We start from the raw sequence: 228,952 nt of genomic DNA, 5'->3' as shown, positions 1-228,952 counted from the left end.
ACCGCAGCGAGAAGCCCCTCGTCCGTTCCCGCCCGGGCCTTGTCGACGCCGGGTACGTTGACGAGCGCCTGCGGCAGCCGCGGGATCGCAGCGGCGAGCTCGTCGAGCGAGCGGCCGGTCGACATGACACGGTGTGCGAGCGTGAGCGCCGTGAGCACCCCGTCGCCCGTCGAGGCGTGGTCGGCGAGGATGATGTGCCCCGACTGCTCGCCGCCGAGCGAGTAGCCGCCCTCGCGCATCGCCTCGAGGACGTAGCGGTCGCCAACACCCGTCTGCACCGTGGCGATACCCGCGTCGCGCATGGCGAGGATGAGCCCGAGGTTGCTCATGATCGTCACGACGAGCGTGTCCTGCGCGAGACGCCCCTCGTCCTTGAGCGCGAGCGCGAGGACGCCCATGATCGCGTCGCCGTCGACGAGGTTGCCTCGGCGGTCGACCGCGAGGCAACGGTCCGCGTCGCCGTCGAACGCGACGCCGAAGTCGGCGCCTGACGCGACGACGACGGCCTGGAGCTGCTCCGGGTGCGTCGAGCCGCAGAGCTCGTTGATGTTGCGACCGTCCGGGCTCGCGTTGATAACGACGACGTCGGCCCCTGCTGCCCGCAGCGCTGCGGGGCCGACCTCGCTCGCTGCGCCGTTGGCGCAGTCGACCGCGATGCGCAGGCCCTCGAGCGGGGTGTTGTCGCCGTCGGCGCCGATCGCGGAGATGAGGTGCTCGACGTAGGACTCGAGCGCCGTGCCACGGTCCGTGGTGATGTGGCCCACGCCCGCGCCTGTCGGCCGCTCCCACTCTTCGTGGAGCCTGGCCTCGATCGCGTCCTCGACGTGGTCGGCGAGCTTGAGGCCCCCGCGTGCGAAGAACTTGATGCCGTTGTCCGGCATGGCGTTGTGGGACGCGGAGATGACGACACCGAGGTCGACGTTCGCGGTCGCGGTGAGGTGCGCGACCCCAGGCGTCGGCAGGACGCCGAGATTGACGACGTCGACGCCCGCGCTCGCGAGGCCCGCGCACAGCGCGGCGGAGAGGAACTCGCCCGAGATCCGCGGGTCACGTCCGATGACGGCACGGGGTCGCGGTCCCTTGAAACCGCCCGACGTGCCGAGGACGTGCGCTGCGGCCGCCCCGAGGTCGAGCGCGAGCTCTGCGGTGATGTCCCGGTTGGCGAGCCCTCGCACGCCGTCGGTCCCGAACAGCCGACCCATGGGTCGCTCCTTGCCCCGCGGGCCCTTGGAGGACCGCGTCTGTCGCTGGTGGCCCGGTCGTCCGGGTTCTGACGACGCCATCGTGCGCGGTATCCCTCCGCGCTCCATCCCGTCCTGCTCCTCGTGGGACGACATGGCCGGGCGCCGCCCACCAGCGTACCGCCCGAGGTCACGCTCCCATGCGGCGCTCCACGCTGCTGGGCCCTGGTCGCTGGCCCAGGAACGCCCGAAGGGCCCGACGGAAACCGTCGGACCCTTCGAACGATGCAGCGCGGGGCTGGCTCAGCGCTTGGAGTACTGAGGAGCCTTGCGGGCCTTCTTGAGACCGGCCTTCTTGCGCTCGACGGCGCGGGCGTCACGCGTGAGCAGCCCGGCCTTCTTGAGCGCGGGACGGTTGGCCTCACGGTCGATCTCGTTGAGCGCACGGGCGATGCCGAGGCGCAGCGCGCCGGCCTGGCCCGAGGTGCCGCCACCCGCGATGCGGGCGATGACGTCGAAACGGCCCTCGACGTCAACGGTCGCGAACGGCGAGTTCACGAGCTGCTGGTGCACCTTGTTGGGGAAGTAGTCCTCCAGGGTGCGCCCGTTGATCTTCCACTGACCCGTGCCGGGGACGAGGCGCACGCGCGCGATCGCCTGCTTGCGGCGACCGAGGGCCTGACCAGGAGCAGTGATGCTCTGGCCACGACCCTGCTGCGCAGCGGGGGTCTCGGAGGTGTAGCTGCTGGGCACGTCCTCGCCCAGGGTGTCGTTGTCGACGGTGGTGTCGGCCACTGTAGGTGTCCTCGCGTCCTTGGATGCGTCCGATCAGCAGGCGGGAGCCTACTGAGCGACCTGGGTGATCTCGTACGGCTTGGGCTGCTGCGCGGTGTGCGGGTGCTCGGCACCCGCGTAGACCTTGAGCTTGCCGAGCTGCTGACGGCCGAGCGTCGTCTTGGGGAGCATGCCGCGAACGGCCTTCTCCACGGCGCGCTCGGGGTTCTTCTCGAGCAGCTCGGAGTAAGAGGTGGCCGAGAGGCCACCCGGGAACCCGGAGTGACGGTAGGCCAGCTTCTGCTCCCGCTTGTTGCCCGTCAGGGCAACCTTCTCGGCGTTGATGATGACGACGAAGTCGCCGCCATCGACGTGCGGGGCGAAGGTGGGCTTGTGCTTGCCACGCAGCAGGGTTGCCACCTGGCTGGCGAGACGGCCCAGGACGACGTCGGTCGCGTCGATGACGTACCAGTCGCGCTGGACGTCGCCGGGCTTCGGGGTGTACGTACGCACGGTCGTAGCCTTCGTTTCGGTTGCTGTGTCTTCTCCGGCACATCAGAACGTGCCGGCGAGGTCGGTTGAAGGCTTCTCTCACGACCTGGCGAGTGGGAGGCACCGGTCACGGCTGGAAGCACAACGACTTGCAAGGATACCTGCCGCCACGTCGCGGGGTCAAAGCGTGAGGGTAGACACGTGCGTCACACCCGCGCACGAGCGGAGGCGCACGCCCCTGGAGGCACACAGCACGGCCTCAACGGCCCCCGACATCCTCACGAGCGCCCCATGCCGTGGGCCGCTCCCCCACGCACGTCGGGCACCGCTCCTCCGCCGTCCCGGCGGCGCAGTCCTCGCACACGAGCCGCTCCGTGCGGCACCCGGCGTCCGCGCAGTTCTCGAACCGCGCCGTCGACGCCCCGCACCGCTCGCACGTCCCGAGCGAACGGGCGCCCGCCGCCTCGACGTGCCCGCGGCCGTCGAACACGTAGAGCGACCCGTCCCACAACCCCGAGGCGCCCCGCGCCTCGACGTAGCGGACGATGCCGCCGTCCATCTGGTAGACCTCGGCGAACCCCCGGTCCTTGAGCAGCACCGAGAGCACCTCGCAGCGCACGCCGCCCGTGCAGTACGTGACGACCGCACGGTCCTTGAGGTGGTCCCAGCGTCCGGCCTCGATCTCGCCGAGGAAGTCGCGGCTCGTCGTGACGTCGGGCACGAAGGCCCCACGGAAGCGCCCGATCCTCGCCTCGTACGCGTTGCGACCGTCAAGCATGACGACGTCCCCGCCCCTCTCGGCGACGAGCGCGTCGAGCCCGTCGGCGTCGAGGCGCGTCCCGCCGCCCTCGATCCCGTCGGGCCCCAGCCGCACCGCGTCGGGCGCCCCGAACGCCACGAGCTCGGGCCTCACCTTGACGCTGAGCCGCGGGAAGTCCTCGCCAGTGCCTGCCGCCCACTTGACGTCGAGCCGCTCGAACCCCGGGTACTGCCGCGTCCCCTTGACGTACTGCTTGAGGTCCTCGACGCGCCCGCCGAGCGTCGCGTTGATGCCGTGCGGCGCGACGATGACACGTCCCGTGAGGTTCCAGCGGCCGGCGAGCTCACGCTGCCAGAGTCTCACCGCCGCCGGGTCGGCAACAGGGGCGAACGCATAGAAGAGGACGGTGCGGAAGGTGGCCACACGACCAGACTAGGCCGTGCGCGTGACGTTCAGCGTGCGCGCTCGACCCGCCCGGAATCCCACACCGGCACGTCGGACTCGAGCACGACCCCGTCGGCCCCGAAGATGAGGAACCTGTCGAAGCCGCGGGCGAACCAGCGGTCGTGCGTCACCGCGAGCACCGTGCCGTCGAACGCCGCAAGACCACGCTCGAGGGCCTCGGCCGAGTGGAGGTCGAGGTTGTCGGTCGGCTCGTCGAGGAGGAGGAGCGTCGCGCCGCCGAGCTCGAGCAGGAGGATCTGCAGGCGGGCCTGCTGCCCGCCCGAGAGCGTCTCGTAACGTTGCTCGGCCTGCTCGACGAGCTCGTACCGGTCGAGCGCCTTCGACGCCTGCTCACGCCCCATGCCCGCACGATGCCCCTCACCGCGGTGGAGGATGTCGAGAAGCGTCGTACCGACGAGCTCCGGGTGCGGGTCGTTCTGCGCGAAGAACCCGGGCCGCACGCGCGAGCCGAGCGTCGCGCGTCCCGTGTGCTCGACGCGGGCGACGCGCCCCGGCTCGACGGGCGCCTGGTCAGGCCCGGGGTTCGTGCCACCGCCCGCGAGCAGCCGCATGAAGTGCGACTTGCCCGAGCCGTTCGACCCGAGCACCGCGACGCGCTCGCCGTACCAGACCTCGGTCGAGAACGGCCGCATGAGCCCCGCCAGCTCGAGGTCCTCGCACACGACCGCCCGCTTGGCGGTACGCCCTCCGACGAGCCGCACCCGCACGTCCTGCTCGCGTGCGACGAGCTGCGGCGGCCCCGCCTCCTCGAACTTCCGCAGGCGCGTCTGAGCCGCCTGGTAACGGCTCGCGAGCCCGTCGTTGAACGCCGAGCGCGTCTTGAGCGTCATGACGAGGGTGCGGAGCTTCGCATGCTCCTCCTCCCACCGCCGCCGCAGCTCCTCGAGCCGCGCCGTCCGGTCCTTGCGCGCCTCGAGGTACGTGTCGAAGCCCCCGCCGTGCACCCACACGTCGCCGCCGAGCGACGTCTGCTCGATCGTTGCGACCGCCGTCGCGGTCCGCGCGAGAAGCTCACGGTCGTGCGTGACGTAGAGGATCGTCTTGGGGGACGCGACGATCTGCTCCTCGAGCCAGAGCTTCGTCGGGACGTCGAGGTAGTTGTCCGGCTCGTCGAGCAGCAGGACCTCGTCGGGACCCCGCAGCAGCGCCGTGAGGACGAGCCTCTTCTGCTCGCCTCCCGACAGCGTCCGCAGCTCGCGGTGCTGCGCCCTCTCGAACGGGATCGAGAGGACCTCGTCCGTCACCTCGTCCCACGTGGCCTCGGCCTCGTAGCCGCCGACGTCCGCCCAGTCCGCGATCGCCTGGGCGTAGCGCATCTGCGTCGGCTCGTCGTCGCGCTCCATCATGAGCGTCTCGGCCGCGTCGAGCTCCCTCGACGCGGCCCGGATCGCGTCGTGCGCAAGCTCCGCGAGGACGTCACGCACAGTGCGCGCGTCGTCGACCCGCCCGATCATCTGGTCCATGACCCCGAGCCCGCCCGAGCGCGACACCTTGCCCGCGTGCGGTGCGAGGTCGCCGGTGACGAGGCGCAGAAGCGTCGTCTTGCCCGCGCCATTCGGCCCGACGAGCGCGACCTTCGCGCCGTCCCCCACCCGGAACGAGACGTCGGCGAGCAGCTCGCGGCCGTCGGGAAGCGTGTAGGAGACCCCGGAGACGTCGACATGACCCATGGCGTCCATCCTCCCAGCCCCGAGAACCCCTCGACGACGGAGATCTCGGGCTGGCACGGCCCCTCACGACGTGGCACCGTGGGGAGGGACGCGAAGGAGCCACCATGACGGACACGACGGACGCCGGCGACGGCGCGGAGCAGGGCACGGACCAGGCATCGCTCGAGGACATGCTGCTCGACGAGCAGATCACCGACGTGCTCGACGCAGGCTACGACCCACCGTTCGAGGACACGACGACGCGCTGGGGCTCGACCCCGTGGGAGTCGGGCCAGGACGAGCCGCTCGCACGCAGGCTCGCGCAGGAGCTCCCCGAGGACTCGCGCGAGGGCACCCGGGACGAGGCCCTTGCGGGACGCCTCGTCGCAGCCGACGGAGGCGTGCCGGAGCGTGAGAACGACGTCTACGCGACGTCCGTCGGCTCCGACGGGGGCGCCCTGACCGAGGAGGAGCTCGCGGTGCACGTCGCCACGCAGCAACAGCTCGAGTCCGACGACGCCCGCACAGCGGGCGAGCCCGTCGACGACGCGGACGACGACGCGGACCTCGACGAGCGCGACGAGGGCGACTGACAGGCGCACGCTACCCCTGCCACGGGGGCGCGCTGCGCGCACGTGGCGCCCCGCTCGTCGCTCAGCCAGCGGCGCGGCTCACCGACGGCTTGCTCATCGACGACGCGCTCAGCAGGTCGGCGCTCCCGGGACGACGTTCCCCGACGCGTCGAGCACTTCCTCGTCGAGGCGACGCGCACGTACCCGCTCGGCACGCTCCGCGAGCTCGGCGTCCGGCGGGTAGACGACCTCCTCGAGGACGAGCCCGTGGGGCGCGACGACCGTCGGACCGCCGACGCGTGAGCGTGCCTCGAGCACCTCGCGCGGCCACGACTCCGGGCGCCGCCCCTCCCCCACCGCGAGGGATGCGCCGACGAGCGCACGCACCATGTTGTGGCAGAAGGCGTCCGCACGGACCGACGCGAGAAGAAGGCCGGCCTCGGGGCCGGACGTCTCGCGACGCCACGTGAGCTCCTGGAGCTCCCGGATCGTCGTCGCGCCGGGACGCGGCTTGCAGTAGGACGCGAAGTCACGCAGTCCGGTGAGCGGCGCCATCGCCCGGTCCATCGCCTCGACGTCGAGCGGTCTGCGGTGCCACAGGACGTGGTCGCGCGCGAGGGGGTCGAAACGCGCGGGGTCGTCCGCGACCCGGTACGTGTAGCGACGGGCGAGCGCCCCGAAGCGCGCGTCGAAACCTTCCGGCGCCCGCGCGGCCCTGCGGACAACGACGTCGTTCGGCAGGACGCCAGCAAGACGCGCGACGAGCGCGTTCTCCGGCGCACGTCCCGAACGTCCGGGCAGCGCGTCCCATGCGGCGTCGGGCACGTCGAGGTGCGCGACCTGACCCCGCGCGTGGACGCCAGCATCGGTACGGCCCGCGACGGTGAGGCGCACGTCGTCGAGCCGGAGCACCCGCGCCAGCCCCTCCTCGAGCGTGCCCTGCACGGTGCGGAGCGCAGGCTGGCGGGCCCAGCCCGCGAAGTCGGTGCCACGGTAGGCGAGGTCGAGTCGGACACGGATCACGCCGTCCATCATCGCGCACCGCGCTGCCTCGCCCCACCGGCGGACTACCGTGAACCCATGGCGCACGACCACGGACCGCTCACCCTCACCGTCGACTGCGGGGGCGGCGGGCTCAAGGCCGCGGTCCTCGACGACGCCGGCACCCAGCACGCACCGGCGACACGGGTCCCGACGCCCTACCCGCTGCCTCCCGCGCTGCTCGTCCGCACGATCGTCGGGATCGCCGCATCGCTGCCTGCGGCCGACAGGCTCTCGGTCGGCCTCCCCGGCATGATCCGGCGCGGGGTCGTCGTCGCGACACCCCACTACGTCACCGTCGGCGGCCCCCGCACGCGTGTCGACCCGCGGCTCGTCCAGGCGTGGGACGGCCACGACCTGCGAGCTGCCCTCTCAGACGCGACAGGGCTGCCGACGCTCGTCGTCAACGATGCGGAGCTCCACGGCGCGGGCGTCGTCGCCGGTGTCGGCCTCGAGCTCGTCCTCACGCTCGGCACCGGGCTCGGCTCGGCGCACTTCGACGGCGGCGTCCTTGCGCCGCACCTCGAGCTCTCGCACGCGCCGGTGAGGCGCGGCACGACCTACGACCAGTACCTCGGCGAGCCGGAACGCCGTCGCCTGGGCGACGGCCTGTGGTCACGCCGCGTCCTGCGGGCCGTCGAGGGGCTCGCACCCGTCTTCCGCTGGGACCGGCTCCACGTGGGCGGCGGCAACGCACGTCGCCTCACGCCGACCGTGCTCGAGCGGCTCGGCCCCGAGGTCGTCGTCGTCCCGAACTCCGCGGCCCTCGTCGGGGGTGTCCGTGCGTGGCAGCTCTGGGGGTCGGCGGGCGCCTGAGCGGGGACCTTGTCGAACGGACGTGACGGGCGCCCCGGCGGAAGTCGCGTCGACCGGACCCGCGGACGACTGAGCGGGCGGCGCCGAACCTGCCGGGCACGAGACTGGCCGCGGCCACTCACCTCACTACCTGACCCAGTCCCGCCCCCAGATGCACGAGAGCCCGTGCACCTTGCGGTGCACGGGCTCTCGACGGAGAGACTCAGGCTCAGGCCTTCGTCTCCTCCGCGGTCTCCTCGGCCGAGGCGGCCGACGGCGCCGAGTCGGGCGAGTCCGCCGACTCGGGCGAGTCAGCCGACTTCGCGGACGCCGGGGTGGGGACCTTGGCGGCCTTCTCAGCAGCCTTGGTCGCCTCACGGACGACGGCCTGCTTCGGCGACACGGGCTCGGTCACGAGCTCGATAACGGCCATGGGCGCGTTGTCGCCCTTGCGCGGCGCGATCTTGATGATGCGGGTGTAGCCGCCCTGACGCTCCGCCATCTGCGGTGCCACCTCGGTGAAGAGGATGTGGACGACGGTCTTGTCCGTGAGCGTCCGCAGCACGCGACGACGCGCGGCGAGGTCGCCACGCTTCGCGAAGGTGATGTGACGCTCGACGACGGGACGCAGGCGGCGGGCACGCGACTCGGTCGTCGTGATCTGGCCGTGCGTGATGAGCTGCGAGGCGAGGTTCGCGAGGATCTTGCGCTCGTGCGACGGGCTGCCACCGAGCCGTGCGCCCTTGCTGGGGGTAGGCATTGAAGTTGCTCCTAGAGATGGGTTCGGTCGCCGCGGCGCGCGTCAGGCACCGGGCGGACCACGTCAGTACTGCGCGGAGTCGTAGTCGCCCGCGTCACCGTCGCCGTAGACGCCGGTCTGGTCAAAGTCGACGATCGAGTCCTTGAGAGCGAGGCCGAGACCGGCCAGCTTCTCCTTGACCTCGGTGATCGACTTCGAGCCGAAGTTGCGGATGTCGAGGAGGTCAGCCTCGCTGCGCGACACGAGCTCGCCCACGGTGTGGACGCCCTCACGCTTGAGGCAGTTGTACGAGCGGATCGTCAGCTGGAGCTCCTCGATGGGCAGCGCGAGGTCCTGCGCGAGCGCGGCGTCCGTCGGGGACGGGCCGATCTCGATGCCCTCGGCCTCGACGTTAAGCTCGCGGGCGAGGCCGAAGAGCTCGACCAGCGTCTTGCCGGCGGACGCGAGCGCGTCACGCGGCGAGATCGCGGGCTTCGTCTCGACGTCGACGATGAGCTTGTCGAAGTCCGTGCGCTGCTCGACACGCGTCGCCTCGACCTTGTAGGTCACCTTGAGGACGGGCGAGTAGATCGAGTCGACGGGGATACGACCGATCTCGGCGTCGAACGACTTGTTCTGCGCTGCCGAGACGTAGCCACGGCCACGCTCGACGGTGAGCTCGATCTCGAGCTTGCCCTTCTCGTTGAGGGTCGCGATGTGGAGCTCGGGGTTGTGCACCTCGACGCCCGCCGGCGGGACGATGTCCGCAGCGGTCACCGCACCGGAGCCCTGCTTGCGCAGGTACATGACGACGGGCTCGTCGTTCTCGGACGAGACGACGAGACCCTTGATGTTGAGGATGATCTCGGTGACGTCCTCCTTGACCCCCGGCACCGTGGTGAACTCGTGGAGCACACCGTCGATGCGGATGGAGGTCACGGACGCGCCGGGGATCGACGACAGGAGCGTACGGCGCAGCGAGTTGCCGAGCGTGTAGCCGAAGCCGGGCTCGAGCGGCTCGATGGAGAAGCGCGAACGGTTCTCCGAGATGACCTCTTCGGTCAGCGTGGGGCGCTGTGCGATCAGCACTGGTTCTGTCCTTTCAGTGAGCGTCCGCCATATGACGTCTCACGGATGAAGAGCTGCCTGACGGGTGGACCCGCGAGACAAACGACGTGGTAAGTCGTGTGCCGCACCATGGTGCGGCGCTGCTCCGCCGGGCCGGTCGAGCGACCGGCCCGGCGGTGCGTTGCGCGGATCAGACGCGGCGGCGCTTCGGGGGACGGCACCCGTTGTGAGCCTGGGGCGTGACGTCCTGGATCGAGCCCACCTCGAGGCCTGCGGCCTGGAGCGAGCGGATCGCGGTCTCACGGCCGGAGCCAGGACCCTTGACGAAGACGTCGACCTTCTTCATGCCGTGCTCCTGGGCACGGCGCGCGGCGGCCTCGGCGGCGAGCTGCGCGGCGAAGGGCGTGGACTTGCGGGAGCCCTTGAAGCCGACCTGGCCCGAGGACGCCCACGAGATGACGGCGCCGGTGGGGTCGGTGATCGAGACGATCGTGTTGTTGAACGTCGACTTGATGTGGGCCTGGCCCACGGCGATGTTCTTCTTGTCCTTGCGACGAGGCTTGCGCGCGGCGGACGCGGCACGAGTCTTGGGAGGCATATCCTAAATCTCTCCTGGTTGAGGTCGTCGAACCACGCTGTGACCCGGGGGTCGCTGCGTGGACTGCTGCTAGAGCGTCAGCGGGCCTTCTTCTTGCCGGCCACGGTGCGCTTGGGGCCCTTGCGGGTACGCGCGTTGGTCTTCGTGCGCTGTCCACGCACGGGAAGGCCACGGCGGTGACGCAGGCCCTCGTAGCAGCCGATCTCGACCTTGCGGCGGATGTCGGCAGCCACCTCACGACGAAGGTCACCCTCGAGCTTGAAGTTGCCCTCGAGGTAGTCACGCAGAGCGACGAGCTCTGCCTCGCCGAGGTCCTTGACGCGGACCTCGGGGCTGATGCCGGTCGCGGCAACAGCCTGCTTGGCGCGGGTGCGACCCACGCCGTAGATGTAGGTGAGCGCGATCTCGACCCGCTTCTCGCGGGGGAGGTCGACGCCAACAAGACGTGCCATGTGTTGTGGCTCCTGAAGTGCGTTCGGAGGTCTGCCGCACCACCTCCCCGCCTTCTGCGGGCCCCGGCCTCCGAGCCGAGGGTTCCGTCGGTCCGTGGACCTCAGGTGGTGGTGCGCTGGTGCCCCGTGCCGGGGCGGGTCTGCTCGTACCTACACGTGCAGGCTGGTGCTGATCGTCAGATCAGCCCTGGCGCTGCTTGTGCCGCACGTTCTCGCAGATGACCTGGACGCGACCGTGGCGACGGATCACCTTGCACTTGTCGCAGATCTTCTTGACGCTGGGCTTGACCTTCATCGTGGTTCCTCCGCCCTCGCCCGGCCGCACGCGCCCCGCGGGATGCGCACGTCCGTCCGACGGCAGTGTCTCGGGGACGGGTTACTTGTAGCGGTAGACGATCCGGCCGCGGGACAGGTCGTACGGGCTCAGCTCGACCACCACACGGTCCTCGGGGAGGATCCGGATGTAGTGCTGTCGCATCTTGCCCGAGATGTGCGCGAGGACCTTGTGGCCGTTGGCCAGCTCCACGCGGAACATCGCGTTCGGCAGGGCTTCGACAACGCTGCCCTCGATCTCGATGACGCCGTCCTTCTTCGCCATGTCCTCCGCTGCTCCTGGTTGTTCGTCCCATCCGGACCGGCACCCGGTCGGATGCCTCCAGGCACGGCCCGACCGACGACGTAGCGTCAGGAGGTCCGCACCAGGGATGGTCGGCATGCATGACACATGCCAACGCACCATCCTACGCGATACAGCAAGGATGAGAAAGCCCGGATGTCGTGGGTGCCGTCACACCTCGGGGCGGGCCCCGACGAGGGCCCGCTTCGACGCGGTGGAGCACGATCGAGCGTGCCGCGCCTCAGCCCTGCGGCGGCTCGATGAGGCCGCACTCGACGGCCCGCTGCACGGTCTCGGCCGCGGAGTGCGTCCCCAGCTTGCGATAGATCGAGCGGAGGTGCGTCTTCACGGTGTTCGTCGTGAGGTAGAGCCTGCGGGCGACGGCGCCGAGCGAGTCCGAGGTCGCGAGCGTCTCGAGAACCTCACGCTCACGCTCCGACAGCTCCGCGACGACCCGCGGCGCGGGCAGGATGTCGCCGACACCCCGGGTCTCGAGGTCGTCGAGCGCATCAGCCAGCCCCGGCACGTCCGCGCTCAGCCCGCGCAGGACCTCACGAGGCGTGTACGCGAGGTACTGGACGAGCCCCGACGCCGTGCACGCGGCAAGCGCGTCCCGGGCCGCAGCAGTGGACTCCGCCTCGTGACCGCGCGCGGACTCCGCCGCGGCGAGGACGAGGAGCATCCCGGTCTGCAGGCGTGGCACGGACGGCTCGATGGCAAGACCCTGACGCGCGAGCGCGACGGCGCGGGCGAAGTCGCCGCCGTGGTAGGCGGTGCGCGCCCGGGCGAGGATGAACGCCGGCCCCTGCCCTGCCGCCCGCGCGAGCAGCGACCGCGCCTGGAAGATCCTCCCCTGTGCGAGCAGCAGGTCGATCCGTGCGGACGTCGCGATCGTCCCGACAAGATCGTCCGGGTCGCCTGGGACGTTCCGGGCCGACGACGGCTCGTCGCCCTCGGCGACGGAGTCGCGCTCACCTCGCACCAGGCTCGCGAGGAGGCGCACCGTCCCGACGAGACCCCGGGCCTCGTCGACCACGGCCTCCGCACCGAGGACACCCTCGAGGTCGGGCGACCGCAGGTCGAGCCGGCCGATCGCGACGAGCGCGCGCGTCGCTGCCGCGAACGCCGCGAGCGCAGGCTCGACGTCGAGGACCGCGTGCGCGTCGGCGTCGAGCGTCCCCAGCCACCGCGCCGCCGAGAGGATCTCGCCATGGACGACGTCGACGAGCGCGGCGCCGACCGCCGCACGTGTCCGCAGCCGGACGTCACCAAGCTCGTCGGCGAGGAGGTGCGCGTCCGCGAACGCAACGTGCGCGACGGGCGAGTCACCAGCGACGAGGCGATCGGTCGCCCACTCGCACAGGACGAGCGCAAGCCCGCGACGCACGGTGGGAGCAAGGTCCCGGTAACGCACTGCCGGGTCCTGCGCCCGGACGGTGGGCTCGGCGCCAGCCACCTCGTAGACGCGGTGGAGCAGCGGGGCGAGCGAGCCCGGGGAGGCCGGCGCAGCACCGGGGACGTCCGGACCGGAGCTCCGCACCGCGACGTAGTCACGCAGGACGACGAGGCGTGCGCTGCGCGCGACGACCTCGGCAGGCAGCCGCTCGAGGAGTCCGATCAGCTCGTGCTCCCCGTACCCGACGAGGGCGCGCCAGCCGGTCTCCACGCTCTCGACGAGCTCGTCCCACAGGCGAGCCCGGACGAGGTGGACGACGGCGGCGCCCGTACGGCCGTCCGCAAGGAGCTCGCGTGCGACCGTGCGCGACAGCTCGCTGAAGAGGTCGGGCTGCTCCGTGCGGAGCCGCTGCACGCACTCGCGACGCACCGCCGTGAGGTGCGAATAGACCGCCGTGCCAGCGACGAGCCGGCTCCGGACGAGCCCCGCACCCTGGAGCGCAGAGATACCTGCCTTGACGTCGATTCCCGGGCAGAGCGCCTCAGCCTGCTCGGCCGTGAACTCCGCGAGGAGCGAGGTGCGGAGAACGAGATCGGCGAGACCGGGAGTCGCGAACTCGTCCCACGCGGCGCGAAGGAACCAGCGACCTGCGTCGAGGTCGATCGTCACCTCGTCGCCGCCGTGGTGGGCGACCGCGGTGCCGGCCAGGACGACACGCACGAGTGCGGGCCAGCCGCCAGTGTCCTCGACGAGCTGCGCGGCAGCCTCCCTGCCGAGCGGGAGCCCCTGCTGCGCCGCGAGCGCGGCGACGTCCTCCGCCGTGAGGGCCAGATCCGCAGGCCGCAGAACGCGTGAGTCGACGGTGGCCGACCCGACGACCTCGAGCAGGCCGACCTCACGGGCGCACACGATGAGGTGGAGCTGCTCGGCAGCCTTGACGAGGTCGAGAAGCGCGCTCTCGAGCGCGTGCCCGGCACCGGGCACCTGCTCGAGCCGGTCGACGACGACGACGACGGCTCGGTCGCGGGACAGCAGCAGACGCAGCGCGTCGTCCGAGCCCACGGGGCCGTGCGGCGAGACACTGCCGGGCGTGACCTCGACGAGACGGGCAACGAATTGCGTCCAGAAGGCCGCGACCTGCTCCTCGTGAAGGGCGGGGACAATGTCCGCGCCCAGCCACACGACGTCGAGGTCCTCCTCCTGGAGCGCGCGCAGCCACTGCGCGGCGAGGGTCGACTTCCCGAACCCATGCGGCGCCCGGACGATGGTGAGCGGTTCTGGTCCGCCGACGCCGGAGAGGGCCCTCGCCTGGGGAATCCTGGACGAGTGCGTCCGAGGAAGCCCCCGATAGTTGGACCGTGCGGCCAGCTGGTGCGCCGTGTCGGCGCGCACAGGTACTCCGGTGGTCATTTCAACACGCTCCCCCGAGACGTGACAGATGTGAACCGCCCGGCGGGCGGCTGCGATCACGTTATGCGGGGCACCCCGGGGTGAGCCTGAGTGTGGGCACCCAGAGCGAGGGGTTGGCGAGACGTGATCACGGGTCTCGTGGGCCATTTGACCCACCTAGCACGACAGGCTAGATCCAACACACATAACGCGCATGCCGAGAGGTGCCCAGGAGAGCACCTCTGGGGGATTTCACCCACTCGGGCTCAGGCGGAGGCGATCGAGGCAAGTGGGACGCCCGCGGCCGCGAGCTGGTCCGCTCCCCCGTCGGCCGCTGTGAGGACCCAGAGGCCGTCGTCGAGGACCGCAACCGTGTGCTCCCAGTGGGCGGCACGCGAGCCGTCGTCCGTCACGACGGTCCAGTCGTCCTCGCACACCTGGGTGAAGCGCTCCCCCCGGCTCAGCATCGGCTCGATCGCCACGCACAGCCCCGGTCGTACACGTGCCCCGCGGTCGCGCGAACGGAAGTTCGGCACGTCCGGCGACTGATGCATCGCCGTGCCGATGCCATGGCCGACGTACTCCTCGACGATGCCGTAGACGACGCCGTCCGCTTCGCCTGCTGCGGTGGTCGCGTCGTCGATCGCGGCGCTCACCTCACCGATGCGCGACGCGCCGTGCAGCGCCGCGATACCGGCCCACATCGCGTCGTGTGCTGCCTGGCTCAGCGCGAGGTCGGCAGGATCGGCCTCGTCGAGGACGATCGTCACGGCGGCGTCCCCGTGCCAGCCACGCACGATGGCCCCGCAGTCGACCGAGACAACGTCGCCGGGCTCGAGGATCCGCGACCCGGGGATGCCGTGGACGACCTCGTCGTTCACCGAGATGCAGGCGCTCGCAGGAAAGCCCTGGTAGCCGAGGAACGAGGGTACGGCGCCGGCATCGGCGATGACGGTCGCCGCCACAGCGTCCAGCTCCGCGGTCGTGACGCCCGCTCGCGCGAACTCGCGGACCGCTGCAAGGGCACGTGCGACGACGAGGCCCGCCTCACGCATGAGACGGACCTCGTCCGAGTTCTTGAGCTCGACACGCTCGATCCCGAACATCGACGCTCCCTGGTCGGTTCAGCCGAGGAGAGGCGCGATCGCGGCGACGAGCCGCTGTGTGACCTCGTCGAGCTCGCCGATGCCGTCGACCGCAACGAGAGCGTCCCGCTCGGCGTAAAGACCAGCCACAGGAGCGGTCTGCTCGGCGTAGACCGCGAGACGCGTACGGATGACGTCCTCCGTGTCGTCGACCCGTCCTTCGATCTCTGCGCGCTTGAGAAGGCGCGCCGTGACGATCTCCGGGTCGGCAGTGAGCTCGACCGCTCCGTCGAGCTCGACACCAAGCTCACCGAGGATCACGTCGAGCTCGGCGACCTGCGCGGTGTTCCGCGGGTAGCCGTCGAGCAGGAACCCGTCGGCGACGTCGGCGTCCGCGAGACGGGCGCGCACCATGTCGTTCGTCACCGAGTCAGGGACGAGCTCGCCCCTGTCCGTGTACGACTGCGCGAGCCGGCCCAGCTCGGTCCCGCCCTTGATGTTGGCGCGGAAGATGTCGCCGGTCGAGATGGCGGGGACGCCGAGACGCTCGGAGAGGCGGGCGGCCTGAGTGCCCTTGCCTGCACCCGGTGCGCCGAGGAGGACGAGACGTGCGCTCATCGGAGGAACCCTTCGTAGTGACGCTGCTGGAGCTGAGCGTCGACCTGCTTGACCGTGTCGAGGCCGACGCCGACGATGATGATGATCGACGTGCCGCCGAACGGGATGTTCTCGATGCCCAGGAGGATGAAGACGAACGTCGGGATGAGCGACACGAGCGCGAGGTAGAGAGCACCGACCGTCGTCACACGCGTGATGACGTAGTCGAGGAACTCGGCCGTCGGGCGGCCCGCGCGGATCCCGGGGATGAAACCGCCGTACTTCTTCATGTTGTCCGCGACCTCGTCCGGGTTGAACGTGATCGCGGTGTAGAAGAACGCGAAGAAGATGATCATCACGGTGAAGAGCACGAGGTGCAGCGGCGCGGTGGCCACAGCGAGGTTCTCGCTCACCCACCGGACCCAGCCCTTCTCGGGGTCGCCGAACTGCGCGAGCATCGTCGGCAGCTGGAGGATCGAGGACGCGAAGATCACGGGGATGACGCCCGCGATGTTGATCTTCACCGGGATGTAGGTGCTCGTGCCGCCGTACATGCGCCGCCCGACCATGCGCTTGGCGTACTGCACGTTGATGCGGCGCTGCGACTGCTCGACGAAGACGATGATGGCAACAACCGCGACGACCATGGCGATGAAGATCACGGTGTTGCGGAAGCCGTTGTTGCCACCGGCCACGGAGCTGATGATGCCGGGGAAGCCCGCGGCGATCGAGGTGAAGATCAGCAGCGACATGCCGTTGCCGACGCCGCGCTCGGTGATGAGCTCACCCATCCACATGATGACGCCGGTGCCGGCGGTGAGGGTGAGGATCATGAGTCCCGCGGTCACCCAGGAGTCGTCGACGAGGAGACTCTCGCCGCCACCGAAGAGCTGACCGGTCCGCGCGAGCGTGACGATCGTCGTCGCCTGGAGGATACCGAGGCCGATCGTCAGGTAGCGCGTGTACTGGGTGAGCTTCGTCTGCCCGGACTGGCCCTCCTTGTGCAGCGCCTCGAAGCGCGGGATGACCACGCGCAGCAGCTGGATGATGATGCTCGCGGTGATGTACGGCATGATGCCGAGCGCGAGGATCGACAGCTGGACGAGGGCGCCACCGCTGAAGAGGTTGATCATGTCGAGAAGTGCGTTCTCGCCGGAGGTGAAGGACTGAACCTTCGCGTAGTCGACGCCCGGCGCCGGGATGAACGACCCGACGCGGTAGAGCACCATCATCGCGATCGTGAAGAGCAGCTTCTTCCGCAGGTCGGGTGTGCGGAATGCCCGTCCGAATGCGCCAAACACGAGTTCCTCCTGCCCCGCCGAGCGACGGGAGTCGTGGCACCGCACAGCGATGCTGTCCAGGGCGACCGCGCGGTCGCCCTCGGCACTCTAGCGTGGATCACGCCGGTGCGTTGTCCACGACCGGTCGGGGATTCCCTGCGGGATCACCCGAACGGCTCTGGACGCGGACGAGGCCGGGGGTGCAGTCGCACCACCCGGCCTCGTCGTGAGTTCTCAGGCCTCGGTCACCGAGCCACCCGCGGCAAGGATCTTCTCCTTGGCCGAGGCGGACACGGCGTCGACCGCGACGTTGAGCTTGACCGTGATCTCGCCGGTGCCGAGCACCTTGACGAGCTGCCCCTTGCGGACCGCGCCCTTGGCGACGAGGTCCTCCGCGGTGACGACGCCACCGGCGGGGTAGAGAGCAGCGAGCTTGTCCAGGTTGACGACCTGGTACTCAACACGGAACGGGTTCTTGAAGCCGCGCAGCTTCGGGAGACGCATGTGGAGGGGCATCTGCCCGCCCTCGAAGCGCTCCGGAACCTGGTAGCGGGCCTTCGTGCCCTTGGTACCGCGGCCTGCGGTCTTACCCTTTGACGCCTCGCCACGACCCACACGGGTCTTGGCGGTCTTGGCGCCCGGGGCGGGACGCAGGTGGTGGACCTTGAGAGCCGCGCCCTGCGCGGTCTCCTCGGTCTTCTTGGCCTCGGCCATGATCAGTCGACCTCCTCGACGGTGACGAGGTGCGCCACCGTGGCGACCATGCCGCGGATCTCCGGGCGGTCCTCCTTCACGGCGCTGTCGCCGATCCGCTTGAGGCCCAGAGTGCGCAGCGTGTCACGCTGGTTCTGCTTGCCGCCGATGGCGGACTTCTTCTGGGTCACCTTGAGTCGAGCCATCATGCACCAACCTCAGCAGCCTGGGCCGCCTTGCCGGCAGCCTGTGCACGGAGCAGCGCCGCCGGGGCGACGTGCTCGAGCGGCAGACCGCGACGCGCCGCAACAGCCTCAGGCTGCTCGAGCGCGCGCAGACCGGCCACGGTCGCGTGCACGATGTTGATCGCGTTGGAGGACCCGAGCGACTTCGAGAGCACGTCGTGGATACCCGCGCACTCGAGGACCGCACGCACCGGACCGCCGGCGATGACACCGGTACCCGGGGCGGCGGGGCGCAGGAACACCACGCCCGCCGCAGCCTCGCCGGTCACCGCGTGAGGGATCGTGCCCTGGATGCGGGGGACGCTGAAGAAGTTCTTCTTCGCCTCCTCGACACCCTTGGCGATCGCCGCGGGGACCTCCTTGGCCTTGCCGTAGCCGACGCCGACCGTGCCGTTGCCGTCACCGACGACCACGAGGGCGGTGAAGCTGAAGCGACGACCACCCTTCACGACCTTGGAGACGCGGTTGATGGTGACGACGCGCTCGACGAAGGCGCTCTTCTCGGCCGCGTCGCCGCGGCGGTCGTTGCGACGGCCGTCGCGGTCGCCGCGACGGCGATCGCTCTGCTCGTTGCTGGCGCCGCCCGCAGGGGCGCCCGTGTTGCGCTGCCCAGCAGCCATCAGATCGTCCTCTTCTTCTCGGAGTGGGTACGCGCCGTCACAGGGACAGACCGCCCTCGCGGGCGCCGTCGGCGACCGCTGCGACCCGACCGTGGTACTTGTTGCCACCGCGGTCGAAGACCACGACGTCGATGCCGGCTGCCTTGGCACGCTCGGCGACGAGCTCGCCGACCTTGCGGGCCTTCGCCGACTTGTCGCCGTCGAGCGCACGCACGTCGGCCTCGAGCGTCGAGGCGGACGCGACCGTGCGGCCGAGAGCGTCGTCGACGACCTGAGCCGTCATGTGGCGCGACGAGCGCGTCACCACGAGACGGGGGCGAGCAGCGGTGCCCGAGATCTTCTTGCGGAGGCGCAGGTGACGACGCTTGCGCGCCACCGCCGTGCCCTTGCCCAGAACCTTGATCGCCATGGTCACTTACCAGCCTTTCCGGCCTTGCGGCGGACGTTCTCGCCCGCGTAGCGCACACCCTTGCCCTTGTACGGCTCGGGCTTGCGGATCTTGCGGATGTTCGCCGCGACCTCGCCGACCTGCTGCTTCGAGATGCCCGAGACCGAGAACTTCGTGGGGCTCTCGACCGCGAACGTGATGCCCTCGGGCGCCGAGACGACGACCGGGTGGCTGAACCCGAGTGCGAACTCGAGGTCCGAGCCCTTGGCCGCGACGCGGTAACCCGTGCCGACGATCTCGAGCTTCTTCTCGTAGCCCTCGGTCACGCCGACGACGACGTTCGCGATGAGCGTGCGCGTGAGTCCGTGGAGCGCGCGCGACTCACGGTCGTCCTCACGACGGGTGACGACGATCGCGCCGTCCTCGTCGCGCGCGACCTCGAGCTGGGCGGGGACGACGTGCTCGAGGGAGCCCTTGGGGCCCTTGACGGTCACGAGGGCACCGCTGATGGTGACGTCCACTCCGGCCGGGACCGGGACGGGGATCTTACCGATGCGAGACATGGTTTTCTCTCCTCTCCCGATTACCAGACGTAGGCGAGGACTTCCCCACCCACGCCCTTCTCTGCGGCCTGCTTGTCCGTGAGGAGGCCCGAGGACGTGGAGAGGATCGCCACGCCCAGACCGCCGAGGACCTTCGGCAGGTTGGTGGACTTCGCGTAGACGCGGAGGCCGGGCTTGGAGACCCGGCGGACGCCCGAGAGGGCGCGCTCGCGCGACTGCGAGTACTTCAGCTCGATCGTCAGGGTCTGGCCGACTGCGGCCGCCTCGACGTTCCAGCCCGAGATGTAGCCCTCGCGCTTGAGGATCTCGGCAATGTTCGACTTCAGCTTCGAGTACGGCATGGAGACCGTGTCGTGCTGAGCCCGGTTTGCGTTACGCAGACGCGTCAGCATGTCTGCGATGGGGTCAGTCATCGTCATTGGGCTGTAGCCCTTCCTCGTCGGGGTATCCGAGCCGCCGCGCGTTGGCGCCGGCACGGACCTGCGACGTAGTTGTTACCAGCTGCTCTTCGTGACGCCCGGGAGCTCGCCACGGTGGGCCATCTCACGGACGCACACGCGGCAGAGACCGAACTTGCGGTACACCGAGCGCGGACGACCGCACTTCTGGCACCGGGTGTAGGCGCGGACACCGAACTTGGGCTTGGCGGCCGCCTTGTTGATGAGGGCCTTCTTAGCCATGTCAGTTCTCCTTGAACGGGAAGCCGAGCTGACGGAGGAGCGCACGGCCCTCGTCGTCGGTCTTCGCGGTCGTCACGACGGTGATGTCCATGCCACGGACGCGGTCGATCGCGTCCGGGTCGATCTCGTAGAACATCGACTGCTCGGTGAGGCCGAACGTGTAGTTGCCGTTGCCGTCGAACTGCTTCGGCGAGAGGCCGCGGAAGTCACGGATGCGCGGGAGCGCAACCGAGAGCAGGCGGTCGGCAAACTCCCACATGCGGTCGCCGCGGAGCGTCGCGTGCGCACCGATCGGCATGCCCTCACGGAGCTTGAACTGCGCGATCGACTTGCGCGCCTTCGTCACCTGGGGCTTCTGGCCCGTGATGAGCGTGAGGTCGCGGATGGCGCCCTCGATGAGCTTCGAGTCCTTCGCAGCGTCGCCGACACCCATGTTGACCACGATCTTGGTCAGACGCGGGACCTCGTTGACGTTGCCGTAGGAGAACTGCTCCTGCAGCGCAGGGACGATCTCAGCGGCGTAGCGCGCCTTGAGACGCGGCTTCGTGGTGGTCTCGGTGCTCATCAGATGTCCTTCTCAGCGTCGCCGTGGCCACGGGTCACGCGGACGCGGACGGTCTTGGTGCGACCGTCGCGCTCGACCTGCTCCGTACGGCTGCCCAGGCGCTTGCCGCGCTTGGCGTCAGCGTCGTAGTACTGCACGTTCGAGATGTGGATCGGGGCCTCGACACGCTCGATGCCGCCCGTCGACGCACCGCGCTGGCTCTGGCCGGCCTTGGTGTGCTTCGTGACGACGCCGACGCCCTCGACGATGACGCGGTCAGCGTCCTTGAGGACCTCGAGGACGCGGCCCGTGAGGCCCTTGTCCTTGCCGGCGATGACGACGACCTGGTCGCCCTTCTTGATCTGCGCCATGTCAGATCACCTCCGGTGCGAGCGAGATGATCTTCATGAAGCGCTTGTCGCGCAGCTCACGCCCGACGGGACCGAAGATGCGCGTGCCGCGCGGCTCCCCGTCGTTCTTGAGGATCACGGCCGCGTTCTCGTCGAACTTGATGTAGGAACCGTCGGCGCGGCGGCGCTCCTTGACGGTGCGGACGACGACGGCCTTGACCACGTCACCCTTCTTGACGTTGCCGCCAGGGATCGCGTCCTTGACGGTTGCGACGATGGTGTCGCCGATTCCGGCGTAGCGACGGCCCGAACCACCGAGAACACGGATGCAAAGGATCTCCTTGGCGCCCGTGTTGTCGGCGACACGAAGTCGCGACTCCTGCTGGATCATGTAGTGAACTCCTGTCGTCGAGCTGGTTCTCGCGCTGCGAGCCTTGCCGAACGGATACTTTCCAATGCTGCGGCGAAGCGGAGTCTACCTCCTTGCGGAGGCAGACCCCGCTTCGCCGTCAGACGTGCTACTTGGCCTTCTCCACGATCTCGACCAGACGCCACCTCTTCGAGGCGGACAGCGGACGAGTCTCCATGATGACGACCAGGTCGCCGATGCCCGCCGAGTTCTGCTCGTCGTGGGCCTTGACCTTGCTCGAACGGCGGATGACCTTGCCGTAGAGCGGGTGCTTGACGCGGTCCTCGACCTCGACGACGACGGTCTTGTCCATCTTGTCGGACACGACGTAGCCGCGACGGGTCTTGCGCTGGTTGCGCGCGTCGGTGGTGTTCTCGCTCATCTCAGCCTTCACTCACTCACGCTCGGGGCGGTACGGATGCCGAGCTCACGCTCACGGAGGATCGTGTAGATCCGAGCGATGTCACGGCGGACCGCCTTGAGGCGGCCGTGGGACTCGAGCTGCCCCGTCGCGGACTGGAACCGCAGGTTGAAGAGCTCCTGCTTCGCCTTGTCCAGCTCGGCGGCGAGCGCCTCGTCGGTCATAGCGTCCAGCTCGGTCGTGGCCAGGTCCTTGCTACCGACAGCCATCAGTTGACACCACCCTCGCGCACCACGAAACGGCACTTCATCGGGAGCTTGTGCATCGCACGGCGCATGGCCTCGCGGGCCAGCTCCTCGTCGACGCCAGCCAGCTCGAAGACGATGCGGCCGGGCTTGACGTTGGCGATCCACCACTCGGGCGAACCCTTACCGGAACCCATGCGGGTCTCGGCGGGCTTCTTCGTCAGCGGGCGGTCGGGGTAGATGTTGATCCACACCTTTCCACCACGCTTGATGTGACGCGTCATCGCGATACGAGCGGACTCGATCTGACGGTTGGTCACGTAGGCGGGCTCCAGGGCCTGGATGCCGTACTCGCCGAACGCGATCTGGGTACCGCCCTTGGCAGCACCCGAGCGGCTCGGGTGGTGCTGCTTGCGGTGCTTGAGCCTGCGCGGGATCAGCATGCTCAGGCCTCCGTTCCGGACTCAGCGGCCGCGGGCGCCTCCTGGGCGGGGGCCTCGGCCGAGACGGGGGCGTCGGCGACAGCCGGACGCTCCTGACGACGACCACCACGGGCGGGACGCTCGCCACGGCCACCACGGCCGCGCGGGGCCTGGGAGGCCTGCTCGCGAGCGAACTCCTTCTCCGTCATGTCGCCCTTGTAGATCCACACCTTGACGCCGATGCGACCAAAGGTGGTGCGGGCCTCGAAGAAGCCGTAGTCGATGTTCGCGCGCAGCGTGTGCAGCGGCACACGACCCTCGCGGTAGAACTCCGAACGGCTCATCTCGGCGCCGCCGAGGCGGCCGGAGCACTGGACACGGATGCCCTTGGCGCCGGCGCGCTGCGCGGACTGCATGCCCTTGCGCATCGCACGACGGAAGGAGACGCGGGAAGCAAGCTGCTCCGCGATGCCCTGAGCGACGAGCTGCGCGTCGATCTCGGCGTTCTTCACCTCGAGGATGTTGAGCTGGACCTGCTTGCCCGTGAGCTTCTCGAGCTCGCCGCGGATGCGGTCGGCCTCGGCGCCACGGCGACCGATGACAATGCCCGGGCGCGCCGTGTGGATGTCCACGCGGACGCGGTCACGGGTGCGCTCGATCTCGACCTTGGAGATACCCGCGCGCTCGAGTCCCTGGGACATGAGCTTGCGGATCTGGACGTCCTCGCGGACGTAGTCGCGGTACCGCTGACCGGGCTTCGTCGAGTCGGCGAACCAACGCGACCGGTGGTCGGTGGTAATGCCGAGTCGGTACCCCAGCGGGTGAATCTTCTGTCCCACTAGCGGGCACTTCCCTTCAGGTCACGCGGCTCGACGACCACGGTGATGTGGCTCGTCCGCTTGAGGATGCGGCCGGCACGTCCCTGCGCACGGGGGCGGAAACGCTTGAGCGTCGGGCCCTCGTCGACGAGGATCTGCGTGACGACGAGCGACTCGCGAACGAGACCGCCGTTGTTGACCGCGTTGGCGGCAGCCGACTGGACGACCTTGAGCACGTCGTCCGCAGCGGCCTGCGGGGCGTAGGTCAGCGTGAGGACCGCGTCGGTCACGGACTGGCCGCGGACGAGGTCGGCAACACGACGGACCTTCTGGGGGGTGGCGCGAACGAACCGGGCGATCGCGAAGTCTCCCGCGGCATCGCCGAGCAGGTTGTCCCGCCGGGTGCGCTTGTCAGCGACTGCGCTCATCGCCTTCTACCCTTCTTGTCATCCTTCACGTGCCCCTTGAAGGTGCGCGTGGGGGCGAACTCGCCCAGCTTGTGGCCGACCATCGACTCGGTGACGAACACCGGGACGTGCTTGCGACCGTCGTGAACGGCGAAGGTGTGACCGAGGAAGTCGGGCGTGATGACCGACCGGCGGGACCACGTCTTGATGACGTTCTTCGTCCCGGCCTCGTTCTGGACATCGACCTTCTTCTGAAGGTGTCCGTCGACGAAAGGACCCTTCTTCAGGCTGCGTGGCATCTGTCAGGCTCCTATCAGCGCTTCTTGCCAGTACGACGGCGACGCACGATGAGCTTGTCGCTCGCCTTGTTCGGACGGCGGGTGCGGCCCTCCGGCTGGCCCCAGGGGCTCACCGGGTGACGACCACCGGACGTACGACCCTCACCACCACCGTGGGGGTGGTCGATCGGGTTCATGACCACACCGCGGACGGTCGGGCGAACGCCCTTCCATCGCATACGGCCGGCCTTGCCCCAGTTGATGTTCGACTGCTCGGCGTTGCCGACCTCGCCGACGGTCGCGCGGCAGCGCGCGTCGACGTTGCGGATCTCGCCGGACGGCATGCGCAGCTGCGCGTACGGGCCGTCCTTCGCGACGAGCTGCACCGAGGTGCCGGCCGAACGCGCGATCTTCGCGCCGCCACCAGGACGAAGCTCGATAGCGTGGATGACCGTACCGGTCGGGATGTTGCGCAGCGGCAGGTTGTTGCCGGGCTTGATGTCGGCCGACGGACCGGCCTCGACCGTGTCGCCCTGCGAGAGCTTGTTCGGCGCGATGATGTAGCGCTTCTCGCCGTCCGCGTAGTGAAGGAGCGCGATGCGCGCGGTGCGGTTGGGGTCGTACTCGATGTGAGCGACCTTGGCCGGCACGCCGTCCTTGTCGTGGCGACGGAAGTCGATGACGCGGTAGGCACGCTTGTGGCCACCGCCCTTATGACGCGTCGTGATGCGACCGGTGTTGTTACGGCCACCGGTCTTCGTCAGCGGGCGGACCAGCGACTTCTCCGGCTCCGATCGCGTGATCTCGACGAAGTCCGCGACGCTCGCGCCGCGACGACCCGGCGTCGTCGGCTTGTACTTACGGATTCCCATGGGAACTTGTCCTCAATCTGCTGTTCGACCGGCGTCAGCCGACCGGGCCGCCGAAGATGTCGATCGAGCCCTCGCGGAGGGTGACGATCGCGCGCTTCGTGTCCTTGCGCTTACCGATGCCGAAGCGGGTGCGACGCGACTTCCCCTTGCGGTTGATCGTGTTCACCGACTCGACCTTGACCCCGAAGACCTTCTCGATGGCGATCTTGATCTCGGCACGGTTGGCGTCGGGAGCCACGACGAAGGTGTACTTACCCTCGTCGAGGAGCCCGTAGCTCTTCTCGGAGACGACCGGCGCGATCAGGATGTCGCGCGGGTTCTTCTGCAGAGCGCTCACTTGGCGTCCTCCTCGGCGATCTCGGCGGACGAGGCCACAGCCGTGGCGGAACGTCCGGTGGTCGGCCCGGCCAGGAACGCCTCGAGTGCGCCCTGGGTGAAGACGATGTCGTCCGAGATGAGCACGTCGTAGGTGTTGAGCTGGTCAGCGACCAGGAGGTGCACCTGCGGGGCGTTCCGGAGCGACTTCACCGTGAGCTCGTCGCCACGCTCGAGCACGACGAGGACGTTCTTGCGCTCGGAGAAGCCCGCGAGGACCTTGAGCGCCGAGCTCGTCGACGGCGCGCCGTCGATGCCGAAGCCGGTGACGACGTGGACGCGACCGTGACGGGCGCGGTCCGAGAGGGCGCCACGGAGAGCAGCGGCCTTCATCTTCTTGGGGGTGCGCTGCGTGTAGTCACGCGGCGTCGGGCCGTGGACGACGCCACCGCCGGCGAACTGCGGCGCGCGGGTCGATCCCTGGCGGGCACGACCGGTGCCCTTCTGCTTGTACGGCTTGCGCCCACCACCGGAGACCTCAGCACGGGTCTTGGTGTCGGCCGTGCCCTGGCGCGCAGCAGCGCGCTGGGCGACGACGACCTGGTGGATGAGCGGGACGTTCGTCTGGACGTCGAACACCTCGGCAGGAAGCTCGGCGGTGCCGGCCTTCTTGCCCGTCGGGTCGATGACGTCGACGGTCAGCGTGTCAGCCATGATTGCGGTCACGCTCCCTTCACGGCGCTACGCACGAGGACGACGCCGCCCTTGGGGCCGGGAACTGCGCCCTTGACGAGCAGCAGGCCCTTCTCAGCGTCGACCGCGAAGACGGTCAGGTTCTGGGTGGTCTGGCGCTCGTTGCCCATGCGGCCGGCCATCCGCTGGCCGCGGAAGACGCGACCGGGCGTCGAGGCGCCACCGATGGAGCCGGGCTTGCGGTGGTTGCGGTGTGCACCGTGCGAGGCGCTCACGCCGGCGAAGCCGTGGCGCTTCATGACACCGGCAAAGCCCTTGCCCTTGGTCGTGCCGACGACGTCGACCTTCGCGCCGGCCTCGAAGGCCTCCGCGTTGATCTCCTGGCCGAGCGCGTACTCGGCAGCGTCGGACGTGCGGACCTCGACGAGGTGACGGCGCGGCGTGACACCCGCCTTCTCGAAGTGGCCCTTGAGGGGCTTGGTGACCTTGCGCGGGTCGATCTGGCCCGTGGCGAGCTGGACGGCCGTGTAGCCATCGTTCTCGATCGAGCGGATCTGCGTCACGACGTTGGCACCGACGCGCACGACGGTGACGGGCACAACTCGGCCCGACTCGTCCCACACCTGGGTCATGCCGAGCTTCGTGCCGAGCACCGCCTTCACGGGGCGGTCGTTCTGAGCGGTCATAGTCTGTCTCCTTCCGCTCAGAGCTTGATCTCGATGTTCACGTCCGCAGGCAGGTCGAGACGCATGAGCGAGTCGACGGCCTTCGGCGTGGGATCGATGATGTCGATAAGGCGCTTGTGCGTGCGCATCTCGAAGTGCTCGCGGCTGTCCTTGTACTTGTGAGGCGACCGGATGACGCAGAAAACGTTCTTCTCCGTCGGCAGCGGCACCGGACCCACGACCGTTGCACCAGCGCGGACCACCGTGTCGACGATCTTGCGCGCCGAGCTGTCGATGACCTCGTGGTCGTAGGACTTGAGCCGGATGCGGATCTTCTGTCCCGCCATGGCGTCGTCTGACTCTCTCTCTAGAACTGCAGGATGTCCGACCCACGCGCTCGGGCGTGTCGCTTTGCGCGGCACACACGGTCACGCTCTCCCCTGAGGGATCGGGCCGGTGGGTGTGTCGTTCCGGTTCTCGCCAGGCGATCACCGAGACGTCACGACGTTCGGCAGCCTGTCAGGCGCTCACCGTGAGGGGCATTCGATCTGTGCGCACAGAGAGTCCACCTCACGGGACGGACCCGCGGATCAACACACTGTTCGACACTTGAATGAGCGCGCCCGTGACAGGCAACTTGACCATCCTGCCACGAGACCCCTCGCGTGCACAAACCCTGGCGTCCGTGACCTGCGTCCCACCCCTCCCCCGCCGGCATCCGGAACAGGCCGGACCGAGCATGGAGCGAGAACGCAGCAAGGCCCGGCCCCCCGCGGACGGGGACCGGGCCTTGCTGAGGTGCAGCTCACGCGAGCCGCGGACCGAGGATCAGATGATCACTTGAGGATCTTCGTGACCTGGCCCGAGCCGACCGTGCGGCCACCCTCGCGGATGGCGAAGCCGAGGCCCTCGTCCATCGCGATGGGCTGGATGAGCGTGACCGTCATCTCGGTGTTGTCACCGGGCATGACCATCTCGGTGCCCTCGGGCAGCGTGATGACACCCGTGACGTCCGTCGTGCGGAAGTAGAACTGCGGGCGGTAGTTCGAGTAGAACGGGTTGTGACGGCCACCCTCGTCCTTCGCGAGGATGTAGACACGCGCCTCGAACTCGGTGTGCGGCGTGATCGAGCCCGGCTTGACGACGACCTGGCCGCGCTCGACGTCCTCACGCTTGATGCCACGCAGGAGGAGACCAGTGTTGTCACCGGCCTGAGCCTGGTCCATCTGCTTGTGGAACGTCTCGATGCCCGTGACCGTGGTCTTCTGGACCGGACGGATACCGACGATCTCGACCTCGGTGTTGACGTCGAGCGTGCCGCGGTCAACCTTGCCGGTGACGACCGTGCCACGACCGGTGATCGTGAAGACGTCCTCGATCGGCATGAGGAAGGGCTTGTCGAGGTCACGGACGGGGTCGGGAACGTTCTCGTCCACAGCCTCCATGAGCTCGACGATCTTCGCCGCCCACTCGGGGTCGCCCTCGAGAGCCTTGAGGCCCGAGACGCGGACGACGGGAGCGTCGTCGCCGGGGAAGCCCTGCGACGAAAGGAGCTCACGCACCTCCATCTCGACGAGCTCGAGGATCTCCTCGTCGTCGACCATGTCGGACTTGTTGAGCGCGACGAGGAGGTAGGGAACGCCGACCTGGCGCGCGAGCAGGACGTGCTCACGCGTCTGGGCCATCGGACCGTCGGTCGCGGCGACGACGAGGATCGCGCCGTCCATCTGCGCCGCACCCGTGATCATGTTCTTGATGTAGTCAGCGTGACCCGGCGCGTCGACGTGCGCGTAGTGACGCTTGGGCGTCTCGTACTCAATGTGCGAGATGTTGATCGTGATGCCGCGCTGCTTCTCTTCGGGAGCCTTGTCGATCTCGTCGAAGTTCCGCTGCGTGTTCGCGGGCAGGTCGGGGAACGTGTCCGCGAGCGTCTTCGAGATCGCAGCCGTCAGCGTCGTCTTGCCGTGGTCGACGTGACCGATGGTGCCGATGTTGACGTGCGGCTTGCTCCGCTCGAACTTGGCCTTCGCCACTGGGGTCCTCCTGGGACTTGGGTAGTTGTGCCGAACGATGCAGGTCCTCGCCCCTCGCGGGGCGAGCATCTGCCGGGCGTGCGGGTCGCTACAGGTTGATTGGTTGGAACTTGCTGGTCGACCTGTGGGGACTCACTCGCCCCGGGTCTTCTTGATGATCTCTTCGGCAACGTTCCGAGGGACCTCGGAGTAGCTGTCGAACTGCATCGAGTACACGGCGCGGCCCTGCGTCTTGGAACGCAGGTCACCGATGTACCCGAACATCTCGGAGAGCGGCACCTGGGCACGCACCACCTTAACGCCGGTGGCGTCCTCCATGGACTGGATCATGCCACGGCGCGAGTTGATGTCGCCGATGACGTCACCCATGTACTCCTCAGGAGTACGGACCTCGACCGCCATGACGGGCTCAAGGATGACGGGGTCCGCCTTGCGAATGCCCTCCTTGAGAACCATCGAGCCCGCGATCTTGAACGCCATCTCCGAGGAGTCGACGTCGTGGTAGGCACCGTCGACGAGGGTCGCCTTGACCCCGACGAGCGGGAAGCCGGCGAGGACACCGAGCTGCATCGCCGACTGAATACCGGCGTCGACCGACGGGATGTACTCACGCGGGATACGGCCACCGGTGACGGCGTTGACGAACTCGTAGAGCTGGCCGTCCGTCGTCTCGAGCGGCTCGAAGGTCACCTGGACCTTGGCGAACTGACCCGAACCACCGGTCTGCTTCTTGTGCGTGTACTCGACCTTCTCCGCCGTGCGACGGATGGTCTCGCGGTAGGCGACCTGCGGCTTGCCGACGTTGGCCTCGACCTTGAACTCGCGACGCATACGGTCGACGAGGATGTCGAGGTGGAGCTCGCCCATGCCGCCAATGACGGTCTGGCCGGTCTCCTCGTCGAGCTTGACGCGGAAGGTCGGGTCCTCCTCGGCGAGCTTCTGGATCGCGACGCCGAGCTTCTCCTGGTCGGCCTTCGTCTTCGGCTCGATCGCCACGTCGATGACGGGCTCAGGGAAGGTCATGGACTCGAGGACCACCGGGTTCGCCGGGTCGCAGAGCGTGTCACCGGTGGTGACGTCCTTGAGGCCGATGAACGCGTAGATGTGGCCCGCGCTCGCCGAGTCGACCGGGTTCTCCTTGTTGGAGTGCATCTGGAAGAGCTTGCCGACGCGCTCCTTCTTGCCCTTGGTGGCGTTGAGGATCTGCGCGCCCTGGTCGACCTTGCCCGAGTACACGCGGACGTAGGTGAGCTTCCCGAAGAACGGGTGCGCCGCGACCTTGAACGCGAGGGCCGAGAACGGCTCGCTCGCGTCGGGGTGGCGCTCGATCTTCTCGTTCTCGTCCTTGGGGCTCGTGCCCTCGATCGCGGGGACGTCGAGCGGCGACGGCAGGTAGTCGATGACCGCGTCGAGCATGGGCTGGACGCCCTTGTTCTTGAACGCGGACCCGCACAGGACAGGGAAGGCCTCGCCGGCGATGACGAGCTTGCGGATGCCGGACTTGATCTCGGCGACCGTGAGCTCCTCGCCACCGAGGTACTTGTCGAGGAGAGCCTCGTCGGCCTCCGCGACGTCCTCGATGAGCTGGGCGCGGTACTGCTCCGCCTTTTCCTGGAGATCCGCCGGGATCTCCTCGACGTCGTAGTGCTCGCCGAGCTTGGTCTCGCCGCGCCAGACCATAGCCTTCATCTCGAGGAGGTCGACCATGCCGATGAAGTCGTTCTCGGCACCGATCGGCAGCTGGATGACGAGCGGCTTCGCCTTGAGCCGCTCGACGATCGTCTTCACCGTGAAGTAGAAGTCGGCACCGAGCTTGTCCATCTTGTTGACGAAGCAGATGCGCGGGACGTTGTACTTGTCGGCCTGGCGCCAGACGGTCTCGGACTGGGGCTCGACGCCCTCCTTGCCGTCGAACACCGCGACAGCACCGTCGAGGACGCGCAGCGAACGCTCGACCTCGACCGTGAAGTCGACGTGCCCGGGGGTGTCGATGATGTTGATCTGGTTGTCGTGCCAGTAGCAGGTCGTCGCGGCCGACGTGATCGTGATGCCGCGCTCCTGCTCCTGCTCCATCCAGTCCATCGTCGAGGCACCATCGTGCGTCTCGCCGAGCTTGTAGTTGACACCCGTGTAGAACAGGATGCGCTCGGTGGTGGTGGTCTTGCCGGCATCGATGTGGGCCATGATGCCGATGTTGCGGACCTTGTTCAGGTCGGTCAGCACGTCAAGTGCCACGAGTTTTCCCCTTAGTGGTGGGAGGTCGACGTCGAACGGGCGCGAGCCCGCGTGCCGGAGGCGCCCCGGGTTGTCCGGGGCGCCTCACGGGAATCACCAGCGGTAGTGCGCGAACGCCCTGTTGGACTCCGCCATCTTGTGCATGTCCTCGCGTCGCTTGACCGCGGCGCCGAGGCCGTTCGAGGCGTCGAGGATCTCGTTCATGAGGCGCTCGGTCATCGTCTTCTCGCGACGGGCGCGCGAGAAGTCGGTGAGCCAACGGAGCGCGAGCGTCGTCTGACGCGTCGGGCGGACCTCGACGGGGACCTGGTAGGTCGCACCACCGACGCGGCGCGAGCGGACCTCGAGCGCCGGACGGATGTTCTCGAGCGCGCGCTTGAGCACGACGACGGGGTCGCCGTCAACCTTCGCGCGGACACCCTCGAGCGCGCCGTAGACGATGGCCTCGGCCGTCGTCTTCTTGCCGTCGAGGAGAACCTTGTTGATGAGCTGCGTGACGACGGGCGATCCGTAGACCGGGTCGACGATGATCGGCCGCTTCGGGGCCGGACCCTTACGAGGCATCAGGCCTTCTCCTTCTTCGCGCCGTAGCGGCTGCGCGCCTGCTTGCGGTTCTTGACGCCCTGGGTGTCGAGCGCGCCACGGACGATCTTGTAGCGAACACCGGGGAGGTCCTTCACACGACCGCCGCGCACGAGCACGATCGAGTGCTCCTGGAGGTTGTGGCCGACACCCGGGATGTACGCGGTGACCTCGATCTGGCTCGAGAGGCGCACACGGGCGACCTTCCGAAGCGCCGAGTTCGGCTTCTTGGGGGTGGTGGTGTACACGCGGGTGCACACGCCACGCCGCTGCGGGGAGCCCTTGAGCGCGGGAGTCTTCGACTTCCCGGCCTTGGAGGTCCGCCCCTTGCGGACGAGCTGCTGGATCGTAGGCACTACGTCTCCGTGTCTTCTCGAGCTGAGCGGGGCCGCGCCCCGCCGGGTGTGGTCTGTGTCGCGCCGGCAGCACGGCGCACACCCGCCCCCACTCCGTGGGGACGGAACGCCAACTACCACCGGCTCGATGGTCCGTCAGGCTGGGCGGTGAAGCCCTGCCGTCCGGAATGCCTGCATGACCGTCGGGAACATCCGTGCGTGGCACGGCGTCGATCCCCCGGGAGGCCGGCGTGGCACCAGGTGTCACGCCCACTTCGCGGGGCATCGCCTCCGCCGCGTCCGCCGGACGAACCGGCCGTGCGCATGCGGATGCCCGACGGCGCGGGCACAGTGTCCAACACTAACGACGGCGATCCCGCACTGTCAAAGGACGAGCGCACGCGAGAACTGTGATCCCGCGCACCGGTCTCCGACGGCCGAGAGGCCCGCCGCACGTGCGACGGGCCTCTCGGTCATGACGGTCGGTCAACGACTCACTGGTAGTCGCCGAAGTCGATCTCGTCGAGCGGGATCGCGTCCCCCGAGCCCAAGCCGAGCGTCGGGAAGTCGATCTCGTCGTAGCCGAAGCTCGGGTAGAGCTCCGCCTTCGCCGCCTCGGTCGGCTCGACCTTGACGTCGCGGTAGCGGGGCATGCCCGTCCCGGCGGGGATGAGCTTACCGAGGATGACGTTCTCCTTGAGACCGAGCAGCGGGTCACGACGACCGCTCATCGCAGCCTCCGTGAGCACGCGCGTCGTCTCCTGGAAGGACGCTGCCGACAGCCACGACTCCGTCGCGAGCGACGCCTTCGTGATGCCCATGAGCTCGGGACGGCCCGAGGCCGGACGGCCACCCTCGGCGACCGCTGCCCGGTTGGCGTCCTCGAAGCGCGAACGCTCCGCGAGCTCGCCCGGGAGAAGGGTCGTGTCGCCCGACTCGAGCACCGTCACGCGACGGAGCATCTGCCGGACGATGACCTCGATGTGCTTGTCGTGGATGTCCACACCCTGCGAGCGGTAGACCTCCTGGACCTCGTCGACGAGGTGCTTCTGCGTCTGGCGCGGGCCGAGGATGCGCAGGACCTTCTTGGGGTCCACCGCACCCTGGACGAGCTGCGCACCGACCTCGACGTGCTCGCCGTCGGAGACGAGGAGACGGGCACGCTTGGTCACCGGGTACGCGATCTCCTCGCCGCCGTCGTCCGGCGTGAGGACGAGACGACGCGAACGGTCGGACTCGTCGATCGTGATGCGTCCCGAGAACTCCGCGATGGGCGCCTCACCCTTGGGGGTGCGGGCCTCGAAGAGCTCCGTGACACGCGGCAGACCCTGCGTGATGTCGTCGGCCGACGCCACACCACCGGTGTGGAACGTCCGCATCGTCAGCTGCGTGCCGGGCTCACCGATCGACTGCGCCGCGATGATACCGACGGCCTCACCGATGTCGACGAGCTTGCCGGTCGCGAGCGAACGGCCGTAGCACTTCGCGCACGTCCCGACCCGCGACTCGCACGTGAGGACCGAACGCACCTTGAGGTCCGGAACGCCGGCCTCGACGAGGGCGTCGATAAGGACGTCGCCGACGTCCTCCCCTGCCTCGCCGATGACCTTGCCGTCGACCTCGACCGCGGTCGCGAGCGTCCGCGAGTAGATCGAGGTCTCGACCTTCCCGTGGCGGGTGAACGAGCCGTCACGGCGCTTCTCCGACACCGGGAGCGTGAGGCCACGCTCCGTGCCGCAGTCCTCCTCGCGGACGATGACGTCCTGCGAGACGTCGACGAGACGGCGCGTGAGGTAACCCGAGTCGGCAGTACGGAGAGCCGTGTCGGCCAGGCCCTTACGTGCACCGTGGGTCGCGATGAAGTACTCGACGACCGAGAGACCCTCGCGGTAGTTGGACTTGATCGGGCGCGGGATGATCTCGCCCTTCGGGTTCGCCACAAGACCGCGCATACCGGCGATCTGACGGACCTGCATCCAGTTACCACGCGCACCCGAACCGACCATGCGGTAGACGGTGTTGCGTGCGCGGCCCTCGAAGTTCGAGCGCATCGCGGACGCGACCTTGTCCGTCGCCTGGGTCCAGATCTCGATGAGTTCCTGACGACGCTCGTCGTCCGTGATGAGGCCCTTCTCGTACTGGCCCTGGACGCGGAGCGCCCGCTCCTCGTGAGCGTCGAGGATCTCGCGCTTGTCGTCCGGCGTCGTGACGTCGGAGATGGCGATCGTCACGCCCGAGCGCGTCGCCCAGCGGAAGCCCGCGGACTTCAGCGCGTCGAGCGACTCGGCAACCTCGGCCTTGGGGTACTTCTCGGCGAGCTCGTTGACGATCGCCGAGAGCTGCTTCTTGTCGACGACGCCGTTGTAGTACGGGTAGTCGATCGGCAGCGTCTCGTTGAAGAGCGCGCGGCCGAGCGTCGTCTCGACGAGGAGCGGCTGACCGGTCTCCCAGCCCTCGGGCGCTTCGAAGTCCGCGCCGGCGACGAAGTCGCTCATCCGGATCTTCACGACCGCGTTGAGGTCGAGCGTTCCCTGGTCGAACGCCATGATCGCCTCGGCGACCGACGCGAACGCACGCCCCTCGCCCTCGGCGTCCTCACGGTCCGACGTCAGGTGGAACAGACCGATGATCATGTCCTGCGAGGGCATGGTCACCGGACGGCCGTCCGACGGCTTGAGGATGTTGTTGCTCGAGAGCATGAGGATGCGCGCCTCGGCCTGGGCCTCGGCGGACAGCGGCAGGTGGACAGCCATCTGGTCGCCGTCGAAGTCGGCGTTGAACGCCGCGCAGACGAGCGGGTGCAGGTGGATGGCCTTGCCCTCGACGAGCTGCGGCTCGAACGCCTGGATGCCCAGACGGTGCAGCGTGGGAGCACGGTTGAGGAGGACCGGGTGCTCCGTGATGACCTCTTCGAGGACGTCCCACACGACCGGGCGCGCACGCTCGACCATCCGCTTGGCGGACTTGATGTTCTGCGCGTGGTTGAGGTCGACGAGCCGCTTCATGACGAATGGCTTGAAGAGCTCGAGCGCCATCTGCTTGGGCAGGCCGCACTGGTGGAGCTTGAGCTGCGGACCGACGACGATGACCGAACGGCCGGAGTAGTCGACACGCTTGCCGAGGAGGTTCTGACGGAAGCGCCCCTGCTTGCCCTTGAGCATGTCCGAGATGGACTTGAGCGGACGGTTGCCGGGGCCCGTCACCGGGCGGCCACGACGGCCGTTGTCGAACAGCGAGTCGACGGCCTCCTGAAGCATGCGCTTCTCGTTGTTGACGATGATCTCGGGCGCACCGAGGTCGAGGAGCCGCTTGAGGCGGTTGTTGCGGTTGATGACGCGGCGGTACAGGTCGTTGAGGTCCGACGTCGCGAAGCGTCCACCGTCGAGCTGCACCATCGGGCGCAGGTCCGGCGGGATGACGGGGACGGCGTCGAGGACCATCGCCGACGGCGAGTTCGTCGTCGTGAGGAACGCGTTGACGACCTTGAGTCGCTTGAGGGCGCGGGTCTTCTTCTGGCCCTTGCCGGTCGCGATGATCTCGCGGAGCAGCTCGGACTCGGCCACGAGGTCGAAGTCCTGCAGGCGCTTCTGGATCGCCGCGGCGCCCATCGAGCCCTCGAAGTAGTTGCCGTACCGGTCGGCGAGGGAGCGGTAGAGCATCTCGTCACCGAGGAGGTCGCCAACCTTGAGGTTCTTGAACTTGTCCCAGACCTCCTCAAGGCGGTCGAGCTCGGCGTCCGCGCGCTTGCGCAGCTGCGCCATCTCGCGCTCGGCGGAGTCGCGAACCTTGCGGCGCGCGTCGGCGCGAGCACCCTCGGCCTCGAGCGTCGCGAGGTCGTCCTCGAGGCGCTTGGCGCGCGTCTCGATCTCGTTGTCGCGACGGTCGGTGATCTCCTTCTTCTCCAGGTCGATCTCGTTCTGGAGGTTGGGGAGGTCCTCGTGGCGGCCGTCGGCGTCGACCGACGTGATCATGTACGCCGCGAAGTAGATGACCTTCTCGAGGTCCTTCGGGGCGATGTCGAGCAGGTAGCCGAGGCGCGAGGGCACACCCTTGAAGAACCAGATGTGCGTGACGGGCGCAGCGAGCTCGATGTGGCCCATGCGCTCACGACGGACCTTCGAGCGCGTCACCTCGACGCCGCAGCGCTCGCAGATGATGCCCTTGAAGCGCACGCGCTTGTACTTGCCGCAGTAGCACTCCCAGTCCCGGGTGGGACCGAAGATCTTCTCGCAGAAGAGTCCGTCCTTCTCAGGCTTGAGGGTGCGGTAGTTGATGGTCTCGGGCTTCTTGACCTCACCGTGCGACCAGGCGCGGATGTCGTCCGCGGTCGCCAGTCCGATACGCAGCTCGTCGAAGACGTTGACGTCGAGCAATGTGTCCTACTTCCGTGGTCCGCCGGGGCGGGGCCCCCGCCCCGGCGTCATTCTCGAAAAAGTGGTGTCAGGCTCGCGCGGCCCGCATCGTGTGCGGAGCGGGCCGCGCGCCCGAGGTCAGATCTCGTCGATCGTGGCGGCCGCGTTGGGACGGCGGGACAGGTCGATGCCCAGCTCCTCCGCAGCGCGGTACACCTCGTCGTCGGACTCCCGCATCTCGATCGAGACGCCGTCGGACGACAGCACCTCGACGTTGAGGCAGAGCGACTGCATCTCCTTGAGGAGGACCTTGAAGGACTCCGGGATGCCCGAGTCGGGGATGTTCTCGCCCTTGACGATCGCCTCGTAGACCTTGACACGGCCGGGGACGTCGTCCGACTTGATGGTGAGGAGCTCCTGGAGGGTGTAAGCCGCGCCGTACGCCTCGAGGGCCCACACCTCCATCTCGCCGAAGCGCTGTCCACCGAACTGCGCCTTACCACCGAGCGGCTGCTGCGTGATCATCGAGTAGGGACCCGTCGACCGCGCGTGGATCTTGTCGTCCACGAGGTGGTGCAGCTTGAGGATGTACATGTAGCCGACCGAGACGGGCTCGGGGAACGGCTCGCCGGAGCGACCGTCGAAGAGCCGCGCCTTGCCGTCGGCGCCGACGAGCCGGTCGCCGTCACGCGTCGGCAGCGTCGAACCGAGGAGACCCGTGAGGCCCTCCTCCTCGAGACCGTCGAACACCGGGGTCGCGAGCGGGCGGCCTGGTTCGGACGCGAGCGCCGTCTCCGGGAGCGTCTTGATCCACTCGAGGTCGCCCTCGGCGAGCTTGACGTCGTAACCCTGGGACGCGATCCAGCCGAGGTGGACCTCGAGGACCTGCCCGACGTTCATACGACCGGGGACGCCCATGGGGTTGAGGATGATGTCGACCGGCGTGCCGTCGGGGAGGAACGGCATGTCCTCGACCGGGAGGATCGTCGAGATGACGCCCTTGTTGCCGTGACGGCCGGCAAGCTTGTCACCTGCGGTGATCTTGCGGCGCTGCGCGATGTACACGCGCACGAGCTCGTTGACGCCGGCGGGGAGCTCGTCGCCGTCCTCGCGACGGAACTCCTTGACGCCGATGACCGTGCCGGACTCGCCGTGAGGAACCTTGAGCGACGTGTCGCGGACCTCGCGCGCCTTCTCGCCGAAGATCGCGCGGAGCAGGCGCTCCTCCGGGGTGAGCTCGGTCTCGCCCTTGGGCGTGACCTTGCCGACGAGCACGTCGCCGGCCCCGACCTCGGCACCGATGCGGATGATGCCGCGCTCGTCGAGGTCCGCGAGGACCTCCTCGGAGACGTTCGGGATGTCCCGCGTGATCTCCTCCGGGCCGAGCTTCGTGTCACGCGCGTCGATCTCGTGCTCCTCGATGTGGATCGAGGAGAGGACGTCGTCCTGGACGAGGCGCTGCGACAGGATGATCGCGTCCTCGTAGTTGTGGCCCTCCCACGACATGAACGCGACGAGGAGGTTGCGGCCGAGCGCGAGCTCGCCGCCGTCGGTCGCGGGGCCGTCGGCGAGGACGGAACCGACCTCGACGCGCTGGCCCTCGTCGACGAGGACACGCTGGTTGTACGACGTGCCCTGGTTCGAGCGGCGGAACTTCGACGCGCGGTAGCTCGTCTTCGTGCCGTCGTCGTTCGCGACCGTCACGAGGTCCGCGGAGACCTCGGTGACGACGCCCGGACGCGTCGCGACGATGACGTCGCCCGCGTCGACCGCGGCGCGCCACTCCATGCCGGTGCCGACGAGCGGCGCCTCGGAGCGGACGAGCGGCACGGCCTGACGCTGCATGTTCGCGCCCATGAGCGCGCGGTTGGCGTCGTCGTGCTCGAGGAACGGGATGAGTGCGGTCGCGACAGAGACCATCTGGCGCGGGGAGACGTCCATGTAGTCGACGTCGCCGCGGGGCGCGAGGTCGACCTCGCCACCCTTCATGCGGACGGTGACGCGGGCGTCAACGAACGCACCCTCCGCGGTCAGCGGCTGGTTGGCCTGCGCGATGATGTGCCGGTCCTCGTCGTCGGCCGTGAGGTACTCGACCTCGTCGGTGACGAGGCCGTCGACGACCTTGCGGTACGGCGTCTCGATGAAGCCGAACGGGTTGATGCGGCCGAACGACGCGAGGGAGCCGATGAGGCCGATGTTCGGGCCTTCAGGCGTCTCGATGGGGCACATGCGGCCGTAGTGCGACGGGTGGACGTCGCGGACCTCCATGCCGGCGCGGTCACGCGAGAGACCGCCCGGGCCGAGCGCCGAGAGACGACGCTTGTGGGTGAGACCCGCGAGCGGGTTGTTCTGGTCCATGAACTGCGACAGCTGCGACGTCCCGAAGAACTCCTTGATGGAGGCGACGACGGGACGGATGTTGATGAGCGTCTGCGGCGTGATGGCCTCGACGTCCTGGGTCGTCATGCGCTCACGCACGACACGCTCCATGCGCGACAGGCCCGTGCGGACCTGGTTCTGGATGAGCTCACCGACAGCGCGGATGCGACGGTTGCCGAAGTGGTCGATGTCGTCGGTCTCGACACGGACGTCGACGGCCTCGCCATCGCGCAGGCCCGCCATCGTCGACTTGTCCGCGTGGAGCGACGCGAGGTACTTGATCGTCGCGACGACGTCCGCGACCTCGAGAACCGACGCCTCGAGCTCCGCGTCACGGCCGAGCTTCTTGTTGAGCTTGTAGCGTCCGACCTTCGCGAGGTCGTAGCGCTTGGAGTTGAAGTAGAAGTTGTCGAGCAGGCTGCGGCCCGCCTCGACCGTCGGCGGCTCGCCCGGACGGATCTTGCGGTAGAGGTCGACGAGCGCCTCGTCCTGCGTCTGGACCGTGTCCTTGTCGAGCGTGTCGAGGACCGCGGGGAACTCCGCGAACTCCTCGCGGATCTCGGACTCCGTGAGGCCGAGGGCCTTGAGGAGGACCGTCACCGACTGCTTGCGCTTGCGGTCGACGCGCACGCCGACGGCGTCACGCTTGTCGATCTCGAACTCGAGCCATGCACCGCGGCTCGGGATGATCTTCGCGGAGAAGATGTCCTTGTCCGACGTCTTGTCGGGCGTGCGCTCGAAGTAGACGCCGGGCGAACGGACGAGCTGGGAGACGACGACACGCTCGGTGCCGTTGATGATGAACGTGCCGCGCTCGGTCATGAGCGGGAAGTCACCCATGAAGACCGTCTGGCTCTTGATCTCACCCGTGCTGGTGTTCGTGAACTCCGCCGTGACGAACAGCGGCGCCGCGTAGGTGAAGTCCTTCTCCTTGCACTCGTCGGCCGAGTGCTTCGGCGGCTCGAACCGGTGGTTCGAGAACGCGAGCTCCATGGTCTCGCCGAAGTCCTGGATCGGGGAGATCTCCTCGAAGATCTCCTCGAGGCCCGACTTCGTCGGGACGTCACGACGCCCCGACTCCTGCGCAGCGGCGACACGCGCCTGCCACTTCTCGTTGCCGAGGAGCCAGTCGAAGCTCTCGGTCTGGAGACCCAGGAGGTCAGGGACCTCGAGGGGCTCATAGATCCTTGCGAAGGAGAGACGCGGCGACGCGGTGCGGTTCGCGATCGCGTCGGCGGACGGTGCAGAAGGGGTGCGCGAGGCAGCCAAGAGGGGTCCTTCCCTGCGGTTCGAGTGCACGCTGGGCGCCTCGGCGGACCCGACCGCCGGCCTCGCTCCGCGCATAGCTCCGGCCAGCGGTGGGATACCGTGGGCGGCGCGTGCAGGGATTCGATGGCGGGCAAGACGTCAGGACACACGTCAGCGCAAAGCGCTAGCATAATGCGAATGGCTGCACAGGGCAACCATCCTGGTCAGGTGCGGTGAATCACACCTGTATCCCGGTCGCGCGAGGCGATCGAAGAGCACCTCAGCCCGACCGGGCAACAACCCCGCGAGGGGTTCGAACTCGTCCTCACACGCCCGCCATCTGATGCATGAGGCTGCGACGCGCCACAGGCACGCCAACTCGCGACTATAACAGGCCGCCGCAAGCCCCGCACGCCGCGCGTATTCGTACGGCAAGATGCCTGCGAGCATCGCGGCGAACCTCGCAACAGGACGCCCTTGCCCGGAAGGCACGTGGTCCGCGCCCGAGCCCAGGATCCGGTGCACGGACTTCCCCTGGATGTCGACCAGCTGGCCGCCCGCCTGACGCAACGACAGCATCCGCGCCTCGAGCTTCGGGTTCGTGCCGTCCGCCGGCAGCTGAGCCGTTCCCGTTCCCGGGACCACGACGCCCGCCGTCTTCGGCAGCGAGGTCGGCACATCCTCCACGACGACAAGCTTGTTCGCCGACCGACCTGTGAACGTGATCTCGACTCGTCGGTTCGCCGCCCGAGCCTCCGCGCTCGTGCCCTCGACCTTGGGTTCCCGCGAGCCCTTGCCCGCGGCGAACACAGCCGCGCAGCCACCTATCGGCACGAAGGACCCCGCTTTCTCCGACGACGCGGCCCACGTCGCCGCCGAGCCCGGCATCTGCGCTGCGGGCGCCTGCACGACCGGGACCTCGACGACGTCGAAGCCCGGCACCATGACGAAGATCGAGGCCCCACCCACCGGGGGGAAGCCCAGCGTCAACGTTGTCGTCTGCCCCGGGAACAGCTCGAGCTTGTCGCTCTCGGCCGCCCACGTGCCACCGGTCCCCAACGGCCGTGCCGACGTGCCCGTCGATGGGTCGAAGATCGTGAAACCTGTCTGGAGCGAACCGCCCTCGGGCCCCATGAAGATGCTCATGAAAGCCCTGCTGTTCTGAGCGAGGTCGGCAGGGCCTGCGAACTCCACCGTGAGCAGTCCCCGCCGACGCGATGAGATCAGCTGATCGGGACGTCGAGGAAGCGATAGGCGTCCGGGGCGTCGACCGTCACGGTCGACGCCGACGGGTCGACGTCGGGCCACACGAACACGTACCGGTGCGGCCCACCCGGCACGGGAAGCATCTCTGCGACCTGCGACCCGAGGACCCGCCGCTCGTCCGGGTTGGTGCCCGTCCCGGGCCGGAAGTCGACGGGGAACACGCGTGTCGTCGGCGTGAGCAGCGAGACGTTCGCGATCGATACGAAGCCGAAGCCACGCTCCGCCCTGTTGCCGAGCGTGCGAACCGCATCGCCGAAGAGGAACCCGGTCGACGCACGCGTCGTCGGTGCCGCGATCTCGAGCACCCCGACGAGCTGCCCCCCGACCCGACGCAGCGACACGACCCGCGCATCGAGCTCGGGGTTGAGCTGGTGCGCCGGCACGCGTGCCGTTCCAAGACCCGTCGCGACCGCGCCCAAGGTGTCGGGGAGCTCGGCCGGTACGTCGTCGACGACGACGAGCTTGTTCGCCGAGCGACCGGTGAACGTGATCTCGACACGACGGTTGGCCGCTCGGGCATCGTCGCTCGTGTTCTTGACCTTCGGCTCCTTCGAGCCACGCCCCTCGGTCTTCACGACGAACGTCGACCCGAGGATGGGACGCAGTCGATCCGCCACGGACTCGGCACGCGCCTTCGACAAGGCCATGTTGGACGATTGGAAGGCCTCACCTCGGCCCGAAGCGATCACGGGCACGCAGCGCGACACGTACCGGTCAGCTGATCGGGACGTCAAGGAAGCGGTAGGCGTCCGGAGCATCGACCGTCACTGTCGTCGCCGACGGATCCACGTCCGGCCACACCATCACGAACGTCCGCGGACGCGACGCATCACCAGGATGCAGCTTGGTGTTCGGGTCGACCACGAGACGGTGGAACTCCCCCGCCTCCCCGACCGAGACGAAGTCGCTCGCAAGGACCCGCTGCGCCGGCGTCAGCAACGTGACGTTCGAGATGTCAAAGGAACCACGCGCAGGCCGTGAGTCCACCCAGGACGTCGTCCCGAACAGCACATCCGACAGCACAGGACCGTCCGGCCCGGAGACCTCGAGCCGCCCGACGAGATTGCCACCGACGCGGCGCACCGAGACGACCTTGACGTCGATGACCGGGTCCGACAGCGACCCACCCTTCAGTACGCGCGGTCTCCGTCGCCGAGACCACCGTGCCCGTCGTCTCAGGCGGCTCGGTCGGCACGTCGTCGACGACGACCAGCTAGTTCGCCGAGCGACCCGTGAGAGTGATCTCCACCCGACGGTTCGCAGCCCGAGCCTCCTCGCTCGCCCCCTCGACCATCGGCTCGCTCGAACCACGCCCCTCGGTCTTCACCGTGAACACTGCCCCCAGGATCGGACGCAGCCCCTCAGCCACCGACTCCGCACGCGCCTTCGACAACGTCGTGTTCGACGCAGCATCACCCTGATCGTCCGTGTGACCGACCACCGTGATCTCGCCCGACGCCGCCGCAGCCTCCGCGATCTTGCGCCCTGCTGTGTCGACAACCTTCTGCGTCTTGCCCGACAGGTTCGACTTGTTGAACGCGAACAGCACATCAGCCGGCAGCTCAACAAGTACCTGATCGCCAGCCACCTCAACCGTCGACTTCGTCACCAGACTCATCGCACGGGCCTCGAGGGACGTGAACGCACCGGCAAGAGCGGCCGAACCCGCCCACGGCTTGGCAGTCTCGAGCCAATGGTCCGACCCCTGCTCGACCACAGGGACCTGGACGATGTCGAAACCAGGGACATGCACCGAGAGCGTCGGCGACGACACCGCAGGGAAGGCAGCCGTCAGGATCCGCGTCCCACCCGGAGCGAGCCGGACGTCGTCGACAACAGCTGCAACCTCGTCGCCTGCGCGCAGCGGCGACGACGCGAGACCCGCGTCAAGATCGAGGAGCTTGAGCCCTCGAGGCTCGAACGACACCGGACCGTCCTCGAACAGCGGGATGAACGATGACGACTCCGGATCCGCATCCGATCCACCGACGATCTCGACAGTCGCGAGCGAACGACCCTCGGCAGCGGAGGACTGGACCGGGTGTACCCACGCCGTGACCTCCCCGCCGATCGTGGCAGTCATGTCGGGCGCGGTCGTCACCGTGATGGGAACCGAACCCACAGGACGCACGGGAGGAGCATCAGTCGGCGCCGGTGTCGCCGCAGCATCCTCGCTCGGTGTCCGAGCAGTCGTCGTCGGCTGAGTCGTCGGGGCACCCTCTCCCGTCGTTGACGGCGAGCAGGCCGCCACCATCGCCACGACGAGAGCCACCGACGCACCCCACGCACAGGTTCTACGATCGCCCACGGAACTCCCCCTCATCTCCGTAACCGCCACTGGCGCGGCACCCCGGGCGAAGCCAACAAACCTCGACGCTCACCCCATCCGGAACGACGTCCCGCCCATGACGCGACCTCAGCCGATGGGGACGTCGAGGAAGCGGTGCGCGCTCGATGCGTGAACCGCCACAGTCGTCGCCGCAGGATCGGCGTCCGGTCGCACGAGGACGTCGCGACGCACGACAACCGGGACGGGCAGCAAGTCAGCCGCCGAGCTCCGCAGAGGATCGTCCCACGCGGCCACCGTCCCGCCGACGGCGGGTACGACGTCGGGCCGTGCGCCAGCGCGGGACGCCAGCACGATGCGCGTGGCTGCACACGGCAACCCGCCTGGTGAGGTGTGGCGCCTCCCGGCCGCTGCTGACGGGCGTCGACCGCAGTGGCACGTCCGAGCACCGGACCGGTTCGAGATCGTCCTGTGACGCCCGCCATCTGAAGGGTGAGAGCCAGTGCGCCAGAAGAGGCGCACAGACGACTTCGCGCCGCAGCACATCCGGAAGGGGTGCCACCGTGACGACAGGACCGCTCCCCCGCCTCCGCGTCGACCTCACGAGCCGGGGGGGGAAGGAGCGCGGACCCCGTCACAGGATGAGCGTGAGGACCTCGTCGCCGATCTGGATGGTTGATCCCGCTGCAAGCCGGACGGGCACGTAGCGCTCAACAGGCGCGCCGTCGACCAACGTCCCGTTCGTCGAGCCGTTGTCGGTGAGCGCCCACCCAGCGCCCTCCGCGTAGAGGAGCGCATGGTTCTTGCTCACGGTATCGCCCGAGATCGCGATGTCGACGCGCGCGCGACGACGACCGAGGACCATGACCTGCTTGTCGAGCGCGATGACCTCCCCGGACGACTCCCGTCGGAGCCACGCATGCACGGCCGGCGGGCCGCCGGGCTGCCCTTGCGGGGTCGCAGGGGCACCCGCCACCGGCCCAGCGGCGTAGTTCTCCGCGATGACCTGCGGCACTGCGAGAGCGCCAGCAGCGTGATCCACGACGGCGGCGGGGTGCCCGACCGGGGTGGCTCCATGCTGCGGAGCGACGACGTGCGGGGCCACGGGCTGCGGCACCGCGGGCTGCGTCTCCGACCGCCCTCGTCGCTGCTGCTCGTAGAGCTCCTTGTTCTCCTTGGTCCAGTGCTGGAGAAGGTAGAGGAGGCTCATCGGCTTCTCGTCACCCGCCCCGCCCGGCTCACCGCGACGGACATGCGGCAAGGGAGCCTCCGGCGACGGGAATTGATCCGTCGAGCGATGATCGGCGCGGTCACGTGGCGGCGGCGCCACCACACCGTGCGACGTCGGGGGACCGCCCGGCGGCGGCCCTGTGTGGAACTGCGGGGTTCCCACGACCGGGCTCGGCTCGCCCCGTCCGACCTCGAGGTTCCGGAGCGTACGCGACACGAGGCCGAGGTCCACCGGAACCGACGGCGGAAGCACCGCGACGAGCTCGCCGACGTAGTCGCGGTCCTCTGCACGGTCGTACCAGAGGTGGAGGAGAAACTCACGGAGCGATGCCGCCAGGTCATCAGCAGCGCGTTCGCGCAACGGCACACAGAGGACGCTGGGTACGAAGGACTCCGGATCGATGTACACGTGGTCACGTGTCAGTGCGAAGGACTCGACACCGATCATGAACTTCTCAGCCTCGACGAGCGTCTCGACCAGACCGTCGACGAGTGTGAGAACGGTCTGCCGTCTGCCGCTGTGCTCACGCATCTCGGTCAGTGGCACAAGACCCGTGATGTCGTACCGGAAGACTGTCCGTCCGTCGAGCGCGCTGCGCTGAGGCACGATGACACGCCCGATCTCGTTGTGCGTGACCATCCCCCACACGACGTTGTCGATGGCGGAGTCGTCCGCCACGAGCACGAGATGCGTACGCCCACCGGCCGTCTCTGACTCGAACACAGTTGTCACCTCTTGTGGCGCAGAAGTTGAAGGATCTTCCAGCTCGCGGCATCGCCCTCCGATGGCCCAGCGACGAGCACCAAGGACGCGCCCGAGGGCGTGAACGCTGTCGCCGCGCGGAAAGCCGGCTCGATGACGAGCGTGCCCGCACCGTTGACGTAGCCCCACATGCCACCCTGCTGGACGGGAGCAAGGCCGACCGCGAACGACCGAGCATCCTCGTACGTCGGCTGCAGGAGCCAGGCGCCCTGAGGATCGATGAACCCCCAGGCCCCGCCGGACCGCACCGCGGCACCGCCGTCCGCGAAGGGGTGGGCCGCTTCGAGGACCAGGTCCGACACGGTCGAACCCGAGGCATCGAACATCCGGAACCCGTCGCTCGTACGTCCGAAGAACCGACCGCTGCTACCGAGCGAACCCTGGGCGTCGAGAGCCACCTCGAGCAGCCCGTCGACGACGACCGTCCCGTCACGTCGGACGACCTTCCAGGTCTCGCCCACCCGGACCGGGGCGAGGCCATCCGAGAAGACACCAGCCTCGTCGAACGTTGCGTCAGCCATGACCGGCATGTAGGACTCGTCGAGATACACCCAACGTCCGTCGCTCCGCTGCGCCGGGAAGATGCCGTCGACCTTGGGCCCGAGACGTGTGTAGCTCGTCCGGGTCGCAGCGAGGCTGCGGGCCCCCGCCAGATCGACGAAGTATGGGCCTCCCTCGTCGTCGATGACCGGCACCGAGTCGTCACCAGCAGGCCCGATCTTGGCGTGCGACGGCCCGAGGGAGCGCACCGAGCTGTCGATGAGACGCCAACCACCGCTCGTCGCCACGGCTGCGACACCGTTGACGAACGGGATCGCGTCGACATAGCCGGAGCCGCTGAGTTCGTAGTCATAGGCGATCTCGACAGACGCCGCCGTGAGCCGGTCGCTCGACACGGATGCCCCAACCGCCCTGTCGAGGATCTCGTACGCGGTGTCGTGGTCGCCGTCCTCCAGCGCGATCCGGAGCAGCTCCTCGTACGGGAACGCCTGGTCAGGGAACCCACGGAGCGCGCGTTCGAGCGCGGCCCCGTAGACGTCGTGGCTCTCGTTCGCAGCGAGGTAGTCGAGCAGCTCCCGCTGGAGCGGCCACTCGGGCTGCAGCTTGAGAGCTGCCTCATATCCCGCGACGACGTCACGCGTGACGCCGCGGCTCGCGGCGTCACGCGCCGCGACGACGTTCTCCTCGTAGCTCTCGCGCAGCGAGATGTTCGTCCGCGCAAGGCTCCACCACCCTCCGCCCACGACGACGACGAGAACGGCGAGCACGACAAGACGGTTGCGACGCATCACGATCCAGGTAGAGAGACAAGAACGACGGCTGCGAGCGTTCCGAGAAGCACGAACGGCGCAAACGGGATAGCAGCACGCCTCGACCTGCGCTTCGTGCTGAGGACGAACACGGTATACACGAACGCCGCCACGAACGACGCCATGATCGACCAGATCGCAAGTTGCGGGCCGAGGAGGAGCGGGAGCACGGCGAACAGCTTGAGATCGCCGACCCCGATGCTCCGCCTGTTGACGAGCCGCGCGAGCCCGAGCACAGCAAGGATGACGACCGCGACGGCCACCTCCGCACGCAGCGCGAGCCAGACACCCGGAACATCCCTGGCGACATCGATACCGAGCACCACGGCCCTCACGCCCAGCAGAGCCACGAGGACGGAGTCGGGCACGACGCCATGGCGCAGATCCACGACCGCGACCGGGACGAGCGCCACGAGCACCATCGCGATACGGACCTGGTACGTCGCGGTGAGCTCCGCGGGCATCCACAGCACCGCGAGGACCACGACGAGGGCGAGGACGCCCCACGGACCCAGCACGGCGAGGGACCGTACCGCGGGCCGGGCATCGGCAGCCAGCGCCGCTTCTGCAAGATCGGTCCCAGCGCGCGACACCGGCCCCGCCCCCGCCGCCACGCTCGAGCCTGAAGGATCCGGAGCGCTCTCCGCCGCAGCATCGACGCCATCGCCCGCACCATCGGCCAGCCCTGCGCTCGGCAGCGACGAGGACGCTCCCACTGGGACGACCCGCAGATACCAAGCTGCCACCCACGCGGCGCACGCGGTGAGGGCGATGACGACACCCGGAGTCACTTCGCAACCTCAGGATCGCCCCAGCGCGCGGTCTCCGCAGCCGCCATCATGCTGATGCGCCGCTCGCCGAAGAACCACAACCGGACCTCGTACGTCCCCTCGAGGTGGACCTTCTCGCCCGTGAGGACGGTCGTGCTGTCGCCGAACTCCACCCCGCCGGCGCCGCCGACGAGCCCGAGGCTCTTGAGCGTCGCATCCTGCGACGCGAGCTCTGACTTCACGACCCTGCTGGCCATCTCGGGGTCCGGAGTGTCGGTGCGCATGAGGGTGAACGGGTTGTCGGTGGACTCCGATCCTGAGCCGCCGGTGAACAGCGTCACGAGCTTCTCGACCGCAGTGATGACCACGCCGGCGTCCTGCGTCACCGAGGTCGACTTCATGTAGCTCGCCTGGGACAACGACACCGCTGCCTGGTTGACCGCTGTCGACACCTTCGCCTGGACGATCGCGACGGAGCTCAGCTGGAGGATGAGGAACATGAAGAACAGATAGATCGGGATCGCGATGGCGGCCTCGAGCACGAGGTAGCCCCCGCTCCCCCGGGTCGACCTCAGGCATGCGCCTCGCATCAGAACCCCCCGGCGCTGGTGAGTCTGAAGGTGCCCTTGTCACCTGCGAAGAGGCCCGCACCTGAGTCGGTCCCCCCGAAGAAAGTCGAGACGAAAGGCTTCACCTTGTACTCGGTCGACACCGTAAAGGCGGTCGCCGCGTTGACGAGTCTCACGTCGCCGCGGTCCATGTAGTGCATGTTGAACTGCACGACGTCGGCCGTCCGGGCGAGCATCTCATCCGAGCGTCCGCTCCACCAGAAGATGAGGAAGATCTTGAGGTAGTGAACGTATCCGAGCGACAGGCCCTGCATCTTCTTCGTGTTGTTCGAGTAGTCACGGTCCGACTGGCCTAGATAATCCTTCGAGATGTAGCCGATCTTGAGCGCTTCCTTGCCGAGCGCCCCGTCGAACCTCAGGACCTTGATGTTCTCGTGCATGAACGGCACGAGATGCCCGCCGTCGAGCTTCGAAAGGTCGCTGTAGGTCTGCAGGAGCGCGGCGATGAACGGCACGGCCGGAGCCATCCACGCGATCGGCCAGATAGCTGCGACCACGGTGCGGATAGACGTCACGAGCTTGTCGCGGAAAGCCACGATGGTGTTGACAGCCATCCGGATCAGTGTGATGAAACCGTAGGTGGCGGCCGCGTTCCCGAGCCCTGTGAGGATGTACTCGACCTCGGTCGCGCAGGTGTCGCTCCAGCACTTGGCCGGGTACTTCTCCTGAGAGATCCGTTTCCCGGGATCGCCCGTCGACACGGCACCGGTCTCGGCGGGCCGCTTCCCTTCCTTGTCCGCCTTCGCCTTCGCCTCGTTGTCCTTCTTGCTCTTCTGCGCGGCGCAGGCCGAGCTGAAGAGACAGCTCTGGACGTCCGACTCCTGCGCCGTGACCGAGACATTCTTCAGAGACGAGTACGTGAACATCCCCGTGACGTACTCGGCGAAGTAGATCCCGTCCCTCACATGCTCGGCAAAGTCTCCGAGCTTGCCCAGCAGGCTCAGCACACTGTCGAGCAGCCCGGTGGCCTTGGTGTTGACCTCATCCGTCGCGTCGTCGTCGATGTCGGCGAAGCTCCCGATCGCACCGTCGATCTCGATGACCTCACCGGTGACGCTCGGGCGCTCGTCCCACGCGCCAACGCCGGCCTCGAGCGGCGTCGCCTTCTTCTCGAACAGTCCCTTGGTGAACTCGACGTGCTCGGCAGCCTGGTTCTTCAGGCCGATGATCATTGCCTTGAAGCTCTCCTTGGCGGAGCTTGTCACCTCATCCGCAACGCTCTCGGCGACGTAGCGCCCGACCGCGTCCTTGATCTTCACCAGCTTGGTGTCGACCCACTTCTTCGTCACCGAGAGGAGGACCGCACTGGTGAGGTCCTTGAACGGGCCTCGAATGTCGGTCCGGAACGTCTCGTAGATCTTCGTCCAGCCGAAGCCCAGCAACGCCTTGAGCGCCGCGTCGTCGAGCTCGAAGTCGTCCTTCGCGATCGCGTCTTTCATGCCGTCGCGCGCCGCGGCGATCCCGTCGAGGATCAGTCCGTTGATCTTGTACGGGGTGTACTTCTTCTCGAGGATGTCCTTCGAGTCCTTGATGAAGCGCTCGGCGGCCTTCGTGAGCTCCTCGCGGTCGACCGCTGGCAGCTCGTCAACGACGTCCTTGAGAACAGCACGCGCGATCGACTCGATCATTCCCGCGTCGCCCTCGGCGTCCGCGACGTCGTTCGCCTCGGCGTTCCCGGTGTCCTTGTCCTTCTTGATCGCCGGCTTGAGCTCCTTATCGACGTACTCGAGCAGCGAGTTGGCCGCCTTCTGGACGTCGACAGGGTTGAGATCGAGGGACAGGGTCATGACGGTCCCGACCTTCGACCGAGCCGTCTCGAGCAGCGTGCGCGCCTCGTCGACCGACGCTTGTGCGGCCTTGAGTGCGCGCCCGTTGCTGTCCGACGGGTCGAGGTCGTTCGCGATGCTCGCCTCGAGCAGGTTCTTGAGGCGGGACTCGAGGCTGTCCGGGCCGGTCGCGAGGAGACCGTCGACCGCTTCGATAGCGGTCTCTGCCTCCGCCATCGCCGGAATGAGCTTCTCGATCGTCTCGAACAGCTTGTTCACTGCCTCGATGAGCTTGGCGAGCTTGTTGATGCCGTCGATGCGCTTCTTGATGACGTCCAGCTTGGTCTCGAGGTTGCGCAACCAGTTGATGGAGTCGGCGAGCTGACTGAGGAAGTCGGCAGGTGCGCGGTACTTCATGTACTCGACGATCTGGTTCGCGAGGACCTTTGACTGTCCGAGGTTCGCGTTCGCGACGACCGACGCGCTGCCGGCCTCGCCCGTGAGTTCGATCCGCAGCAGGTCGCCGCCCTCCCCGGACGACACCGCCGTCTCGAGCAGCGCGGTCGCGTCGGCACCGAGGCCATCCGCCTCGAGCACTGCGAGGAGCCCGAACGTCTTGCGGAGGTCGTCGTCGTGCTGGGCGAGGAGATCGTTGATGACGAGCTGCTCGGCGGACCGGACGACCGAGCGCGCGAGCACGCCGCGGCTACCGTCGACGAACATCCCTGCGAGGGCGACGACGGGAACGAGCACCATCGTCAGGATGAGCGTGACCGAACCGGGCGAACCTGAACCATGACGCCGTCGGCGACGCCCGAACGTGACGCGAGGCCGCGTGCTTGCGCCGGTCCTCACTTCACGATCCCTGCGATGGCGCTCTCGAAGTTCGACACCGCGGTCGCGATCGTCTCCACCGAGTCCCCGATCTCCTTGCCGCCCGACGCTTCGTAGAGGTCATCCATCATGTCGATGTTGCGCACGAGCTCTCCCATGGGTGTGACCGTTGACGTCGCGCGTGCGTCGAGGTTGAGACGCACCTCGCCGCTAGGGATGAGTGCCTTGTGCACCGGAACCCCTATTCCGTAGGAGGCTTCGACGGACACCTCGCCACGAACGATCTTCGACTCGTACGTCACTGTGGCGCCGCGACCGTCGAACTTCGGGGCAAGGCCGAAGAAGCTCGCGGTCTCTGCGTTGAGGAGCTCGTCGACGAGCGTCCGGGTCCCTCTGAGCGCCTCGTCCGTCGCGGTGCCTGCTGTGCCCGAGAAGATGTAGCGATACGGGTCGTTCCGGATCTCCGAAGGGTCGAGCGAACCACGACCCGTGTCCGGGTTGATCGCGATCTTCGGCAGCGATGCGCTAGCGACCTGTGACGCCCCCCGGATCGACGCGTCGAGCACGATCGCCTCGACCCTGGCCCGCTGGTAGTAAATGTCCCCGAGGAAGAGCACCAGTGCGAGAACCATGAAGACCACCGGATAGACGAAGACCGCCTCGACGACGATCATTCCTGAGGATCCCCCCGGTCGCCGCTGTACTCGTGGGCTCATGCCCCCTCCTCCGCCTCGGTGCCGACCCCTGCCGCGCAGCCGCGGTGCCACGGAGGACTCCGTGGCACCGCGTCGCACTAGATGCTCTTCGAGTTCACGTCGTTGACCCCGCCGTCGATCGTCTCGATGAGGTCGTTGATCCAACCACCGATCTTCTCGCGGAAGAGCACGATGAGGGCGACCGCGATAACGATGAGGAGCACCGTCGCGATGATGTTGACCTCGCCGCGGTCCGAGCGCATGGCGAGGCGCAGGTCGTCGATCCGTCCGAGGAGGGCGGCCTGGAACTTGTACATGGGAATCCCCTGTTCTGTGTTGGCGATGACGTGCGTGTGCTGGTTGGCGATGACGTGCGTGTGCTGCTCTGGGCCCGGGATCGACGGGCCCTGGTGGGTGGTGTCAGGCGTCGGGCTGCATAGCGTTGGGCTGGTAGGCGACGACCTTGTACTCGGCGACGTCCTCCAACGCGGCCAACCCCTGGAAGGCCTTTCCACCGCCGTTCCACGCTCCCGCGTAGGTCGCGGGAAGATTGATCGTCCCGGTCTCCCCCGAGTTGATGAACTCGGCCTGGGACGTGTAGAACGACGCGACAACCGTCCCCGACGCGTCGAGCCCGACGACGTAGAGGAAGTCGGTCGACATGATGCCGAACGCCTTCGGCATACCGTCGTTCGTCCCGCGCTTGACGACCGAGACGGGAAGCAGGGTGTCGCCGCCCTCGCCCGTGAGCGGCTCGACCTTGAGGTCGGCGTCGTAGTAGTCGTACACGGGCGACGTCTGGACCCACGAGACCTTGATGTCGAGATCCTCGGTCGGGCTCGCGTCCTTGGTGTCGCTCTCGAACTCAAACTCCCGCTCGAGCGCGAACGCCTGGATGTTGACCGAGGCACCTGCGTCGAGGACTGCGACGACCGAGTCCTCCATATAGCTGCCCCCGGAACCGGTGACGGTGATGCCGACCTGGATCATGCACTGGGCGGAGATCGGGTTGGTGAGGGTGACCGGGATCGAGTGGCGCCACGTCGTCCCGACCCGTTCCGCGACCTCGTCGTCGAACCCGACGATGTCACCGAACGAGGCGTAGCTCGTGATCGTGTCGTCGCGGAGGTTGTCGACGCTCGGGCAGAGGTCACCACCCGAGGGAGATTCGACCGTGGGCCCTCCCGAACCAGAGGACGTCTTCCCGGCCTGGGGCGTGGTCGGCGCCGGCGCGGGGTCTCCCCCGCACGCAGCGACGAGCAGGAGCGGTGTCAGCACCAGAGCGGCGAGCGTCGTGCGTGAACGGGTGCGGCTGTGCCTGGTCATCATCGGTTCCTCCCAAGGCACCACGGAGCACGCTGGCCCCCGACACCCCTGATCGCGTTCTGCAAGTTCGTTGCGCCGTGAGCATACGGTCGCCTCAGAGGGCTCGCAACAGATAGGAAGAGGCTCCGGCGCCGTCCGAACGCGGACACCCGGACCGTGCCGGTGCGCGCCCTCGCGCGCCTCGCCCGCAGGTTGGTTCTCAGGAGGTGGAAGCGACGCATCGTCGCTATGCTCCTTCGCAGCAGTGCCCGAAACGAGGGCAGACAGGGGCCCGAATGCGCATCCAGCTCGTTATTCTCGACACGGACCATGAGTACCTGCGGCGCCTGAGCGCGCACCTCGCAGAGCTCTATCCGGGCCGCATCGACGTCCACGCGTACTCCGACCTCGAGGGGGCGATCGCTGGCATCGCCGCGGTGCGTGCCCATGCGGTGCTCGTCGGCGCCGCGTTCGACGTCTCGCCCTCGGACCTGCCTGCGCGCTGTGCGTTCGGTCGGCTCACGGACTCACCGACCGTCGCGTCGATCGACGGGGTCCCCGCCGTGGCGCGCTACACGAAGACGAGCGAGTTCTTCCGCCAGGTCATCGACCTCGTGAGCTCGGCATCAGGCTCCGTCGAGATCCGTAAGCGCACTTCGGGCAAGGCTCCGCGACTCATCGTGACGACGTCGGCAGCGGGAGGTTCCGGCACGACCTCGCTCGCCGCGGCCCTCGCCCGTTCCCTCGCGATGCAACCGACCCCCGTCAACGTTCTCTACCTCGACCTCGACCCCACGAGCGATGCCGGAGCGACGCTCGAGACCGCCGGCGCTGACGGACCCACCATGAGCGACGTCATCTATGCGATCAAGCGCCGTCGAGGAGACATCGACTCGCAGCTCATGAGCGTCATGCGCCGGGACGCCTACGGCGTCCACCATTTCGCAGCGACGCGCGACCCGGCCGACATCCTCGACCTCACGGCCGACGATCGCGCGATCCTGCTCGAGCGGTTGACCTCGAACTCCTCGATCGACGTCGTCATCCTCGACATCCCGTTCACAGCCGTCGTCGCGCAGTGGTCCGTCCTCGAGCACGCCCACCGCGTCCTGCTCGTCGCCCGCGCAGACGGTCAAGGAAGCCTCCGGACGGAACGCGCCCGCAGGATCCTCGAACGACTCGACGCGACCCACGAGAGCAGCGTCGTGCCGAGGACCTCGCTCCTCCGGACTCGTCTCGACCCACGCGGCCCCGCACCTGCGGACGTTTCCTCCCTTCCCACGCTCCTCACGCTGCCGGATCTCGGCGATGCCGAGGGCCAGGTCGTCGACCAGATCTACGCGAGCGGAGCGCTTCACCCTGTGGTCTCGATGGTGCTGGCATGACTCCCGACGAGCTGAGCAGCCTCGCCGACTCCCTGCGCGCCGCCGTCCTTCTCGATCCGGCCCTCGTACGGCTCGACGACGACGAGCTGGAATCCCACATCCGCACGATGCTGGGCGAACGCACGTCATCGAGCTACCTCTCGATCTCCGAGCAGGTGAACATCGTCCAGCAGGTGTATGGCTCGATTCGTGGGCTCGGGCTCCTCGACAGCCTCATGGCAGACGAAGCCGTCACCGAGGTCATGGTCAACGGGCCTGACAACATCTTCGTCGAGCGCGACGGCCGGGTCACGCGGCTCGACGTGAGCTTCGAGAGTGCGCGTCGACTCGAGGACATCATCCAACGCATCGTCGGGCTCGCCGGCCGCGAGGTCAACCAGGCGAACCCCATCGTCGATACGAGGCTCGCCGACGGGTCCCGCGTCAACGTCGTGCTCCCACCGGTCGCGCTCGACGGACCGACCGTGACGATCCGCAAGTTCTCGACGGAGCCCATGACCATGAAGCGGCTCGTCGGCTACGGCTCCGTGACCGAAGAGGTTGCCGAACTCCTCCGCGTCCTCGTCAAGGCCAAGTACAACATCTTCATCAGTGGCGGCACAGGATCCGGCAAGACGACGTTTCTCAACGCACTGAGCAACTTCATCGGCCACGACGAGCGTGTCATCACCATCGAGGACTCCGCGGAGCTGCAGATCGACGGGGTCGAGAATCTCGTCCGCCTCGAGACCCGCAACGCGAACGTCGCAGGCACCGGAGAGATCTCGATCCGCGATCTCATCCGCTCATCGCTCCGCATGCGTCCCGAACGCGTCGTCGTCGGCGAGGTGCGCGGCGCCGAAGCCCTCGACATGCTCCAGGCGATGAACACCGGGCACGACGGGTCCCTCTCGACCGGCCACGCGAACTCGACGACCGACATGCTCTCGAGGCTCGAGACCATGGTCCTCCAGGCGTCGGCGACGCTCCCGCTCGAGGCGATCCGCCAGCAGATCGCCTCGGCTCTCGACATCATCATCCATCTCTCGCGGCTCCGGGACCACTCGCGACGGACGATGGCGATCTCCGAGGTCGTCGGCTACGAGGACGGACGCATCGTCCTCAACACTCTCTACGAGTTCCGTGAGGACAGCGTCAGCAGCCAGAGCGTGGTCGTTGGTTCGCTCGTCCGCACCGAGAACCCCTTCCTCGGCACCGAGAAGCTTCGGCTCGCCGGCTACGACCTCACCATCTGAAGGACACCATGGCAGCACGCTCGCCCAAGCTCCCGCAGCGGAGGCCCTCGCTCATCAGCGTTCCTGCGTACGACTACCGCGTGTACCACCTCACGCTCGCCGAACGGCTCGTCTACGGACTCCTCGCCCTCACCGTAGGCGGAGCCATCGGGTACCTCTTCTTCGGAGGACTCGCCACCGATGCGGACGGCCACGCGACGGTCGCAACGTACGTCCTGAACGGCATCGCCGTCGGCGTCCCCGCCATCTTCGCGACGCGGACGTTCCTCCGCGTGCGCACCGAGCAGATCCGCGCGACGAAGGTAAGGACGCTCGAGACGCAGTTCCGCGACATGCTCGACTCCCTGAGCGTCTCGCTCGCCTCCGGCGGAACGGTGATTCAGGGCTTCAACGCGGCACGCAGCGACATGGAGCGGCAGTACGCTGCCGATGCGCCGATCGTCCAGGAGCTCAACCTCATCATCGCCGGGTTCCACAACAGCATCCGGGTCGAGGACATGCTGACCGACCTCGGCGAGAGGAGCGGCAGCGACGACGTCGCGTCCTTCGCCAACGTCTTCCGCATCGCCTACCTGCGTGGTGCGGACATGAAGCAGGCCGTCCAGAACACCCACGTCGTCATCTCCGAGAAGATGGCGATCAGCGCGGAGATCGAGACGAGCCTCGTGGCGGGCAAGAACGAGTCCTTCATCATGGTCGCGATCCCCATCGTGCTCGTCGGGATCCTCAAGTCCGGTGGCGGCGGGTTCGCCGATGCGCTCCGCACACCCGTTGGAGTGATGAGCACGATGGCTGCGGTCGCACTCTTCGTCGCCGCGTACGTCATGGCCCGCAAGATCATGTCGATCAAGTTCTAGGGGCTCCGATGTTCACAGTCACCCAGGTCGTCCTCATGGGCGTAGGAACCGTGCTCCTCGGTACGTGGATCGTCCTCCTCGTCCGCGGAAGGCAGCACGACGCCATCTTCGCCAACCTCGACAGGTCGGCGTTCCCGCTGTCCGACCTCTACGCACTCGGGTACGAGGGGCTCCTCCTGTCCGGCTACAGCTTCCAGACGTCGCAGGACGTCAAGCTCCGCCAGCTGCTCGACATCACGTTCGGTCAGCGTTACTCGGAGTTCTACCTCCGGGTCCTGCGCTCGCAACAAGCAGCGATCGGACTCACTGGAACGATCGCTGCGTTCGGCGCATACGGACTCACCAACTCGTTGGAGATCCTCGGCCTCGCCATCGTCGTCGCCTGCCTCCTCGCCTTCTACATGACCGAGCGCATCAAGACACAGGTGCGCACGCGGAACGCCGAGATGATGCGCGACTTCTGCGAGGTCATCTCGACGCTCGCGCTGCTCACCAACGCGGGCATGATCCTCCGCGAGGCATGGGCGATGACCGCGCGCGGTGGCAGCACCGCAATCTACGACGAGATGCGCCGATCGGTCGAACGGATGGAGAACGGCGCGACGGACGTCGACGCGATCCAGGAGTTCGGCACTCGATCGATGCTTCCCGAGGTCAAGAAGGTCTGTGCACTCCTCGTGCAGTCCATCCACCGCGGCGGGGCGGATCTTCCAGCGATGCTCACGTTGCAGAGCGCCGAGGCCTGGCAGGTGAAGAAGCAGATCGTCCTGCGCCAGTCCAACAAGGCCGGGACCAAGCTGCTGCTCCCGATGATGCTCATGTTCGCCGGGATCCTTCTCATGGTCATCGTTCCCATGTTCTCCTCGGTCGGCATGTGACCTCCGCGCTGGACCGGTGACGGTTCACGCTCACCCTGACGCGCGCGCCGCCAGCCACTAGCCTCGGAGGGTCACACACCCCCGGGATGACAGGAACAACCGCCATGACCAGCATTCCCCGGCAGCCGGACGCCCCCCTCGACCTGTCGTGCCCCACGTGCGGCTCCCCGATGACCAACCTCGCCGGCACCGAGATGCTCAGGTGCTCCGCCTGCGGCACGACACGGGCCATGTCGGAGGCCACCACGGTCCAGGTCGCGAGCCACACCTACGAGGACTGGGCAAGGACCGCCGCTGGCCGGTCAGCGAGCGATCTCGGAGGCGTCGTCCTCCGCTGCGAGGGCTGCCACGCGACGACCGAGCAAGCCGCGGTCTCCGACCGCTGCGCATTCTGCGCCTCGCCGCTCGTCCCCGTCGCTGCCCCCGAGGGCATCCTCTCCCCGACCGGCATCGTGCCGTTCACCCTCAGCCGCGCTCAGGCGCAGCAGATCTTCCTCGACTGGCTCCACGCCAAGGAGATCACGCCCGACAGCATCGCCGAGGTCAACGCGGCGGAGCAGCTCACCTCAGTGTTCGTCCCATGGTGGCTCGTCACCGGCCGCGCGACGACCCGCTACGAGGGCAGGAGCGGCCGCGCCACGGTCGTCGGCTACGAGGACGAGGACCGGCTCCGGGAGATCCTCAGATGGACCTGGACGGACGCGTCGGGCACGACCGTCCGTGACGTCGTCGGCACCCCCGTCGGCGCTGCGCACCTCACCGACGAGGTGCGCCGCCTCCTCAAGGGGACCGAGATCACCGGAGCGCGCGACTTCCGACCCGAGCTCGTCGCCGGACATCAGGTCTCTCGGTACGACGTCGAGCCTCAGGTCGCCGTCGACGAGACCGCCCGCCTCGCGGTCCCCGTCATCACGTCCGACATCAAGCGCACCATCGACGGCGACGCCGCGGAGGTCACCCAGCAGCTCACCGCGTGGAGCGACGTCCGTCTCGCGCTCGTCCTCACACCCGTGTGGCTCATCACCTTCCATCACGAAGGCAGGGTGTGGAACGTCGCGATCGACGACCGGACGAGCCGGGTCAACGGCGAGTTCCCGCTCGACAAGGCCAAGGTCGCCAAGGCCTTCGCCGGGTGCTTCGCGCAGCTCGCGCTCGCCGCCGCGGTCGCCGCGGTCGCGATGTGGGCGTGGATCAAGTTCTTCTGACGCCGACCTCAGCGCATTCCGCAGCGGCTCCGCGCCCGGCCCCGCACGAGCGCGAGCGGCGGAGCCGCTGCGGAAACGCGGACGAGGCCCGCACCACCGTCGTGGTGCGGGCCTCGTCCGCGTTCAGCGTGTGCCCCGAGGGGCACGGATCACTTGAGGGTGACCGTGGCGCCGGCGCCCTCGAGGGCAGCCTTGGCCTTCTCGGCCTGCTCCTTGTTGACCGGCGACTCGAAGACGGCCTTGGGGGCGCCGTCGACGAGGTCCTTGGCCTCCTTGAGGCCGAGCGACGTGAGCGCGCGGATCTCCTTGATGACCTGGATCTTCTTGTCGCCCGCGGCCTCGAGGATGACCTCGAACTCGTCCTTCTCCTCAGCGGCCTCAGCGGCGCCGCCCGCGGCGGGTGCAGCAACGGCGACGGCGGCCGGAGCGGCAGCGGTGACCTCGAAGACGTCCTCGAAGGCCTTGACGAACTCGGAGAGCTCGATGAGCGTGAGCTCCTTGAAGGCCTCGATGAGCTGCTCGGTGGTGAGCTTCGCCATGATCGGCGTTCCTTTCGGTAGTTCTGCGTGAAGCAGGGGGTGGGGTGGTGATGCCGTGACCTGACCCGGGTGGGGTCAGGCCGCGGTCGACTCCTGCTTCTCGCGCAGAGCGTCGATGGTGCGCACGGCCTGCGAGGCAGGTGCCGTGAACAGGTACGCGGCCTGGTACAGCTTCGCCTTCATAGCGCCTGCTGCCTTGGCCAGGAGAACCTCGCGGGACTCGAGGTCCGCGAGCTTCGTGATGTCCTCAGCCGACAGGGCGCGTCCGTCGAGGACACCGCCCTTGATGACGAGCTGAGGGTTCGCCTTGGCGAAGTCACGCAGGCCCTTGGCCGCCTCGACCGGGTCACCGGTCACGAAGGCGATCGCCGACGGACCGACGAGGGCGTCGGTGTCGAAGTCGACACCGGCCTCCTTGGCCGCGATGGCGGTCAGCGTGTTCTTCACCACGGCGTAGCTTGCGTTGCCGCCGAGCGACCGACGCAGCGTCTTGAGCTGCGCGACGGTGAGCCCGCGGTACTCGGTCAGCATGGCAGCGCTCGACTCGCGGAACAGGTCCGTGAGCTCTGCGACAGCGGCTGCCTTGTCCGGCTTCGCCATGGCAATCCTTCCGATGGTGGTGACCGCCGTCGGTCCCGCCCCGGGAAAGAGAAAGAGCCCCGCGCAGGGCGCGAGGCTCGACGGCGACGATGCGCCGTGCAACTCGTTCCTGCGCTGGTCCCCGCCTCTGCGGAGCTTCGGCCCACCGTGCCGGAGCACGACGGACGACCTGCGGTCTTGGGTAACAAGTGAAACCTACCGTCGCGGCGCCGGTCGACGCAAGTCCGGCGACGCACGTCACACGTGGCGCACCGAGGTCGCGGACCCGCACCTGCTCGAGCGCCTCGCCCGAGCGGCGCGTGGGGCCGCACCGGATCGTGTCGCTCGCCCGTCCCCGGCGCAGCCTGTAGGGAGTTCCCTCACGCGCGACGCCCAAGTGACGTGTTCTCCCTCATCTCCAGCGCTGGCCGGTGGCAGCGGGACGGCCTAGCGTCACGAGCGTCCCCCACTCCCCACGACGAAGTGGATCCCCATGCGCATCACGACTCAGCGCCGCCTCGCGGCGCTCGGTGCGACGCTGGCCCTCGGGCTCGCAGGCATCACCGCGGGCGCGGTCGGCGCGAGCTCCGCCACCGCCGCCCCTCCCGTCCAGGCACCCGTCGCGGTGGCCGCCGCGACGCCCCACCAGTGGCTCACGGGCTACTGGCACAACTTCGACAATGGCTCCACCACCCTCCGGCTCAGAGAGATCCCCGCCGCCTACAACCTCGTCGCCGTCGCCTTCGCCGACGCCGACCCCACCAAGACCGGCGCCATCACCTTCAACCTCGCCACCACTGAGCTCAAGGGCTACACCGTCGCCGAGTTCAAGGCCGACATCGACGCCATCCGCGCGCAGGGCCGCAAGGTCATCCTCTCCATCGGCGGAGAGAAGGGGAACGTCATCGTCAACTCCCCCACCGCCGCCACCAACCTCGCCACCTCCACCTACGCCCTCATGCAGGAGTACGGCTTCGACGGCATCGACATCGACCTCGAGCACGGCATCGACGCCGACAACCTCACCCGCGCCATGCGCGAGCTGCGCACCCTGGCCGGCCCCAGCCTCATCATCGGCATGGCACCCCAGACCATCGACTACCAGGCCACCTCGATGGGCTACTACAAGCTCACCAAGAACATCGCCGACATCCTCACCATCATCAACGTCCAGTACTACAACTCCGGCGCCATGATGGGCTGCGACCAGAAGGTTTACTCCCAGGGATCGGTCGACTTCCTCACCTCCCTGTCCTGCATCCTGCTCGAGATGGGCCTGCGCCCCGACCAGGTCGGCATCGGCGTCCCCGCCGTCCAGAAGGCCGCCGGCGGCGGCTACCAGCCCCTGCCCAACGTCGTCGCCGCCGTCGACTGCCTCGAGAAGGGCACCAGCTGCGGCACCTTCGTCCCTACCAAGAAGTACGGCCCCATCGGTGGCGTCATGACCTGGTCGATCAACTGGGACGCCACGACCAACTACGCCCTCGCCACCACGTTCGGCACCCGCCTCAACACCGGCGGCACACCCACGACACCGCCGACGACCGAGCCCCCAACGACGGCGCCTCCCACGACGGAGCCGCCGACAACCGAGCCGCCCACGACCGAGCCGCCCACGACGATCCCTCCGACGGAGGAGCCGCCATCCGGGTGCGGTGACCTCGTCGGATGGCGCACATCGACGATCTACACGGCTGGTCAGTACGTCAGCCACCGTGGCACGACCTACCAGGCCCGCTGGTGGACCCAGGGCCAGGAGCCGTCGGCCACGACGATCAACGGACCGTGGCGCGCCGTGGGGCCGTGCGACTCGACGCCGCCGCCCACCGAGCCGCCGACCACCGACACCTGCCCCGCGCCGTGGAACGCGTCGACGGTCTATGTCGGCGGCGCCACCGCGCTCGTCGACGGGGTCGTGTGGACCGCACGCTGGTGGACGCTCGGCGACAAGCCGGGCGCGTCACAGTGGGGCCCGTGGACCGCAGGCCTCCCCTGCGCCTGACGCACCACCCCCGGGAGGCCGTGCGGTCCCGCCTCCGGGCGGCGCCGCACGGCCTCACGTCACCCCTCCCGCGGGCGTACCGTCACCGCTGCGTGCCCCACGATCCCGTCGGTCCTCTCGCCACCTCGTCGGCGGAGGCGTTCCGACCGGCTCTCCGGATCAGTTCCCGATCGATGTCGTCAGCGCGACGAACGGCGAGAGCTGCGACGCCGCTGTGGCCCGCGCGAGCGCCGGCACGACCCCCGCCCCCGGGGCTACGAGCTCCTCGTGCAGCCGCGTCATCGTCGACCTGGCCTCGCCGTCACCGACGAGCGCGACGGACGCGACGACATGACGAGCCCCGAGCCCCAGGAGGACGCTCGCGAGCCCGAGAGGCAGACCACCGGCTCGTTCCGTCGCAGCGCCGACCTCGCACGCAGCGAGCACGACGGTGCGCGCGGTCACCGGCGCCGACGCGATCTCGTGGGCGAGCAGCGGGCCGTCGACGAGCCGCACGCTCGAGAACAGCGGGTTGTCCGCGACGTGCACGCCGTGCGCGGCAAGATGGACGATGTCCGCGGACCGCAGCGCCTCCGTCACCGCCCCGCACGTCGCGTCCCGCCCGACGAGCAGTTCGGCGCCCGGCCAGCGCTCCGCGACCTCGGCCGCCTCCCGCTCGCCGTCGACGAGGTCGGGCCCCGCGACGACGACGACCCCGTCGCCCCACGGCCTACCGGGCCCAGGCCCGGTGAGATCAACGCGGGGCCCCGCGCTCGTCGGCACGCCGCGTCTGGACGGCAGCACCGCCCACGGAACCGTCACGCACCAGGCGGGTCCGACGACGTGGAGCGGCCCGGGCACGTCAAGCGGCATGACGAGCAGCTCGTCGATCCTCCGGGCCTGGCGGGCGACCGACGCCTCGACGACGGTGCGCATCGCGGTCGGCAGGCCCGGGCGCGCCAGCACCCGCAGGTCCGCACGCAGTCGGTGCGACGCCTCGATGACCGGCGCAGCCTCGGCGAGCGTCACAAGTCGCGCTCCCGCCTCGTCGACGACCGTCGCGAGAAGTGTGTCGTCGACGACGACGATCTCGACGAGCGACTCCGCCCCGTGCTGCAGCGCACGGACGACGTCGGCAGCCCGCGTCGCGGCCGGAATCTCGCCCGCTCCCGTCGTCCGCCACCCTTCCGCCCGCAGCTGCTCGCGCAGCTCGATCGTCCGCGCGTGCAAGCGGCTCACCTGCGCATGGTCCGCGACCGGTTCGGCGAGCCTCAGCTCCTCGCTCGCGCGCCGCAGCTCGACGGCGAGACGCTCCGCACCAGGCGCCAGGCGCACCGAGGTGAGGCCCGCGAGAAGCGTTCGCGCACGTTCCGCCGCGTCGAGCACGCGATGCGCGTCGCCCGTGCTCGCCGCCGCCGCGATGTCGAGCTCCGCGAGCCGTTCCCCGAAGACCCCCGACGCGACGAGGGCCTCGACCGACCCGAAGCGCGCACGATGCTCGGCAAGAGCCCGCTGCCCGGCGACGACCGCGCGGACCCCTGCCGCGAGGTCGCCCGCCGCGAACGCGCACCGCGCCCGCACGACCGCGATGCTCGTCCGGACGTCGATCGCACCGCCCCACCGGCTACGCGCCGCACGCGCGACGAGATCACGGGCCTGCGCATCCTCGCCGAGCCGCGCGTGCGCCTCCGCACCGACGACGAGCGCCGCGACACGCGCCTGCTGACGGCCGTCCGCCGGCCCCGCGAGCTCGAGCGCAGCGTCCCGCACCGCACGGAGCTCGGCCCGGCCCTCGTCGTCGTCCGCCGCAAGGTCGAGCCGGGCCCGCAGCTCGACGAGCCGTGCACGCTCGACCCACGTGGCGCTGCCGCGCTCACCGAACCGCTCGCGCGCGGCGCGCGCGAGGGCCCGCGCGTCCGCGAGCCGCCCGAGGAGCCGGGCGCACCGGGCCCGGAGGACCTCGACCTCACCGAGGTCCTGCGTGAGCCCACGCCCCTCGAAGCTCTGGGCCGCCTGCTCGAGAAGCGCGTCCGCCTCCGTGAGGAGACCGACCTCGAAGAGCACCTGCGCGCGGTCGAGCAGCGCGATCGGCATCGTCGAGAGGTCCTCGCCGAGCACGGGCAGCAGGTGCTCCGCGGCGTTCTGCATCGCGTCGAGCGCCTCGGGGAGCCGACCCGCGAGGAACTCCGCGTAGCCGAGATTGTGACGGGCCTTGAAGACGAGCATCGCGTCACCGACCGCTTCCGCACCTTGCGCGCACTGTGCGAGGTCGTCGACCGCGGCGTCGAGGGCACCCCGGTCAAGATGGAGCGTGCCCCGGTTGAGGAGCAGGATGCCCGCGTCCCGCGGCGTCGCATGTTCGAGGAGCGCGACGCCCGCGTCCAGGTGGACGAGCGCGCGCTCGGCGTCGCCCGCACGCAACGCTCGCAGGCCGCGCTGCCCGTGAACGGTGAGGGCGACGTCGTGGCTGCCCGACGACATCGCGAGTGCGAGCGCCCGCGCGAGCCGTCGCTCGCTCAGCGACTCGTCAGGGGCGAGCTCATCACCCTGCGCCGCCAACGAGATGAGGATGCGCGCGGTGACCCGTGCCGCGCCGGGCGCACGTGCCACGTCCTGGTCCGGAACGTCTCCCGGGTCCTCCGGCTCGCCGAACAGGAGGAGCGCCTCGCTCAGCAACGCGCGGGCTTCCTCCGGCCGGCCGCGGTCCGAGCAGTCGTTCGCGCGTGCGTGCAGCGCCTCAGCTGCGGCGACGCGTTCCTCACTGGGCTGCACCAGATCTCCTCAGCACCGTGGACGGCCGGTACGCACAGGCCACGTCCAGCGTAGTCGCAGCGCGTCCGTCCCCGGCCGCCGTGCCCCTGCGCGCCGGTCCTGCGCGTCGGCCCGACCGTCGGCACGGCGCGTCAGTCCCCGGACCGCCCGCGCCCCGCCGCGGGGGCGAGGCCCACGACGTCGGTGACAGCCCGCCACGCGCGGCGACGCTGCCGGGCGTCGCGGGTCCCCGTGCCTCGCGACCGCGGAGCGCCCGACATCGCACGCGCGATCTCAGCCGCGAGGACAGGTGCGGCGAACGACGTTCCGGACCACACCCCGAAGCCTGCGGTGAACGCGTCCGGGTCGAGGGTCGAGCGCCGGACCGCATCCGCGTAGCCGGGTGCCTCACGCGTGGCCTGGAAGGTGCCGTCGAGCGTCACCGGCATGGTCGAGACGAGCGCAGCACCCGGCCTCATCGCCGTCACCCAGGGCCCGTCGTTGCTGAAGAATGCCGTCGTCCCGTCAGGGTTGAGAGCGCCGACGGTGAGCTGCGGAACCTCGTCAGCCCGCAGCTCCGACGGGTCTGCCGGCTCCGGCGGCACCGTTCGACGATCGACACGCGGCGCGAACGCCGCCGGGAAGCACTCCGTCGGCACGCCGTCGTTCCCAGCCGACGCCACGACGACGACGCCGAAGCGCCGGAGCGCCCGCAGCACGCGACCGAACGGTTCGTCGAACGCTTCGTCCCCCGGCTCCTCGTGGTAGTAGCCGAGCGAGAGGACGAGCACGTCGACGGGCGCGTACCCCGGAACGCTCCACAGCCCGAGCAGGTGGTAGGTGAGCAGCCGCTCGAGCGACCCCACGAGCGCGGACTCTGCGATGACGCCATTGCCGCCGTAGACACGCACCGCGAGGACGACCGCGTCAGGAGCCCCGGCACGCACGAGCCCCGCGATGAACGTGCCGTGCCCCGCGACCGGGTCGAGCGGCCCCGTGAGCGGGGCCGAGAGCCCGCCGATCTCAGGGTCCTCGACCGGGATCGACGGGGCAGGGACGCAGGAGATCGGCTGCCCGAGGACGTGCGGGTCGCGGACGACGGTGTCCTCGCCGAGCCACGGATGCTCGCCAGCACCCGAGTCGAGCACCGCGACGACGGGACGACGAGCCCCGCTCGCGTCGTGGAAGATGTCGGCGCCCGGGCCCTCGGCGCGGACCGGGGCTGGACCTGTCCAGGCGACCGGCTGCCTGCCACCGCCACCGGGGAATGCGTACTCCGCAAGGCCTGCATCCGGGTGCGACTGCGAGAACGGGTGCGACTGCGTGAAGGGATGGGACTGCGTGAAGGGGTGCGACTGCGTGAAGGGATGGGACTGGGTGAACGGGTGGGACTGCGTGAACGGGTGCGGCTGCGCGAACGGCCGCGGCTGCGAGAACGGATGCGACTGGACCGGGTTCGCCGAGACGACGTGGTCGAGGCTGTACGCCGCGCCCCCCTCTCCTGCGTGCCGCGCGCGTTCGACGACCGTCCACGCGTCCGGCGGCTCGACGACGTCCGCGCCGGGCACGAGCGTCACGGCGTACGTCCTACCGAGCTCGCGCGCGACGAGGTCGCGCACCTCACGGACCGCGGCCCCACCCTCCGGGGCGGGCATCGACCGAGTTGCCGCCGCGGTCGGTCCGGCCGGTTGCGCGCCGCGGGCCGCGCTTGCCTCGCCCGCGGCAGGCGAGCCTGCGGCTGCTGCGGCCCCACCCTCGACGACGACCTCGTACCCGAGACCTGCCGCGACCTCACGCAACACATCGAGCCCGGGCAGTTCCGCGCGCGCAGCCGCCACCCGGGCGCGGCGCTGCACGGTGCCCCCGCCGCCGTCCGACGGCTCGACTCCCCCTCCACCATGCACCGTGACGAGCACCCGGTCCTGCGCGTACCACGTCGGGCGCAGCGCCCGCGCCGGGGTGCCGTTCCCCCGCTCCGCGCCCGCAGGATCAAGCAGGCGGGTCCGCCACACGAGCGGGTCCGGCACCGCCGCCGGCAGGTCACGAGGTTCACGAGGCTGGTCCGACACCATGAGAGGTCCTCACGTCACAGGGCGGTCGTGGGCGCGACGCCGCGCCCACGACCGCAGAACTTCAGGGACTCAGAGTCTCAAAGACTCAGAGCTCGAGCACAGGGGTCGTCAGGCGCGGCGCGCCACCGTCCGGGCCGAGCAGGACCAGGCCCACGAGCCCGTGCGGCACCGCGTCGATCACGAAGCGGCCGTTCGAGTCGCAGCCCGTCGACTGCACATCACCGTCAGCACGACGCAACTCGACGCGGAAGTCCGCCGCCGGCGCGATCCAGCCGTCGAGGCGCACGCGCCCGCCGACCTCGGAGATGTCGATCATCACCGAGACCGTCGCGCTCGTGAACGTCACCGTCGACGCGGATGCCGCTGCGCCCGAGCGCACCGCACCGACGAGCGTCCCCTCCGAGGTGATCGCCATGAGCTCCGCGTCCATCATGGCGAGCGACATCGCGAGCGTGCAACGCTCGACGAGGTCGCGCGGCACCGGATCGGCCCCGTCCACGAGCCGACCCAGTGCCGCGAGCATGCCGACGTCGACCTCGTCGATGGGGCGGTTCTGGCCGTCGCGCTGATCCTCGACGCTCATCGCGCCCACCCCCCATGAGACTCGAGCTCCGTGCGGAGCTTTGCGAGGCACCGGCCCCTGGTGGGGCCGATGCTGCCGACAGGCATGCCCAGCGCGGCCGACACCGCGGAATAGTCCGGACGGTCGACGAGAGCCACGAGTCGCAGCAAGGTGCGGCACCGCTCGTCGAGCCGCTCGACCGCATCCCACAGCAGCCGGTCACGCTCGTCCCTCAGCACGACGTGCTCAGGGTCGTCGGTCGCGGCGGGAGCCCGGGACGCCCCTGCAGACCCGGGTTCCTCGCCACCCACGTCAGCCTGCGGCGCCGTGCGTCGAGAGCTTCTCACGGCGCTCCAGGCCGCCCGCCTCGTCGAGACGAGCAACCACTGGAGAACCGCTCGCGGGTCCTCGATCCGGTCGGCATGGGCGACGAACCGCACCCACACCCCCTGGACGACGTCCTGAGCGTCCGACGCATCGACACCCTGGGACCTCGCGGTGTGCCAGAGCAGCGGCGTGACGTCGGTGACGAACGCGCCGAGAGCGCCGGTGTTCCCTTCGCGCAGCGACCACAGCGCCTCGGCACCCCGCTCAGCGAGGTCACCTCCGCGCCCGTCCCCCGACCGCGGTCGCTCCTGCACGACGGTCTCCACCCGGCACCTCCCGGCTCGTCCGCCCCCTACGACTCCAAGGAGCGGGGTGGCGGCTTCCTGATACATCGACACGGACACGAGTCTGCGTGACCTGCGCCACATCCTTGCCCATGCGGGCCGCTCTCGTCACGACGACCGTGCTCACGAACGCCGAAGGCCGGCACCCCGTGGGGTACCGGCCTTCGGTGATGGACGTGGAGGCTCAGGCCTCCTCGGTCTCCTCGAGGAGCTTCGTCGTGCGCGTCTGGTCGAGCGGGATGCCCGGGCCGTTCGTCGTCGCGAGCGTCGCCTTCGTGATGTAGCGGCCCTTCGACGAGGACGGCTTGAGACGGAGGACCTCGTCGATCGCCGCGGCGTAGTTCTCCACGAGCTGCTCGACCGTGAACGACGCCTTGCCGATGATGAAGTGGAGGTTCGCGTGCTTGTCGACGCGGAACTCGATCTTGCCGCCCTTAATGTCGGAGACGGCCTTGGCGACGTCCATGGTCACCGTGCCCGTCTTCGGGTTCGGCATGAGGCCACGGGGGCCGAGCACCTTACCGAGACGACCGACCTTGCCCATGAGGTCCGGGGTCGCGACGGCCGAGTCGAAGTCGGTCCAGCCAGCCGCAACCTTCTCGATGAGCTCGTCGCCACCGACCTCGTCAGCGCCGGCGGCGCGTGCCTGCTCGGCCTTCTCGCCGTTGGCGAAGACGATGACGCGGGCGGTCTTGCCCGTGCCGTGGGGGAGGTTGACCGTGCCACGGACCATCTGGTCCGCCTTGCGCGGGTCGACACCGAGGCGGAAGGCGACCTCGACGGTCGAGTCGAACTTCGTGGCCACCGTGTCCTTGGCGAGGCGAACAGCCTCGAGCGGGGTGTAGAGACGCTCGCGGTCGATCTTCTCCGCGGCGGAACGGTAGGCCTTGCTGCGCGTTGCCATCTGCTTCTCCTTGATATGAGCAGTCGTGGTACGGGTCCGCGCGGACCCTGCCACTGGGGGTGGGGTACGCCACCCGGCGGTGCCGGGCGGCGTGGTGGGCGTCAGCCCTCGACGGTGATGCCCATCGAACGAGCCGTGCCCGCGATGATCTTCGACGCGGCCTCGAGGTCGTTCGCGTTGAGGTCCTCGAGCTTCGTCTGGGCAATCTCACGCACCTGGTCGGCCGTGATCTTCGCGACCTTCACGGTGTGCGGGGTCGCGGAGCCCTTGTCGATGCCCGCAGCCTTCTTGATGAGCTGGGCCGCCGGCGGCGTCTTGAGGATGAACGTGAACGAACGGTCCTCGTAGACGGTGATCTCGACGGGGATGACGTTGCCGCGCTGCGACTCGGTCGCCGCGTTGTACGCCTTGCAGAACTCCATGATGTTGACGCCGTGCTGACCGAGCGCGGGGCCGATCGGCGGAGCGGGGTTGGCCGCACCGGCGTTGATCTGGAGCTTGATGAGGCCAGAGACCTTCTTCTTGGGAGGCATGAGCCTTCCTTCCTTCGTTGTGGACCGACGCCGTGGGCGATGACCCGGTTGCAGTGCCCTCAGGCGCGACTCAGATCTTGGCGACCTGGTCGAACGAGAGCTCGACCGGGGTCTCCCGGCCGAAGATGGAGACGAGGACCTTGAGCTTCTGCGCCTCCGCGTTGATCTCGGAGATCGTCGCGGGCAAGGTCTCGAAGGGACCGTCGGTGACGGTGACCGACTCGCCGACCGTGAAGTCGACGAGGATCGTGCCGCCGGCCGCCTTCGCGGCGGGCTTCGCGGCCTCCGCCTTGGGGGCGATGGTCGGCGCGAGCATCGAGAAGACCTCGTCGTGCGTGAGCGGGACGGGCTGGTGCGTGTGGCCCACGAAGCCCGTGACGCCCGGCGTGTGACGCACGGCGCCCCACGACTCGTCGGTGAGCTCCATGCGGACGAGGACGTAGCCGGGGATGCGGACGCGACGGACAAGCTTCTTCTGCGCGTTCTTGATCTCCGTCACCTCCTCCATGGGCACCTCGACCTGGAAGATGTAGTCCTCCATGTTGAGGGACTGGGTGCGGTTCTCGAGGTTCGCCTTGACGCGGTTCTCGTAGCCTGCGTAGGAGTGGATGACGTACCAGTCACCCTCCTGGCGACGGAGCTCCGCGCGGAACGCCTCGAGCGGGTCGGCGTCCTCGTAGCCGTCGGGCGTCTCCTCTGTGAGGTCGACCTCGACCTCGGCGGAGGCGTCGTCCGTGGCCTCGACGGCCTCGATGTTCTCGGTCGCGGGCTCGACGACGTCGGGCGTCGGCTCCTGCTGTTCCTGGGACACGTACGGACCTGCTTCCTTGAGACTGCTACGAGCTGGGGGGCGTGGCGCCGGCGGTCAGCCGAAGAGCCAGGCTGCGGCCGCGCCGAGCCCGAGGTCCAGCACGAAGACGACCGCGGTGAAAACGGCGACGAAGATGAGGACGACCGTCACGAGCTTGCCGAGCTCGGCACGCGTCGGGGTCGTGACCTTCTTCATCTCGGCGACGACCTGGCGGACGAAGAGCGCGATCCGCTCGAAGAATCCCGAGATTCGGCCGAAGAAACCACGCTTGGCCTTCGGGGCTGCGGCCGGCGCACGCTCGACGGCTGCGGCGTCTGCCCCCTGGGCCTCTGCGGCCGATTCGCTCACGATGATGTCCCTCGGTCGGCGCGCTCGTCAGCGCGTGCGTCGTCGATGTCGGCACCGCCGGACGCCGACGGCGTGACGACTGCACCTGCACCCGCGTCGTCACGATGACGAGCGTTGCGCAGGGTAGACAGGACTCGAACCTGCAACCTGCGGTTTTGGAGACCGCTGCGCTACCAATTGCGCCACTACCCTTCGGGGTCTGCCCGCCCCGCGGCCGACTCCCTCACGGAGGGCGCGGCCTATCGGGGTGGTTCGAACCACCGACAGGACACTGTACCCGCTCCGGCGCCGGCATCCCAAACCGACCGCGTCACACCTCCGACACCTCCCGCGGGCCGCCCGTCCGGCCCCGCCCGCGACCGATCCTTGCGACACTGGGACCGTGCGCGACCTCGCCAGCCTGCCCAAGGCCCACCTGCACCTGCACTTCACCGGGTCCATGCGCCCGACGACCCTCGTCGACCTCGCGCGCCGCCACGGCATCCGGCTCCCCGCCGCGCTCACGAGCGGCGATCCCCTGCGCCTCGAACCGTCCGAACGTGGCTGGTTCCGCTTCCAGCGCCTCTACGACGCGGCCCGCGCGTGCGTCCGCAGCGAGGCAGACATGCGCCGCCTCGTCCGCGAGGCAGCCGAGGACGACGCCGCAGAAGGTTCGGGACGGCTCGAGATCCAGGTCGACCCCACCTCCTACGCGCCCTTCGTCGGCGGTCTCACCCCCGCGCTCGAGATCGTCCTCGACGAGGCCCGGTCCGCGAGCGCCGCGACCGGGACGGAGGTCGGCGTCGTCGTCGCCGCGTCCCGCACCCGGCACCCGCTCGACGCGCGCACCCTCGCCCGGCTCGCCGCCCGCCACGCGGGCGACCACCCCGGCGGCGTCGTCGGCTTCGGGCTCAGCAACGACGAGCGCCGCGGCCTCACCTCCGAGTTCGCCGCAGCGTTCCGCATCGCCCGGCGCGCAGGGCTCGCGAGCCTCCCGCACGGAGGCGAGCTGCTCGGCCCCGACCACCTGCGCGTCGTCCTCGACGAGCTCGCACCCGACCGCCTCGGCCACGGCGTGCGCACCGCGGAGGACCCGTACCTGCTCGACGAGATCGTGCGACGCGGCATCGCCCTCGAGGTGTGCCCCGACTCCAACGTGTCCCTCGGCGTCTACCCGGGGCTCGCACAGCTCCCGCTGCGCACGCTCGTCGACTCCGGCGCTCGCATCGCCCTCGGCGCGGACGATCCCCTCCTCTTCGGTCCGCGGCTCACGGCGCAGTACGAGCACGCCCGCACCGTCCACGGTCTCACCGACGACGAGCTCGCCGGCCTCGCCCGCTCGAGCGTTGCCGCGTCCTACGCCTCGCCCGAGGCCCGGGCCCGGATGCTCGACGGGATCGACGCGTGGCTGAGGTCCCCCGCATGAGCCCGACGACGCCACGACGCGGGCTGCGCACACGGGTCGCCGCGACGAGCGTCCGGGCACGGATCCTCTCGGTCGTCGTCGTGCTCGCCGCCCTCAGCCTCGTCGCCGCCGGCCTCACCGCCCACTCCCTCCAGATGCGCATCGTCGACGCGCGGATCTCCGCCGACCTCCGCGCGAGCTACTCCGAGTTCCAGCACCTCGCGACCGAGGGACGCGACCCCGCGACCGGCGACGCCTTCACGAGCCCGCGCGCGCTCGTCCGCGCGACCATGCAGCTCAAGGTGCCCGCACGCAACGAGGGCATGATCGGCTTCGTCGACGACAAGCTCGCCTTCACGGCCGCCGAGACCACCGCGCTGCGCCTCGAGGACGACGCCGAACTCCTCGCGGCCCTCACCACCCCCGGCCGCGAGACGCAGTCCCACGTGAGGAGCCTCACGACCGACCGCACGACCTACACGTACCTCGTCATCCCCGTCGTCCTCAGCGCGTCGCAGGAAACCGGCGCGATCATCCGCGCGTACGACAGGAACGCCGAGCTCGCGACGCTCCGCCGCACCTACGCCACGTTCGCGCTCGTCGGGCTCGGGTCGCTCCTCGGCGTCGCAGCCGTCGGCTGGATCCTCGCGGGCCGGCTCCTGCGCCCCGTCCGCGAGCTCGACAAAGCCGCCCGCGCGATCGGCGACGGAACCGAGCTCGCACGGCGCATCCCCGTGACGAGCGGCGACGACCTCGGCCGGCTCACCGTCACCGTCAACGGCATGCTCGACCGTCTCGAGGAGGCGTTCGCGTCGCAGCGCCAGCTGCTCGACGACGTCGGGCACGAGCTGCGCACCCCCGTGACGATCGTCCGCGGGCACCTCGAGCTCATGGACCCCGACGACCCGGACGACGTCCGCGCCGCGCGCGACGTCGCGCTCGCCGAGCTCGCCCGCTCGTCACGCCTCCTCGACGACCTCATGGTCCTCGCCACGTCCTCACGCCCCGACTTCGTCACACCCGAGCCCGTCGACCTCGGCCGTCTTACCGACGACCTCCACGACACGCTCCGCGGGCTTGCCGACCGCCGCTGGCGCGTCGACGCACGCGCCGACGCAGTCGTCGCCCTCGACGCCCAGCGCGTCACCCAGGCCGTCGCCCAGCTCGCTGCGAACGCGGTCCGCCACACGGCCGACGGCGACGAGATCGCCCTCGGCAGCCGCCTCACGACCGACGACGACGGCACGACGGTCGCCGAGGTCTTCGTCCGCGACACGGGCCCCGGGATCCCCGCCGAGGAGCGCGCCCGCGTCCTCGAACGCTTCGCACGCGGCCCGGGCGCGCACGAGCACCGCGACGGCGCAGGTCTCGGCCTCGCGATCGTCCAGGCGATCGCGCACGCCCACGGCGGCACGCTCGTCGTCGACGATGCGCCCGGCGGCGGCGCCCTTCTCACGCTGCGGCTGCCAGCACCCGGAGCCGCGACGCACCCCACCGACCCCGACACACCAGGGAGCTGACGTGCCGTCCATCCTCGTCGTCGAGGACGAGCCGCGGATCGCCGCGTTCGTCGTCAAGGGCCTGTCCGCCGCAGGCTTCGCCTGCACGACCGTGAGCACGGGGCACGAGGCCGTCGCCGAGATCCTCACCGACGGTCACGACCTCGTCGTCCTCGACCTCGGGCTGCCCGACATCGACGGGTTCACCGTCCTCGAACGTGTCCGCGGGTCCGGCTCGACCGTGCCCGTCATCATCCTCACCGCCCGCGGCTCCGCGGCTGACGTCGTCACCGGCCTCGAGAACGGCGCCGACGACTACATGGCCAAGCCCTTCGGGTTCGACGAGCTCCTCGCCCGGGTGCGCCTACGGCTCAGGACCGAGGCGTCCACGACGACGACCACGCTCGCGCACGGCGACCTGTCGCTCGACCTCCGCTCCCGCCGCGCGACCGTCGCCGGGACCGAGGTCGACCTGTCCGCACGCGAGTTCGCGCTGCTCGAGACGTTCCTCCGCCACGCAGGGCAGGTCCTCTCCCGCGAGCAGCTCCTCTCCCGCGTCTGGGGCTACGACTTCGACCCGGGCTCAAACGTCGTCGACGTCTACGTGCGCTACCTGCGCCAGAAGATTGGCGCCGACCGCGTCGTCACCGTGCGCGGCATGGGCTACCGACTCGCGGCCCCCGGGCAGCAGCACGCCTGATACGACGATGCCCGGCCCACCAAGGCGGTGGGCCGGGCATCGTCGGCGCGGCAGACGGCAGGGGGCGTCGACCGCGACAGCTGCGCGCAGGTGCGGCCTGCTCAGGTCAGTCGTCGGCGGACGGAGCCGTCGGAGCCGACGCAGGGGACTTCGGCGACACCGGCGACTTCGCCGAGACAGGCGACTTCGCCGAGACGGGCGACTTCGCCGAGACGGGCGACTTCGGCGACACCGGCGACTTCGGCGACACCGGCGACTTCGCCGAGACCGCGGTCCTCGGCGACACCGGCGACTTCGGCGACACCGGCGACTTCGGCGACACGGGCGACGCGACCGACTTCGGCGTCACAGGCGACACGACCGACTGCGGGGTCACCGGGGAGACGACCGAGACCGGGCTCACGGGGGACACCGGCGACGGCGAGGTGATCGCGGACGGGACCGCGGTCGCACCCGACGTCGGCTCGACCATGGGGGCCGCCGTCGCCGTCGTTCCCTCGGTCGAACGCAGCTCGACACCCGGGCCGACGATGTCGTCACGGCTATCACCTGCGAACGCCGCGTCGAGACCTGCGCCGACACCGAGGATGCCCACCGCACCCGTGACGATCCATGCACCCTTGTTCATCGTTCTGCCCTCCGGTCAGTCCTGGGACGCCGGTCTGGCGCCCCGTCCTGGAACCATCCTGCGACCCCTGCATGAGAGGTCGAGGAAGCACAGATGAGAACCCTCTCATGTGCGGCGGGCCGCGCATGCGACGAGCCCGCCGTCCGGGGGAAACGGCGGGCCCGCGCGAGCGCTCGGGGCGCTCCGCCCGGTCTGCGGTCAGGGTCCCGCGCCGGACACCTCGATCTTCTCCCCGCGCGCTTCGGGTCGCGAGGCGAGAGCACCGAGGTTCACGTCCGCCCGCCCCCGAGGTCGCCCTCGTCACCCGACGGTCTCACCCCGCTGCTGCCGCCGTCACCCGGCCTCGCTCGCGCCCTCCCACCGCCGCACGCTCAGAAGCGAGCGGCGTCGGCGAGCAGCGCCTCGGCCGCCTCGAGCCGACCGACCGCGTCCCGTCGGGCCGCGTCGTCCCGATGGTTCGCCGGCATGCTCGCGAGCAGCGACAGCACGACGCCCGCCGCACGCGCCCGCAACGACCCCGGGTGCACCGCCCGGTCGAACACCGACAGCCAGCGCGCGACCGTCGTCGGCACGTGGACGTACGTCTGCGGCGCGAGGCACGGCAGCACCGTGAGGTGCCCGACGAGGCACGCGAGATCGTCGACGCGCTGGCCCGGGCCGATCGTGTCGACATCGAGCAGCGCCGTGATCGCCACTCCCGTCATGAGGATGTTCGCCGCGTGGAAGTCACCGTGCGTCGGCACAAGCGGCCCCTGGCCGAAGCGCTCGATCTCCGACGCGACCCCGTGCTGAAGCGCCATGATCCGCTCCGCATGCTCGGGCAGCACGTTGCACGCCGCGTCCGCGTAGTGCCGCGACCGCTCCGCCCACGGCCGCCGCAGCGGCAGATCCATCGCCTCCGGCGCGATCGCGTCGAGGCACGCCAGAAGGTCCCGCGGGTCGACGCCCGCCGCCCCGTCGCGCGCGAGGAGCTCGGGAAGCGGCTCCCCCTGCGCCTGCGGGAACACGAGCACGGCCTCGGGCCACACGTCCTGGACCGGCGGCGCGCCCGCCGGCTCCGCGCACCGGTTACGCACGAGCAACCCCTCGAGCTGGTCCCGCCGGACCACCTTGAGGAAGACCCGCCGACGGTTCGTCGTGAGGCTCAGCACCGCACGACGCATCGGCCGGTAGCCGATGAGCTCGAGGACGGCCGCGCCGGGATCACCGTCAAGCCCCGTCCGTGCGGCCGCGCTCGTGACGTCCGACGCCGCGACCAGGCCCGGCAGCAGCGGATCGTCCGGGTGGCGCCACGCGTGCACGACACGGTCGCCGTTCGCAAGACGCATGACGTGCGCGAGACCTGCCGGATCCGCGTCGTCGACCGATCCCGTCGTGAGGAGCACGTAGTCGGGCCGCGGCTCGCCGTCACCGGAGACCTGCACCCGGACGTCGTACCCGACGGTCACCCCGGCACCGGGCCGGTGGTGGACCTCGTGGACCTCCGCGCTCACGAGCGACCCGCCCGCCGCAGCGACGAACGCCCCGACAGCGTCGAGCGCCTCAGGGCCAGTGAGCCACGCGATGTCCTGCGTCTCGCGCAACGCGCGCGCGTCGCGCGCCGTCGGCCGTGACGGCACCGAGGAGGAGGGCATCATGCTCCCAGTAGACAACGGAAGATCACCTTCGCGCAGGCCGACGGGCTCCCCGGCGCGTCGCCAGGACCCGTCACCGGGGTGCGGCCCGGCGGCGCTCAGAGCTCGAGCCCGACGAGCACGGGCTCCGGCTCGAGCCGCACGCCGAAACGCTCGAGAACCCCGTCACGCACCGTCCGTGCGAGCGCGACGACATCCGCCGCCGTCGCACCTCCGCGGTTCGTGAGCGCAAGCGTGTGCCGCGTCGAGAGCCGTGCCGCGCTCGCCTCGCCGTCGAGGCCGAAGCCCTTGCCGAAGCCCGCGTGCTCGATGAGCCACGCGGCGGACGTCTTGACGAGACCCGGGTCGACCGCACCGAGGCTCGGCCCCGTCGTCGCCGCCGGCAACGCCGAACGCACCTCGAAGCGCGGCGCGCCCTCGGGCAGCCCGCCCGCGAGCGCGACCGGCAGGACAGGGTTCGTGAAGAACGACCCTGCGCTCCACCTGTCGTGGTCCGCTGCGTGCTCGCCGACCCCGGCCGCGAGCATGCCCTTCGCTCCGCGCAGCTCGAGGACCGCCGCACGGACGTCGGCCGTCGGGACGCGCTCCCCGACCTCGACACCGAGGCGGCGCGCGAGCTCCGCGTACGCGACGCCCGGGGAGAGCGTGCCGAGCCGCGTCTGGAAGCCGACCTCGAGGACGACCCAGCGTGGCGAGGGGCGCCAGGAGCGCCCCGCGGCGTCCGCGACCGTCGACCGCTTGAGAACCGACGTGCGGTAGCCGAGCCCGAGCTCGCCCACCGCGAGCGTCCGCACGCGCTGCTCCGCACGGTCCCACACGCGCACGGTCGACAGCACCCCCGCGACCTCCTGGCCGTACGCGCCGATGTTCTGCACGGGCGCCGCACCGACCGTGCCGGGGATGCCCGAGAGCGCCTCGAGCCCGATCCACTGCTCCGCGACGGCCTGCTCGACGAGCGCGTCCCACCCGTGCCCCGCCGGCACGCGGAAGCTGCCGCCGCCGCACGAGTCGACCATGTCGACGGTCACGCCCTCGCGCACGTCCTGGACGACGACACCGTCGAACCCCTCGTCCGCGACGACGAGGTTCGAGCCGCCGCCGAGGACGAGGACGGGCACCCCGTCCGCGTCGGCTGCCCGGACCGCGTCGACGAGCTCGGCCTCGGACGACGCCCGCACGAGCGAGCGCGCTGGGCCGCCGACGCGCAGCGTCGTGAGGTCGGAGAGCAGGGGTGCGTGGGGGGTGGCGTCGGTCGAGGTCACCCGACCACGGTACGCCCCGCACTCCCGCCCAGCCCGCAGGTCCGCAGGGGCACCCACCCGCAGGGGCGTCAGCGCGCCGCGGCGCGCTGGGCCTCCGGGCTGTCCGGGAGCGGCTTCGCGACGCCCGCGAGCACGAGCCCGAGCGCGATCGGCGCAAGGATGACGAGGAGCGCCGACCGGTAGCCGACGTGCTCCGCGAGCATGCCGATGAGCGGCGGGCCCATGAAGAACGCGGTGTAGCCGATCGTTGAGACGACCGAGACGCGGCCTGCCGCGCGCACGGGGTCGTCGGCCGCCGCGCTCATGCCGACCGGGAAGCCGAGTGCCGCACCCATGCCCCACAGCACGACGCCGACGAACGCGAGCGGCAGCCACGGCACGAGCGCGAAGACCGCGAGGCCCGCGAACGCGAGAGCGCTCGCGAGCCTCAGGACCGTGACGCGCCCGAAGCGGTCGAGGAGCGGCGTCCCGAGCAGCCGCATGGCCGTCATCGCGGTGAGGAAGACGCTGAGCGTCGCCGCGCCGACCGCGTCCGTCTGCGTGAACCCGTCGACGACCGCGAGCCCCACCCAGTCGTTCGCCGACCCCTCCGTGAGCGCCGCCGCGAGCACCACGAGACCGATGAGCAGCGTGCGCGGCTCCAGCCACGCGCCGAAGACGTTGTGGCGGGGCGCGTCGGGCGTCGTGCGGGCGCTCGCGAGGGCGTCATCGGGAAGGAGGCCGCGAACGGCGACGAGCACGACGACGAACGAGAACGAGATTGCGATCGTCAGGTGCCACGGCACAGGGAGCCCCGCGAGCGCCGCGAGCGCGCCGAGACCCGAGCCGATGATCGTGCCGAACGAGAAGCCTGCGTGCAGGCGCGGCATGAGCGTCCGACCAAGCCGCTGCTCGACGACCGCACCCTCGAGATTCATCGCGGCGTCCCACACCCCCGTGCCGACGCCGACGAGGACCAGCGCTGCACGCAGGGGCATCGCCTCGTCGACCGCGAGCGCAAGCGCGGCGAGCAGCATGCCCGTGGTGTTGACGAGCGCGAAGACGACGATCGTCCGGCGTGCGCCAAGACGTGACGTGATCCATCCCGACAGCGGCAGTGCGACGACCGAACCGAGCGCCGCCATGAGGAGCAGCACGCCCATCTGCGCCTCGGAGAACCCGAGCATCGTCCGGGTCGTCGGCAGGCGCGACGCCCACGAGGCGAAGTTGAAGCCGTTGAGGACGAAGATCGCGAAGACGGCCCAGGCTGCGACCGTGACGCTGCGGCCGGGGTGCGGGTGCGTGGAGGTCACGAGAGCGGTTCCTTGGGGTCGTGCGTGCCCGCGAGCGCGGGGACGGGGGTGCGGCGGTCGTCGTCGCCCTCAGGGGTCGACGGCGGCGCGGGGACGAGCGGCGCGGGGACGAGCGGCGCGGGGACGAGCGGCGCGGGGGCAGGCTCCGGCACGAGCGGCCGTGCGCGGCCCGCGGCGAGGAGGGCGGCGACGAGCGGGACGAGCACGAGCATGAGGGCTGTGCGCGTCGTGAGGTGCTCCGCGACGAAGCCGAGCAGCGGCGGAGCGGCGATCGACGCGATCGACGCGAAGGCCGAGACGACCGAGACACGGCCGGCAGCGCGGACAGGGTCGTCGGAGGCGGCGGCGATGACGAGCGGATAGGCGAGCGCCGCCCCGAAACCCCAGAGCGCGACGCCGACGGCCGCGACCGCGACCCCCGGCGCGAGCCCGAACGTCGTGAGGCCGACGATCGAGACGAGCGCGGACCCGCGAAGCACCGCGACGCGTCCCCAGCGGTCGACGAGACCTGCTCCCGCGAGCCGGAACGCGGTCATCGAGCCGAGGAAGACGCCGAAGACGACGGCGCCCACGGCCTCGCTCCCGCCGAGGTCGTCGACGACCGCGATCGAGAGCCAGTCGTTCGCGGACCCCTCGGACATCGACGCGGCGAGCACGACGACGCCGAGGAGCAGCGTGCGGGGCTCGCGCCACGCGGCGAGCCCCGTGCGCGCGGCACGCTTGTCGCCCACCCGTCCGGCGACGGGAACGCTCGCGCGGGCGACGACCGGAGGCAGAGCGAGCACGCGCCATGCGACGACGACGAGGACGGACGCGCCGAGCTGCGCGGCCGCGGGGACGCCGAGCGCCGAGCACGCGGCGCCCACGCCCGTGCCGGCGAGCGCGCCGACGGAGAAGAACGCGTGGAACTGCGGGAGGATCGTGCGGCCGACCGCACGCTCGATCGCGGCCGACTCGAGGTTGAACGGCACGTTGTTGAGGGCCCAGGTCGCGCCGTTGAGGAAGATCCCGGCGGCGACGAGCGCGACGGAGCCGAGCTGGACGCCGAGCGCGAGGAGCGTGAGGGCCGTCCCGAACCCGACGGTCGAGACGTGGAGGATGCGGGCGCTCCCGAAGCGTTCGACAAGCGGGCCTGCGGCTGCGACGACGAGGAGCGACCCGACGGACCCGACGACGAGGACGAGCCCGAGCTGGCCCTCCGTGAGACCGAGGCCCGCGCGGATCGACGGAAGGCGCGAGAGCCAGCTCGACATCATGAGCCCGAGGAGCGCGAAGAGGCTCACGAGGGCCCAGCGGGCGCGTGAGGTCTGTGCGGCGGTCGTGGCGTCGGGGGCGTGCGTCATGGAGCTCTCGGGTCGGGGGTGCGGGGGCTGCGCAGGGTGGGTGTGTGCGGCGGGATGCACATGGCGGGGGCGGGCACTGCGACCCGAGGCCTCTCGAAACGTTTCGAGGGGCCTCCAGTGTCCGACGCGACCATGCCCAGGGTCAACGCGCACCACGTAAAATCTTGGCCAAGCCAGCGTCGTGGCACCGTTCGCCGTCCGGCCCTCCCCTCAGGGATACTGGACACGACGCACACCACCGCCCGACCGAGGAGCACCCATGTCCCACGCGCGACCGACGCTCACCGACGTCGCCCGCGCCGCCGGCGTGTCCGTCTCCACCGCGTCCCTCGCGTTCTCGGCCTCCGGACCCATCGCCGACAGCACCCGCGCCAAGGTGCTCGACGCGGCCACAGAGCTCGGCTACGGCGGCCCCAACCCCGCCGGTCGCCAGCTCCGCTCCGGACGCTACGACATCGTCGGTGTCGTCATCGGTGACAAGCTCAAACGGTCCTTCCGCGACCCCGTCTCCGTCCAGGTCCTCGACGGCCTCACCTCAGCCCTCGGCGAGGCCGACCTCGGCGTCCTCCTCGTCCCCGGCGTCGAGTCGTACGTCGACGGCGAGATCGGCGTCGACCCCCTCCTCACGAGCGCCGGGATGGACGTCGCCGTCCTCATCTGGGGCGCCCACACGTCCGACCCGCGCGTCGAGACCCTCCGCAAGCGCGGCATCCCCATCGTCGTCGGCGAGGGCAACGAGGTCGAAGGTTCCTCGCTCGTCGAGATCGACGACCACGGCGGGGTCGTCGCGACGATCGAGCACCTCACCGGGCTCGGCCACGAGCGCTTCGTCACCATCACGCTGCCGTTCCGCATGGGACGGCGCGAAGGCTGGGTCGACGACGCCCGGCGCGAGCTCGTCGACTGGACGCCGACCCGGCACCGGCTCGACGCCGTCCTCGGCTCGGGCGTCGACCTCGTCGGCATCTACGAGACCGAGGCTTCGCTCGTCGAGAACGGGGCCGCCGCGATGCGCGCGATCCTCGAGCGCTTCCCCGACCCGGCGACCCGCCCCACCGCGGTCGTCGCCCAGTCCGACCTCCTCGCAGCCGGGGCCGTCCTCGCACTGCACGAGGCCGGGCTGCGCGTCCCGGAGGACATGTCCGTCGCCGGCTTCGACGGGCTCGACCTGCCGTGGTTCTCGGGCGAGCTCACGACAGTCATCCAGCCCCTCGAGGCCAAGGGCCGCGAGATGGGCCTCGCCGTACGCGCGCTCCTCGCCGACGGCACCGTGACGCGGACGACGATGCCCGTCGAGCTGCGCATCGGCACGACGACGGGCCCGCCACCGAGCGCCGCGGCGCCGCGCAACTCGTAGGGTCGCAGCGCCGTAGGACGGTCCCGGAAACGTCCGGGTCGACCTTGGGGCGAGCAGCCCCGCGGTCAGAGGCGGACGACCGCGGTCAGAGGCGGACGACCGCCTGGGCCTTCGCAAGGACTCGCGCGCCCTCGAAGACGACGGTGAGATCGATACGCACCGTGCCTGCCTCGGCGTCGATCGCGCCGACGACGCCCGTGACCTCGACCGTCGCGGTGCCGGGGTCCGGCACGACGACGGGACGCGCGAAACGCGTCTGGTAGTCGACGACCCGGCCCGGATCCCCCGCCCACTCGCTCACGACCGTCACGGCAAGCCCCATGGTGAGCATGCCGTGCGCGATGACACCGGGCAGCCCGACCTCGGTCGCGAACCGCTCGTTCCAGTGGATGGGGTTGAAGTCCCCGCTCGCACCCGCGTAACGGACAAGGCGAGCGCGATCGACGTCGATCGAGCGCGAGCCGATCTCCTGGCCGACGGCGAGATCGGCGAGCACGGGAGTCGTCATGCGTCCTCCCCACGGACGGCGAGCGTCGAGCGGACCGTCGCGACGTGGTCGGTGAGCGTAGCGTCGCCGAAGAGCTCGCATCGCGTCGTCACCATGGCGAGCCCGGCGCGCTCGGTGATCGAGTCGACGTGGAGCACCGTCGTGATCTCGTCGCCCGCGACGATGGGACGCGTGTGCGTGAAGCGCTCGTCGGCGTGGACGACGCGGCTGAAGTCGATGCCGGCGTCAGGGTCCTCGATGAGCTGAGCCTCGGCGGCCTGCGCGATGATCACCGCGAACGTCGGGGATGCGACGAGGTCCGGATAGCCAGCAGCCCGTGCTGCCACGAGGTCGTGGTGCACGGGCTGGGTCGCGGCCGTGGCCGCTGCAAGCTCCCTGACCTTCGCCCGACCCACCTGATAGGGGTCGGTGGGCGCGTACTGACGGCCGGCGTAGGACGCGTTGATCGCCACTCGAGGTCCAGGAACTACGCGCTGACCGAGGGTCAGCGAGTCTCGCGGTGCGCGGTGTGCTTGCCGCAGCGCGGGCAGAACTTCGCCAGCTCGAGCCGGTCAGGGTTGTTGCGGCGGTTCTTCTTCGTGATGTAGTTGCGCTCCTTGCAGTCCACGCAGGCGAGCGTGATCTTCGGGCGAACGTCAGCGGACTTGCTAGCCACGGTCTTGCCACCTCTCGCACCCTGAGGTGCTTGTCTGATGCTCGGCGCGCCGCCGGCCGGCGCGCTGAAGGTCGTTCTTGGTAGCGGAGGCGGGGCTCGAACCCGCGACCTCACGATTATGAGTCGTGCGCTCTGACCAGCTGAGCTACCCCGCCTCGAACGATGTCGTGAGACATCACGTCGGCGATCGACGCCGCGCGCGGGAGCAATCCTCCCACGCGACAGCCTCGCGCACCAACAGAGCCCCCGATGGGAATCGGACCCATGACCTCAGTCTTACCAAGACTGCGCTCTACCACTGAGCTACGGGGGCAGCGCGAAGAACGATACCTGAGGGCTCGCCTGAAACGAAATCCGCAGGTCAGAGGCCATTCCTGACCCCCGGTCCGACACCTGTCGACCGCTGCGGACGGCACCCGGGGGCGCCATGGCCGACTCCCCGGGTGCCGCACCTCACACCCTCCTCACGCCTCCCCGCGAGTCACGGCTCCTCGAGCGCGAGCTCGAGGAGCCGAAGCGCGCCCTCGCGCGAGCGCGCGGCCCCGATGAATCCCGCCTTGTGGCAGAACACCGCGTCCTCGACGCCCGTCACCGCCGCGAGCTCGGCGTCGTTGAGCCCCCGCCAGGCGGCGGGAAGGTGCTTGCGGGAGCCGAACTCCGACCCCTCGGGACGCACCGTCTGGATCGTCCAGTTGCCCGTCGCCCCGGGGAAGACAGTGAAGAGCAGCTCGGGCTGCGCGGTCGCGACCGAGCCGTGCGGCATGAACTTCTCGAGCACGACGAACCGCTTGTCGGGCGTCGCCGCGTAGAGCTCCTTGAACTCGTCCTCGGCGGCGAACGCCGAGACGTACTGCTGGCGCAGCCGCGCGAGCAGCGTGCGTGCCAGGTCGACCGCGACCCGGAACTGCCCGTCGAACGACTCGTCGTCGCCGAGCGGGTTGAAGAGACCGAGCGTCGAGGAGATGTCGAACGGCGGCGTGCCGAAGTCGGAGACGGTGTAGAGGTCCTGCCCGTTGTCGACCGCGTCGATGGCGGTGACGAGGCGGCGATCGATCTTGCCGTGCACCCGCGCGTCACCACCGCAGTACTCGAGGCCGTAGTGCTGCCAGAGCAGGCCGAAGGCCGAGAAGAGGATGCCGCTCGGACGCGCCCCGGAACTCTTCTGGTGATGGTCGAATCGCAGCGTCCGGGCGTCGTAGACGCCGCCGACGTCGAGGACGACGTCGGCCTGCGCGAGCCGCTCAGGGTCGCGCGTGCGCACGACCTCGGCGTCCGGGTGGAGCGAGGTGAGGAGTGCGACGCCGAAGACGTCGTCGGCATGGAACTTGCCGTCATGGGTGGCGATGATCACCCGTCCAGGCTAGGCCACCGCTCTCGTCGTCGACCTGAGGGCGGCGGCCCCACCGCACGGGTACCGGTTTCTGGGAGGATGGTCGTCATGCTGGGAGTCCTCGAGGGATACACGATCATCGCCGTCGTCGTCGCCGCCGGCTGGGTCGTCGGACGCGTCGGCCTCCTCGGGCCCGACGCCCGCGAGGCCCTCGCCAGGCTCGTGTTCTTCGTCCTCGCACCCGCGCTCCTCTTCACGATCCTCGCCGGCGCCGACCCCGGACGGCTCTTCTCTCCCCTGCTCGTCGCGTCCCTCGGTGCCGCGCTCGTCGTCGCGACGCTGCACGTCGCCGTCGTCCGCGGCTGGTGGCGCAGGCCCGTCGGCGAGACGACGATCGGCGCCCTCGGCGCCGGCTACGTCAACGCCAACAACATCGGCCTACCCGTCGCGACCTACATCCTCGGCGAGCCCGCCGCCGTCGCGCCCGTCATCCTCGCCCAGCTCCTCCTGCTCGCCCCGACGGCGCTCGCCGTCCTCGACGCGTCATCGTCCGGGACCGTCTCCTGGCGGCGCGTCCTCACCCAGCCCGTCCGCAACCCCATCATCCTCGGCTCCGCCGCCGGGCTCGCCGTCGCCCTCACCGGCGCCACCGTGCCCGACGTCGTCATGGAACCCCTGCTGATCCTCGGCGGTGGCGCCGTGCCCCTCATGCTCGTCGCCTTCGGCATCTCGCTCGCCGGGACCCGCCTCCTCGAGGCCGGCACCGACCGCCGCAACGTCACCCTCGCCACAGCCCTCAAGCTCGTCGGCATGCCGCTCGCCGCGTGGGCGATCGGCACCGCGCTCGGGCTCGACGGGCACGACCTCTACGTGGTCGTCGTGCTCGCCGCCCTGCCCACCGCGCAGAACGTCCTCAACTACGCGGACCGTTATCGCACCGGCCAGGTCGTCGCCCGCGACACGATCGCCCTCACGACGCTCGGCGCCCTGCCCGTCATGGCCGCCGTCGCGCTCCTGCTGCGCTGACCTCGTAGACGGCGGCGGGCGGGCAGGCCCCCGAGGGCCTGCCCGCCCGCCGCACGTGCGTGGGGGTCAGCAGAGGTCGAAGTACGCGGTCGACGGCGAGGCCCCCGACGTCGACGTCACGCTCCACTGCCCGCCGTGCGCGCCAGTCGGGACCTTGACGACGACCATGAGGAGCACGAGCCCGACCTCGTTGACCACGCTCTCCTCACCGAACGCCTCGGCGAGCGCCTCGAAGACGTCGACGACGTCGACGACCTCGTACGCCGTGCCGTCCGCGCCCGTGTGCGCGAACGTCAACGACGACGGCGACACCGGCTTCTCGGCGAGGTCCGCGGCCATGAAGACCGCCGACTCGTACGTGAACCCGTCCCCAGGAGCCGGATATCCGAGCTCCGGGTCGAGGATCTCCGCCTTGTCGAGCCACAGGCCGAGCAGGTCCCCGACCGCGTACGGCAGCGCAGGGCTGCCCGGGTCGGTCGCCGTCGGCCGCACGAGAACGCCGACCTCCTCGGACGTCACCGACGCGTAGCGGTTCGTCACCACGGCCCGCACGCTGAGGCCCGACCGCTGCGCGCCGACGGCAGGCACCGTCAAGGTCGTGCCCGCACCCGTGCTCACCGTCCGCCAGGTCTCCGAGTCGACCTCGAGCGTCTGCCACGTGTAGGAGAGACCTTCCCCCGCGGCCGCGACCGAGAACACCGCGTCCGCGCCCGCGTCGACGACCGTGATCCGCGGTTGCGTCGTGATCCGCGGGGCGGCACCCGTCCGCAGGACTGCGCTGCGCGACGTCTTCGACCCCGCAGCATTCCGCGCGACGGCCCGGTAGCGGGCGCCGTCGAGCGACGCCGTCGCCGTGACCGAGATCTTGCTGCCCGTGCCGACCTTCGTGTACTTCGTTGCCCCCGCGAGCTTGCGGTACCACGTGTACGAGACCGACCCGCCGGACGCCGACACCTTGAACGACGCCGTCCGGCCGTACGCGGTCGTCGCGGCGGCCGGCGAGGTGCGGAACCTCGGCTTCGTCACGACCGTGAGGCGTGCGGACGACGACGTCGCACGCGCCTTGCCCTTGACGGCCTTCGCCCGGTAGCGGGCGCCGTCGAGCTTCGTCGTCGCCCTCACCGCGAGCGTCGTCCGCGTCGCGCCCTTGACCGTCACGTACTTCTTCGAGCCCGGCTTGCGGACCTGCCACGTGACCTTCGCACCGCGCGGCACCTTGACGGTGAACGTCGCAGTCTTGCCGGCCGCGACCGTGCGCGCCTTCGGCTGCGACGAGATCTTCAGCTTCGCCGCACCACCGACGACGCCCGCAGCCGCCTCGGCCGTCGCAGGCGCCGCGTGCGCCGCACCGGCCCCCACGAGGCCACCACCTATGAGGGCGAACGTCGCCACCGCGGCGACGAGACCTTGCCGCCACCCCTGTCGTCCCTGCACGTGACCCACCCTTCGTCGAGGCCCCTCACCCGGGGCGATGCGCCATAATCGCACCGTTTCCACACGTGGCGGAACAGACCAGAGGTCCCGACGCACCGCGATGGACTGCTTGTGACGTGACTCACACGAGCAGGGTTCCGGCATGACCGACGACGACGTCCTCATCATCGGCGCGGGCCTCGCCGGCCTCGTCACTGCCGCGACCCTCACCGCCCGCGGCCGGCACGTGACGATCCTCGAGCAGGAACCCCGCGCCTCGCTCGGCGGACAGGCCTTCTGGTCGTTCGGCGGACTCTTCCTCGTCGACTCCCCCGAGCAACGGCGCCTCGGCGTCAAGGACTCCGCCGACCTCGCGTTCTCCGACTGGCTCGGCTCCGCGCAGTTCGCACCCGGCGCCGACCGCGGCCACGGCCCCGACCGATGGGGCTACGCGTGGGCCGAACGCTTCGTCGACTTCGCCGCTCGCGACATGCGGACCTGGCTGCACGCCCTCGGCGTCCGCTGGTTCCCGCTCGTCCAGTGGGCCGAGCGCGGCGGCCACCCCGCGGGCGGCCACGGCAACACCGTGCCGCGCTTCCACGTCACCTGGGGCACCGGCCCAGGCATCCTCGAGCCCTTCGTCCGCGCCGCGGTCGACGCCCACCGCGCAGGCCTCCTCGACATCCGCTTCCGCCACCGCGTCACCGGTCTCGTGACGACCGACGGCACCGTCACCGGGGTGCGCGCCGAGGTCCTCGCGCCCGACGACGCCGGGCGCGGCGAACCGTCCGGCAGGTCCGTCGTGCGCGAGGTCGCGCTCGGCGCACGCGCCGTCGTCGTCGCGACCGGCGGCATCGGCGCCAACCACGAGCTCGTCCGCGCGTCCTGGCCCGCCACCGCAGGCAGGCTGCCAGCGACGATGCTCTCCGGCGTGCCGGACTCGTCCGACGGCGAGATGCTCGCCCGCGCCGCGGCTGCCGGTGCGGCCCTCGTCCACACCGACCGCATGTGGCACTACCCCGAGGGCGTCGAGATGCACACCCCCGTCTGGCGCCGCCACGGCATCCGCATCCTCCCCGGACCGTCGTCCCTCTGGCTCGACGCCGACGGGAACCGCCTCCCCCACCCTCTCTATCCCGGCTTCGACGCGCTCGGCGCCCTGCGGCATGTGACGAGCCGCGGCGACGACCACTCCTGGTTCGTCCTCAACCGCACGATCATGGAGAAGGAGTTCGCGCTCTCCGGCTCCGACCAGAACCCCGACCTCACCGGCAAGGACGTGCGGCTCCTCCTCGAACGCGTCCGCAAGGGCGCCGTCGGGCCCGTCGCCCGCTTCGCCGACGAGTCACCCGAGTTCGTCTGGGCACCCACCGTCACCGAGCTCGCCGCCGGCATGAACGCCCTCACGGGCGAGCAGCGCATCGACGCCGCCGCGCTCGCGCGACTCGTCGCGCTGCGCGACGCCCAGGTGACGTCAGGCCTCGGCAAGGACCCCCAGGTCGTCGCGACCGCGCGCGCCCGCGAGTACGTCGTCGACAAGGTCATCCGCGTCGCCCCGCCACGCCCCCTCACGACGCCCGAGGACGGGCCGCTGCTCGCCGTGCGGCTGCGCGTCCTCACGCGCAAGACGCTCGGCGGGCTCCACACCGACACGAGCGCACGCGTCTTGCGTCCCGACGGTGACGTGCTGGCCGGGCTCTACGCCGTCGGCGAGGCCGCCGGGTTCGGCGGTGGCGGCGTCCACGGCGAACGCGCCCTCGAAGGCACGTTCCTCGGCGGCTGCCTCTTCTCCGGGAGGACCGCGGGCGAGGCGATCGGCTGACGCGCGCGGCCCACGGGCTGCCCGGGCCGGATCAGACGCAGATCTGGTCGCCCAGGTCGATCTTCTCGCCGTCGAGCGTGATGTACCCGACCGCGCACACGCGCGTCGCACTCGTCGGACGCACGATGAGCGTCGTGTACGCGCCCTGCGCGTCGGGCTCATGCGTGTCCTGCCGGTCCGATGCGTCCGGGGCGATCTGCCGGAAGATGCTCGCGCCCACCGCGTTGCCCGCAGCCTCGTCGTCGTAGCGCGTCACCCGTGCCCACGCCGCCTGGCACGCGTTCGAGTAGACGATCTGCAGCTGCGTGTCCCGCGCACGCGTGACGCTCGCGACGACCTTCGCGTCGTCGACGCACGGCGTCGTCGCCGGGTCCGTGCCGACCTCGACGAGGATCTCCGCAGGCGACTCCATCGGCGTCACCAACGCCGTGGCCGCCGCTGGGGCACCCCGGCCCGATGCGTCGGGCACCTCGTCCGGGAGCGCAGCAACGACCCCGGCAGTCCCCACGACGCCCAGCACGAACGCCCCCGCAGCGGCGAGCAGCGCCGAGCGCCGGCGCACGACGGGGTACGCGGGCGCCCCGGCGCCGACCACCGCCTGCGGCCTCAACGATTCCTCAAGCTCGCGCCGCCGACGCGTCCACTCCGCGACGTCCGCGTCGAGGACCGATGCGATCGCCTCGACGGTGCGCTCCGTCGGCAACCGCCTCCCGGCGAACGCATCCGACAGAACTGTCTTCGACACGCCGGTGCGCCTTTCTAGGGCGACGAGCGTCGGACGCCCCGCAGCGGTCCGCAGTTCCGAGAGCGCCGCCGCGAACTCCTCGACGGACGAGAGTCCCGCTCCGTCCGGAACCGTGTTCGCGTCGTCAGCGGTGGTCTCATTCATGGCCCTGCTCCTTGTGCGTCATCGACGCCAGGGCACGCAGGACCGCGCGGCACGAAGGACGACCGGCGGGCGGACGCTCCCTGGACGTCATCCCTGTGCGCACGATGATACTGAAGAGTCCGGGTGACGACGCCGAACGTCGGCCACCCGGACTCCCGAGCGGGTCCGCAGGTTCCGAGCCACGCAGACCACGCCGCAGCACCGCCCCTGAAACGGTGCCCCGACCAGCACCAAGTTAGCCCGCGACCGCATGCGCGGGCGCCGGACGGACGCCGGACGGAAAACCGGAACCGCCTCGCGCGGACGGTCTGACCGTTATCACCGGTACGCCGCGAGCCAGCGGCGGACGGTCGACGCGACCTCGTCCGGACGCTCGACCGACGGCAGGTGCCCCGCGCCCTCGACGAGCACGAACGTCACCTCCGGCAGGTGCGACGCGAGAGGCGCCGCGACGGTCCTGCCGCGGGCCGAACACCGTCGGCTGAGTCGAGGACCTCCCGAAGCCGCGTCGGTCGACCTGGACCACATAGTGGTCCACCGCGAGCGCACCCCACCCCCACCCCGGCAAGCCCGATGATCACCCGTCGGCGAGCACCGCCGTCGTGATGTCTTGCGCGGCGGCGAGCCTGCGCGCGACACCCTCACCCCCGTGCTCGACGACGAGGGCACGCGGCCCCACGACGACGAGCAGCGACCGGGCACGGCTCAGCCCCGCATAGAGGGTCTCGCGTGCCCGCGCTGCGTCCCGCAGCCCGTTGACGGCGAGCACGACGACGGACCTTTCGAGGCCCTTGAACCCGAGCACGTGCCCGTAGAAGACGTCGTCACCCGCGAGGAACTCGCCCCAGTAGCCCGGGTACCCCACGGAGCCGACCCGCTCGACCTGCACCGGGTGACGCCGACCCGTCGTCAGCAGCGCCACCCTGCCGGGCGCGTAGCCGGCGTCGAGCAGCTGGTCGATCACGGTGTCGGCGTACCGCACCGCGTCCTCGGCGGGAACATCGACGACCCGCACCGGCGGCCCGTCCGCTCCACGCGGCCTGAGCACCGTCCCCGACAGCGAGCCGAAGAGCTGCGCGATCTGCTTCGTCGACCGCAGGTTCTCGTCGAGCTCGACCGGCGGCAGGTCGATCGGTGCAGCGCCGTCGCGCGGGAACACCCGCTGGTTGTCGTCCATGAAGACGTAGAGACGCCCGTGCGCCCGGTCCCGCAGGCAGCGCAGGACGCCCGGCCACCACAGCTCCCCGAAGTCCTGTCCCTCGTCGACGACGATCGTGTCGAAGAGCTCCGAGCCCGGCTGCTCGTCCGCGAGCTCCGCCAGACGCAGGGGCAGGCGCCGCTCCCAGTAGTCACCGTCGTCGTCCGACCCGGGCTCCGCACCCCAGCGCAGCGGCAGCTCGTGGAAGAGCCCGACGTACGCGGGCCGTTCACGCGCCGGCCAGGCCGCTGTGAACGCCTGGAGGTACGCGGCGAGCCCGCGGGAGTAGCAGAGCAGCGCGACCCGATCGCCCTCGCGGGCACGCCGGCGCGCCTGCTCGAGCGCGAGGTACGTCTTGCCGGTGCCTGCCCCACCGACGACGCGCAGCCGCGGAAACGCGCGGAGCTTGTCGAGCATCCCCGCCTGGTCCTTCGTCAGCTGGTCCGAGCGCAGCTCGTGCACCGTCGCGGCCTCGGGGCTGTCGGCATCTCCCGTGAGGACCGGGTCAAGGACGCGCAGCACGCCCTCGACGCTCGCCAGCGGTGTGCGACCCTGCCCGTGCTCGAGGATCGCCCGGCGCACGCGCGCGACGACCGCGGGCCCGTCCTCGACGTCCGCGCGGTCGACGACGAGCGCCCGGGGCAGGTCGAGCGCGGCCCACGACGCCGGGACGTACGTGTGCGGGAACGCGACGAGGTGCGCGGCACGTGCGTGCGAGCCCTCGACGCGACGCGCGCCGAGCAGGTCCTGGAGCGCGTGCCGGCCGCGCTGTGCCTGCCCGACGGGGTCGATGCGGTGCCGTGCCTCGCCGGAGCCCTGCCACCACGCGCCCTCCTCACGCGCGACCATGCCGCCCTTGACCTCAAGCACGGCGAGGCCGACGCCGGGCCAGGCGACGACGAGGTCGAGCTCTCTCTCGACCTCGTCGTCCTGGATGCGCTGGCCCGCGACGAGCAGGGCGTCGGCCGGCAGGTAGGCGCGTAGCGCCTCCCACACGGCGCGTTCGGCGCCGCCGTCGTCGGGGAACTCGGGCTCGTTCGGCAGAAGGATGGGCACGGGCTCATCCAACCAGTCGCGCAGCGCGACTCGTAGGCCCTCAACACCGCCGAACTGTGCTGAGTGCCTCCGAGTCGACCGCTACTTCCCGTACGACTCCCAGTCGACCGCTCCACCGATCACCGCGTCGAGGTTCTTCGTCGCCGAATGGTCGCCGCCCGTGAGCACCGCGACCGCACTGATCCCGCAGAACGTGTAGATGTCCTGCTCGATCGCCGCGAGCCCCACCGCGTTCGAGTAGGGGTCCAGCCCGTTGTCGCGGACCAGGCTCGTCACCGTCGACAGCTTGCTAGCCGCGTCCTGCTCCCCGAGCTCACCGCACGTCGGACCCGACGCGTCCGCGCACCCCGTCAGCGCGAAGAGCATCACGACACCGAGCAACGCGCCGATCATGGACCGGTCAGAGACCCGCGCGGACATGCTCGCTCACGTCCTTGAACGGCTTGTAGGCAGGCGCCTCCACCGGGCCGACGGGGATCAAGAACATCGTCGAGCGGAAGCGCGAGTAGTCCGAGATCTCGAACGACACCGACGTCCCCCCGGACGGGTCAGGAGTCATCGCCACGGAGAACTCACCGAGGACCACGCGCGCGAAGTTCTTCGCAACACCGCCGATCCGGTCTTCTTCGGCCTGGGAGAGAGTGATCCTCAGTCCACGTGACATCGCGACGGCATCGTGGACGAGCTGAGACACCTCCGCGGGCGCGCGGCGCGTGACCGTCGTGAACTGGAGGGCGGCCATCTTCTCGTCGATCTTCGCCATGTCAGCGACTCCCCCCAGCGTCGCGTGCTTCGATGGCGTCGCGCGCGATGTTGCGCTTCGCCTCCTGGAACATCTTCTGGCCGAGCCAGAGGAGCCCGCCCCCGACGACCCCCAGCGCGATGAGCACCGGCAGGTCCTCGGTGTAGAAGCCGATGACGAAGGCCCAGACGACGAATGCCGCCGTCGGGAGCGCCCCGACGACGATGACGGCGATCCCCGGGGTCGTCGAACGCAGTGTGCTGAACATCGAGCACCCTTCTTTCCCTGTGTCCCTGACGTGAACGGCGACGCCGCCCACATATCGCCACCGCCCGACCGCCCGTGCGCTCACGCACCCTGCGGGAGGTCGGACCTCGGTGGCGATGCTCGCCAACGTAGCGAGGCCGGTTGCTTCCGAGGCCCATTCCGGCGGCGGACGGAATGTCCGGACACCCTGGGCCGGGAAGAGCGTGCGGAAGGGCTCCCTGTCAGGAGAGGAGCTCGCGAACGTCCGCCGCGCTCAGGCCCGCGCCGCCCGTCGCGCCACCGTCGAGCACCGACGAGAACAACGCCGACTTGCCCTCCTTGAGGCGCATGACCTTCTCCTCGATCGTGTCCGACGCGACCATCCGGTAGACCATGACCTGCTTCGTCTGCCCGATCCGATGCGCACGGTCGACCGCCTGCGCCTCCGCCGCCGGGTTCCACCACGGGTCGAGGAGGATGCAGTAGTCGGCCGCCGTGAGGTTGAGACCGAACCCGCCTGCCTTGAGCGAGATGAGGAACACCTGCGTGTCGCCACGCGTGAACGCATCGATCTGCTCCTGCCTGCGGCGCGTCCGCCCGTCGAGGTACGAGTGCGCGACCGACCGCACCTCGAGCCCGTCACGCACGCGCTCGAGGAACTGCGTGAACTGGCTGAAGATCAGCACCGAGTGCCCCTCGGCGAGGATGTCCTCGAGCATCTCGAAGAGCACCTCGAGCTTCGAGGACGGCACAGGTCGCGCCGTCCCGCCCGGAGGGGCCGCACCCGGCTCCCCCGCCCCGACGAGCGACACGTCGAGCGCCGCCTGCCGCAGCACCGTGAGCGAGCGCAGCACCTCGAACCGGTGCCCGTCAAGGTTCTCGACGAGGCCGAGGACGCGCGCACGCTCGCGCGCGAGCAACCTGTCGTACACCGCACGGTGCCGCGGCAGCAGCTCGACGTCGAGCACCTGCTCAACCTTCTCCGGCAGGTCCGACGCGACCGACTCCTTCGTGCGACGCACCATGAATGGCGCGACCCGTCGGCGCAGCAACGCGAGCCGCTCCGAGTCGCCGTCGCGCTCGACCGGCTTCTGGTAGAACTCCGCGAACCGTCCCGGGTGCCCGAGGAGGCCCGGACAGACGATCGAGAGGATCGACCACAGCTCCATGAGGTTGTTCTCGAGGGGCGTGCCCGTGAGCGCGATCTTCGTCGGCGCGTCGATCTCCCGCACCGCCCGGTAGCCGACGGACTTGTGGTTCTTGACGAACTGCGCCTCGTCGAGCACGAGAGCCGACCAGGCACGACCCGCGAACGCGTCGGTGTCGAGACGCAGGACCGCGTACGACGTCACGACGATCTCCGCGTCGTCGATCTCCGCGGCCAACGGCGTGCCCCGGCCCGACGACGTGCGCCCCACGACCGCGCACCGCAGGTCCGTGAACCGCCTGACCTCCGCGGCCCAGTTGCCGACGACGGACGTCGGCGCGACGACGAGCATCGGCGCCGGACGCTCACCCGCGGGCGTCGGGCGCCGCAGCACGTGGAGCGCGAACGCGAGCGCCTGCACCGTCTTGCCCAGACCCATGTCGTCCGCGAGGACACCCCCGAGGCCGTGCTCCGCGAGGAAGCACAGCCAGTCGACACCCTCCTGCTGGTAGGGGCGCAGCTCGGCGCGCAACCCGTCGGGCGCCCCGACGGGCTCGGGGCGGGCACCGTCCGCGAGCGCCGCAAGCGACGACCGCCACGCCGACGCCTGGATGCCGTCGACGTCGAGCCCCTCGAGGTCGTCGAACAGCCCGGACTGGTAGCGCGAGACGCGCAGCCCACCGCCGCGTGTGTCCTGCATGGCGCGCGCCTCGGCGATGAGCTCGCGCAGACGGGCGAAGCGCGGGTCGTCGAGCGCGAAGTACGTGCCGTCGTCGAGCAGCAGGTAGTCGTCGCCCGCCGCGATCGCACGGAACACCTGCTCGTACGGGACGGTGCGACCACCGACCTCGACCGTCACCGCGAGGTCGAACCAGTCGCGGTCCCCCTCGCGCGCGGTCGTCGACAGCGCGACGCGGACGTCGTCCTCGAGGTGGTACGTCACCGTGCGGCCGTGCTCGTCGACGGCGAAGCCATCGACCTCGTCGGCGAGCTCCCGCAGGCGGGGGATCTCCGCCGTGAGCAGGCGTGCCGCCTCGATGCCGTGGACGACGCGCGCCCCGACGGGACCAGCCTCGGGGTCGCGCGCGAGGTCACCACCGGCGGCCTCGTGCGCACGCAGCGCGGCGTCGAGCGCCGTGACGTGCGGGCGCACGCGGGCCAGCAGTGCACGCTCGGCCTCGCGGTCGCGCAGCGGGCTCCGCGACGGTGTGCCGAGCGGAACCGTGAGCGCGGGAACACCGTCGGCCTCGAGCCCTGGCGACAGGTAACGCCACTCCCAGCGCAGCACGACCTCGTGCCCGCCGCGGTGCTCGACGTCGCACACGAGCGTCGGCGCAGGAGCCTCGGGCAGGTCGACGCCCGACGCTCGCACCTCGTCGACCCGTCCCCGCAGGCCCGGCAGCACGCGTCCGAGGAACAGCGGGACGTCGGCTGCGGGCACGGCGAGCGGCTCGGACCGCTCGAGGAGGTCCCGCACTGTCGCGTCGAGCGCACGCGTGAATACGGCGAGGCGCAGACGGTCGTCGCGCGCCGGCCGCTCCCCGCCCGTCCGCGCCAGGACGCCCGCGGCGGGCGAGCCGAGCGGCAGCTGGACGTCGTGACCGTCCCAGCCGCCGTCGGGCTCGATCGTCACACGCACGCGCAACGACCCGCCGCGCACCCTGTCGAGGTGGAGGACGACGAGCGCGGGCTGCTCGTCGAACGGCACGGGTGCGCGGTCCGGGTGGAGGAACGGGACGCCGAGCGCGTGGGCGTCGCGCAGCGCCGCCCACAGTGCGGGCCCGGGCAGCGTGTCGAGGTACACGCCCATCGCCGACGAGTGCCGCGCGTCGGTCTCTCCGAGCGCGCCGAGCGCCCGCAGCGCCGCGAGCTGTGGCGTCGGCAGCGCGACGGGCGGGAAGCCGTGCCGGAAGTCCGTCCACGACACGCCCTGACGCACCCACGCCCCCGTGCGCCCACGCACGAGGGGGCGCAACGTCACGGACTCGGGCGCGCCACCGTCACGACGCTGGGACGCGAGGACCTCGACCATGAGCGCCACCTCGGCCGGTGCCTCGGTGAGGGGTGCGGGAGCGTCGTCGACCTCGAGCGTGTCGAGGCCCGCGTCCGTGAGCATGCCCTCGAACGTGCGCTGCCACTCGGGGGTGCGCGCGTAGTCCTTGGCGCGCCGCTGCTCGGAGCGCGGGGGCGCCACGAGCGCGGTGCGTGCCGCGCGCTCGTCCCTCTCGACGAGCGCGAGCAGCGTCGCCGCGCAGTGCTTGCACGCGAGGCGGACGGGGCACGTGCAGCGGCCGAGCGTCGGCCTCGCGTCAGGCGACGCGGAGCTCATCGTGATGGTGACGACGTAGTTCTCGTCGCGCGTGCCGAGGACGTGCCCGACGACCTTCGCGCCGTTGCGCGCGACCGACACGACACGCTCCGCCTCGAGGACCTGCTCACCGCGCGCGTAGACGGTGCGGCCGACGAACGTCGAGACCTGTGCGCGGGTGAGCATCCGATCATTCTCCCACCGTCGGCCGCGTGGTGGCGACGGCCTGAGCGTCACACAGGCGCGCAGCAGCGCCTCACATCTCCTCGTACACCGCCGGGTCCTGGCCCTTGAGGCGGCCGTCGGGGCGGCCGAGCGCCGTGATCGCCGCGACCTCGTCGTCGCTCAGCGTGAAGCCGAACACGTCGAGGTTCTCGTGCTGGCGTCCCGGGTTCGACGAGCGCGGCAGCGGCACGACGCCCCGCTGGGTGTGCCAGCGCAGGACGACCTGGACGGGCGTGACGCCGTGCGCGGCCGCCGCTGCCTGGACCGGCGCCTCGTTCAGGCACGCGTTCGCCCGGCCGATGGGGCTCCATGCCTCGGTGACGACGCCGAGCCGTGCGTGCGCCTCGAGCGCGTCGGTCTGCGGGAAGTACGGGTGGAGCTCGATCTGGTTGACGGCGGGCATGACGCCCGTCGCCTCGGCGACGGCCTCGAGGTGCTCGGGCAGGAAGTTGCTCACGCCGACGGTCCTGATGAGCCCGTCCTTCTGGAGGTCGACGAGCGCCTGGAAGCACTCGACGTAGAGGCCGCGGCCCGGGTTGGGCCAGTGGACGAGGTAGAGGTCCCAGCGGTCGAGCCCCGCCCGGTAGAGGCCCTCGTGGACGGTGCGGACGGTCGCCTCGTACTCCTGGTGCCGGCCGGGCACCTTCGACGTGAGGACGAGCTCGTCGCGGGAGATGCCGCTGTCGCGGACGGCGCGGCCGACGGCGCCCTCGTTCTCGTAGCTGAATGCCGTGTCGAGGAGGCGGTAGCCCTGACGGATCGCCGACGTCATCGCGCTCACGCCGTCGGGGCCGTTGAGCCTGTACGTGCCGAGCGCGATCGCGGGCAGGTCTGTGCCGTCGTTGAGCGGGAGCAGCGGTGCCGTCGTCATGCGGTGATCGTAGGCACCGGGCATGCGCGGAGGCCATCTCCACTGCGGTGGCCGCGCTAGCGTGACGGCATGAGCCTGCCGGCACCTCCTGACCTCATCGCGCTGCGTCTCCTCGTCGATGTCGCGGACGGCGCGAGCCTCACCGTCGCTGCGCGCCGGCAGGGCTTCACGCAGCAGGCGGCGTCGTCGCGTGTCGCGGCGCTCGAACGTCGGCTCGGCGTGACGCTCCTCGAGCGGTCGACGCGTGGCGCGACGCCGACGGCGTCGGGGCGGGTCGTCGCGGGCTGGGCGCTCGACGTGCTCGACGCGGCCGACCGCCTCGGGGTGTCGCTCGGGACGCTGCGGGCCGACGCGCAGCTGGCGGTACGCATCGCGGCGAGCATGACGGTCGCCGAGCACCTCGTGCCGCGCTGGCTCACGTCGTGGCGGGCGGAGCGTGCCGCGGCGGGCGGGGCGGCGCCCGACGTCACGCTCACGGCGACGAACTCGGCGGGTGTCGTCGACGCTGTGCGGCGCGGTGAGGCCGCGATCGGGGTCCTCGAGACGCCGAGCGTGCCCGCGGACCTCGAGGCGCGGACGGTCGGGCACGACGAGCTCGTGCTCGTCGTCGCGCCCGGGCATCCGTGGGCGTCGCTGCGGGGGCCGCTGCCGGCGGCCGAGCTTGCAGCCACGCCGCTGACATCCCGAGAGCGCGGTTCGGGGACGCGGCTCGCGTACGAGCAAGCGCTCGAGCGTCTGGATCCGCCGCTCGTGGCGAGCGCGCCCGCGGCCGAGCTGCCGACCGCGGCGGCGATCCGGGTCACGGTGGCGACAGGCGGGGCACCTGCGGTGATGAGCCGGATCGCGACGGCCGACGATCTTGCTGCGGGGCGTCTTGTCGAGGTGGCGGTCGCGGACGTCGATCTCGTGCGGCCACTGACGCTCGTCAAGCGACGCGGGACGGCGCTCACAGGAGCCGCGCGGGAGTGGGCGCTCCACGTCATGACTGTCCAGGGGACGTTGCCGGGCGTGTGAGCCCGGCGGTGGGCTCTAGCGGGCAGGTGCGACCCGGGTGAGGAATGCGGTGACGTCGGCGAGCATCTCGGCGCTGACGCCGTGCGCGAGCCCCGGGTACGTGTGCTCGGTGAGGTCGACGTGCGCGCGGAGCCACGTGGCGGTGCGCTCGACTGTCGAGGGCGTGATGATGTCGTCGGCGTCGCCGCGCGCGTAGAGGACGGGCGTGGCCGCGAGCGCGTCGTCGCCGGGAAGCTCGGCCGCGAGGGTGAATCCGGCGAGGACGACGCCTGCGGGGAAGCGTCCGGGCTGCGTGCGGAGGAGCTGGGTGACCATGAGGCCGCCCTGCGAGAAGCCGACGGGGACGATGGTGCGCCCGGGGAGCTCGGCGTCGATCCACGCGAGGAGTGCCTCGGTCGCGTCGATGACGGTGGTGGGGTCGGGGAGACCGGGAGCTGCGAGGGGGAACCACGCGAACGCCGTGGGGCCGATCTGCCGAGGCGCACGCAGGGAGACGATCTCGTGGCCGGGCGGGAGGTGCGGGGCGAGGCCGGGGAGGTCGTGCTCGTGGGAGCCGTAGCCGTGGAGGAGCAGGAGGACGGGGGCGTCGGGCTGGGCCGGGGGTGCGTCGGGTCCGCTCGTGGTGCGGACGGCGGTCGTGAGGCGCATGAGGCTCCTTGGTCGGCTGCTCCGTCCACTGTACGCGCGCCGCCGTCCGCACCAGGGCTGTCAGCGGGCGTCGTGGCCGCGAGGCCCGAGGCCGCGGACGAGGCCACCGCCGTCCTCGAAGGGGTCGGCGGGCTCCTCCGTCGGCTCGGCACTCTCGTCGGCGGCCTCGCCGCGGCCGTCACCGCCGTCGCGCGACGCCTTCGACGGCGCGTCCGAGCCCGGGGCGACAGCGCTCGGGGCGATATTGCTCGGTGGGGGCGCAGGACGCTCGTCGCCGCACGCGGCGAGCGTGAGCGCACCAGCGCACGCCGAGAGCGCCACGACGAGCGCGGCGGTCCGACGACGTGCGAGCGACGAAAGGGAGATAGCGGTCTTTTCTGGAGGATCAATCTGCATGCCCCCATCCAGCCACACGCACCACCCCGACGCACCCACGCCACAAGATCTGTGGATAACTCCGGACCACCGGCCTCAGCCCCTGTCGCCCGACGCGCCGGCGTGCCACTGTGGTCCCACGATCGCAGCGAAGGGATCACCATGACCGTGCACGACCACCTCATCGTCGACGCGCTCGCCGACGACGCCGTCCGCCGCCTCGCCCGCGCCTACGGTGAACGCGCCCGCGCGCGCGACACCGAGGCGTTCTGCGCGCTCTACGACCGCGACGTCGTCCTCTTCGACGCGTTCGCCGAGCAGCCGATCGCCGGCCTCGACGCCTGGCGCGCCCAGGTGACCGAGTGGTTCGGCGGCGTCGCGGAGTCCGACACGAACGTCGCCGACGTCACCGACCTCGTCGTCATCGGCGACGGCGTCCACGCCGCCGCCCACGCCCTCGTGCGCTACGCCGTCGTCGAGCCCGACGGTTCGGAGCGGTACGGCATGACGAACCGCCTCTCGTGGATCGTGCGCCGCGACGACCGTGACGTGTGGCGCATCATCCACGAGCACACGTCGCTCGCCGTCGACGAGGAGACCGGTCAGGCGCGGATCGGCTGACCCGGAAGCGCTGACGCCCCGCCGCACGCCATATACACCCGATTCACGCCGTGCGCACCTGAAGCCGTGTTCACCCGAACTTATCGTTCCCCTGCGATTGATGCAGCGTGCTCGTCAACCTCCCGGCGTCGACTGGTCCCGCCAGCACGACATCCCCGAGAGGACTCCCATGCGCACCCGCACCCGCCTCACCACGGCACTCGTCGCCGTCGGCGCCCTCGCGCTCGGCGCCGGCGGCGCCGTCGCCACCTCGACCTCCCTCGACGGCCACCTCGAGGCCGCCCGGCACGACGGCGACCGCACGCGCGCCGTCCGCGCCGCGATCGACGGCTCAAAGGCCCGCAACGTCATCCTCGTCATCGGCGACGGCATGGGTGACTCCGAGATCACCGTCGCCCGCAACTACGCGCGCGGCGCCGCCGGGGCGTTCCCCGGCATCGACGCGCTGCCGCTCACGGGCCAGATGACGACGTACTCGCTCAACCGCACGACGGGTCTGCCCGACTACGTCCCCGACTCCGCCTCCACCGCGTCCGGCTGGGCGACGGGAACGAAGACGTACGACAACGCGCTGGCGATCGACCTCGAGGGCACGCCGCAGGCGACGCTCCTCGAGCTCGCGAAGCGCAAGGGCCTGCGCACGGGCAACGTCACGACGTCGGAGATCCAGGACGCGACGCCTGCCGCGCAGGTCGCCCACATCTCCCAGCGCAGCTGCTACGCGCCGTCGTCGACGAGCGCGAGGTGCCCCGAGGCTGCGCTCGAGAACGGCGGCCTCGGCTCGATCACCGAGCAGATCATCGACGCCCGCGCGGACGTCACCCTCGGCGGCGGCGCAGCGTCCTTCGAGGAGAAGGCGACGGCCGGCCGGTGGAAGGGGCGCACGCTCCTCGACCAGGCGCAGGCGCGGGGCTACCGCGTCGTCACCGACGCGGAGCAGCTCGCCCGGGTCCGCGCGGCCGACGCGAACCGCCCCGTCCTCGGCCTCTTCTCCCCCGGTAACCTGCCCGTCCGCTGGGAGGGCCCGCTCGCGACCCGCACCGGCGGCGCCGAGGCCGCCATCACGTGCACGGACAACCCCGCGCGCACCTCCGCGCAGCCCTCGCTCGCCCAGATGACCTCGAAGGCCATCGAGCTGCTCGACGACCGACGCGCGTCGAAGGGCTTCTTCCTCCAGGTCGAGGGCGCGAGCATCGACAAGCAGGACCACGCCGCCAACCCGTGCGGGCAGATCGGCGAGACCGTCGACCTCGACGAGGCCGTGCAGGTCGCGCTGAAGTTTGCGAGGAAGAAGGGCGACACGCTTGTCATCGTCACGGCGGACCACGCGCACTCGAGCCAGATCGTCGAGGCGGGTTCGACGACGCCCGGCCTCACGCGGACGCTCGTCACCGCCGACGGGTCCACCATGACGGTCGCCTACGGCACGAGCGAGGCGGGCCGTTCCCAGCAGCACACCGGCGCGCAGGTGCGCGTCGCGGCGTACGGGCCGCGGGCCGCGAACCTCACGGGCCTCATCGACCAGACCGATATCTTCGCGACCGTCTCCGACGCACTGTCGCTCGGCGCGAAGAAGAAGCCGGGTCACGGCCGACGCTGAGCGTGCGCACGACGCCCGCACCCCGCGTCGAGGGGGTGCGGGCGTCGTCGTGCCCGAATGTCCGACGCTCCTGCCACACTCTGCGCATGCGGATCCTCGACGATGCCCTCGTGCTCAGCGCGAGCGACGTGACGCTCGGTGCGACGTGCGAGCTCGCCCTGTGCGACCTGCTCGACCGGCGTCTCGGGCGCGCGCCCGCGCTGCCCGACGCCGAGCCCGCGGACCCGGACGTCATGCTCGCGCGCGCGGCCGCGCTCGGGGAGGCCCACGAGCAGCGTCACCTCGCGCGGCTGCGCTCGGAGCACGGGGCGTACGACGCCGCGACAGGGCGCGGCGTCGTCGAGCTGCCCGGGACGCCCGGACGCACGGCGGCAGAGCTGAGGTCGCGGCGCGAGGCGTCGTTCGCGGCGCTCACCGGTGGCGCGGACGTCGTCTTCCAGGCGGAGATGTTCGACGGCACGTTCTCGGGCCGCGCCGACTTCCTCCTCGCGTCGCCCGACGGCTGGGTCGTCGTCGACACCAAGCTCGCCCGGCGCGCCAAGGTCACCGCGGTCCTCCAGCTCGCCGCCTACGCGCACGCGCTGCGCACAGCCGGCGTCCGCGTCGCCCCCGAGGCCGTGCTCCTGCTCGGCGACGGCACCGAGTCACGGCACCGCGTCGACGACGTCGTGCCCGTCTACCTGCGGCGCCGCACCCGCGTCGAGGCGCTGCTCGCGGCGCACCGCGCAGGCAGAGCCGCCGTGACGTGGCAGTCACCCGGCCTCACGCGCTGCGGCACGTGCGACGTGTGCGAGGCGTGGGTCGCCCACGAGCGCGATCTCCTGCTCGTCGCGGGCCTGCGCCCGACGCAGCGCACGCGGCTCCACGCCGCAGGGATCACGACGATCGACGAGCTCGCGGCCACGGACGGCCCCGTGCCCGGGCTCGCGGCGGGCGCCGTCGCGACGCTCCGCGCGCAGGCGCGGCTGCAGGTGCGCCAGTCGCCGCCCGACGGCCCCGGACCGCTGCTCCCCGACGGACGGCCCGCCGTCGAGGCCGAGGTCTTCGATCCCGCCGTGCTCGCGCAGCTGCCGCCGCGCTCGGCGGGCGACCTGTACTTCGACTTCGAGGGCGACCCGCTGTGGGTCGGTGACGAGCCCGACGACTGGGGCCTCGAGTACCTCTGGGGCATGGTCGCCGAGCCCGCCGCCGACGACGAGGCACCGCCCTTCACGGCCCTGTGGGCTCACGACCGTGCGAGCGAGAAGCAGGTGCTCGTCGACTTCCTCGAGCTCGTCACGGCCCGCCGGACGCAGTTCCCCGACATGCACGTCTACCACTACGCGCCCTACGAGCCCGCCGCCCTCAAGCGCCTCGCGGGCCGCCACGGCGTCGGCGAGGACATGCTCGACGACCTCCTGCGCGCGGGCGTCCTCGTCGACCTCTACGCAACCGTGCGCGGTGCGCTGCGCATCTCGCAGCCGTCGTACTCGATCAAGAAGCTCGAGCCCCTCTACTCCCCCGAGAGCCGCGAGGGCGTGACGAGCGGCGCTGACTCGATCGTCGAGTACGCCGAGGCGTGCGCGCTGCGCGACGCCGGCGACCACGATGCCTTCGAGCACCGCCTCGAAGCGATCGCCGAGTACAACGCGGACGACTGCATCTCGACGCGCGACCTGCGCCTCTGGCTCGACGCGCGGGCCGCCGAGCACGGCGTCGTGCCCTCGGGCGGGCAGGTCGCGGCGCACGAGGGCGCCGAGCCCGTCGACCCCACGCCCGAGGCTCTCCACCTCGCGGAGGTCGAGGCAACGCTCCTCGCCGCCGCAGGCGACGACCCCGTGCATCGCACGGCCGACGAGCAGGCGCTCGCGATGCTCGCCGCAGGCCTGCGCTTCCACCGGCGCGAGGTACGTCCCGCGTGGTGGGAGCACTTCGACCGCCTGCTCACTCCCGTCGACGAGTGGACGTCCCGCTCCGTCGTGCGACCCGGCACGTACGACGGCGTCCCCGCCGTCATGCCCGAGCCGTGGGTCCCGCCCGAGGGCCGCAAGCGCACGTCGACTCGCCAGGTCGTGCTGCGTGCCGAGCTCGAGCCGGGCTCGGACGTCCGGCCCGGCACGTCCCTGTGGGCCGTCTACCCGCCCGGCGTCGACGACTCGTTCGGCACCGCGGGCGACGGCGCGCTCACGTGGCACACCAAGGTCGCCGTCGACGAGGTCGAGACACACGGCGCGATCTCGACGATCACCGTGACCGAGACGACGAAGGCCGGCGTCGACGGCTGGTCCGCTGCACCGCTCGCGCTCGTGCCCGCTGTCGTCGACCTCGGCAAGCAACCCGCCGCCGCGATCCTCCGGCTCGCCGACCGCGTCGTCGCGGCCCTCGGTGAGGTCGGCGACGCCCCGGTCCTCCCCCGGCTCGCGGTGCTCGACCTCCTGCGGCGCGTCCCGCCGCGCCTGCGCGCGGGGGCGACGTTCCCGAGCGCGGCCGAGCGCACCGACGACCTCGTCGGCGCGATCACGCGGACGGTCCTCGCTCTCGACGACTCCTACCTCGCCGTCCAGGGACCGCCCGGGACCGGCAAGACGTTCACCGGGTCGCGCGTCGTCGCGCGGCTCGTCGCCGAGGGCTGGAAGGTCGCCGTCGTCGGACAGTCGCACGCCGTCGTCGAGAACATGCTCGCGGGCATCGTCAACGCTGGCGTCGCGCGCGAGGACGTCGGGAAGAAGAACGCGACCGGCGACACGGACGAGCACCCGTGGACGCGGCTCACCGACGCGGCGTCGTCGTCCGTCGAGGCGTTCCTCGCCGACCACGCCGGGCGCGGCTGCGTCGTCGGCGGCACGCAGTGGACGTTCTGCGCCGAGAAGAACGTGCCGCCGGGCGGTTACGACCTGCTCGTCGTCGACGAGGCCGGGCAGTTCGCGCTCGCCGGGACGCTCGCCGTGGCGAGCGCCGCACGCAACGTCATGCTCCTCGGCGACCCGCAGCAGCTGCCGCAGGTCACGCAGGGCACGCACCCCGAGCCCGTCGACACCTCGGCGCTCGGCTGGCTCATGGACGGGCACGCGACTCTCCCCGACCACCTCGGGTTCTTCCTCGCAGAGTCGTGGCGCATGCACCCGGCCGTGTGCGGTCCCGTGTCGCGCCTCTCGTACGAGCGGCGTCTGCGCTCGCGCCCGGGCGTGCCCGAGCACCGTGAGCTCGTCGACACAGCACCCGGGGTGCACCTCGTCGAGGTCGAGCATGCGGGGCGCGCGACCGCGAGCCCCGAGGAGGCCACCGCCGTCGTCGACGTCGTGCGCGACGTCGTCGGCTCCACGTGGATCCCGGGCAAGGACGAGCCGGGCCGGGTCGCGACCGACGAGGATGTCATCGTCGTCGCCGCGTACAACGCCCAGGTGCAGCTCGTGCGCGAGGCCCTCGACCGCTCCGGGTTCGAGGGGACGCGTGTCGGCACCGTCGACAGGTTCCAGGGCCAGGAGGCGCCGGTCGCCGTCGTCACGTTCGCGACGTCGAGCGCCGAGGAAGCCGCGCGCGGCATGACGTTCCTCCTCGACCGGCACCGCGTCAACGTCGCGGTCTCCCGCGCGCAGCACCACGCGGTGCTCGTCCGGTCGACGCACCTCGTCGACCACCTGCCCACCACCCCCGCGGCGCTCGCCGACCTCGGCGCGTTCCTCGGCCTCACCGACCCGCTCTGAGGAGACGTTCCCGTTGTTCAAGGCGCTCGAACGGCGACGTCGCCGCATTCCGGACCTCGAGACGGGCGTGCTCGTCTCGGGCGACCTGGTCAGCGGGACGGCCCAGCCCACCTGCATCGCGAGGCTGTCCGACCACGTCTGGATCTACCTCGCGCACCTGGACCTGTCCGACGTCCCGGACCTCTCTGATGGCTGTGAGGACGAAGGTCCGCTCGAATGGATGCACTTCGCCCACGTCGCCTCGTTGGCGCCCTCGGTCCTCCGCGTCGGCCTGCGCGAAGGAGAGTTCGCCGTCCGCAGAGACACTGACACTGACAACACACCCTGGAGTCCCTTCTGGGGTGGGGACGACGACACCATCCTGCAGCAGATCGAACTCGGCAGCCTACGCGACCTTCAAGAGTCGCTCCCCGCGAACTAAGAACGAACGGCGGGGGCTCAGCGTCAGCGCCGCACCGCGCCTGCGAGCACGCCGGTGACGGCGGCAGCGACGACGTCCGGGCAGGTCGACGTCGGCACGCGCAGGACGATCTCGTCACCGGACGCGTCGAGCCACGCGTCACCACCGCCGGCGCTCACACGAACCCTCGCACGCCCCTCTGCGCCGGCGAGCACGAGGTCAACACCCCGCGCGTCCATCCGCAGCCGTGGGTCACGCGCGCGGACTGCGCGCCGCCACTCGTCCGACGGCATGGTGGACGGCAGACCCGCAACCGCGGGATCAACCGGTAGCGGGCCCGCATCATGTGCCAGGGTCAGGCCGAGAGCAGCGAGGTAGACGTCCGCAGCGGACGCTCTCGACGTCTCGGCGTCCGATGCCTCAGGCCCGGCGGCCCGCACCACGGTCGCGCACGCGGTGAACGTCAGTTCGAGGTCCGTGAAGGAGAAGCACCACCTCAACGCATCCTGCGCGGCGGGGTCCCCGTCCACCTCGAACGCGACGAACTCCTGGTGCTCGAGCGAGGTGAACGCGAATCCCTCAGCCTCGAACCGGCATGGGCCCACGCCCGAGAAGGTCCAGACAAGAACCGTCCCATCGTCGATCAAGCGGAACGTCAGCACGATCTCGCGGGACATCGGACGCACGTTCAGACCGAGGAGATCCGCCGCGTTGTAGAGGTCGAGCTGGCGCCCGTCCGTCAGCGTCACCTCGGTCAGACCGCCACCCGTCGCCACCGGCTCGATTCCGGTAAAGATCACGCGCCACTCCGCTCGTTCCTCGGGCTGCGTACGACAGCAGCTCGCCGTCAGGCTACCGCCGGCCCGGAGCCCCTGGCACGCTCCTGCGCACCTGTGACGTCGCTTTATTCCCGTCACGCACCGTCCGAACCGGGACCAACGTCCGGTGCCGCGCAGCGTCGCCGTTGCCTACGGTGGAGGTGACGTCCTGGCCCCCCCCACCGGGCGTCACCGCGTCGCACGACGCCACGGACGCGCGCGGTCCCTGGTTGCCATCCCCTCGGCGACCCAGGACCGCGCGCTTCCCTGTCCGCCCCTGCCGCACCACGGCCACGCATCTCGACGACACATCCGGGCGCGACGCCAGGCCCGCGACGACCGGCCGGACGACGCGTCAGCGCCAGGGTGCCGCCGCAAGATGGTGGCGGCAACGCGCGACGTACGACTCCGCACCACCGACGAGCTCCGAGCGCGCGTCCTCGACACGCCCCGCCGCCGAGGGCGTCGCGACGACCCGCTCGTGGAACGCGGCGTCCGCGCCGCACACCCCGCACACGGCAGTGAGCCGTGTGACCCGCTCCGCGAGCGCGCACAGGCTCGGCAGCGGCTCGAACGGCCGCGCCTCGAAGGTCACGTCAAGCCCAGCGACGAGCACGACGAGCCCGTCGCCCGCGAGCCTCTGCACGGCGTCGACGAGGTCGGGCCCGAAGAACTGGGCCTCGTCGATCGCCACGACGTCGAGCCCCCCTGTCGCGCGCTGGCCACGCACGTGAGCCTCGAGCGCCGCGACGTCACCGACCGCGACCGCCGGGACCGCGAGCCCCGAGTGCGACGACACCGTGCCAGCACCGCGCCGGTCGTCGACGGCGTGGCTCACGACCTCGACCGCGAGCCCCGCGAACCTTGCACGTCGCACACGGCGCAGCAGCTCCTCAGACTTACCCGCGAACATCGGCCCGCAGACGACCTCGACATGCCCCGGATGCTGCGGGGCGCGCGGGCCCGTCGTCGTGCTCATGCCTCCCATCCAAGCACCGCCCGCCCAGGCCGGGGCCACCGCGCACCCGCAAGTCTCTGCGCTACCCGCAAGTCTGAGCTCGCGGGTAGGGCAGAAAGTTGCGGGTAGACGAGCCGGGGGTCGGCCCGAAGCGCTACAGCTCGAGCGTCCCCGCGTCCGTGTCGACGTCGACGCCCGTCACGCGCCCGACGACGTCGAGCACACCCGTCCCGAACTTCTCGAGCTTGCTCGCGCCGACGCCGCCGACGGTCGCGAGCTCCGGGAGCGAGGTCGGCCGTCGCTGGGCGATCTCGCGGAGCGTCGCGTCGTGGAAGACGACGTACGCGGGCACACCGAGCTCCTTCGACGTCGCGCCGCGCCATGCGCGCAGCTCCTCGAAGAGCTCGGTCGCGGCGGCGTCGAGCCCCTCGGCCACGGCGGCGGCACGAGCTGCACGGCCGCCGCCCGACGCCGGGCGCCGGGAGGCGCGCGGCTCCTCGTGTCGCATGAGAACGGTCCGCTCGCCCGTGAGCACGGCGGCGGACAGGGACGTGAGCTCGAGCGTCGAGTAGCCGCGCGCATCCACGCCGACGAGCCCCTGCGCAAGCAGCTGGCGCACGACGCCCCGCCACTCGGCCTCCGACACGTCCTCCCCGATGCCGTACGTCGAGAGGGTGCTGTGCCCGAGCTCGCGGACGCGCGGCGTCTCCTTGCCGCGGAGGATGTCGATGATGTGCCCGGCGCCGAAGTGCTGTCCGCGCTCACGCTCGAGCCGCACGACCGTCGAGAGCAGCTTCTGCGCGGCGACGGTGCCGTCCCACGTGCGGGGCGGGGTGAGGCACGTGTCGCAGTTGCCGCACGGCTCGGACTCCTCGCCGAAGTACCCGAGGAGCTGGACGCGGCGGCAGCCGACGGTCTCGCACAGCGCGAGCATCGCGTCAAGATGCGCGGAGAGCTGGCGGCGGTGCGTGGCGTCGCCCTCGGAGGAGTCGATCATGCGGCGCTGCTGGACGACGTCCGCGAGGCCGTAGGCGAGCCAGGCGGTCGCTGGTGCGCCGTCGCGGCCCGCGCGGCCCGTCTCCTGGTAGTAGCCCTCGACGGACTTCGGCAGGTCGAGGTGCGCGACGAACCGGACGTCAGGCTTGTCGATGCCCATGCCGAACGCGATCGTCGCGACCATGACGAGCCCGTCCTCACGGAGGAACCGCGACTGGTGGCGCGCACGCACCGAGGCATCGAGACCCGCGTGGTACGGCAGCGCGGGGATGCCGCGCTCGACGAGGTGCGCGGCCGTCTGCTCGACGGACGCCCGCGAGAGGCAGTAGACGATGCCGGCGTCGCCGTCGTGCTCGTTCGTGAGCAGGTCGACGAGCTGAGCGCGCGGGTTGTCCTTGCCGACGATCCGGTAGCGGATGTTCGGTCGGTCGAAGCTCGCGACGAAGTGGCGGGCGCCCGTGAGCTCGAGCCGCTCGGCGATCTCGGTGCGCGTCGCGGACGTCGCCGTCGCGGTGAGCGCGATGCGCGGCACGTCCGGCCAGCGCTCGTGGAGGACGGACAGCCGCAGGTAGTCGGGTCGGAAGTCGTGGCCCCACTGCGAGACGCAGTGGGCCTCGTCGATCGCGAAGAGTGCGATGCGGGCGCGGCCGAGCAGGTCGAGCGTCGAAGGCACGCCGAGCCGCTCGGGGGCGAGGTAGAGAAGGTCGAGCGTGCCGTCGAGCAGGTCGGCCTCGACCTGGCGACGCTCGTCGGGCGTCTGCGTCGAGTTGAGGAACCCGGCGCGGACGCCGAGCGCGGCGAGCGCGTCAACCTGGTCCTGCATGAGCGCGATGAGCGGGGACACGACGACGCCGACGCCGTCCCGCACGAGCGCAGGTACCTGGTAGCAGAGGGACTTGCCGCCGCCCGTCGGCATGAGGACGAGCGCGTCCTCGCCCCGCACGAGAGTGTCGATGATCTCCGCCTGGTCACCACGGAACGCGTCGTAGCCCCAGATGCGGCGCAGGACGTCGAGCGGGCGAGGGTCGAAGGGCGGGGTCGTCGGGGTCACGTCGCCCACCCTAGGCGTGGCGAGGCCGACGCGTGCGTCGTGCACAGGTGAGGACGACAACGCCCCCGTCACGGACCGTGAGGTCCGGGACGGGGGCGCTGCCCGCAACGTGCTCAGTCGCGGCGTCGACCGCCGCGCAGCCCGAGGTAGATGCTGATGAAGAGGATCGAGAGGACGATCGAGATGATCCAGCGGATCCAGTCGATGCCCCTCGTCTCCTTGACGCCGAGGAGGTCCGACAGCCAGTAGCCTGCGAGCGCTCCAAGCACCCCGAGGATGATCGTCCACAGGACGCCGATGGGCTGCTCGCCCTTCATGAAGAGCCGAGCGAGGGCGCCGATGACCGCGCCGAAAATGATGAGACCGATGAGCTCACCCATGGTGATTCCCCTTCCGTTCCCGTCGCGCACCGTGCGGTGCAAGGTGTCACCACACTGCCACTCGCTGCCGCGGTGCGCATCACGACGGCGGGTGGGGACCCGGCCCGTGCCAAGGTGGACGACGCCCGACGTTGTGCGGGACCATGCGAGGGTGCGGCAGCGGTGCCGCGATGACAGGGGTGAGCATGACGCAGGGCACGGAACCCGCACGACGGGACCTGTGGGAGGAGCAGGGACTCCGACCCGCTCGTCGTCCGGCCCCCCAGTCCGCCGGGGCGGCCCCGCACGACGCGGCCGCCCCCGCACAGACCCCGCCGCGCGCACCGGTGGTTCCCCCTGCACCGGTCGCCGCTCCGGGCCCGGCCGACGTGCCCGACGACGTCACGACCCGCATCGACGGCGACGTCCTCGACCGCGCGCGCGAGCGTCGTGACCGCCCCGGCCGGCGTGCCGCACGCTGGATCGGCGCCGTGGCTGCCCTCACGCTCGTCGGCGGCGGCGTCTGGACGATCCTCCGCGACCGCGACCCGGCCGCCCCTCCCCCGCCCGCACCGACGCTCGCAGCCGAAGATCTCGCAACGCTCCTCGCGTCCCTCGAGGGCTCGACGACCGACGACGGACTGCCCGTCCTCGGCGCGATCCCGGACGTCCACGTGAGCGACCCCCGCCGGGCGGACCTCCTGCAGCCCGCTCCCGCGGTCGACGTGTCGCTGCGCTCCGCGCAGGTGCGGTGGGCGCTCGGGCCCGCCGAGCTCCTCGATGACATCGCGAAGGACGCGGGGGTCAAGGACTCGGACCTCGACGGGCTCTCGGTCGTGCCCGCGCGCATGTCGGCGAGCGTCGCCGACGCCTCCGCGCCCGAGGCCGTCGTCGTCGTCCAACGGGGTTCCGTCGGCGCCAAGGTGTGGCGGGCGCTGCTCGACGCTGCAGACGCGCCGGTCAAGGCCGACCGAGCGGCCCTCGTCGTCGGGGTCGACACCGCTGCGGGACGTGCGGCGTGGGTCGCGCCGCTCGAGGCCCCGTCGGCCTCACCGTGCCAGGTCCTCGACGCCGGCTCGTTCGTCGCGTGCGAGACGGTGACGGAGGACGGCGAAGGGCTGCAGGAGATCGTCGTGCTCGAGGCCGCGACGGGTGCCGTCGACGCTCGCGTCCCGCTGCCCACCGCGTGCCGGGTCACGTCGCTCCTCCAGCACACGGGCGTTCTCTACTGGGCGGGGCTGGCGGACGACCTCGCGTGCCTCGGCTCGGGCTCGACACTTCTCTCCCAGTGGTTCGTCCAGGACACTCCGACGCTCGCGCTCACGCACGACGGCCGCATCCTCGCGCGCAGCTCGTCCCAGTCGCTCGTGCGCAGCACCGATGGCACGTGGCGTTCGTTCTCGGGCGCGGTCGAGCCCGGCCCCGACGGGACCCTCCTGCGGTCCTTCCGCCGCGAGGAGCTCACCGCCCTCGGTCCGCTCGCGCTGCGCGACACCCCGGCCGGCGGCAGCACCGCTGTCGCGACGCGCTGGGTGACGTTCGTCTCCGCCGAGGACGGCACGACGATCTCCGCGCTGCCCGGCGCCGCGTGGCGCCGCGACGACCTGCTCACCAGCACGGGCGTGTCGACGCCCGCGATGCTCGAGGAGCGCACGGGCGTCGGCGACTGGATCGTCTCCGCGTCCGGTGCGCGCGAACGCCTCGTCCACGCGGGTGCCGCCCGCTTCGGGGAGCAGGTGACGCCCTGGGTCGCCGAGGCCGGGATCGCCGGGACGCCCGCGACGGAGGAGTCTGCTGAGGGCCTGTCGCTGCTCGTCGTCGGCCCGGACGGACAGCCGGTGGCTGACGTCGCCGATCTCTCGCTGGTCGCCAGGCCGTACGGCGGCGGCCGTGTCGGGCCAGCCTTGGACGACGCAGACGCGGAGGCCGTCCCTGGCGTCGACGCGCCGGCGCCCGAGCAGAGCGACGGCATGGAGTTCCTCGACCAGGCCGTCTCGGTCGTCGGTGTCGACGGCGCACGACGCACGACCCGTGCCGTCGTGCCGATGGCGTTCGACGACGACGTGCGCGTCTTCCTGCCGCCGGACACGTGGGTCGCGACAGGCGGCGTCGTCGTCCTGCCGGTGGGTCCGACGCTCGTCGGCATCGGCTGACGCCCGACGCGACGGTGCGTGCGCCGCGGCTCAGCCGTCGAGCGCGGCCCGCAGCGTCGCGACGAGCTCGGGGTCGCGCGTCCAGCCGCGTGCGCCCGCATGCTGCACGGACGCGGTCGCGACGCGCGTCGCGACCGTGAGGGCGGAGAGCGCCCCGACGAGCACGAGACCCGGGTCGGCGGGCGCTCCGGGCAGCGCGAGGGACGTGCGCGGCAGGCGGGCGAGGCCCGCGAGCGCGGCCCCGTGGAGGACGTCGCCCGCACCGAGCGTGTCGACGATCGTGTCGTCGTCGACCTGCTGCACCTCGACCCGTCCCCGCTTGCTGCGACCTCCCGTGCGGACGAGGACGTCGACGGGGCCCGGCCCGCTCGAGCGGGCGACGACAGCAGGACCCAGCGCGCCGACGCCCGCGAGGAGCGCGTCGACGTCGTCGTCGTCGAGCGCGCCCTGCGGACCGTCGGGCAGGCGCAGGTCCGCGGAGAGCACCGCGACGTCGACGAGCGCGAGCAGTTCGTCGAGGCCGGGCTTCCACGAGCCGCCGTCGAGGAGGACGGGCACGCCCGCAGCACGCGCGGCCGCGGCCGCCCCGAGGGCAAGGTCGAGATGATGGCCGTCGACGAGCACCGCGGCGGTGCCGTCGGGCAGCGTGACGTCCGCCGGGGCCGACGGCGCACGCCCGGCAGCGTTCGTCGAGACGACAGCCCGCTCCCCCGTCCCCTGCGTGACGAGCACCGTCGAGACGGGCAGCGTCCACGCGGCGTCGGCCGCGTCGACGAGCGCGACGCCCTCGGCTGCGAGCTCGGCCCGCACCGCAGCCGCAGGGCCGCCCTCCCCGACGCGTGTGAGCAGCGTCGCGGCGCAGCCGAGGCGCGCCGCGGTGATCGCCGCGTTGAGCGCGGGGCCGCCCGCCGCGACCGCGAGCGAACGTGCCACGACCTTCTCGTCGGGGCCGGGCACGCGGTCGACGACCTGCGTGACGTCGAGCGTCGCGAGACCGCACGCGAGGACCGTCGGGAGCTGCGTCATGCGTCCTTCTCTACCAGAGGTGCACACTGCAGGGGTGGCACCGACGCACTCCGACCCTGGTCTCGCCCGGACCGCGACGACCCTCCCGGAGGTCGACGCGCTCGTCGCGGGCTGTTTCGCGTGCCCACGGCTTGTCGCGTGGCGCGAACGCGTCGCTCGCGACAAGCGCGCCTCGTTCGCCGCCCAGACGTACTGGGGCCGCGGCGTGCCGGGCTTCGGCGACGCACGCGCCCGCACCGTCGTCGTCGGGCTCGCGCCCTCCGCCCACGGCGGCAACCGCACCGGACGCATGTTCACGGGCGACCCGTCGGGCGACGTGCTCGTCGCCGCGCTCCACCGCGTCGGGTACGCGAACCAGCCGACGTCCGTGTCCGCCGACGACGGGCTCGTGCTCACGGGCGCGCGCCTCGTCGCGCCCGTGAGGTGCGCACCGCCCGACAACAAGCCCACCCCCGACGAGCGGCGCACGTGCGCGCCCTACCTCGCACGCGAGCTCGAGCTCCTCGCGCCCACGCTCCGGCACGCCGTCGCGCTCGGCGCGTACGGCTGGCAGGCGCTCTTGGCGACGCTCGCCGAGCAGGGCTGGCACGTGCCGCGGCCCCGGCCGCGGTTCGCGCACGCCGCGACGCTCGACCTCACGCACGACGACGGACGGACGCTCCGCGTCCACGGCTGCTTCCACGTCTCCGCGCGCAACACGTACACGGGGCTGCTCACCCCGGCGATGCTCGACGACGTCCTCGCCGCAACCCTCGCCTGACGCGTCAGCGGCGGTACGTCACCGTCTTCGTCCCCGACGAGACCGCCCTGTGCGTCGCCGTCTTCGGTGCGTGCACGCGGTAGAGGACCTTCCCGGCCTTCGACCGGGCAGGGATCGTCACGACAAGACGACCCGTGCGGCTCGTCGTGTACTTCTTCACCGTCGTCCACCGACCGCCCGCACGCTTCTGCAGGTACACCTTGCGCGGGGCCACCGCGGACACCGTGATCGCGTCCTTCTGCGTGCGGCCGACGGTCTGCGTGCGCTTCGTCGCCCAGCCCGCAACCTTCGTCGCCGTCCGCGCACAACCCGACGCGAAACGCACCGTGTTGTACGTGACGCCACCACGGACGACCGTGCCCGAGCCGACATGCGTGTACCTGCCCGAGAGCACGATGCGTCGGTGAGCGGCCGAGCCGAGGTACGTGCTCACGACCTTCGCTGTCGACGGCATCGGGCTCGCCCAGAGGACGATCTCCGCGTAGCCGCCCGTGCAACCCGCCGCCCGCGTGTCCTTCTTCATCACCGTCATCGACTGGTGCGCAAGTCGACCCGACGTACCGCGCTTCGAGCGGGTCGCCGACCACTGGCGCGCATCCGTGCGCAGCGCAGGTAGCTCGAGGAGCGCGGGCAGCCCCTCCTTCGCGCGGGCGGAGTTCATGCGTGCGACGACCGACGACTCGTACGACGCCGGACGCGCCCCGTCCTTCACCGCCGCCTGCGCCGACGGCGCAGCGACGAGCGGGACGACAAGCGCCGCCGCGAGCGCGACGACGAGGGACCGGCGACGGAACGTAGAACGCATACCCACAGCATCGGCAGGCACGCGCGCCGACTTCAACCTCGCAGCGAGAGACGTCGGATACTCCGGACCGCTTCTCGGACAGGCCGGATGATCACTACAGTGCACGCATGACATGCCTGCGCGCCGAGACGATCCCGCCCGAGCTCGAGCATCTCTTCACCGACGTCGAGATCGGTCGCACGAGCGGCACCGCCGGCATGTCCGACGGCCTCCCGGCATACCTCGTCGTCTTCCTCGTACTCTTCGGGCTCGCATTCGTCGCCGCGCTCACCCTCATCGTCGTCAGCGGCGTAAGGAACTACCGGCTCGCGAAGGCCCGTGGCTACGACCCCCTCACCATGGAGACCGAGATGGCCGCGCGACTCATGGACTCCCAGCTCATGCAGCCAGCGACGCCGACCGACGCGACGACGGCCCCGTCCGCGACGACCGCTCCCTCCGCGACGACCGAGGAACGCCTCGCCGAGATCGACAGCCTCCACGAACGCGGCGTCATCACTGCCGACGAGCGCGCAGCAGCACGCGCCAAGATTCTCGGCGGCTGAGCCCCCGCTCGGACGCTCCTCTCCTTCCCCCAAGGCGCTGCGGACCGGACGACCTCCAGAATCCGGGCCAAGGGGCGCGACCACGCGATCGGCGACCGCTCCTCCGTCGCGGGCCAGACGTTCACGCCACCCCACAGCTTCACCGCCCCCGCGTCGTGCGAGACCGGCACCGTCAGGATGGCTTTCCCCTAGCCGACAGCACGACGTGCCCCAGAAACGACGAAGGCCCCGTCCATGTGGACGGGGCCTTCGGCATCGGTGGCAGCTGAGGGATTCGAACCCCCGTAGCATGACGCGGCTGATTTACAGTCAGCTCCCTTTGGCCGCTCGGGCAAGCTGCCGATGCGCCGCAGGCGTGGACCAGGTCCGCACCTCGCGAGCGATCACACGATACTAGGGGAAGTGCCCCGAGCGGAAATCGAGCCGGTCGGAGGCGCTCCGACCAGCACGCGAGGGGACGCTGCCGCCGCCCATGAGCGCGAGCCCCGCACTCACCCCGCACACCCCCGGTCTCGACCGGACGGGCCTCGCCGCGGGCTTCGGCGCCCACCTCGTGTGGGGGATGTTCCCCGTGTACTTCCACCTCTTCACGCGCACGGGCGCGGTCGAGGTCGTCGCGTACCGCGTCGTGTGGGGTCTTGTCGTCAGCGTGCTGCTCGTCGTGCTCACGCGCCGGTGGCGCGCGTTCGTCGCGCTCGTGGGGGGTCGCGCTCGCGGTCCTCACCGCCGACGCGCTGCGGGCGCTGCGCCGCCCGCGCGACCGCGGGACGCGCGGCTAGGCTGGGACCAGAAACCCTCCCCCTCTCACGCACAAGGAGAACACCGTGGCCGACTCCTCCATGGACATCGTCAGCAAGGTCGACCGTCAGGAGGTCGACAACGCGCTCAACCAGACGATCAAGGAGGTCGGGCAGCGCTACGACTTCCGCAACGTCGGCGCCTCGATCGCGTGGTCCGGCGAGAAGATCGTCATGATCGCCAACTCCGAGGAGCGTGTCCTCGCGATCCTCGACGTCTTCCACACGAAGCTCATCAAGCGCGGCATCTCCCTCAAGGCCATCGACACGGGCGACAAGGGCCCGCAGGCGTCCGGCAAGGAGTACCGCCTCGAGGCGACCCTCAAGGAGGGCCTCGCGGGCGAGAACGCCAAGAAGGTCACGAAGATCATCCGCGAGGAGGGCCCCAAGGGCGTCAAGACGCAGATCACGGGCGACGAGGTCCGTGCGACGTCGAAGTCCCGCGACGACCTCCAGGCCGTGCAGGCGCTCCTCAAGGGCGCCGACCTGGACTTCGCGGTCCAGTTCACGAACTACCGCTGATGGCCGTCCCCGCGTCGACGGTCGCTACGGCGGCCGTCCTCGGGGCGGTCGGTGCCCTTCATGTCGCGTGGGCCGCGGGCTCAACGTTCCCGCTCGAGGACCGGGAGGCGTTCTCGGCGACGTTCCTCGGCGTCGACGGTCTCGGCAGCCCCGGTCCCGCGGCGTGCCTCGCCGTCGCGGGTCTCGTGACGACGACGGCGTGCGCAGCGGTCGTCGCGACCCAGACGTCCTCGGGCTCACGCGTCGGGCGGCTCTCCCGGCGCGGTGCTCGCACCGCCGCGCGAGTGCTCGCGGCACGAGCGGCTGCCGGCATCGCCGTCTCGGGCTTCGGGCTGCGGGCGACGAGCCCTCGCTTCCGGACGCTCGACCTCACGGTCTACTCGCCGCTGTGCGCGGCGCTCGCCGTCGGGCTCGCGCGCAGCGCCCGCGCGACGTCGTGAGCCCGAGTCCCCACTCGCAGGGCGAGACTCCCGTCACCCGGCCTCGCGTCGTCGCGACCGACCTCGACGGGACGCTCGTGCGCTCTGACGGGACGGTGTCGGAGCGTACGCACGCCGTCGTGCGGCGTCTCGGCGACGCCGGCGTCCACGTCGTCCTCGTCACCGCGCGGCCCCCGCGCTGGCTGCCCTCCCTCGCGGACCTCGCGGGCGAGCACGGCACGGCCGTCATCCTCAACGGGGCCGCCGTCTACGAGTTCGCGACGGGCACGCTCGAGCAGGTCCACGGCTTCGAGCGGGCCGCGGCCGCGGCGCTCGTCGACGACCTCCGCGCTGCGATCCCCGGAGTGGCCTTCGTCCTCGAGCGCGTCGACGGTCCCGTCTACGACCCCGGCTTCGTGAGCACGCATCCCGTGCCCGACGAGGCGCGGAGCGTCGACGTCGCGACGACGCTCCGCGCGTCGGGCGACCCGCGTGACGACGGGCCGGGCGCCGTCGTCGGCAAGATCCTCGCGCGTCACGACGACCTCGGCCACGACGAGCTCTACGCGCGCGTCACGGACGTCGTCGGGGATCGCGCCATCCTCGCGTACTCGGGGGCGCACGCGCTCGCCGAGCTCTCCGCACCCGGCGTGACAAAGGCCGCGGGCCTCGCCCGCTGGTGCGCGGCGCACGGTCTCGCGGCGGCGGACGTCTGGGCGTTCGGCGACATGCCGAACGACGTCCCCATGCTCGCGTGGGCCGGCCACGGCGTCGCGGTCGCGAACGCCCACCCCGCTGTGCTCGCTGCCGCGGATGCGCGCACCGCGTCGAACGACGACGACGGCGTCGCCACCTACCTCGAACAACTCCTCATGTGACTCACGGGGTGCACATCCCCGGCGGCCCCGGCCCGTCTTCGTCGTACGCCACAACCCCCGGTAGTGTGCACGCGTGCGCAGTGCATACGCCCAGATCCCGCCGGTCCCCCGGCTGCTGTGGCACCTCCTGGGACCCGCCATCGGAACCGCTGTCATCACCGCTGCCGGTATCGCCCTGGAGTCCTCCGACGGCCTGCCCGCCCCGGTCGTCTCGCCACCCGTGCTGGAGCTCACGAGCGTCATCGAGATCCTCGCGATCGTGGCGGCAACGGTGTGGCCGCTCATCTTGGCCTGGCAGCGCCCCGTCGGGGCCGCAGTGCTCCAGGCCGTCGCTGCCGTCGTCCTTGTGCTCGTATCCTCGATCGCGTCGGGGGGGCTCGCCGGTCCAGCCGTCGCTCTCGCCCTGGCCGTCGGTTTCCGCACCGCACACCGCGCGCGAGCCCAAGCTCTCGCGACATGGCCACGCACTCCCCAGCCGTCGCTCGACGACGCCGCACGACGCGCCATCGACCACGGCACCAAGCCCGCGCGTCGCCCGGCGATCTTTGCCCGCGTCCTCGGCGCGGGCTTCATCATCCTCGGGCTCGTGTGGACCGGCGTCGATATGGCGCGCGTGCACGCGTTCCGGAGCGACCCGGCCACCGTGACGACAACGGGCACGGTGCTCGAACTCTTCGACGACGACCTCTACGCGACGCTCGACGTCGACGGCACACCCCTCACCGTCGAGATCCTCGGTGCGCCACCCGGCATCGGCGCCGAGCTGCCCGTTCGCGCCAACATCGCACGCGACCGCGCCGAACTCCTTGGCACACCCTTCGACCCCGCCGGGGCACTGTTCTGGTGTGGCATCGGCGCCGCACTGCTCGTCGCTCTGCGCTTGCGCGCACGTGACGGGCACGCGCTCGCCACGGCCGCGCGTGGGCCGGGAGCGGCGTGCACGCTCGTTCACAACGACGACGCCACCTGGGTCGAAGCGCCGGACGGACGGGTGATTGCCGAGGTTGAGAACCTCACCCTGCTCACGGATCCGGCGACTCCTGATGACATCGACCTCGAGTCCGACCCCGTCATTGCCGCGATGATTGCCGAGGCCGAAGACCTGCAGGCTCGGCACGAGTCGCTGAGCGAGCGTGCCCGCGAACTCTCCAACGACGAGCTCACCGAGCTATGGAAAGCTGAGGCCCGGCTGGGCGAGATCGAGAACGATCTCGCGAATGCGCTCGACCCCAGGCTCGCCGCGCTCGTCGCCGACGGAGCCCGCACCGCCGTCGTGCTCCATTCCGTCCCGGTCATGAGCGAGGTCGTGCTGCGCGCGCCGGACGCGCTCCTGCTCGGCACGCTCCGGGCACCATCACGCAGCCTCACGGCAGCGTCGGTGGTGAACGGCCGCGACGATCATTCGGGAGACCGCAACGGCCGCTCACTCGGGCCGCTCGCGACTGCGGCCCGCTGGTTCGCCGACCACGACGCACTTCCCATGCTCGCGGTGCACGCCGCAGCCGCAGTCCTCATGTGGTGGCTCCTCGACGAGCCCGGCAACGGCTGGTGGGAAACGCTGAGGCCCGCAGTCTTCCCGCTCCTTCTTGTCCACGTCACCTGGCTTGTGCAGCCGGCCGCGGGCGTCCGGCGCACGCACTTGGTCTTCCGTGAGCTCCTGCGGGTGCAGCCCGTGCCCTGGCGCGAGATCACCGAAATCACGGCGCACGACGGGACCGTCATCGTGCGTACCCGCTCCGGTGGGGAAGACGACGCGTTCGTCCTCGGCGCTGATCCCTCGCTGCCGATCCCCTCGATTGCAGGCTGCCGCACCGCGGAGGAGACCGCCGCACGACTGCAGGCGGCGTGGGCCGCTGGCCGGGTGCTCGCACCGCCTGCGCCACGGTGGCTCCCCTCGATGCCCCTGCTGCTCGCGTGTGCGTGGGTCGCGCTGCTCGGCGCGAGCGTGCTCGCCTAGGAGACCTCTCAGAGCGCCGTGAGGATGCGCGGCCCGTCGTCGGTGAGCGCGATCGTGTGCTCGACGTGCGCGGCGCGCTGGCGCGAGCGCGAGTAGAGCGTCCAGCCGTCGTCGCCGTACGTGTAGCGGCCGGAGCCGCCGTGGATGAACATCGGCTCGAGCGCGAGCACGAGGCCCGCCTTGAGCTCCATGCCCTTGCGGGCGCGGCCCTCGTTGGGGACGAACGGCTCCCCGTGCATCTCGCGGCCGATGCCGTGGCCGCCGTGGTCCTCGAGGTTGCCGACCTTCGCCTTGCGGGCGACCCGGCCGATCGCGGCGGAGATGTCGCCGAGGCGGCCGCCGACCTGGGCGGCGGCGATGCCCGCGTCGAGCGCGGCGCGCGTCGTCGCGATGAGGTCGAGGTCCTCCTGGCGGGGGGTGCCGACGACGAAGCTCGTCGCGGAGTCGGCGGCCCAGCCCTTGAGGATCGCGCCGCAGTCGATCGACACGAGGTCGCCGTCGGCAATGCGCAGGTCGTTCGGGATGCCGTGGACGACGGCGTCGTTGACGGACGCGCAGATGACGCCGGGGAACGGGGTCGGCGCCCAGTCGGGGTGGTAGTTGAGGAACGGCGAGGTCGCGCCAGCGCCGAAGATGACGTCCCGGGCGACGGCGTCGAGCTCCTTGAGAGAGGTGCCGACGACGGCGGCCTCCTCGACGGCCTTGAGCGCGCGAGCGACGATCCGGCCGGCCTCGCGCATCTCGTCGATCTCGGCAGGTGTACGCAGCTCGATCATGCACCCATCCTACCGACGCCAGTCTCCCCTCCCCCTCCCTCCCCAGGAGGCCGCGAGATAGCGCTCTTCGGACGAGATAGCGCGCGTCGCGCGCTATCTCGTCCGACGCGCGCTATCTCGCGGGGGTGGTCACGCGGGGGGCACGCGGGGTGGGTCAGCCGTTGGTTGCCATGCGGTGGAGGCGCTCGATGCGCTCGTCCATCGGCGGGTGCGTCGCGAAGAGGCGCGCCGCGCCACCCTTGAACGGGTTGGCGATCATGAGGTGCGAGACGTTCTCGAGGTTCTGCGTCGGCGGCAGCGGCGCCGCCTGCGTCCCCCGCTCGAGCTTGCGCAACGCTGACGCGAGCGCGAGCGGGTCGCGCGTGAGGCGCGCGCCGTCCTCGTCCGCGTCGAACTCCCGCGTCCGCGAGATCGCCATCTGCACGAGGGCCGCCGCGAACGGCGCGAGCAGCGCAAGGGCGATGCCCGCGATCGGGTTGACGTTCCGCCGGTCGTCGCCGCCCCCGCCGAAGAACATGAGGAACTGCGCGAGCGACGTGACGACGCCCGCGACCGCCGCCGCCATCGACGAGGTGAGGATGTCGCGGTTGTAGACGTGCATGAGCTCGTGCCCGAGGACGCCGCGCAGCTCGCGCTCGTCGAGGAGCGCGAGGATGCCCTCCGTGCAGCACACCGCGGCGTTCTGCGGGTTGCGGCCCGTCGCGAACGCGTTGGGCGCGGCCGTCGGCGAGACGTAGAGGCGTGGCATCGGCTGCCGCGCCTCCATGGAGAGCTCGCGCACGATCCGGTACATGGCGGGCTGCTCGAGCTCGCTCACCGGGTAGGCGTGCATCGAGCGGATCGCGATCTTGTCGGAGTTCCAGTACGACACCGCGGTCGAGACGACGCCGATGCCCGCGAACACCCAGAGCATCGTCGGGCTGTTGCGGAAGAAGAGTGCCCACAGACCGAGGAGCACCGCCCACAGGACGCCGAAGAGCATCGCGGTCTTGAGACCGTTGAAGTGCTTGTGCATACGCCGCTCCCGTGCGACGCCGTCGGGTGGTGGAGCCCCCGAGCTGCCGACGTCGCTCTACCGGTCCAACGAGAACGCTCGGCGGGTCGTTCCAGAGACACGCAGCACACGACTCACTCCCCGACGGATTGACGGATCCCGCCCGTTGAACGGGCGGGATCCGTCAATCCGTCGGGAAGGGTGGAGCGGACGCGTCAGTCCGTCGGGAGGTCGACCGACGGCGGGAGGTAGCGCGCCTTGAAGGCCGCGCCCGCGACGAGCTGCTGCGTGCGCGCCCACGCCGCCTCGTCGACGCCGTCCGGCCTGCCCGCACCGTCCGCGAGCGCACGCAGCGCCGCGTCGAGCACCGGGTACGGCGGGAGCGAGTCGGAGTCCTCCTGGCCCTCCGCGAGCTCCGCGGACGGCGGCCGCGACACCGTGAACGCTGGAATGACCTCGCTCTCCCGGTTGATCCACGCCGCAAGCTCCTGGACCTCGGTCTTGTAGAGCTGCCCGAGCGGTGCGACCGCGCCGATCCCGTCGCCGTAGAGCGTGAAGTAGCCCGTCCGCACCTCGGAGAGGTTGCCGGTGTTGAGGACGATGCCGCCCGTCGCGTTGGCGATCGCCATGAGCGTCGTGCCCCGCAGGCGCGCCTGGATGTTCTGCTCCGCGACGCTCGTCGCCCCGTCGACGAAGCCGGGCCAGGCGGGCGAGCCCGCCATGCCGTCCTGCACCGCGGACCGCAGCACGCCGTACGCCTCGTCGATCGAGATGACGTGGTGGTCGGTGCCGAGGTTGCGGCCGAGCGCCGCCGCATCGTCGCGTGACGCCTGCGACGAGAAACGCGTCGGCAAGAACGCCGTGAGGACGTTCTCGCCGCGCATCGCGCGCGCTGCGGCGACGGCGACAACAGCGCCGTCGAGCCCGCCGGAGACGCCGACGACGACGCGACCGACGCGTGCGTCCGACGCCGCACGGGCGATGCCGTCCGCCAGGGCGTCGAGGACGCCCTCCCAGTCACGTGAGCTCATCGCTCGTCCTCCTCGTCAGCAGTCGGTCGCAGGATCGCGGGGTGGAGGACGGTCGCGTCCCCCGTCTCGTAGAGCGCGCCGACACGGCCTCCCTCGAACTGGCTCGCGCCGCGCACGTCGAGGCTGCGGACGAACCCGGGCGTCGAGAGCACCTTGCGCGCGAAGTTCGACGGGTGCAGGCGGGTGCCCCACACGCACTCGTAGACGCGGCGCAGGTCGCCGAGCGTGAAAGGCTTCTCGACGAACGCGGCTGCGAGCGTCGTGTACTCGATCTTCGAGCGGGCGCGCTCGACGGCGTCGGCGAGGATCTGGTCGTGATCGAACGCGAGCGTCACCTCCCCCGCCTCGATGTCCCGCACCGCGAAGAAGCGTGCGCGGGCGGCGTCGTCGCCCGCGACGGGCGCGGGAAGGTCGGGGAGGAACGCGAGGTACGCGGTCGAGACGACGCGCATGCGGGGGTCGCGCTGCGGTGCGGAGTACGTGCGGAGCTGCTCGAGGTGGAAGCTCGAGATCTCGAGGCCCGTCTCCTCGACGAGCTCGCGGCGGGCGGTCTCCTCGCCGGGCTCGTCGATGTCGACGAAGCCGCCGGGCAGCGCCCAGCAGCCCGCGTAGGGCTCGTTGCCGCGCTCGACGAGGAGCACGGAGAGCTCGCCGCCGCGGATCGTGAGGACGACGATGTCGCTCGTCACGGCGAACGGCGGGTAGGCCGACGGGTCGTACCCGGCGGGGGCGACGGCGTCAGACAAGGCGCACCTCCTTCTCGCGGAGCAGGTCGAGCGCGACCTTCGTCGTGCCGGGCGCGACGCCCGCGGTGAGGTCGACGAGGACGGTCGTCGCAAGACCCGTGGCGTGCGCGTCGAGCGCGGTCGCGCGCACGCAGTGGTCCGTCGCGATGCCGACGACGTCGACCTCCTCGACGCCTGCGGCGGCGAGGACCTCGGCGAGGGTCCGCCCCGCGGCGTCGACGCCCTCGAATCCCGAGTATGCGGCCTCGTACTCACCCTTGCGGACGCCCACGACGGGCATGTCCGTCGCGGCGAGCGCGGCGGCGACAGCCGGGTGGAGCTCGGCACCGGGGGTGCCAGCCTCGCAGTGGACCGGCCACGTGTCGAGGTAGTCGGGGGTCGCGGACCAGTGCGTGCCCGGGTCGACGTGCCAGTCCTGCGTCGTGACGACGAGGTCGTAGCCGCCCTCGCCGATCTTCGCGGCGACGTCGCGGGCGACGTCGTTGCCGCCGGTGACGCCGAGGGCGCCGCCCTCGCAGAAGTCGTTCTGGACGTCGACGACGATGAGTGCGCGTGCCATCTTCAGCTCCTTGCCGTGAGGTAGGGGGTGCCCGCGACGACGTCGAGGGCGCTCGGGGGCAGCTCGGCGAGCGCTGCCCGGTGGTGGGCGCGGACCTCGTCGAGCGTCGGCAGGTCGGCGATCTTGCCGTCGCGGACGTAGGTGACCTGGAGGTCACGGGTCGTCGTGCCCGCCGGGTGGTTCGTGGCCGTACCCGCGGCACGCGGGACCGCGAGCTCGGCGACAGCGACGCCGTGCGCGTCGAGGACGCGCGTCGCGTCCTTGAAGCCGCCGACGGACGCCTTGTCCGCGGACTTCTTGGCGACGGGTCGCATCTGGCCGTCGGGACCCTCGATCTCGACGAGCTTGTAGACCATCGAGGCGGTCGGGGCGCCCGAGCCGGTGACGACGCGCGTGCCGATGCCGTAGCCGTCGATGGGGGCGCCCTGCGAGACGAGGTCGTCGATAACGTACTCGTCGAGGTCGCTCGAGACGACGATCTTCGTGCTCGTCGCGCCGAGCTCGTCGAGCAGCGCGCGGGCGCGCGTCGTCTCGACGTAAAGGTCACCCGAGTCGATGCGGATGCCGCCGAGGCTCGTGCCGCCAGCCGCGACCGCGTTGCGAATGCCGGTGGGGATGTCGTACGTGTCGACGAGGAGCGTCGTGCCGGCGCCGAGGGACGCGACCTGCGCGGCGAAGGCCTCGGGCTCGGAGTCGTGCGCGAGCGTGAACGCGTGCGCGGCGGTGCCCGTCGTCGGGATGCCGTAGCGGTAGCCGGCCTCGAGGTTCGAGGTTGCGCCGAACCCGGCGACGTACGTCGCGCGGGCCGCGACGACCGCGGCTTCGTCGCCCGTGCGGCGTGAGCCCATCTCGATGATGCTGGCGCCTGCCGCGGCGGTGACCATGCGGGACGCGGCCGACGCGACCGCCGAGTCGTGGTTGAGGATCGACAGCAGGAGCGTCTCGAGGAGCACCGCCTCGCCGAACGTGCCTTCGACGGTGACGATGGGCGACTGCGGGAAGAAGAGCTCCCCTTCGCGGTACGTGTGGATCGATCCGGTAAACCGGTAGGCGGCGAGGTAGTCGAGCGTCGGGGTGTCGACGACGGCGTTCTCGCGGAGGAACGCGATCTGGGCGTCGTCGAACCGGAAGTCGGCGACGGCCTCGAGGGCGCGGCCGATGCCGGCGACGACGCCGTAGCGGCGTCCGGATGGTAGCCGGCGGGTGAAGAGCTCGAAGACCGCGCGCCGGTGGGCGACGCCCGAGGCGAGGGCTGCCTGGAGCATGGTGAGCTCGTAGTGGTCCGTCTTGAGGGACGGGGTGTCGCTGTGCCGTGAGCGGCCTTGTCGCATCTCGACCTCCTTCATACTCACATTGAGCATCATGCCCGGCTGCGGGACACGGCGCAACCCCCATCTCACACCCGATGCCCCGACGGCGCCCCCGCGACTCGTCCTGCCCAAGCACGTCGGAGGCAGACCGACAGCGTCCCGAAGCGCTGGACGTCAGAAAGACGAAGCGGCCCGTCGTGTTCCTGCACGCTAGGGAACGTGCAGGGACACGACGGGCCGCTCGTCGGGAGGGGCTGCTCAGGCCCTCGCGTTCACGCCTTTGGCGATCGCGATCATCTCCTCGCGGGGCACGACCTTGATCCGCTCGCGGCCCGCGGCGACGCCGAGCGCCAGCTCGTGCGCCTCGAGGTTGAGGAAGTCGTCCCACACGACGAGGTCGACGCCGCGCTCTGCGAGCGTCGCGACGATGTCCTCCGGCGCGCCCTTGGGCGCGCGCGGCAGGGAGTCGACGTCCTCGACGAGGTGGCGGATCGTCTCCGACGCGTCCGACTTCGTGTGGCCGATGAGGCCGACAGGCCCACGCTTGATCCAGCCGGTCGCGTACACGCCGGGGACGTGCTCGCCGTCCGCGCCGATGACCCGACCCTCAGCGTTGGGGATGACCCCGCGGCGGTCGTCGAACGGCACGTCCGAGAGCTCGGTGCCGAAGTAGCCGATCGCGCGGTAGACGGCCTGGACGGGCCAGTCGTGGAACTCGCCCGTGCCCTTGACGGTGCCGTCACCCTGGAGCGCGGTGCGCTCGGTGCGCAGCCCGACGACCTTGCCGTCCTCGCCGAGGATCTCCGCAGGCGAGTGGAGGAAGTGCAGGTGGAGACGACGCGACGCGGAGTGCGTCGACGGGTCGACGAGCGCCCAGTCGGTGAGCGTCTTGACGACCTGCTTCGTCTGGTTCGACGAGTCGATCGCGGCCATCGAGCCCTCGTCGAACTCGTAGTCCTCGGGGTACACGACGATGTCGACGTCCGGCACGTGACCGAGCTCGCGGAGCTCGAGCGGCGAGAACTTCGCCTGCGCGGGACCGCGGCGCGCGAAGACGTGGACGTCGGTGACCGGCGAGGCCTTGAGGCCCTCGAAGACGTTGTCCGGGATCTCCGTGACGAGGAGATCCTCGGCGTGCTTCGCGAGGATGCGCGCGACGTCGAGCGCGACGTTGCCAGCGCCGAGGACCGCGACCTCACGAGCCTCGAGGGGCCACGTGCGCGGGACGTCGGGGTGACCGTCGTACCAGGAGACAAAGTCGGCGGCGCCGTAGGAGCCGTCGAGCTCGACGCCCGGGATGCTCAGCGGGGCGTCCTTGATGGAGCCCGTCGAGAAGATCACGGCGTCGTAGTGCTCGCGCAGGTCGTCAAGCGTGAGGTCCGTGCCGAAGTTGACGTTCGCGAGCAGGCGGATGTCGCCACGCTCGAGGACCTTGTGGAGGGCACCCATGATCATCTTGATGCGCGGGTGGTCCGGCGCGACGCCATAGCGCACGAGGCCGAACGGCGCGGGCAGGCGCTCGATGAGGTCGATCGAGACGTCGATGCCAGCCTTCGAGAGGATGTCGGAGGCGTAGATGCCGGCAGGACCGGCGCCGACGATCGCGACGCGCAGGGGGCGAGAGGTGTTCACGGATGCAGGCCTTTTCGGTGCTGGTGGATACCCGGTGGTGTGGAGCGAGTGTGGCCCGGGCTGCGGGCGTCGTCACGTGGATGGCGCCGGATGACCGCATCGCGGACACCCGGCCGTCCGCACGACGCGCGCGGGACGGCCACCGTTCAGGGTAGTCGTGCCCGGGCGCGCGGGGTGTGGCTGGTGAGGACTCTCACAGGATCCCTACCTGCGGGGTGGCGCTCCGACACGGTTGGGAACGTCGTCGAGGCCGGACTGGGCGACGAGCTCGGCGAGCGCGTCGTAGGGGTCCGGGAGCTCCGCGTCGACGACGTGGTCCTCGATCTCCGCGACCTGGGGTCGCGAGAGGATCGCGAGCGAGACGACGACGGCGGCGGCCATGAGTCCGACGCCGATCCAGGACGTCACGACGACGGAGCCCGCGAACGCGCTGTGCGCGGAGTCGAGGAGCGCCTGGGCGCGGGACGGGTCGAGCTGCGCGGCGACACCGGTCGCACCGCCGAGGGTCTCGCGTGCAGCCTCCTGCTGCGCGGAGGTGAGCCCGCCAGGCAGGGCGATGTTGCGGTGGTAGCCCGCGGACATGATGCCGCCGAGGATCGCGGTGCCGAGGACGGCGCCGAGCTCGTACGCGGTCTCGGAGATCGCGGACGCGGCTCCCGCGCGGCCCGCGGGGGCCGAGGAGAGGATGAGGTCGTTCGAGACCGTCTCGGCCGCGCCGGCGCCGACGGAGAGGATGACGAACGCGGTGATGACGGGCCACAGCGTGCCCGCTCCCCCGGCGACGGCGACGATCCCGTAGCCAACGGCGGCGAACGCCATGCAGGCAGCGATGATGCGCCCCGGTGCGACGCGCGCGACGACCTTGACGACGAGGAGGCCCGCGACGATCGTCGCGAGCAGCCCGGGCAGGAGCGCGAGGCCGGCCTCGACGGGGCGGAGCCCGACGACGAGCTGGAGGTCCTGCGAGACGAAGTAGAGGAACCCGGTGATCGCGACGACGGAGAGCAGGTTGACGAGGACGCCGCCGCCGAACGCCGGGGAGGCGAAGAGGCGGACGTCGAGCATCGGCACGTCCCTCGTGAGCTGGCGGCGCACGAAGGCGCCGCCAGCTGCGAGGCCGAGCGCGAACGCTGCGAGCGCGAGGCCGGTGAGCCCGTTCTTCGCGACCTCTTTGACGCCGACGACCACCGGGGTGATGGCTGCGACGGACAGGAGGATCGAGACGATGTCGAAGGGTCCGGGGCGCGGGTCGCGCGACTCGGGGACGACGAAGGGCGCGGTGGCGAGCATGAGCATGAGGACGGGGACGCTCATGAGGAACACCGAGCCCCACCAGGCGTGCTCGAGGAGGAACCCGCCGACGATGGGTCCGAGGGCGGCGCCGCCGGAGAACGCTGCGGCCCAGATCGCGATCGCGAGCCGCAGCTCGGAGCGGTCGGTGAAGATGTTGCGGATGAGTGACATCGTCGAGGGCATGAGCATGGCGCCGAAGAGGCCCATGGCTGCGCGGCCGGCGATGAGCCACTCGGCGCTCGGTGCGTAGGCGGCGAGCGCCGAGACGACGGCGAAGCCGGTCGAGCCGAGAAGAAGCATGCGTCGTCGGCCGAAGCGGTCGGCGAGCGAGCCCATGGGGACGAGGAGCGCGGCGAGGACGAGCGGGTAGACGTCGACGATCCACAGGAGCTGCGTCCCTGACGGGGTGAGGGCCTCGGAGATCTGTGGGAGGGCGAAGCTCAGGACCGTGTTGTCGACCGAGACGAGCAGCACGGGCAGGAGCAGGACGGCGAGGGCCGCCCACCGGCGTCGGCGGCTCGGGGGGCCGTCGACGCCGGTGGCGTCCGGGGCGGGCTGCAGCCCAGGGAAGCTGCGACGCTCCCGGTCGACCGCGCGCCTGTCAGGGGTGCGGCGCGCGGTGTTCGTGGGGGTCTGGCGGTGCGTGGCGGCGTCCTCGTGGTCGCCGCCGTTGCGGGTGGTCACTGCGTTCCTCTCGTGGCGCGGGTGACGGGCGTCGGACGACGCCGCTCTCTTCAACCGTCCAGACGGTATAGAAACCAACGCCTGACCCTAACCGTCCAGCCGGTATAGTTGCAAGGTGGCATCGAGCACACGGCCCGCCGACGCGGACCCTCCCGGAACCCGACCCGCCGTCACGACGGCGGCACGCCGCCATGCTGTGAGCAACGCCCGCGCAGAAGCCACCAGAGGCCGCATCCTCGACGCGTTCGCCCGGACCCTTGTCGAGCAGGGTGAGCGCGCGGCGACCCTCGACGCCGTGGCCGCCGCCGCCCAGGTCTCCAAGGGCGGGCTCCTCTATCACTTCGGCTCGAAGATGGCGCTCGTCGACGGCCTCCTCGCGCGCATGGTCGAGCTTGCGCTCGCCGATGTCGCAGTCATGCGCGCAGCCCCTGAGGGCGCGGTTGCCTACCTCATCCGCACCTCGGCGATCTCGGACACCCCGTTCGACCTCGACTACCTCGCCGCGACGAGGCTCGCCGAGGGCCCGTTCCCCCAGGCACGTGTCGCACTCACGAAGGCGCACGAGGCGTGGCTCGCCGCGACCGTCGAGGCCGTCGGCGACCCCGTGCTCGCCCGTGCGATCGTCCTCGTCTCCGACGGTCTCTACCTCGAGGCCGCGACCCGCCGCGGTTCCCGCACGCCCGCACCCACACCCGACGGACCCCAGGAACGGCCGACGAGCCCGGCCGGAGCGGCCGAGCTCGTCGCCCTGCTCGAGTCCGTCATCGCCTCGCGGCGCGCCTGACCTTCGTCCCGGCGTTCTCCCGGCGCTGGGCCCTGCGCTGCGACCGTCGCGCGGACCTCGCCTCACGCCTGCGCGCCTTGGCGGCACGCAGCGACGTGCGCGAGAGCTGCCCGCGCAGCCGCTGGCGACGCGTGCCGTGCTGCGCAAGAGCCGCCAGGAACTCGTCCGTCTGCTCCCACGTGGCGTCCGCGAGCGCCGCGTCCGGGTCGCCTGGTCCGAAGACCGCAGCGTCGGCCCGGGTCGCGACGCCTCGCGCCGAGACCTGCGGGAACGTCGCCTCGATGAGGCGCGCCGTCTCCGAGCGGGTCGCGCCGGGCGCGGGCGTCGTGGCTCGGTCACGCACCGCGTCGAGGACCTCGTCCCACGCCCCCGTGACACGCACCATCGGGTCGCGTGCGCGGCGTCGACGCCGCCGACGGCGCGCCTTCGCGGCGACGATGAGCAGGGGTGGCAGCACGAGGAGAAGGATCGGCACGCCGATCGCGAGCGTCATGACGACGACGGACGTCCAGTCGGTGACGATCTCCTCGACGTCCTCGCGCGCGTCGACGTCGACGTTCTCGACGTCCTCCTCGGGCTCGACGACGGGGTCCTCGAGGCTCGGCGGCGGCTGGACCACCTCCGGCTGCGGGTCCGGCTCGGCCTCCTCCGGGTCGTTCGACGGCGTGCGTGAGGTGTCAGGCGTCGGGAAGTACGGCACCCAGCCGTGTCCCTTGTAGGCGATCTCGACCCAGGCGACGACGTCCCCGCCCGTGAGCGTCACGGGTCGCGTGACGTCGGTGCCCTCGGCGGGCCGGAAGCCCATGACGACGCGCGCGGGAAGCCCGAGGTTGCGCGCCATGAGCGCCATCGCGGACGCGTACTGCTCGTCGTCGCCGATCATTCGGTCCTCGGTGAGCAGCATGTCGATGCGGGACACGCCGTGGCCTGCGAGCGACGGATGGTCGCCTGCGGCGGTGATGCCGTGAGAGAAGTACCCCTGCTCCGAGAGCGCCGCGGCGAGGGCGCGTGCGAGGAGCGCGGGGCTCGTCGCGTTGCGGGCGATGTCCGCGGCCTTCTGCGCGGCCGAGTCAGGGACCTGCTCGAGCTCGGCCTGCTGGACGTCGGCGATCTCCGCGTCGGCAAGCTGTTCGTCCGAGAGGGTGGGTGGCACGACGACCTCGGCGGTCCACCGGTCGCCCTCGCGTAGCCCGCCGGGGAGCACCGCCGCGCCCGTCGCGTCGTTGAACCGGAACGCGAGCTGCTGCTCGCGCGAACGCCGCCCCTCGAACGCCAGGCGTGACGTCTGGCCGACGGTCGGCAGCCACACCCCGCTCAGCCCGTCGATCGTCACGTCGATGCTCGCCGGCGTTCCCGCCGTACGCACGGGGATGGACTCGCCGACGCGACGGAACGCTCCCGAGCCGCCGAGCGCACCCGTCGAGTCGACGTTCCACACGACGCCGTCGAACGTGTCCATCGTCGCGAGGCGCACGAGCGCGCCCTCGGGAAGTCCTGCGACGGTGACGAGCGGGGTCTCACGCAGGTCCTTGTGGAACGTCCTGAAGCCCGTGAGCGGGCTCACCTGGTCGCGCAGGTCGAACGGCGGCACGATCTGGTTGCGGAGGATCGTGCGGGGCGCGTCTCCCGCGACGAGCGGTGCGCCGACGATGCCACCGCCGCCGATGGCCACGACGGCCATGACGGCGAGCGTCACGAGACGGCGCGGGTGCCAGCGGCGCGTGCGCCACGCGAGCCACGGCACGGTGAGCGCGGTGAGGCCGATGCCGACCACGGTCGCGAGCGGGGCTTCGACGGTGCCGAGGAGGATCGCACCGACGAGCAGTGCGAGGGGTGTCGTCACGGCGACGGCGAGGCCGATCCGTTCCCGGCGTCGCGCACCCGCGGTCGCGTCGGAGCGGCTGCGGCGACGGTCGGTCGTGTCGACGGTCGCGGCCCACGCCGCGAGGACGGTGCCGCCGAGCGCCATGACGAACGGCGGGACGAGCACGGAGCCGAGCGTGCCGAGCGGTGGCTCGAGCGTGAGCACCTCCTTCCACGACGTCACCAGACCTTCGAGAAGGGTGCGGAACGTCGTGAGCGTCGGGACGACGCGGGCGACGGTCGTCGTCGGCGCGGCGAACGCCCCACCGGCGAGGAGGTAGGCGACGGCGGTCGCACCGAGCACGACGATCCCGCCGGCGCGTCGGGCGCGCCCGACGAGGACGATGACGGCGCCGAGGAGCACTCCGGCGAGGAGCGTGGGCAGGACCGCGGCGACCCCGTAGGCGGGGACGAGCGCGAGGGTTGCGAGGAGGACGGCGAGCGCGGAGACGACGGTGCTCGTCGTCCGCCGCAGGGCGGGGCGCTGACCGGTGCCGCCGAGGTCGATCGTGCGGACGTCGTGGCTCATGCGGCCACCAGCCGTCGCATGAGCCGCGGCAGGTCCTTCGCGGAGCCGAGCGTCGCGACCGTGAGGAGGTTGCGGGTCTGCAGCGTGAGCTCGTGGTCTTCGCCGACCGACACGATGACGGTGCGGACGCCGGCGGGCACGTGCGCGGCGCGCGCGCGCAGCTCGGGGGCGTCGAGGCTCGAGCCCGTGACGACGAGAGCGAGGGACGCGTGCGGCACGGTGCGAGCGATCTCCTGGGTCACGGGTGCTTCGTCGGGCTCGCCGTCGCGCAGTTCGATGCCCGCGCAGTCGTCGAGGAACGACGGGGGCGTCGTCGAGCGCAGGGTGCGTGTCGCGGTGAGCGCGGTGACCTCGAGCTCCTCGCGGAGCGCCTGCTGCCCGATCGACGCGTAGACGGTGACGGCGAGCTCGAACTCGTCTTCGTCGCGGTAGTCCGCGAGCGTGTCGACGAGCCCGAGCGCGGTGTGGGTGCGGCGGGTGTCCTCGAACTGTCGGACCATGAGACGCCCGAGTCGCGCGGAGGACCGCCAGTGGATCGACCGGCGATCGTCACCGGGCACGTACTCGCGCAGCGCGTGGAACGACATGTCGTGGTCGGAGACGACGCGCGTCGCCTCGCCTTCGAGGTCCCGCAGGACGCCCGTGCGCGCAGTGCCGAGCGACACCGTGCGGGGGTGGACGTAGAGGTGCTCGGGCTCGGTCCACATGACCTGCCGACGCACGAGGCCGAGCGCGTCGCCACGCACGGACCGGACAGGTCCGACGGTGAGGACGGACCGGCGCGCCCCAGCGACCGCGAAGACCTCCTCGAACTCGGCCTCGGAGGCAAGCGAGGGAAGGTCGACGTCGGCCTGCCCCGCGCCGACGGGCAGGACGATGCGGGCGGGCAGGGTGCGTGCTCGGCCGACGTTCGTCACCTGGAGACGGCCGACGGCACGCTCGCCGACGACGATGCGGTGGTCGGCGAGGTCGAGCTCGACCCGGTACGTGGAACGTCCGAGCGTGAGGATGATCGAGATGACGAGGAGTGCGGCGAGCGTCGCGCCCCCGACGACGAGCTCGTCCCAGCCGTAGCGCCGTCCGAGGACGAGCCCGCCAAGGGCGCCGACGAGCACGATCCAGCCGAGAGGGCTGATATGACGGCCGATCCATGCGCCGGCCCGGCTCAGGGGCCCGGCGGCGCGCCGGGCGCGGACGCCGAGGTCGCGGGCGTGGGTGCCTGCGGCGCGCACGCCCGACCGGGTGCGCGCTCCTGCGGCGCGCAGGTCGCGTCGAGCCATGTCAGCCGACCCGCTCCACGGGCGGTGCGGTCGTCGCGAGCACGTCCTGGATGATCTCGGGTGCGGTGACACCCGCGAACTCGGACTCGACGTCGAGCACGAGCCGGTGCGCGAGCACGGGCTCCGCAAGGTCCTTGACGTCGTCGGGGACCACGAACGCACGACCCTGGGCAGCCGCCCACACCTTGGCGCAGCGCACGAGCGCGAGGCAGCCACGCACAGACACGCCGAGTCGCGTGCGTGTGTCGGTGCGCGTCGCCTCGGCGAGCCGCGAGATGTAGTCGAGGACGGCGTCGTCGACGTGGACGTCGGCAGCCATGTCAGCCATATCGGCGACCGCGTCGGTCGTGATGCGCGGTCGCAGCCCGGCCGTGCGGTCGCGCGTCGCAGAGCCCGCGAGAATCTGGACGGTCGACGCGTGGTCGGGGTAGCCGAGGGACGTCTTGAGGAGGAACCGGTCGAGCTGCGCCTCGGGGAGCCGGTATGTGCCTGCTTGCTCGATGGGGTTCTGGGTCGCGATGACCATGAACGGGCGGCCGACGGCGTAGGGCTCGCCGTCGACGGTGACCCGTGACTCCTCCATAACCTCGAGGAGCGCGGACTGCGTCTTGGGAGACGCACGGTTGATCTCGTCGGCGAGGACGATCGACGCGAAGATCGGCCCGCGGTGGAACTCGAAGCGGTTCTGCCCCTGGTCGTAGACCGAGACACCCGTGACGTCCGACGGCAGGAGGTCCGGCGTGAACTGGATGCGGTTGTGCGTGCCCTGAACCGTCGCGGCGAGCGAGCGCGCGAGCGACGTCTTGCCCGTGCCGGGCGCGTCCTCGAGGAGGAGGTGCCCCTCGGCGAGCAGCGCCGTGAACGCGAGGCGGACCGTGTGCTGCTTGCCGAGGACGGCCTGCGAGACGTTGTCGACAAGAGTCTCGAAGGTCTCGCGGAACCAACCGGCCTGCTCGGGGGTGATCACAGTGCGTTCTCCTCAGGAGGTACGTGCCGCAGGTGCGGCGTCGTGCGGGTCGTGCGTGGGCGAGCGGTGCAGTTGCGGCGTCAGGCGCCGGCTCCGTCGGCGGAGTCGTCGGTCGGCGGGTCGGTAGGCTCCGTCGTCGGTGGCTCCGTCGGGGGCGGCGTCGGCTCGTGGTCGACGTAGATCTCCTTCCACGCCGACGTCTTCTCCCGGTCGCTCCCGAAGTACTTCGCGCGCAGGACAATCCGGACGTCGTACCATCCGGGGGCGATCTTCGAGGGGTGCGTGTACTCCCGGGCGTCTTTTGCGGCCGACCCGAGGAACGTTCCCTCGCCCCCGCTGCCCTTCGGACGGTAGTAGACGTCGAAGCCCTGGACCCTCCAGAACACGGGCGCGGAGTAGCTCCACTGCACCGCGAGGATCTGCGGCTCCTCGCTGAGGTCCGTGATTGAGCCGGGTGCCGCGGAGTCGGCGTCCTCGGCGACCTTGTCGTAAGCCTCGGCCTTGACGGCCTGCCCGAGGGCGTTGACCGTCCGCGTAGTCACGGTAATCGTCGTGCCGGGGCGCACCGCGGTGTCCTCGGCGCCGGGGTCGTTGGCCACCGTCACCGACTCGCCCGTGCGCAGGGTCCCGCTCTTCGTCTCCCCGTCACCGACCTTGACCGAGTACGTCGTCTCGACGTCGGAGCCGCCCGACTCGGGCCGACCCTCGGGGCTGTTGCTGGGCGCGGTGATTCTCACCGAGTAGAAGCCGGGGCTTGCCTTGCCGAACTCGATCTTCGCGGGCGCGGACGCCGTGACGACCTTCTTGCCCTCGATCCGCACGGTCTCCGAGCAGACGACGTTGCCGCCGGCCTCGGGGATCGTGCAGGCACGGACAGCGATCGACGGCGATGTCGTCCCGCCGGCGAGCCCGGACGCGACGTACTCGGACGACCTCACCGTGGTCGTCCGGCCTCCGCTCTCGCTCACCTCGTAGTGCTCGAGACCGATGCCAGCGCCGCCGAGATTGTCGGGCTTCGACCAGCTGTAGGTGACAACGCCCTCGCCGAAGGCACGCCCGGTGGCGGCCTCGGAACGGCCGCTTAGGACGGGGCTCGGCGCGACCCACGTCCGCACGGTCGTGCGCCCTGGCGCACCCTCGCCGGCCTTGTTCGTCGCGACGACTCTCACGGTGTAGGTCACGCCGTTGCGCACGCCCTCGAGCAGCGCGGTGGTCTCGCCCGTCAGCGTTCCCGTGACGGTGCTGCCTCCACCCTCGGGCGTCGCAGTCACCGCATAGCTCTTGATCGGCGCTCCGTTGTCCGGCGCCTTGTCCCAGCGGACGTTGACGACGCCGTGGCCGATCTTGCTGTCGTTGCTGCGTGTCGCCGTCACGACCGGCGCCCCCGGAACCCCCGCGGGCACCTCGGTCACAATCGGCGACCACGGCCCTTCCTGGTCACGGCTCGAGACCGCGCGCACGCGCACCGAGTACGACTCGCCGTTGCGCAGGCCCGTGAACGTCCGGGTGAGTGCCGTCTCGTCGACGACGCCCGGCGCGCCCGTGCCACGCAGCTCGATGCGGTACTTCGCGACGGGTGACCCTTCGGTCGCCGGCTGGTTCCACGTCACCTTGAGCTCGCCGTCGCCAAACTTCACCTGCGGCGCCGCCGGCGCCTCAGGCAGCGTGTCAGGCGTCGCCGGCCCCACCGGGGCCGAGAGCTCCGACGAGCCGATCTCGTTGACGGCCCGCACGCGGAACGTGTACTCCGTGCCGTTCTTCAGCTCGGTCATCGTGCAGCTCGTCGACGCGCAGGACCTCTCCTTGCCCGTCTGGTCGACGACGACGTAACCCGTGATGGGTGTGCCGTTCGCGGCGGGTGCAAGCCACGAGAGCTCGACGGTCCTGTTCCCGACCGCGCCGACCGTGAGACCCGTCGGGACGTCGGGTGCCGCGCGGACGTTGAGGACGATCTGACCGCCGACCTCGCGCGCCGGGTCGTCCGTCTCGTCACGGACCGCGAAGCGCACCGTGAGCCGACCGACATGGTCGGCAGGTGGGGTCACCGTGACGCTCGACGCACTGATCGACACCGGCACGGACACGCCGCCCGTCTCGTTCGCCGCGGACACGACACGCAGCGGACGGTCGAACGGGTTGAACACGCCCTCGAGCACGTTGAAGGTCACCGCCTCGCCAGCCGCCACGTTGCGCTCGATGTCCGAGACGCGCGCCAGCTGCCTGTCGGACGCGAGGACACGGAAGTCGATCTGCGCGGGCAGGCTCTGCCCCTCGCCGTAACCGATGGCGAGACTCACGGTGCCGACCGCTCCCCGCGTCGCCCCCGGCGCGGCCGCGAGCGTCAGCACCGAGCCGGAGAGCGTCGCCGTCACACCTGACGAACCGCTCGGCGCCTGGACGATCGAGTAGGTATACCTGTTCTGCTCGGGCGTCACACCCTCCGGACCGACCGTCACCCTCGTGAGGTCGAGAGAGATGGGCGCACCGCCCTGGGCCACCTCGATGAGCCGCGGCTGGAAGGTCGGCGGGACCGTTGCCGTCGCGAAGACGGTGATCGGCAGGGAGATCGTCGCCGTGCGCGTCCCGAGCATGCCGACGGGCCCGTCGACGACGTCGAACGTGATCGACGCCGGTCCGCCCTGGAAGGTCTTGTCGGAGACGTACCGGAGCGTCGTCTCGTCGACGACGAGGCTCGAGCCGTCGCTGCGCGTCGCCGTCACCGACTGCTCCGATGCGATGCGCGCCGTCTTGCCGGGTCCCACCTGGACGAACTCCGCGATGTCGATGAGGAGCTCCTCACCCGCACCCACGCGCAGGTCGCGCGCCTTGGGACGCTTGACCGGCGGGAAGTCGCCGAGCGCAGGCACCGTGACGAACGCGTACGCGTGCGCCCCCTCGGCCTCCGGCCGGGTGTTCGTGAGGAGGAACGGCACGGTGCGGGCCGTCGGACCGAGCGTCACCTCGACCTTGCCGTCGACGACGCGCGCCTGGTCGGCGTGGGACGACGGCACCGACAGCGCGAGGTCGGACAGAGGGCCGGACGGGTTGACGGCGACCGCGAGGACGTCGACCTTCACCGACGTCTTCTCGATCGTCTCCGTCGCCGGCACGACGACGTCGTTCGCGATCGGCGGCAGGATCCGTGCGTCCGTCGAGACGACGATCGCGAGCGTCGCCGTCGCCCACGCCCCGAACTCGTTCGAGACGCGGTAGGGGACGTTGTACGTGCCCGGCTTCTCCGGGGCCACAGCGACGATGCGCCGGCCCTCGATGCCGAGCTCCGTGATGCCGTCGACCGGCTCGAGCGGTGATGTGAGCGTCAGCTCGCCACCCGACGGGTCGACGTCGTTGAGGAGGACGCGCACCTCGACGCGCTCGCCTGGCCGCACGCGCACCTCGTCGTCGCGCGCGACGATCGCCGGCGGGTCCGCGGGCGCCTTCGCGATGCCGACACGCACCGTCGCGACAGCACGCTGGCCCACCCAGTCCTCGACCGCGTACGTGAACGTGTCCGTGCCCGACGAGTCCGGGAACGCCTCGTACTCGAGGTAGTCCGGGCCGGTCGACACGACGAGGCCCTTCGTCGGCGCGGACGCCTGCCCGAGCAGCAGCACACCGTCACCGTCGTCGTCGATGCCGACGAGCGGGATCGTCACGCGGACGCGCTGGCCCGCGAACACGCGGGCCTCGACATCCTGCGGACGCGGCGGTGCCTTCGTCGCCGGGTCCGATGCCCGGACGTTGATCGTCACGCGCGCCGCGGCCTCGTTGCCGTGCGGGTCGACGACGGCGAAACGGGCCGTCACCGTCGACGGCGACGACGGCGCCTGGAAACGCAGGACGTCACCCGAGACGAACATGAGGCCCTCGGACGGCTCCTCGACGAGCGTGCCGCGCAGCGACACCTTGTCACCGTCCGGGTCGGACGCACTCTCGAGCACCGGGATCGTCACGACACCGCCCGTGCGGACGGTGACCTCGACGTCCCGCGCGACCGGGGCACGGTCCTTCGACTCCGCAGCCTTCGGGATGACGAGGATCTCCCCCGTCGACTCCGTGATGCCGTTCGAGACCGTGTACCGGACCTTCTCCGGGCCCTCGAGCCGGCGCGTCGCCGTGATGCGCAGCAGCTCGTGACCGAGCACGCCGAGCCGCAGCGCCGACCCCTCCTCGGCGCGGACCGACGTGAGCACGAGCACGAGCCCGTTGGGGTCGGTGTCGTTGGCCGTCGGTGAGATCGTCACCTCGCCGCCGTTCGGCAGCATCGCACGGTCGCTCACCGCGACCGGCGGCAGGACCGACTCAGGACGTTCGATGACCTCGATGCGCGCGAGGCCGCGCGTCGTCTGGGAGCCCGCCGACACCGTGAACGGCACGTAGTACGAGCCTGCGGCCGGGGCGGAGAACATGAACGTGCCCGTCGCGAGGTCCGGCGTCACCTCGACGCCCTCGACCGCGTCGACCGCCGTCAGCGTCACCGGGGCCACCGTCGTCGGCCTGACCGCCGCGAGGACGTCGACCTGCACCGGCTCGCCGACGAACGTCTCGGCGAGCAGCGGGTCGAGCTGCGGTGCGAGCGTGCCCGCCGCACGAACGTCGACGAGGACCTCGCCCTCGACCGGGTCCGTCGAGCCGTCCGTGACGCGCACGGAGACGCGGTGCCGACCGAGTCGGTCACCCGCCTGGAAACGCAGCAGACCGTCCTGGCGCGACGTCACCTGAGCGCCCTCGACCGTGCTCGCGCCGACGAGCCTGAGGTCGTCGCCGTCAGGGTCGAGGAACGACGAAAGGACGTCGACCTCGGTGGCCGCGCGAGCCTCGACCTGCGCGACCGGCACGCGGACCTGGCTCGGTGAGCCGTCGTCACCGTCGGGCGTCACACGGATCCGCACGGTCGAGGCGGGCGGCGTGCCGCGACGGCGGCCGTCGGACACCGTGTAGTTGAGCGTGTACGTGCCGCTCGCGCCAGGCTTGACGACGACCTGCAGCGACCGGCCGCCAGCGATCGCCTGGATGTGACCGACCTCCTCCGGGAGGGGGTCGATCGACGCGACGGTGAGGACGCCGCACTCCGTGTTGACATCGTTGTCCAGCACGGGGAGCACTGTCGTGCGCCCCGCCCGAACCCCGAACACGTCGGGCTCCGGCATCGGCTCGGACTCCTCGTCACGGCACGTGTCGACCGCGTCGTCCTTCTCCTGGTCCTGCGCGTCCGAGTCCTTCTCCGTCTCCGCCTCGGTGCGGTCCTCGATGTCCTGCCAGTTCGGCGTGAGCATCTGCGGAACGTCCTCAGGGAGCCACATCATGCCGCCGACGACGTCGTTGAGGACGACGATGCCGCGGTTGACGCGGAACCGCAGCTGGGTTGACGCCGTCATTCCCTCGAGGCTCTCGACCTGGTCCTCCTGGCCCGCGCACCTGCGCAGGTAGCTCGCCGTCGGTGTCGACCACGCACCGTACTCGCAGCCGCGCGCCACGACGGGCGCCGCAGCCGCACCGGTCGCACCGGGCGCGACGAGCTCGACGTCGCCGCCCGACGACGGGATGCGCGCAAGATTCGTGCCTGTCGCGACGAGCACCACGTCGTGCGCCGGCCCCGTGAGCTGGAGAACAGGGTCCGCCCCCGCGCCCGAGACGTCGCTCGACCAGCCATCGCCGAAGAGCGTCGTGCCTGCGAGAACGACGAGCTGGTCACCGACCGCCGCTGCCTGGACGGGCTGCGCGATGCCGCCGACCATCGCGTCGACGCCGCCCGGCGGGTTCGGTGCGGCAGCGAGCGCGGCCGTCACGGCCTCACCCGCGTCCTTCATCGTGCCGTCCTCCGCGAACGTCAGCGCCTCGTCCTGGAGATCTCCCCGGTGCACGGTGCCCGTCGCGGGGTCGAGGGCCACGACGTCGCCCGCGTCGGTCGCGACCGCGACCGCCCCCGCTCCGAGCGTGAGCGTCGCCGACTCCGGCTCGAGCGAGAGCGCGCCGAGGTCCGTGGTGCGTCCCGCCCACACGTGCCCGTCCGCCGACGTCACGGCGTACGAGCCGCCCGCGACCGAAACACTCTCCGTACCGCCGACCTCGATCGCGCTCGTGAGCGCGACCGCCGCCGGGTCGACGAGCGTGAGCGCGCCCGGCTCGACGAGCACGACGTCACGCCCGGACTGCAGCACCTCGAAGACGTTGCCGCCCTGCGCCACGAGCCCGCCGTCGAGCTCCTTGACCTGCGAGCTGTACCGCGCAAGCTTCTGCTGGTTGCGGTACGTCAACCACACACCACCGTCGTTGAGCTCGACCTGCTCGACGGTGACGCCCGGGTTGACGAGCGCGAGCGTCGCGAGGACCGCGGGCACAAGGCCCACGGCCGAGTACGTCGCCCACCGGCGCCGCGGGGAGAGACCCGCGGCCTTGTCGAGCTGCCGTGCGCGTCGCGTTGTCGTCATGGAAAACACCCTTCGAGCGGTTTCGTCGACAGCTGGCCGTTGGCCCGCACGATCGAGACCTCGATGCACACGGAGTCCGTGCCCTCGGCCATCGGGACGTCGACGTACGGCACCTCGACACGCTCACGACGCTCCGAGTCCTCGAGACCCCAGAGGTAGCCGTCGCCGTCCTGCGCCGCAGGGTTCACCCACGTGAAACGGACCGTGCCCGTGCCGATCTCCGTCGCCTGCAGCGTCGTCGGCGAGGGCACCCGGCCCGACGTGATCGTCGTCGGCTCCGGGCTCGGCTCCGCCGTCGGCGTCGTCACGGAAGGGCGCGGCTCGTCCGCGTCCCGCCCGAACGCGAGATAGCCCGCGCCGACGAGCACCCCGGCGAGCACGACGACCGACGCCGCGACCGCGACTGCGCGGCCGGGCCTCGTGGTCCGCGCCTCGGGCCCCGTCGGAGGGGTAGCGCCGGGCTCCGGGAGCGGCGCGGGCACGACGTAGCCGGGCGCCGGCGCCGGCACCTGGGCCGGCGCGACCCCGCCGTACGAGACTGCAGGCGCTGCACTGACCGGTGACGCCGGCACCGGCGCGGCCACGACGGGCTGCTCGGCCGTAGGCACCTGCGCCGACGGGTCGATCGTCACAATCGGCCGCGCGCGCGTCGCCTCGGCACTCACCTCGGCCGACGTGTTCTGCACGCGCGGGACCGCACGCTCCGTCGGGTCGAGGACGTCGATCTGCGTGGCCGTGAGACCGAGCGACCGCTCGATCTGCTGGAGCGCGTGCGCGAACCCGACCGCCGTCGGGTACCGACGGACCGGGTCCTTGCTCATCGACCGTGCGAGGACCGCCTGGAGCGCGGTCGGCACGTCGTCCCGGTCGATGTTCGGCAGCGGCGACCGCTCGATGCGGTAGATGAGGTCCGCGGCGCCGTTGGGCTGCCCCGCGATCTCGAACGGCGACCGGCCCGCGAGCATCGAGTAGACCGTCGCGCCGAGCGAGTAGACGTCGGCCCGCGTGTCACCGTGCGGGTCCGACTGCAGAAGCTCGGGGGGCGACCACGGGATCGACATGCCCGTCCCCGCAGCGCCCGCACCACCCGTCGCAGCCGCGATGCCGAAGTCGGTGAGCGCCGGATACCCGAAGTCGGTCGTGAGGATGTTCGCCGGCTTGATGTCACGGTGAAGGATGCCGAGACGATGCGCGGACTCGACCGCGGACGCAAGACGGATCCCGGTGCGCAGCGTCTCCTGCACCGTGATGCGCTCGGTGCGGTAGCGGGCACCGATGCCGGGTCGCGAGCAGTACTCCATGACGAGGTACGGACGGCCGTCGGCCGAGATGTCGGCGTGGTGGATCGTGACGATCGACGGGTGGTGCGAGAGCTGGGCCATGAGATTGGCCTCGGTCGAGAACCGTACGCGCGTCTCGTCGTCGAGCGAGCTCGCGAGGAGCACCTTCACCGCGACCGAGCGCGACGGAAGGTCCTGGCGGTACTCGAAGACGTCCGCGAAACCCCCGAGGCCGAGCAGCTTGACGTACTCGAAACCAGGGATCTCCGGGGGCGCTGCTGGCTCTCGACGGGCCCTCATCGGTCGCGCACCACCGAGAAGGTCACGCCGTCACCGATGTCGACAGTCGCACCGACGGCGAGCAGCGTCGGCACCCCGGGCGCGAGCCGGACCGGCGCGCTCCCCGCGGTGTGCACGACGACACCGTTCGTCGAGTTGAGGTCGGTGACGAACACGCGGTCGCCGTCGTCCTGGACCTGGGCGTGGGTGCGCGAGATGTCATGGTGCGGGCTCGGCACCGTGACGAGCCTCGGCAGCGAACGGTTGGGCACGCGGCTCACGACGGGAGCGCGTCCGATGAGCACGACACGCTCGAGCGTCACGACGAGGCCCGAGGACATCACGAGCTTCGCGGGACCACGTCCGGCCGGCACGGCGAAGGGCCCGGGCACCCGGTCCCCCGTCCACGTCGGCAGGCTCTTACGGATCTCGACGAGGTCAGAGCTCATGACCGTGAGCCCGTCGTGGTCCGCCGCGCCCTGGACGATCGAGCTCGCCGCGACCGGCGCCGACGGAACAGGCGGGACGGGCGGCACGGGCGGCACGGGCCGTGGCGTGGACGGCACGGGGGCCGGGCGAGTGCCCTCGACCTCGGCGATCGCGTCGACCTGCGCCCTGAGTGCCGCGTCGACGCCGAGGACCGTCATCGCGTCGAGGTGGTCCTCGTCGAGCTCAGGCGCCGCGGGGGGCTCCGCGCCCGCGTCGGACGTGCCCTCAGCAAGGACCGTCGCAGGCAGGTCAGCGGCAGCGTCGGCCGCGGCCCGTGCCTCGACCTCGGCGCGTAGCTCGGGCGTCACCTTGAGGATCGTGTCGTCGTCCTCAGCGAGGTCGTCCAGCGCCTCTGCGGGCGACGGCGCGCTACGTGGCAGGGCGAGGATCGTCGCGTCGTCGATCGAGTCGAGGTCGGTCGCGGCCTCGTCGAGGACAAGCTCGACCGCGGCCGACGGCACGACCGCCGACAGCACGGGGAGCGGCCCTCCCGGATGACGTTCCGCTCCGACAGCCTCGAGGAGCAGCCCCTGCACCGACCCAAGATCGTGCTGTGTGCAACGCCCGCGCGCGCCCTCGAGGACCGTGCGTCCCTCGTCGGTGCTCACCGTGAGCACGACGTCACCGAGGAGGCGCGCGTGCACGCCTCCCCCGACGACGGAGAACGCGCCGTAGGACGAGACCGCGTCGCCGACGACGCGCACCGCGTCGTCGACGTCAGCGCCGTCGCGCAGCGCGAGCCACACCTCGTCGACGAGCGCGGGCGTGGCCTCGGACGGCAGCAGGACCGTCAGTCCGTCGGTGATGACGGCGAACCAGGTGCCGGGGACGGAACGAGGGACGATCATGAGAGGCCTCCCCCGGCTGGCGGGGCCGGCACCGGGCCGACACCGTGTGGCAGCGGCGGACCGGGCGGCGTCGCCGCCGAGACCGCACCGCGCGGAACGGTCTCGCCATGGAGCTCCTCGTCCCATCGAGTGCCGCCCGAGGCGCGTCGCTGGGCCCGGATCTTCTCGAGGGACCCGCGGGTCACCGTCGCGTCATCGACAGGCAGGTCCGACCACGTCGAGGCGACGTCGACGACGACGACCGTGACGTTGTCCCGGCCTCCCGCCTCGACCGCCGCGCCGACGAGCCAGTCTGCAGCCTGCTGCGGATCGTCGAGGGTCGTGAGCGCCTGGACGATCGTCGTGTCGTCGAGCTCGCTCGTGAGCCCGTCGGAGCAGAGCATGAGCCTGTCGTGCGAGGTCACGGGGATGAGCCAGTAGTCAGGATCCGGGTCCGAGCCTGTGCCGACCGCACGCGTGATGACGTGACGCTCGGGATGAACGCGCGCGTCCGCCTCCGTGATCTCGCCGCGGTCGATGAGCTCCTGAACGACCGAGTGGTCGACGCTCACCTGCTCGAGCGCGCCCTCGGCCACCCGGTACACCCGGGAGTCCCCGATGTTGAAGACGAGCCAGTACTCCGCGCCGTCGACCTCGGTCACCGCGACACCCGCCACCGTCGTCCCCCCGATCCGGGAACCGAGCGTCTCGCGCATCCGCGTACCTGCGTGCGTGAACGCGTCGTGCACCGAGTCGGGCGAGGCGGTGTCGTGCCCGACGAGCGTCGAGAACGTGTCCACGACGATGCGGCTCGCGACGTTCCCCGCGTCGTGCCCGCCCATGCCGTCAGCGACGAGGAAGACGGGCGGGCACGCGAGCAACGCGTCCTCGTTGATCGAGCGGATGCGACCGCGGTCGGTCGCGGACCCCCAGAGAGTGTGCACGTGTGTCCTCAGGCGCCGCGGAACTCGAACGAGACGGAGTAGTCACCGAAGGTCACGCTCGATCCCTCGGGGAGCCGGACGACCTGGTGCTCGGCGCAGATGATCTGCTGCCCGTCCGCGAGCGTCACGACCGTGCCGTTCGTCGAGGCACGGTCGGCCGCCCACACGCCGTCGGCGTCGACGCCGATCATCACGTGGGTCTTCGAGACGGAACGGCCCGGGTCGGACACTCGCACGAGCTCGCCGACCTCCTCGCCCTCACCAGCAGCCGGGTTGCGCCCGATGAGCACGGTGCCCGTGATCGTCAGCTCGCGTCCGTCGGAGATCCGCAGGAGCGCCGACGCAGGGATCGAGTCGTCGTCCGCGGCGGGTGCCGCCGGAGTCTCGGGCCGCAGGCGCGTGAGCTCGAGGTCCTCGTCGAGCTCAAGCCCACCGTGGCTCGACGCGGGCGGAGCGGTGTGCGCCGAAGCGAAGGACGGCACGACCTGGTGCGTCGGTCCGCTCGCCGGGGTACGCCCGCCACCGGGGACGCTCGTGATGAGCGTCGCAGCCTCACCGGGCTGGGCGGGGACGGTCGGCGCGACGGGTGCCGGGGCCGCCGTGTCACCGGGTGCCGGGGTTGCGGGATAGCCCGAGGCCGGAGCCGGAGCCGGAGGGTATCCCGACGCCTGCGTCGCGGGGTAGCCCGGTGCTGGAGCCTGGGGATACGCGGGCGCAGCAGCGGGTGGGTAGCCGGCGGCCGCCGGAGGCGGAACCGCAGGGTAGCCCGCAGGAGGCACCGGGGCGGCCGGTGCAGCCAGCGCAGGTGCAGCAGGGAGCGGTGGTGCCGGGGGCGCCGGGTAGGCGGGTGACGCCGCGGGTGGTGCCGGCGGCGGGAAGCCTGGCGAGGGCGCGGCTGGGGCGGGCGGGTAGCCCGCAGCACCGTGGGACGCCAGGTACCCGGGCATCGATGCCGGAGGCGGAGGCGGCACGGGGCCGGCGACGTGCGACGCGGGTGTCAAGGATCCGAACGCCGGAGCTTGACTCGCCGCAGGCGCCGGCGCCGGGCTCGGACCAGGCGCGGGCGCGGGAGCGGGTGCGGGTGCGGGTGCGGGTGCGGGTGCGGGTGCGGCAGGGTACGACCGCGCAGGTTGTCCCGGCACCGCAAAGCTCGGAGCCGCCGCTCCCGACGCTCGCGGGGTTTTCGGCGCGCGCTGCACCCCGCGGGGTGCCCCGTCGATGACGTTCGTGCGCACCGCCTTGTCCTGCCAGGCCGCCTTACGTCCCGACGAGTCGAGGAAGATCGAGATGAGGTTGAGGAGGAAGGCATAGAGCAGACCCACGACGAGCTCGCGCAGGAACGCACGCCCGAACCCGATCGTGCCGCCCGACGCCTCGTCGACGACCGCGATGCCCATGACCTTCTTGCCGATCGACCAGCCCTTCGAGCCGACGAGCCAGATCTGAACGAGCCCCAGGGCCAACGCCAAGACGCTTCCGAGCCCTGCCCGGGCGGATGCCTGACCGATCTCGCTGGCCGTCTCCGCGCTGAGGATCGGCATGATGAACGGCACAGCCACGACGTTGGAGAGGAACAGGTCGATGATCCGCGCGCCGATCCGCTTGCCGATCGACGCCGGCGCCCCGAGCGCGTTCCCGGGCGGGGTCATGGTGTAGCTGCTCACCTTGGACGTCACACTCCCTGTCGCGTCCCTGACCGGCAGCGGGCCGGAGCCTGCGTCGTCGGGGCCGTGGTCAAAGTCATCGAGCACGACAGCGCCGTGCGGTGCAAGGGTACACGCGCCCCTCCCACGACGCTCGCTCTCGACGTCGTTCCAAGACGCAGCCGGGGACGCCGGCGTCGCGCACTCCGGGGACCTGCGCGGGGAGGCAGCAGCCCTCAGCCGGCGCGGTCGACCATCGCGTCGGCGAAGGAGACGAGCGTGTTCTTCACCCGCCCGGCCGGGAGCCCCGCGATCTCCGCGACCGCGTCACGCGCCCAGCGCGCCGCAAGCTCACGCGTCGCCTCGACGACGTCGTGGCCGCGCAGTCGCTCGAGGGCGTCGTCGAGCACCGCGTCGTCCGAGAGGTCGGAGTCGAGCAGCGCGACGAGCTCGGCGTCCGCCGCGGACCCCTCCCCCGTGGCGACGCGACGCCGCAGCAGGATCGTCGGCATCGTCGGAACCTTCTCGCGCAGGTCCGTGCCCGGGGTCTTGCCCGTGAGGTCACCCGTGCTCGTGAGGTCGATGACGTCGTCGGCGAGCTGGAACGCGACGCCCAGCCGCTCGCCGTACGCCGCGACCATCTGCGCGACCTCGTCGGAGCAGCCCGCGAACCGCGCACCGAAGAGCGCCGACGTCGCGAGGAGCGACGCCGTCTTGTCGGCGAGCACACCGATGTAGTGCTCGACCGCGTCGTCCGTCTCGCGCGGTCCGATCGACTCACGCATCTGGCCGAGGCACAGGCGCTCGAACGTCGCCGCCTGGATCTTCACGGCCTCCGTGCCGAGCCCCGCGACGAGCCTCGAGGCGCGCGCGAAGAGGAGGTCACCGGTGAGGATCGCGACCGAGTTGCCCCATACTGCGTGCGCCGACGGCGCACCACGGCGCAGCGGCGCCGAGTCCATGACGTCGTCGTGGTAGAGCGTCGCGAGGTGTGTGAGCTCGACGACGACCGCCGCGTCCACGACCTCGGGACGTGAGCCGTCGCCCAGCTCCGCGCACAGGAGCGCGAGGAGCGGGCGCAGCCGCTTCCCGCCCGCGTTGACAAGGTGTCGCGAGGCGTCGTCCGCGAGCTGGTCCGTCTGCGTGACGGACTCGCGCAGCACCGACTCGACGGTCTCGAGGCGGTCGGCGAGCAGCTGGGCCAGCTCGGCGTCGGGCACGGGCAGCCCGACGCCGGCGGTCGGCGTCGTCGGGGTGGTCACGGGAGGAAGTTCACCGTCTTCTCGAGCAGGTCCAGGACGGGTCCGGGCAGGACCCCGAGAAGAAGAGTACCCACCATCGCGACGGCGATCGCCACGCGCGAGCCGACCGAGCCCTTGAGGACGGTGACGCCCCCGCTCGTCCGGCGCAGCTCGTCCGAGAGCCGCAGCCCCACGCCAGCCTCGGGCTCGCCCGCGAGCGGCGTGCCCACGGGCGCGTCCGACGTCGCGCCGAGCGCGCCGACGGCGACGACCTCGCGCGCCGGCTCCGGCTCGGTGTCGTCCGCCGCCGGGTCGACGAAGAACATGAGGACGATGATGCGGACGTAGAAGAACACCGCGATCGCCGAGCACAGCACCGCGAGGACCGCGAGCCACCACAGCCCGCCGTCAACCGCGACCTTGAACGCCGTGAACTTCCCGATGAAGCCGGCCGTGAGCGGGATGCCCGCGAACGACAGCAGGAAGACGGAGAACGCGACCGCGAGGAACGGGCTGCGACGGCCGAGGCCCGCCCACTGCGACAGGTGCGTCGCCTCGCCGAGCGTCACCGCGTCCGCTCCACGACCCTGAGACTCGCGCACGAGCCGCACGACCGCGAACGCGCCGACGGTCGCCAGGCCGTACGCGAGCAGGTAGAAGATCACCGCGCTGTTCATCGGGAACACGAAGGTCTGGCCGTCGTAGGGCAGGACCCCCGCGACCGCGACGAGCACGAAGCCCGCGTGCGCGATCGACGAGTACGCGAGAAGACGCTTGACGTCGTGCTGGACGACGCCGAGGACCGAGCCGAGCAGCATCGACGCGATCGCGACGATGACGATCGTCACCTGGATCTCCTCGTGGAGATCGAGGCCGATGAACGGGGCGAACCACACGACGATGCGGATGACCGCGCCGAACGCCGCGGCCTTCGTGCACGCGGCCATGAAGCCCGTGATCGACGTGGGTGCCCCCTGGTAGACGTCGGGCGTCCACTGGTGGAACGGCACCGCACCGACCTTGAAGAGCACGCCGACGAGCAGCATGACGACACCCATGACGAGCAGCGGGCGCCCGCCGACGAGGGCCTCGGGCACCTGGAGGGCGTGACCGTTCGTGATCGCCCAGAGGTTGATCGTGCCGGCGTAGCCGTAGACGAGCGCCATGCCCATGAGGAAGAACGCCGACGAGAACGCGCCGAGGAGGAAGTACTTGAGCGACGCCTCCTGCGAGAGCAGACGACGGTGGCGGGCCATGCCCGACATGACGTAGAGCGGCAGCGAGAGGATCTCGAGCGCGATGAACATCGTCAGCAGGTTGCCCGCGGCCGGGAAGAGCATCATGCCGCCGACGGCAAAGAGGAAGAGCGGGTAGATCTCCGTCTGCTGCAGACCCTTGGTGCGCGCGAGCTCCTCGTAGTCCGAGCCCGGGATCGCGGCGGCCGTCGGAGCGAAGTCGTCCGCACCGCGCGAACGGTCGGCGACGACGAGCAGCGCGAGCGCTGCGACGACGAGGATGACCGTCTGCAGCGCGAGCGTGAAGTACGAGACCATGAGCGACCCGTTGACGAGCGCGATCGCCTTGAACTCCGTCGGAGCGAACTGGTCGACCCACAGCCACACGTTCCACCCGGCCGCGCCGAGCAGCGCGACGAGCGCGAGCGTCAGCTGCGTCGACCGACGGGCCCGCGGGGCCACGAAGGCCTCGACGAGCACGCCGACGACGGCCGCGCCGAGCACGAGCAGGTACGGCGCGAGCCACGTCCACCAGATCTCGGGCTGGACGAACTGCGGTGCAGCAGCGATGAGCGGGGTCATGACGCGCTCCCCTCGAGGGCGATGGTCGAGACGGTGACGTCGGCGGGAGCCTCGACGAGGTCGAGGGCCGGACGCGGGTAGAAGCCGAGGACGAGGAGCGCCGCGACGAGCGGGGCGACGACCCACTTCTCACGGCCGACCATGTCGGGGAGGCCCGTGAGGTGCTCCTGCTCGGGGCCCGTGAACATCCGCTGGTAGGTGAGCAGGATGTAGAGCGCGGCGAGGACGACGACGACCGCCGAGACGATGACCGCTGCGGGGTACGCGCCGAACGCGCCGATGAGCACCATGATCTCGCCGACGAACGGCGCGAGACCCGGGAGGGACAGCGTCGCGAGGCCACCGAGGAGGAAGATGCCCGCGATGATCGGCGTGGTCCGCTGAAGACCGCCGAAGTCCGCGATGCGCTGCGACCGCTGGGGGTGCCGCGCGATGACCATGCCCGCCGTGAGGAACAGCAGGCCCGTCGCGAGACCGTGGCCGAGCATGTAGAACGACGCGCCGGCGATCGACGTCTGCGAGAACGCGAAGATGCCGAGGATCATCACGCCGAAGTGCGACACCGACGTGTACGCGATGAGGCGCATGAGGTCCTTCTGCCCCAGAGCGAGCAGGGCGCCGTAGATGACGGAGACGACCGCGAGGACGACGATCGTCGGCGCCGCCCACGCCGAGGCGCTCGGGAAGAGCGGGATGCACAGCGTGAGCATGCCGAACGTGCCGACCTTGTCGAGCACGCCGACGAGCAGCGTCGACGTGCCTGCGGGCGCCTGCTGCGCCGCGTCGGGCAGCCACGTGTGGACCGGGAACATCGGCGCCTTGATCGCGAACGCGAGGAAGAAGCCGACGAAAAGCAGCCGCTCGACGTTCGTCGTGAGCGCGAGGCCCGTGAGGTTCGCCGTGAGGAAGCCCTCCGCGCCGCCGGGTCCCTGGAGGAACAGCGCGATGACCGCGACGAGCATGACGAGCCCGCCCGCGAGCGAGAAGAGGAGGAACTTCACCGCGGCGCCGCGGCGCTGCGGTCCGCCGAACGCACCGATCATGAAGTAGATCGGGATGAGCATCGCCTCGAACACGACGTAGAAGAGGAAGACGTCGCGCGCCGCGAAGATGAGCGTCATGAACGCGGCGGTGAGGAGGACGAGCGCGAGGTAATGGCGCAGCCGCTCGACGTCGTCGCCCTGCTCGCGCCAGGCGGCGAGGATGACGATCGGCACGAGGCCGACGCCGAGCGCGACGAGCGCGAGCCCCAGGCCGTCGACGCCCACGGCGTACGACGTGCCGATCTGCGGGATCCACGCGTACTGCTCGTAGAGCTGGTGGACACCCGCCTTCGACGTGTCGAACTGCGTGAACGCCCCGACGAGGAGGCCGACGTTGACGAGCGAGACGCCGAGGGCGATCTCGCGGACGCGACCGCGCGCGCCACGGGGCAGGCACCACAGTGCGACGGCGCCGAGCGCGGCGACGACGACGAGGGCCGTGAGCCACGGGAACGAGGCCGTGAGGTTCTCGGGCACGAGGGATTCCATTCGTTCAGGTCCTTCCTCAGCCCTGCACGGCCAGGACGACGACGGCGATCACGACGATGCCGAGCGCCATCATGGCGGCGTAGGAGCGGACAAAACCGTTCTGCAGGCCGCGCAGCGCGCGACCCAGGCCCGAGCTCGTGCGACCGAGGCCGGAGAACGCGCCGTCGACGAGCGTCGCGTCGCCGAAGACGAGCGAGCGGGTGAGGTACTGACCGGGGCGCATGACGAGCCCCTCGTTGACGTCGTCCTGGTAGAGGTCACGTCGGGCCGCACGCGTGAGCAGCGAGCCGCGGGGCGCCACGACCGGGACGGTCGAGGCCGCGTACTGCCGCCAGGCGAGGAAGGCACCGAGCAGGACGAGGACGATCGTCGCGGCCATGATGACCGGGACGGGGATGACCGGGGCGTGGTGCTCGACGTGCCCCGTGACGGGCTCGAGCCACGTGACGAAGCCGTCGCCGATCGCGAGCACGCCGCCGAGCGCGACCGAGCCGACCGCGAGGACGATCATCGGGAGGGTCATGAGGATCGGCGACTCGTGCGGGTGCTGGTCCGGCCCCGTGCCCTCGGCCTCCGACGTCCACCGCTGCTTGCCGTGGAACGTCATGAAGAAGAGGCGCGACATGTAGAACGCGGTGATGCCTGCGCCGAGAAGCGCGACCGTGCCAAAGACCCACGGCTGCCAGCCCTCGCCGACGAACGCGGACTCGATGATCTTGTCCTTCGACCAGAAGCCGGAGAACGGCGGGATGCCGAGGATCGCGAGCCAGCCTGCGCCGAACGTCAGCCACGTGATCTTCATGTACCTCGAGAGGCCGCCGAAGCGACGCATGTCGACCTGGTCGTTCATGCCGTGCATGACCGACCCGGCACCGAGGAACATCCCCGCCTTGAAGAAGCCGTGCGTGAGGAGGTGGAAGATCGCGAACGCGTACCCGATCGGGCCGAGGCCCGCGGCGAGCATCATGTAACCGATCTGGGACATCGTCGACGCTGCGAGGGTCTTCTTGATGTCGTCCTTCGCGCAACCGACGATCGCTCCGAAGAGGAGCGTGATCGCACCGACGATCGCGACGACGAGGAGCGCCGTGGGCGCACCGTCGAAGACCGGGCCCGAGCGGACGATGAGGTACACGCCCGCCGTGACCATCGTCGCGGCGTGGATGAGCGCGGAGACGGGCGTCGGGCCTGCCATCGCGTCGCCGAGCCACGCCTGGAGCGGGAACTGCGCCGACTTGCCGCACGCCGCGAGGAGCAGCATGAGGCCGATCGCCGTGAGCTTGCCCTCGGACGCGTCTGCGGAGCCCGCGAGGACGGTCGTGAAGTCGAGGCCACCGAACGTCGAGAACATGAGGCCGAGCGCGATGATCATGCCGACGTCCGCCACGCGGTTCATGACGAACGCCTTCTTGGCGGCCGTCGCGTATGCGGGGACGTGGTTCCAGAAGCCGATGAGCAGGTACGACGCGAGGCCCACGCCCTCCCAGCCGACGAACAGCAGGAGGTAGGAGTCCGCGAGGACGAGCAGGAGCATCGACGCGACGAAGAGGTTGAGGTACGCGAAGAAGCGTCGCCGCGCGGGGTCGTTCTCCATGTAGGCCACCGAGTAGAGGTGGATGAGCGAGCCCACGAAGGTCACGAGGAGCACGAAGGTCAGCGACAGCGGGTCGAGCCGCAGCCCTGCGACGAGGTCGAGCTCGGACGTCGAGATCCACGAGAAGAGGTCGACCTCGCGCACACGCTCACCCGCGGGCGAGCCGAGCAGGTCGACGAGGATCCCGGCGCCGACGACGAACGTCAGCGTCGAGGCGAGCAGACCGAGCCAGTGACCCCAGCGGTCGGCACTGCGTCCGAGAAGCAGCAGGATTCCGGCGCTCACGAGGGGAGCTGCGACGAGCAGCCACGCGTTCTCCTGCCAGAAGCCTGCAGCGGCCATGGCGGGGGCGACCTCGGTCGCGACGGGAAGCATGGAAAGCATCAGCGCCTCAGCCCTTCAGCAGGTTGACGTCGTCGACCGAGGCCGACTTCCGGGTACGGAAGATCGCCACGATGATCGCGAGGCCGACGACGACCTCTGCTGCAGCGACGACCATGACGAAGAACGCGATGACCTGTCCGGAGAGGTCGCCGTGGATGCGGGCGAACGTCACGAAGGCCAGGTTGGCGGCGTTGAGCATGAGCTCGACGCCCATGAACGCGATGATCGCGCTGCGGCGCAGCATGACGGTCGTCGCGCCGATCGCGAAGAGGATCATCGCGAGGTACAGGTAGTTGCCGACCTCCATCAGGCTTCTCCCTCCGTGGTCGCAGCGTCGGTGTCGTCGTTCTGGCCGCCACGCTCGGCGGCCGTGTCGGTGCCGTGGTCGCCCGTGAGCTCCGCTGCGTCACGGGTCGCGACGAGCGTCGTCACGTCGGTGTCGAGCGAGTGCTCCTGCCCACGGATCCGCAGGACGCGCGAGACGGACGCCTCGATGGGGTTGCCCTCAGGATCGAGCGCGGGGACGTCCATCGCGTTGTGGCGCGCGTAGACGCCCGGGGCCGGCAGGTTGACCGGGTGGTCGCCCGCGAGCATGCGCGCCGCGGCGCGCTCGGGCTGGCCGATCTTCGGCGTGAGCCGGCGCCGGTGCGTGAGCACGAGGGCAGCGAGAGCGGCCGTGACGAGGAGCGTCGCGACGATCTCGAGGTCGAGCACGAAGTCGCTCATGAGGACGCGTGCGAGGCCTGCGGGGTTCGTCTCCGAGTTCGCCTCGTCGAGGCCGACCGTCTCCGGGAGCGCGGCACGGGCCGTCACCGTGACGAGCAGCGTGCCGAGGCCGACGCCCATGAGGATGCCGATCCAGCGCTGCCCCTTGATCGTCTCGACCGCGGACGTCGACGCGTCGACACCCACGAGCATGAGCACGAAGACGAAGAGCATCATGACGGCGCCGGTGTAGACGACCACCTGGACGATGCCGAGGAACTCGGCCTGCTGCATGACGTAGACCATGGCGAGGCACACCATGACGAAGATCATCGAGAGCGCCGCGTACACCGCCTTGCGCGCGAACACGAGCCCGAGCGCCCCGAGCACCATGGCGGGGGCGAGCACCCAGAAGAGCACCGCCTCCCCGGTCGAGGTCATCATCGGGTTCCTCCGTTCGCGTCAGGAGCGGCCACGGTGGCCTTCGCGGCCGCGTCGAGCGAGGCGTCGTCGGGTCGGCGCTCACGCACCCAGTCGACCTGCGCCTGCGTCGGACCCGTGATCTCGCCGCGGTAGTACTCGAGATCCTCCGTGCCCTCGACCATCGGGTGGGGGCCGGCGAGCATGCCCTCGCGCAGCGGCGCGAGCAGGTCGTCCTTCTCGAAGATCATGCCCTCGCGGGTCGGGCCCGCGAGCTCGTAGTCGTTCGTCATCGTGAGCGCCCGCGTCGGGCACGCCTCGATGCACAGGCCGCAGAAGATGCAGCGCAGGTAGTTGATCTGGTAGACGCGTCCGTAGCGCTCGCCGGGCGAGACGTGCGCGCCCTCGGGGAGGTCGGCGTTGTCACCGCCCTCGACGTAGATGGCGTCCGCGGGGCACGCCCACGCGCACAGCTCGCAGCCGATGCACTTCTCGAGACCGTCGGGGTACCGGTTGAGCTGGTGGCGGCCGTGGTAGCGCGGCTTCGTCGGCACCTTCTCGAACGGGTACTGCTCCGTGACGACGGGGCGGAACAGGTTCGCGAACGTCACGCCGAAGCCGGCGACGGGCGCCAGCATCTCGGCGATCGGCCCGGGCTTCTTCGGGTTCTCAGTCACCGGAGGTCCCTTCCGTCTTCGTGGTGGTATCGGGCTCGGCCTCGACCTCGAGGACCGCGGTCGCGGCGGTTGCGGCGGCCGCCGCGCGCCGGGCGGCACGAGGCGACGGGGGCAGCTGCTGGCCGGGGAGCGGCGGGACGGGGAACCCGCCCGCGAACGCGTCGAACGGCTCGGCCTCGGTCTTCTTCGCGACCTCGGGCTCCGCCTTCGTCGCGAACGACGAGACGACGAGGCCGAGGATCGCGATGACGAACAGCGCGAGCGACGCGTAGATGAAGAACTGACGGTCGATCTCGCCGAACTCGACGACGCCCTGGTAGATCGCGACGATGACGAGCCACGTGAGCGCGACGGGGATGAGGATCTTCCAGCCGAGCTTCATGAACTGGTCGTAGCGGAAGCGCAGGAGCGTGCCGCGGACCCACACGAAGATGAACATGAAGAACCAGACCTTGGCGAGGAACCAGAGGATCGGCCACCAGCCCTGGTTGAACATGCCGTCGTTGATCGCGGACAGCGGCCACGGGGCGCGCCACCCGCCGAAGAACAGCGTCGTCGCGACCGCGGAGACATTGAGCATGTTGATGTACTCCGCGAGGAAGAACCACGCGAACTTCATCGACGAGTACTCGGTCATGTAGCCCGAGACGAGCTCGCCCTCGGCCTCGGGGAGGTCGAACGGCAGTCGGTTCGTCTCACCGATCATCGAGATGACGTAGAGGATGAACGCGGGCAGCAGGGGCAGCGCGTACCAGAAGCGCTCCTGCTGGTTGACGATCTCCGACGTCGACATCGAACCTGCGAGCAGGAACACCGAGACGAGCGAGAGGCCCATCGCGAGCTCGTAAGAGATGATCTGCGCCGTCGAGCGGACTCCGCCGAGCAGCGGGTACGTCGAGCCCGACGACCAGCCACCGAGGACGATGCCGTACACGCCGAGGGCCGCGCACGCGAGGATGTAGAGCACCGCCACCGGGAAGTCGGTGAGCTGCGCGGGGGTCGTGAAGTCCGTGAACGGGATCCGGACCTCGGGCCCGAAGGGGATGACCGCGTAGATGAGCAGCGAGCTGAACACGGAGATCATCGGCGCGAGGATGTAGACGACCTTGTCGGCCATCTTCACCGTGATGTCCTCCTTCATGAGGAGCTTCATCGCGTCGGCAACGGCCTGGAGCAGACCGAGCGGGCCGTGGACGTTCGGGCCGATGCGTACCTGCATGCGGGCGACGAGCCGGCGCTCGAACCACAGCGCCATGAGGACGCTCGTCAGCAGGAAGACGATGATGAGCACCGCCTTGACGAGGTACACCCAGATGTTGTCGTTGCTGAAGTCCGCGGCGATGCCGGGCACCGCCGGCGTCTCTGTCGCGACCGTCGCAGCGAGGGCGAGGGCGCCCATCATGCCTCCTCGGTGGTGGTGACGGTGCCCGCGGTGATCTGCACGACCGCACCGGGCAGGACGCCGAGAGCCGCGCGGACCGCGGAGCCGGGCGAGTTGGTCGGCAGCCAGACGACGTGGTCGGGCATGTCCGTGACGACGGCAGGCAGCTCGATGCGCCCGGCACCCGTCGACACGCGCAGCACGCCGCCGTCGGCGACGCCGGCGGCCTCGGCCGTCGCGGCCGAGAGCCGGGCGACGGCCTTGCGGGCGGTTCCGGCGAGGAACGGCTCGCCGTCCTGGCCACGGCCCGCGTCGAGCTGGAGGTGCCAGCTCGCGAGGACCGCCGTGCCGGGGGCGACCGCGGCGGGGGCGACAGCCTCCGTCGCGGGTGCGGCGACGCGCTCGCCGTCCCAGGCGCCGAGCTGGTCGATCTCCTTGCGCAGGACGTTGCCGTCACGCGCGCCGAGATCGGTGCCGAGGTGGCGCGCGAGCTCGTCGAGCACGCGGTGGTCGGGCAGCGCGTGCGACTCGAGCGCCTGACGGAACGCGCGGACGCGTCCCTCCCAGTTGAGGTAGCTGCCGGACTTCTCGGCCGGCGGTGCGACGGGCAGGACGACGTCCGCGAGGTCGGTGACCTCGCTCGCGCGAACCTCGAGGCTCACGACGACGTCAGCCGCCTCGAGCGCGGCGCGCGCTGCGACGGGGTCCGTGAGGTCGCCGAGCTCGACGCCGCCGACGACGACTCCGCGCAGCTCACGCGCGGCGAGCGCCGCGAGGATGCCGTCGGTGTCGCGGCCGGGTGCCGTCGGAAGCTCCGTGACGTCCCACGCGGCGGCGATGTCGACGCGTGCGGCGGCGTCGCTCACCGGGCGACCGCCCGGCAGGAGTCCGGGCAGCGTGCCCATCTCGACACCGGCGCGCTCGCCGATGCGACGCGGGATCCAGGCGAGGCGTGCACCCGTCGCGGCCGTGAGCCGCAGGACCGCGGAGAGCGACCCGGGGACCGACGCGAGCCGCTCGCCCACGAGGACGAGAGCTCCCTGGGCGCCGAGCGCCTCGCGCAGCGCGGCGAGCGACGGCTCGTCCGTGCCCGTCGCGAGCGCGTCGACGACCTCGGACTCGAGGCCCGGGGCCGTCGGGACGAGCGTGCCGTCGAGCCGCTCGAGGCCGCGCGTCGCGAACGGTGCGAGCGACCAGACGCGGGTGCGTCCGGCCTGCGTGCCCTTGCGAAGACGCAGGAAGACGATGCCGCCCTCCTCCTCGGGCTCGAACCCGACGAGCAGGACCGCGGGCGCCTTCTCGAGGTCGCCGAACGTCACGTCGATGCCGTGGCCCGCGACCGCATGGCCGAGGAAGGACTCCTCCTCCGCGGACGCGGGGCGCGCGCGGTGGTCGATGTCGTTCGTGCCGAGGGCGGTGCGTGCGAGCTTGCCGTACGCGTACGCGTCCTCGATCGTCAGGCGGCCGCCGGGCAGCACGCCGACGCCGCCGGCGTCGCGCGCCGCAGCGAGCGCGGTCGCCGCGACCTCGAGGGCCTCGGCCCACGACGCGGTGCGCAGCTCGCCGCGCGTGCCGTCCTCGGCGCGGTCGCGGACGAGCGGGTGCGTGAGGCGGTCGGGCGCGGTCTGCCAGTGGAACGCGAAGCGGTCCTTGTCGGAGATCCACTCCTCATTGACCACCGGGTCGTCGCCCGCGAGGCGGCGCATGACCGTGCCACGGCGGTGGTCGATGCGGATGGCCGAGCCGTTGGCGTCGTGCTCAGCGACGGCCTCCGTCGAGACGAGGTCGAACGGACGCGACCGGAAGCGGTACGCGGCCGACGTCAGGGCACCCACCGGGCAGATCTGCACGGTGTTGCCCGACCAGTACGAGGCGAACGCACGGCCCGACTCGTCCTCGGCAGCGGGGCCGACCGTCGCGTCGCCGAGCGGCGCGAAACCGAGAACGTCCTCGTCGAACCGACCGATCTGCTGGCTCGCGCCGCGCTTCTGCAGGTCGATGAACTGGTCGCCGGCGATCTCCTTGCTGAAGCGCGTGCAGCGCTGGCACAGGATGCAGCGCTCACGGTCGAGGAGGATCTGCGTCGAGATCTTCAGCGGCTTCGCGAACGTCCGCTTGACGTCCGTGAAGCGCGACGTCGCACGCCCGTCGGAAAGCGCCTGGTTCTGCAGGGGGCACTCGCCGCCCTTGTCGCACGTCGGGCAGTCGAGCGGGTGGTTGATGAGCAGGAGCTCCATGACGCCGTGCTGCGCCTTCGCCGCGACCGCAGAGGTCTTCTGCGTGTGCACGACCATGCCGGGCGAGACCTCCATCGCGCACGACGGCTGCGGCTTCGGCATCGGGCGGACGTTGCCCTCACGGTCCGGCATCGCCACGTCGACGAGGCACTGACGGCACGCGCCCACGGGCTTGAGCAGCGGGTGGTCGCAGAAGCGCGGGATCGCGATCCCGATCTCCTCCGCGGCACGGATGATGAGCGTGCCCTTCGGCACGGCGGTCTCGATCCCGTCGATCGTCACCGTGACGAGGTTCGGGTCGACGGCGACCGGCGTCTGCGAGTCGGTCGTGGTGGTCATGCGTGCACCGCCCCTGCTGCGGCGCCGGCGGACCGGCGCGGGGTGTAGTCGAAGAGCGCGGACCGCTCCGGCGGGAACAGCTCGCTCGCGGGCTGCGTCATGCCGGCCTCGAACTCCTCGCGGAAGAGCTGGACCGCGGAGGTGATCGAGGAGGTCGCGCCGTCGCCGAGCGCGCAGAACGCGCGCCCGAGGATGTTGTCGCAGATGTCGACGAGCTTCTCGATGTCGCCCGCCTCCCCCTTGCCGTGCTCGAGCCGGTGGAGGATCTGCTTGAGCCAGTACGTGCCCTCGCGGCACGGCGTGCACTTCCCGCAGGACTCGTGCGCGTAAAAGTCCGTCCAGCGCGACACCGCGCGGACGACGGACGTCGTCTCGTCAAAGATCTGCAGCGCACGCGTGCCGAGCATCGAGCCCGCCGCGCCGACCGACTCGTAGTCGAGCGGCACGTCGAGGTGCTCCGCGGTGAAGATCGGGGTCGACGAACCGCCGGGCGTCCAGAACTTCAGCTCGTGGCCCTCACGGATGCCGCCGGCCATCTCGAGGAGCTCGCGCAGCGTGATGCCGAGCGGGGCCTCGTACTGACCGGGCCGCGTGACGTGGCCCGAGAGCGAGAAGATGCCGTGGCCCGTCGAGCGCTCGGTGCCCATCGACGTGAACCAGTCGGCACCGCCACGGACGATCGCCGGGACCGACGCGATCGACTCGACGTTGTTGACGACCGTCGGACGCGCGTAGAGGCCCGCGACCGCGGGGAACGGCGGCTTGAGCCGCGGCTGGCCGCGGCGCCCCTCGAGCGAGTCGAGGAGCGCGGTCTCCTCGCCGCAGATGTACGCGCCGGCGCCGGCGTGGACCGTGACGTCGAGGTCGAAGCCCGAGCCGTGGATGTTCTTGCCGAGGTGGCCGGCCGCGTACGCGTCCGCGACCGCCTTGAGCAGGCGTCGGTAGACGTGGACGACCTCGCCACGGATGTAGATGAATGCGTGGTGGCTGCCGATCGCGTAGCTCGTGATGGCGACGCCCTCGACGAGCAGGTGCGGGTCCGCCATCATGAGCGGGATGTCCTTGCACGTGCCGGGCTCGGACTCGTCGGCGTTGACGACGAGGTAGCGCGGGCCGCCGTCGGGCGCGGGCAGGAAGCCCCACTTCATGCCCGTCGGGAAGCCTGCGCCGCCACGACCGCGGAGGCCGGAGTCCTTGACGAGCTGCACGAGGTCGGCCTGCGACTGGCCGAGAGCCTTCTTGAGGCCCTCGTAGCCGCCCGCCTTCTCGTAGCTCTCGAGCTTCCAGGGGGTTTCGTCGCCCCAGGAGCGCGTGAGGATCGGGGTGAGGGAGGTCATCGCTTCTCCTCGGTCTCGACGTCGGCGTCGGACCCCGCGGGTCGGTCCGCGCTCGAGTGCTCCTCGCCGACGCCGGGTGCGGCGTCGGCCGAGGCTGCGGCCGACGCCGCCGCCTCACGCTCTGCAGCGTCGTAGGACGGTGCTGTCCAGCCGTGGTCACGGGCGATCTCGAGCCCGACGAGGCTCGCGCCGCCTGCGGCGACGCCTTCGTCGGCGCGACCGTCGTCGAACCCGGCGAGCACACGGGACATCTCCTTGAAGGAGACGACCTTCTCGGGGCCGCGCGTCGGGGTGACGTCCTCGCCCGCGATGAGCCGGTCGACGACCTCGAGCGCGGAGTCCGCGGTCTGGTTGTCGAAGAACTCCCAGTTGATCATCATGACGGGCGCGAAGTCGCACGCAGCGTTGCACTCGACGCGCTCGAGCGTGATGCGGCCGTCCTCGGTCGTCTCGTCGTGGCCCACGCCGAGGCGCTCGGAGAGCCGCTCGAAGATCTCGTCGCCGCCCATGATCGCGCACAGGGTGTTCGTGCAGACACCCACCGTGTACTCACCGTTGGGGCGGCGCTTGTACTGCGTGTAGAACGTCGCGACGGCCGAGACGGACGCCGTCGTGAGGCCGAGCGTCTCGGCGCAGAACTCGATGCCGTGGCGCGAGACGTACCCGTCCTCCGACTGCACGAGGTGCAGCAGCGGCAGGAGCGCCGAGCGTGCCTGAGGATAGCGGGAGACGATGTCCGCCGCGTCAGCGTCGAGGCGCGCACGCACCTCAGGGGCGTATCCGGTCGTGGTCATCGGTCCACTCCTCCGAGCACCGGGTCGATCGAGGCCACGGCGACGACGACGTCCGCGAGCTGTCCGCCCTCGCACATCATCGAGACGGCCTGAAGGTTGTTGAACGACGGGTCCCGGAAGTGGGCCCGGTAGGGACGCGTGCCCCCGTCGGAGACGAGGTGGACGCCGAGCTCGCCACGCGGCGCCTCGACCGTCTGCCACACCTGCCCGGCCGGGACGCGGAAGCCCTCGGTGACGAGCTTGAAGTGGTGGATGAGCGCCTCCATCGAGGTGCCCATGATCTCCTTGATGTGGTCGAGCGAGTTGCCCTGCCCGTCCGTCCCGATCGCCATCTGCGCGGGCCACGCGATCTTCTTGTCGGCGACCATGACAGGGCCGGAGCCCTTCTCGAGGCGCTCGAGCACCTGGTCGACGATCTTCAGCGACTCGTAGCACTCGGCCACACGGACGACGACGCGGTCGTACGCGTCCGCGCCCTGCGCGACGGGGACCTCGAAGTCGTACGTCTCGTAGCCGCAGTACGGGTCCGACTTGCGGACGTCGTACGGCAGGCCTGCCGAGCGCAGGACGGGGCCCGTCATCCCGAGCGCCATGCACGCCGAGAGGTTGAGGTGCCCGACGCCCACGAGACGCAGCTTAAAGATGGGGTTCTCCATCATGAGCTTCTCGAGCTGGCCGAGGTAGTGACGCACCTTGGCCATCGCGGCGCGCGCGTCGGCGACGAAGCCGGGCGGGAGGTCCTGCGGGACGCCGCCGGGACGCACGAAGCCGTGGTTCATGCGCAGGCCCGTGACGGCCTCGAAGAGCCGGAGGATCTCCTCGCGGGCCGTGAACGACGTCGTCATGATCGTCGTCGCGCCCATCTCGTTGCCACCCGTGCCGAGCGCGATGAGGTGCGAGGAGATGCGGTTGAGCTCCATGAGGAGCACGCGGATCTGGGAGGCGCGCTCAGGGATGTCGTCGGTGATGCCGAGCAGCTTCTCGACGCCGAGGCAGAAGGCGACCTCCTGGAAGAACGGCGCGAGGTAGTCCATGCGGGTGCAGTACGTGACGCCCTGCGTCCACGTCCTGAACTCCATGTTCTTCTCGATGCCCGTGTGGAGGTAGCCGATGCCAGCGCGGGCCTCCGTGACGGTCTCGCCGTCGATCTCGAGCATGAGGCGGAGCACGCCGTGGGTCGACGGGTGCTGCGGCCCCATGTTGACGACGATGCGCTCCTCGCCGAGGCGTGCAGCCTCCTCGGCGATCGACGACCAGTCGCCGTCACCGTAGGCCTCGAACGACGGGATGTCCTGGGCGTCCGACGGCTTGCCTGCGTCGCGCGTTGCGTGCGGGGTGGCGGTGCTCATGAGTAGGACCTCCGCGTGTCCGGCGAGGGGATGGTGGCGCCCTTGTACTCGACGGGGATGCCGCCGAGCGGGTAGTCCTTGCGCTGCGGGTGGCCCGGCCAGTCGTCGGGCATCTGGATGCGTGCGAGCGCGGGGTGCCCGTCGAAGACGATGCCGAAGAAGTCCCATGTCTCGCGCTCGTGCCAGTCGTGCGTCGGGTAGATCGCGACGGTCGACGGGATGTGCGGGTCCGCGTCCGGTGCCGCAACCTCGAGGCGCACGCGACGGCCGTGCGTCACGGACGTGAGGTGGTAGACGGCGCGCAGCTCGCGGCCCGTCGCCTCGGGGTAGTGGACGCCCGAGACGCCGAGCGACAGCTCGAAGCGCAGGTCCTGGTCGTCGCGCAGCGCACGGCAGACGGCCACGAGGTGCTCGCGCGCGACCTCGATCGTCAGCTCGTCGCGGTCGACGACGACGCCCGTGACGGCCTTTGCTGCGAGACCGGGCTCAGTCTCCTCGAGGACCTCGAGCAGGACGTCGACGACCTCGTCGAAGTACCCGCCGTACGGGCGCGCGGACGAGCCGGGCATCGCGATCTGACGGACGAGACCGCCGAAGCCGGTGGTGTCGCCGGGACCGTGGACACCCCACATGCCCGTGCGCACCTCGACGACGTCGGGGCCACGCAGGTCGCCCGAGGGCACCGCGCCGACCGAGCCGCCGGGCGTGATGTGGTCGACCGCGTCGGCGGCCGGTGTGGTCTCGTCGCTCATCGCAGGAGCCCCTTCATCTGGTGCGTCGGCGTCGCCTCGAGCGCGGCGGCCTCGACGGCCTTGACGACCTCGCGGCGGTGCGTGAGGAGCGGCTCCTTCTGCATCTGCCGCTGCAGCTCGTTGATCGCGTTGATGAGCATCTCCGGACGCGGCGGGCAGCCGGGCAGGTAGATGTCGACGGGCACGACGTGGTCGACGCCCTGGACGATCGCGTAGTTGTTGAACATGCCGCCCGACGACGCGCACACACCCATCGAGAGGACCCACTTGGGCTCGGCCATCTGGTCGTAGACCTGACGGACGATCGGGGCCATCTTCTGGGAGACGCGGCCGGCGACGATCATGAGGTCCGCCTGGCGCGGCGAGGCACGGAAGACCTCCATGCCGTACCGCGCGAGGTCGAAGCGGGACGCGCCCGCCGCCATCATCTCGATCGCGCAGCACGCGAGGCCGAACGTCACGGGCCAGATCGACGACTTGCGGGCCCAGCCCGCAAAGTCCTCGACGGTCGTGAGGAGGAAGCCCGAGGGGGCGGTCTCGTTGCTCATCTGCAGTCCTTCTTCCGCGTCAGCCCGGTCAGTCCCACTCGAACCCGCCGCGGCGCCACTCATAGATGAACGGCACCGTGATCATGGCGATGAACGCGAGGATGGCGACGAGCCCGAACACCGCGAGGGTGCGGAACTCGACCGCCCAGGGGTAGAGGAACACGACCTCGATGTCGAAGATGATGAACGTCATCGCGACGAGGTAGTACTTGATGGGGAACCGACCGCCGCCGACGGCGTTGGGGGTCGGCTCGATGCCGCACTCGTACGCCTCGAGCTTGGCCTTGTTGTAGCGCTTGGGGCCGATGATCGCGCTCGCAGCGACGCCTCCGAGGGCGAGCACGGCGGCGACCCCCATGAGGAACAGCAGGGGCACGTAGGGGTTGCTCATCGCGTCGCTCTCCTTGTCGGGAGGTCGGTGCGGACCGTCGGTCCGGGGTCGGTCGTCGACGCCGCGCGGAGGTGCGCGGGTCGGGCGTGGGAGGGGCGTCCGGGCATGCCGGAAGCGTCGCGCAGGCCGCGGTCCGCGGCTGCCAGGGACGTCGTCGTCGCTGCGAGGGGTGTCATGCTGCTGGCACCATCCGGGTGAGTCCCGCGATGACGCGGTCCATGAGGTCCCCGCCGCGCGGCTCATAGCCGTCGGAGAGCAGCTTCATGACGAACTTCATGAGCAGCGGCCGCGGCAGCCCGTACTTCGTACAGAGGTGCATGATGTGCGGGTTCTCGATGAGCTTCACGAAGTACGTGCCGAGCCGGTAGTAGCCGCCGATGTCGTCCTTCATGACCTGCGCGTACCGCTGCAGCGCGCGCTCGCGCGCGGAGTCCGTGGGGCGCGTGAGCGCCTGGGCGACGGTGTCCGAGGCGACGCGTGCGGCCTGCATCGCGTACGCGATGCCCTCGCCGTTGAAAGGCGAGACCATGCCGCCGGCGTCGCCGAGGAGCATGAGACCGCGGTCGTAGAGCGGCGAGCGGTTGAAGGCCATGGGGAGCGCGGCGCCACGCACGGGGCCGCGCTGCGACTCCTCCGTGAAGCCCCACTCCGCGGGGACGTTGGCCATCCAGCGCTGGAAGAGGTCCTTGTAGTCGACCTTCGTCGCGGCGGCGCTCGAGGAGACGGAGCCGAGGCCGACGTTGACCGTGCCGTCGCCGAGCGCGAAGATCCAGCCGTAGCCGGGCATGAGGTTCGACTCGCCGGGCCTGCCGTCCCACAGCTCGAGGTGCGACTCCATCCACGCGTCGTCGTGACGCGGGGACTCGAAGTACGTGCGGACCGCAACACCCATGGGGCGGTCGTTCCGCTTGGCGATGCCCATCGACGTCGCGAGCCGCGAGGAGACGCCGTCGGCCGCCATGACGACGGGGGCACGGAACGTGCGCTCCTCCCCCGTCCGGCGCCCGTCCGCGTCGAGAACGCGCGCGGTGACGCCGGCGATGCGGCCCGTGCGCTCGTCGAGGACCGGCTCGGTGACGCTCATACCCTCGAGGATCGTCGCGCCCGACGTCCGCGCGTGCTCGACGAGCAGATGGTCGAACGACATGCGGGACCGGGCGAGGCCGTACGACGGGTAGGACGAGAGCTCGGGCCACGGGATCTCGATGCGGTGGCCGCCGCCGACGACGCGGAGGCCGACGTTGCGGATCCAGCCGTCGGACTCATCGATGCTCACGCCCGCACGGACGAGCTCGGCGACCGCGCGAGGCGTAAGGCCGTCGCCGCAGATCTTGTCGCGCGGGAAGCGGGCCTTGTCGAGGACGACGACGTCGAGCCCGACGGACGCGAGGTAGTGCGCGGCAGTGGCCCCTGCAGGACCGGCACCGACGACGACGACGTCTGCGTCGTCGGGGTGGTTCGTCGCCATCGCTGAATCCTTGTGGTGCGTGTCGGGAGGGGTGCTGCCCGGGTCGTGCAGACCTTGTGCACGAAGGCACAAGCGCCTTCGTCATCCTAGTCTCACGGCAGGGGGATGTCTGCCAAGGTAAGCCTCACCCCGTCAGCAAACACCAGGACCTAGGGCCTACGCCACCGGCGGGGGCCGGGAGAATGCAGGCGTCCAGGTCAGACGTCCGCCGGGCGCGTCGCGCGGTGCAGCGCGACGATGCCGCCCGACACGTTGCGATACGCGACCTTCCGCCACCCCGCCTCCTGCATGAGGTGAGCGAGCGCCACCTGGTCCGGCCACGACGCGATCGACTCTGCGAGGTACTCGTACGAGCCCGCGTCCTTCGCCACGACGCCCGCGACCTTCGGCAGCGCCTTCATGAGGTACTCCTGGTACACCGTCCGGAACGGCGTCCACGTCGGCGACGAGAACTCGCACACGACGATCCGTCCACCCGGACGCGTCACGCGCAGCATCTCGCGCAGCGCCCCGACCGTGTCGACGACGTTGCGCAGGCCGAACGAGATCGTCACCGCGTCGAACGACGCGTCAGCGAACGGCAACCGCGTCGCGTCGCCCGCCGTGAACGAGAGGTCGGGACGCCGCGCCTTGCCCACCTGAAGCATGCCGATCGAGAAGTCGCACGGCACGACGCGCACGCCCTCGTCCGCGAACGGCTCCGACGACGTACCCGTGCCCGCCGCGAGATCGAGGACCTTCTCGCCCGGGGCCGCCCCGACCGCGTCGATCGTCAGGCGCCGCCAGCGGCGGTCCTGGCCGAGCGAGATGACGTCGTTCGTGAGGTCGTACCGACGAGCGATCCCGTCGAACATCGAGGCGACCTCACGGGGCTTCTTCTCCAGGCTTGCGCGCGACATGCCCCCCAGCCTAGCGAGCGGGACGGGCACGTCCGCCCCTCGTCACGCGGCCCGTCCTGGCCGACGGCACCGGAGACGTACCCTGGACGGCGATGAACGCCAACCAGCCGACGCCCGTGGCGCACGTCCCCGCAGGACGCGTCGTCGCCCGGACGACCCCCCTCGACCTGCCCGACGCAGCGACCGACCCGGGGACCCTCCTCGACCTCCTGCCCGCCGAATCCCCGCTCTCGTGGGTGCGACGAGGCGACGGCATCGTCGCGTGGGGCGAGCTCGCCCGCGTCGAGGTCGGCGGTGACGGCCAGTTCGCGCACGCCGAGCAGGCCTGGACACGGCTCCTGCGCACGATGACCGTCCACGACGACGTCCGCGCTCCCGGCACCGGTCCCGTCGCGTTCGGCTCGTTCTCGTTCGACCCTGCCTCCCCCGCCGGCGGCACGCTCGTCGTGCCCCGCGTCGTCGTCGGCCGTCGCGGCCCCCTCGCGTGGGTGACGACGCTCGCCGAGGAGGACGACGACGCTCCGCAGCCGACGCTCGCCGAGCTCCTCCGCGTCGGCGCCGCGCCCGTGACGTCCCCCGGCCCCGTCACCTACACGGACGGCTCCCTCACCCCCGAGGCGTGGCTCGACGTCGTCGCCGACGCCGTCGCCCGCATCCGCGACGGAGCCGTCGACAAGGTCGTCCTCGCACGCGACGTCCGTGCCCGCACCGCGCGCCCCGTCGACCCCCGCCACCTGCTCGCGCGGCTCGCCGAGCGGTTCGCCGGCTGCTGGACCTTCTCCGTCGACGGGCTCGTCGGCGCGACCCCCGAGCTCCTCGTGCGCTCCGAGAAGGGCCTCGTCATCTCACGCGTCCTCGCGGGCACCGTCCGTCGCACGGGCGACGACGACGCCGACCTCGCACGCGCCGCGCACCTCTCGCACTCCTCGAAGGACCTCGAGGAGCACGAGTACGCGGTGAGCTCCGTCGCGCAGGCCCTCAGCCCCTTCTGTACGTCGACGAACGTCCCCGAGACACCCTTCGTCCTCCACCTGCCGAACGTCCTCCACCTCGCGACCGACGTCACGGGCGTCCTCGCACCGCCCGGGGCGTCGAGCCTCGCGCTCGCCGACGCCCTCGCTCCGACGGCCGCCGTGTGCGGCACGCCCACGGCCGTCGCGCGCGACCTCATCCGCGAGATCGAGCACCTCGACCGCGCCCGCTACGCGGGCGCCGTCGGGTGGCTCGGCGCGGACGGCGACGGCGAGTGGGGCATCGGGCTCCGCTCCGCCGAGCTCGACCCCGAGGACCCCCACGAGCTGCGGCTCTTCGCGGGCTGCGGCATCGTTGCCGCGTCCGTCCCTGACGATGAGCTCGCCGAGACCGAGGCGAAGCTCGAGCCCATGCGTTACGCCCTCGACGGCTGAAACAGCATGACGCACGTCGGGCCGGGTCCCTTGCGGGGACCCGGCCCGACGTGCGTCCGGACCCAGTCCGGCCCCGCAGACAGAGGGAGGGCCGAGGCGTCAGGGAATCGCCTCGGCCCTCCGGCGGCGCCATCGGCAGGGGGACCGACTCGCCGCGGCTCCGACGGCGTCAGGGATACACCGTCGGGCGGCTGCCGCGGTGCCCGACAGGGGAACGGGACCGCGACCTGTTCCTAATCTAGATCAGAGGTTCTCCTGGAGCCACTGGAAGAACTCCTCCTGGGTCATATCCCCCGGGAAGGTCCTCCCCGAATCGTCGCCAGGGCGGCTCGGGCGCTCCTCACCAGGGGTGTTGCTGCTGTCGTCGCCGGGCGTCGCTGCGGTGTCCTGGCGCGCCGTGAGCGTCACCGTGAGGTCCTTCGCCGCGCCGTCACGCACCACCGTGAGGACCGCCCGGTCACCTTCGACACGCTCACGCACCGCCGCGGTGAGGAACTCGGCCCCGCTCACGGCCTTGCCGTCGATCGCGACGATGACATCCCCCTGGACGACGCCGCCCTGGGCGGCAGCCGACCCCGAGGTCACCTCGACGACCTGCGCACCACGACGCGTCGTGCCGTCCGCGGTCGCGGTGCCGTCACGGAGCGACACCCCGAGGAACGCGTGCTCGGCCGCACCGTTCGCGATGAGCTGGTCGCCGACCGACCGCGCGAGGTTCGCGGGGATCGCGAACCCGAGCCCGATCGAGCCCGACTGGCCCGACCCACTCGACAGCGTCGCGATCGACGACGTGATGCCGATGACCTGCCCCTCCGCGTTGAACAGCGGACCGCCCGAGTTGCCGGGGTTGATCGCCGCGTCGATCTGGATCGCGTTCGTCACGGCGGTCGACTCCTGGGTGCCGTCGGACGTCGTCACAGGGCGGTCGACGGCCGAGACGATGCCGGTCGTCACCGTGTTGGCGAGGCCGAGCGGGTTGCCGACCGCCATGACTGCGTTGCCGACGACGACCTTCGCCGAGTCGGCGAGGGTCGCCGCCGTGAGGTCGCTCGGCGGGTCGACGAGCTTGACGACCGCCAGATCCGTCGACGCGTCGAGACCGACGATCTTCGCGTCGAAGAGCCGGCCGTCGCTCAGCGTCACCGACACGGTGTCGTCGTTCGCGCCGACGACCACGTGGTTGTTCGTGAGGATGTGGCCCGCCGTGTCGATGATGACGCCCGAGCCCTGGGACTCCCCCGAGCTCGAGACCACGTCGATCGCGACGACCGTCGGGGCGACGCGCGCGGCGACCTCCTCCCAGCTCGCGGGCGTCACCGCGTCAACGCTGATCGTCGAGCTCGTGCCGAGACCCTTGACGGTCGTCGACGTGCCGGCGGACGCGGCGGGCGGGTCCACGAGCTGCGCCGTGACGTAGGCCGTGCCGCCACCGACGACCAGAGCCGTGGCCGCGGCCGTCGCGACGACGGCGGGCCAGGTGCGGGACCTGCGCGGTGCCGAGGGTGCGGGAGGCGCGGGGATCGCGCCGGGGCCGGACGAGGCTCCCTGCGGGTGCTGGCCGTATCCGGCCGCGTACGGGTGCGCGGTGGCGGGGGTCGACTGCGGGGGCGCCGTCGGCTGGGGGGCCGGGGGCACGGGCCCGGGCAGGGGCGCGTCCGGGGCCGCGAAGGTGTTCGGCTGCGGAGCGGCCTGCTGCTGGGCGTCGGTGGTCCCGGGGCGCCCCTCGGGGGTGGTCTCGCCCCCGGCTGCGGGGATCGGCTGCGTGGTGTTCTCGTCCATGGTGGACCTCCTTCAACGCCTTCAGTCGACCATCCGACCCTGAGCGCACGCGTCGACGGCCCTGAGAGTTCTCTGGGAGTTCCGCGTGCGCTCGATCCGCGACCCCTAGCTCGCGGAAGGGCGTGCGAGGCGTGAGCGGAGGGCGTCGGCCACGGCCGACGCCCGTGAGCGACGGCCCGCCCGGTCCACGCGCACCTCGACGACGCACGTGCCACGCCCCGGCGACGCCAGCGCCGACCGCAACGCGTCAGCATCCTCGACGACGACGTGCGGGACGCCGTGCGCCGCGCACAGCGCCCCCAGGTCGACGTCGTGCGGCGTGCCGAACACACGCTCGACCGCCGCCGCACGTGCCGGCGCCGCCTCCGCGAGCGCACCGTGCTCGAGCCCCGTGAAGATCGAACCGCCCGCATCGTTGACGACGACGATCTGCAGCTGCGGGCGCCCCTCCCCGCGCGCTGCCGCCAGCCCGCCCGCTCCGTGGAGGAACGTGAGGTCTCCGACGAGCGCCCGGACGGTCCGCCCCTCGATCCCGCTGAGCCCCGGCCGGGAGAGAGCAAGCGCCGTCCCCACCGCCGTCGCAAGCAGCCCGTCGATGCCCGCGACACCGCGGTTGGCGACGACGCGCGGTGGCGCGACCCACCGGTGGACAAGATCGAGGTCCCGCACCGGGTTCGACGAGCCGACGACGAGGACGTCGGCAGGCACGAGCGCGTCCGCGAGGACCCGCACGGCCCCCTCCGCGGTGAGCGCACCGACCGGCCCGGTCGTCGCCGTGGCGTCGGCAACCCGTGCACCACGAGGCCCGTCCTCGGCCGTGCCCAGCCCGAGCACGTCATCGATCGCCGCGGCGGCCGCGGCGCCGGCCGCGCGCCACGCGTCCCGCCACCGTTCGCGGCGCACCGTGCGCAGGCCGTCGCCGAGCATGTCGTCGGGCAGGAACCAGCCGAGCGGGACCTCCGGCAGCACCGCGCCCGCGCCGCGCGGCGCGTCGGCCCACGGCGCCCCCTGCGGGGCGACGACGACGACGTCGACATCCTCGCGGGCGACGAGCCGCTGAACCGGGCGCGAGAGCGTCGGCCGACCCACGACGACGACGCGACGCACGTCGGCCGTGAGCGGCGAGGCCGCGAGGACGTGCGCGTGCGCGGGGACGAGCATCGGGCCGCCCGCCGACGGTGTCACGCACTCCGCGAGCAACGGCCAGCCGCGCGCCTCGGCGAGCGCGCGCGCCTCACCGCGGTCGCCGTCGCCCGCGACGACGAGCGTCCCGCCGTCCGTGAGCTCACCCGCCGTCCACGGGCTCACCTCGAGCGGACGCGCCATGGGCGCCGACACGCGGGGCGGCCGGACGTCGGGCCACGGCGCGGCATCGTCCGCCCCCGGCACGAGCGGGTCACGGAACGCGAGGTTGAGCTGGACCGGCCCCGGGAAGCCCGAGCGTGTGCCCGACGCCGCGTCGACCGCGCGCGCCGCGAGGTGCACGAGGTCACGCTCCTCCCCTTCCCGCCCGTCCGGAGCGGGGACGTCGACCGCAAGACGCACCGCTCCCCCGAAGATCCCCGGCTGGTCGATCGTCTGGCTCGCGCCCGTGCCCCGCAGCTCGTGCGGCCGGTCGGCCGTGAGCAAGAGCAGCGGCAGCCCCGCGTGGTGGGCCTCGAGCACCGCCGGGTGGAGGTTCGCGACCGCCGTGCCCGACGTCGTCACGACCGCGACAGGAGCGACGCCGCGGTGCCCGGCACCGCCGGGAGCCCCTGGGCCCCGGCCGAGCGCGGCACCGCGCACGAGCCCGACCGCCGTGAACGCCGCCTCACGCTCGTCGACGCGCACCGTGAGCTCGAGAAGCCCCTCCTCCGCGGCCTCGGCCGCCGCGTACGCGAGAGGCGCCGAGCGGGACCCGGGCGCGAGAACCACCTCCCGCACCCCGAGGCGCACGAGCGCGGCGAGCAGGGTCCGGGCGGCGGAGTACGACGGGGACGTCACCGGCCCATCATCCCAGGACGTCGGCGAGGTCCTCGCCGAGCACCGCCGCGCACCGCTCGAGGCGCTCGCGCCACCGCGCGGCGACGTCCTCGGACGCGGCGGTGCGCGCGAGCGCGGCCGGCGCGACGACCGGACGACGCACACCGATCGCGCCGCCGACCGGGAGCAGCGGGCGCACGACCGTGTCGTCCGTGAGCAGGTGCGCCGTCGCGAGCCCGCACGCGAACGGGAGCTCCGGCAGCGCGGCCGCGAGCGCGATGCCCTGCGCCAGACCGACCGACGACTCGAGCGCCGACGAGACGACGACGGGCAGACCGACGTCCTCGGCGAGCCGCAGGCACGCGCGCACCCCGCCGAGCGGCTGCACCTTGAGGACGACGACGTCCGCGGCCTCGCGCCGCACGACCTCGAACGGATCCTCCGCGCGGCGGATCGACTCGTCGGCCGCGACGAGCGCGTCCGTCCGGCGGCGGACGGCGGCGAGATCCTCGACGCTCGCACACGGCTGCTCGACGTACTCGAGCCCGCCCGCCGCCCGGTCGAGCACCGCGAGACGCGCGAGCGCCGTCGCGACGTCCCAGCCGCCGTTCGCGTCGATCCGGATGCGTCCAGCGGGGCCGAGCGCGTCCCGCACGGCCTCGAGCCGCTCAACCTCCTGCGCCTCCGACTGCCCCGGCTCGGCGACCTTGACCTTCGCGGTCGTGCAGCCGCCCGACGCCCGCACGATCGCGTGCGCGCGGGGCCCGTCGACCGCGGGCACCGTGACGTTGACGGGGATGCGGTCGCGCACGGCCGGCGGGTGCCCCTCGCGCGCGGCCTCGAGGGCCGCGCGCAGCCAGGCGGCCGACTCGACGTCGTCGTAGTCGGCGAACGGCGAGAACTCGGCCCATCCGGCGGGCCCGCGCAGGAGCACTCCCTCGCGCACGTCGATGCGTCGGAAGCGGGTCGTCAGCGGGATCGAGAAGACGTGCATCGCCCCACCCTAGCGAGGGAGCGCGCCCCGGGCGGAGGGCTCACGTGAGCGGCGCCCACGCGCGCCGCCCTCACCACCGGAGCGCTCACGCGAGGAGCCCTCAGCCGCGCAGCGCTCACGCGAGGAGCCCTCAGCCGCGCAGCGCTCATGCGAGGAGCGCGGCGGCCTCCGCGTCGAGGAGCGTCACCGCCGCCGCCCGCGCGTCGACCGCCGACGACGCCGCGAGTGCGGCCTCCGCGATCTCGACGCACCGGGATCGCGTGTGGCGGCGCAGCGTGAACCGCACCGCGGGCACCGACCCGAGCGACATCGACAGGCTCGTCACCCCGAGCCCGACGAGGACGAGCGCCATGACGGGATCACCCGCGGACTCCCCGCACACGCCCACGGGCTTGCCTGCCTCGGTGCCGGCGCGCGCGGTCGCGGCGACGAGGTCGAGGACCGCGGGCTGCCACGGATCGAGGAGGTCCGCGAGCTCGCCCCGCAGCCGGTCCGTCGCCATCGTGTACTGCGCGAGGTCGTTCGTGCCGATCGAGACGAAGTCGACCTCGGCGAGGATCTCGCGAGCACGCAGCGCGGCCGCGGGCACCTCGACCATGACGCCCACCTGCTCGAGGCCCGCGGCGCGTGCCGCGGTCGCGAGGGCGCGCGCCTCGGCGGGCGTCGCGACCATCGGCGCCATGACCCACGGACGCGTGCCCGTCGCGGCGGCCGCTGCGGCGAGCGCCTCGAGCTGGTCGGCGAGGAGCTGCGGGTGGACGCGGTCGATGCGGTAGCCGCGCACGCCGAGCGCCGGATTCTCCTCGTCGGGCAAGGTCGCGAACGCGAGCGGCTTGTCCGCGCCCGCGTCGAGCGTCCTCACGACGACCTTGCGGTCGCCGAACGCCGCGAGCGCGGCCGTGTACTCGCGTGTCTGCTGCGCGACGCTCGGCGCGGTCGTCGCGTCGAGGAAGAGCACCTCGGTGCGGAAGAGGCCCGAGCCCGCGACCGTGCGCGCGTCGTCCGCGGCCGCGGCACGCTCGGCGTCGGCCGCGGTGCCGATGTTCGCGAGGAGGTCGACGGGGTGGCCGTCGGACGTCGCGCCGGGTGCGGTGTCGTCCGCGAACGCCGCCTCGCGCCGGGCGCGGTCGGCGACCTCGGCGACGTCGTCGTCCGACGGGTCGACACGGAGCTCGCCCGCGCGGGCGTCGACGACGACCGACGTCCCGTCCTCGAGGGCGGTCGCACCGGCGACCTGGACGAGGCACGGCAGCCCGAGCTGACCGGCGATGATCGCGGTGTGGCCCGTCGGCCCGCCGAGCTCGGTGACGATCGCGAGGACCTTGCCGAGGTCGAGCGCCGCCGTGTCGGCGGGCGCGAGGTCGCGCGCGACGACGACGCTCGGCACCGTGAGGTCGGGCACACCCGGGAGCGGCGCGCCAGCGACCCTCGCGACGACGCGGTCGCGCACCGACACGAGATCCGTGACGCGCTCGGCCATGAGCCCACCCATCGACGTGAACATGTCGATGAAGCGCCCGACGGCCGCGCGAACCGCGGCGACGGGCGGCGCCCCCGCGCCGAGCTCGGCGCGGGCACCCGCGAGGAGCGAGGGGTCCGACGCGATGAGGACAGTCGCCCCGAGTACCTCGGCGAGCGGTCCGCTCGCGCGGTCGGCCCGTGCCCGCAGGTCCGCCGCGACCGCCGCGAACGCGTCGACGACGACCTGCTCGACGTCGTCCGCGGCCGCGGGTGCCCCGTCGCGGACCGCGGGGGCGTCGTCGGGCACCTCCGCGGGCGCGCGGACGAGCGCGACCGGCCCGACGACGGCCCCGCGACCGACGCCGACCCCCGCGAGCCTCCGGCCTCCGGCGGTCATCGTGCGTCCAGGTCCGCGGCGACGAGCTCCGCGACCGTGTCGAGCGCACCCTCGTCGTCGCTCGAGAGCTCGACGGTCTCGCCGTGGCCGACGCCGAGCGTCATGAGCATGAGGACGCTCGATGCGTCGACTCCCTCGCTGCCCGGGCGGGCGATGAGGACGGTCGCAGGCGCGAGCCCTGCGGCGGCCGCCGCGAGGAGCGCGGCGGGGCGGGCGTGGAGGCCCGAGGCAGATCCGACGGTGACGGTGCGCTGGTGCATGGGGGTGCCTTCCTGTGCGGGCTGGGGTGGGCGGGCGGGATGAGCGGGCGGGGTGGGCGGGCGGGATGAGCGGGGTGGCCGAGTGGAGCGGACGACGAGGTCGCGCCGGGGGCCGGCCGGTGTCACCGGCCCGCCCCCGGGTGGCCTCACGCGGCGACGGGCTCCGCGGCGGGTGCGGCGACCTTGCGCGTCTGCTTGAGGAGGATGACGAGCACGGCCGAGACCGCGACGCCGGCGAGGACCGCGAGGACGAACCCGAGCGGGTTGCCGACGAGCGGCAGGACCCACACACCGCCGTGCGGTGCGACGAGCGAGACGCCCAGGCCCATCGACACGGCGCCCGTGACGGCCGAGCCGACGGTCGAGGCGACGATGACGCGCCACGGGTCGGCTGCCGCGAACGGAATCGCGCCCTCCGAGATGAACGACGCACCGAGCAGCCACGCGGCCTTGCCGTTCTCGCGCTCGACCTCCGTGAAGAGGCGCGGGCGCACGACGGTCGCGAGCGCGAGCGCAAGAGGCGCGACCATGCCGCCGAGCATGACGGCAGCCATGACCTTGTACTGCGGGGAGTCGGGCGTGAGGCCCGCGGTCGCCAGGCCCGTGACGCCGAAGGTGTAGGCGACCTTGTTGACGGGGCCGCCGAGGTCGAAGCCCATCATCGCGCCGAGCAGCGCGCCCAGGAGGATGATCGAGCCGCCCTGGAGCCCGCCGAGCCAGTCCGTGAGGCCCTCCATGGCCCCCGCGATCGGCCGGCCGAGCAGGACGAGCATGAGCACACCGATGACGAGCGACGACAGCAGCGGGATGACGACGACGGGCATGATGCCGCGGACGCCCTTGGCGACCTTCCAGCGGCTGATCCACAGGGCGACGAAGCCGGCCGCGAAGCCGGTGACGAGACCGCCGAGGAAGCCCGCGCCGACGAAGCCTGCGGCGGCGCCGCCGACGAAGCCGGGGACGAGGCCGGGGCGGTCGGCGATCGCGTAGGCGATGTAGCCCGAGAGGACGGGGACGAGGAATCCGAACGCGAGCTGGCCGGTCTTGAGGAGGACGACCGCCCAGTGCTGGAGGCTCAGCGGGTCGAACGACGCGAAGATCGCGGCTGCGTCGGCCTTCGTCACCGCGACGGCGCCCTCGGCGCCGCCCCACGCGACCTGCGCGAGCATGAAGCTCAGGGCGATGAGGATGCCGCCCGCGGCGACGAACGGGATCATGTGGGAGACGCCGGTCATGAGCCACTGGCGGACCTTCGTCGCGCCCGACGCGGCGGGTCGCGGTGCGGCGGGTGCGGCGACGGGCCGCTCGGCGGCGGGCGTCGCGGCCGCAGCCTCGACGGCGGCGATCGCCTCGGCGAGAACCTTCGCCGGCTCGTGGACGGCGCGCTTGACGCCGACATCGACGGCCGGCAGCCCGGCGAACCGGTCGCGCTCCTTGACCTCGAGGTCGGCGGCGAAGATCACCCCGTCGGCAGCCGCGATGACCGCGGGGTCGAGCGGCTCGGAGCCGATCGAGCCCTGCGTCTCGACGGTCACCTCGTGACCCTGGGCCTTGCCGGCCTGTTCGAGGGCCTCGGCGGCCATGTAGGTGTGCGCGATGCCCGTGGGGCAGGACGTCACGGCGACGAGCTTCATGAGGCCACCGCCTCGTTGACGATCGCGGCGAGGGTCTCGGCGTCGGCGGCGCCCCGCACGGACTCCATGAACTCGGCGTTCATGAGCTTGCGCGCGAGCTTCGCGAGGATCTGCAGGTGCACGTTGTCGCCCATCGCGGGGGCAGCGATGAGGAAGACGAGCGTCGCGGGTCCGTCGGGTCCCCCGAAGTCGACGCCGCCCGGGACGGTCGCGACGGCGAGCGAGGGTGTGAGGACGGCATCGGACTTCGCGTGCGGCAGGCCGACCTGGCCGGGGAGGCCGGTCGGGGTCTGTGCCTCGCGGGCGCGGACGTCGGCAGCGAACGTCTCGCCGTCCGTGACGCGCCCGGCGGCGGCGAGGCGCTCGGCGAGCGTCTCGATGACGACGTCCTTCGTCGCGGCAGGCAGGTCGATGGCGACGAGATCGGCGGTGATCAGATGGCTGGTCATGTCTACAGCTCCTTGACGAGGGTGGCCGGTGCAGGGTCGGGGACGAGCGTGACCGCGTCGACGTCGACGAGGTCGGGTCCCGGGACCGCGGTCCCGGGCAGGAGCACCGCGGCGCGCCCCCAGGCGACGGCGGTGCGGAGGCAGTCGGCAGGGTCGGCACCTGCGTGCTCGGCGGCGAGGTAGCCGGCGAGGGTCGTGTCGCCCGCGCCGACCGTCGAGGCGGGGACGAGGGCGGGGCCGCCGGCCCACCAGTGGTGGTCGGCGGTGACGAGGAGCGCGCCGTGCGCGCCGAGGGAGACGAGGAGCGCGTCGGTTCCGCGCGCGAGGATCTCGCGCGCGGCCTCGACGACGTCGCCGACGGTCGTGAGCTCGCGCCCGACGAGCTCGGCGAGCTCGTCGTCGTTCGGCTTGGCCAGCGCGACGCCACCCGCGCGGGCCGCCGCGGCAAGCGGGTCTCCCGACGTGTCGAGGACGAGGCGCGCGCCGCGCTCCCGGACGGCGGCGGCGAGCGTCACGTAGAAGTCGGGGGCGAGGCCGCGCGGGAGGGATCCGGCGCCGACGACGGTGTCGCCGGGCCCGACGGTCGCGACGACCGCGGCGAGGAGCCGCGCGCCCGCGGCGGAGTCGAGCTCGGGGCCGGGCGCGTTGATCTTCGTCGTCGTGCCGTCGGACTCCTGGAGCGTGATGTTCGAGCGGGTGTCGCCGGGGACGGGGACGGCGCGCACGGTGACGTCGGTCGGGGCGAGGAGGGTGACGAGAAGCTCGCCGTCGGCGCCCCCGACGGGTAGGACGGCGACGGTGGGGACGGCGTGCGCGGCGAGAGCGCGCGAGACGTTGATGCCCTTGCCGCCCGCGTCGACGTGGACGGCGCCGGCGCGGTTGATGCCGCCGCGCGCGAGGGCCTCGACGTCGTAGGCGCGGTCGACGGACGGGTTGGGGGTGAGCGTGACGATCATGCCGTCACCACCTCGACGCCTGCGGCGCCGAGCTCCGTGAGGAGGTCGGCGTCGACGCCCGCGTCGGTGACGAGGGTGTCGACGGACTCGATCGTCGCGAACGCGACGAGCTCGTCGCGGCCGATCTTCGTGTGGTCGGCGAGGACGATGACGCGGCGGCCTGCGGCGGCGAGCGCGCGCTTGGCCTCGGCCTCGCCGAGGTCGGGGGTCGTGAGGCCGCGGTCGACGCTCACGCCGTTGGCGCCGAGGACGACGACGTCGGCGCGCAGCGAGCCGAGCGCGGCCGTCGTCCAGGGGCCGGTCGCGACGAGGGTGCGGCCGCGGACGTGCCCGCCGACGAGGTGGAGGGTGATGCCGGGCCGGGTCGCGACGGCGGCGGCGACGGGCAGGGCGTGCGTGATGACGGTGAGCTCGCGGTCCTCGGGAAGGAGCGCGGCGAGACGGGCGGTCGTCGTGCCGCCGTCGATGACGATCGTCGATGCGTCGTCGAGGAGGGCGAGCGCGGCGCGGGCGATCGCGTCCTTGGCGTCGGTGTTGGCGAGGTCGCGCTCGTCGACGGACGGCTCAAGCGTGAGGCGTTCGACGGGGACGGCGCCGCCGTGGACGCGGCGCAGGAGGCCGCGGCGCTCGAGGACGGTGAGGTCGCGGCGCACGGTCTCGGCGGCGACGTCAAGCTCGGCGGCGAGGGTCGCGACGTCGACGCGTCCGGCGGCGCGGGCTCGGGCGACGATCTCGTTCTGGCGTTCCGGGGCGTACACGGCGGGTGCTCCTCACGGCGCGACGTTGCGGGCAGGGTCCTCGTCGACAATCACCGTCGACATGACCGATCATGCCCGAGTTCACCCGTGCGGTCAACCACTTCCCACAAGATCGGGCAGACTTCATGCCCGGCCATGTGGGAAGCTTCTGCAACCACGCCCGAAACGGACACCTACGGGTGCGCGACTCCCCCGAGCAGCTCCCGCAACCGGGCAGCGACCGTCGGGCGAACCTCACGCGCCTCGCTCAGCGCCGCGACCGCACCCCCGTCGACGACGGCGAGCACGAGCGTCGCCCCGGCACCCGCCACCCCGAGAACCTCGAGCAGCCGGCCGATCTCCGCGTCGAGCACGGGCCGCGACGCCGCGTACTCGTGCCCGAGCCGTGAGCGCCCGACCCCGACGAGGTGCGCGTAGTGAGCCCTCACGACGTCGTCGCCCCCGGACGGCAGGAGGGCACGCACGAGCAGGTCCGCCCGCAGCTCGACCGTCGTCGCGGCAGCGATCGCCGCACGGTCGTCGAGCACGTCGCGCACCGCGGCCTGCCAGCGCTCCGCGAGCCGCTCCCCGACCGCAGCGAGGATCTCGTCGAGCGACGCGAAGTGGTACGTCGTCGAGGCGAGCGGAAGCCCGGCCCGGGCCGCGAGCGCACGGTGCGTGAGCGCGGCCGGACCCTCCTCGAGGACGAGCGTGACCGCCGCGTCGACGAGCGCGTCCCGGCGTGCGGCGCCGCGCGGGCGGGGCGCCGGCATCAGTGACCCCCGCCCGAGAGGTTGAGGCCGACGATCCCCGCGACGATGAGGACGAGCGAGACGGCCTTGACGACGTTCATCGTCTCGCCGAACGCGAACACTGCGACGACGGCCGTCGTCGCAGCGCCGATGCCGGTCCACACGGCGTACGCGACGCCGACCGGGAGCGTCCTCAGCGCGTACGCGAGGCCGAGCATCGACAGAACGAGGAGGACGCCGAAGGTCACGGTGGGCCACAGCCGCGTGAAGCCGTTCGAGGCCTTGAGGCTGAGGGCCCAGCCAGCTTCGAGGAGGCCGGAGACGACGAGGACGAGCCATGCCATGGGGCGTTCCCAACTGACCGACGGATTGATGGCTTCCGCCCGTTCGACGGGGGGAAGCCATCAATCCGTCGGGCGACGAGGTGGACGGAACCGAATCGGCACGAGCGTACCAACACAGTGGTACGCATGTACCACTGTGTGACGCGACCCACCGCGCGCTCGCTAGGGTGAGGACATGAGCGAGATCCCGGCCCAGGTGTCCCAGACCTTCGACCCACTACGGTGGCGCACCGTCGCCGGCTTCGAGGACCTCGTCGACATGACCTACCACCGCGGCGTCGAACGCACGCTCGCCGCCGACGGCTCCGTCACCGCCGAGCGCGATCTGCCCGTCGTCCGCGTCGCCTTCGACCGCCCCGAGGTCCGCAACGCCTTCCGCCCCGGAACCGTCGACGAGCTCTACCGGATCCTCGACCACGCCCGACTCACCTCCGACGTCGGCACCGTCCTCCTCGCGGGCAACGGCCCCTCGGAGCGCGACGGCGGCTGGGCGTTCTGCTCGGGCGGCGACCAGCGCATCCGCGGACGTGACGGCTACCGCTACGCCGAGGGCGAGACCGCCGACACGGTCGATCCCGCCCGCGCCGGACGCCTCCACATCCTCGAGGTGCAGCGACTCATCCGCACGATGCCCAAGGTCGTCGTCGCCGTCGTCGACGGCTGGGCCGCGGGCGGTGGGCACTCCCTCCACGTCGTCGCCGACCTCTCGATCGGCTGCCGCGAGCACGCCCGCTTCAAGCAGACCGACGCGAACGTCGGCTCGTTCGACGGTGGGTACGGTTCCGCCTACCTCGCCCGGCAGATCGGCCAGAAGCGCGCGCGGGAGATCTTCTTCCTCGCCCGCGAGTACTCCGCGCAGGACGCCTACGACTGGGGCGCGCTCAACGAGGTCGCCGAGCACGACGACCTCGAGAACCTCGCGCTCGAGTACGCGCTGACGATCGCTCAGAAGTCGCCGCAGGCGATCCGCATGCTGAAGTTCGCGTTCAACCTCGCCGACGACGGGCTCATGGGCCAGCAGGTGTTCGCGGGTGAGGCGACACGGCTCGCATACATGACCGACGAGGCCGTCGAGGGGCGCGACGCGTTTCTCGAGCGCCGCGAGCCCGACTGGTCGCCGTACCCCTACAGCGTCTGACCCCTCCGCGGCACTCGTTCCGCGGGACGCAACGATTGGACCGTTGGGCGGACGGGGAGAACGATGGGGCGATGAACATCCCCACCGTCACCCTCCACAACGGCGTCGAGATCCCCCAGCTCGGGCTCGGTGTCTTCCAGGTCCCCGAGGACGGCACCCAGGCCCTCGTCGAGGACGCCCTCGCCTCCGGCTACCGCCACATCGACACGGCAGCCGGCTACTACAACGAAGACGGCGTCGGCGCCGCCCTCAAGGCCTCCGGCCTCCCCCGGGAGGACGTCTTCGTCACGACGAAGCTCCGCAACGGCGACCAGGGCTACGACAAGGCACTCAAGGCCTTCGACGACTCCCGCACCGCCCTCGGCGTAGACGTCGTCGACCTCTACCTCATCCACTGGCCCGTCCCGAGCCTCGACCTCTACGTCGAGACGTGGCGCGCCTTCGAGAAGCTCTACGCCGACGGCGCCGTCCGCGCGATCGGCGTCTCGAACTTCCTCCCCGACCACCTCGACCGGCTCGTCGCCGCCGCCGACGTCCTGCCCGTCGTCAACCAGGTCGAGGTCCACCCGACGTTCCAGCAGGCCGACGTCCTCGCGAGCACCCTCGGCCACGGCATCGCCGTCGAGGCGTACTCGCCCCTCGGTCGCGGCGCCGACCTCGAGGACCCCGCCGTCACCGCGATCGCCGAGCGCCTCGGCGCGACGCCCGCCCAGGTCATCCTCCGCTGGCACCTCGACGCCGGCCGCATCGTCATCCCCAAGTCGGTGACCCCGGAGCGCTACCGCGCCAACCTCGCCGCCGTCGACCTCGAGCTCACGGACACGGACCGCGCCGCGATCGACGCCCTCGAGAACGGCAACCGCCTCGGCGCTGACCCGGCCGTCGCGGCCTTCACGCAGTACCGCGACTGACACCACGCACCGCCGACGACGGGTCCCCGGCAGCCTCGGCTGCCGGGGACCCGTCGTCGTGCGCCACGCTCCCCCCTGCGGGGCGGGGCGGTCGGTGCGGCCGAAACACCTCAGCCGGAGACGAAGAACGTCAGCGCCAGCTCGACGGCCTCGCGCAGGCCGAGCGCGAGCGCGGTCGCGAGCGCCGTGAGGAGCGCGACCGACGCCGCAGCGGGCGCGGTCGACGTGCGCCACGAGTCGCGGTCGCGACGGGTGCGGGCGGGGCGGACGACGCGGCGCACCGCGCCGTCGGAGCCGGACGGACGGGGGGCGTGGTGGGGGTGCGTCGTGGTCATGGCTCAACCCTCGCGCCCCGACCTCCCCGGGCGCGTCGGCCACGGGTCTGGACATGACGACGGCGCCTCCCCCGGCCGGGGGAGGCGCCGTCATACCGGGGTCGGACTCAGTCGACCGTGTACGAGCTCTTGCCCTTGTTGAGCATCTCGATCCACGTGGTGCCGGGGGCGAGGAGGATCGGCTCACCGTCAGCGTCGACGAGCTCGAGCGGGTCGGAGACGCCCGCCTTCTTCCAGGTCGCCTCGACGACCTTGCCGCCCGTCGCGACGAGCGCCTTGCCCTTGCCCTTGAACTTCTGGTCGGGGACCATCGCGCCGCCCTGGGCGTCGAGCTTCGAGTCGACCTGCTCGCTCTCGATGAGCACGAGGTTCGTCGCCGCGAGCTGCGTGCCCGCGGCCGTCATCGCCTTCGCCGAGCCCTCGGACCGCAGCCACGTCGACGAGCCGGCGTCCCACGCCCACGCGGGTCGCGCTGCGGACGACAGGGAGATCGCGATGTTCTTCGCGCCCTTGCCGTCGACGACCGCGGTCGCCTCGTCGGCCTCGAGCGCGAACTTCAGCTCACCGCTCGGCGGTGCCGAGTGGTTCGCGTCCGCGGACTTCCAGATCGTCGCGAGGTCCGCGTAGACGTTGTGCGGCGCGCGTCGCGTCGAGATCCGGCCGAGGCCGGCCGCGCCGGCGTCGTGCGAGATCGACTGGATCTCCGGGAGGCGACCGATGCGGATGTTCATGCGCTTCTGCGCCCCGGACGCGACGAGCAGCGCGTGCATGGGCGCGGCGACGTGCAGGTCGACGGGCCGCGCCGAACGCACGGGGCCCACGCTCTCAGGGGTCTTCGAGTGGTAGACGGCGATGAACCGCGGCACCTCGAACTCGACGACCGTCTCCCAGACGATGTCAGCGTCCTCGAGCCCCGACTGAGGGCGCGCCGCTGCCGTGTTCTCGACCTTGACGGCGATCGCCGGCCGCTGCGGGACCTCGTCGACCTTGATGCCCGTGAGCGGGTAGACGATCGGGCCCTCGGGCGTCGGGGCGTCCGTCTTCGACGGGTCGACCGATGCGTCGACCGTCACGGTCGGCGTCGTCGGAGCCGGCTCCGGGTCCTTGCTGCACGCGGCCAGCCCCAGCGTCGCCACGAGCGTCCCGGCGAGGGCCACGACGGCTCCTCGTCCTCGCGTCGTCCTACGGATCACGTCGTCCACCTCTCCTACCTGCCCCGCACGCGTCGACTGCGCACGCGTCCGCAAGCCTACGTCCGCGGCTAGGGTGGTCGGGTGCACCGTCCCGTCATCTGGCCCGCGGCCTCAGGAATTCCGGACAGCGCGCTGCCCGCGCTCGTCCGTGCGGCCCTCGACGGCTCGGGGCCTGCGCTCCTCGCCCAGCCGGTGCCGCCGGAAGGTTCTCCTGCGGCGACGGTGCCGGCCGGGGTGCCTGACGACGTCGCGCTCGTCGTCGGGACGTCGGGCTCGACGGGTCTGCCGCGGCGCGTCATGCTCACGGCTGACGCCCTGCGCGCGTCCGCCGCCGCGAGCGCCGAGCGGCTCGGCGGCACCGGGTCGTGGCTGCTCGCCCTGCCGACGACGCACGTCGCGGGCATGCAGGTCGTCGTGCGGTCGGTCCTCGCGGGGACGACGCCGACGCTCCTCGAGGGCCCCTTCCGCACCGCGGCGTTCACCGAGGCCGTCGGGCGCATGCCCGCGCGGACGGCGGCTCCGGGCGGCGGCCGGTTCACGTCGCTCGTGCCGACCCAGCTTCACCGACTTCTCGAGCCGGGCCCGGACGCCGCGGCGACGCTCGCAGCGCTGAGGTCCTTCGACGCGGTGCTCGTCGGCGGGGCGGCGCTCGCGCCCGAGCTCGCGGCCCGCGCCGCGGACGCGGGCGTGCGTGTCGTGACGACGTACGGCATGTCGGAGACGTGCGGCGGCTGCGTGTACGACGGGATCCCGCTCACGGGCGTGCGCATCCGCACGTCCGCCGACGGGCACGTCCTCGTCTCGGGGCGCGTCCTGTCGGTCGGCTACCTCGACGACGACATCGCCGACGCGCAGTCGTACACGACGATCCACGGCGGCCGGTGGCTGCGCACGCCGGACCTCGGCACTCTCGAGCTCTCCGAGGACACGTCGTTCCTCACGCTCACGGTCCACGGCCGCTCGGACGACGTCATCGTCACGGGCGGTGAGAAGGTCGTCGCGGGGGCCGTCGAGGCCGCGCTCGCAGGATGGCAGGGGCTCGGTGAGGTCGCCGTCGTCGGTGTGCCCGACGACGAGTGGGGCACAGCCGTCGTCGCCGTCGCGACCCTCGCGCCGGGTGCAGCCGCCCCGACGCTCGACGACGTGCGCGCGCACGTGCGCGCGACCGTGTCGGCGCCGGCCGCGCCACGGGCTCTCGAGATCGTCGATGCCGTACCGCGGCTCGGCATCGGCAAGCCGGACCGCGACGCGGTCCGCGACCTCGTCCTCGGCCGGCGTCCCGGCACTGTGACGACGCTGTCCCCCCAGGATCCGGCCGACGGCTGACAGCCGACCGTCACGCACGTCACGCCGCACCTCCGCGCCCGCATGCCGGGCCGCGCGGACGGGGCCGATACTCTCGGAGACATGGCCACACCAGCGCAGTGGGTCGCCGGAGCGCGTCCCCGCACCCTGCCCGCCGCCGCCGCCCCCGTCCTCGTCGGCTCGGGCGCTGCCGCGCACGCGGGCGCGTTCGACGGCGGCCGGGCGCTCCTCGCGCTCGGGGTCGCGCTCGCGCTCCAGGTGGGTGTCAACTATGCGAACGACTACTCCGACGGCATCCGCGGCACGGACGCCGACCGGGTCGGTCCGCTGCGGCTCACCGCCTCCCTGCTCGCGCCCGCGAAGCAGGTGAGGCTCGCCGCGTTCGCGGCGTTCGGCGTCGGGGCGCTGCTCGGCCTGTGGCTCGTCGCCCTCTCAGGGCAGTGGTGGCTGCTCGCCGTCGGTGCCGCGTGCGTCGCCGCCGGCTGGTTCTACACGGGCGGCTCGAAGCCCTACGGGTACCTCGGGCTCGGCGAGATCTTCGTGTTCGTGTTCTTCGGCCTCGTCGCGACGATCGGCACGACGTACACGCAGGTCGGCCACATCACCTGGCCGTCGGTCGTCGGCGCCGTGGCGATCGGGCTCGTCGCGTGCGCGATCCTCATGGTCAACAACATCCGCGACATCCCGACCGACGTCGTCGCGGGCAAGCGGACGCTCGCGGTGCGGCTCGGCGACCACAAGGCCCGGCGCGCCTACGTCGGGATGGTCGCCGGGTCATGGGTGCTCGCACTCACGTGCGTCTTCGCGTCGCCGTGGGTGCTGGGCGTCGCACTGCTCGGGCTGCCCGTCGTGCTGCTGTGCATCCCCGTGATCGCGGGCGCGCGCGGCAAGCTGCTCGTTCCCGTCCTCGGCGGGACGGGGTTCTACGAGCTTGCGCTCGGCGCGCTCCTGGGCCTGGGCCTCGCGCTGTAGGCCGGTCAGAGACCGTCGGCCTCCGCGTCCTCGGCCTCCGCGTCCGGGTCGTCCGTGCCCTCGGCACGACGCTGCGTGCGCGCTGCGGCCCGCTCCGCGAGCCAGGCCGACGCCCTGTCGCGCTGCGGGCGCAGCGCGACGATCGAGATGAGGAACGTCAGCAGCACCGCGAGCAGCAGCCACAGGACGTCACGCGCACCGACGAGCCACAGCACGGGCAGGAGCACGACGAAGATGAGCACACGCCACAGCGTGTAGACGACGAGAGGCACAGTCCCAGCCTAGGCGCACTAGGGTGGCCCCATGCGCTACCTCGGGTTCCTGCTGCTCGTCGCGGTCGTCGTCTATACGGTCACCGACATCATCAACGCGCCCGACGAGGACCTCCACGGCCTGCCGCGCGGCATCTGGCTCGTCCTCGTCGTGCTCATCCCGGTGCTCGGCTCCGTCGTGTGGTTCGCCGTGAGCCTCAACGGTCGCCGCAGCCGCGGTGAGGCGCTCGGCGGGCCCCGCTCGGGCCCGCGCACCGCCCCCGGCGGCCACCCCGCACCCGGCCGGCAGGGCCCCCTCGCGCCCGACGACGACCCCGAGTTCCTCTGGCTCCTCGAGCAGGAGCGCCGACGCCGCGCCGGCGAGACGGGCACCGACGGCTCGACCCCTCCGACCTCGGACGACAGCAGCCGCTGACCCGCGCGCACTCCCGGGGCGTCGTCGCGCGCACCACCGTCCGCGCCGCTATCTTTGCCGCGGAGGTCCCGCACGGGGACCGCGACCCAGGGGGTGCAGCATGACGCTCTACGGAGCCCTGTTCCAGCAGTTCGCCGAGAACACCTCGCAGGACCAGTTCAGCCTGCAGGGCAGCAAGATGCTCAAGATCAACATGGGCTTCGGCCCCGTCTGGTCACGCTCGGGCGCGATGGTCGCCTACCAGGGCGACGTGCGCTTCGAGAAGAAGAGCCAGGGGGCGGCACGCTTCCTCAAGTCCGCCGTCACCGGTGAAGGCCTCGACCTCATGAAGTGCTCCGGCTCCGGCCAGCTCTTCCTCGCGGACCTCGCGCAGGCCGTGCAGATCATCTACCTCGAGAACGACATGATCTCGATCAACGGCGCCAGCGTCCTCGCGATCTCCGACTCCATCCAGTGGGACATCAAGATGATCAAGCCCGGCGCTGGCATGGCTGCGGGCGGGCTCTCGAACGTCGTGTGCCAGGGCACGGGCTACGTCGCTGTGACGACGGCTGGCGAGCCCGTCGCGCTCAACGTCGCTGAGGCGCCGACGTTTGGCGACCCGCAGGCCGTCGTCCTGTGGACCGCGGGCGTGCAGATGAACGTCAAGGTCGACACGGGCGGCCTCGGCTCCCTGCTCCGCGGCGGTTCCGGCGAGACCTTCCAGCTCGCGTTCGGCGGCCAGGGTGTCGTCGTCGTCCAGCCGAGCGAGGGCTTCCACTTCTCGAGCTGACCCCGCCTCCCCGACTCGTAGGTCGTCAGCACCGTTGAATCGTGCTGACGACCTACGAGTCGCACAGGTCGAGCGACTCGAGGGCCTCAGCACCATCGAGTGGTGCTGGGGCCCTACGAGTCGGGAGACGGGAGGGAGACGTGCCGCCGGGACGGCCTGTCAGACGCCCGAGTAGGAGTGCTTGCCGCTGAAGAGCATGTTGACGCCCGTGAAGTTGAAGAGCACGCACGCGTAGCCGACGACGACGAACCACGCCGCCCGACGCCCCGACCAGCCGCGCGTCGTCCGCGCGTGCAGGTACGCCGCGTAGACGACCCAGATGACAAACGACCAGACCTCCTTGGGGTCCCAGCCCCAGTAGCGGCCCCATGCGTCCTCGGCCCACACCGAGCCCGACACGAGCGTGAACGTCCACAGGACGAAGCCCACCGCGTTGATGCGGAAGCTCAGCAGCTCGAGCTGCGCCGCCGTCGGCACCTGGTCGAGCCACGACCACCGGCGCGACGCGAGCATCGGCGAGCCCTCGTCGCGCGAGTCACGCAGCAGCTGCGTGACCGACGCCGCGAACGCGACCGTGAAGATGCCCGTTGCGAGCACCGCGATCCCGACGTGGATGACGAGCCAGTACGACTGCAGCGCGGGCTGCACGCCCGCCGCCTCGACGTGGAACGCATTGAGCGCGACGACGATCGCGAGCGTCGCGAGACCCGAGACGATCGTGCCGAGGAAGCGGATCTCCCAGCGCGTCTGCACGACGAGGAACACGGCCATCGCGAAGAACGCCCCGACGAGTATGAACTCGTAGAGGTTCGCCCACGGTGCGCGTCCGGCCGCGAAGCCGCGCGTGACGATCGCTGCGAGGTGAAGCGCCAGACCCATCCACGACACCGAGACGGCGATCGCGAGCGGCTTCGAGACGCTCCACGCCTTCCACGGGGAGGTGAGGGACGCGGCCCGACGAGCCGTGGCCTCGGAGACCGCGCCCGCGCTCGTCGTGTCGCGGACCGCGGGGTCAACGACGTCCGTGGCGACGGTCGACGCACCCGAGGCAGGCGTCGCCGCAGCCAAAGCCTTCTCACGGGCGACGGACCGGACGCCGAGGCGCCCCGAGAGGTCGATCGCGAACGCAACGAGCGCGATCGCGTAGGCGCTCGCGGTCCCCCAGGCAAGGAGGTCGCTCATCTCACCGACGGTCGTCATCGGGTCTCTCCAAGGTCGTCGGTCGCCGGGCTGTCGTCCGGCGTGGGGTTGTCCTCAGCCGGGCGGTCGTCCGGCGCGGGGTCACGGGTGTCGAGGAACGCGAGCAGAGCGTCGACCTCGGGCTGCAGGCCTGCATCGTCCGTGCGCGCCAATCCGGCGGTCTCGACCACTGTACGCGCGGGGCCGTCACCGTCGGAACGGGTGCTCACGCGCAGCCACACGCGGCGGCGCGGCGTGAAGAGCGAGAGCATGAGCCCGCCGATCGCGGTGAACGCGAAGATCGCGATCCACGTGAGCGCCGGGTCGTGACGCAGGTCGAGCGCCACGAACCGCGGGATGTCGTCGAGCGTGAGCGTGCCGAGCCCGTCCGGCAGGTCGACGGTCGTGCCCGGTGCGAGCATGAGCGTCACCGGCTGACCGTCGGCCGTGCGCGCCTGCGTCATCTTCTCGGTCTCGAGCTCGTAGACGTTCTGCGGCACGCCGTCGTCGAGCCCGAGGTCCCCCGTCCACACGGTGAGGACGAGGACGGGGTTGAGGAGGTCGGGATGGAGCGAGCGCACGCCCTGCGCGGAGAGCTGCGCGGTCGGCAGGAGGTAGCCGACGAGGCCGATCTGCTCGCCCGTGACGACGTCGGGCACCTTGACGACGCCGCGGGACGTGTACACCTGGTCCTCGGGGATGAACGGCACCGTGCCGGCGAACGTCACGTTGCCGTCGGCGTCCTTCACCGTGAGGCGCGGAGCGTAGCCGTTGCCCTGGAGGTAGACCTTGGCGCCCTCGATCGTCAACGGGTGGTTGACCTTGATGGTCTCCAGCCGAGTCCCGGCGGGGTCGGTCACGGAGACGAACGCCGTGAAGTCCTTCGCGACCGGCATCGCGTCGTCCGTGAACGTCGACGTGAAGTCGTCGAGCACCATCGTGAACGGCGGCAGGTTCTCCTCACGGAACCACGGGCCCTCGCTGAACGTGTCGTATGCGCTCACGGAGTTCGCGAACCCGCGCCCCTGGACGACGATCGCCTGCCCGCGGTACTGGAGGGCCTGGCCGAGGCCCACCGCGACGAGCAGCCCGACGAGCGCGAGGTGGAAGACGATGTTGCCGGTCTCGCGGAGATAGCCGCGCTCGGCGGCGACGACGTGGACGGGCCCGGGCTCACCCTCGGGCGCGCGGGCGCCGGCGCTCGTCTCCGTGCCCTGCTCGACGCGGAAGCGCGGCAGCGGACCGCGACCGCGCAGGTGCGCGGCGGCCGCGTCGGCCACCTGCGCGGGGGTGTACGACGCGGCATAGACGCGCGCCCCCTGCGCGGGGTAACGGCCCATGCGGCGCGGCGTGCGGGGCGGACGAGCACGCAGCGCGATCCAGTGGACCTTGGCGCGCGGCAGGATGCAGCCGACGAGCGAGACGAAGAGCAGCAGGTAGATCGCGGAGAACCACACCGAGCCGTAGACGTCGAACATCTGGAGCTTGTCGAGCCACGGCGCGACGCCCGGGTTGTCGTCGAAGAACTCGACGACCTTCGACGGGTCCTGCGGACGCTGCGGGATCGTCGAGCCGGGCACCGCGGCGACCGCGAGGAGCATGAGGAGCAGGAGCGCGACGCGCATGCTCGTGAGCTGGCGCCAGCCCCAGCGGAGCCAGCCGACGACGCCGAGCGCGGGCAGCTCGCCCGACGGGCGGGACGCGGGGGCGGGCGCGCCGTCCTCGGCAAACGCGTTCTCGATGCCCTCGGGGCGGTAGCCGCTCACAGGACCGTCTCGAATCCGCCGATGAGTCCCGCGAGGGACTGCGTCCAGCTCGCCCAGAGGCCCGTGACGAGCGCGAGGCCGATGAGCACGAGCATGATCCCGCCCGCGCGGGAGATGCCGACGCGGTGCGCGCGCATGAGGTCCACCATCTTCGTCGAGGAGTCGAGGCCCAGGGCGATGCCAAGGAACGGCAGGCCGAGCCCGAGGCAGTAGGCGACCGCGAGGATCGCGCCGCGCGCCGCGGTGCCCTGGTCGAGGGACAGCGCGGAGATCGCGACGAGCGTCGGCCCCATGCACGGCGTCCAGCCGAGGCCGAAGACGATGCCGAGCAGGGGCGCGCCGCCCAGGCCGGCCGTCGGGACGACGGGCAGGCGGGCGGTGCGTTGCAGGGGTGCGAAGGCGCCGAGGAACGCGAGGCCCATGAGGATGACGACGACGCCGAGCCAGCGCGTGATCGTCTGCTGGTGCTGCGCAAGCTGCGCACCGACCGTGCCGAAGAGCGCGCCGTACGCGACGAAGACGACGGTGAAGCCGAGGACGAAGAGCGCGACGCCGAGCAGGAGGCGGCCGCGGCGCGGGGCTGCGACGGCGGTCGTCGTCCCGCCCTCATCGGCCGGTGCGGGGCGCGTCGGGCCCTGCCCCGCCATGCCGCCGAGGAACCCGAGGTACCCCGGCAGGAGCGGCAGCACGCACGGCGACGCGAACGACACGAGGCCCGCAAGCAGCGCGACCGGCAGCGCGAGCAGGAGCGAGCCCGAGAAGACCGTCTCGCCCGCGGAGGCGAGGACGGTCATCGGGACGTCCGCGGGCACGTTCACGCCTGCTCGGCGAGGACGTCGTCGATCATCGCGTCGAGCGTCGAACGCTCGAGCAGGCCGAGGATGCGGGCCGCGACGCGGCCCTGCCGGTCGAGGACGAGCGTCGTGGGGGTCGCGGCGATCGGTGCGACTCCCTGGAGGGCGGCCGTCGCAGTGCCCGTGCGATCGTCGATCGACGGGTACGGGATCTCGAAGTTCTTCTCGAAGGCCTGGGCGGCACCCGCGTCGTCGGTGCGGTTGAGGCCGAGGAGGTGGACGCCCTCGTCGGCGCGCTCGGCGGCGATCGCCGCGAGGTCGGGGGCCTCGACGCGGCACGGCGGGCAGGCCGCGAACCACGTGTTGACGACGACGACGTCGCCGAGCCACGCGCTCGTGTCGACGGGGTCGCCCGCGTAGTCGGTGCCAGTGAGCGTCACGGGCTCACCGCGCTCGGCGACCGCCCACTGGCGGGTCGACCCGTCGCCCGACACGTAGCCGGGGTTGGCGACCTGGCCCGTCGAGTCGCCGCCCGGCGTGCAGCCGGCGAGCGCGAGCGCCGTGGCCGCGAGCGCGGCCACGGCGAGGAGGGGGTGGCGCATGCTCACGCGCCCGCTACCTTGTTGGCGCCCGGGAGCAGGTCGGCGGCGGGCTCGGTGTAGCTGAGGCCGACGTAGCGGTCGCCGTCGAAACGCAGCGACGTCACGGAAGCGAGCGAGCACTCACGCTTGCGCGGGTCGTGGAGGTAGCGACGGCCCTCGAAGGAGGAGCGCGTGATCCACACCGGCAGCTGGTGGGAGACGAGGACGACCTCGTGGCCCTCGGCGAGGCGGCGGGCGTCGTCGATCGCGGCGCGCATGCGCGCGACCTGGTCCTTGTAGGCCTCACCCCACGACGGACGCCACGGGTTCCACAGCCTAGGCCAGTGCTGGGGGTGGCGCAGGGAGCCGTCGCCGACGCCGAAGGTCATGCCCTCGAAGTAGTTGCCGGCCTCGATGAGGCGCTCGTCGGTGCCGAGCTCGAGCCCGAAGGCTGCCGCGATGGGGGTCGCGGTCTCCTGCGCGCGCTGGAGCGGGGACGCGATGACGTGCGTGATGTCGTGCCGGACGGGCTCGACGTCGTCGGGGGTCGTCGGGACGCGCTCGCCTGCGAGGTGGGCGGCAACCGTGCGGGCCATTGCGTGGCCGCGCTCGGAGAGGTGGTAGCCGGGCAGTCGTCCGTAGAGGATGCCCTCGGGGTTGTGGACCTCACCGTGGCGCATGAGGTGGACCGTCGTCAGTGCCATGTCTCCATGTTTCCAGAGTTCGTGGGACCTCGGTCCCGGTCGGGGTGTGACGTGGGCCGCGTCCGGGTTCTCTCGGGTTGAACGTCCGGGGCGCGCGGTGGTTCCCGGGCGGGGCGGGGCGCGACCGTCGGGAGGTGCGGGGGTGTCAGCGTGCGGCTGCGGCGACGCGTCGCATGACGTCGGTGAGCACGGCGGCCTCAGCCGGGCTGAGGAGGTCGACGAGGTGGTGCCGGACTGCTGCGACGTGGCTGGGCGCTGCGGCGACGAGGGCGGCGCGGCCGTCGTCGGTGAGCTCGGCGTTGACGCCGCGGCCGTCGGCCTGGCATGCGACGCGGCGGACGAGCCCGCGGCTCTCGAGACGTCGGACCGTGTGGGTCGTGCGGCTGCGGGAGTGGGCGAGTGAGTCGGCGAGCTCGGACATGCGGAGAGTTCCGTCGGCGGTCTCGTCGAGCCGGACGAGGACGGCGTACTCGCCGAGGGTGAGGCCGTGCTCGGTCTCGAGCTGGCGGCTCAGTGCCTCGGCGAGGCGTGTGGAGCCCTCGAGGTAGGCGCGCCACGTGGCCTGCTCGGTGTCATCGAGCCAGCGTGCGGGTGCCTCGGACATGAAGCCTCCGTGTCGAGTTCCGGACAATTCCGCTACCAGTCTTGCGGACACGCGCCAGGCGGGCTAATCTGATTGAAGATTCACTTGAAGCAACAACCGATGCAGGTGGATCGACCACCGCATCCACCAGGAGGACCCCCATGACCGCACTGCCCACGAACCTCACTCCCGGCACCTACGTCGCCGACCCCACCCACACCCAGGCCGGCTTCACCGTCCGCCACGCAGGCATCTCCAAGGTCCGCGGCACCGTCCCCGTCACCGAGGCCACGATCGTCGTCGGCGAGGACGTCGAGTCGTCCTCGGTCACCGCGACGCTCGACGCGACCGCGATCTCGACGGGCGACGCCGGTCGCGACGGCCACCTCCAGTCCGCCGACTTCTTCTCGACCGACGTCAACCCGACGTGGACGTTCTCCTCGACCTCCGTCACCGCCGACGGCGACGACTTCAAGGTCGTCGGCGACCTCACCATCGCCGGCGTCACCAAGCCCGTGACGCTCGACCTCGAGTACACCGGATCCGCGACCGACCCGTTCGGCAACCCGCGCGCCGCGTTCGAGGCCACGACGACGATCTCCCGCAAGGAGTGGGGCATCACGTGGAACGCCGCGCTCGAGGCCGGCGGCGTCCTCGTCTCCGACAAGGTCGCCATCGCGCTCGACGTCTCGGCCATTAAGCAGGCCTGACGCCCCGCAGCACCCAGGCAGTACCACTGCAGCCCCCGCACCGTCCACGTGCGGGGGCTGCAGTGCGTCCCCCGGACCTCCCCTGCGGTCGCGGCCCCACGGACGTTCCCGCAGGTCATCCCTGCCGGTCAGCCGTTCCGATTGCGGACTCCCGAGAGCTGGCGCACGCTCGTGGCGGGACCGGGCGCCCGACGACGCGCGCCGGGGCGCCTCGGCGTGGCTGCGCCGACGCACCCGCGCGCACGCCTCGTGCGTCCGCGTCGGCCCGCCGACCACCGGAGGACCGCATGACCTCACGTGCCTCACAGCGCCCAGGCGCCTGGCTCGTCACCACCGTGACCGCAGCGCTCGCCCTCGGCACCGTCGGTGCCGCCACGACGGCCGCCGCGGCCGACGATCCCGGGGGCACCGCGTCCCCCGCCCCCACCGCCGCACCACGCGCCCTCGGCAAGGACGCGAAGATTCTCGGCGGGCTCGGCACCCTCACCGGGACCCGCTCGGTGTTCGTCCAGCTCACAGGCGACGGCGCCGCCGACGCAGCCGCAGCCGCGACCGGCGCCACCGCCAAGCGCAAGGCCGTCAAGGACCGCCGGGCCGCCGTCGGCCGCACGGCCGACTCCGTGCTCGCCGAGGCCCGCCGCACCGACAAGCGCGCGACCGCCCTCTACGAGGTCGCCAACGCCGTCCCCGGCGTCGCGATCCGCGCCGACGTCGACACGCTCGTCCAGCTCGCCGACCGCACGGACGTCGTCGCGATCATGCCGATCATCCCCAAGAAGCCCACGAATGCCGGCGCCACCGCCCTCACGCGCGCGCTGCGGACCTGGCAGGACCTCGGCGAGACCGGCGAGGGCGTGACGATCGGTGTCATCGACACCGGCATCGACTACACGCACGCCGGGTTCGGCGGCACCGGCACGGTCGCCGCCTACGAGGCCGCCCTCGCGGCTTCCTCCGGGCCGTGGACACCGACCGCCAAGGTCGTCGGCGGCTACGACTTCGTCGGCGACAACTACAACGCCGACCCCGACGCCGACGACTACCAGCCCGTCCCCCACCCCGACCCCAACCCGCTCGACTGCCAGGGACACGGCTCGCACGTCGCCGGCACCGCCGCCGGCCAGGGCGTCCTCGCCGACGGCACGACGTTCACGGGCGACTACTCCTCACTCACCGAGGCCGGGCTCCTCGACATGACCGTCGGCCCCGGCGTCGCCCCGGACGCGAGCCTCTACGCGCTCAAGGTCTTCGGGTGCACCGGCTCGACGAACGAAGTCATCGCCGCGCTCGACCACGCGCTCGACCCCAACGGCGACGGCGACCTCTCCGACCGCCTCGACGTCGTCAACCTCTCCCTCGGCTCCGACTACGGCGTCGCCGACGACCCCGAGAACCTCGTCATCGACAAGCTCGCCAAGCACGGCGTCATGCCCGTCCTCTCCGCCGGCAACAACGGAGACCTCACCGACACGGGCGGCTCGCCCGGCAACGCCGTGCGCGGCCTCGCCGTCGCCAGCTCCGTCGACCCATTCCAGCTCCGTGACGGGCTGCGCGTCGATGCCCCCGCGGACGTCGCGGGCATCGCGTCCGGTCAGTTCTCCGTCGCCTACGACTGGTCGAGCGCACCGGTGAGCGGCGACGTCGTCGTCCTCGGCGGGGCGAACGCCGACGGCTGCACGGCCCTCAGCGCCGCAGACGCCGCGAAGGTCGCCGGCAAGGTCGCGTGGCTCACGTGGGACGACAACGACGCGACGCGACGCTGCGGCTCCGCAGGACGCGCCAACAACGTCACGGCCGCCGGCGCGATCGGCTCGATCTTCACCTCGGGCCTCGACGTCTTCGGGGCCGGGATCTCCGGCAACGCGGCGATCCCGATCATCCAGCTGCCTGCCACGCAGACGGCCCGCCTCCAGCCCGCAGCCTTGGCCGGCACGCTCCGCGTGACGTTCGACGGTTCGCTCCAGGGCACGATCAAGGACGTCACGCCGTCGATCGCCGACACGATCAGCTCGTTCACGTCGCGCGGCGTCCGCGGCTCGCTCGGCGTCGTCAAGCCCGACGTCGCCGCGCCCGGCGACACGATCACCTCGGTCGGCATGGGCACGGGCTCCGGCTCGCTCACCATCAACGGCACGTCGATGGCCGCGCCGCACGTCGCGGGCATCGCCGCGCTCGTCCGGGCCACGCACCCGTCGTGGGACGTCGAGCGCATCAAGGCCGCAATCATGAACACCGCGACGCACGCCCTGCGCACCGCCGACGGCACGATCTACGGCCCCGCCCGCGTCGGCGCCGGCCGCGTCGACGCGCTCTCGGCCGTGACGACGGACCTCGTCGCGTACGCGTCCGCCGGCTCGGGCGCGGTCTCCGCGTCGTTCGGGGTCGTCGCCGCCCCCGTGACGAAGCGCACCGTCACCGAGCGTCGCACCGTGACGGTCCGCAACACCGGACGCACGACGAAGGACGTCCGCGTCACCTACGTGGCCGCGACGACCCAGCCGGGCGTCAGGTACACGGTCTCGCCGTCCAGCGTGCGAGTGCGCGCGGGCGGCACCGCGAAGGTCACCGTGACGATGACGGTGCAGCCCTCGAAGCTGCGTCGCACGATCGACCCGACGATGGACGCCACGCAGGTCAACCCGTACACGGGCGGAACCGAGGCACGGCAGTTCGTCGCCGACGCGTCGGGCCGCATCGTCCTCACCGCACGGGGCGACGAGCTTCGCGTGCCCGTCTACGGCGCGGCCAAGCCGACGTCGCGGACGACCGCGTCGGTGCAGACGTCGAAGAAGTCGGACCCGGCGATCCGCCTGCGCGGCACCGGCGTCGACCAGGGCTCCGGCTCGAGCGCGTACACGTCGCTCGCGTCCGTGCTCACGCTCGGCGAGACATCCGGCAGGCTCCCCCGCTGCTCCGCGACGGTGACGACCGGCTGCGTGTCGATCGCCTCCGAGCGGGCCGGGGATCTCAGGTACGTCGGTGCCGGCGCCGTCGCAGGACCGGGCGGCTACTCCGACGGTCTCCTGTGGTTCGGCCTCGCGACGTGGGGAGACTGGGCGACGATCGGCAACACGACCATCCCCTACGTCGACTTCGACGTCGACGGCGACGGCCGCGCGGACTACGAGGTGTTCGTGCAGAACGCCCCGGGCACCGACCTCCTCGAGGCTCTGCTCGTCGACCTCCGGACCGGCGCGCCGGTGTCGATCATCCCCGCGAACTTCGCCGAGGGTGACACCGAAACCAACGTGTTCGACTCGAACGTCCTGCTCATCCCCGTGGACCCGGCAGCGATCGGGATGCCCGCGGGCGCGACGTCGTTCCCGATCACCTACCAGCTCGGCATGTTCTCCGGCTACACGGGCGACGACATCGACACGACCGGCGCGATCCGGTACGACGTCGCCGACCCCGACGTCGTCGTCGACTCGCCGCTCTACGTCGACGCACCCGGCACCATCGGGTACACGCTCGGCTCGGGTGCGGCGAAGGGCACGAAGGCGCTCGTCGTGCACCTCCACGGGGCCGAGGGCGCACGCGCCGAGGTCCTCTCGCTCCCCAAGGCGTCGTCGCCGACGAAGCCTCCGAAGGGCAAGAAGCACCACAAGGAGCGTGAGCACCTCACGCGGTCGAAGGGTCACCACTCGTTCGTGAAGTGACCTCGTAGCGCACGGCGCCCCCGCACCCCCTCCGGGGCGCGGGGGCGCCGTGCTGCGCCGGAGGTCCGAGGTGCGACGCTCGGCGGCTCGTCAGGCCGCCAGCACGCCAGGTGGCACAGCGAGCGCGTGCCTGACGAGCGTGCGCAGCACCGCGAGGCCGTCGCGCGAGAGGACCGACTCGAGATGGCCCTGGACGCTCGCGAACGCCTCCCCGCGCAGCACGTGAACCTCGCCCGCCGCGCCCGCCGCGACGCGCACCTCGCCGACGTCCGTCGTCAGCGCCTCCGTGCCCGGGGCGACGTACGCCGCGAAGGTGTTGTAGAAGCCGACGAGCGCCCGCTGCCCGTCGAGGTCGATCTCGAGCGGAGTCCCCTGCCGCGGCGCGGGCAGCGGCTCGACGGGCAGCCCGAGCCGGTGCGCGACGACCTGGTGGCTCAGGCACACCGCGAGCAGCGGCCTGCGCTGCGCGAGCCGGCGCCCAACGACGTCGTGGAGCCGTGCGAGGCGCGGCGAGCCGTCGCGGGGATCGCCCGGGCCGGGGCCGGCGACGACGAGGTCGGCCGTGTCGAGATCGTCGTCCGTCACGGCGTCCCAGGGCACGACGACGGCCTCGAGGCCGAGGTGCCGGAGCTGGTGGGCGAGCATCGTCGTGAAGGCGTCCTCCGCGTCGACGACGACAGCGTGCGTCGGCCTGCCCACAGGCACCGTCGTGGCCGGTGCGTCCACAGGTCCGGCCGTCGCGGGTGTGCCCTGATCCTCGAGCCAGAACGATGCGAGGCGGGCGTTGCGGGCCGCGAGCGCGGTGAGCACGCCCGGGTCCGTGTGCGCCCCGTCCCGGGACGTGCCGCGCACGGGCCGCGGCACGACGCCGAGCGCCCCGAGGACGCCCGACGCCTTCGCGGTCGTCTCCGCCGTCTCCAACGCAGGGTCGGAGTGGCGCACGATCGTCGCGGCCGCCGGCACCGTGAGCCGGCCGCCCGCGAGGTACGCGGTGCGGATGAGGATCGGGGCGTCGAGGTCGTGGGAGATGGCGGCCCCCTTGGCGCCCGGGCGCGGCGTGAAGAGCGCCGCGACGCCCGAGTAGTAGCCGCGCCCCCGTCCCTCGTGCCGCGTGAGGACCGTGCACGCCGAGCGCATGGGCGAGCCCGTGACCGTCGGCGCGAACATCGTCGCGCGCAGCACGTCCCGCGGGTCGAGGTGCGTACGGCCCGTGAGCGCGTACTCCGTGTGGGTGAGGCGCGTCATCGGCCGCAGGAACGGTCCCGAGACGCGCCCGCCGTCCGGGCAGACCGCACTCATCATCTTGAGCTCCTCGTCGACGACCATGAAGAGCTCCTCGGTCTCCTTCGTCGACGCGAGGAACTCGAGCAGCTCCTCACGCGTCGGTGGCTCGGCACCGTGCCGGAGCGTCCCCGAGATCGGCGTCATCGTCACCTCGCCGTCGCGCACCGACACGTGGACCTCGGGCGTCGCGCCCACCGCGACATGCCCCTCCGTGACGATCGCGAACGTCCAATACGCGCCCGTCTCCGTCGCGAGCAGGCTGCGGAACCACGTGAGTGCCGCGGTCACGGCGTCCGCGTCGACGCGTCCCCGGCGGTCACGTCGAACGACGAAGCTCGAGCCAGACCCACGCCCGATCTCGTCGGCCACGACCCGCCGCACGGTCTGCGCGTACTCGTCATCGTCGATGTCGAAGCCCTCGTCGACCACGTCGACGGGCTCCGCGGGCAACGCCGCGAGCGCCTCGGCCCGCACAAGGACGCGGCGCTCGTCGACGACGAGGCAGCGCAGCGGGGCGCCGTCGTCGATCGCGTCGAATCCGAGCTCGCGCACCTGCCGGAACGGCACGAGCGCGAGCACCTCCTGCGCGCGCCCCGCCTCGTCGTGCAACGGCACCTCGTCGAGCACGTCGACGTCGACGACGTCGCCCGTGAGCACCTCGACGTCACCGCTCTCGCGGGCGAGCAGCGCGAACGGCGGCCGCAGCGTGGCGAGCACCGACGCAGCATCGTGGCCGAGCAGCAGGACAGGGGCGTCAGCGGTGACGTCATACGTGGACATGAGTTCTCCTGGGGTCCGACGGAGGGCCCAGGAACACACAAGGACCGCCCGTCATGGGGCGGTCCGTGATCGTGAGAGGTCGCGAACGCACCGCCTAGAGGCGGTGCCACCAGCTGGTCGTCGCGAACATGCGAGCGACACTACCGCCCCCGGCACCCCCGCGACCACCCCCTGGGATGCGGTGTCTCAGGGGCTCGACGCGTAGAACGAGAGGATCTGCAGCTCTGCAGCGACGTCGACAACCCGCACCGCCATCCCGTCCGGCACGGTCAACCGGCCCGGCACGAAGCTCAGCACCGAGACGACGCCCGCCGCCGCGAGCGCGTCGAGGGTCCCCTGCGCCGCCCCCGGCGGCACCGCGAGCACCGCCAACGTCGCGCCCGTCGACGCGACAACCTCCGCAAGATCGTCCTCGTGCCGCACGAGCACGCCGTCGACGCTCCGCCCGACGACCGCCGGGTCGACGTCCGTAAGCGCCACGACCTCGAAGCCCCGCGCCCGCAGCCCGCCGTATCGCGCGACAGCCTGCCCGAGATGACCGGCGCCGACGACGATGACCCGGTGCGCGTCGGACAGGCGCAGCGCGCGCCTCACGTGCGCCGCCAGGTCCGCGACGTCGTACCCGACGCCCCGCGTGCCGTACGTCCCGAGCCGCGACAAGTCCTTGCGGACCTGCGCGGGCGCAACACCCGCAAGCTCTGCGACACGCGACGACGAAGCCGTCGTCTCCCCGTGCCGCGCCAGGTCGTCGAGCACCCGCACGTAGACGGGCAGGCGCTCGAGCGTCGGCGGCGGCAGCGAGCGTTCGCTCACCGCAGACCCTGGACGAACAGCCGCAGCCGTTTCTCAGGTATGCGCCAGAACCCCACCTGGTGGCCGTCGACGAGCACGACGGGCACGTGCTCGCCGTGCTCCGCGAGCAGCGCAGGATCCTCGTCGACGTCGAGCTCCTCCCACGCGACCCCCTCGTCGGCGCACACCGCCGCGACCGTCTCGCGCGCCGTGTCGCACAACGAGCACGTCGAACGAGTGATGAGACGAACCCTGACCTCGGTCTGCATGAGCCAACCCTACGGACCGGTCACTAGAGTGGTCGACATGGCACGCACCGAACCCACAAGCTCGGACCACGTGCGCCCGGTCCCCGACGTGGAACCGCGGGGCGTCGTCCCCGAGGACCCCGCCCCCGGGAACGTCGTCGCCGCGTTCTTTGACGTCGACAACACGATCATCCGCGGGGCGTCCTCCTTCCACCTCGCGATCGGCCTCTACAAGCGCGAGTTCTTCCGGGTACGCGACCTTCTCTTCGCGTCCGTCCAGCAGCTGCGGTACGTCCTCGTCGGCGAGGACAACGACCAGATCGGCTCCGTGCGCGACCGCGCGCTCCTCGTCATCAAGGGCCACTCCGTCGCCGAGGTCACCGCGATCGGCGAGGAGGTCTACGAGCAGGCACTCGTCTCACGGATCTTCCCCGGCACCCGCAAGATCCTCGACGCCCACCTCGCTGCCGGCCACGAGGTGTGGCTCATCACGGCCGCCCCCGTCGAGATCGGCGCGCTCATCGCGCAACGGCTCGGCGCGACCGGTGCGCTCGGCTCGGTCGCCGAGCACGTCGACGGGATCTACACGGGCCGGCTCGTCGGCGAGCTCATGCACCGCGAGTCGAAGGTCGACGGTGCGCGCGAGCTCGCCCAGCGGCGCGGCATCGACCTCGCCGCGTCGTACGCGTACGGCGACTCCGCGAACGACATCCCGCTGCTCTCGACCGTCGGATTCCCGTGCGCAATCAACCCCGAGCCGCGTCTGCGACGCCACGCGAGCGAGCACGGGTGGCCCATGCGCGAGTTCCGCGGCAAGCGACGGATCGCGAAGCGATCGCTCAAGACGGCGTCGTGGGCCGGTGCCGCCTGGATGCTGGGGCTTGTCGCGCGGTCCCTCAGCCGCGCGATCCGCGGGCGCTGACGCGCCGACGCCCGTCACGACGACGAAGGCCTCCGTCCCTGTCGGGGCGGAGGCCTTCGTTCACGCCTGGTGGCGTGAGGTCACTTCTTGTTGCGACGCTGGTGGCGCGTCTTACGAAGCAGCTTGCGGTGCTTCTTCTTCGCCATACGCTTGCGGCGCTTCTTGATCACGGAGCCCATGGGTGCCTCGCAGTGTCTCGTCGGATGTGCACGCGCGGCACACCCTACGGCCACCACGCTGGAAAAAGTCCTCACCGATCTTACCTCGCGCACGGGGATGCCCGCGACACGCCCTGAGAAGGTGTGCAGGGCCAGCGTCCGGACGACGGTCAGGAGGTGAGGCGGTCCTGGTCGATCGTCGCCTCGGCGAGGTACTCCTCGAGCGCAGACGCCGGCACCCGGAAGGACTTCCCGACGCGGATCGCGGGCATCTCACCCGCGTGGACGAGGCGATAGACGGTCATGCGGGAGACCCGCATCGCGTCGGCGACCTCGGCGACGGTGAGGAATGCGGGACGCGCGGCGGCGTCGGACATCGGGCCCCTCCTGAGACGGTCGTCGGCCGCACCCAGCAGCCGTTCAGCGACTCACTCTAGGGCCTTGCGCAGCGGGGCGGTAGCCCGTCTCACCTGCACCATCACCCACACGAGTCACATGCGCACCACAACACGCTCAGAGGTCGTCGGGCAGGAGCCCCAGGTGGGGAAAGACCACGGCGCGCGTCGCCCGCACCGCACGGTCCACCGGATCCGCGGGGTCGTACCCCGCACCCCACGGACGGTGGTCGGGGCCGTTCGCGAGGTCGGTGACGTCGTCCCCGCCCATGCGCGAGGGCGCCTCGACGAGAAACTCCTCGAGGATCCGCGCCCGCCACGACTCCGGCACCGGCGTCTCCGGCGCCACCGGACGGTGCGAGACCACCCCGAGAAGGTTTGTCCACGCGACCGGCACGACGCCGACGATCGCGTACCCCCCGCCGCCGAGCGCGACCCACCGGCCCTCGCACACCTCGTGCGCGAGCTCGTGCATCCACTCCGCCGCGTGCCGTTGCGCCCGGATCCCCACGCGCAGCTCCGAGAGCGGGTCACGCCCGTGCGCGTCGCAGCCGTGCTGCGTGACGAGGAGGTCCGGCGCGAACGCACGCACGGCCGGCAGGACCGTCGCCTCGACCGCTCGCAACCAGCCCGCGCCCTCCGTCCGAGGCGGGAGCGCCACGTTGACCGCCGTCCCCTCGGCCGACGGCCCACCGATCTCCGTCGGATAGCCCGTGCCCGGGAACAACGTCGCAGGCGACTGGTGCACCGACACCGTGAAGACACGCGGGTCGTCCCAGAACACCTTCTCGACTCCGTCGCCGTGGTGCGCGTCGAGGTCGACGTACGCGACGCGCTCGACGCCCGCGTCGAGCGCATCCTGGATCGCGACCGCCGCGTCGTTGAACACGCAGAAGCCCGACGCGCCGCCCGGCATCGCATGGTGCATGCCGCCCGCCACGTTGATGCCGTGCGCCGCGCGACCGCTCACGACCGCCCGCACCGCCTCGACCGTGCCGCCGACGATCCGCGCGGCCGCGTCGTACATCCGCGGGAAGATCGGATCGTCCTCAGTGCCGAGACCGCGCACCGGGTCCGTGACCCCGTGCTCGGCCGCGGCCCGCACGGCGTCGAGGTACGCGCGCTCGTGGACGAGCGCGAGCAGCGCGTCGTCGGCAGGGTCCGGCTCGACGACGAGCACCTCAGCGCCCTCGAGCACACCGAGTTCACGCGCAAGCTCGACCGTGAGACGCAGCCGCACGGGCGACATGGGGTGCCCGGGCCCGAAGTCGTACCCGAGCAGCTGCGGCGACCAGGCGACATGGACGGTTGCGGACATGTCGCCACCGTAACGTGCGTCACACTCGCGCGTCGCGGCTGCCCACGGGCGCCCCGCGACGCGCGCCCCGGCACCCGACGTCCCCGTCGCCGACATCCCGCACGACGTGACCCCCCGCTCTGTCGGCACCGGACGCCCGCAGGTGGCATCGTTGACCAGTGCGGCCCTCCGGCCGCAGCACGCAGCAGGGACGGAGAACGCGTGGACATCGGGCAGAAGCTCAAGGCGACAGCCTGGGCGGGCCGCGAGCTCGTCGACAGGCTCGCACGCCAGTCCCCCGCGCGCCTCGCGATCATCACGTTCGGCGGGGTCATCCTCGTCTTCACCGGCCTCCTGAGCCTGCCCGCCGCGACGTCGACCGGAACCCGTGCCCCGTTCATCGACGCATTCTTCACCGCGACGTCCTCCGTGTGCGTCACCGGCCTCGTCACCGTCCCCACGGGCACCTACTGGTCCGGGTTCGGCCAGGCCGTCATCCTCCTCGGCATGCAGGTCGGCGGCCTCGGCGTCATGACCCTCGCCTCGATCCTCGGCGCCGCCGTCTCCCGCCGCATCGGCCTCACCCAGAAGCTCCTCACCGCCTCCGAGACGAAGACGACCCGGCTCGGTGAGGTCGGCTCGCTCATCCAGGTCGTCGTCATCACGTCCCTCACGCTCGAGGCCGCGATCGCCGCGCTCCTCCTGCCGCGCTTCCTCATGCTCCGCGAGTCCTTCGGCGAGGCGCTCTGGCACTCCGTGTTCTACGCCGTCTCCGCCTTCAACAACGCGGGCTTCATCCCGACCGCCGAGGGCCTCGCGCCGCACGTCGGCGACTGGGCGCTCCTCCTGCCGATCATCCTCGGCGTCTTCATCGGCTCGCTCGGCTTCCCCGTCATCCTCAACATCGCCCGCCAGGGCCGCCGCTTCAGCCGCTGGAACCTCCACGCCAAGCTCACCGTGACGATGTCCGTGACGCTCGTCGTCCTCGGCACCTTCGCGTTCGCGGCCCTCGAGTGGCGCAACAAGGACACGTTCGGGCCGCTCGGCTGGTCGGAGAAGATCCTCGGCGCGCTCTTCGCCGGCGTCATGCCCCGCTCCGGCGGGTTCTCGACCGTCGACGTCGGCGCGATGCACGAGTCAAGCTGGCTCGTCACCGACGCCCTCATGTTCGTCGGCGGCGGCTCCGCGTCGACCGCGGGCGGCATCAAGGTGACGACGCTCGCCGTCATGCTCCTCGCGATCATCTCTGAGGCGCGCGGCGACCGCGACGTCGAGGCCTTCGGCCGACGCATCCCGCGCGACACGCTCCGCCTGTCCGTCGCCGTCGTCTTCGTCGGCGCCACCACGATCCTCGCCGCGTGCCTCGCCCTCCTCGAGATCACCGGCTGGACCCTCGACGTCGTGCTCTTCGAAGTGATCTCCGCGTTCGCGACCGTCGGCCTCTCGACCGGCGTCACCCACCTCCTGCCCGACGCAGGCAAGCTCGTCCTCGTCGCCTTGATGTTCGTCGGGCGTACCGGCACGATGACACTCGCCGCAGCGCTCGCGCTGCGCGACCGGAGCCGCGTCATCCGGCTCCCCGAAGAAAGGCCGATCATTGGCTGACAGGTACACGCAGACGCACGCGAGCCGCTCCGCGACGACGCCCAAGCGCTCAGGGGCGGGCGACGGCGTGCTCGTCGTCGGCCTCGGACGCTTCGGCTCGGCCCTCGCCGCAACCCTCGACCGGCTCGGCCAGGACGTCCTCGCCGTCGAGCGCAACGCGACGCTCGCCCAGCAGTGGGCGGGGCGCATCCCGCTCGTCGAGGCCGACGCGACGAACCCCGAGGCTCTCGAGCAGCTCGGCGCGCGCGACTTCCCCGTCGCCGTCGTCGGCGTGGGCTCGTCGCTCGAGGCCTCCGTCCTCATCACGGGCAACCTCGTCGACATGGGCACGCCCCAGATCTGGGCGAAGGCCGTCTCGGCCGAGCACGGACGCATCCTCCAGCGCATCGGCGCGCACCACGTCGTCTTCCCCGAGGCCGACGCGGGCAACCGCGTCGCGCACCTCGTCTCCGGCAAGCTCATGGACTACATCGAGGTCGAGGACGGCTTCACGATCGTCAAGATGCGCCCGCCCAAGGAGATGCAGGGTTTCACCGTCGAGCAGTCGAAGGTCCGGACGCGTTACGGCGTCACCGTCATCGGCGTGAAGCCCCCGGGGCAGGAGTTCATCTACGCGACGCCCCAGACGCGCATCTCCGCGAACGACCTGCTCGTCGTCTCGGGCCACTCGGAGCTCCTCGAACGCTTCGCTGCGCGGCCATAGGGGCGTCGGGCTGCGGTCTGCGGGGGTGCCGCGAGTTCGGGGATGATGGACGGGTGAGCACTGCCGTCGAGATCGTCACGACGATCGCCCTCCTGGCCTCGTCCGTCCTCATGATCGCGGTCGCCGCGACCTGGTTCTCCGACGGACGACGCAAGCGACCGCGCTCCCGCAAGCTCGCACCGCTCCTGCAGCCCCAGCGCCCCGACGAGGACCGCCCGCCCGCCGAGCAGGGGATCACGTGGTCGACCGCCGCGTACGTCGTGAGCGCAGGGCTCGTCGGCTTCGCCGTCGGCGCCGTCGTCGGGGAGCTGCCACTGCGACTCTTCGCCGGGGCGCTCGTCATAGGTGTGCTCGTGCCCGTCCTCGGCGGGCTGTGCGCGCTCTACCTCGCGGGTCGACGACGCTCGACGACGCCCGTCGTCGCGACCGTCGCGGGGCTCGTGCTCCTCACCTCGCTCACGGTCGTCATCCCGGCCTGAGCACACGTCGGCGTCTTCCTGCGCCCAGGCACCCCGCAGGGGTGCCGCAGCGCGAGCGGTCCCCTACGGCGTCCGGCGCCTCAGCGTCACGACGCCCAGCACGATCGCCCCGACGACGAACAACGCGATCGCGCCGATCGCCCCCCGCACGTCGGTCCACGCAGCACCGAGCGCCAGCTGCTGCATCGACTCGATGCCGTACGTGAGCGGCATCGCCCGCGAGAACCACTCGAGAGCCTGCGGCATGTCCGCGCGCGGCATGAGGATCCCGCACACGAGCAGCTGCGGGAAGATCACCGCGGGCATGAGCTGCACCGCCTGGAACTCCGTGCGCGCGAGCGCCGACGCCCCGAGGCCCAGCGCCGAGCCGAGCACCGCGTCGAGCACCGCCACGAGCACCACGAGCCCGAGCGGCCCCGCGACGTCCATGCCGAGCACCCACGTCGTGAACCCCACGAGCACGAGCCCCTGCACCGTCGCGAGCAGCGCGAACGCGAGCGCGTACCCGACGACGACGTCCGCCCGCCCGACAGGCAGCGTCATGAGCCGCTCGAGCGTCCCCGACTGCCGCTCGCGCAGCATCGCGACGCTCGTCACGAGGAACATCACGAGCATGGGGAACATGCCGACGAGCATCGGCCCCCAGTGGTCGAGCGTCGGCGTGCCCGAGAACATCCACGCGACGATGCTCAGCAGGAGGCACGGCAGGACGATGACGAGTGCGATCGTGCGGCGGTCGTGACGCAGCTGGCGCAGGACACGCGCGGTCGTCACGAGGGTGCGGTGGAGGCTCATCGGTCGCTCCCGTCGGTCGTCGCGGCGCCCTCGACGAGCGCGAGGAACGCGCCTTCGACGTCGTCCGCGCCTGTCACGGCGAGCAGGCCCGGCACGGTGTCGTCCGCGAGAAGCTCGCCGTCCCGCAGGAGGAGGACGCGGTCGCAGCGCTCGGCCTCGTCCATGACGTGGCTCGACACGAGGAGCGTCGTCCCGCGGTCGCGCAGCGTCCGGAACAGGGCCCACAGGTCGCGGCGCAGGACAGGGTCGAGGCCGACGGTCGGCTCGTCGAGAACGAGCAGCGACGGCGACCCGAGCAGCCCGACGCCGAGCGACACACGTGCCGCCTCGCCGCCCGAGAGCTCGGCGACGAGCGTGCCGCGGTGCCGCACGAGGTCGACGTCAGCGAGCACCCGCTCGACCTCGTCACGACCCACGCCGAGGAGGCCCGCACCGTGCCGGAGGTTCTCGACGACCGTGAGGTCCGCGTACACCGACGGCTGCTGCGACACGTAGCCGACGCGGCCGCGCAGCGCCCGCTCGCCCGCCGGACGCCCGAGCACGCTCACCGAGCCGCCGGCGACGACCTGGACACCGACGATCGCGCGCATGAGCGTCGTCTTGCCCGAGCCTGACGGGCCGAGCAGGCCCACGACCTGCCCGGCGGGGACGGAGAGCGAGAGCCCGTCGAGCACGGTCGTGCGGCCGCGCACGACGCGCAGCCCCCGGACGTCGACGGCAAGGTCACCGGTCATACGGTCCATCCAACACCCGGCGGCGGGCGTGCACCCCGCCGGGCCCGTGTCGTCCCGCGGATCGGCTCACGCGACGGGGGGCGAGGACCCCCACGACGTCACAGCGCGCCCGGCTCTACAGCGGGAACGCGAGGAAGAAGTTCTCGATCGCCGCGCCGGGGCCCGTCGCGCGGAACGCGGTCGTGCCGTTGGTCCACATGGCGAGCCCGACCTCGCCGCCCGTCGCGACCGATGCCGTCCCGACCTCGTTGTCCCCGACGCGCACGGGCAGCTCGGTGACGGTCGAGCCTTCGCTCGGTGCGGTGTCGCCGTCGGCGGGCTTCTGCGCGGCCTCGACCGCGGCCTCGACCGTGCGGGTCTGGACGACGTCGACAATGACGGTGCCGCCCGCGCCGTCCGTGTACGTGAGCCGGTAGGACTCGAGCGGCTTCTTCGCGACCTTGGTGCGCTCCTGCGTGACGACGGTCCACTGGAGGACCGAGTCCGGCAGCGCCTTCTGGAGCGGGGTCTTCGTCTCGCGCGCGGCCGGCGTGCCGACAGGCGTCGGGAGCGGGTTGGTGATCGTCACGGGGGGCGGCGTCGTCGGGGCGGCCACCGGCTCGTCACGCTGGGTGACGACGATCGCGACGACGACGGCCACGACTGTGAGGACCGCAGCACCACCGGCGATCCACAAGCCACGGGCGCCTCGGCGCGGCTGCGCGTGGGCGGAGCCGTCGCGGGGCGCGGTCGCGGCGGCAGCGGTCGCGGGGTCGTCATCCGCACGCACCCCGTCGGACGTGCCCGGCACCTCGTCGGACGCTGCGGCGGCCGCCGCGTCCGGCGTCAGATCGTCGGGCGAGGTCGCGTGCTCGTCGTCGTGCGTAGTCATCGGGGTCCTTCCTCGAGGTGCTCCCGGAAGCGTACGTCGCGACGCACGCAAGCGCCCGCCCCGGACGGGGACGGGCGCCTGCGTGGACGGCCGCGACGCTAGGAGCGTCGCCGCACCGCGATGGCCCGCTGGAGGACGACGAACACCAGCAGGACGACGCCGATGAACACCTTGGTCCACCACGAGTCGAGGCCTTCACGCGCGATGAGCACCTGGATGAGGCCGTAGACGAGGACGCCGACGCCCGTGCCGAGGACGAACCCCCCGCCTCCCGCGAGGAGGGTTCCACCGATGACGACGGCAGCAATGGCGTCGAGCTCCATGCCGATGCCGGTGAGGTTGAACCCTGACTTCGTGTAGAACGCGAAGAGGATGCCCGCGACGCCCGCGCACGTGCCGGAGATGACGTACACCCACAGGCGCGTCCGACCGGCCTTGAGGCCCATGAGCTGGACGGCGTTGCCGCCGTCACCGACGCCCACGCCGTAGACGGTGCGTCCAAAGCGCGTGTGGTGAAGGATCACGTAGGCGACGATGAGCACGAGGACCGCGATGATCATCGAGAGGTTGATCTTCCAGATGTCGCGTCCCTCCCCGAACTTCAGGCTCCATCCGGCGAGGGCACCGAAGCCCTCGTCCTTGATCGCAAGCGACTGCACGGAGACGACGTTGCACAGACCGCGGGCGAGGAACATTGCCGCAAGCGAGGCAATGAAGGGTTGGATATCGAAGTACTCGACGAGGACGCCGATGAGGAAGCCGAACGTCGTCCCGATGAGAACGCCGATGATGAGCACCAGCGGGAGCGGAACCCCCATCGGCAGCAGTGTCGCAATGACGAGGCCGACGAGCGCGACAACCGCTCCGACCGAAAGGTCGATGCCTCCGGTGATGATGACGAACGTCATGCCGACGGCAAGGACCAGCAGGTAGGCGTTGTCCTGCAGGAGGTTGGAGAACAGCTTGGGTGAAACGAACCCGCGCTCACCGCCGTAGCGGACCTCACCGATGACGAGCATGAGGATGAGCGTGAGGATCGTGCCGGCGATCGGCAGGTACTCCGGCGAGAGGTACCGGCGCAGGCCGGAGAGGCGACTACGAACGGGCGCGGGCGTGGGCGCCTGGCTCTGAACGGTCGTGGTCATGACGCCACCTCCGGGAGGGCGCGGGGACGCAGCTTCGCGGCGCCGTCACGTAGCAGCTCGCGCAGCTTGGGCGACTGGGCGACGCACACGACGATGATGACGAGCGCCTTGAACAGGGGCGTGATCTGCGACGGAATGTGGAAGATCACGACGGCCCGCTCAATGGTGGACAGGATGAGGGCGCCGACAACGGTTCCCGAGAGGTAGAACTTGCCGCCCGAGAGCGCGGTACCACCCAGGACGACGCACATGATCGCGTCCATTTCCTTCATGAGGCCGATGTTGTTGGCATCGGCCGCCATGGTCGGGGCGCCGTAGACGATGCCGGCGAGCCCCGCGAGGAGCGCACAGACGATGTAGACGAGCCACGTGATGTTGCGCGACTGCACACCGGCGAGGCGAGAGGCCTCACGGTTGATACCGATCGACTCGAGGAGCATGCCGAGTGCGGTGCGTCGCACGAGGATTGCGACGGCGACGAGCATGATGAGCGCGATGATGACCGGCGTGGGAATGCCGAAGACGAACCCGGACCCGAGGAACTTGAACGGCGCGCTCGTCACGGTGGTGATCTGACCCTGCGTGATGAGCATGGCCACACCGCGGCCGGCAACCATGAGGATCATCGTCGCGATGAAGGGTTGGACGCCCAAGACGGAGACCATGAAGCCGTTGAAGAGGCCTGCGGCAAGTGCGACGGCGACGCCGAGCAGAACGGCGACGGCCGCGGTGCTCACCGAGCCGGGGTTTGCTGCCCCGTCGAGATAGGTGAGGGACACCGCCAGGGAGATCGCCATGACGGCGCCCACCGACAGGTCGATGCCTCCGGTCGCGATGACCAGTGCCATGCCGAGCGCCAGGAGCAGCGGTGTCGCTGACATGCGGGCGATGTCGACAAGCTGGCCGAAGAGGTTGCCGTCACGCAACTCGATCGTGAGGAACGTGGGGTTCTTGATGCCGCACAGGATGATGAGCGCGATGAGCGCGACGACCGGCCAGAAGAGCTGGTGCTGCATGATCCGTCGGGCAACGCTGGGACGGGGTTGAGCCGCGGGCTGCGCGGGCGGGGGTGAGCTCGGGGTGTCAGGAGTGAGCTCGACGGTGGGGCCGGACATGTCAGGCCACCTCCTTCGTGGCGATGGCCTCGAGGATCGTGTCCTGGTCGACGTCCGGGCCGTTAGTGAGGGATTCGACGATGCGGCGGTCGCGCAGGACGTCGATGCGGTGGCTCACGCGGAGCACCTCCTCGAACTCCGAGGAGATAAAGACGACGGACATGCCGTCGGCGGCGAGTTCCGCGACAAGCTTCTGGATGTCGGTCTTGGCGCCGATGTCGATGCCACGCGTGGGCTCGTCGAGGATGAGGAGCTTGGGCGCGGTCGCGAGCCAGCGGGCCAGCAGAACCTTCTGCTGGTTGCCACCCGAGAGGTTCTTCACCAGCTGGTTCGGGTTCGCCGGGCGAATGTCGAGGGCCGTGATGTAGCGGTCGACGAGCTCGTCGAGCTCCTTGCGGGGCACGGGCCGCCACACGCCACGAACGGTCTGCACGGCAAGCGCAATGTTCTCGCGGACCGTGAGGTCACCGATGATGCCTTCGCGCTTGCGGTCTTCCGAAGAGAAGGCGATGCCGTTGCGCAGGCCGACGAGCGGGTCGGAGATACGAATGTCTTCCCCGCCGAGGCGCAGCGTGCCTTCCTCAGGCCGGTCAGCGCCGCACAGCAGCCGCACGGCCTCGGTGCGACCCGAGCCGAGCAGGCCTGCGAGGCCAACGATCTCACCTGGCTGGACTGCAAGGTCGAAGGGTTCGATGCGTCCGTGCCGGCCAAGGCCGACGGCTTCGATCGTGGGGGTCACACCCTCGCGCTCGCCGGCGAACGCCTGCTGGGCACCACGCTCAATCGCGTCGAGGGCAGCACCCTCGCGGCCGATCATGAGGCCGATGAGGTCACGGCGTGGAAGCTCGGCGGCAAGGTGCTCACCGACGAGGCGTCCGTTGCGCAGGATCGTCAGGCGGTCGGAAATCTCGTAGACCTGATCGAGGAAGTGCGAGACGAAGAGGATGGCGACGCCTGCGTCGCGCAGCTCGCGGATGACCTGGAAGAGCTCGTCGACCTCAGCCTTCTGGAGGCTTGAGGTGGGCTCATCGAGGATGAGGACCTTGGCGTCGCGGACGGTCGCACGGGCGATCGCGCACAGTTGCTGCACGGCGATCGAGTGCGCGGACAGCCGCGAGGCGGGGTCGATGTCGACGTGGAGCCGAGCGAGGTTCTCGGCTGCCTGGCGGCGCATCTTGCGCCACGAGATGAAGGGGCCCGTCCGGGGCTCGTGGCCGAGCATGACGTTCTCTGCGACCGAGAGGTTCGCGCAGAGGTTGACCTCTTGGTAGACGGTCGAGATCCCGGCGTTCTGGGCTTCGTCGGGCCCGGAGAACCGGTGCTCAACACCGTCGACGGTCATGGTGCCGCCGTCGATCTGGTAGACGCCGGTGAGGGCCTTGATGAGGGTCGACTTGCCGGCGCCGTTCTCCCCCATGAGCGAGTGGACCTCGCCGGGGAACAGCCGCAGGTCGACGCCGTCGAGCGCCTTGACCCCGGGGAAGGTGATCGTGATGCCGCGCATCTCGACGACGGGGGTGGCTGCCTGGGTGTCGGGGGTGGTCATGACGTGCGCCTCTCTGCTCGCGGTGCTGACGGCGGCGTCCGGCCCGTGGAGACGGGCCGGACGCCGACGGTGTCAGAACGTGCGGGCGTCGATGAACTCCTGCGTGATCGTCTGGTCGAAGGCCTCGTCGATGACGATGGTCTCCTTCGGGACGGTCTCGCCCGCCTTCACGGAACGCAGGAGGTCGGCGAGCTGGTTGCCGAAGGCGGGGTTGCACTCGACGACGTAGTTGAACTTGCCGTCGTGCAGGGCCTGGAGGCCGTCGCGGACGCCGTCGACGGTGACGATCTTCACGTCGACGCCGGGCTTCTTGCCGGCGGCCTCGAGGGCCTCGACGGCGCCGAGGCCCATGTCGTCGTTGTGAGCGAAGATGAGGTCCATGTCGGGGTACGCGGCGAGCGCACCCTCGACGGCGGCCTTGCCCTCGGCGCGGGTGAAGTTACCCGACGCCTCACCGATGACGTTGTCGCCGATGACCTCACGGAAGCCTTCCTGACGGTTGGTCTGGGCGCCGGAGCCCATGGTGCCCTGGAGCTCGAAGATCTTCGCGTCGGGGTGGTTCTTCTTCACCCACTCGCCGGCGGTGCGGCCTTCCTGCGTGAAGTCGGCACCGATCCAGGTGACGTACGGGTCCTCAACGGTCGTGTCGACCGTGCGGTCCACGAGGACGAGCGGGATCTCAGCGTCCTTGATGTCCTGGAGAACCTCGTCCCAGCCGGTCTCGATGACGGGCGAGAACGCGATGATGTCAACGTCCTGGTCGATGAAGTCGCGCAGGGCCTTGATCTGGTTTTCCTGCTTCTGCTGCGCGTCAACGAACGTGAGGTCGAAGCCGTTCTCGGCAGTGAGGTTCGCCTTGATCGACTCGGTGTTGGCGGTACGCCAGCCCGACTCAGCGCCGAGCTGGGAGAAGCCAACCTTGATGTTGCCGCCCTTGTCGCCGCCGCTGGTGGCGCCGGTGGAGCCGGGTGCGGGGTCGTCGGAGCCGCACGCGGTGAGTGTGGCGAGGGACAGGGTGGCGATCGCTGCGACGGCGATGCGCCCGAGCTTCGAGTGACGCATGTTCTCTCCTCCTTGAGATGCCGCGGCGGTCTGTCGCCGCGAGATGCGGGGGTCGACGTCGACCCCACTGACCCGATGTTAGCGCTAACACCGGGTGCTGCCAAGCCGCGTCCGGTCACTGTTGGATAACGGAGTCCCGCGGCCGCCCGGCAGCGACACCCATGACGGCGCCCGGCAACCGCGGACCCAAGCCAACGTTCAGTTCTCTATCAGTACCGCCGCGACCGGCCACCCCTCCTCATCCCATGCAAGTTCGTGGATCCCTAGTCGAAAATCACCCCCGGCAGCCGCGTCGTAATAGTGGAACGCAAGCCGCCCATCGGACACCGACTGACCGCCCGGCCCCACAACATCACCGGTCGACGCCAGCAGGAGCGTGCCGGCCCCGAGTGCCATGTCCCGTCCGTCCTGGTCGAGATAGGGCCCGGTCACGTCCCGCGAGCGCCCCACCGCGATGTTGTACGTCGAGTCGGTTCCCTGGCAGCACGCGTCACGCGAGACGAACAGGTAGTACCAGCCGTCGTGCCGCACGACCTCAGGTCCCTCAATCGCGTTGGGCGCTCCGATCCGGCTCGCAATCCGCTGCGGCTGTGCACCCGCGGCGACCTTGCCGCTCGGCCACTCGAGTTCAACGATCTGGATGCCGCCCCAGAACGAACCGAAGACCATCCACGGCGTGCCGTCGGCGTCCTCGATGATCGTCGGGTCGATCGCGTTGTAGTTGGTCTCCCCCGGCGTCGAGCGCAGCACCATGCCCTGGTCGGTCCAGCCGAAGTCAGCGTCGGCCGGGTCGATCGTCGTCCCGGTCGCGACCCCGATGGCCGAGGCATTGGAGCCAAAGGTCGACGCCGAGTAGTAGAGGTACCACGTGCCATCGTGCTCATAGAGCGCGGGCGCCCAGAAGTTCGTCACGCCGTCGATCTCGTCGCGGACCCAGGCCGGGTCACCCGAGACATCCCAGGCCGTTCCCGCCGTCTCCCACGTCGTGCCGCCGTCGTCGGACCGGCGTATCTGAGGCGCACCGAAGCCCACGCGGACGTCACCGGTTGAGTAGACGAACCACGGCTCGCCTTCGGCGCCGACGACGAGCGCCGGGTCGTGGGTCCGCAGCTCGCCACTCAGCGCGAGGGCCCGGCCGACGGGCGGCTCCCACGGGCGCCACAGCGCAAGGCCCCCGGCAACAAGCAGCACGACGGCGGCGAGGGCCGCCACGAGTGCGCGGCGGCGCCGGGGCGCCCGGGTCCCCGGGGCTTGCGCCCCGGGCCCGGGTGCAGCAACGTCTGCGTCGCTCACGCGCGTGCCAGTCGCAGCACGGACCACGACACGGGCGGGAGCTCGGCGCTCACGCGACCGTCGGCCACCGCAGCCGAGTCGTTGGCGACGGGCACCACCGAGTCGGCGTCGTCGGCCGTGGCCGCCCACGTGTGGTCGGGGTTCGAGAGGGTCTGCGCCTCCACGAGGCGCAGACCCGGGAAGCCGCGCAGGTCCGCGTCGAGCCGGACGGAGGAGGTCACGGAGCGGTTGACGGCGAAGATTGTCACGTCGCCCGTCTCGGCGTCGTGCGTTGCCACGGCGTCGAGCACGGGAACCTCGCCGAAGCGCGCGGTGTCCTCGCGCGGGGAGTCGATCGCGATGCGCAGCACCTCACCCGCGGCAAACCGCGAGGTGAGCGCGAAGGGGTGGAAGATCGTCTGGCGCCACGAACGGCCACCGGGCTCGGTCATGATCGGCGCGATGACGTTGACAAGCTGCGCGAGCGACGCGGCGTGGACCCGGTCGGTGTGCCGCAGCAGCGAGATGAGCAGCGAGCCGACGACGACCGCGTCGGCCACGTTGTAGCGGTCCTCGAGCAGCACGGGCGCGACGGGCCAGTCGTCGCCCGTCGGCGGGCGGGACTCGGCGCGCTTCTGGTACCAGACGTTCCACTCGTCAAACGAGATGTTGATGCGCTTGGTGTGCTTGCCCGCGGCACGGACGGCGTCCGCGGTCGCGGCAACCGACTCGACGAAGTGGTCCATGTCGACAGCCGAGGCAAGGAACGAGGCAAGGTCGCCGTTCTCCTCCCAGTAGTACGCGTGCGCCGAGACGTGGTCAACGAACTCATAGGCCTCAGTGAGGACGACGCGCTCCCACTCCCCGAAGGTCGGCATGTCCGAGCTCGAGGAGCCACACACGACGAGTTCAAGGTTCGGGTCCATCATGCGCATGGCACGCGCGGTCTCGGCCGCGAGCCGCGCGTACTCCTCAGCGGTCTTGTGGCCGATCTGCCACGGGCCATCCATCTCGTTACCCAGGCACCACATCTTGATGCGGTAGGGCTCCTCGACACCGTTGGCCCGGCGCAGGTCAGAGAAGTAGGAGCCGCTCGGCACATTGCAGTACTCGAGGAGGTCAAGCGCCTCCTGAACCCCGCGGGTGCCAAGGTTGACGGCCATCATCGGCTCAACCTCGGCCTTGGCGGCCCAGCGCATGAACTCGTCGACACCCACGGTGTTGGGGTCCGAGGAGTGCCACGCGAGGTCAAGACGCGTCGGGCGCTGCTCCACGGGCCCTACGCCATCCTCCCAGCGGTACCCCGAGACAAAGTTGCCGCCGGGGTAGCGGACGGTCGAGACACCGAGCTCCTTGGTGAGCTCGAGGACATCGCCGCGGAAGCCGTCGGCGTCAGCCGTGGCGTGGCCGGGGTCGTGGATACCGGTGTAGACACACCGGCCGAGGTGCTCGACGAACGACCCGAAGGTGCGCGCCCGCACGGGCCCGACGACGAAGGCGGGGTCGAGGGTGAGGGACGCGGTGTGCGACGTGGCGGTCATGATGTCCTTCCAATGGTGCTCTGTGCGATGGAGCGGTCTGAGTGCGTGAGGTCTGAGGGCGTGTGTTCTGCGGGCGTGTACTTGAGGAGGCGCACGCCGTGGGCGGGCACCTCGAGGTCGAGGAGGGCCGAGCGGCCCGAGGCGGGGGACGGCGGGTCGAGCGCAATCGTCTGGCCGTCCCAGATGTCCAAAAGCGCTGTGCCAGCGACATCGAGTCCGAGTGCGGACGCGGGGATGGCCACGCGGGCGGGGGCATCGGCCGTGGAGAACAGCGCAACCCAGCGGATGCCGGCGCTCGCGCCGACGCCGTCGGCGCCCCACGCCACGAGGTCTCCCTCACGGAAGAGCTCCGCGCCGCCGGTCGAATGCCGGTGGATCTCCAGGAGACCGGGGTGAGTGAGGTCGGCAATCGTCGCGGCATCCGAGGTGGGCAGGTCGCCGCCGACGAACAAGGGCGAGCGCGCAAGGCACCAGAGCGTGAGCAGGGTGCGTCGTTCGGCGGGCGTGAGCAGCGAATCGCGCTGCTCGCCGCGCTCTGCCCGCACGCCAATGCGGCCGAGCGGCAGCATGTCGGCGTCGGCCCACGCGCCGGGGCGCTGATGCGGCGCCCACCGCGCCATACGGCCCAACTGGTCTGCAACGTCGTCCCAGCGGTCCCAGAGGTCGTCGCTCACGCGCCACATATCCGCGTGCTCGCGCAGGTGCTCAAGGTGCGCCAGGGAGAGGTGCGTGCCGGGCGACAGGGAGATGACGACCTCGCGGCCGTGCCGCGCGGAGGCCCGCGCCACGGCGCTCGCAAGCGCCTCGACGGCGTCCGCGTGGTACGGCGCGAGCATGTCGTCGACCTTGAGGAAGTCGACACCCCACCCGACGATCCGGTCGATCTGCAGATCAAGCCAGGCGAGGGCACCGGGGTGGGTGAGGTCGAGGCCGTAGTTGTCGGTGTTCCAGGGGCAGGTGTCGGTGACGACCGCGATCTGGGAGGTGCGGTAAAGCGTGCCGGGCACCGGAAGGTCGGCGGCAACGGCTTGGCGCGGAATGCCGCGCATGAGGTGCAGGCCAAAGCGCAGCCCGAGCTCATGGACCTGCTCGGCGAGGCTCGTGAAGCCGCGACCGTCGAGCGCGGAGGGGAACCGGCCGGGCGCGGGAGCCTGGACGCCGTCGGCGTCGAGGCACAGGGCGGCGCCGGGCACGTAGCCGCCGGCCCGCGCGGCGGGCTCGTACCACTGGATGTCGACGACGAGCGTGTCCCATCCGGCGTGCGCCATGTGCGTGGCCATGAAGCGGGCGTTGGCGAGCACCTCGGCCTCGGTGACGGTCGTGCCGTAGGAATCCCAGGAGTTCCAGCCCATGGGCGGAGTGCTGGCGGCATGCGGGTGCTCACGGGCTGGCGCCGTTGCCCCGGGTGCGGGGAAGGCGGTTGTCGCGCTGCGCTGCGTCGTCGCGGGCTGCATGAAAGTCCTTCTCTTCTACATCGTTGTAGAACCGATGGTTGCCCATGCCCGCGCGCCACGTCAAGCCATCGAGCCAAGGTTTCTACATCGATGCAAATTCGTGACCCGCGCCACTTGACCCCGTCCGCAGCCGTGTGCCACGCTCCTGTGCAGTCGGTGCTTTCCATCGATGTAAACCTGGGTCGACGACGACACTGGGCAGCGAGAACCTCCCCTCGCCCCGGTACCCGAGACCGGCTTGGACCACCTGGCATACCGAGAGGACCATCGTGATGAAGAAGTCACGTCTTATCGCCGGCACCGTCGCCGGACTTCTCCTGGCGGCAACCGCAGCCTGCAGCTCGGGCGGAGGCAGCGGCGACGCCGACACCCTCACCTACATGTTCCGCGGCGGCGACGACGAGAAGGCCGCCTACCAGGCCGCCATCAACCGTTTCACCGAAGACACGGGCGTCAAGGTCAACGTCATCGTCACCGACGCCGACCAGTACGGCACCAAGCTCCAGGCCGCAGTCTCCGGCAAGAACGTCCCCGACGTCTTCTACGTTGAGCAGGGCTCACTGCAGTCCTACGTGAAGTCCGGGATCCTCCTCGACATCACCGACAAGATCAACGAGGCGGGCGTCGACCTCACCAACATCTGGGAGTACGGCGTCAACTCCTACCGCTTCGACGGCAAGGTCCAGGGCACGTCCGCGGGCGCGCTCTACGCACTGCCCAAGGACATCGGCCCGTTCGCGATGGGCTACAACCGCACCATGCTCGAGAAGGCCGGCATTGAGCTGCCCGACGAGGACGAGCCCTGGGGCTGGGACCACTGGGTCTCCGTCATGAAGGAGCTCACCACCGACACCGACGGCGACGGCGAAATCGACCAGTGGGGCACCGGCCTCAACATCGCGTGGAACTCCCAGGGCTTCATCTGGTCCAACGGCGCCGACTTCACCGACCCCACCCACACCAAGGTCACGGTCGACACCCCCGAGTTCGCCGAGGCGCTGCAGTTCTTCGCGGACCTCACGAACGTCGACAAGGTCACGCCCAACAGCGAGCAGGCCGCGACGCTCGACACCTACCAGCGGTTCATGGCGGGCCAGATCGCCTTCTTCCCCGTGGGCCCGTGGGACATGAGTGTCTACAACGAACTCGACTTTGAGTACGACCTCATGCCGTTCCCGGCAGGATCCACCGGCAAGTCCGCCACCTGGCTCGGCTCCCTCGGCATTGGCGTCTCGGCGTCGTCGAAGAACGTTGACGCCGCCGTCAAGCTCGCCGCGTACCTCTCAACCGACGAGGACGCACAGAAGACGCTCGTCGACGCGAACATCCAGATCCCTAACCGCATCGACACCGCCGACGCCTGGGCAGCGGAAGAGCCGCGCAAGCCCCAGAACCGCCAGGAGTTCCTCGACATCGCCAAGGACTACGGTCGCGCGATGCCGGCCGCGTTCACGTACAACACCGCCTGGTACGACGAGTTCTACACGAACATCCAGCCGGTTCTCGACGGCAACCAGACCGCCGCCGAGTACCTTGCCGAGGTCCAGCCGCGCATGCAGGCGCTGCTCGACGAGTCGATCGTCGCCTCCGAGCAGGCTGGCTGATCTGAGCATCCACGGCACACCGCCCTTGGCATCAAGGGCACCCAGCTCACGCCCACGGGGCTCGCGGACGTGAGACCGGGCGTGGCCGCCGCAACGCGGCGGCCACGCCCACGACGAAGGAGTCACACCGATGCCCCTCACACCCAGCACCACGCACGCGCAGGCCAGCGCCGTCGCGGGTGAGAGCGCCACTCGCGCCCATCGCCGCGAGAAGAAGTCACGTCTCCACAAGGACGACCCCCGCTCACCACTGCACCGCACCGAGCGCCGGTGGGCGCTCGCCTTCGTCGCGGCACCGGTCCTGGGCTTCCTGCTCTTCACCGCCTACCCGCTGGGCTACGCCATCTACGCGTCGTTCACGCGCTGGAACGGGCTTGGCCTGCAGGTCTTCATCGGCTTCGACAACTACGTCCAGCTCTTCAACGACCAGTACTTCCACAAAGCACTGTTCAACACCTTCTTCTACATGATCGGTATCCCGATCGGGCTTGCGCTCTCGCTCCTCCTCGCGCTCGCGCTCAACCGCAAGATCCCGGGACGCACAGTCTTCCGCACGATCTACTACATCCCCGTGATCTCCTCGCTCGCCGCGATCGCGATCCTCTGGCAGTGGGCGTACAACGGCGACTTCGGCCTCGTCAACCAGGTGCTTGCGCTCTTCGGCATCGACGGCCCCAACTGGCTCGCCTCAACCACCTGGGCCAAGCCGGCCATCATCATCATGGCCGTGTGGAAGGGCCTCGGATACTCGATGCTCCTCTACCTTGCGGCGATCCAGTCCGTGCCGCGCTCGCTCTATGAGGCCGCAAGCCTCGACGGCGCCTCCGCCTTCCAGAGGTTCCGCGCGATCACCTTGCCGATGGTCCGTCCCGTGACGTTCTTCCTCGTCGTCACCAACGTCATTGGTGGCGCGCAGATCTTCACGGAAATCAACATCATGACGCCCACCGGTGGGCCCGAGTTCTCGACCGCCTCTGCCGTTTGGTACATCTGGCGCCAGGCCTTCCGGTATCAGCAGATGGGTTACGCCACCGCCATGGCGGTCGTGCTCGGCCTGCTCATCCTTGTCATCACCCTCATCCAGTTCCGCCTCAACCGGCGCAACAGCTTCATCATCGACTGAGGCGGGAAACCATGAAGCGCCGCACACCCATGAACCGAAACGTCAGCCGCACCATCGCAGACATCGCCGTCTGGATCGCCCTCGCCATCGGCGCGGTCGTCATGATCGCCCCGCTGCTCTGGATGGTCTCGACCTCCCTGAAGACCAAGCTTGAGGTCTTCGCTCTTCCCCCCGTCTGGATTCCCGCCGAGCCGCAGTGGAACACCTACGTGCGGATGTGGGAGGACTCCCTGGTCCTCTCCGGTTTCCGCAACTCGCTCATCGTGTCGCTCTCGGTGACAGTCATCGGAACCCTCACCTGCTCGCTCGCTGCCTTCGCCCTGGCGAAGATGCGCCTGCCGGCCCGGAACTTCATCTTCTTTGGGCTTCTCGCGGGGATCATGATCCCCTTCCCGACGCTCATGATTCCGCAGTTCGTCATGTTCTCGACGATCGGCTGGGTCGACACCCTGCTCCCGCTCATCGTCCCGGCGATCTTCGGCAACATCGTCATGATCTTCTTCCTGCGCCAGTACCTTGAGAGCGTTCCGAACTCGCTCATCGAGGCCGCCAAGATCGACGGTGCGTCGTACTGGCAGATCTTCTGGCGGATGATCATGCCGATCATCCGACCCGCAGTCGCCGCGCAGTTCATCCTGTGGTTCATGGCGGTGTGGAACGACTACCTCGCACCGATCCTCTACCTCAACACGCCCTCGAAGCAGACCCTTCAGGTCGTCATCGCGAACATGAACGTCCAGTACGCGACGCAGCGTGACTACCCGCTCATCATGGCGGCCTCGTTCGTGGCCCTGCTGCCGATCCTCGCGGTCTTCCTCATCTTCCAGAAGCAGATCATCGAGTCGGTCGCTCTCACCGGAACCAAGGGCTGAGCGCCATGAGCACGACGATCCCCGGCGCCGGTGAGCACACCGGCGCCGGGGCACCGAGTGACGCCACGCACCGCCTTGCGGTGTTGGCCGACGACGCCATCGCAGCGTGGGGAACGCGCAACGCGCACGACCCCACCGTTGTTCGCGACGATGACGGCGGCTTGTGGATGTTCTCCACTGATGCCGACGCCGACGGGCCTGTGCGTGGTGGCGTCGCCGTTCGGTACTCCGATGACCTGGTCTCGTGGACCGTTGCCGGTTGGGCCCTCGATGGCGTCCCTGCCCCGGCTGCCGCGTGGTCCGGGGCCGTAGGGCTCTGGGCTCCCGAGGTGGTGCGCGTGACAACGGCCGACGGCCCCGTGTGGCGCCTGTACTACTCGGCCTCAAGCTTCGGCTCGCGCCGCAGCGCGATCGGCCTTGCCGAGGCGCCGCATCCCGCGGGTCCGTGGACGGATCGGGGCATCGTTGTCGCCTCCGAGCACCGGCCCGAGCCCGTCGGGCTTGGGGATCCCAACGCGATTGACGCGGCCGTCGTGACCGACGGCGACGCTCAGTGCTTTGTCTACGGATCGTTCTTCGGCGGGATCTACGCGCTCCCCCTCGATCCCGCCACGGGCTTTGTTCCGGACGCACCCGCGCCCGGCGAGCTGCATCTGGCGCCGGGAACGCTCCTGGCCAAGCGGTCGCGTGCGGCCGACGGCGCCGTCGAAGGCGCCTACGTTGTGCCCCGGCCGGGCGGCGGCTGGGCGATGATCGTCGCCTACGACTCCCTTGCGAGCACGTATCACCTGCGCGTTGGTGTCGCCGATGCCGTGACGGGCCCCTACCGCGACCTCGCGGGGCACCCGCTCACGGACCTCGACGCTGACCCGTGGTCCGTCGGTGTGCCCGTGCTCAGCGGGGTCCGGCACTCTGGCGGGCCGGGGCTTCTCGCCCCGGGGCATGCCTCCGTGCTCACCACGCCTGAGCGCCAGCTTCTCGTGCATCACGTCCGTGATGCCGATGCTCCGCTGCAGCACCGTGCGGAACTGCGTCGGCTCGTGTGGACCGCGCATGGCTGGCCACTCGTCGTGCCCCAGCCGTGGGCTGGCGTCGGGCGGGAAGTCGACGACGAGGCGTTGTGGCCGTCGTCGGCGTCGGTTCTTGACGGCGAGTGGGAACTCGTTGAATGGGGCGCTGACCCGTGCCGGGTGCAACCAACGCACGTGGGTGAGATCGCGGCGTCTGACGTCGTGGCTCTCGGCCGGGGCCGGTTCCGCTGGCGTGCAGCGGGTCAGACGGTCGACGCGGTTGTGGCGCCCGCGTGGGACGCTGTGAGGGACCAACCCGCATGGTGCCTCGTGTCGGTTGACGAGACGGGCCGCGTTGTTGCGGGGACTCGCCTTGCGCCGCGCACGCAGCACCTCGAGGAGGAATGATGACGACGCAACGACCGCGTGACCCGCGTGAGGAACGCTCGACGATCGACGAGGTCCCCGGGTGGGCCGGCGGCGTCATGACCGCGCTGCGGTGGGTCACCCGGCTCGTTGCGGTCAACCTTCTTGTTGCTCTGGGAACGCTCGCGGGCGCCGTCGTCTGCGGGCTGGGCCCCTCACTCCACGGCGGTGCCGCGGTGCTCGCGCAGCCGGTGACGGACCCGGCCGCGGACGTGTGGCGCACCTTCTGGCGCGCGTGGCGCTCCCGCTGGCGGCACACGAACCTCACGTTCGCCCCGCTGCTCATTACGGGCGTGCTGCTGTGGTTCGACGGCGTTGCCGTCGGCATCATGTCCGGGCCCGTGCGGGCGGCGCTGCTCGTCGCCCTCACCGTGCTCGGCGTGTGGTGGACGATGGCTCTCGCGTGGTGGCCGCGGGTTGTGCGGCGCTACCCCGATGCGAGCGTCGGCGAGACCGTGCGCTTCACGCTCCTTGCGCCGCTCCTCGCGCCGGGTCCGTCGCTCGGCGCGCTCGTCGTCCTCGGCGCGATGGGGCTGCTGGCGCTCGGTGTTCCGGTGGTTGCGGTGCTCATGGGCGTGTCCTTCCCGCTGTGGGCGACGGCCCCGTTCCTCGATGCCCGCCTCGAACGCATCGATGAGACCGAGGACGCCGACGAGACCGAAGAGGCTGCGGCAGCGGACGCTCCGAAGGCGAACCACTCCCCGGTCCACTAGGGCGCGTGTCACGCCCTCTCTCGCTGTCTGCTTCACATGGTGGCGCAGCCCCCGACTCACATCACATCCACCCACCGATGCTTTGAAAGGTGGCTGGAGCCGACATTTGAAGCGCGGCTCGCCTCGACGCCGACGACGGGCCTCAACAATCGCCACTCCCCGCCGCGAGGTCGCTGCCCAGAGTCGAGGTCGCTGATCTGGATCAGCGACCTCGGCTCTGGGCAGCGACCTCGGCGAAGAAGCGGGCTGGGCGAGTGACACACCCCGGCGGCACGAGTCAGGACGAAGGCAGCGGCTCGAAGTCTTCGGTGCTGCCGTGCTGCACCGAGACAACACGCTCTTCGCCGCGCCGCGGGACATCGCCCGTCGACTCGCGACCGATGATCGACGAGTCCGGCACCACCCTGCGGAAGGGGGCGCGCTCGTCGCCGTCGCGCTCGGCGATACGCGCGACGAGCAGGTCGACGGCGCTCCCAGCGATCTGCTCCCGACCCGGTGAGACCGACGTAATCGTCGGCACCGAGTAGCGCACGTCGTCGACGTCGTCGAAGCCCACGAGCGCAATCTGCCCCGGCACATCAATGTCACGCGCGTGCAGCGCGTGCAGCGCACCGAGCGCCATCGCGTCGTTAAGCGCGAAGACCGCGTCGATCTCGGTGCCTGAATCCAGCAGGCGACCCATCGTCTCGGCACCGGTGCTGCGATGCCACAGCCCGGCCTCACCGATGAGCGCGGGATCGACGTCAATGCCCGCGGCCTCGAGCGCTTCGGTGTAGCCCTGCAAACGCAGCGCAGCCGAGCCCACCGACTCCCCCGCGTGGGCGCCAACGACCGCGATGCGGCGCCGCCCCAAGGCCAGGAGGTGTTCTGTGACGGCGCGGGCCGCGGCGACGTTGTTCATCGTCACGTGATCGGCCGGAGCGCCAAAGATCCGCTCGCCGAGGACGACGAGCGGGAAGTCAACGTCAAAGAGCCCCAGGTCGTCGGGCTCAAGCTCAAGCGGGGAGATGATGAGGCCGTCGGTCGTGTCACGGTGCCGCCCGGCGAGCACGTCAATCTCACGCTGCCGCGAACCACTCGTCTGCTCAATGAGCACGGTGAGCCCACGCGTCTCCGCGGCGCGGATGACCGAGTCGGCAAGCTCGGCAAAGTAGGGCAGGGAGAGTTCCGGGACCGCGAGCGCAATCATGCCCGTGCGGCGGGTGCGCAGGTTCCGCGCCGTGACGTTCATCCGGTAGCCGAGCTCGGCAATCGCCGCCTCCACTCGGTCGCGCGTCGAAGGCCGGATATGCGGATACCCGTTGACGACGTTGGAGACCGTCTTCACCGACACCCCTGCGCGTGCTGCCACGTCGTGCATCGTCACCGCCACGTCGCGGCCCCCTTCCTCGTTGTGCGGCTGAGCCCGCATCTACTGTGACACGGCACAGCCACGACCTTGGACCACCGGCGCGCCGCGTCGATGCGCGGTGCATCGACACGTGGCGCGGAGGGGTTCGTCATTGATCTTCCCGTCGAGATCGGGGTACCGTCGACACCACTGTACAACGTTGTAGAACAGGCCTCTAGGCCCCTGACACGCGAGGATATCGATGACGCTCCCCCGCACCACGCTCACCCTGCATCCCGAGTTCCGCGTCGGCGAGATTGACCGACGCCTCTTTGGCTCGTTCGTCGAACACCTCGGCCGCGCGGTGTACACGGGCATCTACGAACCCGGGCACGCCACAGCCGACGACCACGGCTTCCGCAGCGACGTCGCCGACCTCACCCGCGAGCTTGGCGTGACGATCGTGCGCTACCCCGGCGGCAACTTCGTCTCCGGCTACCGCTGGGAAGATGGCGTCGGCCCGGTCTCCGAGCGCAAGCCCTACCTTGACCTCGCGTGGCGCACCGTCGAGCCCAACCTCGTCGGAACCGACGAGTTCCTCCAGTGGGCCGAGCGCGAGGGCATCACCCCGATGATGGCCGTCAACCTCGGCACCCGCGGCGTTGAGGCCGCCGCGGCGCTCGTCGAGTACTGCAACGGCGAGGCCGGCACCCGCTGGGCCGACATGCGCATCGCCAACGGCCGCACCGAGCCCTACGGCGTGCACCTGTGGTGCCTCGGTAACGAGATGGACGGGCCGTGGCAGATTGGCCACAAGGACGCCGACGCCTACGGCCGCCTCGCGGCCGAGGCCGGCAAGGCGATGAAGCTCGTCGACCCGTCGATTTCGCTCATCGTGTGCGGCTCCTCCTCGATGGAGATGGACACCTTTGGCTCGTGGGAGCGCACGGTGCTCTCGCACTCCTACGACATCGTTGACCACATCTCGATGCACGCGTACTACGAGGAGCTCGAGGGCGACCGTGCCTCGTTCCTCGCCTCGGGCACCGCGATGGACCGCTTCATCCGTCGCGTGGCCGCGTCAGCCGACGCGGTCGGCGCCGAGCGCCGCTCGGACAAAACCATCACGATGAGCTTTGACGAATGGAACGTCTGGTACCGCGTCTCACGCTTTGTGGGCGAGGCTGCGCTGCCGATTCAGCGCGATGCGCCGCGCATCATCGAGGACGTCTACTCAGGGCTCGACGCGGTTGTCGTCGGCGATCTGCTCGTCACCCTGCTCAACCACGCCGACCGCATCCCGGTCGCGTGCCTGGCGCAGCTCGTCAACGTCATCGCGCCCATCATGACCGAGCCGGGCGGCGCCGCCTGGCGCCAGCCGACCTTCCACCCGTTTGCCACCGCAGCGCGGCTCGCGCGCGGCACGGCACTCGACGTGCGCCTCGAGACTCCGCCGACGACCACGGCCCAACACGGCGAGGTTCCGCTTGTCACGGCCGCAGCCACGCTCGACGACGACGGCGCGCTCGCGCTCTTTGTCACCAACCGGGGCGCGGAGCCGGTTGAGGTCGACGTCGATCACCTCGGCCTGGACATCGAGTTCACGGGCGGCTGGCAGATGCTCGCCGACGCAATTCCCGCCGTCGAGGGCCCGGCGCATGCCGCAGCCGTCACCGAGGCCTGCTGGTCCGAGGTCACCCCGCCCGCCCGCGCGGCCGACACGCGCACCACCATCGTGCTGCCGCCCGAGTCCTGGACGGCGTTCGCGGGGACGTCGTCCCGAGCTTGACGCAGCAAACAACGCGGTCCGTCCGCGCCCCTCAGGGCGCGGACGGACCGCCGCGGGGCCGACGCATCGAACGGAGGGTGTCGAGCCGATCCACCAAGCGTCTCCCCGTGCTCAGAAGGACTCACGCACCCTCGACAAGGGCCGCGCGAATCCGTGCTTCCTCGGCCGCGGTGATCGGCAGCACAACGCCATGCTTGGTGGCGCCCGGCAGATCAACGTCGGCCGCACGCTCCCACCGCCCCGAGCCAAGGTCATCGGTGACAAGAGCCCGGTAGCCCTGCCCGCGGTCCCCGTACTGGTCAACCCACAGGTACCAGCGGCCGCTCACGACGTCGCGGAAGACGAGCGGACCTTCGACATCGCCCCACAGCTCGGCGCCGATGTGCTCGGTGAGCACGCGCGCTCCGTCGGAGGACTGAGGATCACTGACTTCGTCCTGGTAGAGGCCGCGCCCACCCGGGGAATTGTCCTTGTGGAAGCGGTAGACGCGTCCGGAGTCGGCGACCATCGTCGTATCAATCGTCGTGCGGCCCGTGTCGAGCAACACCTCCGGCGCCGAGAACTCCCGGAAATCGCGCGTCGTCGCCATGAGCAGCCGGGCATACGACTCCGCGGTGTGGCCGGGGTCGTCGGGGCTATAGAGGGTCGACGACCACGTGACGACGAAGCGCTCCGCACCCGCGTCCCAGAAGGCCTCGGGCGCCCACGCCATCCCCGCCTCGGGCGGGGCCACGGGCACAAGCCACGGCTCGGACCAGGTGACGAGGTCGGGTGAGAAGGCGCAGACCAGCGAGCGCGAGCCGTGCCGCGTCCAGGCATCCCAGCCCGCGTCGTCCCCGCCAAAGACCCGCAGGTCCGTGGCGACAAGATAGAAGCCGGAGCCGTCGGGCACCCGCACAATGTGCGGGTCGCGCATGCCCGTCGTGCCCAGATGCGATTCCAGCACGGGCCCAAGCCGCTCCCAGCGCGTCGGGTCACCGTCGCGTGCGAGGGAATACCAGATCCGCTCCTCGTGACCGCGCGGATCCTCGACGAAGTGCACCAGCAGATAACCGGACGCGCCGGCCGGGAGACCCCCGACCGGCGCGTCCGTGCTGCTCACAGGGCTACTCACAGCCCCTGAGCGACGCGGTAGTACACCTGGTTCCAGCGGACCTGGTCGGCGAAGCCGCGACGCGTCGTGGACTCGTCAATGACGAGCAGCTCGGTCTTGGCGATCTGTGCGAAGACCTCGAAGGCGTCGATGTCGGCCGCGGTCGAGAGCACCGTGTGGTGCGCGCCGCCCGCGGTGAGCCACGCCTCGGCGGACGTCGCGAGGTCGGGGCGCGGACGCCACACTGCGCGCGCGACGGGCAGGTGCGGAAGCGGCGGGTGCTCGACGAGGTCGACGACGTTCGCGGTGAGGCGGAAACGCTCACGCATGTCCGCAAGCGAGACGACGACGCCCACGCCGGGGTCGGTGTCGAAGACCATGCGCACGGGGTCCTCGCGGTCGCCAATGCCGAGCGGGTGGATCTCGACGCGCGGCTTCGACGTCGTCAGCGACGGGCAGATCTCGAGCATGTGCGCGCCGAGGATTCGCTCGTCACCGGGCGTGAGGTCGTACGTGTAGTCCTCCATGAGGGAGGCGCCACCGGGCAGGCCCTCGCCCATGACCTTCGCGGCGCGCACGAGCACGGCGGTCTTCCAGTCACCCTCGGCACCAAAGCCGTAGCCCTTGGCCATGAGGCGCTGCACGGCGATGCCGGGAAGCTGGCGCAGCCCGCCAAGGTCCTGGAAGTTCGTCGTGAAGGCCTTCGCGCCGAGGTCCGTGAGGATCCGCTCGATGGCGATCTCCTGGCTCGCGGCGTAACGCAGCGAGTCGTGGCGCTCGGCGCCGCGGCGCAGCTCCGGCACGACGTCGTAGAGCTCTTCGTACTCGGCGACGACCGCGTCGATCTCGGCGTCGGTCACCGCGTTAACGACCTCAACGAGGTCGTTGACGCCCCACGTGTTGACCGAGACACCAAAGCGCAGCTCGGCCTCGGTCTTGTCGCCCTCGGTGACGGCAACGTCGCGCATGTTGTCGCCGAAGCGGACAAGGCGCAGCTCGTGCGTGGCGGCCCAGCCAGCCGCGCCGCGCACCCAGGTACCCACGCGTGCGGTGACGGCGGGGTTGGAGACGTGGCCGACGACGGTCGTGCGGGCGAGGCCCAGGCGCGTCTGGATGTACGCGTGCTCGCGGTCACCGTGCGCGGCCTGGTTGAGGTTCATGAAGTCGAAGTCGATCGTGTCCCAGGGGAGCTCGACGTTCGCCTGGGTGTGCAGGTGCAGCAGCGGCTTGCGCAGCAGGTCGAGGCCCTGAATCCACATCTTCGACGGGCTGAAGGTGTGCGCCCAGGTGATGACGCCAAGAACACGGTCGTCGCTGTTGGCATCGAGCATCGCGCGGCGGATCGAGGCGGCGTCCTTGAGGACGGGCTTCCACACAATGCGCGCGGGAACATCGGCGGACTCGTCGAGGACGCGCGCAACCTCTTGGGACTGCGCGGCGACCTGCTCAAGCGTTTCGGGACCGTAGAGATCCTGGCTTCCGGTGAAGAACCAGATCTCGCGGTCGGCATAAGGCTTTGTCATGGTGTGCTCCGTGATGGTCAGCGTCAGTGCTGGCCGTAGACGTTCTGATAGCGGGCGTACAGGGAATCAATGTGCTCGGCCGCAATGGGGACGGGCTCACCGAGTTGGCGGGAAATGTGGATGGTGCGGGCAACCTCTTCGACCATGACCGCGGCCTTGACGGCTGCGGTCGCGTCGCGGCCGATCGTGAAGGGGCCGTGGTTGCGCATGAGCACCGCGGGGCTGCGGGAGTCGGACAGGGTCTCGACGATGCCGCGGCCAATCGAGTCATCACCGATGAGCGCGAACGGTCCAATCGGCACGGGGCCGCCAAACTCGTCGGCCATCATCGTCAGCACGCACGGAATTTCCTCGCCGCGCGCGGCCCAGGCCGTCGCGTACGTCGAGTGCGTGTGGACGACGCCCCCGATCTCGGGCATGTGCCGGTACACGTACGCGTGTGCGGCGGTGTCCGACGACGGCCCGCGGTCGCCGTCAACGAGGTTGGCGTCGAGGTCGCACACGACCATCGACTCCGGCGTGAGCTCGTCGTACGTCACGCCTGACGGCTTGATGACGAGGAGGTCCTCGCCACCCGGAACGCGCACGCGCTCGGAGACGTTGCCCGCGGTCCACACGACGAGGCCCCAGCGGGGCAGCTCGGCGTGGAGGCGGGCGACCTTCTCGCGGGCACGCGCGACGTCGTCGCGGACCTCGGGGGGCAGGTTGTCGAGCGCGGTCATGCGTCGGTCCTTCCGGAGGTCGCGGCGGTGGCCGCGACGGTGGTGGTGGCGTCGGGCTCCGTGAGCGTCCGTGCCGCGGCACGGACGGACTCAAGCCCGGCCTCGTAGCGTGCGAGGTACGTCGTGTATCCGGCGACGTCCGCCGGATCGGGTGCGACGACGGTTGCGGCTCCGCCGACAACCTCGTCGAGGTACGCGGCAAGGTCGGGCGTGCCCGACGCGTCCGTGGCCGACGTGCCCGACGCGACCGCGTGGCGCAGCGACGCGAGCACGGCCATGCCCCAGGCACCACCCTCCCCCGCGCTCTGGCCGACGGACACGGGCGCGCCCACCGCGGCCGCGCAGAAGCGCTGCGCAATGCCCGCGGTGCGGAAGATTCCGCCGTGTGCGCGGAGCGCGTCAATCGCGACGCCCTCGTCGGCAAGTGCGCGCAGGCCGAGGCTCAGCGTCGCGAAGACGCCGTAGACGTGGGCGCGTGCAAGGTTGGCGAGCGTGAGCTGGCTGCCCGGGGTGCGCACGACGAGCGGTGCGCCCTCGTCGAGGTGGGCAACGGGTTCGCCCGAGAGCTGGTTGTAGGCGTAGACGCCGCCCGCGTCGGGCTCGCCGTCGAGTGCCGCGCGCAGGAACGCGCCAAAGACGTCGTCGGCCGTTGCCTGTGAGCCGAGCGCGGACGCAAGCTCTCCGAACACCCCTGCCCACGCGCCGAGTTCACTCGCGCCGTTGTTGCAGTGGACCATCGCGACCGGGTCGCCCGCGGGCGTTGTCACGACGTCAATCTCGGGGTGGACCCGCGCGAGGGGCTGCTCGAGGACGACCATCGCGAAGATCGACGTGCCCACGGAGACGTTGCCCGTGCGCGGCCGCACGGCCGCGGTCGCGACCATGCCTGTGCCCGCGTCGCCCTCGGGCGGCGCGACGGGCGCGCCGGGCTGCAAGGTTCCGCTCGGGTCGAGGTAGGCGGCGCCCTCCGCCGTGAGGGTGCCGGCGTCGGCGCCCGCGGCGAGCGGGGTCGGCAGGAGGTCGGCGAGGCGCAGCGCGTGGCCGCGCTCGGCAAGCAGGGCGTCGACGGTCGCGACGCGGTCCGCGTCGTAGCCGAGCGTCGGGTCCGCGCTGAATCCGGCGGCGATGGGGAACATGCCCGACGCGTCGCCGACGC

Annotated in this window: 210 protein-coding genes and 4 tRNA genes (2 of these 214 cut by a window edge); 46 read left to right on the top strand and 168 right to left on the bottom strand. The window is 71.0% G+C overall.

Features of this window, described 5'->3' with window-relative positions; translation table 11 throughout:
* From glmM to IGS67_RS04900, 5 genes are all read right to left on the bottom strand, one after another.
* Positions 1-1,202 carry the 5' portion of a phosphoglucosamine mutase gene (gene glmM / locus IGS67_RS04920; RefSeq protein WP_192278434.1) on the bottom strand. It extends 163 nt beyond the left edge of the window, so only the first 1,202 of its 1,365 coding nucleotides appear in the window; its start codon is at positions 1,200-1,202; its stop codon lies beyond the left edge, outside the window.
* Positions 1,203-1,484: 282 nt separating this feature from the next.
* Positions 1,485-1,976 carry a 30S ribosomal protein S9 gene (gene rpsI, locus IGS67_RS04915; RefSeq protein WP_192278432.1) on the bottom strand — a complete coding sequence of 164 codons (492 nt, stop codon included), beginning with the start codon at positions 1,974-1,976 and terminating at the stop codon, positions 1,485-1,487.
* 48 nt (positions 1,977-2,024) lie between these two features.
* A complete protein-coding gene (gene rplM / locus IGS67_RS04910) occupies positions 2,025-2,468 on the bottom strand; it encodes a 50S ribosomal protein L13 (RefSeq protein ID WP_192278429.1) in 444 nt (147 codons plus the stop codon).
* Between the two features lie 238 nt (positions 2,469-2,706).
* Positions 2,707-3,630 carry an oxygen-dependent tRNA uridine(34) hydroxylase TrhO gene (trhO, locus tag IGS67_RS04905; protein ID WP_192278427.1) on the bottom strand — a complete coding sequence of 308 codons (924 nt, stop codon included), beginning with the start codon at positions 3,628-3,630 and terminating at the stop codon, positions 2,707-2,709.
* A 29-nt stretch (positions 3,631-3,659) separates the two neighbouring features.
* Entirely contained in the window at positions 3,660-5,342 is a 1,683-nt protein-coding gene (locus IGS67_RS04900; protein WP_192278425.1) for an ABC-F family ATP-binding cassette domain-containing protein, read from the bottom strand.
* Between the two features lie 104 nt (positions 5,343-5,446).
* Between IGS67_RS04900 and IGS67_RS04895 the strand changes: the two genes are divergently transcribed.
* Positions 5,447-5,914 (top strand): DUF5709 domain-containing protein, encoded by a 468-nt coding sequence (locus IGS67_RS04895; RefSeq protein WP_192278423.1) that lies wholly within the window; start codon positions 5,447-5,449, stop codon positions 5,912-5,914.
* Between the two features lie 108 nt (positions 5,915-6,022).
* Here IGS67_RS04895 and truA read toward each other — a convergent pair whose 3' ends face one another.
* Positions 6,023-6,925 (bottom strand): tRNA pseudouridine(38-40) synthase TruA, encoded by a 903-nt coding sequence (truA, locus tag IGS67_RS04890; protein WP_192278421.1) that lies wholly within the window; start codon positions 6,923-6,925, stop codon positions 6,023-6,025.
* Positions 6,926-6,973: 48 nt separating this feature from the next.
* Between truA and IGS67_RS04885 the strand changes: the two genes are divergently transcribed.
* Entirely contained in the window at positions 6,974-7,750 is a 777-nt protein-coding gene (locus tag IGS67_RS04885; RefSeq protein ID WP_192278419.1) for an ROK family protein, read from the top strand.
* Between the two features lie 208 nt (positions 7,751-7,958).
* On the opposite strand, the gene rplQ is transcribed toward IGS67_RS04885, so the two are convergent.
* The 49 genes from rplQ to IGS67_RS04640 form a co-directional block, all read right to left on the bottom strand.
* Positions 7,959-8,489, bottom strand: a complete 531-nt coding sequence (gene rplQ / locus IGS67_RS04880; RefSeq protein ID WP_102509330.1) for a 50S ribosomal protein L17 — start codon at positions 8,487-8,489, stop codon at positions 7,959-7,961.
* Positions 8,490-8,552: 63 nt separating this feature from the next.
* A complete protein-coding gene (locus tag IGS67_RS04875) occupies positions 8,553-9,557 on the bottom strand; it encodes a DNA-directed RNA polymerase subunit alpha (protein WP_192278417.1) in 1,005 nt (334 codons plus the stop codon).
* Between the two features lie 169 nt (positions 9,558-9,726).
* Positions 9,727-10,134 (bottom strand): 30S ribosomal protein S11, encoded by a 408-nt coding sequence (rpsK, locus tag IGS67_RS04870; protein ID WP_102509332.1) that lies wholly within the window; start codon positions 10,132-10,134, stop codon positions 9,727-9,729.
* A gap of 77 nt (positions 10,135-10,211) precedes the next feature.
* Positions 10,212-10,586, bottom strand: a complete 375-nt coding sequence (gene rpsM, locus IGS67_RS04865) for a 30S ribosomal protein S13 (RefSeq protein WP_192278415.1) — start codon at positions 10,584-10,586, stop codon at positions 10,212-10,214.
* A gap of 181 nt (positions 10,587-10,767) precedes the next feature.
* The gene (gene rpmJ / locus IGS67_RS04860; RefSeq protein WP_098457534.1) at positions 10,768-10,881 is read right to left on the bottom strand and encodes a 50S ribosomal protein L36; all 114 of its coding nucleotides are present in this window, start codon (positions 10,879-10,881) and stop codon (positions 10,768-10,770) included.
* Between the two features lie 81 nt (positions 10,882-10,962).
* Complete coding sequence (gene infA, locus IGS67_RS04855) at positions 10,963-11,184, bottom strand: translation initiation factor IF-1 (RefSeq protein ID WP_012867920.1); 222 nt, start codon at positions 11,182-11,184, stop codon at positions 10,963-10,965.
* Positions 11,185-11,443: 259 nt separating this feature from the next.
* Positions 11,444-14,008 (bottom strand): LuxR C-terminal-related transcriptional regulator, encoded by a 2,565-nt coding sequence (locus IGS67_RS04850; RefSeq protein WP_192278413.1) that lies wholly within the window; start codon positions 14,006-14,008, stop codon positions 11,444-11,446.
* A gap of 245 nt (positions 14,009-14,253) precedes the next feature.
* Positions 14,254-15,093, bottom strand: a complete 840-nt coding sequence (gene map, locus IGS67_RS04845) for a type I methionyl aminopeptidase (protein ID WP_192278411.1) — start codon at positions 15,091-15,093, stop codon at positions 14,254-14,256.
* Positions 15,094-15,111: 18 nt separating this feature from the next.
* Complete coding sequence (locus IGS67_RS04840; protein ID WP_192278409.1) at positions 15,112-15,690, bottom strand: adenylate kinase; 579 nt, start codon at positions 15,688-15,690, stop codon at positions 15,112-15,114.
* The gene (secY, locus tag IGS67_RS04835) at positions 15,687-16,970 is read right to left on the bottom strand and encodes a preprotein translocase subunit SecY (protein WP_192278407.1); all 1,284 of its coding nucleotides are present in this window, start codon (positions 16,968-16,970) and stop codon (positions 15,687-15,689) included. The genes IGS67_RS04840 and secY overlap by 4 nt, the downstream gene beginning before the upstream one ends.
* A 213-nt stretch (positions 16,971-17,183) precedes the next feature.
* Positions 17,184-17,663, bottom strand: a complete 480-nt coding sequence (gene rplO / locus IGS67_RS04830; RefSeq protein ID WP_102509338.1) for a 50S ribosomal protein L15 — start codon at positions 17,661-17,663, stop codon at positions 17,184-17,186.
* A 2-nt stretch (positions 17,664-17,665) separates the two neighbouring features.
* The gene (gene rpmD / locus IGS67_RS04825) at positions 17,666-17,848 is read right to left on the bottom strand and encodes a 50S ribosomal protein L30 (RefSeq protein WP_102509339.1); all 183 of its coding nucleotides are present in this window, start codon (positions 17,846-17,848) and stop codon (positions 17,666-17,668) included.
* On the bottom strand, positions 17,848-18,507 hold the full coding sequence (gene rpsE, locus IGS67_RS04820; protein WP_192278405.1) for a 30S ribosomal protein S5: 660 nt from the start codon (positions 18,505-18,507) through the stop codon (positions 17,848-17,850). Before rpsE ends, rpmD begins: the two co-directional genes overlap by 1 nt.
* A gap of 37 nt (positions 18,508-18,544) precedes the next feature.
* Positions 18,545-18,916, bottom strand: a complete 372-nt coding sequence (rplR, locus tag IGS67_RS04815; protein WP_102509341.1) for a 50S ribosomal protein L18 — start codon at positions 18,914-18,916, stop codon at positions 18,545-18,547.
* A gap of 2 nt (positions 18,917-18,918) precedes the next feature.
* Positions 18,919-19,458 carry a 50S ribosomal protein L6 gene (gene rplF / locus IGS67_RS04810; RefSeq protein WP_192278402.1) on the bottom strand — a complete coding sequence of 180 codons (540 nt, stop codon included), beginning with the start codon at positions 19,456-19,458 and terminating at the stop codon, positions 18,919-18,921.
* A 20-nt stretch (positions 19,459-19,478) separates the two neighbouring features.
* A complete protein-coding gene (gene rpsH, locus IGS67_RS04805) occupies positions 19,479-19,877 on the bottom strand; it encodes a 30S ribosomal protein S8 (protein WP_102509343.1) in 399 nt (132 codons plus the stop codon).
* A 75-nt stretch (positions 19,878-19,952) separates the two neighbouring features.
* Positions 19,953-20,138: a type Z 30S ribosomal protein S14 gene (locus tag IGS67_RS04800; RefSeq protein ID WP_102509344.1), complete on the bottom strand. Its 186-nt coding sequence runs from the start codon at positions 20,136-20,138 to the stop codon at positions 19,953-19,955.
* A gap of 1 nt (position 20,139) precedes the next feature.
* Positions 20,140-20,703, bottom strand: coding sequence for a 50S ribosomal protein L5 (gene rplE, locus IGS67_RS04795; RefSeq protein ID WP_102509345.1), 564 nt, complete (start codon positions 20,701-20,703; stop codon positions 20,140-20,142).
* Positions 20,703-21,053, bottom strand: coding sequence for a 50S ribosomal protein L24 (rplX, locus tag IGS67_RS04790; protein ID WP_102509346.1), 351 nt, complete (start codon positions 21,051-21,053; stop codon positions 20,703-20,705). The genes rplE and rplX overlap by 1 nt, the downstream gene beginning before the upstream one ends.
* Position 21,054: 1 nt before the next feature.
* Positions 21,055-21,423, bottom strand: coding sequence for a 50S ribosomal protein L14 (rplN, locus tag IGS67_RS04785; RefSeq protein WP_102509347.1), 369 nt, complete (start codon positions 21,421-21,423; stop codon positions 21,055-21,057).
* Positions 21,424-21,550: 127 nt separating this feature from the next.
* Entirely contained in the window at positions 21,551-21,823 is a 273-nt protein-coding gene (gene rpsQ, locus IGS67_RS04780; protein WP_102510575.1) for a 30S ribosomal protein S17, read from the bottom strand.
* An 8-nt stretch (positions 21,824-21,831) separates the two neighbouring features.
* Complete coding sequence (rpmC, locus tag IGS67_RS04775; RefSeq protein WP_102509348.1) at positions 21,832-22,071, bottom strand: 50S ribosomal protein L29; 240 nt, start codon at positions 22,069-22,071, stop codon at positions 21,832-21,834.
* Positions 22,071-22,490 (bottom strand): 50S ribosomal protein L16, encoded by a 420-nt coding sequence (gene rplP, locus IGS67_RS04770; protein WP_102509349.1) that lies wholly within the window; start codon positions 22,488-22,490, stop codon positions 22,071-22,073. The genes rpmC and rplP overlap by 1 nt, the downstream gene beginning before the upstream one ends.
* A gap of 2 nt (positions 22,491-22,492) precedes the next feature.
* The gene (gene rpsC / locus IGS67_RS04765; protein WP_192278400.1) at positions 22,493-23,308 is read right to left on the bottom strand and encodes a 30S ribosomal protein S3; all 816 of its coding nucleotides are present in this window, start codon (positions 23,306-23,308) and stop codon (positions 22,493-22,495) included.
* The gene (gene rplV / locus IGS67_RS04760; protein ID WP_192278398.1) at positions 23,308-23,715 is read right to left on the bottom strand and encodes a 50S ribosomal protein L22; all 408 of its coding nucleotides are present in this window, start codon (positions 23,713-23,715) and stop codon (positions 23,308-23,310) included. The genes rpsC and rplV overlap by 1 nt, the downstream gene beginning before the upstream one ends.
* On the bottom strand, positions 23,712-23,993 hold the full coding sequence (gene rpsS, locus IGS67_RS04755) for a 30S ribosomal protein S19 (RefSeq protein WP_102509352.1): 282 nt from the start codon (positions 23,991-23,993) through the stop codon (positions 23,712-23,714). The genes rplV and rpsS overlap by 4 nt, the downstream gene beginning before the upstream one ends.
* A 14-nt stretch (positions 23,994-24,007) precedes the next feature.
* Positions 24,008-24,844 carry a 50S ribosomal protein L2 gene (gene rplB / locus IGS67_RS04750; RefSeq protein WP_192278396.1) on the bottom strand — a complete coding sequence of 279 codons (837 nt, stop codon included), beginning with the start codon at positions 24,842-24,844 and terminating at the stop codon, positions 24,008-24,010.
* Positions 24,845-24,878: 34 nt separating this feature from the next.
* Positions 24,879-25,181, bottom strand: a complete 303-nt coding sequence (gene rplW / locus IGS67_RS04745; RefSeq protein ID WP_102509354.1) for a 50S ribosomal protein L23 — start codon at positions 25,179-25,181, stop codon at positions 24,879-24,881.
* The gene (gene rplD / locus IGS67_RS04740; RefSeq protein WP_192278394.1) at positions 25,178-25,873 is read right to left on the bottom strand and encodes a 50S ribosomal protein L4; all 696 of its coding nucleotides are present in this window, start codon (positions 25,871-25,873) and stop codon (positions 25,178-25,180) included. Before rplD ends, rplW begins: the two co-directional genes overlap by 4 nt.
* An 8-nt stretch (positions 25,874-25,881) precedes the next feature.
* Positions 25,882-26,538, bottom strand: a complete 657-nt coding sequence (gene rplC / locus IGS67_RS04735) for a 50S ribosomal protein L3 (RefSeq protein ID WP_102509356.1) — start codon at positions 26,536-26,538, stop codon at positions 25,882-25,884.
* Positions 26,539-26,555: 17 nt separating this feature from the next.
* Entirely contained in the window at positions 26,556-26,864 is a 309-nt protein-coding gene (gene rpsJ, locus IGS67_RS04730) for a 30S ribosomal protein S10 (protein ID WP_102509357.1), read from the bottom strand.
* Positions 26,865-27,353: 489 nt separating this feature from the next.
* On the bottom strand, positions 27,354-28,550 hold the full coding sequence (tuf, locus tag IGS67_RS04725) for an elongation factor Tu (protein ID WP_102509358.1): 1,197 nt from the start codon (positions 28,548-28,550) through the stop codon (positions 27,354-27,356).
* Between the two features lie 132 nt (positions 28,551-28,682).
* The gene (fusA, locus tag IGS67_RS04720; protein WP_192278392.1) at positions 28,683-30,785 is read right to left on the bottom strand and encodes an elongation factor G; all 2,103 of its coding nucleotides are present in this window, start codon (positions 30,783-30,785) and stop codon (positions 28,683-28,685) included.
* A gap of 93 nt (positions 30,786-30,878) precedes the next feature.
* Positions 30,879-31,349 carry a 30S ribosomal protein S7 gene (rpsG, locus tag IGS67_RS04715; protein WP_102509360.1) on the bottom strand — a complete coding sequence of 157 codons (471 nt, stop codon included), beginning with the start codon at positions 31,347-31,349 and terminating at the stop codon, positions 30,879-30,881.
* A complete protein-coding gene (gene rpsL / locus IGS67_RS04710) occupies positions 31,349-31,723 on the bottom strand; it encodes a 30S ribosomal protein S12 (RefSeq protein WP_102509361.1) in 375 nt (124 codons plus the stop codon). The genes rpsG and rpsL overlap by 1 nt, the downstream gene beginning before the upstream one ends.
* 473 nt (positions 31,724-32,196) lie before the next feature.
* Positions 32,197-36,075, bottom strand: coding sequence for a DNA-directed RNA polymerase subunit beta' (locus IGS67_RS04705; protein WP_192278390.1), 3,879 nt, complete (start codon positions 36,073-36,075; stop codon positions 32,197-32,199).
* Positions 36,076-36,192: 117 nt separating this feature from the next.
* Positions 36,193-39,702 carry a DNA-directed RNA polymerase subunit beta gene (gene rpoB, locus IGS67_RS04700; protein WP_192278388.1) on the bottom strand — a complete coding sequence of 1,170 codons (3,510 nt, stop codon included), beginning with the start codon at positions 39,700-39,702 and terminating at the stop codon, positions 36,193-36,195.
* 150 nt (positions 39,703-39,852) lie between these two features.
* Positions 39,853-40,827, bottom strand: a complete 975-nt coding sequence (locus tag IGS67_RS04695; RefSeq protein WP_192278942.1) for a hypothetical protein — start codon at positions 40,825-40,827, stop codon at positions 39,853-39,855.
* Between the two features lie 77 nt (positions 40,828-40,904).
* Positions 40,905-41,594 carry an OmpA family protein gene (locus IGS67_RS04690; RefSeq protein WP_192278386.1) on the bottom strand — a complete coding sequence of 230 codons (690 nt, stop codon included), beginning with the start codon at positions 41,592-41,594 and terminating at the stop codon, positions 40,905-40,907.
* 67 nt (positions 41,595-41,661) lie between these two features.
* Positions 41,662-42,030 carry a hypothetical protein gene (locus IGS67_RS04685; protein ID WP_192278384.1) on the bottom strand — a complete coding sequence of 123 codons (369 nt, stop codon included), beginning with the start codon at positions 42,028-42,030 and terminating at the stop codon, positions 41,662-41,664.
* Between the two features lie 130 nt (positions 42,031-42,160).
* Positions 42,161-43,078 carry an OmpA family protein gene (locus IGS67_RS14300; protein ID WP_192278382.1) on the bottom strand — a complete coding sequence of 306 codons (918 nt, stop codon included), beginning with the start codon at positions 43,076-43,078 and terminating at the stop codon, positions 42,161-42,163.
* 790 nt (positions 43,079-43,868) lie between these two features.
* Entirely contained in the window at positions 43,869-45,188 is a 1,320-nt protein-coding gene (locus IGS67_RS04675; protein ID WP_192278381.1) for an FHA domain-containing protein, read from the bottom strand.
* A gap of 5 nt (positions 45,189-45,193) precedes the next feature.
* On the bottom strand, positions 45,194-46,516 hold the full coding sequence (locus IGS67_RS04670; protein WP_192278379.1) for a WG repeat-containing protein: 1,323 nt from the start codon (positions 46,514-46,516) through the stop codon (positions 45,194-45,196).
* Complete coding sequence (locus tag IGS67_RS04665) at positions 46,516-47,055, bottom strand: prepilin peptidase (RefSeq protein WP_192278377.1); 540 nt, start codon at positions 47,053-47,055, stop codon at positions 46,516-46,518. The genes IGS67_RS04670 and IGS67_RS04665 overlap by 1 nt, the downstream gene beginning before the upstream one ends.
* A 269-nt stretch (positions 47,056-47,324) precedes the next feature.
* Positions 47,325-47,849 carry a TadE family protein gene (locus IGS67_RS04660; protein WP_192278375.1) on the bottom strand — a complete coding sequence of 175 codons (525 nt, stop codon included), beginning with the start codon at positions 47,847-47,849 and terminating at the stop codon, positions 47,325-47,327.
* A 47-nt stretch (positions 47,850-47,896) separates the two neighbouring features.
* Positions 47,897-50,458, bottom strand: a complete 2,562-nt coding sequence (locus IGS67_RS04655; RefSeq protein ID WP_210767059.1) for a DUF5702 domain-containing protein — start codon at positions 50,456-50,458, stop codon at positions 47,897-47,899.
* Positions 50,459-50,553: 95 nt separating this feature from the next.
* Positions 50,554-51,252: a hypothetical protein gene (locus tag IGS67_RS04650; protein ID WP_192278371.1), complete on the bottom strand. Its 699-nt coding sequence runs from the start codon at positions 51,250-51,252 to the stop codon at positions 50,554-50,556.
* A 77-nt stretch (positions 51,253-51,329) separates the two neighbouring features.
* Positions 51,330-51,548, bottom strand: coding sequence for a Flp1 family type IVb pilin (locus IGS67_RS04645; protein ID WP_192278369.1), 219 nt, complete (start codon positions 51,546-51,548; stop codon positions 51,330-51,332).
* A gap of 103 nt (positions 51,549-51,651) precedes the next feature.
* Positions 51,652-52,557 (bottom strand): hypothetical protein, encoded by a 906-nt coding sequence (locus tag IGS67_RS04640; RefSeq protein WP_192278366.1) that lies wholly within the window; start codon positions 52,555-52,557, stop codon positions 51,652-51,654.
* Positions 52,558-52,832: 275 nt separating this feature from the next.
* Here IGS67_RS04640 and IGS67_RS04635 point away from each other — a divergent pair, with 275 nt between their 5' ends.
* The 5 genes from IGS67_RS04635 (at position 52,833) to IGS67_RS04615 (ending at position 58,096) form a co-directional block, all read left to right on the top strand.
* The gene (locus IGS67_RS04635; protein ID WP_192278364.1) at positions 52,833-53,921 is read left to right on the top strand and encodes a P-loop NTPase family protein; all 1,089 of its coding nucleotides are present in this window, start codon (positions 52,833-52,835) and stop codon (positions 53,919-53,921) included.
* Positions 53,918-55,156 (top strand): CpaF family protein, encoded by a 1,239-nt coding sequence (locus IGS67_RS04630; RefSeq protein ID WP_192278362.1) that lies wholly within the window; start codon positions 53,918-53,920, stop codon positions 55,154-55,156. Before IGS67_RS04635 ends, IGS67_RS04630 begins: the two co-directional genes overlap by 4 nt.
* Positions 55,157-55,164: 8 nt before the next feature.
* Complete coding sequence (locus IGS67_RS04625; protein ID WP_192278360.1) at positions 55,165-56,013, top strand: type II secretion system F family protein; 849 nt, start codon at positions 55,165-55,167, stop codon at positions 56,011-56,013.
* A gap of 8 nt (positions 56,014-56,021) precedes the next feature.
* Entirely contained in the window at positions 56,022-56,891 is an 870-nt protein-coding gene (locus tag IGS67_RS04620) for a type II secretion system F family protein (RefSeq protein ID WP_192278358.1), read from the top strand.
* A gap of 104 nt (positions 56,892-56,995) precedes the next feature.
* Positions 56,996-58,096, top strand: coding sequence for a hypothetical protein (locus IGS67_RS04615; protein WP_192278356.1), 1,101 nt, complete (start codon positions 56,996-56,998; stop codon positions 58,094-58,096).
* 149 nt (positions 58,097-58,245) lie between these two features.
* Here the strand turns inward: IGS67_RS04615 and rplL are convergent, their stop codons facing one another.
* Both rplL and rplJ read right to left on the bottom strand, forming a co-directional pair.
* On the bottom strand, positions 58,246-58,635 hold the full coding sequence (gene rplL, locus IGS67_RS04610; protein ID WP_102509382.1) for a 50S ribosomal protein L7/L12: 390 nt from the start codon (positions 58,633-58,635) through the stop codon (positions 58,246-58,248).
* A 75-nt stretch (positions 58,636-58,710) separates the two neighbouring features.
* A complete protein-coding gene (rplJ, locus tag IGS67_RS04605; protein WP_192278354.1) occupies positions 58,711-59,235 on the bottom strand; it encodes a 50S ribosomal protein L10 in 525 nt (174 codons plus the stop codon).
* A gap of 472 nt (positions 59,236-59,707) precedes the next feature.
* Here rplJ and IGS67_RS04600 point away from each other — a divergent pair, with 472 nt between their 5' ends.
* Positions 59,708-61,216, top strand: coding sequence for a glycosyl hydrolase family 18 protein (locus tag IGS67_RS04600; RefSeq protein WP_192278352.1), 1,509 nt, complete (start codon positions 59,708-59,710; stop codon positions 61,214-61,216).
* A gap of 159 nt (positions 61,217-61,375) precedes the next feature.
* Here IGS67_RS04600 and IGS67_RS04595 read toward each other — a convergent pair whose 3' ends face one another.
* The 9 genes from IGS67_RS04595 to IGS67_RS04555 form a co-directional block, all read right to left on the bottom strand.
* Positions 61,376-63,967: a CHAT domain-containing protein gene (locus IGS67_RS04595; RefSeq protein ID WP_192278350.1), complete on the bottom strand. Its 2,592-nt coding sequence runs from the start codon at positions 63,965-63,967 to the stop codon at positions 61,376-61,378.
* Between the two features lie 131 nt (positions 63,968-64,098).
* Entirely contained in the window at positions 64,099-66,015 is a 1,917-nt protein-coding gene (locus IGS67_RS04590) for a S8/S53 family peptidase (protein WP_192278348.1), read from the bottom strand.
* An 88-nt stretch (positions 66,016-66,103) separates the two neighbouring features.
* On the bottom strand, positions 66,104-66,601 hold the full coding sequence (locus IGS67_RS04585) for a hypothetical protein (RefSeq protein WP_192278346.1): 498 nt from the start codon (positions 66,599-66,601) through the stop codon (positions 66,104-66,106).
* Positions 66,598-67,233, bottom strand: coding sequence for an RNA polymerase sigma factor (locus tag IGS67_RS04580; protein WP_328741499.1), 636 nt, complete (start codon positions 67,231-67,233; stop codon positions 66,598-66,600). The genes IGS67_RS04585 and IGS67_RS04580 overlap by 4 nt, the downstream gene beginning before the upstream one ends.
* 202 nt (positions 67,234-67,435) lie before the next feature.
* Complete coding sequence (rplA, locus tag IGS67_RS04575) at positions 67,436-68,155, bottom strand: 50S ribosomal protein L1 (protein ID WP_192278344.1); 720 nt, start codon at positions 68,153-68,155, stop codon at positions 67,436-67,438.
* A 101-nt stretch (positions 68,156-68,256) separates the two neighbouring features.
* Positions 68,257-68,688, bottom strand: coding sequence for a 50S ribosomal protein L11 (gene rplK / locus IGS67_RS04570; RefSeq protein WP_102509386.1), 432 nt, complete (start codon positions 68,686-68,688; stop codon positions 68,257-68,259).
* 70 nt (positions 68,689-68,758) lie between these two features.
* Entirely contained in the window at positions 68,759-69,499 is a 741-nt protein-coding gene (gene nusG / locus IGS67_RS04565) for a transcription termination/antitermination protein NusG (protein ID WP_192278342.1), read from the bottom strand.
* A 54-nt stretch (positions 69,500-69,553) separates the two neighbouring features.
* Entirely contained in the window at positions 69,554-69,847 is a 294-nt protein-coding gene (secE, locus tag IGS67_RS14295; RefSeq protein WP_192278340.1) for a preprotein translocase subunit SecE, read from the bottom strand.
* 119 nt (positions 69,848-69,966) lie between these two features.
* Positions 69,967-70,039 (bottom strand) — tRNA-Trp (locus IGS67_RS04555).
* A 190-nt stretch (positions 70,040-70,229) separates the two neighbouring features.
* Between IGS67_RS04555 and IGS67_RS04550 the strand changes: the two genes are divergently transcribed.
* Genes IGS67_RS04550 through IGS67_RS04540 form a run of 3 tightly spaced genes read left to right on the top strand, consistent with a single transcriptional unit; the run spans position 70,230 to position 73,430 of the window.
* Positions 70,230-71,252: an adenosine deaminase gene (locus tag IGS67_RS04550; protein ID WP_192278338.1), complete on the top strand. Its 1,023-nt coding sequence runs from the start codon at positions 70,230-70,232 to the stop codon at positions 71,250-71,252.
* Positions 71,231-72,751 (top strand): sensor histidine kinase, encoded by a 1,521-nt coding sequence (locus IGS67_RS04545; protein ID WP_192278336.1) that lies wholly within the window; start codon positions 71,231-71,233, stop codon positions 72,749-72,751. The genes IGS67_RS04550 and IGS67_RS04545 overlap by 22 nt, the downstream gene beginning before the upstream one ends.
* Position 72,752: 1 nt before the next feature.
* Complete coding sequence (locus IGS67_RS04540) at positions 72,753-73,430, top strand: response regulator transcription factor (RefSeq protein ID WP_192278333.1); 678 nt, start codon at positions 72,753-72,755, stop codon at positions 73,428-73,430.
* Positions 73,431-73,536: 106 nt separating this feature from the next.
* On the opposite strand, the gene IGS67_RS04535 is transcribed toward IGS67_RS04540, so the two are convergent.
* The 5 genes from IGS67_RS04535 to IGS67_RS14115 form a co-directional block, all read right to left on the bottom strand.
* On the bottom strand, positions 73,537-74,058 hold the full coding sequence (locus tag IGS67_RS04535; protein WP_192278331.1) for a hypothetical protein: 522 nt from the start codon (positions 74,056-74,058) through the stop codon (positions 73,537-73,539).
* 371 nt (positions 74,059-74,429) lie between these two features.
* Positions 74,430-75,695 carry a phosphotransferase family protein gene (locus IGS67_RS04530; RefSeq protein WP_192278329.1) on the bottom strand — a complete coding sequence of 422 codons (1,266 nt, stop codon included), beginning with the start codon at positions 75,693-75,695 and terminating at the stop codon, positions 74,430-74,432.
* Positions 75,696-75,790: 95 nt separating this feature from the next.
* Positions 75,791-76,954, bottom strand: coding sequence for a UDP-N-acetylmuramate dehydrogenase (locus IGS67_RS04525; RefSeq protein WP_328741492.1), 1,164 nt, complete (start codon positions 76,952-76,954; stop codon positions 75,791-75,793).
* A gap of 68 nt (positions 76,955-77,022) precedes the next feature.
* Positions 77,023-78,246, bottom strand: coding sequence for an MFS transporter (locus IGS67_RS14120; protein ID WP_328741490.1), 1,224 nt, complete (start codon positions 78,244-78,246; stop codon positions 77,023-77,025).
* Complete coding sequence (locus IGS67_RS14115) at positions 78,243-79,589, bottom strand: MFS transporter (protein WP_192278328.1); 1,347 nt, start codon at positions 79,587-79,589, stop codon at positions 78,243-78,245. Before IGS67_RS14115 ends, IGS67_RS14120 begins: the two co-directional genes overlap by 4 nt.
* A 259-nt stretch (positions 79,590-79,848) precedes the next feature.
* Here IGS67_RS14115 and IGS67_RS04510 point away from each other — a divergent pair, with 259 nt between their 5' ends.
* The gene (locus tag IGS67_RS04510; protein ID WP_192278326.1) at positions 79,849-80,946 is read left to right on the top strand and encodes a LacI family DNA-binding transcriptional regulator; all 1,098 of its coding nucleotides are present in this window, start codon (positions 79,849-79,851) and stop codon (positions 80,944-80,946) included.
* Between the two features lie 85 nt (positions 80,947-81,031).
* Here the strand turns inward: IGS67_RS04510 and IGS67_RS04505 are convergent, their stop codons facing one another.
* The 6 genes from IGS67_RS04505 to IGS67_RS04480 all read right to left on the bottom strand — a co-directional run bounded on the left by IGS67_RS04505 (position 81,032) and on the right by IGS67_RS04480 (position 83,460).
* The gene (locus IGS67_RS04505) at positions 81,032-81,454 is read right to left on the bottom strand and encodes a MaoC family dehydratase (RefSeq protein WP_192278323.1); all 423 of its coding nucleotides are present in this window, start codon (positions 81,452-81,454) and stop codon (positions 81,032-81,034) included.
* Positions 81,451-81,906 (bottom strand): FAS1-like dehydratase domain-containing protein, encoded by a 456-nt coding sequence (locus tag IGS67_RS04500; protein ID WP_192278321.1) that lies wholly within the window; start codon positions 81,904-81,906, stop codon positions 81,451-81,453. The genes IGS67_RS04505 and IGS67_RS04500 overlap by 4 nt, the downstream gene beginning before the upstream one ends.
* A gap of 32 nt (positions 81,907-81,938) precedes the next feature.
* Positions 81,939-82,109 (bottom strand): 50S ribosomal protein L33, encoded by a 171-nt coding sequence (gene rpmG / locus IGS67_RS04495; RefSeq protein WP_040594352.1) that lies wholly within the window; start codon positions 82,107-82,109, stop codon positions 81,939-81,941.
* Between the two features lie 78 nt (positions 82,110-82,187).
* Positions 82,188-82,264, bottom strand: a tRNA-Met gene (locus tag IGS67_RS04490).
* An 86-nt stretch (positions 82,265-82,350) separates the two neighbouring features.
* A tRNA-Thr gene (locus tag IGS67_RS04485) sits at positions 82,351-82,422 on the bottom strand.
* Positions 82,423-82,590: 168 nt separating this feature from the next.
* Entirely contained in the window at positions 82,591-83,460 is an 870-nt protein-coding gene (locus IGS67_RS04480; protein WP_192278319.1) for an MYG1 family protein, read from the bottom strand.
* A gap of 87 nt (positions 83,461-83,547) precedes the next feature.
* On the opposite strand from IGS67_RS04480, the gene IGS67_RS04475 reads away from it, so the two are divergent.
* Positions 83,548-84,465, top strand: coding sequence for an AEC family transporter (locus IGS67_RS04475; protein ID WP_192278317.1), 918 nt, complete (start codon positions 83,548-83,550; stop codon positions 84,463-84,465).
* A 66-nt stretch (positions 84,466-84,531) separates the two neighbouring features.
* Here IGS67_RS04475 and IGS67_RS04470 read toward each other — a convergent pair whose 3' ends face one another.
* A complete protein-coding gene (locus IGS67_RS04470; protein WP_192278315.1) occupies positions 84,532-85,899 on the bottom strand; it encodes an immunoglobulin domain-containing family protein in 1,368 nt (455 codons plus the stop codon).
* Positions 85,900-86,041: 142 nt separating this feature from the next.
* Here IGS67_RS04470 and IGS67_RS04465 point away from each other — a divergent pair, with 142 nt between their 5' ends.
* Entirely contained in the window at positions 86,042-87,700 is a 1,659-nt protein-coding gene (locus IGS67_RS04465; protein WP_192278313.1) for an FAD-binding dehydrogenase, read from the top strand.
* A 31-nt stretch (positions 87,701-87,731) separates the two neighbouring features.
* Here the strand turns inward: IGS67_RS04465 and IGS67_RS04460 are convergent, their stop codons facing one another.
* The 7 genes from IGS67_RS04460 to IGS67_RS04430 form a co-directional block, all read right to left on the bottom strand.
* Positions 87,732-88,589, bottom strand: a complete 858-nt coding sequence (locus IGS67_RS04460) for a DUF2690 domain-containing protein (RefSeq protein WP_192278311.1) — start codon at positions 88,587-88,589, stop codon at positions 87,732-87,734.
* A gap of 577 nt (positions 88,590-89,166) precedes the next feature.
* A complete protein-coding gene (locus IGS67_RS04455; RefSeq protein ID WP_192278310.1) occupies positions 89,167-90,843 on the bottom strand; it encodes a DEAD/DEAH box helicase in 1,677 nt (558 codons plus the stop codon).
* Positions 90,844-90,924: 81 nt separating this feature from the next.
* Positions 90,925-91,236, bottom strand: coding sequence for a hypothetical protein (locus tag IGS67_RS04450; RefSeq protein WP_192278308.1), 312 nt, complete (start codon positions 91,234-91,236; stop codon positions 90,925-90,927).
* 7 nt (positions 91,237-91,243) lie between these two features.
* Complete coding sequence (locus tag IGS67_RS04445; RefSeq protein WP_192278306.1) at positions 91,244-91,606, bottom strand: hypothetical protein; 363 nt, start codon at positions 91,604-91,606, stop codon at positions 91,244-91,246.
* 1 nt (position 91,607) lies between these two features.
* Positions 91,608-91,853 (bottom strand): hypothetical protein, encoded by a 246-nt coding sequence (locus IGS67_RS04440; RefSeq protein WP_192278304.1) that lies wholly within the window; start codon positions 91,851-91,853, stop codon positions 91,608-91,610.
* A 220-nt stretch (positions 91,854-92,073) separates the two neighbouring features.
* The gene (locus IGS67_RS04435; RefSeq protein ID WP_192278302.1) at positions 92,074-95,472 is read right to left on the bottom strand and encodes a DEAD/DEAH box helicase; all 3,399 of its coding nucleotides are present in this window, start codon (positions 95,470-95,472) and stop codon (positions 92,074-92,076) included.
* 70 nt (positions 95,473-95,542) lie between these two features.
* The gene (locus IGS67_RS04430) at positions 95,543-96,382 is read right to left on the bottom strand and encodes an aldo/keto reductase (RefSeq protein WP_210767057.1); all 840 of its coding nucleotides are present in this window, start codon (positions 96,380-96,382) and stop codon (positions 95,543-95,545) included.
* A gap of 69 nt (positions 96,383-96,451) precedes the next feature.
* Here IGS67_RS04430 and IGS67_RS04425 point away from each other — a divergent pair, with 69 nt between their 5' ends.
* A complete protein-coding gene (locus IGS67_RS04425; protein ID WP_192278298.1) occupies positions 96,452-97,396 on the top strand; it encodes a LysR family transcriptional regulator in 945 nt (314 codons plus the stop codon).
* A gap of 15 nt (positions 97,397-97,411) precedes the next feature.
* Here the strand turns inward: IGS67_RS04425 and IGS67_RS04420 are convergent, their stop codons facing one another.
* Both IGS67_RS04420 and IGS67_RS04415 read right to left on the bottom strand, forming a co-directional pair.
* Positions 97,412-98,044 carry an alpha/beta hydrolase gene (locus IGS67_RS04420; RefSeq protein ID WP_192278296.1) on the bottom strand — a complete coding sequence of 211 codons (633 nt, stop codon included), beginning with the start codon at positions 98,042-98,044 and terminating at the stop codon, positions 97,412-97,414.
* Positions 98,045-98,104: 60 nt separating this feature from the next.
* Positions 98,105-98,440, bottom strand: a complete 336-nt coding sequence (locus tag IGS67_RS04415; protein ID WP_192278294.1) for a hypothetical protein — start codon at positions 98,438-98,440, stop codon at positions 98,105-98,107.
* Positions 98,441-98,581: 141 nt separating this feature from the next.
* Between IGS67_RS04415 and IGS67_RS04410 the strand changes: the two genes are divergently transcribed.
* From IGS67_RS04410 to IGS67_RS04395, 4 genes are all read left to right on the top strand, one after another.
* Positions 98,582-99,040, top strand: a complete 459-nt coding sequence (locus IGS67_RS04410) for a YybH family protein (protein ID WP_192278292.1) — start codon at positions 98,582-98,584, stop codon at positions 99,038-99,040.
* A gap of 169 nt (positions 99,041-99,209) precedes the next feature.
* Positions 99,210-100,640, top strand: a complete 1,431-nt coding sequence (gene phoA / locus IGS67_RS04405) for an alkaline phosphatase (RefSeq protein ID WP_192278290.1) — start codon at positions 99,210-99,212, stop codon at positions 100,638-100,640.
* 86 nt (positions 100,641-100,726) lie between these two features.
* The gene (locus IGS67_RS04400) at positions 100,727-104,323 is read left to right on the top strand and encodes a TM0106 family RecB-like putative nuclease (RefSeq protein WP_192278288.1); all 3,597 of its coding nucleotides are present in this window, start codon (positions 100,727-100,729) and stop codon (positions 104,321-104,323) included.
* A 13-nt stretch (positions 104,324-104,336) separates the two neighbouring features.
* Entirely contained in the window at positions 104,337-104,744 is a 408-nt protein-coding gene (locus IGS67_RS04395) for a hypothetical protein (RefSeq protein ID WP_192278286.1), read from the top strand.
* A 23-nt stretch (positions 104,745-104,767) separates the two neighbouring features.
* Here IGS67_RS04395 and IGS67_RS04390 read toward each other — a convergent pair whose 3' ends face one another.
* The 4 genes from IGS67_RS04390 to IGS67_RS04375 form a co-directional block, all read right to left on the bottom strand.
* Positions 104,768-105,523 carry a hypothetical protein gene (locus IGS67_RS04390; RefSeq protein ID WP_192278284.1) on the bottom strand — a complete coding sequence of 252 codons (756 nt, stop codon included), beginning with the start codon at positions 105,521-105,523 and terminating at the stop codon, positions 104,768-104,770.
* A 373-nt stretch (positions 105,524-105,896) separates the two neighbouring features.
* Positions 105,897-106,520: a thymidine kinase gene (locus IGS67_RS04385; RefSeq protein WP_235977736.1), complete on the bottom strand. Its 624-nt coding sequence runs from the start codon at positions 106,518-106,520 to the stop codon at positions 105,897-105,899.
* 133 nt (positions 106,521-106,653) lie between these two features.
* Positions 106,654-108,555: a DNA helicase RecQ gene (recQ, locus tag IGS67_RS04380; protein ID WP_192278280.1), complete on the bottom strand. Its 1,902-nt coding sequence runs from the start codon at positions 108,553-108,555 to the stop codon at positions 106,654-106,656.
* A gap of 104 nt (positions 108,556-108,659) precedes the next feature.
* Positions 108,660-108,926: a GlsB/YeaQ/YmgE family stress response membrane protein gene (locus tag IGS67_RS04375; RefSeq protein WP_192278278.1), complete on the bottom strand. Its 267-nt coding sequence runs from the start codon at positions 108,924-108,926 to the stop codon at positions 108,660-108,662.
* A gap of 185 nt (positions 108,927-109,111) precedes the next feature.
* On the opposite strand from IGS67_RS04375, the gene IGS67_RS04370 reads away from it, so the two are divergent.
* Positions 109,112-111,058, top strand: coding sequence for a hypothetical protein (locus IGS67_RS04370; protein ID WP_192278276.1), 1,947 nt, complete (start codon positions 109,112-109,114; stop codon positions 111,056-111,058).
* A 30-nt stretch (positions 111,059-111,088) separates the two neighbouring features.
* Here IGS67_RS04370 and IGS67_RS04365 read toward each other — a convergent pair whose 3' ends face one another.
* A complete protein-coding gene (locus IGS67_RS04365; RefSeq protein ID WP_192278274.1) occupies positions 111,089-112,084 on the bottom strand; it encodes a PfkB family carbohydrate kinase in 996 nt (331 codons plus the stop codon).
* Between IGS67_RS04365 and IGS67_RS04360 the strand changes: the two genes are divergently transcribed.
* Entirely contained in the window at positions 112,083-112,844 is a 762-nt protein-coding gene (locus tag IGS67_RS04360) for a uracil-DNA glycosylase (protein WP_192278272.1), read from the top strand. The two genes, IGS67_RS04365 and IGS67_RS04360, sit on opposite strands and share 2 nt — an antisense overlap.
* Before the next feature lie 4 nt (positions 112,845-112,848).
* On the opposite strand, the gene IGS67_RS04355 is transcribed toward IGS67_RS04360, so the two are convergent.
* Complete coding sequence (locus IGS67_RS04355) at positions 112,849-113,649, bottom strand: CAP domain-containing protein (RefSeq protein WP_192278270.1); 801 nt, start codon at positions 113,647-113,649, stop codon at positions 112,849-112,851.
* Positions 113,650-113,756: 107 nt separating this feature from the next.
* Here IGS67_RS04355 and IGS67_RS04350 point away from each other — a divergent pair, with 107 nt between their 5' ends.
* Positions 113,757-114,194, top strand: a complete 438-nt coding sequence (locus IGS67_RS04350) for an SHOCT domain-containing protein (RefSeq protein WP_192278268.1) — start codon at positions 113,757-113,759, stop codon at positions 114,192-114,194.
* A 259-nt stretch (positions 114,195-114,453) separates the two neighbouring features.
* Here the strand turns inward: IGS67_RS04350 and IGS67_RS04345 are convergent.
* Positions 114,454-114,535: transfer RNA gene (locus tag IGS67_RS04345), tRNA-Tyr, on the bottom strand.
* A 483-nt stretch (positions 114,536-115,018) separates the two neighbouring features.
* Here IGS67_RS04345 and IGS67_RS04340 point away from each other — a divergent pair.
* The 4 genes from IGS67_RS04340 (at position 115,019) to IGS67_RS04325 (ending at position 118,767) form a co-directional block, all read left to right on the top strand.
* Positions 115,019-115,513, top strand: a complete 495-nt coding sequence (locus IGS67_RS04340; protein WP_192278266.1) for a YajQ family cyclic di-GMP-binding protein — start codon at positions 115,019-115,021, stop codon at positions 115,511-115,513.
* Positions 115,513-115,953, top strand: a complete 441-nt coding sequence (locus IGS67_RS04335; RefSeq protein WP_192278264.1) for a DUF3995 domain-containing protein — start codon at positions 115,513-115,515, stop codon at positions 115,951-115,953. The genes IGS67_RS04340 and IGS67_RS04335 overlap by 1 nt, the downstream gene beginning before the upstream one ends.
* Entirely contained in the window at positions 115,950-116,810 is an 861-nt protein-coding gene (locus IGS67_RS04330) for an HAD family hydrolase (protein ID WP_192278262.1), read from the top strand. The genes IGS67_RS04335 and IGS67_RS04330 overlap by 4 nt, the downstream gene beginning before the upstream one ends.
* Positions 116,811-116,883: 73 nt before the next feature.
* Positions 116,884-118,767, top strand: coding sequence for a hypothetical protein (locus IGS67_RS04325; RefSeq protein WP_192278260.1), 1,884 nt, complete (start codon positions 116,884-116,886; stop codon positions 118,765-118,767).
* Positions 118,768-118,775: 8 nt separating this feature from the next.
* Here the strand turns inward: IGS67_RS04325 and map (IGS67_RS04320) are convergent, their stop codons facing one another.
* From map (IGS67_RS04320) to IGS67_RS04285, 8 genes are all read right to left on the bottom strand, one after another.
* On the bottom strand, positions 118,776-119,543 hold the full coding sequence (map, locus tag IGS67_RS04320) for a type I methionyl aminopeptidase (RefSeq protein WP_102509426.1): 768 nt from the start codon (positions 119,541-119,543) through the stop codon (positions 118,776-118,778).
* 154 nt (positions 119,544-119,697) lie between these two features.
* A complete protein-coding gene (gene htpX, locus IGS67_RS04315) occupies positions 119,698-120,558 on the bottom strand; it encodes a zinc metalloprotease HtpX (protein WP_192278258.1) in 861 nt (286 codons plus the stop codon).
* Positions 120,559-120,752: 194 nt separating this feature from the next.
* A complete protein-coding gene (gene nadE, locus IGS67_RS04310; protein WP_192278256.1) occupies positions 120,753-121,568 on the bottom strand; it encodes an NAD(+) synthase in 816 nt (271 codons plus the stop codon).
* Positions 121,565-122,314: an NUDIX hydrolase gene (locus IGS67_RS04305; protein ID WP_192278254.1), complete on the bottom strand. Its 750-nt coding sequence runs from the start codon at positions 122,312-122,314 to the stop codon at positions 121,565-121,567. The genes nadE and IGS67_RS04305 overlap by 4 nt, the downstream gene beginning before the upstream one ends.
* Positions 122,307-122,873, bottom strand: coding sequence for an isochorismatase family protein (locus IGS67_RS04300; RefSeq protein ID WP_192278252.1), 567 nt, complete (start codon positions 122,871-122,873; stop codon positions 122,307-122,309). The genes IGS67_RS04305 and IGS67_RS04300 overlap by 8 nt, the downstream gene beginning before the upstream one ends.
* 2 nt (positions 122,874-122,875) lie before the next feature.
* Positions 122,876-124,219 (bottom strand): nicotinate phosphoribosyltransferase, encoded by a 1,344-nt coding sequence (locus tag IGS67_RS04295; RefSeq protein WP_235977788.1) that lies wholly within the window; start codon positions 124,217-124,219, stop codon positions 122,876-122,878.
* A gap of 222 nt (positions 124,220-124,441) precedes the next feature.
* Positions 124,442-125,815, bottom strand: coding sequence for an FAD-dependent oxidoreductase (locus tag IGS67_RS04290; RefSeq protein ID WP_192278250.1), 1,374 nt, complete (start codon positions 125,813-125,815; stop codon positions 124,442-124,444).
* Between the two features lie 204 nt (positions 125,816-126,019).
* The gene (locus IGS67_RS04285; protein ID WP_192278887.1) at positions 126,020-127,669 is read right to left on the bottom strand and encodes an MFS transporter; all 1,650 of its coding nucleotides are present in this window, start codon (positions 127,667-127,669) and stop codon (positions 126,020-126,022) included.
* Between the two features lie 238 nt (positions 127,670-127,907).
* Here IGS67_RS04285 and IGS67_RS04280 point away from each other — a divergent pair, with 238 nt between their 5' ends.
* Complete coding sequence (locus IGS67_RS04280) at positions 127,908-128,576, top strand: TetR/AcrR family transcriptional regulator (RefSeq protein WP_328741463.1); 669 nt, start codon at positions 127,908-127,910, stop codon at positions 128,574-128,576.
* On the opposite strand, the gene IGS67_RS04275 is transcribed toward IGS67_RS04280, so the two are convergent.
* The 25 genes from IGS67_RS04275 to IGS67_RS04155 all read right to left on the bottom strand — a co-directional run bounded on the left by IGS67_RS04275 (position 128,554) and on the right by IGS67_RS04155 (position 164,973).
* Positions 128,554-130,968 carry a transglutaminase-like domain-containing protein gene (locus IGS67_RS04275; protein ID WP_192278248.1) on the bottom strand — a complete coding sequence of 805 codons (2,415 nt, stop codon included), beginning with the start codon at positions 130,966-130,968 and terminating at the stop codon, positions 128,554-128,556. The two genes, IGS67_RS04280 and IGS67_RS04275, sit on opposite strands and share 23 nt — an antisense overlap.
* A complete protein-coding gene (locus IGS67_RS04270) occupies positions 130,965-132,248 on the bottom strand; it encodes a DUF58 domain-containing protein (RefSeq protein ID WP_192278246.1) in 1,284 nt (427 codons plus the stop codon). Before IGS67_RS04270 ends, IGS67_RS04275 begins: the two co-directional genes overlap by 4 nt.
* A gap of 1 nt (position 132,249) precedes the next feature.
* Positions 132,250-133,212, bottom strand: coding sequence for an AAA family ATPase (locus tag IGS67_RS04265; RefSeq protein ID WP_192278883.1), 963 nt, complete (start codon positions 133,210-133,212; stop codon positions 132,250-132,252).
* An 83-nt stretch (positions 133,213-133,295) separates the two neighbouring features.
* A complete protein-coding gene (locus IGS67_RS04260) occupies positions 133,296-139,646 on the bottom strand; it encodes a fibronectin type III domain-containing protein (protein WP_192278244.1) in 6,351 nt (2,116 codons plus the stop codon).
* Positions 139,643-141,226: a serine/threonine protein kinase gene (locus tag IGS67_RS04255; protein ID WP_192278241.1), complete on the bottom strand. Its 1,584-nt coding sequence runs from the start codon at positions 141,224-141,226 to the stop codon at positions 139,643-139,645. Before IGS67_RS04255 ends, IGS67_RS04260 begins: the two co-directional genes overlap by 4 nt.
* Complete coding sequence (locus tag IGS67_RS04250; RefSeq protein ID WP_192278239.1) at positions 141,223-142,542, bottom strand: FHA domain-containing protein; 1,320 nt, start codon at positions 142,540-142,542, stop codon at positions 141,223-141,225. Before IGS67_RS04250 ends, IGS67_RS04255 begins: the two co-directional genes overlap by 4 nt.
* Positions 142,539-143,465 carry a PP2C family protein-serine/threonine phosphatase gene (locus IGS67_RS04245; RefSeq protein ID WP_192278237.1) on the bottom strand — a complete coding sequence of 309 codons (927 nt, stop codon included), beginning with the start codon at positions 143,463-143,465 and terminating at the stop codon, positions 142,539-142,541. Before IGS67_RS04245 ends, IGS67_RS04250 begins: the two co-directional genes overlap by 4 nt.
* 8 nt (positions 143,466-143,473) lie before the next feature.
* Positions 143,474-145,114 (bottom strand): RDD family protein, encoded by a 1,641-nt coding sequence (locus tag IGS67_RS04240; RefSeq protein WP_192278235.1) that lies wholly within the window; start codon positions 145,112-145,114, stop codon positions 143,474-143,476.
* Between the two features lie 230 nt (positions 145,115-145,344).
* Positions 145,345-146,370, bottom strand: coding sequence for a polyprenyl synthetase family protein (locus tag IGS67_RS04235; protein WP_192278233.1), 1,026 nt, complete (start codon positions 146,368-146,370; stop codon positions 145,345-145,347).
* Complete coding sequence (gene nuoN, locus IGS67_RS04230) at positions 146,367-148,166, bottom strand: NADH-quinone oxidoreductase subunit NuoN (protein ID WP_192278231.1); 1,800 nt, start codon at positions 148,164-148,166, stop codon at positions 146,367-146,369. The genes IGS67_RS04235 and nuoN overlap by 4 nt, the downstream gene beginning before the upstream one ends.
* The gene (locus IGS67_RS04225) at positions 148,163-149,698 is read right to left on the bottom strand and encodes an NADH-quinone oxidoreductase subunit M (RefSeq protein WP_192278229.1); all 1,536 of its coding nucleotides are present in this window, start codon (positions 149,696-149,698) and stop codon (positions 148,163-148,165) included. The genes nuoN and IGS67_RS04225 overlap by 4 nt, the downstream gene beginning before the upstream one ends.
* Positions 149,699-149,714: 16 nt before the next feature.
* The gene (gene nuoL / locus IGS67_RS04220; protein WP_235977767.1) at positions 149,715-151,634 is read right to left on the bottom strand and encodes an NADH-quinone oxidoreductase subunit L; all 1,920 of its coding nucleotides are present in this window, start codon (positions 151,632-151,634) and stop codon (positions 149,715-149,717) included.
* A 49-nt stretch (positions 151,635-151,683) separates the two neighbouring features.
* On the bottom strand, positions 151,684-151,983 hold the full coding sequence (nuoK, locus tag IGS67_RS04215) for an NADH-quinone oxidoreductase subunit NuoK (protein ID WP_102509442.1): 300 nt from the start codon (positions 151,981-151,983) through the stop codon (positions 151,684-151,686).
* A complete protein-coding gene (locus IGS67_RS04210) occupies positions 151,983-152,822 on the bottom strand; it encodes an NADH-quinone oxidoreductase subunit J (RefSeq protein ID WP_192278227.1) in 840 nt (279 codons plus the stop codon). The genes nuoK and IGS67_RS04210 overlap by 1 nt, the downstream gene beginning before the upstream one ends.
* Positions 152,822-153,439: an NADH-quinone oxidoreductase subunit NuoI gene (nuoI, locus tag IGS67_RS04205; protein ID WP_210767087.1), complete on the bottom strand. Its 618-nt coding sequence runs from the start codon at positions 153,437-153,439 to the stop codon at positions 152,822-152,824. The genes IGS67_RS04210 and nuoI overlap by 1 nt, the downstream gene beginning before the upstream one ends.
* A gap of 31 nt (positions 153,440-153,470) precedes the next feature.
* Positions 153,471-154,877 carry an NADH-quinone oxidoreductase subunit NuoH gene (gene nuoH, locus IGS67_RS04200; protein WP_192278222.1) on the bottom strand — a complete coding sequence of 469 codons (1,407 nt, stop codon included), beginning with the start codon at positions 154,875-154,877 and terminating at the stop codon, positions 153,471-153,473.
* Positions 154,877-157,435, bottom strand: coding sequence for an NADH-quinone oxidoreductase subunit G (locus IGS67_RS04195; protein ID WP_192278220.1), 2,559 nt, complete (start codon positions 157,433-157,435; stop codon positions 154,877-154,879). Before IGS67_RS04195 ends, nuoH begins: the two co-directional genes overlap by 1 nt.
* Positions 157,432-158,772 (bottom strand): NADH-quinone oxidoreductase subunit NuoF, encoded by a 1,341-nt coding sequence (nuoF, locus tag IGS67_RS04190; protein WP_192278218.1) that lies wholly within the window; start codon positions 158,770-158,772, stop codon positions 157,432-157,434. Before nuoF ends, IGS67_RS04195 begins: the two co-directional genes overlap by 4 nt.
* Entirely contained in the window at positions 158,769-159,566 is a 798-nt protein-coding gene (nuoE, locus tag IGS67_RS04185; protein ID WP_192278216.1) for an NADH-quinone oxidoreductase subunit NuoE, read from the bottom strand. The genes nuoF and nuoE overlap by 4 nt, the downstream gene beginning before the upstream one ends.
* Positions 159,563-160,915 carry an NADH-quinone oxidoreductase subunit D gene (locus tag IGS67_RS04180; protein WP_192278214.1) on the bottom strand — a complete coding sequence of 451 codons (1,353 nt, stop codon included), beginning with the start codon at positions 160,913-160,915 and terminating at the stop codon, positions 159,563-159,565. Before IGS67_RS04180 ends, nuoE begins: the two co-directional genes overlap by 4 nt.
* Positions 160,912-161,667 (bottom strand): NADH-quinone oxidoreductase subunit C, encoded by a 756-nt coding sequence (locus IGS67_RS04175; RefSeq protein ID WP_192278212.1) that lies wholly within the window; start codon positions 161,665-161,667, stop codon positions 160,912-160,914. Before IGS67_RS04175 ends, IGS67_RS04180 begins: the two co-directional genes overlap by 4 nt.
* The gene (locus IGS67_RS04170) at positions 161,664-162,215 is read right to left on the bottom strand and encodes an NADH-quinone oxidoreductase subunit B (protein WP_166412930.1); all 552 of its coding nucleotides are present in this window, start codon (positions 162,213-162,215) and stop codon (positions 161,664-161,666) included. The genes IGS67_RS04175 and IGS67_RS04170 overlap by 4 nt, the downstream gene beginning before the upstream one ends.
* A 28-nt stretch (positions 162,216-162,243) precedes the next feature.
* Positions 162,244-162,606 carry an NADH-quinone oxidoreductase subunit A gene (locus IGS67_RS04165; protein ID WP_102509451.1) on the bottom strand — a complete coding sequence of 121 codons (363 nt, stop codon included), beginning with the start codon at positions 162,604-162,606 and terminating at the stop codon, positions 162,244-162,246.
* A 172-nt stretch (positions 162,607-162,778) separates the two neighbouring features.
* Positions 162,779-164,074: a geranylgeranyl reductase family protein gene (locus IGS67_RS04160; RefSeq protein WP_192278210.1), complete on the bottom strand. Its 1,296-nt coding sequence runs from the start codon at positions 164,072-164,074 to the stop codon at positions 162,779-162,781.
* Between the two features lie 197 nt (positions 164,075-164,271).
* Positions 164,272-164,973: a demethylmenaquinone methyltransferase gene (locus IGS67_RS04155; protein ID WP_192278208.1), complete on the bottom strand. Its 702-nt coding sequence runs from the start codon at positions 164,971-164,973 to the stop codon at positions 164,272-164,274.
* A gap of 92 nt (positions 164,974-165,065) precedes the next feature.
* Between IGS67_RS04155 and IGS67_RS04150 the strand changes: the two genes are divergently transcribed.
* Complete coding sequence (locus IGS67_RS04150; RefSeq protein ID WP_192278206.1) at positions 165,066-166,379, top strand: isochorismate synthase; 1,314 nt, start codon at positions 165,066-165,068, stop codon at positions 166,377-166,379.
* A 243-nt stretch (positions 166,380-166,622) separates the two neighbouring features.
* Here IGS67_RS04150 and IGS67_RS04145 read toward each other — a convergent pair whose 3' ends face one another.
* From IGS67_RS04145 to IGS67_RS04095, 11 genes are all read right to left on the bottom strand, one after another.
* Positions 166,623-168,158 (bottom strand): S1C family serine protease, encoded by a 1,536-nt coding sequence (locus IGS67_RS04145; RefSeq protein ID WP_192278205.1) that lies wholly within the window; start codon positions 168,156-168,158, stop codon positions 166,623-166,625.
* A gap of 105 nt (positions 168,159-168,263) precedes the next feature.
* On the bottom strand, positions 168,264-170,141 hold the full coding sequence (gene menD, locus IGS67_RS04140) for a 2-succinyl-5-enolpyruvyl-6-hydroxy-3-cyclohexene-1-carboxylic-acid synthase (RefSeq protein WP_192278203.1): 1,878 nt from the start codon (positions 170,139-170,141) through the stop codon (positions 168,264-168,266).
* 7 nt (positions 170,142-170,148) lie between these two features.
* Positions 170,149-171,114, bottom strand: a complete 966-nt coding sequence (locus IGS67_RS04135) for an o-succinylbenzoate synthase (RefSeq protein ID WP_192278200.1) — start codon at positions 171,112-171,114, stop codon at positions 170,149-170,151.
* Positions 171,115-171,259: 145 nt separating this feature from the next.
* Positions 171,260-172,972, bottom strand: a complete 1,713-nt coding sequence (locus tag IGS67_RS04130; RefSeq protein ID WP_192278198.1) for a putative PEP-binding protein — start codon at positions 172,970-172,972, stop codon at positions 171,260-171,262.
* Positions 172,969-173,232, bottom strand: a complete 264-nt coding sequence (locus IGS67_RS04125) for an HPr family phosphocarrier protein (protein ID WP_192278196.1) — start codon at positions 173,230-173,232, stop codon at positions 172,969-172,971. Before IGS67_RS04125 ends, IGS67_RS04130 begins: the two co-directional genes overlap by 4 nt.
* 146 nt (positions 173,233-173,378) lie before the next feature.
* Positions 173,379-174,866 carry a PTS fructose transporter subunit IIC gene (locus tag IGS67_RS04120; RefSeq protein WP_192278194.1) on the bottom strand — a complete coding sequence of 496 codons (1,488 nt, stop codon included), beginning with the start codon at positions 174,864-174,866 and terminating at the stop codon, positions 173,379-173,381.
* Positions 174,863-175,315, bottom strand: coding sequence for a PTS sugar transporter subunit IIA (locus IGS67_RS14290; protein ID WP_192278192.1), 453 nt, complete (start codon positions 175,313-175,315; stop codon positions 174,863-174,865). The genes IGS67_RS04120 and IGS67_RS14290 overlap by 4 nt, the downstream gene beginning before the upstream one ends.
* Positions 175,316-175,317: 2 nt before the next feature.
* Complete coding sequence (pfkB, locus tag IGS67_RS04110; RefSeq protein WP_192278190.1) at positions 175,318-176,271, bottom strand: 1-phosphofructokinase; 954 nt, start codon at positions 176,269-176,271, stop codon at positions 175,318-175,320.
* Positions 176,268-177,029 (bottom strand): DeoR/GlpR family DNA-binding transcription regulator, encoded by a 762-nt coding sequence (locus IGS67_RS04105; protein WP_192278188.1) that lies wholly within the window; start codon positions 177,027-177,029, stop codon positions 176,268-176,270. The genes pfkB and IGS67_RS04105 overlap by 4 nt, the downstream gene beginning before the upstream one ends.
* Positions 177,030-177,202: 173 nt before the next feature.
* On the bottom strand, positions 177,203-177,781 hold the full coding sequence (locus IGS67_RS04100; RefSeq protein ID WP_192278186.1) for a TetR/AcrR family transcriptional regulator: 579 nt from the start codon (positions 177,779-177,781) through the stop codon (positions 177,203-177,205).
* On the bottom strand, positions 177,781-178,104 hold the full coding sequence (locus tag IGS67_RS04095) for a DMT family transporter (protein WP_192278184.1): 324 nt from the start codon (positions 178,102-178,104) through the stop codon (positions 177,781-177,783). The genes IGS67_RS04100 and IGS67_RS04095 overlap by 1 nt, the downstream gene beginning before the upstream one ends.
* 175 nt (positions 178,105-178,279) lie before the next feature.
* Here IGS67_RS04095 and IGS67_RS04090 point away from each other — a divergent pair, with 175 nt between their 5' ends.
* Both IGS67_RS04090 and IGS67_RS04085 read left to right on the top strand, forming a co-directional pair.
* Positions 178,280-179,242, top strand: a complete 963-nt coding sequence (locus tag IGS67_RS04090; protein ID WP_192278182.1) for a 1,4-dihydroxy-2-naphthoyl-CoA synthase — start codon at positions 178,280-178,282, stop codon at positions 179,240-179,242.
* A 71-nt stretch (positions 179,243-179,313) separates the two neighbouring features.
* Positions 179,314-180,153 carry an aldo/keto reductase gene (locus IGS67_RS04085; RefSeq protein ID WP_192278180.1) on the top strand — a complete coding sequence of 280 codons (840 nt, stop codon included), beginning with the start codon at positions 179,314-179,316 and terminating at the stop codon, positions 180,151-180,153.
* A 110-nt stretch (positions 180,154-180,263) separates the two neighbouring features.
* Here IGS67_RS04085 and IGS67_RS04080 read toward each other — a convergent pair whose 3' ends face one another.
* Positions 180,264-180,488, bottom strand: a complete 225-nt coding sequence (locus IGS67_RS04080; protein WP_192278178.1) for a hypothetical protein — start codon at positions 180,486-180,488, stop codon at positions 180,264-180,266.
* A 107-nt stretch (positions 180,489-180,595) separates the two neighbouring features.
* On the bottom strand, positions 180,596-181,645 hold the full coding sequence (locus IGS67_RS04075) for a DUF3048 domain-containing protein (RefSeq protein WP_192278176.1): 1,050 nt from the start codon (positions 181,643-181,645) through the stop codon (positions 180,596-180,598).
* A 117-nt stretch (positions 181,646-181,762) separates the two neighbouring features.
* On the opposite strand from IGS67_RS04075, the gene IGS67_RS04070 reads away from it, so the two are divergent.
* Both IGS67_RS04070 and IGS67_RS04065 read left to right on the top strand, forming a co-directional pair.
* Positions 181,763-183,007 carry an AMP-binding protein gene (locus IGS67_RS04070; RefSeq protein ID WP_192278174.1) on the top strand — a complete coding sequence of 415 codons (1,245 nt, stop codon included), beginning with the start codon at positions 181,763-181,765 and terminating at the stop codon, positions 183,005-183,007.
* Positions 183,008-183,088: 81 nt separating this feature from the next.
* Positions 183,089-183,958: a 1,4-dihydroxy-2-naphthoate polyprenyltransferase gene (locus IGS67_RS04065; RefSeq protein ID WP_192278172.1), complete on the top strand. Its 870-nt coding sequence runs from the start codon at positions 183,089-183,091 to the stop codon at positions 183,956-183,958.
* A 5-nt stretch (positions 183,959-183,963) separates the two neighbouring features.
* Here the strand turns inward: IGS67_RS04065 and IGS67_RS04060 are convergent, their stop codons facing one another.
* Positions 183,964-184,230, bottom strand: a complete 267-nt coding sequence (locus tag IGS67_RS04060) for a DUF4229 domain-containing protein (protein WP_192278169.1) — start codon at positions 184,228-184,230, stop codon at positions 183,964-183,966.
* A 31-nt stretch (positions 184,231-184,261) separates the two neighbouring features.
* On the opposite strand from IGS67_RS04060, the gene IGS67_RS04055 reads away from it, so the two are divergent.
* Positions 184,262-184,645: a PLDc N-terminal domain-containing protein gene (locus IGS67_RS04055; protein WP_192278167.1), complete on the top strand. Its 384-nt coding sequence runs from the start codon at positions 184,262-184,264 to the stop codon at positions 184,643-184,645.
* A 100-nt stretch (positions 184,646-184,745) separates the two neighbouring features.
* Positions 184,746-185,417, top strand: a complete 672-nt coding sequence (locus tag IGS67_RS04050) for an AIM24 family protein (RefSeq protein ID WP_192278166.1) — start codon at positions 184,746-184,748, stop codon at positions 185,415-185,417.
* 159 nt (positions 185,418-185,576) lie between these two features.
* Here IGS67_RS04050 and ccsB read toward each other — a convergent pair whose 3' ends face one another.
* The 6 genes from ccsB to IGS67_RS04020 form a co-directional block, all read right to left on the bottom strand.
* On the bottom strand, positions 185,577-186,617 hold the full coding sequence (ccsB, locus tag IGS67_RS04045; RefSeq protein ID WP_192278164.1) for a c-type cytochrome biogenesis protein CcsB: 1,041 nt from the start codon (positions 186,615-186,617) through the stop codon (positions 185,577-185,579).
* Positions 186,614-188,362: a cytochrome c biogenesis protein ResB gene (gene resB / locus IGS67_RS04040; RefSeq protein WP_192278162.1), complete on the bottom strand. Its 1,749-nt coding sequence runs from the start codon at positions 188,360-188,362 to the stop codon at positions 186,614-186,616. The genes ccsB and resB overlap by 4 nt, the downstream gene beginning before the upstream one ends.
* A complete protein-coding gene (locus IGS67_RS04035) occupies positions 188,359-189,156 on the bottom strand; it encodes a cytochrome c biogenesis CcdA family protein (protein WP_192278160.1) in 798 nt (265 codons plus the stop codon). The genes resB and IGS67_RS04035 overlap by 4 nt, the downstream gene beginning before the upstream one ends.
* Positions 189,157-189,176: 20 nt before the next feature.
* Entirely contained in the window at positions 189,177-189,758 is a 582-nt protein-coding gene (locus IGS67_RS04030; protein ID WP_192278879.1) for a TlpA family protein disulfide reductase, read from the bottom strand.
* Between the two features lie 2 nt (positions 189,759-189,760).
* Positions 189,761-190,441, bottom strand: coding sequence for a histidine phosphatase family protein (locus tag IGS67_RS04025; RefSeq protein ID WP_192278158.1), 681 nt, complete (start codon positions 190,439-190,441; stop codon positions 189,761-189,763).
* A 145-nt stretch (positions 190,442-190,586) separates the two neighbouring features.
* Entirely contained in the window at positions 190,587-191,045 is a 459-nt protein-coding gene (locus IGS67_RS04020) for a MarR family winged helix-turn-helix transcriptional regulator (protein WP_192278156.1), read from the bottom strand.
* A gap of 140 nt (positions 191,046-191,185) precedes the next feature.
* Between IGS67_RS04020 and IGS67_RS04015 the strand changes: the two genes are divergently transcribed.
* Together IGS67_RS04015 and IGS67_RS04010 are read left to right on the top strand one after the other, a co-directional pair.
* Positions 191,186-191,734: a YceI family protein gene (locus IGS67_RS04015; RefSeq protein ID WP_192278154.1), complete on the top strand. Its 549-nt coding sequence runs from the start codon at positions 191,186-191,188 to the stop codon at positions 191,732-191,734.
* Between the two features lie 287 nt (positions 191,735-192,021).
* The gene (locus tag IGS67_RS04010) at positions 192,022-195,393 is read left to right on the top strand and encodes a S8 family peptidase (protein WP_192278152.1); all 3,372 of its coding nucleotides are present in this window, start codon (positions 192,022-192,024) and stop codon (positions 195,391-195,393) included.
* A gap of 90 nt (positions 195,394-195,483) precedes the next feature.
* Here the strand turns inward: IGS67_RS04010 and IGS67_RS04005 are convergent, their stop codons facing one another.
* The 3 genes from IGS67_RS04005 to IGS67_RS03995 all read right to left on the bottom strand — a co-directional run bounded on the left by IGS67_RS04005 (position 195,484) and on the right by IGS67_RS03995 (position 198,518).
* A complete protein-coding gene (locus IGS67_RS04005) occupies positions 195,484-197,457 on the bottom strand; it encodes an anthranilate synthase family protein (protein ID WP_192278150.1) in 1,974 nt (657 codons plus the stop codon).
* A 186-nt stretch (positions 197,458-197,643) separates the two neighbouring features.
* Positions 197,644-198,270: a redox-sensing transcriptional repressor Rex gene (locus tag IGS67_RS04000; protein WP_192278148.1), complete on the bottom strand. Its 627-nt coding sequence runs from the start codon at positions 198,268-198,270 to the stop codon at positions 197,644-197,646.
* Positions 198,267-198,518 (bottom strand): glutaredoxin family protein, encoded by a 252-nt coding sequence (locus IGS67_RS03995; RefSeq protein WP_192278146.1) that lies wholly within the window; start codon positions 198,516-198,518, stop codon positions 198,267-198,269. Before IGS67_RS03995 ends, IGS67_RS04000 begins: the two co-directional genes overlap by 4 nt.
* A gap of 37 nt (positions 198,519-198,555) precedes the next feature.
* Here IGS67_RS03995 and IGS67_RS03990 point away from each other — a divergent pair, with 37 nt between their 5' ends.
* Positions 198,556-199,419, top strand: a complete 864-nt coding sequence (locus IGS67_RS03990; protein ID WP_192278144.1) for an HAD family hydrolase — start codon at positions 198,556-198,558, stop codon at positions 199,417-199,419.
* Positions 199,420-199,499: 80 nt separating this feature from the next.
* Here the strand turns inward: IGS67_RS03990 and IGS67_RS03985 are convergent, their stop codons facing one another.
* The 3 genes from IGS67_RS03985 to IGS67_RS03975 all read right to left on the bottom strand — a co-directional run bounded on the left by IGS67_RS03985 (position 199,500) and on the right by IGS67_RS03975 (position 201,290).
* Positions 199,500-199,598, bottom strand: a complete 99-nt coding sequence (locus IGS67_RS03985) for a 30S ribosomal protein bS22 (protein WP_003792170.1) — start codon at positions 199,596-199,598, stop codon at positions 199,500-199,502.
* 149 nt (positions 199,599-199,747) lie between these two features.
* Positions 199,748-199,954, bottom strand: coding sequence for a helix-turn-helix domain-containing protein (locus IGS67_RS03980; RefSeq protein WP_192278143.1), 207 nt, complete (start codon positions 199,952-199,954; stop codon positions 199,748-199,750).
* A gap of 136 nt (positions 199,955-200,090) precedes the next feature.
* Positions 200,091-201,290, bottom strand: coding sequence for an acetoin utilization protein AcuC (locus tag IGS67_RS03975; RefSeq protein WP_192278141.1), 1,200 nt, complete (start codon positions 201,288-201,290; stop codon positions 200,091-200,093).
* Between the two features lie 201 nt (positions 201,291-201,491).
* Between IGS67_RS03975 and IGS67_RS03970 the strand changes: the two genes are divergently transcribed.
* From IGS67_RS03970 to IGS67_RS03960, 3 genes are all read left to right on the top strand, one after another.
* Positions 201,492-202,874 (top strand): TrkH family potassium uptake protein, encoded by a 1,383-nt coding sequence (locus IGS67_RS03970; RefSeq protein WP_328741420.1) that lies wholly within the window; start codon positions 201,492-201,494, stop codon positions 202,872-202,874.
* 67 nt (positions 202,875-202,941) lie between these two features.
* A complete protein-coding gene (locus IGS67_RS03965; RefSeq protein ID WP_328741808.1) occupies positions 202,942-203,577 on the top strand; it encodes a potassium channel family protein in 636 nt (211 codons plus the stop codon).
* A 53-nt stretch (positions 203,578-203,630) separates the two neighbouring features.
* A complete protein-coding gene (locus IGS67_RS03960) occupies positions 203,631-204,056 on the top strand; it encodes a hypothetical protein (RefSeq protein WP_192278135.1) in 426 nt (141 codons plus the stop codon).
* A 63-nt stretch (positions 204,057-204,119) separates the two neighbouring features.
* Here the strand turns inward: IGS67_RS03960 and IGS67_RS03955 are convergent, their stop codons facing one another.
* The 10 genes from IGS67_RS03955 to IGS67_RS03910 all read right to left on the bottom strand — a co-directional run bounded on the left by IGS67_RS03955 (position 204,120) and on the right by IGS67_RS03910 (position 215,489).
* Positions 204,120-204,851 (bottom strand): ABC transporter permease, encoded by a 732-nt coding sequence (locus tag IGS67_RS03955; RefSeq protein ID WP_192278133.1) that lies wholly within the window; start codon positions 204,849-204,851, stop codon positions 204,120-204,122.
* Positions 204,848-205,585: an ABC transporter ATP-binding protein gene (locus tag IGS67_RS03950; protein ID WP_192278131.1), complete on the bottom strand. Its 738-nt coding sequence runs from the start codon at positions 205,583-205,585 to the stop codon at positions 204,848-204,850. Before IGS67_RS03950 ends, IGS67_RS03955 begins: the two co-directional genes overlap by 4 nt.
* A gap of 115 nt (positions 205,586-205,700) precedes the next feature.
* The gene (locus IGS67_RS03945; RefSeq protein WP_192278129.1) at positions 205,701-206,456 is read right to left on the bottom strand and encodes a hypothetical protein; all 756 of its coding nucleotides are present in this window, start codon (positions 206,454-206,456) and stop codon (positions 205,701-205,703) included.
* A gap of 98 nt (positions 206,457-206,554) precedes the next feature.
* Positions 206,555-207,601 (bottom strand): ABC transporter permease subunit, encoded by a 1,047-nt coding sequence (locus IGS67_RS03940; protein ID WP_192278127.1) that lies wholly within the window; start codon positions 207,599-207,601, stop codon positions 206,555-206,557.
* Positions 207,598-208,716, bottom strand: a complete 1,119-nt coding sequence (locus IGS67_RS03935; protein WP_192278125.1) for an ABC transporter permease — start codon at positions 208,714-208,716, stop codon at positions 207,598-207,600. The genes IGS67_RS03940 and IGS67_RS03935 overlap by 4 nt, the downstream gene beginning before the upstream one ends.
* A gap of 1 nt (position 208,717) precedes the next feature.
* The gene (locus IGS67_RS03930) at positions 208,718-210,262 is read right to left on the bottom strand and encodes a sugar ABC transporter ATP-binding protein (protein ID WP_192278123.1); all 1,545 of its coding nucleotides are present in this window, start codon (positions 210,260-210,262) and stop codon (positions 208,718-208,720) included.
* Between the two features lie 72 nt (positions 210,263-210,334).
* Positions 210,335-211,324: an ABC transporter substrate-binding protein gene (locus IGS67_RS03925; protein WP_192278121.1), complete on the bottom strand. Its 990-nt coding sequence runs from the start codon at positions 211,322-211,324 to the stop codon at positions 210,335-210,337.
* A gap of 198 nt (positions 211,325-211,522) precedes the next feature.
* A complete protein-coding gene (locus IGS67_RS03920) occupies positions 211,523-212,617 on the bottom strand; it encodes an arabinan endo-1,5-alpha-L-arabinosidase (RefSeq protein WP_192278119.1) in 1,095 nt (364 codons plus the stop codon).
* Positions 212,614-214,137, bottom strand: coding sequence for an arabinosylfuranosidase ArfA (gene arfA / locus IGS67_RS03915; RefSeq protein WP_192278117.1), 1,524 nt, complete (start codon positions 214,135-214,137; stop codon positions 212,614-212,616). Before arfA (IGS67_RS03915) ends, IGS67_RS03920 begins: the two co-directional genes overlap by 4 nt.
* The gene (locus tag IGS67_RS03910; protein WP_192278115.1) at positions 214,134-215,489 is read right to left on the bottom strand and encodes a glycoside hydrolase family 27 protein; all 1,356 of its coding nucleotides are present in this window, start codon (positions 215,487-215,489) and stop codon (positions 214,134-214,136) included. Before IGS67_RS03910 ends, arfA (IGS67_RS03915) begins: the two co-directional genes overlap by 4 nt.
* Positions 215,490-215,863: 374 nt before the next feature.
* Between IGS67_RS03910 and IGS67_RS03905 the strand changes: the two genes are divergently transcribed.
* The 5 genes from IGS67_RS03905 to IGS67_RS03885 all read left to right on the top strand — a co-directional run bounded on the left by IGS67_RS03905 (position 215,864) and on the right by IGS67_RS03885 (position 221,339).
* On the top strand, positions 215,864-217,195 hold the full coding sequence (locus IGS67_RS03905) for an ABC transporter substrate-binding protein (protein WP_192278113.1): 1,332 nt from the start codon (positions 215,864-215,866) through the stop codon (positions 217,193-217,195).
* 130 nt (positions 217,196-217,325) lie between these two features.
* Positions 217,326-218,318 (top strand): carbohydrate ABC transporter permease, encoded by a 993-nt coding sequence (locus tag IGS67_RS03900; protein ID WP_192278112.1) that lies wholly within the window; start codon positions 217,326-217,328, stop codon positions 218,316-218,318.
* A 29-nt stretch (positions 218,319-218,347) separates the two neighbouring features.
* A complete protein-coding gene (locus IGS67_RS03895; RefSeq protein ID WP_192278110.1) occupies positions 218,348-219,190 on the top strand; it encodes a carbohydrate ABC transporter permease in 843 nt (280 codons plus the stop codon).
* A gap of 5 nt (positions 219,191-219,195) precedes the next feature.
* Positions 219,196-220,608 (top strand): arabinan endo-1,5-alpha-L-arabinosidase, encoded by a 1,413-nt coding sequence (locus tag IGS67_RS03890; RefSeq protein ID WP_192278108.1) that lies wholly within the window; start codon positions 219,196-219,198, stop codon positions 220,606-220,608.
* Positions 220,608-221,339, top strand: a complete 732-nt coding sequence (locus IGS67_RS03885) for a YesL family protein (protein ID WP_192278106.1) — start codon at positions 220,608-220,610, stop codon at positions 221,337-221,339. Before IGS67_RS03890 ends, IGS67_RS03885 begins: the two co-directional genes overlap by 1 nt.
* 277 nt (positions 221,340-221,616) lie before the next feature.
* Here the strand turns inward: IGS67_RS03885 and IGS67_RS03880 are convergent, their stop codons facing one another.
* Positions 221,617-222,699: a LacI family DNA-binding transcriptional regulator gene (locus tag IGS67_RS03880; protein ID WP_192278877.1), complete on the bottom strand. Its 1,083-nt coding sequence runs from the start codon at positions 222,697-222,699 to the stop codon at positions 221,617-221,619.
* A gap of 232 nt (positions 222,700-222,931) precedes the next feature.
* Here IGS67_RS03880 and arfA (IGS67_RS03875) point away from each other — a divergent pair, with 232 nt between their 5' ends.
* Positions 222,932-224,458, top strand: coding sequence for an arabinosylfuranosidase ArfA (gene arfA, locus IGS67_RS03875; protein ID WP_192278104.1), 1,527 nt, complete (start codon positions 222,932-222,934; stop codon positions 224,456-224,458).
* A 121-nt stretch (positions 224,459-224,579) separates the two neighbouring features.
* Here the strand turns inward: arfA (IGS67_RS03875) and IGS67_RS03870 are convergent, their stop codons facing one another.
* The 4 genes in view from IGS67_RS03870 to IGS67_RS03855 are tightly spaced (at most 23 nt apart) and all read right to left on the bottom strand, a layout consistent with a single transcriptional unit that may run on beyond the window.
* Positions 224,580-225,560: a glycoside hydrolase family 43 protein gene (locus IGS67_RS03870; RefSeq protein WP_192278102.1), complete on the bottom strand. Its 981-nt coding sequence runs from the start codon at positions 225,558-225,560 to the stop codon at positions 224,580-224,582.
* 8 nt (positions 225,561-225,568) lie between these two features.
* Positions 225,569-227,074: an L-arabinose isomerase gene (araA, locus tag IGS67_RS03865; RefSeq protein WP_192278100.1), complete on the bottom strand. Its 1,506-nt coding sequence runs from the start codon at positions 227,072-227,074 to the stop codon at positions 225,569-225,571.
* Positions 227,075-227,097: 23 nt separating this feature from the next.
* A complete protein-coding gene (locus IGS67_RS03860) occupies positions 227,098-227,796 on the bottom strand; it encodes an L-ribulose-5-phosphate 4-epimerase (protein ID WP_192278098.1) in 699 nt (232 codons plus the stop codon).
* Positions 227,793-228,952, bottom strand: the 3' portion of a protein-coding gene (locus tag IGS67_RS03855; protein ID WP_192278096.1) for an FGGY-family carbohydrate kinase. The gene runs 547 nt beyond the window's last position; the window shows 1,160 of its 1,707 coding nt (coding positions 548-1,707); its start codon lies off the right edge, out of view — the gene reads right to left on this strand; it ends in the stop codon at positions 227,793-227,795. Before IGS67_RS03855 ends, IGS67_RS03860 begins: the two co-directional genes overlap by 4 nt.

Origin of the sequence: Flavimobilis rhizosphaerae, from assembly GCF_014852685.1 — a bacterium.
GTDB classification, from domain to species: domain Bacteria; phylum Actinomycetota; class Actinomycetes; order Actinomycetales; family Cellulomonadaceae; genus Flavimobilis; species Flavimobilis rhizosphaerae.
This window is presented reverse-complemented; position numbering and strand designations above follow the sequence as displayed.

What these genes read in the sequence shown, in the direction of transcription:
- IGS67_RS04900 (WP_192278425.1), bottom strand. Translation starts at nt 5,342, where the DNA reads ATGGGTCATGTCGACGTCTCCGGGGTCTCCTACACGCTTCCCGACGGC.
- IGS67_RS04895 (WP_192278423.1), top strand. Translation starts at nt 5,447, where the DNA reads ATGACGGACACGACGGACGCCGGCGACGGCGCGGAGCAGGGCACGGAC.
- truA (WP_192278421.1), bottom strand. Translation starts at nt 6,925, where the DNA reads ATGGACGGCGTGATCCGTGTCCGACTCGACCTCGCCTACCGTGGCACC.
- IGS67_RS04885 (WP_192278419.1), top strand. Translation starts at nt 6,974, where the DNA reads ATGGCGCACGACCACGGACCGCTCACCCTCACCGTCGACTGCGGGGGC.
- rplQ (WP_102509330.1), bottom strand. Translation starts at nt 8,489, where the DNA reads ATGCCTACCCCCAGCAAGGGCGCACGGCTCGGTGGCAGCCCGTCGCAC.
- rpsK (WP_102509332.1), bottom strand. Translation starts at nt 10,134, where the DNA reads ATGCCTCCCAAGACTCGTGCCGCGTCCGCCGCGCGCAAGCCTCGTCGC.
- rpsM (WP_192278415.1), bottom strand. Translation starts at nt 10,586, where the DNA reads ATGGCACGTCTTGTTGGCGTCGACCTCCCCCGCGAGAAGCGGGTCGAG.
- rpmJ (WP_098457534.1), bottom strand. Translation starts at nt 10,881, where the DNA reads ATGAAGGTCAAGCCCAGCGTCAAGAAGATCTGCGACAAGTGCAAGGTG.
- infA (WP_012867920.1), bottom strand. Translation starts at nt 11,184, where the DNA reads ATGGCGAAGAAGGACGGCGTCATCGAGATCGAGGGCAGCGTTGTCGAA.
- IGS67_RS04850 (WP_192278413.1), bottom strand. Translation starts at nt 14,008, where the DNA reads ATGACCACCGGAGTACCTGTGCGCGCCGACACGGCGCACCAGCTGGCC.
- map (WP_192278411.1), bottom strand. Translation starts at nt 15,093, where the DNA reads ATGTTCGGGATCGAGCGTGTCGAGCTCAAGAACTCGGACGAGGTCCGT.
- IGS67_RS04840 (WP_192278409.1), bottom strand. Translation starts at nt 15,690, where the DNA reads ATGAGCGCACGTCTCGTCCTCCTCGGCGCACCGGGTGCAGGCAAGGGC.
- rplO (WP_102509338.1), bottom strand. Translation starts at nt 17,663, where the DNA reads ATGGCCGAGGCCAAGAAGACCGAGGAGACCGCGCAGGGCGCGGCTCTC.
- rpmD (WP_102509339.1), bottom strand. Translation starts at nt 17,848, where the DNA reads ATGGCTCGACTCAAGGTGACCCAGAAGAAGTCCGCCATCGGCGGCAAG.
- rpsE (WP_192278405.1), bottom strand. Translation starts at nt 18,507, where the DNA reads ATGGCTGCTGGGCAGCGCAACACGGGCGCCCCTGCGGGCGGCGCCAGC.
- rplR (WP_102509341.1), bottom strand. Translation starts at nt 18,916, where the DNA reads ATGGCGATCAAGGTTCTGGGCAAGGGCACGGCGGTGGCGCGCAAGCGT.
- rplF (WP_192278402.1), bottom strand. Translation starts at nt 19,458, where the DNA reads ATGTCTCGCATCGGTAAGATCCCCGTCCCGGTCCCGGCCGGAGTGGAC.
- rpsH (WP_102509343.1), bottom strand. Translation starts at nt 19,877, where the DNA reads ATGACGATGACTGACCCCATCGCAGACATGCTGACGCGTCTGCGTAAC.
- IGS67_RS04800 (WP_102509344.1), bottom strand. Translation starts at nt 20,138, where the DNA reads ATGGCTAAGAAGGCCCTCATCAACAAGGCGGCCGCCAAGCCCAAGTTC.
- rplE (WP_102509345.1), bottom strand. Translation starts at nt 20,703, where the DNA reads ATGAGCACCGAGACCACCACGAAGCCGCGTCTCAAGGCGCGCTACGCC.
- rplX (WP_102509346.1), bottom strand. Translation starts at nt 21,053, where the DNA reads ATGGCGCAGATCAAGAAGGGCGACCAGGTCGTCGTCATCGCCGGCAAG.
- rplN (WP_102509347.1), bottom strand. Translation starts at nt 21,423, where the DNA reads ATGATCCAGCAGGAGTCGCGACTTCGTGTCGCCGACAACACGGGCGCC.
- rpsQ (WP_102510575.1), bottom strand. Translation starts at nt 21,823, where the DNA reads ATGAGCGAGAACACCACCGACGCGCGCAACCAGCGCAAGACCCGTCGC.
- rpmC (WP_102509348.1), bottom strand. Translation starts at nt 22,071, where the DNA reads ATGGCTGTCGGTAGCAAGGACCTGGCCACGACCGAGCTGGACGCTATG.
- rplP (WP_102509349.1), bottom strand. Translation starts at nt 22,490, where the DNA reads ATGCTGATCCCGCGCAGGCTCAAGCACCGCAAGCAGCACCACCCGAGC.
- rplV (WP_192278398.1), bottom strand. Translation starts at nt 23,715, where the DNA reads ATGAGCGCAGTCGCTGACAAGCGCACCCGGCGGGACAACCTGCTCGGC.
- rpsS (WP_102509352.1), bottom strand. Translation starts at nt 23,993, where the DNA reads ATGCCACGCAGCCTGAAGAAGGGTCCTTTCGTCGACGGACACCTTCAG.
- rplB (WP_192278396.1), bottom strand. Translation starts at nt 24,844, where the DNA reads ATGGGAATCCGTAAGTACAAGCCGACGACGCCGGGTCGTCGCGGCGCG.
- rplD (WP_192278394.1), bottom strand. Translation starts at nt 25,873, where the DNA reads ATGGCTGACACGCTGACCGTCGACGTCATCGACCCGACGGGCAAGAAG.
- rplC (WP_102509356.1), bottom strand. Translation starts at nt 26,538, where the DNA reads ATGACCGCTCAGAACGACCGCCCCGTGAAGGCGGTGCTCGGCACGAAG.
- rpsJ (WP_102509357.1), bottom strand. Translation starts at nt 26,864, where the DNA reads ATGGCGGGACAGAAGATCCGCATCCGGCTCAAGTCCTACGACCACGAG.
- rpsG (WP_102509360.1), bottom strand. Translation starts at nt 31,349, where the DNA reads ATGCCTCGTAAGGGTCCGGCCCCGAAGCGGCCGATCATCGTCGACCCG.
- IGS67_RS04695 (WP_192278942.1), bottom strand. Translation starts at nt 40,827, where the DNA reads ATGAGCATCTTCATGGGGCCCGAGGGCGGTTCGCTCCAGACAGGTTTC.
- IGS67_RS04690 (WP_192278386.1), bottom strand. Translation starts at nt 41,594, where the DNA reads ATGGCCTTGTCGAAGGCGCGTGCCGAGTCCGTGGCGGATCGACTGCGT.
- IGS67_RS04670 (WP_192278379.1), bottom strand. Translation starts at nt 46,516, where the DNA reads ATGCGTCGCAACCGTCTTGTCGTGCTCGCCGTTCTCGTCGTCGTCGTG.
- IGS67_RS04655 (WP_210767059.1), bottom strand. Translation starts at nt 50,458, where the DNA reads ATGGTGCTCGTTCCCGTCGTCGCCCTCGCAGGGATGTTCGTCGACGGT.
- IGS67_RS04650 (WP_192278371.1), bottom strand. Translation starts at nt 51,252, where the DNA reads ATGAGCCCACGAGTACAGCGGCGACCGGGGGGATCCTCAGGAATGATC.
- IGS67_RS04645 (WP_192278369.1), bottom strand. Translation starts at nt 51,548, where the DNA reads ATGTACAAGTTCCAGGCCGCCCTCCTCGGACGGATCGACGACCTGCGC.
- IGS67_RS04640 (WP_192278366.1), bottom strand. Translation starts at nt 52,557, where the DNA reads ATGACCAGGCACAGCCGCACCCGTTCACGCACGACGCTCGCCGCTCTG.
- IGS67_RS04635 (WP_192278364.1), top strand. Translation starts at nt 52,833, where the DNA reads ATGCGCATCCAGCTCGTTATTCTCGACACGGACCATGAGTACCTGCGG.
- IGS67_RS04630 (WP_192278362.1), top strand. Translation starts at nt 53,918, where the DNA reads ATGACTCCCGACGAGCTGAGCAGCCTCGCCGACTCCCTGCGCGCCGCC.
- IGS67_RS04625 (WP_192278360.1), top strand. Translation starts at nt 55,165, where the DNA reads ATGGCAGCACGCTCGCCCAAGCTCCCGCAGCGGAGGCCCTCGCTCATC.
- IGS67_RS04620 (WP_192278358.1), top strand. Translation starts at nt 56,022, where the DNA reads ATGTTCACAGTCACCCAGGTCGTCCTCATGGGCGTAGGAACCGTGCTC.
- IGS67_RS04615 (WP_192278356.1), top strand. Translation starts at nt 56,996, where the DNA reads ATGACCAGCATTCCCCGGCAGCCGGACGCCCCCCTCGACCTGTCGTGC.
- rplL (WP_102509382.1), bottom strand. Translation starts at nt 58,635, where the DNA reads ATGGCGAAGCTCACCACCGAGCAGCTCATCGAGGCCTTCAAGGAGCTC.
- rplJ (WP_192278354.1), bottom strand. Translation starts at nt 59,235, where the DNA reads ATGGCGAAGCCGGACAAGGCAGCCGCTGTCGCAGAGCTCACGGACCTG.
- IGS67_RS04600 (WP_192278352.1), top strand. Translation starts at nt 59,708, where the DNA reads ATGCGCATCACGACTCAGCGCCGCCTCGCGGCGCTCGGTGCGACGCTG.
- IGS67_RS04585 (WP_192278346.1), bottom strand. Translation starts at nt 66,601, where the DNA reads ATGAGCGTCGAGGATCAGCGCGACGGCCAGAACCGCCCCATCGACGAG.
- rplA (WP_192278344.1), bottom strand. Translation starts at nt 68,155, where the DNA reads ATGGCAACGCGCAGCAAGGCCTACCGTTCCGCCGCGGAGAAGATCGAC.
- rplK (WP_102509386.1), bottom strand. Translation starts at nt 68,688, where the DNA reads ATGCCTCCCAAGAAGAAGGTCTCTGGCCTCATCAAGCTCCAGATCAAC.
- IGS67_RS04535 (WP_192278331.1), bottom strand. Translation starts at nt 74,058, where the DNA reads ATGAACAAGGGTGCATGGATCGTCACGGGTGCGGTGGGCATCCTCGGT.
- IGS67_RS04530 (WP_192278329.1), bottom strand. Translation starts at nt 75,695, where the DNA reads ATGATGCCCTCCTCCTCGGTGCCGTCACGGCCGACGGCGCGCGACGCG.
- IGS67_RS14115 (WP_192278328.1), bottom strand. Translation starts at nt 79,589, where the DNA reads ATGACGCACGCCCCCGACGCCACGACCGCCGCACAGACCTCACGCGCC.
- IGS67_RS04510 (WP_192278326.1), top strand. Translation starts at nt 79,849, where the DNA reads ATGTCCCACGCGCGACCGACGCTCACCGACGTCGCCCGCGCCGCCGGC.
- IGS67_RS04505 (WP_192278323.1), bottom strand. Translation starts at nt 81,454, where the DNA reads ATGACGACTCCCGTGCTCGCCGATCTCGCCGTCGGCCAGGAGATCGGC.
- IGS67_RS04475 (WP_192278317.1), top strand. Translation starts at nt 83,548, where the DNA reads ATGCTGGGAGTCCTCGAGGGATACACGATCATCGCCGTCGTCGTCGCC.
- IGS67_RS04465 (WP_192278313.1), top strand. Translation starts at nt 86,042, where the DNA reads ATGACCGACGACGACGTCCTCATCATCGGCGCGGGCCTCGCCGGCCTC.
- IGS67_RS04460 (WP_192278311.1), bottom strand. Translation starts at nt 88,589, where the DNA reads ATGAATGAGACCACCGCTGACGACGCGAACACGGTTCCGGACGGAGCG.
- IGS67_RS04450 (WP_192278308.1), bottom strand. Translation starts at nt 91,236, where the DNA reads ATGATCGGCGCGTTGCTCGGTGTCGTGATGCTCTTCGCGCTGACGGGG.
- IGS67_RS04445 (WP_192278306.1), bottom strand. Translation starts at nt 91,606, where the DNA reads ATGGCGAAGATCGACGAGAAGATGGCCGCCCTCCAGTTCACGACGGTC.
- IGS67_RS04440 (WP_192278304.1), bottom strand. Translation starts at nt 91,853, where the DNA reads ATGTTCAGCACACTGCGTTCGACGACCCCGGGGATCGCCGTCATCGTC.
- IGS67_RS04435 (WP_192278302.1), bottom strand. Translation starts at nt 95,472, where the DNA reads ATGCTCACCCGCGCACAGGTCTCGACGTTCGTCGGCCGCACCGTCTAC.
- IGS67_RS04430 (WP_210767057.1), bottom strand. Translation starts at nt 96,382, where the DNA reads ATGACGACGGCACCGCTGCTCCCGCTCAACGACGGCACAGACCTGCCC.
- IGS67_RS04425 (WP_192278298.1), top strand. Translation starts at nt 96,452, where the DNA reads ATGAGCCTGCCGGCACCTCCTGACCTCATCGCGCTGCGTCTCCTCGTC.
- IGS67_RS04420 (WP_192278296.1), bottom strand. Translation starts at nt 98,044, where the DNA reads ATGCGCCTCACGACCGCCGTCCGCACCACGAGCGGACCCGACGCACCC.
- IGS67_RS04415 (WP_192278294.1), bottom strand. Translation starts at nt 98,440, where the DNA reads ATGCAGATTGATCCTCCAGAAAAGACCGCTATCTCCCTTTCGTCGCTC.
- IGS67_RS04410 (WP_192278292.1), top strand. Translation starts at nt 98,582, where the DNA reads ATGACCGTGCACGACCACCTCATCGTCGACGCGCTCGCCGACGACGCC.
- phoA (WP_192278290.1), top strand. Translation starts at nt 99,210, where the DNA reads ATGCGCACCCGCACCCGCCTCACCACGGCACTCGTCGCCGTCGGCGCC.
- IGS67_RS04400 (WP_192278288.1), top strand. Translation starts at nt 100,727, where the DNA reads ATGCGGATCCTCGACGATGCCCTCGTGCTCAGCGCGAGCGACGTGACG.
- IGS67_RS04385 (WP_235977736.1), bottom strand. Translation starts at nt 106,520, where the DNA reads ATGAGCACGACGACGGGCCCGCGCGCCCCGCAGCATCCGGGGCATGTC.
- IGS67_RS04375 (WP_192278278.1), bottom strand. Translation starts at nt 108,926, where the DNA reads ATGGGTGAGCTCATCGGTCTCATCATTTTCGGCGCGGTCATCGGCGCC.
- IGS67_RS04370 (WP_192278276.1), top strand. Translation starts at nt 109,112, where the DNA reads ATGACGCAGGGCACGGAACCCGCACGACGGGACCTGTGGGAGGAGCAG.
- IGS67_RS04360 (WP_192278272.1), top strand. Translation starts at nt 112,083, where the DNA reads ATGCGTCCTTCTCTACCAGAGGTGCACACTGCAGGGGTGGCACCGACG.
- IGS67_RS04365 (WP_192278274.1), bottom strand. Translation starts at nt 112,084, where the DNA reads ATGACGCAGCTCCCGACGGTCCTCGCGTGCGGTCTCGCGACGCTCGAC.
- IGS67_RS04355 (WP_192278270.1), bottom strand. Translation starts at nt 113,649, where the DNA reads ATGCGTTCTACGTTCCGTCGCCGGTCCCTCGTCGTCGCGCTCGCGGCG.
- IGS67_RS04350 (WP_192278268.1), top strand. Translation starts at nt 113,757, where the DNA reads ATGACATGCCTGCGCGCCGAGACGATCCCGCCCGAGCTCGAGCATCTC.
- IGS67_RS04335 (WP_192278264.1), top strand. Translation starts at nt 115,513, where the DNA reads ATGGCCGTCCCCGCGTCGACGGTCGCTACGGCGGCCGTCCTCGGGGCG.
- map (WP_102509426.1), bottom strand. Translation starts at nt 119,543, where the DNA reads ATGATCGAGCTGCGTACACCTGCCGAGATCGACGAGATGCGCGAGGCC.
- htpX (WP_192278258.1), bottom strand. Translation starts at nt 120,558, where the DNA reads ATGCACAAGCACTTCAACGGTCTCAAGACCGCGATGCTCTTCGGCGTC.
- nadE (WP_192278256.1), bottom strand. Translation starts at nt 121,568, where the DNA reads ATGAGCTCACGTGACTGGGAGGGCGTCCTCGACGCCCTGGCGGACGGC.
- IGS67_RS04300 (WP_192278252.1), bottom strand. Translation starts at nt 122,873, where the DNA reads ATGGCACGCGCACTCATCGTCGTCGACGTCCAGAACGACTTCTGCGAG.
- IGS67_RS04295 (WP_235977788.1), bottom strand. Translation starts at nt 124,219, where the DNA reads ATGAAGGAGGTCGAGATGCGACAAGGCCGCTCACGGCACAGCGACACC.
- IGS67_RS04275 (WP_192278248.1), bottom strand. Translation starts at nt 130,968, where the DNA reads ATGAGCCACGACGTCCGCACGATCGACCTCGGCGGCACCGGTCAGCGC.
- IGS67_RS04270 (WP_192278246.1), bottom strand. Translation starts at nt 132,248, where the DNA reads ATGGCTCGACGCGACCTGCGCGCCGCAGGAGCGCGCACCCGGTCGGGC.
- IGS67_RS04260 (WP_192278244.1), bottom strand. Translation starts at nt 139,646, where the DNA reads ATGACGACAACGCGACGCGCACGGCAGCTCGACAAGGCCGCGGGTCTC.
- IGS67_RS04255 (WP_192278241.1), bottom strand. Translation starts at nt 141,226, where the DNA reads ATGAGGGCCCGTCGAGAGCCAGCAGCGCCCCCGGAGATCCCTGGTTTC.
- IGS67_RS04250 (WP_192278239.1), bottom strand. Translation starts at nt 142,542, where the DNA reads ATGATCGTCCCTCGTTCCGTCCCCGGCACCTGGTTCGCCGTCATCACC.
- IGS67_RS04240 (WP_192278235.1), bottom strand. Translation starts at nt 145,114, where the DNA reads ATGACCCCGCCCGGGAACGCGCTCGGGGCGCCGGCGTCGATCGGCAAG.
- nuoN (WP_192278231.1), bottom strand. Translation starts at nt 148,166, where the DNA reads ATGACCCCGCTCATCGCTGCTGCACCGCAGTTCGTCCAGCCCGAGATC.
- IGS67_RS04225 (WP_192278229.1), bottom strand. Translation starts at nt 149,698, where the DNA reads ATGGAATCCCTCGTGCCCGAGAACCTCACGGCCTCGTTCCCGTGGCTC.
- nuoL (WP_235977767.1), bottom strand. Translation starts at nt 151,634, where the DNA reads ATGGCCGCTGCAGGCTTCTGGCAGGAGAACGCGTGGCTGCTCGTCGCA.
- nuoK (WP_102509442.1), bottom strand. Translation starts at nt 151,983, where the DNA reads ATGGAGGTCGGCAACTACCTGTACCTCGCGATGATCCTCTTCGCGATC.
- IGS67_RS04210 (WP_192278227.1), bottom strand. Translation starts at nt 152,822, where the DNA reads ATGACCTCGACCGGGGAGGCGGTGCTCTTCTGGGTGCTCGCCCCCGCC.
- nuoI (WP_210767087.1), bottom strand. Translation starts at nt 153,439, where the DNA reads ATGCTGGCGCCCGTCGCCGGCTTCGGCGTGACGTTCGCGAACCTGTTC.
- nuoH (WP_192278222.1), bottom strand. Translation starts at nt 154,877, where the DNA reads ATGGGCGCCCTCGCCCTCGCTGCGACGGTCGCGACAGAGACGCCGGCG.
- IGS67_RS04195 (WP_192278220.1), bottom strand. Translation starts at nt 157,435, where the DNA reads ATGACCACCACGACCGACTCGCAGACGCCGGTCGCCGTCGACCCGAAC.
- nuoF (WP_192278218.1), bottom strand. Translation starts at nt 158,772, where the DNA reads ATGACCTCCCTCACCCCGATCCTCACGCGCTCCTGGGGCGACGAAACC.
- nuoE (WP_192278216.1), bottom strand. Translation starts at nt 159,566, where the DNA reads ATGACCACGACCGGATACGCCCCTGAGGTGCGTGCGCGCCTCGACGCT.
- IGS67_RS04180 (WP_192278214.1), bottom strand. Translation starts at nt 160,915, where the DNA reads ATGAGCACCGCCACCCCGCACGCAACGCGCGACGCAGGCAAGCCGTCG.
- IGS67_RS04175 (WP_192278212.1), bottom strand. Translation starts at nt 161,667, where the DNA reads ATGAGCGACGAGACCACACCGGCCGCCGACGCGGTCGACCACATCACG.
- IGS67_RS04170 (WP_166412930.1), bottom strand. Translation starts at nt 162,215, where the DNA reads ATGAGCAACGAGACCGCCCCCTCGGGCTTCCTCCTCACGACCGTCGAG.
- IGS67_RS04165 (WP_102509451.1), bottom strand. Translation starts at nt 162,606, where the DNA reads ATGAGCAACCCCTACGTGCCCCTGCTGTTCCTCATGGGGGTCGCCGCC.
- IGS67_RS04160 (WP_192278210.1), bottom strand. Translation starts at nt 164,074, where the DNA reads ATGGCGACGAACCACCCCGACGACGCAGACGTCGTCGTCGTCGGTGCC.
- IGS67_RS04155 (WP_192278208.1), bottom strand. Translation starts at nt 164,973, where the DNA reads ATGTCGCGCGCAAGCCTGGAGAAGAAGCCCCGTGAGGTCGCCTCGATG.
- IGS67_RS04150 (WP_192278206.1), top strand. Translation starts at nt 165,066, where the DNA reads ATGAACGCCAACCAGCCGACGCCCGTGGCGCACGTCCCCGCAGGACGC.
- IGS67_RS04145 (WP_192278205.1), bottom strand. Translation starts at nt 168,158, where the DNA reads ATGGACGAGAACACCACGCAGCCGATCCCCGCAGCCGGGGGCGAGACC.
- IGS67_RS04135 (WP_192278200.1), bottom strand. Translation starts at nt 171,114, where the DNA reads ATGCACGTCTTCTCGATCCCGCTGACGACCCGCTTCCGACGCATCGAC.
- IGS67_RS04130 (WP_192278198.1), bottom strand. Translation starts at nt 172,972, where the DNA reads ATGACCGCCGGAGGCCGGAGGCTCGCGGGGGTCGGCGTCGGTCGCGGG.
- IGS67_RS04125 (WP_192278196.1), bottom strand. Translation starts at nt 173,232, where the DNA reads ATGCACCAGCGCACCGTCACCGTCGGATCTGCCTCGGGCCTCCACGCC.
- IGS67_RS04120 (WP_192278194.1), bottom strand. Translation starts at nt 174,866, where the DNA reads ATGAAGCTCGTCGCCGTGACGTCCTGCCCCACGGGCATCGCGCACACC.
- IGS67_RS14290 (WP_192278192.1), bottom strand. Translation starts at nt 175,315, where the DNA reads ATGACCAGCCATCTGATCACCGCCGATCTCGTCGCCATCGACCTGCCT.
- pfkB (WP_192278190.1), bottom strand. Translation starts at nt 176,271, where the DNA reads ATGATCGTCACGCTCACCCCCAACCCGTCCGTCGACCGCGCCTACGAC.
- IGS67_RS04100 (WP_192278186.1), bottom strand. Translation starts at nt 177,781, where the DNA reads ATGCCGGCGCCCCGCCCGCGCGGCGCCGCACGCCGGGACGCGCTCGTC.
- IGS67_RS04095 (WP_192278184.1), bottom strand. Translation starts at nt 178,104, where the DNA reads ATGGCATGGCTCGTCCTCGTCGTCTCCGGCCTCCTCGAAGCTGGCTGG.
- IGS67_RS04090 (WP_192278182.1), top strand. Translation starts at nt 178,280, where the DNA reads ATGAGCGAGATCCCGGCCCAGGTGTCCCAGACCTTCGACCCACTACGG.
- IGS67_RS04085 (WP_192278180.1), top strand. Translation starts at nt 179,314, where the DNA reads ATGAACATCCCCACCGTCACCCTCCACAACGGCGTCGAGATCCCCCAG.
- IGS67_RS04080 (WP_192278178.1), bottom strand. Translation starts at nt 180,488, where the DNA reads ATGACCACGACGCACCCCCACCACGCCCCCCGTCCGTCCGGCTCCGAC.
- IGS67_RS04065 (WP_192278172.1), top strand. Translation starts at nt 183,089, where the DNA reads ATGGCCACACCAGCGCAGTGGGTCGCCGGAGCGCGTCCCCGCACCCTG.
- IGS67_RS04055 (WP_192278167.1), top strand. Translation starts at nt 184,262, where the DNA reads ATGCGCTACCTCGGGTTCCTGCTGCTCGTCGCGGTCGTCGTCTATACG.
- IGS67_RS04050 (WP_192278166.1), top strand. Translation starts at nt 184,746, where the DNA reads ATGACGCTCTACGGAGCCCTGTTCCAGCAGTTCGCCGAGAACACCTCG.
- ccsB (WP_192278164.1), bottom strand. Translation starts at nt 186,617, where the DNA reads ATGACGACCGTCGGTGAGATGAGCGACCTCCTTGCCTGGGGGACCGCG.
- IGS67_RS04035 (WP_192278160.1), bottom strand. Translation starts at nt 189,156, where the DNA reads ATGACCGTCCTCGCCTCCGCGGGCGAGACGGTCTTCTCGGGCTCGCTC.
- IGS67_RS04030 (WP_192278879.1), bottom strand. Translation starts at nt 189,758, where the DNA reads ATGCGCCACCCCCTCCTCGCCGTGGCCGCGCTCGCGGCCACGGCGCTC.
- IGS67_RS04025 (WP_192278158.1), bottom strand. Translation starts at nt 190,441, where the DNA reads ATGGCACTGACGACGGTCCACCTCATGCGCCACGGTGAGGTCCACAAC.
- IGS67_RS04020 (WP_192278156.1), bottom strand. Translation starts at nt 191,045, where the DNA reads ATGTCCGAGGCACCCGCACGCTGGCTCGATGACACCGAGCAGGCCACG.
- IGS67_RS04015 (WP_192278154.1), top strand. Translation starts at nt 191,186, where the DNA reads ATGACCGCACTGCCCACGAACCTCACTCCCGGCACCTACGTCGCCGAC.
- IGS67_RS04010 (WP_192278152.1), top strand. Translation starts at nt 192,022, where the DNA reads ATGACCTCACGTGCCTCACAGCGCCCAGGCGCCTGGCTCGTCACCACC.
- IGS67_RS04005 (WP_192278150.1), bottom strand. Translation starts at nt 197,457, where the DNA reads ATGTCCACGTATGACGTCACCGCTGACGCCCCTGTCCTGCTGCTCGGC.
- IGS67_RS03995 (WP_192278146.1), bottom strand. Translation starts at nt 198,518, where the DNA reads ATGCAGACCGAGGTCAGGGTTCGTCTCATCACTCGTTCGACGTGCTCG.
- IGS67_RS03990 (WP_192278144.1), top strand. Translation starts at nt 198,556, where the DNA reads ATGGCACGCACCGAACCCACAAGCTCGGACCACGTGCGCCCGGTCCCC.
- IGS67_RS03985 (WP_003792170.1), bottom strand. Translation starts at nt 199,598, where the DNA reads ATGGGCTCCGTGATCAAGAAGCGCCGCAAGCGTATGGCGAAGAAGAAG.
- IGS67_RS03980 (WP_192278143.1), bottom strand. Translation starts at nt 199,954, where the DNA reads ATGTCCGACGCCGCCGCGCGTCCCGCATTCCTCACCGTCGCCGAGGTC.
- IGS67_RS03975 (WP_192278141.1), bottom strand. Translation starts at nt 201,290, where the DNA reads ATGTCCGCAACCGTCCATGTCGCCTGGTCGCCGCAGCTGCTCGGGTAC.
- IGS67_RS03955 (WP_192278133.1), bottom strand. Translation starts at nt 204,851, where the DNA reads ATGAGCCTCCACCGCACCCTCGTGACGACCGCGCGTGTCCTGCGCCAG.
- IGS67_RS03950 (WP_192278131.1), bottom strand. Translation starts at nt 205,585, where the DNA reads ATGACCGGTGACCTTGCCGTCGACGTCCGGGGGCTGCGCGTCGTGCGC.
- IGS67_RS03945 (WP_192278129.1), bottom strand. Translation starts at nt 206,456, where the DNA reads ATGACTACGCACGACGACGAGCACGCGACCTCGCCCGACGATCTGACG.
- IGS67_RS03940 (WP_192278127.1), bottom strand. Translation starts at nt 207,601, where the DNA reads ATGACCACGACCGTTCAGAGCCAGGCGCCCACGCCCGCGCCCGTTCGT.
- IGS67_RS03935 (WP_192278125.1), bottom strand. Translation starts at nt 208,716, where the DNA reads ATGTCCGGCCCCACCGTCGAGCTCACTCCTGACACCCCGAGCTCACCC.
- IGS67_RS03930 (WP_192278123.1), bottom strand. Translation starts at nt 210,262, where the DNA reads ATGACCACCCCCGACACCCAGGCAGCCACCCCCGTCGTCGAGATGCGC.
- IGS67_RS03925 (WP_192278121.1), bottom strand. Translation starts at nt 211,324, where the DNA reads ATGCGTCACTCGAAGCTCGGGCGCATCGCCGTCGCAGCGATCGCCACC.
- arfA (WP_192278117.1), bottom strand. Translation starts at nt 214,137, where the DNA reads ATGACCGCCACGTCGCACACCGCGTCCCTCACCCTCGACCCCGCCTTC.
- IGS67_RS03910 (WP_192278115.1), bottom strand. Translation starts at nt 215,489, where the DNA reads ATGGGCTGGAACTCCTGGGATTCCTACGGCACGACCGTCACCGAGGCC.
- IGS67_RS03905 (WP_192278113.1), top strand. Translation starts at nt 215,864, where the DNA reads ATGAAGAAGTCACGTCTTATCGCCGGCACCGTCGCCGGACTTCTCCTG.
- IGS67_RS03900 (WP_192278112.1), top strand. Translation starts at nt 217,326, where the DNA reads ATGCCCCTCACACCCAGCACCACGCACGCGCAGGCCAGCGCCGTCGCG.
- IGS67_RS03895 (WP_192278110.1), top strand. Translation starts at nt 218,348, where the DNA reads ATGAACCGAAACGTCAGCCGCACCATCGCAGACATCGCCGTCTGGATC.
- IGS67_RS03890 (WP_192278108.1), top strand. Translation starts at nt 219,196, where the DNA reads ATGAGCACGACGATCCCCGGCGCCGGTGAGCACACCGGCGCCGGGGCA.
- IGS67_RS03885 (WP_192278106.1), top strand. Translation starts at nt 220,608, where the DNA reads ATGACGACGCAACGACCGCGTGACCCGCGTGAGGAACGCTCGACGATC.
- IGS67_RS03880 (WP_192278877.1), bottom strand. Translation starts at nt 222,699, where the DNA reads ATGCACGACGTGGCAGCACGCGCAGGGGTGTCGGTGAAGACGGTCTCC.
- arfA (WP_192278104.1), top strand. Translation starts at nt 222,932, where the DNA reads ATGACGCTCCCCCGCACCACGCTCACCCTGCATCCCGAGTTCCGCGTC.
- araA (WP_192278100.1), bottom strand. Translation starts at nt 227,074, where the DNA reads ATGACAAAGCCTTATGCCGACCGCGAGATCTGGTTCTTCACCGGAAGC.
- IGS67_RS03860 (WP_192278098.1), bottom strand. Translation starts at nt 227,796, where the DNA reads ATGACCGCGCTCGACAACCTGCCCCCCGAGGTCCGCGACGACGTCGCG.